The sequence below is a fragment of the Aeromonas sp. Y318-1 genome (assembly GCF_027706125.1).
Taxonomy (GTDB): domain Bacteria; phylum Pseudomonadota; class Gammaproteobacteria; order Enterobacterales; family Aeromonadaceae; genus Aeromonas; species Aeromonas hydrophila.
This window is the reverse complement of the sequence record NZ_JAPDCM010000006.1, coordinates 114,107-301,388: the sequence shown is the minus strand read 5'-3', so window position 1 is coordinate 301,388 and position 187,282 is coordinate 114,107. Positions and strand designations below refer to the sequence as shown.

Genomic DNA, 187,282 nt, shown 5'->3' with positions numbered 1-187,282 from the left:
CTCATGATGAACCCTGTTCCATGGCTCCAGATGACAAACATGATCTCATATCAGGGACTTGTTCGCACCTTCCCTAGCCAAGCCTGGTGAGGATATTCTGGGTACCTTGTATGTGACTGTGTCAGAGTCGGCTAATCAGGCGCCGACGATTAGCAACGGCAAATACAATTACAGCGCGCCAGCTAACACCAATCCCGCGATTGTGACCTTCCAAGGTGTGACGCTGGATTTGGCTAATCTTAAAAACTTGGCGATTGCTGACCCTGAAGGGAAAGGATGGCAGCTTATCGAGGTGCAGAGTTACTCGGCTTCTGTTGTGTCAGCGGCGCCCAATGATGTGACCAACAAGAAGTTCACGTTCCAGGCTGGCACCGTAGGCGAACACATCGTGAGTTATATTGTGGGTGACCACGAGGGTGGTTATCGGATGGGGCTGATGAGTGTCACGGTTGGCGCCAAGGAGCAGGCAAAGACTTGGGGTGACATTGACCTCGTCGCATCCAGTCTGCGAGTATACGGGCCACCACTATACAGCGAGCTCAAAGGCTCGGTAGGCGCGCAGCTCGGCGCATTTGTGGAGCCGGTATGGGATACCACTGGTACTGGCAATACCGGTAATACCCTTGGGGCAGCCGGTAATTTGGCAGCCACTGCATATTGCAGCGGCAAGCGCCTGCCAAAACTGGCTGATTTGGAGGCACTGCGCAATGATGCAGGGGTTGCAGCTGAGCGAGCAAAATATCCCCAGAGTCGTCCTTATCTGATATCGGATACGGCGGGTACGGCCTTTCAGACCTATAACCTGAGCACCGGCGCTACCGCTGCCTACACGCCAGGCGTGACACTTAATCCGTATGTTATCTGTGTCAGTGACCACGGTTTGAGCTATGTAGCGACGCCCAACACCCCCTTTACTGGCATGACCAACACAGTGGTATCGGATGGTTCGTGGTACCCGGTGGGAACGGTCACTTCTGGTGGCGGTACCACGTCAGCGAGCCCAACGTTGTTTGGCACGCCAACCAACGCAGGCACAGGCTCCTTGGGAGCACCGAATTTTAGATTGAACCCTGGTAGTTGTACTGGCGATACCTGCGTATTGGAAGCTAACGGTGCAGCTAACGAGTACGGTAGCGCAACGGCGCAAATTGCCAATGGGGTGATAACGGCGAAGACACTGACGGTGCCTGTCACATTTTTGCAGAATGCCAAAGTCACGGCAGCAAGCGTGACGACTGACAATGCTAATGCCGATAATAGTGATAGTAATGTGATTACATTGATGTTGAAGGACTACGCTGGAAATGATGTGCCAGTTGGCACGCAAATTAAACTCAATTACACCTATCTGACGAGTCCCATTTTTCCCATACCAAGTGCCACTTTGCCGCCAGTAATTACTCCCGAGCCTGGGACATCAGTCACTGTGAGCACCAGCGGGATGGTTGCAATAAATATAAAGTATAGCTTACCAGGTACAGTGACCTTGGTTAATCCGGCAGTGGTGAGTGGATTATCAACGACCTCAACGACCTCAACGACCTCAACAAGCGTGACATTTAAAACACCTTACATAGTAGATTCGAGTTCTCCAAGTGTACTATTAAAGACTTGGTCGGAAGCGATGACATACTGCCAAAATTTGGTGCCTTCGGCTCGTCTGCCAAGTGACCTAGAATTACAGCAGATATTTCTTGATTCAACTTCTGCTACGAAAATTGGTCAGGTTAATTATGACATGTGTTCTCATCATGGCTGGCCACTTAGTGGCAACCATTGTAATGGATCAAGTAATTTTTACTGGACTCAGACTAGCTACAGTGTTGGTACCCATGCTGTTGTCATCATGTCTTCAGGTGAAGTTAATATGGCCGGCTTCTCCGACACCAGTAAAGCTCTAGTTTCGTGTGTTAACTAACCACCATTTATGGTCTACTAAATCCGGACTTTTGGTTAGGCAGAATTTCGACTGCTGCTGGCGGTATCTCATCATGGTGTTGTTGTGGATGCCGCCAGTTCTTGTAATCCAGATATCCCGCTTCGCTTTTCGTAAGCTCATGTTGCCCGGTGTTGGTAGCCATGTTAGATATCCTGAGGGCTCATGCAACATCAGTTATAGGCCGCCTGCGCTTGGATATTTGTTTTACAGCTGCTATTTTGAATTTTTTCTTGATAACGCTGACGAGTTATAACGCTTTCAATAATTGCCTCATTTTAAGGTTGTAAGATATTTAGGGCGTCATAGTGATTTGCTGGGATATAATTTTCTAATTAATACTGGAGCTACATGTCTATCATAGCTAGTCCGATTTTGCCGCGTTACTTGCAAGTGGCGCACTGGTTGTATGAACAGCAGCGAGCGGTTAGTGCACGTGAGGCTGCAGATGTATTTAGCGTTTCATCTTGGTCCATAGAGCGTGATTTTGCCAAGATCCGAGCCCTATCTGGCATCGTGTTATTTGATGAACTACGAGTACCAAGTCAAGGTGGGCTGCAATATCAGTTGCGAGTCCTGCGTCTCTTTCCTTACTGGCTTGACGAGTACCAGCAAGCTCATCTGCAATTCACCAGTTCTAGGGACGTCAACACTTCTCTCACATGGCGAGACTTACTCTGTTGTCCTTGGCATCAATTGGTTGAACGATATCAACGACATATTGACGGTTGATATAGATTGGTCCCTTAAAGATCCAAAAATGAACTTAAGCTATGCTACAACGAGAGGATAGTCGACGTGTTAATAGGCACCGAGTGTCGTCGGCACCGTATTCCAAAAGAAAAGTCACCATTGTGCAGCAGACTTTTGAGTCCGAGATGACAGTCTGTCATGTTGTTCGCTTGCTCGATGTCAACGCCAACCAACATTTTAAATGGCACAAAGAATTCCTGGAATGGTCTCTCACTGATGCTGAGGATGTTTTCCTGCTTAGCTGCCATCAAGCTGATCCGAGGATTCGGGTAGAAGACCACGCATAATGAAATCCTCAAAGGCGCTATGGAGTATGGTCGAGCAAAGAATGAATTTGGTTTGGCCCTTGCTGTCGGCGGACGATGTGATTGTCGTCTAATAATCTGTTGAGATGGTTAAGGCTACTGGATATTACGTCAGACTAGATGAGTGTGACGTAATATGGTGAGACTATGAGTGGCTATCGAGGCTTCGCTACCAGATTGTCTCAGATGCTAGCTAGTAAAATATAGTGGTTTTATGGTGGAAGGACGCAAGGGTAAACGAAATAAAAAATACCACGGGGCATCGTGATTTTTGCAAGGTGCATAACTAGCACTCGTAAGAGTATTCCAATATTAGCTGATTGCGCTAAGTAGGGGCGTTTATCACATTACCACATAATGGAGTTAAAGAATACGAGATTATATTTATATCGCTTTAAGAGTGACTATAGGCATAGTCATTTAGAGAGTAACGCCACTAAGCTTTTTAAATCATAAATCAAACAGAGTTTGCTACTAATAAAAATGGTTTTTTAAATTTAATAAAATGTTAATATAAATAATTATGCATTTTTAAATATATATATTTGCTTTAGGTCAAAGTCTGTTTTTTTTGATTGAAAAAAACAGGCTTCCCCTCACAAATGTAGATGTTTTTATATTTTGTTAATTGACTGAGTACATCGATGTAGTTAAGTTTTTATATGCATGCAAACACAGCTCAATCATAAGTTCATAACGGGGGTTTTATGAAGTTAAATATTTTTTCTGTTGTTTTACTGGTAAGTTCATCTTTAGCGCACGCTGAGGCTAACACCACTATTAATGGTTTGGACTTTGGGCCTCTCTCACAGTTGGTTGGAACGTGGAAAAGTGTTGAAAGTGGTGGTGTTGACGTCGCACCAGGGAAAGAAGGAAGCTCTGCAGGAAAGGGCAATCCTGCTGTCGAACCATTTTATGAAACTATTACTTTTGAGCCTGCAGCTGATGCACAAAATGCAAGTGATCAATATTTGGTTGCTATGTATTACAAGCAGGAGGTATTCAGAAAGCGTGACAATGGAAAGTTCCATGATCAGCGTGGTTATCTGATATATGATAAGAAAAATGAGATGATTTATAATGCATATTGCATCCCTCGAGCTGTGTGTGTCGTGACGGAAGGAAAGGCTGGCAAAAAAATTGACTTTAAAACAGGCAAGCGTGGTATTGCGGAAAGTAGTTACATGACAAAAAATGATTCGACAACTGACTTTGTAATGTCGCTGGATTTTACTGAGGAAAATACGCTTAAATATAGCCAGACAACAAATTTACAAGTGTATGGGAAACCCTTCGCACATAGTGATAGTGGTTCTTTAAAAAAAATTAAATAAAATAACAAAAATAGCAACCAAGGCTATGGTAGCCTTGGTTGCTATTTAATGGTATATTTAAATTTTATTATTATTCAATTTTAAGTTTCTGATGGGATGGTTGACAGTTAATATGTTTGCATACCAAAGGGTGAGAACGACATCCATCTGATTATTATGCTTTATAGCTTTTTCCATTTCGCAATAGCGTATTATTTCTGACCATAAGTCATCTGGATTAATTGGCGTTGATATGTCTTTTTGGGATAGGATACTTAGGGCTATCGTAACATACTTTCTTGTTTTTTTTGCGGAATTATAAGCTATAGGCATGACACAACTTACGACGCCCATGCTACAAAGTGTCAGGAAAGTAACCTTTGGGTTATTTTTAAATTTTTTTACTGTCAAATCTGATCCAAACGCTTCGGATATCGCAGTGTCCCATGCGGTTATATGGTCACAGTTATTTTTAGCCATTAGGTATACCGCTCTGAGGGCTACACCACCATATTTTCCATAGATTATCATAAAACCTCCATTTTCTTTTATAATAACTTTTATGAATGATATTGTAATGGCTGGATTATCGATTGTTGTTATCGAAGTCCTCAATTCATGAATTTATTTATTTATTTATTTATTTGACGGGTGGGGTTTTTGAGAGAATGAATACTATATCAATGGAAGGTGATGTCCCTGAGCGATTGAGAGGGTATGATGGAGGTTGTTGAGATTTATCACTTAATAACATCCATCATTGTTCACGGTCCTGCGCTCCCTAAAAAAATGCCCTAAAGAAAGTTACTTCCGAAAAGGTTGTGCTGGATGGTGTCACGCTTATCTGTGAAATAGATGAGTCAATGTCGCTAACAACAATAGTCGATATTGGTTGTGGTATATTTTTGAGACTAACGACTGTCTGCGGTTCATGCTGCGATGAAATATACCGTAAATTGTGCTAAGTCTGTTTCCCCTTTTTTGCTTGGTTTTACCACTAGTGATGATTTGGGATGCTATGCCAGATATATACCGAGCAGGATAAATCTGACTGGGAAATCTCAACACATGCATTGCATGCAACAACCTAGCACTCAAAATACGTTAGTAAAACCATCTCTCTGTTGAGCTCAACGAGAAAAATATCGGCGTTTTTATCGAAAAGAACCACTTCTACTGATTGAAGGCACTGCCTCATTTTTGCGCTTATGTTCAAGATTCTGTTTTGGGCAGTGGTAACTATCTATGAACACCGTAGCGCTGCAATATATTAAAAGTGATAGAACCGTGAAACAGATTATTTTTATTGTGGTGTTTTTTTGTAACTTGTTGAAAAATATTGATATTTATAATACATCAATGATTTACTGTCGTATCAAGAATGGATGTTGAAACTCATGCACAATGTGACTCGAAAATTTTTCATTAGCAATGATGAGCGAGTTAATTATTGTGATAAGAATAAAAAGACATTTTTTTTCCATAATTTCAATTTTCATTGTTTTGATTCAAAGGATTATTCATCGGAATAGTGATGATATATACTCTTTGGAGTTGTCAATGAGTGATCTTATATTGGTGCGTGATGGACTCAGGCAGATAGATAAAGGAGTAAGAGTGGTTTGTGATTGTTGTGGGAAATCTTCAATGGCTCAAAATACCTCATTGCATACACGAGACAGAATATGCCAACAGATAGATGATTGTCTTATTCGGTTAAAATTAACAAGAAATAATCTTGATAAAGATAAATATATTGCATTGCGTACAATCAAGAGGATTGACTGTGAACTTAATAAATATGATATATAAATACTCTTGTTTATGCAGTGCTAGTTATCACTGAGCATTTACAGGATATTAAGCGTGAGTCCCTTTAAAATGCTAGGGCTTCCTTTCAAGGTTTATCTTAATCGCTTCACCGAGTTGAATCATACAATATCGTTCGCCCTTTGATACGTAAGTGTTTAGCCAGTAGAGGGGAAGCCATGAGTAAGATGGCAGACTGGGTCTGCCCGTTTGGCTGTAGGTCAATTAATTTAGGAAAGCTGCCTATTAGCTTGCAACTTTAGCTCGTAATGGATCAAAAAGCTATATAAGCTCAGTCCTTTGGAATTACTTATTTTCTTGCGAGTTATAATACCGAACATACTGGACCATGCCTCTTTCCTTCGGTAGTTATAGTATTTTTGAAAACAGCTACTTAGACGATAGAAGAGACTGTGACTATTGCGAGCACTTTGTCTTTTCTATCATAGTTAAAATGGCTTTGGATTAATTTAATATATTGTTCCTGATTAGTGCTTTCAACTATCACACCATTTTCAATTATTTTAAGTCGAATTGCTGATGTCTTTCCAAATGAAGTTAAGGTGTAGGTCACGGAGGTATTGATGGAGTTAATATTAAATGTCGGTGAAGCATTAGATGATATAGACTGCGTTGTTTCAGTTATGACCATAGGAGGGGTTAGCGGAACCTTGCCTGACCAAGAGAAAACGCCAGCCATATCTTTTGAACTAACATGAAAAGGCAGTGCTATTAAGATAGCAAGTGATAGTGTCTGTAGTTTTTTCTTATGCATCATTCACTCCTTTGATTTTTATTGGTTCAAGCGAAGGGCTGTTAGTAACCGTAGCTTATAAAATAAAAATAATAAAGTGATGTTTTCGTTGGGCTTGATTGGGGGTCGTTTGGGGTGCATTGGGAAGGGGTAAGTAAATGCGACATTGTTTCCTAAATCCGCTATCAGGCAGTCACCTCCTTGAGTTGGGTGCCAATTGAGCTTCTCGGCTTTAGCAGGCAGGGCGAGGTCGGTCAGTTTGTCCATGGCATTTCTCGGAGGGGTTAGATCTCCTTTGCCAAAATGTGCGTAAGTGCGGTGGAAAGCGACTATTCAAACCAGCAAAGAAAAGTATGAATCGCTGTTTGACAAGGTCAGATAAATCATCGAGGGCAACGCGAGTGTCACACTAGCAGTGTTGATACACTGACTGAGCCCGATCATTCCTGGATGGGCTTCGTATCATCGCCACGTCTTGGCAAAAGCGATCTTCTCGATGATTGACTCGCATATTTGGCTCAGACTCTGGAAGCTTGCGTGCCTTAGGCACCCTGCGAAGTGAGCCTAGTGGATTAAAGCACGTTACTTCCTGAGCGATGGATATCGCTCTTGGGACTTTGCTACGAGGGGGGGGGGAGAATTGCATCCGTGGTGTTCAGCTCTTCCTATCTGCGACGGTCATGTTCCAGCGCCATATCAAGAACCGGGGATTGGCTATTACATTTGATCCGGCTTGGAACATCTACTTTACTCGCCGTCGAACCACGAAACGTTCCGTCAAGCTGCCCGGTGCCTTCAATAGCGCTGACGTAATGGCTTGAGCTTGATGCTGAGGGGGCGGCGTCGCAGTAATGCGTCGCTGCTACCCTACCAATTACATAGCTTGGATCAACATGGGCAAGACAGCCCCTAAGCGACAGTTGAAGCGGGATTTGATGCTCTCACTCTTTTGTAGTTTTTCTCCTAACCATGGCATGGAGACATGTGACAGTGCCTATTACAGGGCCAATAAACAGCAAAGGCTGGGGCATTCTGTCAAGTTGATGCTACCGCAGTTCGTTAAGCCCTATATGAAGACCAATAAGAACGATGCTGCTGATGCCGAAGCTATTTGTAAAGTGGTGACTCGGCCCACCATGCGATCCGCGCCGATAAAGAGCTGCGAACAGTTGGCCATCCTAGTCTTGTATCGCGCCCAACAAGGCTTCATCAAGGCCAGGACCGCTCAAGCCAACCAGAGCCGGGGACAGTTGGCGAACGGTTAAGGCATCCCCCATATTGGCAAGCATGTACCCGAATTGCGGGGGGATTGTGGAAAAGGCTTGCCAGGAACGTTTCGCCATTTGTTAATGCGACTCCATGAGTGCTGCAAGGTGTTCGACAAGCAGTCTATGAATCGGAGGGGGCGAGCGTTCGCTGGCATAAGGACAGTGCAGCCAGCAAAAATTCCTCCACTGGCGTTGTATGCGTATTCCGGCGAAGTTGAACAGCCATTTCCTGGAGCCAGTGAGCGAATACCATCAGGAATAGATGGCTACAGCCCCGATAGAAATCCAAATCAAGTGTTGCAATCTCCACCTGACTCACTTCTATGGATTGAGGTCTTGAAAAAAAGAGACGATTGAGGCTATTTTTATTAATCAAGGTTGGAAGATTTAAAAACTCAGTACGTCTTTTTGTGACTCAGGTCACGTTTCTTTGAATATAAAAATACTGTTGAAAATATACTCTGCACAGTAAATCAACTATTGATGTTCGAATTAATTGCATTGAATATAAAAATCAATGTGTTAGCGCCTTAATTATTTTACTATTTCATTATTTTCGTTTTTTATTAATCTTTATTTATAACCCCAAAACCTGAGCTGGACCTTAATATAGCGCCATCGGTTCACCGCCCATTGTTACACCTCGGGTAGTTGCACTGATAAACATCCTGTAAGTGGCATGTTTTGATTATCACATTTTTTGCCATTTGCGTGTAATAGCTGGCGCTAAAAGCCCAGATTTCATTTTGGAGTATTTATGAAAAAAGCAATGATTGCTGTCGCCCTGCTGGGCACCATGGGGTTGGTTGGTACTGCGTCCGCGATTGATGCATCCCAGACTTTCACATGGTCTGGCACTGTGCCTGCTGCCCCGACCTCAAATGGTTGGGTTATTGCCCAGCCTACTGGTGCTGCCATTACTAATGGTATTTTGACCTTTACCACTGACGCTGCAGGTAAAGGCGTCCTGACCGGCTCTACCGAATTGCGTTTCAATGTGTTTGAAGAGTTGGTAGCAACTCCGGGCGCCCCTGATACCGGTAAGCCGGCTACAGCATACGACTACAAGCTGATTAGCCTGGCGGTCAACAGTGCAGGTCTGGCGGCGGAGCAGGATGCCAATGGTTACTTCGCCATTCAGTCCTCCAATAACGGTATTACTGAGCCGATGGTCAAAAATACTGTCTCTGCCACCAATGCCACTCAAGTGACTGGTGAAACCATTCTTTCTGTCATCAAAGGTGCTGGGGTTTCTAATCAGCCAAGCGCGGGTGACTCCGTTGACGTGCAGGCTTCTATTGTAGTTGAAAACGCAGCGTAATATTGCTGTGGGGAGGCTGCCATGGGTGGCCTCCCCTTTTTGTTTTCTATTCAGGTTTGCATTGATGTGCTGAGTATGACTCGAGCGAGGTCTCTATGCGTGGAGTTGTTTTAATTGGCGCGCTGTTTTTGTTGTGTACAAATGCGGTGGCCGTACCGCAAGAAAGAATATTGGATGTCTCGGTTAATATCGTGGCAAACCAGGCGTCAGCCCAGCTAGAAATTATTTCCCCTCGTACTGATTTTTTAGTGGTTTATGTATCTTCGCTGCGCACATTTCAGCCTCTGGATATCCCGTTTACCGTATCCACGGTGGATGGTGACCCTCACAATTACGACCTGACGCTGGCCCAGTTGAGTGGGCAATGCGCACTATCAGGTGGGGTAGTCACTCCATTAACACCGTCGGCTCGTCTTGATGGGCAACCGTTTAGTGCCCTTTCTCCTGGTAGCGGCAGCGCGGCCCCAGAGCAGGCGCATGTACTGACACTGACGTTTCCCAATATCTCTCAGGCTGCAGCGTCCCAAGCATGTGACGGGGTCGTCGCAGTGGTCGCGGCGGTGACTCTCTAATGGTGGTGGTATGAAAATAAGTCGCGTGTGCTTGGCGTTATGGACGCTTTGTGGTGTAGCGGTGGCATCGGACTATCCGGTTGAGTTTACCGATTTTTTTACACCTAAAAAGGCCTCGGTACTGGTCTCTTTGGCTGGGGATACTGTCGGACAGCGCGTTGCGGCAGAGGTGAGTTACGAGTCGTTTCGCTTGGTTGCTGGGGAGGCGCAAAATGAACACGCCTTGCGCCGCTATTTAGGTGATAACCAGTTAACGACCCGTGCTATCGATACCATTATCAGTGCGCTATCCGACGGTATTCCGGCAGACCCTGGTTGCAAGGTGGCGCTGGATGTCTGCAAGCCTATCGTGACGGCAGAGCAGGTCAGTTATGTATTTGATGTCGACCACGGCAACCTGACCATTTATGTCGGGTCGCAGTTATTGGTAAGGTCGGTCGGTGAGGTGCAATACCATTCGGCTGCACGTGCCAGCAATGCGTTGGTCAATCAGGCGCGTTTGTATAGCTATGCCGATGATGTGGGGGCGAGCGGCTTCAATGCAGCCAACTTGACCACCTTGGGGTTGCCTTATGGTTTTTTGCAGTTCAACACCCAGTACCAGAATACGGATAACCAGTTGGATGTGTATCGGGGGGTGTATGACCTGGAAGTACAGGGCATACGCGCCGTGGTGGGGTACGCTGAGCGTGACCGTGTGCAGTTTAACTCCACGGATTTTCTCAATGATGATGCCGATTACACGGCGTTTTCAGCGCAAGTGGGCACCAGCCGAAATTTGATTAAGGGGGGCGCAGCGGCTATCCAATCGGTAGACTTTTTTGCGCCTCAATCGGGGCAGTTGGAGGTCTATCAAGGGGACAGGCTGCTCTTGTCTCAGGTGGTATCCCAGGGGCGCCAGTCCATCCCTTACAGCGACCTGCCGAGCGGGGCATACGATATCAAGCTGGTGCTCAAGGCGGCGGGCTCGGTGGTGATTGAAGAGCAGCGCCAAATTGTGAATACGCAGCTGTTTAGTTTACCGGTGGGCGCATGGGATGGCGTTGTGACGGCTGGTCGGCTTGAGGATATTCCGACTCAAGATGCGTTGAGCTGGCTCTATGCACCGGAGCGGATGTCGACCGATTTTGCTCAGGCGCGGACCTCGTGGCGGGTCACGGATGGTGTGTTGTTTGCGGGGGCGCTGACCGCTAACCAGGACGACTGGTATGCCCAGCTTGGCACCAGTGTCATGTGGAGTGACTGGTTGCGTGGTACCTATCAGGTTGGGCAATTTAGCAGTGATGATATCTACCAGGCGGGCACGCTGAGTGTTGGCTCTCTCTTTTTGTCAGCCAGGCGTCTGGATAGCGATGCCAGCAATCGCTGGTACCGGCTCTCTTCTGCGCTCTATGGCGAGCGGTCATTTTTCAACTACAGCGCGACGTATTCGGCGCAAGTGGGCAATGGCAGCGGCTATGTGACGTATGCCCGCTACGAAAGTGAAGACCCATACACCCAAACCGAACTGCAGCTGAGCAAAGGAGACAACATATCCGCAGGCTGGATGGTGCCATTGTTGGGTGGGTCGCTTGGCCTTAATGCCACGTATAACCAGTCCGGTAGTAGTGACAACCTCAGTGCGGGTGTTTATTGGTCTTATGCCCTGGGTGACAAATGGTCATCTCAGTTGTCGCTCATGTCTGACAAATCGGGTCTATCGCGAGTGCAAACTGGCGTGACCCGCACAATGCAGCAGGGGCGCTGGTCGGGCGCCGCGACGGCGACCGCCGCGTGGGCGCGAGACCAGCAGGAGCGGGGTGAGGGGGCGTTCTCGGCGATGGCCAATGGCTCGGGAGACTGGTTCACTGCCAGCACCTATGGCTACGCCAGCAGTGCGGGCCAACAGATGGTGTCCGGCACCCTGACGGGGTCTCAATTTGTGTCTGCGGATGGCGCGGGCATGAGTGGCGAGCAGAGTCCGTCCTTTATTCATGTTGTCCCGGACATTCAATTGGCGCCTGGCGAAGATGAGATATCGCTGGGTGATATCCACTACAACGTTCGTCGCGGCCAGCGTGTCACCTATCAGGGTAACTTGGGGCAGAGTAATGCGGTGATTTCCCTGGCACCTTACACCGACACCGAATTTGCGATGGACGCAGAAGCGCGCAGCATCGATATCGAACAGCCAACACGCCGCGAGTTTGTTTATCCCGGCACGGTTTACACCATCGACACCCGTATTACCCCACTGGTGAGTCAGTTGTTTGTGCTCAGTGATATTCAGGGGCGTCCGGTCACTCAGGCGCGCTGCGTGGGTGACGCGTGTCAGAGTGTTGAGCGCCTGTCCGATGACGGCGTGTTTCGTGTCAATTACCGCCGGGGCGGTGACATGAAGCTGATGTCGATGAACCGTGTTTGCATCAATAGCCCAGAGTTGATGCGGGGGGAGGTGGTGCACACCTATTGCTTGCCTGGTCTTGATGAAAATGAGGGCCGCATTGCACTGTCTCGCAAAGGGGTGGTGAGTGAAGGTGAGTTTTTATATTTGGGTAAATATGCCGTCAGCCAAGATGCGCAGGATGTATTGACGAAATTAAAATCTGCTGGGCTTGCCACTCATTCGGTGGAATTAGGTAACCAGCTTTATATCTACGTGAAGTACAGCAAACAATATACGGTTGCGCAGCGCACCCTGCTGGAGGGGATGGATGCCTATATTGTGCTTAACGAAGCTGATATCAATAAACTGTTTTCTGCGAGGTGATGTATGAAAAAAGAGATGAATGGATGGCAATGGCCACTGCTGGCTGCCATGTTGGTGGCCTCGCAAGCAAAGGCAATCGGGATAAGCTCGATGTTGGAATATACCGATGAGCGTGGGCAGGCTACATTTACGGTCAGTAATGGGGAGCCCTATCGCGTATATATCAACACAGCGATATCTGAGCTGACGGTGGTAAAGGGCGAACTTAAAAAAATGCCCTACACCCGTGACAATATTGACCAGTGGGCGCTGGATGTGCGCCCGGCCAGAACGATTCTAGAGCCCGGATTTAAAAAAGGTATCGCGGTGCAATACCAACCCAAGGGTATGATGCGCAGTGACCGAGACCGGGTATTTCAATTGTCGTTCGTGCCGACCCCCTATTTTGCTGAAGGGGAAGAGAAGCAGCAGGTGAAGATTGCCTTTGGTTTTGCGCCGCTGTTAATTGTCCCCGCCAAAGAGACACAGCCGCTGGCTTATGACCTCCGCTATCAGGGTGATAGCGTGGTGGTGACCAATAAGGGCGATGGCTTTTTCTCATTGTCGCTGGACGGGTGCGCCAATGGTACGCCGGAGAAAGCACGTCAAGAGTGCTCAACCAGTGCCACGGTGTTGGCGGGACGCACCCTCTCAATCAAGTTGCCCAAGACGATGACAAAGGTTGCCACATTGCAAGCCAAATTGTTCTCTTATGGCAATAAATTCAAAGCCGAAACGACGCTGACCAAGCGCTCGTGAGGGGGTGGTATGAATAAAATTCGGGTCTGGCCTCAGTGGTTAGGATGGCAGAGTATCTTGCTGCTCATCCTGCTGCTATTAGGCTCGCGTGCAAATGCAATGACAGTTCAAGCGGAGATTAAAGGTGGGCAATTTCGCTGGGTGTCTGCGCAGTCTTCGTTTGGTGGCGGGGTGGCACCAAGCATTTGGGAAACGCCAACCGGATTGGTGCCAGCGGATCTTTTTATTCCGGGTGCGAGTGTGCTTGCATCGATGAGTATGAATGCTGTCGGGCCGTCAGGAAGCAGCGTGCCACTGACGTTGTCATTGATCGGCATGGAATATAATGCGCCAGAGTCATTAACGCACCGGGGCGATGATGGGGGGGGTAGTGCTGCCACATCTTTCTCTGCGGGCCTTATTCAAGTTTCCGGGATCGGGATTGGGGGTGAGCAGGTGCAGTTATCAAAAGAGGTCTCTCCTTTTACCCATGCTCGCCCGATATTTTCGCTGGGTGATGGTACTGCCATCATGCAGGCCTTTGAAAATGCCCATGCAACGCCTGGGACCTATTTAACGCAAGTGTCCATTCCTGTTGTGTATGACTACATACGGCAAGGTGTGCGCATTAGGCATAATTGGTCATTGCCGCTGTCTATCCAAATTGAGTATTCCCCTGCCGTATTGACGGATATCACGGTTACCAGTCCCACATTGGGGGTGATGACGCCGCGTTATACCACTCGGGGTGGGGTGAAAAGCGTGCAGGGTGAGGCGGTATTTAATGGAACCGCCACAGGAGTATTTACCAATGGCCTGCGGATGAAGTTGAAGGTGGGGGATACTTACCGGATGAAGGAGGTTGCCCCAGACCCGGCTGACCCAATGCCAAGGCTTATTCCTTACTCGGTCAACTGCACCGGATGCGACACCCCTGAGTTGGTGGTCAATGGTGTTTCCGCCGCGGGCATGACCACGACCGGGGTCAGTATCGCAGGCCGCAACGTCAACATCATTACGTTTTCAATTAACGTCAGCTTTGCAGATGTCGCGCTAAGTGATTTGCGCACAGGGAGTTATCGCGACCAATTCTCGCTGCTGTTTGAACCGGATGTATAAGCGCATCAGGCTCATTTTTATATTTTCTGGAGTAGTCAGATGAAATTCATGACAAGACATACACATCCCTATCAGGCGAGATGGGACGTGAAGGCCAAGAGGGCTGGGGCGCTACTGTTAGCCTTGGGGCTAGCCGGTTGTGGCGGTGGTGATGAGGGTGGAAATGGGAGTGGTGGCGATAATTCACCACTGCCGCCTAGCCCGGCCACGCAAGTGCAGGTGGTGGATGGCTTTACTGTGGCGAAACCTAATGAGCGAACCCAACTCGACTTGTCTGCTTTTGTACGCGGTCGTGGTGCCACACTGACCAGCTTGACCAGTGAGCAGCCGGAGTGTGGTGCAGGCAATGTCAGTGGATTGATGGCGGAAGTGGATATCAGTGATACCACACTATGTCAGTATCGCTTCAGTGCGCGCAGTGGCAGCTCTGAGGGTGTGGCGACCTTAAGCGTGCTGTCGACTCTGGCGGCTACCCCAGTGCTGGAACCGTTATCGGTTGCAATGACGGTATCAGAGGCGCCGAAGGCATTTAATGTGGTGAGTATGTATGGCACAAACTTGCCTTCTGGGTATGCCCTTAAGGCCGGTTCGGTGGTTGTTCAGGGCGGGACAGCTCAGGGAACGACCACTGACAGTGGCAATATCATTACCTATACCCCGCCCGTGACCCCGGATTGGAACCGTATTCAGTTTACTCTGACAGACCCAGCCAAGCCTGGTGAGGATATTCTGGGTACCTTGTATGTGACTGTGTCGGAGTCGGCTAATCAGGCGCCGACGATTAGCAACGGCAAATACAATTACAGCGCGCCAGCTAACACCAATCCCGCGATTGTGACCTTCCAAGGTGTGACGCTGGATTTGGCTAATCTTAAAAACTTGGCGATTGCTGACCCTGAAGGGAAAGGATGGCAGCTTATCGAGGTGCAGAGTTACTCGGCTTCTGTTGTGTCAGCGGCGCCCAATGATGTGACCAACAAGAAGTTCACGTTCCAGGCTGGCACCGTAGGCGAACACATCGTGAGTTATATTGTGGGTGACCACGAGGGTGGTTATCGGATGGGGCTGATGAGTGTCACGGTTGGCGCCAAGGAGCAGGCAAAGACTTGGGGTGACATTGACCTCGTCGCATCCAGTCTGCGAGTATACGGGCCACCACTATACAGCGAGCTCAAAGGCTCGGTAGGCGCGCAGCTCGGCGCATTTGTGGAGCCGGTATGGGATACCACTGGTACTGGCAATACCGGTAATACCCTTGGGGCAGCCGGTAATTTGGCAGCCACTGCATATTGCAGCGGCAAGCGCCTGCCAAAACTGGCTGATTTGGAGGCACTGCGCAATGATGCAGGGGTTGCAGCTGAGCGAGCAAAATATCCCCAGAGTCGTCCTTATCTGATATCGGATACGGCGGGTACGGCCTTTCAGACCTATAACCTGAGCACCGGCGCTACCGCTGCCTACACGCCAGGCGTGACACTTAATCCGTATGTTATCTGTGTCAGTGACCACGGTTTGAGCTATGTAGCGACGCCCAACACCCCCTTTACTGGCATGACCAACACAGTGGTATCGGATGGTTCGTGGTACCCGGTGGGAACGGTCACTTCTGGTGGCGGTACCACGTCAGCGAGCCCAACGTTGTTTGGCACGCCAACCAACGCAGGCACAGGCTCCTTGGGAGCACCGAATTTTAGATTGAACCCTGGTAGTTGTACTGGCGATACCTGCGTATTGGAAGCTAACGGTGCAGCTAACGAGTACGGCAGCGCAACGGCGCAAATTGCCAATGGGGTGTTTACTGGCAAGACCCTGACTGTACCGGTCACTTTCTTGCAAAATGCCAAAGTCACGGCAGCAAGCGTCACCACGAATAACCAGAAGGCAAATGGAACAGACGCCAACGTAGTGACGCTGACGCTCAAAGACAATGCTGGCAATCTTGTGCCGAATGGCACGCCTGTGAAGCTTAACTACAGTACGAGCACCAGTCCGCCCTTCACCCCCACCATCACACCAGCGAGCGGGTTAACGGTTAATGTGAATGCTAGCGGCCAGGTGGCACTTAATATTAAGTCCAACTCGGTCGGTTCAGTGACGGTGAACAACCCGTCTGTGGCGGGTGGACTGCCGCTGGCAAGTACTTCCACTACAACGACATTTGTGACACCCAATACAGCTCCAGTCGCCTCGAGTCTCACATGGGTTACTCCTATTACAGCCTCTGTGGACGAGCCGTTTATCTTAAAATGGACTTACTCCGATGCCGAAAGTGATGCTCAATCAGGCTCGACGGTAGAGTGGTTCCGCAATGGAGTGTCACTTGGTGCACCCACCGCAACACTCACTGCTAACAAGTTTGTTTATTATCCAGCTTCTGGGTTAGCGGGGGCGACACTAACGGCCAAAATCACCCCTAAGGCCAGCACGGGTACAGCAACTGGTACCACAGTAACATCACCCGCTATTACTGTTGCCGCCAAGGGGTCACTTACAGGTTTTGTAAGCAGTACTGCATCAACCACCGTGATGAACTGGGAGACAGCCGACAACTATTGCAAAAGTCTAAATGTCAATGGCTACACAGGATATCGGTTACCTACTCCTACGGAGTTGCAGCAGGTGTTTACACAAGTAACTGGGGTCAGCAGCGGTACATATTCGATGGATCTGTGCAATATTGCACGATGGCCGTTGAATTCCGCTTGTGGTACTACTTCGGGGGTTGAGGCTCACTGGTCGAACACAATTAACGGAATAAGTGCAACATATATTAGAACAACAAACGGAACCTCGTCGACCTACGATCACTCGGTAGCTTTATTCTCTGTATGCACTCGATGATTGTTGTTTAGCTGCTAGAAAATGATATTAGCCTTGGTTCATATCTTGGGTGGGTACTAGGCAAGACCTATACACTACTGCCCACCAGAATTACCTGTTGGAGTACCCTCTGTCACACGGGTAGCCTGTATGAATGAAGGCTACTCGTGTCAGTTCGTAAAACCGACAGGCCTCATCTTTGTAGTCGGGCTGGACTTATGACTCATTGGTGTCCTTGGTTTTTAATCATGACCCAACCCTGTAACCTCTCTGAGCTAAGTAAGCGTTCGGCCCAGCAGTTGTGAAAGGCCAAAATTGGTAGCAATGTCTCCAAGTCAAAAATAAGAGACCTGAGCCATGAACAAAAAACACAGACGATGATGTTTCGGTAACAGCAGCATGCCACATGGAAAGAAAGTTGGCTTAGCCAGAGTGACTTTTTGCAAGTCGCACTGTTTCTCCCTCAATACTTTTTGCTACTGGCGTTGTAAGGCCCTCAAGGTTGAACACACCATGAGCACCACAAGCTCACAGCGGTATCCACTGCGGGTTAAAGATCAATATCGCTCTCTGTATCGGGGAGCGATGTTTAACTTCGTTTCTGGAGTGACAGTTATGAGCGCAAACCAGCACGAGCAGGGTATTGCTCATTAATATTTTAAAAGGGGCAATCCTTTTTTCCTAACAATGTCGTTGTATTTCGACATAAAACTGCAACCCGAATAAATTTTTAGTTTTGGATGCTGGGTGTTTCCCGTGCGGGATGAAATTGCCCCAGTCTTATAGGCCGAATTTATTCTATAAATACCATCTTTATTATCTTCAAAATTACCCAGAAAAAGTTATTTCGAGGCCTGATTAGTGTCTTGAAATTGCTGCACATGAAATTCCAATTCGTTGAAAACAATCTAATGGAGTTTGGTTTTGTCTGCGTTGTTTGTATAAAGGCCACATTCCATTCTCACAATTTGGATGAGTTACTGTGGCTGACATTAGGTGTTTACTTGCGCCACCTTTATGCCAAGTAGAAGAAAATGTATTACTTTTAACGCTAAAAATTCTTTTTAAATATTACTATTCAATCGAGGTATATTCTTTAATGTATTGGAACAGCTAATAGCTGTTTAATGTAAATATCGAGACTGGGGGGGCAACCTCTCGCTCTGTGTCAGGAACTCAACTACTCATCAGATGTCGGTTTCTTTGGCAAGAACCCCAATGATTGGCATCTAATCAGCAAATCATGACTATACTGTTCGCCATCGTCTGGTTTGATGACCATCAATTATTGTCGAGTGTGCGAATGGATGTCCAATGGGTCTGCGATATCCACCAAGTAATAGTCACATTCATTTATCTGGAACACAACTCAAGATGACTGAACATGATGTGCTAATACGCACTTCGTAAGCCCATGTAGGGTCGTCTTCTGATGTTAATTAGTCCACTTAAACCTTGATGTTGAATCTTCTCTTTTGAACCTGTGATAAAAGTCTGAATTTTGGCTTAACATGTTGTTTTTAAAAGTAAAAATATTTTACGAATTTATTATTTTACTATCACAACATTAATGAAAAAAAATAAGATTATAGATGTGAATGTAGTCGTCCTAAAATCTTTGGAGTTATTGTATGTATACAAAAATGGTAAATAAAAATAAGTCTGTATTAATAGACCTACAGACCGGTATAGTTGAGTATAAAATTTCCAGTGGAAATACAATGCAATCACGTCTTGGTAAAAAAGACCGTGATGTGCTTATTTATTTGATCAACAATGTAGACAGATTGGTTTCCAAGGATGAGATATTAGAGAGTGTCTGGTCAAATCGAATTGTGTGTGATAACACGGTTTCCGTATCCCTTTCTAATATAAGAAAATTTCTAAAGAAAGCAGATGAAGATTGTTCATGCCTTACCAATATATCAGGAGCTGGATATATTTTTAGCCCTAGCAAATCTGGATTTAAATTAGAAAGGAAGGTTGATGATTTAGTCGTGTAGACCATAAAGCTGCAGAGATTTAATTTTAATGGAGGTTTTATGAGCACCGATGATGAAAGTTTCAATGAATTTGATGATATTGAGTGGTGGAATGTCTATACAAAGCTTTATGTGCAAGATATTTACTGTCATGACCCTATGAAGCGTATGGCAAGTATGTATTTTAGGCCACAGTTTATTGATGCTGCAAGGTTCTATAAATCATGTAGTGATAGTCTTTTAGAGTCTATTACTTATCTTCAGTTATCTCTACTTGATGATTGCTGTCGTGCTTATCATCATACAGGCAGACGTCCAAGCCAGCTTTTTTATAAGATTGAGCAACGAGTTATTCCTGGTGTTACTAGAGGTGTATTAGATGCAATGAGGGTGCTAAAGGAGCATAGAATTGATCTAGTAGTCGATATCAATGTCCCTTCGTTTGAGATGTTAAGCAGCCTTCATCAAAGAGCACTGTATGAAATTGTTGATAATGGTTACAGTATTTGCATTGGCGGATATGACTGGAGGAATAATTCACCACAGCATATTCACATTATGAGTGAGCTTTTGAGTTTTATTAGAGTTGGGCCTCCGCCATCAAATTTGGCCGAAGTTAATCACTTCATAGATACGTGTTTTTATATTAAAGAACGGTTGGGGTCTAATATTATTATTGATCGGATACAAAGTAAAACGGATCTTGATTTTGCATGTAGGACTCCATATTTCGCTTTAATGGGTGATTATATTTCCCCCCCTTGTTTGGCAAAGGGGTTAGATAATGTGTTTAGCAAGGTGTGCTATGATAAAGGCAAATAAAATAGTGATATTAATAGCGCTTTGTTCATTGGCATTGTGCAACGTAATATATCAAAATATATTCCATATACTCTCTAACGATGGTCACCATCATTCAGAGTATAGTATTATTTGGGCTCCTAATGCCTATATGGTTTTTTTTCTTTGGGCATTTTATTTTTATGTGCCAAAAATTATTTCACTTTTTGCATTATTCATGACTGTTATTGGCTTTAATTTAGTTTATTTTAGTAGTCAGAATTATCCCATTGGCATGGGAACATACTTTTTTTCGCTACTCATGTATGCTGTAAATAATTTTATTTTCATTGTTGGTTTTTTCTTTTTAATCAAGTTGTGGAGTAAGAAGTTTGCGGTTAAAAAATATAATGAAGTAGTCTCATATATATTAATTCATATTGGTGGTGCGGCGTGTACACTGGTTGCAAGCTTTTCAGTTATCATCTTCCCTAATTCATCAGGCGAATTAATTTATCAGTTTTTTGCTGCTAACATGATGGCATTTACTTTCTTTACATCTTATTTGTTTTTAACAGATAAATTCCTTCCAGACAATATAAACATTAAAATGATGAATTTTAGTTTACTTGTCTCGTTATCATCATGTGTTTTTTTTGTAGTAAATGTTTTTTTTCATGATTTATCAAAGGAGACGTTTGCACTAATACTAATGGCATCTTTCATCTGTCTTTTTATTAAAAGCCATACATATGTTAAAATATTAATAGTATCTTTTGTTTCTGCTCTTTTCGCTGCGGTCAATGTGGCATTGGATCTTTCTTTCTATGATTTCATTCTTTTTTATGGGATATGTATTAGTACAAGCATTATTCTTATTATGCGACGTAAAGAGATAGATTTTTTAGATACACTTCAGAAATCTGTTAATGAATTGGAGAAAAGCAGATTGATTGACCCATTAACTGGTATTCTTAATCGTGAGGGATTTCTTAGGCACCTGAAAAAATTTACGGATGATAGGATAGCTTTTTTAGTTGCATATGCCGATCTTGATAAATTTAAAGAAATTAATGATATGATGGGACACAGTTGTGGTGATCTTGTACTGCAGATTGTGGCAACAAGAATAAAGTCCGTATTAGGCGAAGACTCTCATGTTGCTAGACTTGGTGGTGATGAGTTCGCTTTTATTGTTTTAGGTGAAAAAAATAGTACTTTAAATGTATGTCAGTCTATCCTTGATAAGGTAAAAAGACCTATGATGATTGGTGGTGCAGAGTTTTCAATTGGTGCATCAATCGGAGTATGTTTTTCTTCAGCTCAAGAGACAAAGATTGATGCCTTATTAGATAAGGCAGATATAGCAATGTTTGTTGCAAAGCGTTCACATGCTCGAACTCCTGTTTGTTTTGAGCACCACATGGACCATCGAAAGAGTCCTGAAATATTAAATATGCAACGGGCATTTAATATAACTCAAATAATCAATGATTGTTACGCTGTATATCAACCCATTCACAGCGTTAAAGATAATAGTATATTTTCTTTCGAAGCTCTACTTCGGCATCCAACTTTGAGCACGGTTGATATAATTAATTGGGCAGAAGAGTATGGATATATGAATGAGCTTTTTGAAATGATGGTTATAAAGGCGGTCAAAATAATATCTGAAACAGGATGTCCTGTTACAGTTAATTTATCTCCTTCGCAACTGATATTTAATGGAGAAATGATAGAGAATTTCCTCTGTAATATAATTATTGAGTACAAAGTACCTAAGTTTCACTTAAATATAGAAATTACAGAGTCGATACCAATCTTGGATCAAGATTTATTTTTGGCTATCATCATTAGGATTAAGGCTCTAGGGATCAAGGTATATCTAGATGATTTTGGAACTGGATATGCGTTTTTTTCAACGTTAAGTATAGGTGCTTTTGATGCAATTAAAATTGATAGAAATTTAGTAAATAAAGTCAACACGGTTCAATCTGTGCAGCGGCTTATATCATCAATAATCAGCTATGCATCAACGTCCAATATGTATGTTGTGGCGGAAGGGGTTGAATCAGAAATTGAGTTAGATATTTTAAAAGGTATCGGTGTTTCTTATGTGCAAGGATATATATTCTCAAAGCCACTAAATGAAAATACCGTTGCAGATTATATCAAGCAAAAAAAGTGGTCTCAATTTCCATTAGCTAATGATAAGAGATAGGTGAAAATTGTACTTTAATTAAAGTAAGGCGCCGATTAAAATCGGTGTCTTACTAAAATTAAGCATTTTTTCACCAAAACGCTAATTTACCTGATATGTTAGTTATATATATTTGATAAGATGGATTACCAACCAATACTAAGTCATTTTCCTTTGTATGTATTAGTTTAGCTGACCAAATGGTTGCATCACTAAATCTAAGGTTTAGCCCATGATTAAAATCATATATTGGTTTTTCCAGTTCTAGTGAGTGAGTGACAAAAAAAATGATGCTACTATCTTTCTTTGCTAAAAAGCCTTTGAAGACCTTCTTTTCACCATTTATTTTATTCCACGCTATTGATTCAACAATTCCCATTTTACATGAGGTTAAGTATACAACATTGTCATTTACTGTTTCAGACTTATAGTTACAACCAAGGCCATTAATAAATGGGAGTAGCGCGTAAAAACTTAATGTGATTACGCTAATTATTTTTGTATATTTTAAAATCATGTGAGTTTGTCTCATATCCATATAAGAATTCGCCTTCTTTATCAGATATAATGTGTTGGAGTTTTTTTAAATCTCTGTCATTTAAATAAAATATGCCACATGCGTTAGCTATTGGTGAAACTTTGTAACAATATAAATCTTCTGTATGGATATAAATTGATAATGAAAGAAATATAATTATAACGTAATAGCTAAAGATGATAGCTTTCCTCATACTAAAAAGAAAATGGTACCTCTTGAACATGGCTGGTGCTGATTGTCTAGAAATATTATTGCTATTAAGAGTTAAAGCTGATTCTTCTATATCTAGAGGGTTATTTATTCTATTGTTTACATCGTTTGTTTTTTCATTCTCAGTGACTTCACTTGTGCTGATATCGTTAATGTCATTGCGATTTATAATGCTATCATCAATTATTGTAAATCTATTGGCATCACCATGTAATATGTATCCTTTTCTATGAACTGTTTCAATGTTAAAGTCTGTGCCAGATAGTGCTTTTCTAATATTTTTTATTGCTACGGACAGTGAGTTTGGTGAGACAAATCTATCTGGCCATCCAGATGTAAGTAATTCTTCTTTACTAGCAAAGTTACTTATTTTTTTCAGTAATAGAAAAAATACGAGGCTTTCGCTTTTGCTGAGCCTTGCGATTTTCTTTGAATGCCACTCAACACAGCCAGAAATCTTATTGAATTTGAGCATGCTTACCTACGTTGTATCGCTCTGTATATTATTAATATTGCTCATTTAATAGTCTTTTACAATTCAAGGAATCTCAACGTAATGAAATTTTTAGTTGCTGAAGAGTGAAGTTTAGTGGGTTGTCTCAATTGATTCCCTTTTCGGTGGTGTTCTCTTCCGGTGAACCCTAGGACTGCTGAGTCTACCGCGAAACAGCTACTCATAAGCCAGGATCTGATGCTGATTATCCAAGAACAGCATGGCCAATACTTCGTGCTCCCTGCTCTGCAATAGGGTTTACAGCGCCTGTGGCTTGTCGGTGATAGCAGTGCCTTTGGCCAGTTTCTGACGGGCAATCTGGTTGGCGATCTCCTTGGCGATCAGTTTGTGATGCAGCATGATGGTGCTACATACACTATCGCCCCACCGCGTTGGGCGCGGCAGGGTAGGCGAGGTTGTGGGTTAATGGCTGCTAAATGGGGTATGACAGCAGGGTTGGCTGGCGGTGCTCAGACTGCCAGTGTGTGCGTGGTGTAGTCGTGCAGTGGAATGTGGTAACTGGTCGCTAGCAGGGTTCCTAGCTGGGTTAGCCAGCGGTGATCCGGGTGGTCGCACAGCCATTGCGCCAGTGCATTGCCCTGTTCGTTTTCATAGCGCAGATAGAGGGCATAACCGTCCACCGGCTGGCCTCGGTCATGCACTGCTTCAATCTGGCCATTGTGCTCAAGGTAAGCCTCCAGCTCGATGTCGAGCACGGCGTTAATCATCTTCGGTCTCCTGGTCGGGGATGGGGTCACTCTCCACGGCATAGCCGCGATGGATGCAGATGCGCTGCAGGTCGGTCAAAAAGCTTGCCAGTACGCTAGGCTGCTCGGTGAGCGGCACCGGCCCTGCTTGGCAATGCCAGAAGCAATTGCGCTTGGGGTCGATGCAGATCTCATCTCTCGGCTGATTCATGTTGTGCCAGTCCTCGGCATTGGTGAGGGAGAGCAGTTGCCACTGCGGCCCGGACCAACGGACTTGCAGGGTGACGGTACGAGCTTGTTGGCTACCAGGTGTCAGGTGCAGCAGCCAGCGCTGACCACTGCGGGTGGGGGTTATCTTGGCGTTGGCGGCAACTTGTCCCAGCCACTGACGGGAGTAGTGGGAGAGCGCTAATTCATGGGGCATCGTGTCCTCCTAATCTCCTGCGACCGTGACGCTGAAGCATTCCAACCGGCAGTAGGCAATGAAGTTGCTTTGCCAGATATCGAACAACTCCCGCGCTTCGGCCAGTCGCAACGGTCCCCAGTCCAACATGGTGTGTTCCCCATCGAGGAAGTTGAAATCGAGCTCTTTGCAGAGCTCGGCATCCTGCCCCAGCCCTTGATAACTGAAGTCGGTGACGTAATCGAATAGCCAGCCATCGAGTCCACGGATCAGTCGGATCTCGACCGGGTGCACGCCGCCTTGCTCGGAGCTATAGACGGGGTTGCGAAAGTTGAAGGTTAGTTGGGTTAAGCGTTCAAGATTGAGCTCGTTTTTGGCGATTTCTTGGTTGAGCAGAGCCAGCAACGCGTGGGCAACAGGCAGGGCAAAGCCGTCCCGGAAAAAGGGAATGGTCATGGTGTTTCCTCATTGAGTTTAAGCAGGAGCGGCCTCCTGCTTTTTGCTTTGAAGTGATCGGTCAGTCGTTTAACCAATCCCACAGTTTGCTGACGCCATAGGCTGCGATGGCGCCTACGGCAAGTGGAGCTAACAGCGGGGCTGAAGCAATCCCGGTAACCGACACCACGGTGGCGGCGGCGCCGGTACTGCTAGCGGTTGTGGCCAGCGTGCTGGCAGCAAGTCCTGCAGTTGCACTAGTAGCCGCCTTGCCCAGCGTATGGCGAGCCATTTCGGCAGCCACGACGGTTGCAACTGCGGTCTGCAGTAACTTGGGGGCACGTGCAAGCCCTTCGATGCACCAGGTGACAAATTGCTCGCTATTGGCAAAGGGCTGGCCTTGTGCACCTTCGCTGAGCCGTGCGTAGGCCCGTGTCAGGGTCTCCTCTCGACTGAACAGACGTTGGGCATGGGGCTTGACCTCAATGACGCTATGTTGGCTGAATTCAGCCAGGGAGGTCAGCGCCAATTGACCCGAAGGTTCGCCAGCAGGGGTTGGTAGGCAGTGAATAACCTGATCATGGCCAACAAAGATGCCGTGATGGTCTCCTTCAGGCTGTGGTGCAACCAGGTGATCGCCAATAATGAAATGTCGTGTCATGGGGTGATGATCCTATTAAGGGGTTGGAAATGAAAAAGGGCGTCACCGTGATGGTGACGCCCTTTGGCTTTGTTTTTCTGAGCGGGCTACTTGTCGCTCACGGTGATCTTCAATGGTTGATGAAACTCGGGAGTGAAGGTGGATACCGGTAGCCGAGTGACTTGGTTGTGAGCGAGCACCTCTGTTGCCTGAATAATGGCGATGGACTTGGCCTGCTCTACCTGTCCGCAGTCGACCTCCGTAAATCCACCGCCATAGCGTGTGGCTGAGCTCCCGCCGAAGGGTTCCACTTCCAGCGTTGATTCGGCCAGGGCCTTGCCCTTCTTGTCATTAAACTGCAGCGAGATGTACAAGTGACCAAACTCACCGGCACCGCCGCTATCTAAGGAGAAGTGGTATGCACAGACGCCTTGGTTGGCGTATACGGTGTCGGTGTGCTGGATAGCGAGATAACGCTGATCTTCTGCATGGCTGGCATTTGCCCACAGCAATCCACAAGTTATCAGGGCAGCTATCGAGCATTTAGTTCTAACGATGTTCATGGTTCAGCCGTTGTAATAGTCGCAAGTGGAGTTCAACTTCATGGGTTTCGCTGTCCATATGGCTTCTTGGCCAGGCTTGCCGTAGACGTTGTAGACGCTCAGGGTTGATGCGGAAAGAATGGCGTTAACGAGTTGGGCCCACTCTGTTTGGTTTCTGACTGTCCCAGAGAGGCGTTTACCATCGAGTTCGATTTCATCAACGGTCGCTGAGGCGTTATAAGCTCTGGTATATCGGAGGTTGGAGTGCAGGTGACTCCACCCCGGCATTTGATAGGCGCATTTGATCTCCAGCACATACCGGGAATAGTCCTTGCCTTGAGTCAATATGTAGCGAAGGCCATATTTATCTTCTTGTACAATCCACTGTGCCGGAGGGCCTTTCGGCGTGTCCAGTTTTCGGGGTTTTTGGGCATTCTCTTCCGCCTTGCTCCAGGATGCCCCCTTACCCGCTTTGCGTATTTCTCCCCACATCCAGGCATCTAGCGGATAGCGCTTGATGAGTCGGTCACCGACCATGATATCGACGTTGTTCAGCCGATTGTAGGTATTGACCTCGATACTGGCGGAGGAGCTGCAGGTGCCGGTATCGAGCTTTTTAAAGCTGCGGCTAGAGTGTTCGGCAACCAGCAGGTCGCCGATGGCACAGTCCGTTTGGGAGCGGTTGTTCACGAGGGCAAGGTAGTGGCTGTTTTTGTAGATCAGCTCACAGGTACGTTTGTTATTGCACGCTTGAGCCAAGGTGGTGCCATTACTGTCTTGATAGGACCAGATATCATTGGTGTCGCTGGCCATGGCGCTCGGTGTGGCGAGTGCCAGGCTGAGCAATGGAACGAGCTGTTTCATGAGAACTCCTATTGGTAGTAAATCGTTGAAAAGGGAGTAGCCCTTACAGGTCTGGTAGGCAAAAAACGCCCAATAACAACCTATTAGGTTGATGTTCACCTTTTGAGGTTCTTCATGTCAACAGGTCTACCCACAACCATAAGGGTTGATTGGAGGACTTATGACAGATATCAACTTTGAGCAGTTAGCCAAGAACGTGGGTAAGGCTATTGGGCGTCAGCGTAACCAGGCAGGTTTTACCCAAGAGCAGGTGGCTGAATACCTCAATATCGGGATGGAGGCGATCTCGCGGATGGAGCGGGGGATAGTGGTGCCGACCGTGGTGCGGCTGGCGGAGCTCGCTCAACTGTTTGGTTGTGAGCTGGCGGACTTTCTGCGCGAGACCAGTAACCGCCCGACCGAGCAGGGCATTGTGCTGAGCCAGCAACTGGCTCGGCTCGATGATGCTGACCGAGCTCTGTTGTTGGAAACGGTAGAACGGTTGGTGGAGCGGTTGGCGCGTCCCCGCTGAACATCCACCATTCACTGGGGAGGGGATGGGTTCTCTTTCCCCAATTTGTTGGTGAGTGGACCCCTTCTTGGTTGTGGTTTCTGTGGCGTTCTGGTTGCTTGGCTTTGTGGTGGGTTAAGCGAGGCAGTCGCCACTGACCCTGTGTTTCCATTCGCCGTCTCGTCGCTGTTGGCTTCGGGATAAAACTCCTCCAACAGCATCGGCACCTCTTCATCGATATCCTCAAACTGGCCGTTACGCAGCAACTCGCGAGCAGCCTGCTCCATCTGCTCGATGGCCAAGCCTGCTTCTTGGTCACGCTGGGCGGCCTCTTGTGCCAGCCTGACTGCCTCAGTCAGGTTGGTCTCTTCCCGCAAGGTCAAATCCACGTAGTAGACCGGTGTGCGGTAGGACTGTGTAGTGCTCTTGGCTCGTAGCCGCAAGATGAGCGGCAAATAGCGGGTATGGCCGCCGCTCACAGCCTCCAGGTACTTGAGCCGTGCCGCCAGGGTGCGTACCGAGTTGTAGCCGGTGGTGCGGAAGATAAAGCTGCCCAGCTCATCCCCTTGCCCCTCCACAAACAGGTTCAGTCGCCCGTACAGCTTGCAACCCTGTTGGCCTGCAAAGGCGCAGCGCTCTGGCCCAGAGCAGCTGACCTCCTCCATGCCTTGTGCCCCCATTCGTCTAGCCACCTCCCCATTACCGACACAGAGCGGCCTGCCGGTTTGCCGGTCAAACGCGCTGTATTCCGCTCGCAGATTCAAGTCGCTATCGTTGAATAGCACTCGCACCGGAATGGCGCGGATCTTGGTCTGCTCCTGCCCTTGACCACTTTTTTGCGATGAATAGTGTTGATGCAGGGGATGGAGCAACCATCCCCCCCTTTGTTGTACCTGGGTGGTGAGAGTGAAGCTGTCGTCCTTTTCCGGCACCCACTTATCCTGTTTTTGCACCAGCTTGCCGATGCAGATCCGCCCGATCACGGGCGGGGTAATCGCCAGTCCTTTGATCATGGTGTTTGCCTCAAGGGTTGAATGGTGAAACGGCGCACGCCGGGCACCGGTTTGACGTAACGGGTAAGCAGGTCGGGATGATCCTGACCGAGCTTCTCCAGATCCGGTGCCAGCCGGTCTTTGCTGCGCTTCCAGGTGATCTTGCCGTCGGCAAACAACCCGGCAGTGGCTTCGCCCAAAGTGGCTTGCAGCCGCTGCTTGAGTTGCGACTCCTGCAACTCGACCGCTTCTTTCTGCTGACGCAATTGCAGCAGCTCGCCAAACAGCTGGTTGAACTCGGGGGAATCGGAGAGATCCACCGTCTGGCCATCGTCACGCGGAAACAGCCAGCTCAGGGCATTGGCGGCATCACCGGAGCCGTCAGGCTCGGGCTGCTGGTCTTGTTGCACCATCTGCCAGAACTGCGCTTCCCGCTCGGTGAGATCCTGGATCTTCTCTTGGTCACGCTCGATGCGGTAAATCCGAAAGTCTTGGCCGCCGATCAGCACTGCCACTTCGGCCCAGGCATGGCCGGTGACAGCTAGCTGATGGAGTACCTGACACTGGTAGGCCACCGGCACCCCTACCTCCCACTGGGGGGCGCTGTGATAGCTGGCGGTCTTGATCTCCAAAATGCCCGGCCCATCGGGATGGCCGACCACCTCCCTGTCGAGGTTGGCGAGCATGAAGGGTTGCTCGGGGTGTTGCAGCACCGCATTGACCCGGCGCACCTTATAGCCGGTGCGTTTGGCATAGACCTGCGCCAAGACTGGTTCCAGCTCAATGCCCCACAGCACCGCTTCCTTTTTGGAGATATCCTCTGGCTCCTTGCGACCGGTCTTCTCCAGCCACAGGCTGAGCGGACATTTGTAGGGGGATAGTCCCACTGCCACGGCGGCATCGGAGGAGCCAATGCCGAGCTTGCGGATAGCGAGCCATTGCTCGCGGGTTAACTGGGTTGTGGAGGCCAGCCGCAGGGCTTGGCCGTATTTGGCTTTTGCTTTCATGACGATTCCTTGTTGACGGCATAAATGGCTACGCCCGGATTGGCTTGCGCCAGTCCGGGTGAGGTCGTTATGCGGTTTAGATAGGGAAGAGGAATTACTGCAGCAGGGTAAGAGCTTGGCTCAAGGCTTGGGATTTGAGTTGGGCGCCCTGACCAAACCAGGCGGAATCGAGCCGGTGATCCTGGCTGCGAGCGCGGCGGTGATGGTCCACATATTCCGTTACCGCATTGACCAATCCCCAGGCAGTATTGCGGGAGCTGGCAAGCTCTGAGCCCATACCAGCGCCCTGATAGAGCTCATGCAGCCGTTGTACCGGTCGTGTGAGGATGATGTTCTCCTCATCCATCGGTTGCGCCAACAGGTCGCTGAAAAAGCGCAGCGCCTCTTCGGGGGCCACGGACCGTTGTGCCAGCGCCTTGGTCTGGACTTTGAACTCATCCCAATTGGAGAGCCCCAGCCCAAGCGACTCTTTGACGGCTGCCGCGTCGAACTGAGTGGAGTGGGGTACCTTGATGGCGCCGGTAGCGCCACGTAGTGCCATCTGCAGGGTGTTGTTGCAGACCACCCGCAGAGACGTAAATTGCGCCGTAGTGCAGAGCGTGCCGTCACAGCTGGTCGCCAGCAGCAGATAAGACTTCACCAAATCACTGCCTTTGAGTTTTAGATCCTGACCTGTTTTAGCCAGAGCCCACAGCTTGCGGCCGCCTTTAAGCGAGCCAGCAGTCTCCAGCTCAAAGCCACCGGCTTCCACCAGGTCTTGGTAGAAATGCAGCACCTCGTGAGGCTGTACCACGTTGTAGCGGCTTGAGACCACCGATAGGGGGGCAAGGGTATCGGAGCGATAAAGTACCTTGCTGTCGCTGTAGGGGCGGATATGCAGTGCATCAGAGGCGACGTTAAACATCACGTCGCTCTGCTCGATGGTCCAATCCATCCTGGCTGCCTGCAGCCAGATATCGAGAGATTGTTGCGGGGGCAAGACATTGCCAAGGCCATGCCAAGGGGTTTGGCCAGTGTAGGCCATGGTGTCGATCAGGTGAGCCATGGGAGATCTCCAATGAAAAAGGGACTGCACAGAGCAGTCCCTTGGGTAGGTTCATGGAGATAACATATATCTGTAAATTATTGTAATGATAATCATTTGGTATCTAAGGGCGCGTGAATAAGCACCTCTTATCGGTCACTTTTAGTGAGATAATGAACTTCGTTGGAGGGGTACGGAGAGGGGTACGGGGCCAAAAACGACTAAGGGGTTAGCATCATGAAGATGCTAACCCCTTGTTTTATATGGTGCTCCCGACTGGAGTCGAACCAGTGGCCTGTCCCTTAGGAGGGGACCGCTCTATCCTACTGAGCTACGGGAGCATTGTGGCGGGCATTATACAAGAAGCCGCTCCCTTTTAAACCCTTGATTCTTATTCCAATACTGCCAGATCCCCGATCTGGATGTTAAACGGTGAATATTTGTTCTGGCTGCTGATGATGGCGCCATCCTCGAACACCTGCACCACTTCGAACAGGCCGTCGGCGGGGTTGCGCATCATGCGCGACTTGCCGTAGGGGTCGATGAAATCGGCATCGTGCTGGATGCGGAACTGATCCCCGAGCCGGACGCCGTTGCGGCGGCCCAGATTGATGTGGGGGCCGCGCTCGTTCTGGCCGACCACCCGGGCGGTGACCGGGGCGCAGCTGAGCTGTGCCACCAGATCCTGCACCGCTTCCTGCAACTGGTAGTTGACCTCCTGGCCGTAGCTCGACTGCCAGAACTGGCCGCTGCTGCTGCCCACCTGATCCCGCTTGGCGAAGGTCCAGTTGGCCCGACCCTGGTACTCCTTGCGGCCGAGCAGGCTGCCGTTGATGCCGTCGAACAGATAGAGCTGCATGCGAAAGTTGCGGATGGGGTCTTCATACCAGCTGGTCAGCTGGTTGCCCTGCGGCTCGAGGGAGAGATCGTCGATGCTGCCGAGCACCAGATACTGGCTGTCGGTGCGCAGGCTGAGCGCCTTGATTTCCTCGAGGGCGCTGCGATCCCCCTGTTGCAGGTGGAGCGGGTCGATGCGCAGGTTCTCGTCCAGCCACTGGCGCACGGCCACCCCTTGTGGCGCATTGGCCAGGGCCTCGAACATGCGGCGTGACAGGTTGGCGGGCATGTCGTCGAGGGCGCCGTAGCTCGCCTGCTCGGGGTAGCGCAGCCGCAGCCGCACCAGCGTCAAATCCTTGGCGTAGTGCTGGGTCTGGCAGATCTGGCGTTCGGCCTGGATGTCGGCCTGTACCGTTATATACATGCGGCCGTTGCGCACCTCTTCTCGCTTGAGTCGATACTGGCGAATGTCACCGCCGGAACGGATCTGGATCTGCTCGGAGCGCAGGCTGCCGTTTTCCAGGCGCTGGATGCTGGAGACGGCGGCGCCGCTGGCCAGCAGAGCCTGTCGCAGGGCATCGCGGGTCGCCTGCTCACGGGCGTAGACCTCGTCTCCGCCCAGGATGGCGGCACTGCCCTGCGCCTCGATGATCTCGGCCCGGGCCGACAGACTGGCCAGTAGCAGGGTTAACAGCAGCGGTAATTTCATGACAAGCACCTTGAATATGCGGGTCGGCGCGATTCACCCCTGTCGAAGCGAGGTCGCCGGCCGATACAGATCACAGAACCGTGCCGGTTGCACAGCACTCGCGAATATTTAGCAAGATCCATGCCTCATTCCCGGCTCAAGCTTTGGCCGGTCGAACCGATAACAAATCAGGTGCAGATACAGGAAAGGTATCCATGAACAAACTCATCACGGCGTTGGCGCTCGCCCTGGCATTGGCCGGCTGCGGCTCCGACCCCATCAACCGGGAGCAGGGTGATCCTCGTCAGGCGGCGCAGGGGATGGAACTCAACTGGTTGGTGGCGCGCATGACAGATCAGCTGATGGAGCGCAAGTCGCTCTCCACCCTGACCGAACCCATCGCGGTCTCCTCTTTCGTCGATCTCGATACCCTGCAGGACACCAACTGGATGGGGCAGCAGATCGAGGAGAGCTTTATTTACGAGCTGAACCGGCGCGGGGAAGTGGTGGTGGATTTCAAGCTGACCGGCAGCATCAAGGTCACCCCGCAGGGGGACTTCGTGATGAGCCGCAACTATCGGGACCTCTCCCCCCGGTTGCCCATCTCCCGCATCCTGACCGGTACCTTCAGCCGCAACAAGCAGGGGATCCTGGTCAATGCCCGCATCATCGACCTGCGTACCAAGATGGTGGAGACCACGGCCCAGAGCCTGATCCCGCAAAAATACCTGTTCGGTGCCAACAATTCGTTTGGCCGGGCCTCGATCAACCGCGGTTACCTGATGCGTGACAGCCAGGCGCGTCCCGGCGGCCATCTGGTCAATCTGACGCCCTGACAAGGAGTAGATGCAATGAAAATCCTGTTCGGATGCCTGCTGGCCCTGTTGCTGACGGCGTGCAGCGGCGGCAATCGGGTGGTCAACTATGGCGGCGGCAACAACAAGCCGGATGACTTCCCGGTGCTCAAGGCGGTCGGCTACGCGGTGATCGACATCCAGCCCGGTCCGTCCCAGTCCGAGAAGATGCTGCAGGCCATCCGCGCCTCCAAGATGGATGCCTATCGGGAGCTGGCGGAACAGCTCAACGGCCAGCAGGTGCGCGGCCAGAGCAGCTACAAGGACTTGACCCAGACCTCCAACTCGCTGGACGTGTCGGTGGCCGGCATGGTGCGCGGCGCCAGGGTGGTGGCCTCCTATCCCCGCGGCAACACCTATGCCACCGAGATGGAGCTCGATACCCGCGCCCTCTACAACATCAACCAGTTGATGGCGGGCCAGTTCTGACGGCATATCTCAGGCGAATGGACGACAAAAAGGCGACCCCGGAGGGTCGCCTTTTTCATTGGTGGTGTCGGCCGCCCAGCCTGGCTGATTGCAGCGTTGGCTAGTTGCCCAGCAGCACCGGCGGTACGGCGGTCGGTTTGACGTCTTCGCTCGGGTAGCAACCCAGCACCTTGATGTAGCGGGTGATCTTGGTCAGCTCCATCAGCGCGGCCTGCATGGCCGGGGTCTGCAGGTTGGCGGAGACATCCAGGTAGAACATCTCCTCCCACGGGTTGCCCTGCACCGGACGGGACTCGAGCTTGGTCATGTTGATCTCGTTGCTGCGCAGCACCAGCAGTGCCTCCACCAGGGAGCCCGGTTTCTGGGAGGTGGACATGATGAGGGTGGTCTTGGCCGGGATCTGCGGTGCCACGTCGATGGGCTTGCGCGCCACCACGATGAAGCGGCTGTAGTTCTCCTTCTGGTTGGCCAGCTGCTCGGCCAGCACATCCAGCCCGTACAGCTCGCCGCCAGCCGCGCTGCCGATGGCCGCCGCCTCCGGGCTCGCCAGCTCTTTGACCTTCATCATGGCGCTGGAGGAGGAGTCGCAGATCTCGTGGCGCGCCCCTTCCAGCTTGCTGAGGTAATGGGAGCACTGCTGGAATACCTGCGGGTGGGCATAGAAGGTCTTGATGCGGCCCAGCTCGGTCGGCACGGCGGTGAGGATGCAGTGCTCGATGGGGTAGGTCAGCTCACCGACGATGGAGAGGCTGGTGTGCTGCATCACGTCGTACACCTCGTTGATGGAGCCCGAGCTGGTGTTCTCGATGGGCAGCACGCCGAAGGCGGCACGGCCCGATTCCACCGCATCCAACACCTCGCGGAAATTCTGGCAGTTCACCTCGATCACCTGATCCTTGTAGCGGGCCAGGTACTTGCGGGCGGCGAGGCTCGAATAAGAGCCGCGCGGTCCCAGGTAGGCGACGCTGGTCATCGGCTCCTGCTGCTCAGGGTTGAGCAGGCTCTGCAGATAGGCCTGCTGGGAGAGCACGGAATCTTCGATGATGGTGTGGTAGATGCGGGTGATGTACTGGGCGTCCAGCCCCAGCACACGCCCTTTCTGGATCAGGGCGACCAGCAGATCCTGCTCGCGCTGGGGATCGCGGATCGGGCGCGGGTTGGCCTGCTTGGCGCGGGCGACCTCGATGCTGAGGGTCTTGCGTTTGGCCAGCAGGGCGAGCAGCTCCTGATCCAACTGGGTGATGTCTTGTCTGATCTCGTCGAGCGTTGCCATGATGGTTCCCTATCCAAGTAATCGATTGTGGTGGCTGCAAAAAAAAACCTCCGCTAGGGGAGGCTCGATTCGTCTTTGCTTTCTGTTTACGCGAGTGCTTCACGTGACGACGGGCCTTCCCTCATGAGGGCCGGATAAACGAGAAAGCAAAAAAGAATGGTGCGTGCATGAGTGTGTCCTTGAGGTAACGCCATAACCATTAAGGGATTTGACCGTGCGATGCAAGTAAAACTTGCCCGGGGGAGGCGAACGGGGCAGGGTAGGGGCGTGAGCCTGCGGGGGAAAAACCGGGTAAAACGGACCCGTTTGCTGTCGTAATGATGCAGATAGCTGGAGGTGAAGATGGCGATTATTTTCGATCTGGGACGGGTGGTGGTGAGCTGGGATCCGGTCGGTATCGTGCGCTCGGTGCGCGGGGCGCAGGGAGCGGAGCAGCTGGCGGAGCGGCTGTTCAACCACCCGGACTGGCTGGAGGTGGACCGCGGTACCCTGTCACTGCACACCATGGCCCGCCAGGCCGAGCATCGCACCGGGCTGAGTGCCGCCGAAAACCTAGCGATTTTGCAGGCGGTGCCCGCCTCGCTGGTGCCGGATCCCGCTATGCTGAGCCTGATAGAGAGCCTGCATGGGGCGGGTCATACCCTCTACGCACTCTCCAACATGGGGCATGCCAGCATCGACTGGCTGGAGCAGCATCAGCCCTTCTGGCGTTTCTTCAGTGGCAAGGTGGTGTCGGCAAGGGTACGGATGATGAAGCCGGAGCCAGATATCTATCGCTATCTGCTGGTGTCGTTCGACTTGCAGGCCGAGCAGTGCCTGTTCATCGATGACAGCCCGGCCAACGTGGCTGCCGCACAGGCATTGGGGATCGGCGGCCTGGTGTTTACCGATGCATACAGTTGTCGCCAGCAACTGGTGGCGCAGGGTTACCTGCCCGTCTGAATGGCAGGATGTAGAGGGAGAGGGTATGGAGCATGGCCGGTTTCGCAATTGGCTCAGTCACTATCCGGACGCGGGGCTGCTGATCGCCTGTCTGGATGGCAGCGGGTATCAGCTCTGCGTCGAGGCCGACGGCGAGATGCAGTGTCTCACCGACAGCGGAGGGGGCCGGCTGACCTTTGCCTCCCTTGAGCAGGCCGAGGGATTTCTGCGCATGCATCAGGTTCATCAGGCGAAACTTCGGATTTATGATGCTCAGCTGGATGAAAATGAAACTAATTGGCATGAAATTATCATTAAATTCTGATTTATCCCTGCCCTTTAAGGGTTTATTCAGGATTGTTGCAGCACAATGGCGCCCAATTCATCATCCGGTGCCGTCGTTATGGATGCCAATATCGTTGTGCTGAATCGGGGATACGATCAGACCTTTCAGACCAGGGAACAGTCACTTATCGAGACCCTGGCTGGTTACGGCGAACTGGCGGTCTCCTTCTCCGGTCGACTGGAATCCTGCTACAGCATGGATCTGTGCCGCGCCAGCGGTATCCGGATCCGGGCCATCACCCTGGACAGCCCGACCCGCAGCCGCAAGGAGGTGGCGCGCGCCAAGCGCTACTGCCAGCGTTACGGCATCGAACAGCGGGTCATCAAAACCGATGAGATGATCTTCTGCGATCACCTGCGCCACCTCAACGAGGTGATCGACCCGGTGCGCTACATCTGCCACCTCACCGCGCTGGAAACCGACTGGAGTCACCTGCCCATGCTGCTGCCGGCGCCGGTGGAGGAGCTGCAGGAGTACCTGCGTCGTTTCGGCAGCCTGCCGACCAATACCCTCTGGCTGTTCGCCAAGCAGGGCATGACCCACAGGGACTTTCGCTACGGCTTCAACAAGCGCCAGCTTGGGCGCTGGGGCAAGAGTGCCCACGGCTGCCTGAGCTACCGTTTCTCCGACCCCGAGCTGGTGGAGCGCCGTCATCTGCGGATGGTGGACATGGCAGAGCAGATGCTGGCCGACATGGGGCTGGAGGAGGCTCAGGTGTTTTTTCATACCCTGGCCGATCGGGCCACCACCCTGGCCCGGGTGCGGGTGCCGGCCCGGCTGCGGGCCCAGGCCTTCGATCTGCAGCCGGATATCCTCACCGCCCTCAAGAGCACGGCCTTCGATCTGGTGACGCTGGACATGGCGGCGGAAGAGGAGCGGCAGGAGCTGGTGGTCTAGGCAACCGAGGGCAGGAACGTGAGAGCGGTCATAGGCAAGCCGGGACGGACTCTTTATACTGACGCCCTTTTCCATCGACGCCGAGTCATCACCCTATGAAACCCTTGTCCCGTCTGCTGGTTGCCCTCTGCCTCTCGCCCCTGCTGGTGCAGGCCGCTCCGCTCACCCAGGTGACCCTGCCTGATGGCCGCCAGGTACAGCTCAACGATGACTTCACCTGGGAGTACCTGCTGCTCAAACCTGCCGCCGACGGCAGTGCGGTGCAGGGCACGGTGGCCGTGCCGGTGCTGACCGAGCAGGCGATGAGCAACCCCGAGCTGCTGGCTCAGGCCGTCAAGGACGGGATCGGCGTCAAGCTGGCCAAGGTGGAGGGCTCGGATCCTCTGCAACTGCAATTCATGGTGAGCAACACTGGCACCCGCAACGTGGTGCGGGTGCGTGGCAGCGTCACCCTGTTCAGCGAGCAGGGGGCCCAGCTGGTCAAGCAGGAGGCCCGCTTCTGGGTCGGCGAGAACCGCCTGCCGGAGTCCTATCTGCGCAAGGGACAGCAGCGCCCCTCCATGGTGCTGGAGGTGCCGCGCCCGGCCGGCCTCACCGGCAAGCCCCTGGTGCGGGTCGAGATTGAGGAAGTGGAGTTCCGCTGATCCCTCATGCAACAGGCTCCTTCGTGGAGCCTGTCTTGATTGTTAACCCGGTAACCACCTGCAACAGTTGCTTACATCTGACATGATTTGGCAACAGCTTGCCGCTCGGCATTTCTCCCCGCCCTCTGCACAATGACCCCATTCCAGCTAGGTCCCAACTAGCTCAACCTGTGGAGTCATCAAAATGAAAAAAGTTGCACTTTCAGTTCTGGTTCTGGCCGGTTTCGCTTCAACTTCCGCTCTGGCTGAGGATGCCTTCAGCTACGCCAAAGGTGGCCTGACCTGGGCGCACACCAAGTCCGATTACATCGGCGGCAAGGATAGCAACAACCGCGACTTCGGCGGTCTGAACCTGGACCTCTCCAAGAGCTTCGGTTCCAACTTCTACGGTCGTCTGGGCAGCGAGTACACCTCCCGCAACGATGGCAACGACAGCATGGGCATCTCCAGCCTGGGTCTGGGTGTCTACACCCCGCTCAGCACAGGTCTGAACCTGTATGGAGAAGCGGGCCTGATGGGTTACACCATGGAACGTGAGCTCAAGTCCAGCGCCAAGAATAATGGCTGGGATGAGATCACCCGCAAGAGCAGCGGCAGCATGTACGGTGAGGCCGGCCTGCGCTACGACATCGGCGCGGTCGAGCTCTCCACCGGCTACCGCTACGCCAACATGACCGACGACATGCACGATTTCAAAGTGGGCGCCGCCTACAAGGTGAGCCAGAACCTGGCCCTCACCGCCGACTACACCTACCGCAAGTGGGACCTGCAACAGGGCTCCATCACCAGCCTGGGTGTGAAGTACAGCTTCTAATCATCCTTCCTGTAGTGTCTTCATTTTTACCCATGACTTCGGTCATGGGTTTTTTCATTTCCGGTTGATCCACCCTTCCCCCATGCGCCGTATCAGTCCGCAATAGTTATACAACTTCCATTTTTTTGTATAACTGCTATAACTGATTCGGACTTATACAAGGAGTGATGATATGTACAAGATCAAGGTTGGTATCAGCGCCTGCCTGCTGGGGCAGGAGGTACGGTTCGACGGGGGCCACAAGCGCTCCAGCTTCTGCGAACGGGATCTTGGTGCCCACTTTGACTATCACCCCGTCTGTCCCGAGATGGCCATTGGCCTGGGGGCGCCCCGCGCCGCCATCCGGCTGGTGAAGCGCCACGGCGAGATCCGCGCCGAGGCGAGCAACGGCAGCTTCGATGCCACCGACCAGCTCATCGCCTTCAGCGAGCAGAAGGCGCGCCAGCTCGACTTCATCTCCGGCTACATCCTCTGCGCCAAATCCCCTAGCTGCGGCATGGAGCGGGTGCGGATCTACGGCGCCAACAACGAGGGGAGTGCCAAGGAGGGGGTCGGCCTGTTTGCCAAGGCGTTGATGGAGGCCAATCCCCTGCTGCCGGTCGAAGAGGATGGCCGCCTGTGCGATCCCATCCTGCGGGAAAACTTCGTGCTGCGGGTCTTTGCCTACCACGACTGGCAGCAGCTCTGTGCACGCGGTATCACCGCCTCTGCGCTGATCCGCTTCCACTCCCGCTACAAGTATCTGGTGCTCTCTCACGCCACCACCCACTATCGGGCGCTCGGCAAGCTGCTCGGCAACCTGGCCAAGGCCGACCTGCAGCAGGTGGCCGACAGCTACATCAAGGGGTTGATGGCGGCGCTGACCCTGCGGGCCAACCGGCGCAGCCACACCAATGTGCTGATGCACCTGCAGGGCTACTTCAAGCGGGTGCTGACCCCGGCCCAGAAGCAGGAACTGTGCGACACCATCGACAAATACCGTACCGGCGTCTTTCCGCTGCTGGTGCCGCTCACCCTGATCCGCCATTACCTGCGCGAATACCCCAACCCCTATCTCGCCGAGCAGGTGTACCTCAATCCCCATCCCGACACGCTGAAACTGCGCTACGGGCTCTGAATACTCTGTGCAGGCCCCGGCGGATGGCCGGGGCCTCTCCCTCAACCTTTGCTGGATGCCGTTATGTCTGATTTACCGCACGCCGCTTCTCCTTCGCCGGAGGAGGGGATCTACCCCATTCGCGAGGTCTCCCGCCTCACTGGCGTCAACGCCGTGACCCTGCGCGCCTGGCAGCGCCGTTACGGGCTGGTGCAGCCGGCCCGCACCGAGAAGGGCCACCGCCTCTACAGCGAGCAGGACATTCGCCAGATTGGCGAGATCCTGAGCTGGCTGGAGCGGGGAGTGAGCATCGGGCAGGTGAAGGGGCTCCTGAGCGAACCCCAGGCCCAGCCGGTGAGCGATCACTGGCAGCAGACCCTGGAGCAGTTCAGTCAGGCGCTGCTCGCTTTCAACCAGCGCAAGGCGGAGGCCGAGCTGAACGACTTGCTGGCGAGCTACCCGTTCGAGCTGGTGCGCAGCCGGGTGCTGCAGCCGCTGGTGGAACGGTTGCTCGGGCTGTGGCGCGAGCGGCCCGATGGCGAGCTGCTGCAACAGGTGTGGCTGGGCTGGCTGCATACCCGCTTTGCCCGCCATCTCATCGAGCAGGAGAAGGGGGTACCGGTCACCTTGGCGAGCTGGGGACAAGTCGGCCCGCTCGATCTGGTCTGGGCCGCCTACGAGCTGATCGGTCAGGGCCATGAGGTGCAGCTGCTGGGGGCGGTGGAGCCCCGCTATGCCAGCCTGCTGGAGGGGCGTGCCGTCACCCCCTGGCTGGTGCTGCTGGGGGCCGGGCTTGGCAAGCAGGAGCTGGCTGCCGGCTGGCCCGCCGGTACCCGCTTCTTTGGTGAGCTGGGGCGCCTCTACGATGGCGAGTGGCTGCAAGCCCACGGCTGGCAAGCGAGCCTTGCCGAGGCGATGGCGGGCACGCCTGCGGCGGGTGGTGCCGGCGGACGCGGGAGGAAAAAATCATGAATCTGGTCTGGTTTCGCAATGATCTGCGCCTGGCCGACAACCCGGCGCTGCGGCATGCCTGCGCCGGTGATGAACCGGTGGCCGCGCTCTTTATCCTCTCCCCCACCCAGTGGCAGCAGCATAAACTGGCCCCCGTCCGTCAGCGCTTTGTGCTAGCCCAGGTTGAAGTGCTGGGCCGCGAGCTGGCGGCGCTCGGCATCCCGCTCCATCTGTTGCGAGTGGAGACTTTTGCCGAGGTGCCGGCGGCGCTGGCAGATCTTTGTCGCGAGCTGGGCGTAACCCAGCTCTACGCCAATCAGGCCATCGAGATCGATGAGCTGCGTCGGGATCAGGCCGTCAGCGCCGCGCTGGCGGAACAGGCGGTGGGTTGCCACTGGCTCAACGGCTGCTGCGTGCTACCGCCTGGGCGGGTGCTGACTGGCTCTGGCGAGATGTTCAAGGTTTTCACTCCCTTCAGCCGCGCCTGGCTCAAGGCCCTCGACGAGGATGGTTTCGTCATTCATCGCGCGCCCACTGCTCATGGTGAGCCGCTGCCGTGGCAGCCGCTGACGGAGCGGGACTTCGTTGATGCCGCCCTTGGCGAACTGACGGCAGACCCCCGCTGGCCGGTGGGGGAGGCCGAGGCCAGGCGCCGTCTGAATGATTTTCTGGAGCAGGCGGTGCTCGACTATGGCGAGACCCGCGATTTCCCTGCCATCGCGGGTACCTCCGTGCTCTCCCCCTATCTGGCGGCCGGCATCATCAGCCCGCGCCAGTGCGTGGCGGCGCTCCAGCAGCGGCTCGGCTACCGGCCACAGTCGAAGGCTCAACCCGGCTTTGTCTGGCTCAATGAGCTCATCTGGCGTGAGTTCTATCGCCACCTGCTGGTGCTGATCCCGACCCTCTCCATGAATCGGCCCTTCAAACAGGAGACGGCGGCCCTGCCGTGGAGCTGGGATCCGGATGCCTTCGCCGCTTGGTGCGAGGGACGCACCGGCTACCCCATCGTCGATGCGGCGATGCGCTGCCTCAACGCCACCGGCTGGATGCACAACCGGCTGCGGATGATAGTGGCGAGCTTTCTCACCAAGGATCTGCACATCCACTGGCGGCTCGGGGAGGATTACTTCATGAGCCGACTGATCGACGGCGATCTGGCGGCCAACAACGGCGGCTGGCAGTGGGCGGCGGGGACCGGCGCCGATGCGGCGCCCTATTTCCGGGTGTTCAACCCCACCACTCAGGGGCAACGGTTTGATCCGCAAGGGGAGTTCATTCGTACCTGGGTCTCTGAGCTGGCTGATCTGCCTGCCGCCTATCTGCACCAGCCCCACGACTGGTTGCGGCTCAAGGGGCGGCACGATTATCCGGCTCCCATGGTGGACCACGCCGTTGCCCGGGTGAGAGCTATCGAGATGTTTCGCGCCCTGGAGAAATAGCATGGATGAGTCGCTGGCCCGCTTTGTGGCCCTCTATCAGCAGCTAAGCAGAGACGAGCTGTACCGTTTGCCCGAGGTCTACGCAAACGAGGTGGTCTTTACCGATCCTGCTCACCGCATCGAGGGGCTGGCGGCGCTCACCGACTATTTTGCCGTCCTCTATCAGCGCCTGGCCTACTGCCGTTTCGTCATCACCAGCCAGCTGCTGCAGGGGCGTCAGGCCTGGCTTGGCTGGACCATGACCTTCTCTCATCCAAGGCTGCGTGGTGGTGCGCCGGTGACGGTGGAGGGGGCCACCCGCCTCGAGTTCGACGCGGCGGGCAAGGTGTGCCTGCATCGCGACTACTTCGATCTGGGCGCCATGCTCTACGAGCAGTTGCCGCTGATAGGCCCCCTGGTGCGCACCATCAAGGGGAGGCTGGGCGCATGAGCGGCGGCCGGGTGCTGATTACCGGTGCCACCTCCGGCATCGGCTTTCAGCTGGCGCTCGATTATCGGCGCGCTGGCTGGCAGGTGTGGGGTTGTGGTCGCGATGGCGAGCAGCTGCTGGCACTGGGGCGCCACGGCATCACGCCGCTGCAATTTGACGGGCGCGATGCCAGCGCCGTGAGCGAGGCGGCCGCCAGCTTGCCGCGGGTCGATCTGGTGATCCTCAATGCCGGCAACTGCGAGTATATGGATGTCACCGAGGGGTTTGACGGCGCCCTATTTGCTAGGGTCATCGAGACCAACCTCATCGCCACCGGTCATGCCCTGGCCGCCTTTTTGCCGCTGCTCGGGGCGGGCGGACGCCTTGCCATCGTCAGCTCGTCGGTGAGCTGGTTGCCGCTGCCCAGGGCCGAAGCCTATGGCGCCTCCAAGGCGGCCCTCGATTATCTGGCGGATACCCTGCGCCTCGATTTGGCCGGCAAAGGGATCGGCGTGACCCTGATCCGGCCCGGCTTTGTCCAGACCCCGCTCACCGCCAAAAATGATTTTCCCATGCCCTGTCTGGTGACGGTGGAAGAGGCCTCCCGCGCCATCATGGCGGGGCTCATTGCCGGTCGTCACCAGATCCACTTTCCCCGCCGTTTCATCTGGCTGCTGCGCCTGCTTGGTGCGCTGCCGGTGGGGCTCTGGCTGCGTCTTGGCCGCACACTCGTTTCGAAAGGACGCCCTTCATGAAGAAAAGGATCGCCATCGTCGGCTCCGGTATTTCAGGTCTGACCGCCGGTTTTCTGCTCCACAAGCTGCACGACATCACCCTGTTCGAGGCGGCGCCGACCCTGGGCGGCCACACCGCCACCGTCGACGTCCACCAGGCGGGGCGCAGCTATGCCATCGACACCGGCTTCATCGTCTTCAACGACCGCACCTACCCCAACTTCCTGAGGCTGCTGGAACGGATCGGGGTGGCGCGGCAGCCGGCCGAGATGAGCTTCTCGGTGAAAAGCCCGCAGGGGCTGGAGTACAACGGCCACAACCTGGATACCCTGTTTGCCCAGCGCAGCAACCTGCTGAGTCCCCGTTTCTACGGCTTCGTCGCCGAGATCCTGCGCTTCAACCGGGAGGCGCGGGCCTGGCTGGCGGATGGGCAGCATCAGGCAGAGGGCCCCGAGCTGACCCTGGGGGATTTTCTGCAGGTGGGGGAGTTTAGCGACTACTTTGCCCGCCACTACATCTTGCCGATGGGGGCCGCCATCTGGTCGTCAACGCTGGCCGATATGCGCGCCTTTCCGCTGGGCTTCTTCCTGCGCTTTTTTGCCAACCACGGCCTGCTCGAGGTGGCCAACCGGCCCCAGTGGTATGTGATCCCTGGCGGCTCACGGGAATATATCGGGCCGCTGACGGCCGGCTGGCAGGCTCACATTCGTCTGGCCTGCCCGGTGCAGGGGATCCGGCGCCAGGCGGGCGGGGTACTGATCCAGAGCAGCTACGGCGAGGAGCGGTTTGACGAGGTGATCCTCTCCTGTCACAGCGATCAGGCGCTGGCATTGCTGGCGGATCCGGGCGAGCGGGAGCAGGCCATTCTCGGCGCCATGCCCTATCAGGCCAACAACGTCTGGTTGCACACCGATGTGCGCTGCCTGCCGGTGCGCCGCAAGGCGTGGGCGAGCTGGAACTATCAGCTGGGCGAGGATGACGGGGCGCGGCCGCTGGTGAGCTACAACATGAACATACTGCAGGGGGTTAGCTCGCCGCAGCCCTTCTGCGTCAGCCTCAATCCCCTGGGCAAAGTAGACGAGAGCAAGGTGCTGCGCCGCTTCGTCTATCACCATCCGGTGTTCAATCAGGCCTCTATCGCCGCCCAGCAGCGGCGCGCCGAGATCTGCGGCCAGCAGCACACCCACTTCTGCGGCGCCTACTGGTACAACGGTTTTCATGAAGACGGGGTGCGCAGCGCCCTGGACGTGGCCAGACGGTTCGGGGCCGAGCTATGAAAGGTGCAGTCCTAGTAGGGCAAGAGGCGAGTGCCGAGGCCATGACCGGTACCCTCAGCGCCATCTGGCAGGGGTCGGTGCGCCACCGCCGCTTTGCACCGCGCGCCCACGCTTTCTCCTACAACCTCTTCATGCTTGGGCTGGATCTCGACGAGTTGGCCACGCTCGAGAAGGGGGGCTGGTTCGGGGTGGAGCGGGCAGGGCTGCTCTCGTTTCGTCGCGACGACTACCTGCGTGGCAGCGAGGGGCCGCTCAAGCAGGCGGTGTGGCAGAAGGTGAGTGAACTGGGTGGCGATGCCGAGCCCGAGGGGCGGGTGCTGCTGCTCGGCAACGTGCGCTGTCTGGGGTTCTATTTCAGCCCGGTCAACTTCTACTTCTGCTACCGGCAGGGCGAGGCGCGCTATCTGCTGGCGGAGGTGTCGAACACCCCCTGGAACGAGCGTCACTACTACCTGCTGGATCTTGCGGCGCTGGCCCCCCACGACAAGGATTTTCACGTCTCTCCTTTCATGGGGCTGGCGATGCGCTACCACTGGCGCATTCGTCCGCCCGCGCAGGAGACACTGATCCACATCGAGAGTCATCCCGTATCCGGGGAGGCCAAGCTGTTTGACGCCACCCTGGCGCTGCGCCGGGCGCCGCTGTCGCGCAAGGGGCTGGTGGCACTGCTGGCCCGCTGGCCCTGGATGACCATGAAGGTGCTGCTCGGGATCTACTGGCAGGCCCTGCGTCTTTTTATCAAACGAACACCCATTTTTAGCCATCCGGAGAGCCGCTAATGGAACTTGTGCAATCAACCCTCTCTGCCTCTTTCATCGACAAGGGGGCCAGGCAACTGCTGCTCAATCTGCTGGGGCGCCTCGAACACGGCCAGTTGCTGCTGCGGGATGGCGCTGAGCGTCACAGCTTTGGCGTGGCGGGCACCGACCTGCACGCCGAGCTGGTGGTGCAGGATCCGGCCTTCTATCGCCGCCTGCTGCTGGGGGGCAGCATTGCCGCCGGGGAAACCTGGGTGGAGGGGCTCTGGACCAGCCCGGATCCGGTGGCGCTGGTGCGCTTGCTGGCCCGCAATCTGGCGCTGCTCGACAGTCTGGAGCGGCGCCTCGGCTGGCTCAGCTTCCCGTTCAACAAGGTGCGCCACTGGCTTAACCGCAATACCCTGACCGGTTCGCGCTCCAACATCGCCGCCCACTACGATCTCGGCAACACCCTCTATCAGGGTTTTCTCGACAGCCATATGCAGTACTCGAGCGCCATCTATCCGAGCGCCGAGGCCAGCCTGGAAGAGGGGCAGCAGGCCAAGCTGCGTACCATCTGCGAGCGGCTGGCGCTGAAACCGGACGATCATCTGCTGGAGATAGGCACAGGCTGGGGTGGCCTCGCCGTCTATGCGGCCCGTCACTACGGCTGCCGGGTGACCACTACCACCATCTCCCGGGCCCAGCACGATTACGCCAAGGAATGGATTGCGCGGGAGGGGCTGGGGGATCGCATCACCTTGCTGCTGGAGGACTACCGCAAGCTGGAGGGCACTTACGACAAGCTGGTCTCCATCGAGATGATCGAAGCGGTGGGTCACGCCTTCCTGCCCGATTATTTCCGCCAGTTGTCGCGGCTGCTCAAGCCTGGTGGCCGCCTGCTCATTCAGGCCATTACCATCGCCGATCAGCGCCATGCCCAGTATCTGCGCGGGGTGGATTTCATCCAGCGCTACATCTTCCCCGGTGGCTGCTTGCCGAGCGTCTCCCAGATGGCGGGGCTGCTGGCGCGCGAGACCGACATGCAGCTGGTGCGGCTGCACGATCACGGCCACCACTACGCCCGCACGCTGGCTGATTGGTGCAAGCGCTTCCTGGCGCTGGCGCCCGAGCTGCCAGCCCTCGGCTACAGCCAGGATTTCATTCGGTTATGGCACTTCTACTTCGCCTACTGTGAAGGGGGGTTCTGGGAGCGCACCATCAGCCTGGTGCAGCTGGAAGCGGCCAAACCGGGCCCACTCGGCTGGAGTGGGGATCTGCCCGTCGGCGGGCACTGATCATGTGGCAGTGGGCCCATCTGCTGGGGCTTAACCTCTACTGGTTGCTGGCGGTGAAGTGGCAGCAGCCGGGCCCGCTGCTGGCACTGCTGCTGATTCATTTTCTCTGCTCCCCCCGCCGCTGGCACGACTGGCGGCTCATCCCGGTCGCTCTTGCCGGCAGCCTGCTTGATGCCTTGCTCTGGCAACTCGGGCTGTTTTATTTCAACACCGGTTTTCCGCTCTGGCTGGTGCTGCTCTGGTGCGGTTTTGCCCTGACCCTTTCCCACGGTCTGCGCTGGCTGCGGCCCTTGCCGCGCTGGCAGCAGGGGCTGTTCGGCATGGTTGGGGGGACCTCCTCCTATGTGGCGGGAGCCGCCATGGGGGCAGTACACTTACCTTGGGGCATCGGGATCAGTGCGGCACTGCTGGCGGTGATCTGGATGTGGTGGTTACCCGTACTCCTGTGGGTAACGGTCAAGCTGGAGGGTGAAGTGAGATGAACACCTTTTCGACCGACACCTTGTTGTTTTCCAAATGGACCAAAGAGAGCCGGCACGAGCTGACCGAGCGTTTCTATCTGGTGGTGGCCTGTCAGCGCGACGCGCAGGGGCAGCTGCAGCAGGTGGTGATGCAGGACATCAACACGCTGCTGGAACAGGAGATGGACTGGCATGAACTCGAAGATCCCGCCCATTGGCACATGGGGTGGAGTTAGCCTGCTGCTGGCAGGCTTGAGCCTACCACTGACCCCTTTCGCCCAGACTGGGCAAGCTCTGGTTACTCCCTGGCAGCAGTTGCAACCGGTCGGGCGCGGCGAGATGAGCTGGCTCTGGTTCAAGCTCTATGACGCCACCCTCTACAGCGAGAACGGCCGCTATCGGCCGGGTCACTATCCTCAGGCTCTCAGCCTCACCTACGCCAGAGCCATCGAACGGGACGATCTGTTGAGTGCCACCGCCGCCGAGTGGCAGCGACTGGGGCTGGGCAGCGAGCAGCAGCGCCAGGGCTGGCTTGGCCAGCTCGCCGCGCTCTGGCCCGATGTCCAGGCGGGTGACCGGCTTACCTTCTATGTCGACAGGGGTGGCACGGGCCATTTCTGGTGGCGGGACAAGCCGCTCGGCACCCTCGCCGATCAGCAATTTTCGGCGGCCTTTCTTGCCATCTGGCTGGCACAAGGGAGCCGCGATCCAGCGCTTACCCGCCGTCTGCGGGGAGAGCGCTGATGCAAAAGGGATTCATGAAATACATCCACGCCTGGCGCTACCTGCTGTTGTTGCCACTGTTGCTGCTGGCTGGTTGCGGCAGCAGTCTGGAGGATTATCGTGGTCAGGGCCCTGAGTGGGATCTCGCTCGCTTCTTCAATGGCAAGCTGACGGCGCACGGTCTGGTGACCGATCGCAGCGGTGAGGTGACCAGCCGTTTTCGGGTGGAGATGCGCGGGCACTGGCAGGGTGACAAAGGGGAGCTGTTCGAGCAGTTATATTTTGACGATGGGCGCCAGCAGACCCGCACCTGGTTTTTGAGCAAGGGGGCTAATGGTCACTGGCGCGGCACGGCGGCTGACGTGGTGGGGGAGGCGGTAGGCAAGACGGCAGGCTTTGCCCTCAACTGGCGCTATCAGCTCGATCTGGCGCTGCCTGACGGCAGCGTGGTGCGGGTGAGTTTCGATGACTGGATGTATCTGCTGGATGAAAATCGCCTGCTCAACCGGGCTGCCATCAGCAAGTTCGGCATCCAGCTGGGGGAGGTGCTTCTCTACATCGAGCGGCAGCCTGAATGAGCCGCCTCGCACGGCCGACAGCAGGGATGATAGCCGCACTCTATCAATCAGTTAGATCTTAACTATTACCTTTTGAGTCTGATGAGTTCTAAGATGACCAAGTCGTCAAATCTGGAGGTGAAACATGAAGAGTCCGATTGGTCTTGATACCGTTCAATCACAAGCGCTGGCCGCCGAGCTGAACAAGTTGCTGGCCAGCTACCAGATCCTTTACATGAACGTTCGCGGCTTCCACTGGAACATCCGCGGCAACCAGTTTTTCGAGCTGCACCTGAAGTTCGAAGAGATTTACAACGACCTGCTGCTGAAGGTCGATGCGCTGGCAGAGCGCATTCTGACGCTGGATGGCGTGCCGCTGCACAGCTTCAGCGACTACCTGAAAGTTTCCGCCATTCCCGAGCAGAAGGGGCTGCACGACGGTCGTGCCTGCGTCGAATCCCTGCTGGAGAGTTTCCGCGAACTGCTGGTGGCCCAGCGCCGCATCCTGGGGCAGGCCGCCGATGCCGGTGATGAAGGGACTGCGTCCATTCTCTCCGACTATGTGCAGCAGCAGGAGAAACTGGTCTGGATGCTGCGAGCTTATTTAGCCTGATAGCCAATCATGCCGGACGCTGCGAAGTATGCCGGCTTGATGAAGTGAAGGGCTGGATCTGCCAGACCAGACGCCAGTCCAACCCGTTCCATTATCGTGTTCTGTTGCAAACCTGAGTTGTCTCTCCTTTTATCCACCCGCTTGCCGCCCTGTTTGGGCGGCTTTTTTGTTTTTGATCTGCATCAATGAAAATTGAATTGGCAAATTGAATGCCTATTAAGTTTTGAGCCGTAGGAATAGAATCGCCACAAAACAAACAACTGAAATGTCCAATTAGGAGAGGCATGATGTTTTGTGTGCAATGTGAACAGACAATTCGTACCCCGGCAGGCAACGGCTGCGCCTATGCACAAGGTATGTGCGGCAAGACGGCTGAAACTTCTGATCTGCAGGATGTGCTGATCTATACCCTGCAGGGGCTCAGCGCCTGGGCGCTGGCCGCCCGCGAGCACGGCATCGTCGACAGCGAGATCGACGCCTTCGTGCCCAAGGCCTTCTTCGCCACCCTCACCAACGTCAACTTCGACTCCGCCCGCATCGTGGCCTATGTCAACCAGGCGCTGAGCTATCGTCAGCAACTGGCTGCCAAGCTGGCTCCGCTGGCGGTGCAGGCCGATCCACTGCCCGCTGCCGCCCGTTTCGAGCCGGGGGCCGATCTGCTGGCCCAGCTTGCCCAGGCGCCGCAGACCGCGGTCAACCGCGGCAAGAACGAGGTCAACGAAGACATCATGGGGCTGCGCCTGCTCTGCCTCTACGGCCTCAAGGGCGCCGCCGCCTACATGGAGCACGCCCGGGTGCTGGATCAGCAGGATGCCGGGGTCGCCGCCGAATTCCATCGCATCATGAGCTGGCTCGGCACGGATCCGAGCGATCTGGATCCGCTGTTCAAGTGCGCCATGGACATTGGCCTGCTCAACTTCAAGATCATGGAGATGCTGGATCTCGGTGAAACTACCGCCTTCGGCCATCCGGAGCCGACCCAGGTTCGCGTCACTCCGGTTCCGGGCAAGTGCATTCTGGTCTCCGGTCACGACATGGTGGATCTCAAGCTCATCCTGGAGCAGACCAAGGGCACCGGCATCAACGTCTACACCCATGGCGAGATGCTGCCGGCGCTGGCCTACCCCTTCTTCAAGCAGTACCCGCACCTGGTGGGCAACTATGGCTCCGCCTGGCAGAACCAGCAGAAGGAGTTTGCCAACTTCCCGGGCGCCGTGGTGATGACTTCCAACTGCATCATCGACCCGAACGTGGGCAACTACTCGGATCGCATCTTCACCCGCTCCATCGTCGGCTGGCCGGGTGTGACCCACCTGGAAGGGGAAGATTTCTCCGCCGTGATCGCCAAGGCGCAAGCGCTGGAAGGCTTCAAGCACGTTGAGCTGGAACACTTCATCACCATCGGCTTTGCCCGCAACGCCCTGATGCAGGCCGCCCCGGCGGTGATCGACAAGGTCAAGGCCGGCGAAATCAGCCACTTCTTCTTGGTCGGTGGTTGTGACGGTGACCGTGCCGAGCGCGCCTACTACACCGAGTTTGCCAAGGCGATCCCGCAGGACAGCCTGCTGCTGACCCTGGGTTGCGGCAAGTACAAGTTCAACAAGCTCGACTTCGGCGACATCGGCGGTATTCCCCGTCTGCTGGACGTGGGTCAGTGCAACGATGCCTACTCCGCCATCCAGCTGGCGCTGGCGCTCTCCGAGGCGTTCGAGTGCGGCGTCAACGATCTGCCGCTGACCCTGGTGCTCTCCTGGTTCGAGCAGAAGGCCATCGTGATCCTGCTCACCCTGCTGGCGCTGGGCGTGAAAGACATCCGTACCGGCCCGACCGCCCCGGCCTTCCTCACCCCGGCTCTGCTCAAGGTACTGGAAGAGCAATTTGGCCTGAAAGGAACCACCACGGCCGAAGCCGATCTCGCCGAGATCCTGGCGGCCTGAGCGGCGCCACATCCGCCTTACACGCTCAGCATGTTGTAAGCCTTTGGCGAGCCTGATGGCTCGCCTTTTTTAACGACACCTGTCCAACATTTCTCAACAAGAGGAGCCTTGCGATGACCTCCACCTCTCTCACCCTCAGGTGCATCGGCCGCCGGGCGGATACCCACGATGTAGCGAGCTGGCAGTTCGTGCCGCAGACGGGCAGCCTGCCTGCCGTGCTGGCGGGCCAGTGCGTGACGCTGCACACCGAGATTGACGGCCAGCCCCACTGCCGTGCCTATACCCTCTCTTCCAGCCCGCAGGATGGCTGCTGGCAGGTCACCATCAAGGATGTCGGACTGGTCTCCCACCATCTGCACCAGACCCTGCAAGTGGGGGACGAGATCCGGGTGGATGGCCCCTTCGGCGACTTCAACCTGACTGCCTTGCCCTGCGAGCGGCCGCTGCTCTTGAGTGCCGGCTCCGGCATCACCCCCATGTGGGCCATGCTGCGCGACGAGCTGGCCAAACGGCCGGATGCCGACATTCGCTTCATTCACAGCGCCCGCTCGCCGGAGGATGTGATCTTCGCAGACGACCTGGCTGCGCTGGCTGCTGCTCATTCCGGCGTGCGCCACGCGTTAGTGCTGGAGCAAGTAGGGGAAGAGGCACCGACGGCTTATCCCTGGGTTGGCCGGCTCACGCCGGACATGCTGAAGGAATTGGCGCCAGACCTACTCGCACGCCACGTCTATCTGTGCGGGCCTGCCCCTTACATGACCGCAGTCTGCACCATGCTGGCGGAGCTGGGACTGCCGGCAGCGCAGTTGCACCAGGAGTCATTCGGCCTGCCTGCTGCTACATCGAGTGCGGCGCCAGTTGCGGCCGGCAGCGACCACTTCTGGCTGACCCTCAAAAAGAGCGGCAAGAAGGTGAAGATCCTGCCGGGTCAGACCCTGCTGGCGGCGCTGGAGGGGGCGGGGGAGACCATGATGGCAGCCTGCCGCGCCGGGGTGTGCGGGGCCTGTCGCTGTACCACGGAAGGTGAGATTGAGCGCCAGAGCGTGATGACCCTGAGCGCACAGGATCTCGATAGCGGGGTGGCACTGGCTTGTTCCTGCACCGCCAACGGGGATGTCAGCGTCGACTATTGAGGGGGCCATGAGCATCCCGCTCTTTTCGCAGCGGGGCCGGGCGGGTAGACTCAGCTTCAGTTTCAGTCGAACGCGGGATAAATAATGACAATTCTGGTCACAGGGGGCGCCGGCTATATCGGCTCCCACACCCTGGTTGAACTCTTGAACATCGGGCAGCAGGTCGTGGTGCTGGACAACCTCTCCAACTCCTCCCCCGAATCGCTCAAACGGGTCGAGCGGATCACCGGCAAGCCGGTCATCTTCGTCGAAGGGGATGTGCTGGACCGGGTCTGCCTGCAACAGCTGTTTGCTGCCCATCAGATCGAGTCGGTGATCCATTTCGCCGGGCTCAAGGCCGTCGGCGAGTCGAGCCAGATCCCGCTCACCTACTACCAGAACAACATCACCGGCACTCTGGTGCTGTGCGAAGAGATGGCCAACGCTGGCGTGTTCCGGCTGGTCTTCAGCTCCTCGGCCACCGTTTACGGCGATCCGGCCTCGGTACCGCTGCGGGAAGATTTTCCCACCAGCGCCACCAACCCTTATGGCCGTTCCAAGCTGATGGTCGAAGAGATCCTGCGCGATCTCGCCAAATCCGATCCCCGCTGGGCCATCGTGCTGTTGCGCTACTTCAACCCGGTCGGTGCCCACGAGAGCGGCCTCATCGGGGAAGATCCCAACGGCATTCCCAACAACCTGCTGCCCTATATCAGTCAGGTCGGTGTGGGCAAGCTCAAGGAGCTGGGGGTGTTTGGCAACGACTACCCGACGCCGGACGGTACCGGGGTTCGCGATTACATCCATGTGGTGGATCTCGCCATCGGTCACCTCAAAGCGCTGGCACGCATCGCGTCGGATACCGGGGTCTTTACCTACAACCTGGGCACCGGTCAGGGTTACTCGGTGCTGGAGATGATCAAGGCATTTGAAGCGGCCAGCGGTCGCACCATCCCCTATCAGATCAAGCCCCGTCGCCCCGGCGACATCGCCGAGTGCTGGGCCGAGCCGCACAAGGCCCGTGCCGAGCTGGGCTGGCAGGCCGAGCGCGGTCTGGAGCGGATGATGGTGGATACCTGGCGCTGGCAAAGCCAGAACCCGAACGGTTATGGCCCTGCTGCGAAGCCGTGATCAAATGTCATGCGCTGCTCGGGAGCCTCATTTATTCATATAAACTCGGGTCCCTGCGCAGCTCTTCGCCTTGCTGACCGCTTCTCGCGGCGGCCCATCAGGCGTGATGGTTTGCAGCTTGAATAGCAAAACGCCCCGGCATGCCGGGGCGTTTTTTATGTGCCGGAGCGGGATTACTGAATGCTCTTGCCGGCGCGCACATCCTTGATGAAGCCTTTCAAGCTGGCCAGATCACGGGGGGCGCCGCGCAGGATCTGATCGCCGATGATGAAGGCCGGTGTGCCTGAGATACTCATGGCTTCGGCCAGCGCCCGGTTGGTGCCGAGATTCTGATCGATGCCGCCATCCTTGATCTTGGCTTCAACCTTGCTCCAGTTGACGCCGGCTGCTTCCGCCAGCTGCTTCACCTGTGCCTCGTCGGCCAGCGGGCCCTGATGGGCGTACAGCTTCTCGTGGAAGGCCTGGTACTTGTCGGGCTGACCCAGCTGTACCGCCAGGGCGGCGCGGGCGGCGAAGTAGGAGGTTTCGCTCAGGATCGGGAACTGCTTGTAGATGTAGCGAATGTCCTTGTCCTCTGCCAGCAGCTGCTTGATCAGCGGGTGAGCGCGTTTGCAGTAGCCGCAGTTGTAGTCGAAGAATTCGACCACGGTCAGGCTGCCCTTGGGATTGCCGCTCTCCGGATCCTGGTTGCTATAGAGCTGCTTGGCGTGTGCCTTGATCAAGGTCTTGTCGTTGGCAGCTTGCTGGCTTTCCTGCTTGGCGCGCAGGGCGTTGGACATCTCGACCAGGATTTCCGGGTTCTTGACCAGATAGTCGCGCACTATCTGTTCCACGTCGCTCTTGGTCAGTTCGCTCGCCTGAACCGGCGCCGCAAGCAGGGTGGCACCCGTCAGGGCGCAAAGCAGGGCATGTTTGATTTTCATAAGTCCATCTTGCTGGGGATTTCGTGATGCTGACTATAGTGGGTGAGTCTGTTTTCAAGTCAAGTTATCTGGTTGAAAAAGCGCTGGTTATGCTCAAATTGGCGGCTTTGTGCGTCATTTAGCCCAATAAATCGGCAAACGAGCGGCGAGGGGATTTACAAGGGCGATCGCCATGGGTAATATTCGCCGCACTGTCGCGGAGGGGTGGCAGAGCGGCTGAATGCACCGGTCTTGAAAACCGGCGATGGGCGACCATCCGTGGGTTCAAATCCCACCTCCTCCGCCATTTATTAAGCCAAAAAGGCCATCCGAAAGGGTGGCCTTTTTGCTATTCAAACGCTCGCGTTCATTCTGACTGTGGTCGGGCAAGCCATCTTTATCCACGTATATTCCGACGCTTGGCTAAGGCTTGCTGTTTTCCCGCCAGTTTTGCTCAGTGTTCATTGTCAGACCATCACCGGACAACCAAGTGTATTGATCATCTCCTTCGGCCCTGATCTTCGCGCAGGTCGGTGGCTATCTCGTCTCGCTGGCTCATCAGCAACAACTTGGGCACCTTCTGTTGCGTGATGCAGAAAGGAGCTGAGGGTTGTTGACCACCGGTGAGGGGAAGAGCCATGGCAAATGTTGCAATGCTTAGCATCCGTAGGGGTCACGACTGGTCGCTGGCGGAACGCCTGAGGTTTTCTGTAGCATTTCATTACAAAAATTACGATTCGATAGCATAAAGTGTGGGAGAGTTCTGATTTTCCTATGTGCCTGAGTGTGCCATCTGTTGACGCTTGTTAACATTCAGCATGTTTCCATGTTTGGCTAGCCTACCTTGTGCACAATCCTCATACCCCAGAGATGAATACCCTGCACGCGCTGGACCTCATCGCCCAGTTCGAGACGGCCGCTGATGATCGCACCATAGTGACCCTGCTGCGCGAGCTGAGCGGCCGCATGGGATTCGACTATTTTCGCCTGGCCTTGATCTTTCCCAGTACCATCCAGCGTCCGGATGTCATTATTTTCAACGGCTGTCCGCAGGCCTGGGTGGATACCTATACCAGCAGCGGCTTCTTTGCCATCGATCCCATCGTCAAGTGTGCCATGACCAAGAGCACGCCCATTCTGTGGGCCGATGTGGTGAACGATGAGGCGCGTTGTGATGAGCAGGGCCGGGAGATGATGCAACTGGCCAACGAGTACGGCATTTGCGACGGCATCACCCTGCCCTGGCACGGTGCCAACGGTCATGTCGGCCTGCTCTCTTTTATCACCAGTACGCCTCGTACCCAACAGCAATGGCTCTCTGCAGTGCCCTTTATCAGCTGGCTCTCCATGCATATTTTCGAGGCGGTGGCCCGGGTCTGTCTGGCGGGTCTGTCACCGCACGATGCGCTGAGTTTGCGGGAGCTGGAGGTGTGTCGCTGGGCGGCGGAGGGCAAGCAGGTGAGCGATATTGCCCAGATCCTGGGGATCACTCCCCGTACCGTGACGTTTCATCTGAACAATGTGGTCAGCAAGCTGGGGGCCAGCAGCAAGAGCCAGGCCATTTCATGGGCATTGAAGCAGGGGATGGTCAGGTTGAATGTGGAGATGGCGTTGGTTGCCAATGTGGATGAAAAGCAGTGATTATGTTTGTTTCAAGCAATTTGTTGCGTAAGTGGCAAAATGTTCCACTGCGAGTGCAAGAACTAATGGTGCAATAGTCTGCTGGTTGCAACTTTTTGCGCCATGTATCCGGCAGGGCGGCTTGTCTGTTTATTAAGTCTTTGAAAAATAACTATAAAAAAGAGTGGCATGGTCGCTGCTAACTGGTTCGGTCGAGTGTCATTACCGTTCAACCAATCAGGAGCATACCCATGCCAACTCCATGTTATATCAGCATCGAAGGTAAAACCCAGGGCAATATCACCGCAGGTGCCTTCACTTCCGATTCCGTCGGCAATATTTTCGTGCAGGGCCACGAAGACGAGATGCTGGTGCAAGAGTTCCAGCACGTCGTGACCGTGCCGACTGACCCGCAATCCGGTCAGCCTGCTGGTCAACGTGTCCACAAGCCGTTCAAGTTCACTGTTGCGCTGAACAAAGCTGTGCCGCTGATGTACAACTCCCTGGCCTCCGGCGAAATGCTGCCGAAAGTGACCCTGAAGTGGTACCGCACCTCCGTAGAGGGCAAGCAGGAACACTTCTTCTCTACCGTGCTGACCGATGCCACCATCGTCGATATCGACTGCCAGATGCCCCACTGCCAGGATCCGGCGAAGTCTGACTTCACCCAACTGATCCAGGTCTCTCTGGCCTATCGCAAGATCAACTGGGAGCACACCGTTGCCGGTACTTCCGGTGCAGATGACTGGCGCGCGCCGATCGAGGCCTAACGCTCGATCTCTTATTGCCGTTATTCCTTGTAGTGCACCCCATGGCCTGACGATGGCAGTGTCAGCCGTCGTCAGGCCCGTGCAAGCTTTCTCCGACCTGTTCAGCTGGATGAGGTCGGAGCTTTTGTGTTTTGCCATATGGCTGCGAGGCGACCTTATGGCAAAGCACAACAGAGGCCAGTCGTCATGTGTTCCACCATTGCATCGTCCGGTGACGTGCTCATCGATCACGATGGGCTTTTCCCATCTCCCGTGATTTCAGTCAGTTCTGAGCGTTCTCTCGGTGGCAAATGGGTGTCCCGGCAGGACGAGCCGCTGGCCCCTCATGACAAACCCAACAATCCACCCCATCCGCGCAGCATCTCGGGCGGCGTGGGCTCTGTGCTGGTGAACGGCAAACCCATCGCCGTGACCGGTACCGCCGTCGGCTGCGGCGGCGTGGTGATTGGCTCAGGCAGCGGACAGGCAGGTTAAGGAGCGCTTCATGGCAGACAGCACAGGATTACAATTTACCGTCAAGGTAGGGGCCCTGCCCGAGAGCACCTTCGTGGTGGCCGAGTTTGCACTGGAGGAAGGGCTAAACCGGCCGTTCAACCTGCGCCTGGAGTTGGCGAGTGCCCAGCCCGACCTCGACTTTGGCACCGTGCTGGACCAGCCGTGCGAGCTCTTGGTGTGGTACAACGGCGAGCTGCAGCGCCGGGTGTGCGGGGTGGTGAGTGACTTTGCCCAAGGCGACAGCGGCTTTCGCCGCACCCGCTATCAGCTCATGGTACAGCCGGCCCTGTGGCGGCTGTCACTTCGCCAGAATTCCCGCATCTTCCAGGCACAAAAGCCCGATGAAATCCTCAGTATCCTGTTGCAAGAGCACGGCATCACCGACTACGCCTTCGCCCTGAAAAACGAGCACGCCAAGCGGGAATACTGCGTTCAGTACCGGGAAACCGACCTCGACTTCGTGAACCGGCTCGCCGCCGAAGAGGGGATGTTCTATTTCCACGAGTTTGAAGCGGGCAAACACCGCATCGTGTTTGCCGACGATGCGGCAGCATTGACTCAAGGCCCCGAGCTCTTCTTCAACCTCGGCAACCGCTCGCTCGAGCAAGGCCCCTATGTCCGCCAGTTCCACTATCGGGAGGCGGTGCGCCCGTCGGATGTGGAGCTCAAGGACTACAGCTTCAAGACTCCAGCTTATGGCCTCTCCCACAAAAAGCAGGGTGCAGAGCTCGAACACCAGCGCGACACCTACCAGCATTTTGACTACCCGGGCCGCTACAAGCAGGATCCGAGCGGCAAGGCGTTTACCCAGCACCGGCTGGATGCCCTGCGCAACGATGCGTTGACGGGCCAGGCTAAGTCCAACTGCGCGGCCTTGCTGCCAGGGCAAAGCTTCTCGCTGACCGAACATCCCAACGGCAGCCTCAACACAGACTGGCAAATCGTGCGCATTCTACACACCGGCTTGCAGCCACAGGCGCTGGAAGAGGAGAGCGGCAGCGGCCCCACCGTCTACCACAACGAATTCGGGGTGGTGAAAGCGAGCACCACCTGGCGGGCACGCATCGGCAGCCCGGAGGCTCCTCACAAGCCGATGGTGGATGGCCCGCAAATCGCCATGGTGGTGGGTCCGGAAGGGGAGGCGATTTACTGCGACGAGCATGGCCGGGTGAAGCTGCAGTTCCCGTGGGATAGATATGGCAGCTCCAACGACCAGAGCTCTTGCTGGGTGCGAGTCTCGCAAGGTTGGGCCGGTGGTCAGTACGGCATGATGGCCATCCCGCGCATCGGCCACGAGGTCATCGTGAGCTTTCTGGAAGGGGACCCAGACCAACCCATCGTCACCGGTCGCACCTACCACGCCACCAACCGGCCTCCTTATGAGCTACCTGCCAACAAGACCCGCACCGTGCTGCGCACCGAAACCCACCAGGGGGAGGGCTTCAACGAGCTGCGCTTTGAAGACCAGGCGGGGCAGGAAGAGATTTACATCCACGGTCAGAAAGACCTGAACGTGCTTATCGAAAATGATGCCGCCTGGCATATCAAGCACGACCAGCACACCGATATCGACTTTGATCGGGTGACCCGCATCAAGGCCAACGACCATCTGACGGTGGAGGGTGAGAAGCGCGACCAGATAAAAGCCGACTACTCACTGACGGTGGATGCCAGCCTGCACCAGAAGCTGGGGCAGTCCCTGTTGGTGGAGGCGGCCAGTGAAGTACACCACAAGGCGGGCATGAAGATCATGATGGAGGCCGGTGCTGAGCTGACCCTCAAGGTGGGCGGCAGCTTTGTGAAGCTGGATGCCGGCGGCGTTACCCTCAGTGGCGGCTCCATCAAGATGAACTCCGGCGGCAGCCCGGGTTCTGGCTCTGGTTGGGGTGGTAAGGCCCCCATCCAGCCAGGCAATGTCGAGGTGCCAACACCACCAGCAACATTGCCAGCCCCGGCCATTCACAAGAGCATGGAGTCCATGGCACCGCTGGCCAAGCCTTGTCCAGCAGCTCCACCACCTGTACCACCTCCGCCTGCCGGGGGCCCACCAGCTCCACCGCCCGCCCCCCCCCAGCTTGCCGGAGGCCCAATGATGCCACCGCCGCCGCCACCTGTTGCGGCCACAGGGGAAGGCAAAAATCCGGCAAAGAAGTGGGCGACGGTAGAGATATCCAAAGCGAATGAAGCACTCAGATACTATTCGGCGCAAGGGTACACATTGCTCAATAACTATTTGCGTGATCGCCCCTACAAGCAGCAAGAGGCCATCGATACCCTGCTTAGTCGCAGCTATTTGAATGATGAGCCGACATCCGCGAGTGAGTTTGACCTGGCAATGAAGGCCTATGTTGCCGATGTGGAGGCTGGTCTGGCGAAATTGCCGGCTTCACCCGATTTGTCTTTCGTCTACCGGGGACTGGCGCTGGACAAGCCGGAGCTTGCAGCCCTCAAAGATCAGTTCACAGGGGTGGGCAATATCGTTGTTGAGTCAGGATTCATGAGTACCTCACCGGACAAGGCCTGGGTCAACGATACCTTGTTGAAGATCCGCCTGCCTGCCGGTCATGGTGGTCGCCTGCTGGGAGATGCAGCGCACTTCAAGGGGGAAGCAGAAATGTTGTTTCCGACCCAGACCAGACTCAGGGTCGATCGAGTGGTTTCTTCCATGAGCGGAGATTTTGACTCCTTGCTCAATACGATTCCAACCTCTGACAATGCATCGGATAACCGCAGCAGGATCAAGCGACTGATTGAGGTTTCCGTATTATGACGTTATCTGATTGGCTCGCTGGTGAGCAAGCGGGTGAAATATATGCCGTTATCGATGGAGCCCAGGCAGAGTCAGCCGTGGCGGATTTCTATACCTATGATGGAGAGAATGCCAATCCACTTTTTGCCGGTACCGCTTTCGATGAGCACTCTGCGTTGGGGCCTTGGTTGCTGCCTGCCCCTTCCAATGAGTTCATGATGGCCAACCCCGCCCTGAGCGGCTTCTATCTGATCAGCGACCAATCAGTGGAGCTGATCCGCCGCCATTGGCAGAGCCTGATAGAAGCGATACGCGAGGGAGAAGCAGTCTGGTTTCGTTTCTCTGACCCACGCATTTTCCTGCCTATGCTCAGCGCCATGACTCCTGATGAACGCGATAGTGTGCTGGGGCCCTGCTCCGGGCTCTGGATCCATGGCAAGGCCTTCTCTCGTACGCCTCATGCCCGGTTCCAACCTGCATTGCAAACTCCCTGGTTTCATATCCGGTCTCATCATCTGGTTGGACTCTACGACGAGAACCGTCATGCCTACATCTTGCGGCGGCGGTTATGGCAGACCATGACGGCTATGATGGAGCGCCATCCTGACCCGGCCGGGGCCATTTTACCCACACTCAAACAGGCCAATCAGGATGGGCTGCAAGAGGATGTGCGCGATGGTGTGGTGGCTGGTGCCTTGGCCTTGCAGGCCAATCTGGCTCTTGAAGAAATACGGGGGCCATTGATGCTGACCGACGATGAGCTGGTTCAGGTAGCCAACTGGCTGAACAAACATCACGAATTGACAGGAGTATCCTGATGGCGGCAGATCCCCACTGTATCCCTTGCGAACGTTATGATAACTGGGTAGAGGTAGACATTCGCGATGAGCACAACCGTTCGTTCAAGGGGCTCAAGGCCACTTTGACTGACGAAACCGGCAAGTCAGAGACAGTCACCCTGAAGGATGGACCCACCCTGGTGCGAGGGTTTGCAGTTGGTCCGGTGACAGTAAAAATCGAGACGCCAGCCTGGCTCAAGGCGGCGCAGTCCCGTGAGGTCCTCAAGGAGGGTGAGACCACACAGGTACCCGCCTATACAGACAAGTTATTCGGGCACTGCGACGTCAAACGAGAGCATATCAAGGTGACCACTGGCGACCTCTGCCTCACTGAGCCAGAGCAGCCACTGCCGAAAGGGCATCAGTCAGGACAAGCCCAGCCTCCCCGTTTTTTCACCAAACACTCCTATGTGATTGAGGTGAAGGGGTATTGGCTGAATATCCTGCGTATCGGGGTGTTCTTTGATGGTACCGGCAACAACACCCACAACGCCCAGGCGGGGTTGCAAAAAGTAGAGCAGTGGCTTCTGGAAACCTGCTCAGATCCGGCGCAGCGGGAGAAAGAGCTACAGGGTTGCCAGATGGGGCAAAGCCCGGTTGAAGGTAGCTCCGCCAATGATGTGACCAATGTGGGCAAGTTGTTTGAGCAATATGACATCGCAGCAGGCCCGTTGGTGGCTCACTGCTATATCAGTGGTATTGGGACTCGCGACCCAATCGCAGGAGAAAATGGCCCTGAATATCGTTCGGATGACACCCTGACCCAGGGATTTGATCTCGATTTTGGTGGGGAGAACACATCTATTATCGGAAAGGTAGAAGTAGCATGTCAGCAGAGCATAGTTCGCTCTATCAATCGGGATTTGGGCGAGATTTTAGTTGATGTGGATTGTATCCATCGTATCGAGTTTGATGTGTTTGGGTTTAGCAGAGGGGCTGCTGCTGCCCGCCACTTTGTAAATGTGATAGACCAAAAAGCTGATCATCTCTTGGTACAAGCTATGGCGAATAGCCCGAATATTCCCCTAAAGGCAGGTTTTGATTGGGCTAGCCGCGACGATGTGCGCTTTATCTTTGTGGGGCTGTTCGATACCGTTGTTTCCTCTTACAACCGCAGTGTCAATATTCAACTCAAAGCGGATTGTGCAGAGCGGGTGGTACATCTCACCGCGTTGGATGAAGTTCGCAAATACTTCCCGTTATCACGCATTACAGAAGATGCTGCAGGCACGAGTACTCCTGCTCACTTTACTGAGCTGGCGCTACCGGGGGCTCACTCTGATATAGGTGGCGGTTACTATAGCCGCTGGAGCTTGAGTAATCCCAACAGCGATCCAGCCCTGATCGAGTGCATTGAGTTGGAGCGTTTTATGAGTGTGGAAACTGTTACAACACCAGATGCCGAGAGCAGTGCCTATCAAAAAGCCAAGGCATATGCCGAGGAGAAACGAACGTTGGGCTGGGTCACACGTATCAACCTCAACCTGCCTCGTGGCGCTGTGCCGCCGCTAGGGGCGATCAGCCTAAAGCCTTACTCCTTCCGGCGTCCCGAGGGGAGAAATGGCACAGGCCCCGGCAAAAAATCGGTCTATGTGGAGGTGCTGATGAGCAGGGTAGTTGAGGGGGAATACTCCCGCATTCCGCTGCATATGATGGTTGAGGCGGGCCGTGCCGTGGGGGTACCGTTTAAAGCGTGGATGCCAGATGATAGATCATTGCAGCTTGAACCACTCTCTATTAAACGGCCAGAGGCTGACTTGAAGGCATTGGATAAACTTTGGGCGCTATCCGCTATCGAACAGAAGGTTGCCAAGAACTTGACCCATCAATTATCGCCCGACATTTATCGTGCCTTGCGTTGTGACTATCTGCACCACAGTGCCAGTAATCAGGGCATCGCCAATCCGGCCAATACTAATAAATATGAGTCCAGCATCAGCAAGGAGAGACGTAAGCTGATAGGGAACAAGGAAGCACAAAGATGAAATATATTGTCGTATTGTTGGGGTTTTGCCTGTCATTAGTGGCCTGTGCGGCACCCCAATCTCTGCCTAAATTTGCTTGGGATTATGGTACAGGCAGCAATATAGATCTTACTAAGAACACCAAGACAGAGTTCTATCTTGGAGGGAAGCAAGTTTATGCCGACCGTTTGGCTGGTGGCGGAGCTGGAGGTCTACTTGCCGATCGAATCAAGGCGCAACGTTACTATTGGGTGGGCGGTAGTGGTCTGCCTACCGATGGTGTTCCCATCCCCGATAAAGCGGTGATTGAGATGGTTTCCTTCCATGATCGCAAGCGCTACCGCATAAAGGTGGACTTACCTGCCAATCTGGAGCAGCAGATGCGTCAAGTCTACTCTGTTGAGGGTCGTTATGACCGCCGTAGCTGGCTCTATTTTGGCCTAGCGCCAGGCGGCTATTTTGAGGTGTTACTTAAGGGAGATAGGCTAAATGTTAAGCCAGATATTCTGCTTGCTCGTGGTATTGCCGAAGTTGTGATCGATGATTGGTATGACCAGAGAGTACCGATAGCGCGCCAATATGGTATGGATGATTTCGACAAGAAATATGGTGAGCTATTCAAGCAATACCCAGTTCCTAATGGGATGGATTGGGCTCCCATCATGGATGCCTATCGTGCTGCCCAGCCCGTCACCGATGTGGATCCTGTGGCTGAATAACGATTCTGTTTCATCTAAACCGGCGATAAAGGTGAGTTGAATTACTCAGCAGGCCAATATTTTTACGCAGTGCAATACAGCCCTAATGCCCCCATCAGCTTATGCCGATGGGGGTTTTTGTTTGTCTTTCAATGATGGCCGGGGATCAGCCCAATCAGATGCTGCAGGCTTTTCTGACGGGGATGGCGGCGGGTGGCGAGGCTGATGCGGGTGGTGAGCGGCTCGGTGGTGATGGGGTGATAGCTGACGCCGTGGGGGTGCAGCTCGCTCACAGATCGTGGGATGATGGCGACCCCGAAGCCGGCCTGCACCATTCCGACGGTGGAGATCACCTGCGGGCTCTGGCTGCCGAGGCGCGGGCTGAAGCCGGCCCGCTGGCAGCGTTGGGTGATGGCGTCGTGCAGCCCAGGCCCGAGCTCGCGGGGGAACAGGATGAAGGGATCCTGCGCCAGCGCCTCGATGGGGATGGCACCACTGCCGGCCAGCGGATGGTGCGGGGGCAGGGCAATCAACATCTCCTCCTCATCGATCAGGTGGTGGGCCAGCGCCGAACTGCTGCTGCAGGGCAGGCGCAGAATGGCGGCATCCAGCTCCTCGCTCACCAGATCGCGCACCAGGTTGGGCATGCTGTTCTCGATGGGGTGCAGGCTGACCTCCGGCCAGGCCTGGCGAAAGTCGTGGATGAGTTGCAGCACGCTCGGGTGCAGCACGGTGGAGCCGGCAAAGCCGAGGCGCAGAGAACCCAGCTGGCCACGAGCGATGCGCCTGGCCTTCTGCATGGCCTGCTCGGTCTGCGCCAGTATCCCCTTGGCATCCTGATAGAGGCTCAGCCCCGCCTCGGTCAGCTCCACACTGCGGGTCAGCCGGTGAAACAGCGGCGTGCCCACCTCCTGTTCGAATTTGCGGATCTGCTGGCTGAGCGGCGGCTGGGCCATGCCCAGCGCCTCGGCTGCGCGGGTAAAGCTCTGTTTGTCTGCCACGGCCACCAGGTAGCGCAGGTAACGGAATTCCATATCTGGTACGTCTCGAAGCTGATGGGTTTGGATATTGGTATCAAACTGTGATCTTGGTCACTATTGAATCCTAATTTGCCAACCTAACAGGATTGGAGGTGAAATCCAAATGGAAACCAATTCGTCATGTGACTGCGCCATCGAGATAAGCCAGCAGTTTGCCCGCTGGCAGGCTCGCCAGGGGGGCGGCGAGGTCTACCAGAGCTCCCTGATGAGTGCCCTGCTGGCGGGGGTTTACGAGGGGGAGACCACCATGGCCGACCTGTTGCGCCACGGTGACTTCGGCCTCGGGACCTTCAACCGGCTCGACGGCGAGCTGATTGCCTTCGAGCGCCAGATCCACCAGCTCAAGGCTGACGGCTCGGCCCGTCCGGCCCGCGCCGAGCAGAAGACCCCGTTTGCGGTGATGACCCACTTTCGCCCCTGCCTGCAGCGCCGCTTCGATCACCCCCTGAGCCGCGAGGAGATCCACCAGTGGGTGGATCGATTGGTGGGCACCGACAACGTCTTCGTCGCCTTTCGGCTCGACGGCCTGTTCGAACAGGCGCAGGTGCGCACCGTCCCCTGTCAGAGTCCCCCCTACAAGCCCATGCTGGAGGCCATCGAGGCTCAGCCGCTGTTCTCGTTCAGCCAGCGGCGCGGCACCCTGGTGGGCTTTCGTTGCCCGCCTTTCGTGCAGGGGATCAACGTGGCCGGCTATCACGAGCACTTCATCACCGAGGATCGCCGGGGGGGCGGCCACATCCTCGACTACGCCATGGGCCACGGCCAGCTGCAGCTGTCGGTGGTGCAACATCTCAATATCGAGCTGCCTCGCAATCCTGCCTTTCAACAGGCCGACCTCAATCCCGCCGATCTGGACCGCGCCATCCGCGCCGCCGAAGGCTGAGCCCTTCGCTTAACAAGGAGTGACATCATGGAAAATCAACACTGGGCCTGTGGGGCCGAACTGGTGGTGCGCCATCTGGAGGCGCAAGGGGTCAAGCAGGTATTCGGCATTCCCGGGGCCAAGATCGACAGGGTATTCGATGCGCTGGAGGACTCCCCCATCGAGACCATAGTGGTGCGTCACGAGGCGAATGCCGCCTTCATGGCCGCCGCGGTCGGCCGGCTCACCGGCAAGGCCGGGGTAGCGCTGGTGACCTCGGGGCCGGGCTGCGCCAACCTCATCACCGGCCTTGCCACCGCCACCTCGGAAGGGGATGCCATGGTGGCGCTAGGCGGTGCCGTGCGGCGAGCCGACGGTCTCAAGCTGACCCACCAGAGCCTGGATACCGTCAGCCTGTGCCGGCCGGTCACCAAGTTCAGCGCCCAGGTGGGTACCGGCTCCGCCCTCTCCGAGGTGATGGCCAACGCCTTTCGCAGCGCGGAGCTGGGGCGGCCCGGGGCGGCCTTCGTCAGCCTGCCGATGGACATCATCAACGAGCCGGCCGATGGCGCCATCCTGGTGCCGAGCGCCATTCCCGAGCCGGGGGCGGCCGACGAGCGCGGCATCGATCGGGCGCTGAGCCTGCTGGCGCAGGCCCGCAAGCCGGTGGTGCTGCTCGGTCTGCTGGCCAGCCGGCCGGAGAACTCCCTGGCGGTGCGCGCCTTCCTCGACAAGAGCCGATTGCCGGTGACGGGCACCTATCAGGCGGCCGGGGTGGTGGATACCCACCATTTCGACGACTTTGCCGGGCGGGTGGGGTTGTTCAACAACCAGCCGGGGGACAAGCTGTTGCAGGATGCGGATCTGGTGGTCTGCATCGGCTACAGCCCCATCGAATACGACCCCGTGCTGTGGAACGGTACCGGTGAGCGCCAGCTGCTGCACATCGATGCGCTGCCGGCGGAGATCGACAGCAGCTACTGCCCGGCGGTGGAGCTGGTGGGCTCCATCAGCGCCAACCTGGCACGGCTGACCCGGATGCTGCACCAGCCGCTGGCGCGGGATCCGGCCATTACCGCGCTGCTCGGCGAGATCCGTGCCCAGCGCCATCAGCTCGCCGAACATGCCGGCCGGCTGGGGGGCACCCCCATCCATCCGCTGCGCATCGTCAAGGAGCTGCAGGACATCATCGGGCAGGACATGACCCTGTGCGTGGACATGGGCAGCTTCCACATCTGGATTGCCCGTTACCTCTACAGCTTCCGGGCCCGCCAGGTGCTCATCTCCAACGGCCAGCAGACCATGGGGGTGGCGCTACCCTGGGCCATCGGGGCCGCCATGGTGCGCCCGGGGGAGAAGATCATCTCGGTGTCCGGTGACGGCAGCTTCATGCAGTCGAGCATGGAGCTGGAGACCGCGGTGCGGCTCAAGTCCAACATAGTGCACATCATCTGGGTCGATAACGGCTACAACATGGTGGCGATGCAGGAGGAGAAAAAGTACTGCCGCAGCTCCGGGGTGAGTTTCGGCCCCATCAACTTCAAGGCCTATGCCGAGTCGTTTGGGGCAGCCGGGTTTGCCGTTACCTGTGCCGAGGATCTGCGACCCACCCTGCGCGCCGCCATGGCGGTGAGCGGGCCGGCGGTGGTGGCCATCCCGGTGGATTACAGCGACAACCACCTGCTGATGGAGCAGCTCAGACCGGAAATGCTCAGTTGAGCCGGATCTGAGGGAGGCTGCGAAGCGGCCCGCCCAACGCAGAGTGCCCCTTGCCAATCGGCAAGGGGCACTCTGTCATTGCGAAAGGAAGAGTCACTCAGGGCATGAGCGAGGGGGGCAACACCATGGGGTCGGCCACCGCACGAGCAGCATCGTCACCGCGCAGCACCCGCACCAGCTCGAGGGCGAACTCGATGGCGGTGCCCGGTCCCTGGCTGGTGATCAGGCGATGGGCCTGATCGGTTACCACCCGCGCGGTACTGAGCTGCGCCGTGGGCAGGGTAGCCTGAAAACCGGGATGGCAGGTGGCGCTGGCATCCCCCAGCAGATCGTGGTGCTGCAGCACCACGGCGGGGGCGGCGCAGATGGCTGCCCGCCAGCGCTGCGCTGCCGCCTGCTGCTTGAGCAGGGCGATGGCGCGCGGCGTATCGCGGATAACCTCGCTGCCGGGCAGGCCGCCCGGCACGACGATGGCTTCGAACACCTGGTCAGCCAGCTCGTCGAGGTGGCAATCCGCCACCAGCTGCACCCCGCGGGAGGCGCGGATCTGGCGCTGCCCGGCGGGGCAACAGGAGGCGAGCACCACCTCGATGGCCCCGCGCACCAGGGTATCGACGATGGCGACCGTCTCGATCTCTTCCGAACCGGGGGCCACCAGTACCAGTACGCTCATCCTTTGCTCCTTGCGTTGGCGAGCCCGCCGGGCTCACTGCTTCTCTTTGATGGCCTGATAGAGACCCTGATTGACCGGCACCGCGATGCCGTGGCAGGCAGCCCGGGCCAGCAGGAAGCCGGTGATGGCCTCGATCTCGGTCTCGCGCCCCTGCTCCATGTCCTGATACATGGAAGAGTAATTGTCGGCGGTGAGCTCCACCACCGTCATGACCCGGCGCAGCAGTTCTTCGCTGCCGGTGGGCTGGCCTTCGGCCTGCATCACGTCCGCCACTTCCACGCAGATTTGCTGCAGGGCATCGGCAAAGCGCGGACCGGCCAGCTCGCCATTCTTGAGCTTGTAGAGCGCGGTGAGCGGGTTGATGGCGCAGTTGACTGCCAGCTTCTGCCACTGGCGCGCCTGGATCTGTTCATCCCAGCCGGCCTGGCCGAGGGCGGCCGCCAGATCGTCAGCCAGGGCGGCGTGGGCTCTGGCCGCCTCATTGACCGGGCCGAGCCAGGTTTCGCCCTTGCCGGTGTGGCGGAACACGAAGTGGCCGCTCTGCATGGCGCCATGGCTGGTGACGCCGGCGATGATCGGATTGTGCGGGAACAGGGTGACTACCTGCTCGGCGATCCCCATACCGTTATGCAGCAGCACGATGGGCACATTGGTCGCCAGCTGGCCCACCAGCGGTGTCAGCGCCTCGATGACCTGGCCGGCCTTGGTCATCACCAGCAGCCGTTTGACTTGGCCGGGCTGGCTGATGAAACCGCGCTCGATGTTGATGAGCTGGGTGTGGCCCTCCAGCGAGGTGAAGTCGATGCCGGGGTGCAGGGTGGAGCGGTGGCGCTCGCGCAGCAAGACGCGAGTGGCCTGGCCGCTTTGAGTCAACAGGGAGGCGAAGACGCCGCCCAGGGCGCCGCAGCCCAGCAGTGTCCATTGGGGGGAGGAGGTGTGTCGACTTTGTGTCAGGTTGTAATCGCGTGATCCGCTTGGCATGGAGAGACTCAATCAAGGTAGGGGCTGCATTCCAGTCAACCGCCTGCCGGGGATAAGTGAAGATGTCGCCTGGCGGACACCAGAAACGAGTTCATGATCTTGCTGCGAGGTCGTGATCAAGGCTTGTATGAGACTTGCTTATAGGGAACCGGTAGCTCACATATTCATATAGATGCCGGCTCCTGCGCAGCGTCTTACCTTGCGGGTGACCTCTCGCGGCAGATCCTGAACAGGTTCTAACGGGTCTCGCCATTCCTGTGCGCAGGGGATTCTAGCAGAGCAGCCCCATCGAAATCAGCAAATTTGCCGTAATTCTGGTAGATTTGCCCCCTTATAGCGCAACATGAGGAGCCCACTATGCCGTCATTCGATATTGTCTCTGAAGTCAAAATGAACGAGGTGTTGAACGCCGTCGACAACGCCAATCGTGAACTGGCGACCCGTTTCGATTTTCGTGGTGTCGAAGCCAGCTTCGAATTGAACAAGGAAGAGGTCAAGCTGGAGGCCGATGCCGATTTCCAGCTCAAGCAGATGGTCGAGATCCTGCGCGCTGCCCTGCTCAAGCGCAACATCGAGAACAGCTCCATGGACGTGGGTGACAGCGTTCACTCCGGCAAGCGCTTCCACCTGACTGTGAAGTTCAAGCAGGGGATCGACAAAGAGATTGCCAAGAAGCTGGTGAAGCTGATCAAAGATTCCAAGATCAAGGTACAGGCCGCCATTCAGGGTGACGAAGTGCGCGTCACCGGCAAGAAGCGTGACGACCTGCAGGAGACCATGGCCCTGGTGCGCGGCGCCGAGCTGGGTCAGCCGATGCAGTTCCAGAATTTCCGCGACTGATGATGGCCAGGGGAGGGCGCGACTCTCCCCTGTTGCCGGCAGCAAGCCATAAAAAAACCGGAGCAGCTGCTCCGGTTTTTTGTATCCCTGATACCCGTTCGATTAGAACTTGTAGGTAACGGAGAAGTAGTGGCTGAAGCCAGAGCTCTTCCACGGGGTACCGTCGTAGGCAGTGGAGCCATCTTTGGTGCCGTAGGCATCCATGAAGTACTTCAGGCCGTAACCGACGGCGTAGCGATCTGAGTGCCAGTAGATACCGTGGAAGGTAGCCAGGTTGTCGCTGGTACGGTCAGCACGGTTGTGGGTGTCCAGATCGAAGGCGTAATCCAGGTAGCCCTGGTAGGAGACGAAGCTGCCGTTGCTGAAGGTGTAGAAAGGCTTGAACCAGTTCATGGCGAACCAGTAACCGTTCCACTCACCCTCTTCTTCGGTGAAGAACTGGTTTTCGGTAGCGTGACGAGCATACAGGTTCATGCCCACTTTGCCGAACCAAGGCACTTGTACATCAGCACCCAGACCGATCATGTTCTCCATCTGGTTGTCGCCGATGTTGTTCAGGGAGGCGATGTAGACCTCTTGCACCGGACCAAAGGAGAGATCTTTACCAGTCAGCGCATCCAGAGACATACGCGGCGCAAACTTCATGAACAGGTTCTGACCCTTGTGCTTGTCGCTGTGACGGGAGTCGAAGATATCGAAGACGTCGACGTAACCGTACAGGTCAAACAGGCCGGAGCGACCGCCGAATTCCATTTCGAAGTAGGTGTCGTTGTAATCTTCAGCACCGGTGGTGAAAGGACGTTGGTCGATGGTGTGCATGACGTTGAACTGCATCCACTTGTAGTCATTCTTGTGGATGTCACCGCTGTAGTCAGCAGCGAAGGCCGGGGTAGCGGCGGCAGCCAGCAGACCGGCAGCGATCAGAGTCTTGGTAAATTTGGCCATTTTATTGGTCTCTTGTGCGTTAGTTGAGGTTTTCCGTAGCCTGCCCACAAGGAGCGGAAGGGATTCTAGCCAAATAAATTCATCGGAGAAACCAGCACTGGGGAACTTTATTCGGAAGTGTGAATCTAATCACCCCCAATTTTACGCAAACGCTTGCTATTTATCCGATTGCGATAGCAAGTGTCTTCCTCGTTTGGCAACCAGCACGATCAGGAGCAGCACCGGAATACCGAGCAGGCTGGTGCTGATGAAGAAGCTGCTGTAGCCGAACTGTTCGACGAAACGGCCGGAAAAACCCGCCAGCAGCTTGGGCAGCAGCAGCATGACCGAGCTGAACAGGGCGTACTGGGTGGCGGAGAAGGCCACGTTGGTCAGGCTCGACAGATAGGTCACGAAGGCGGCCGTGGCAATGCCGGCACTGAGGTTGTCCAGCGAGATGATCAGGGTCAGCAGCTCCAGGTTGTGGCCCACCTCGTTGAGCAGGGCGAACAGCAGATTGGTGCTGGCGGTGAGCAGGGCGCCGAGGAACAGAATGCGCAAGGTGCCAAAGCGCATCACCAGCACACCGCCCAATGCGGCCCCCACCAGGGTCATGATGACCCCGTACACCTTGGTGATGGTGGCCACCTCGGTCTTGCTGAACTGCATGTCCACGTAGAAGCTGTTGGACATCACCCCCATCACCACGTCCGAAATGCGATAACAGGCGATGAGCCCGAGGATCAGCAGGGCCGAGCCGCCGTAACGGCGGAAGAAGTCGGCAAACGGACACCAGATGGCTTCGTGGCTCCAGGCGCCGAGCCCGGCCAGCGAAGCGGGCCAGCCACGGGCAAGCAACAAGGCCTTATGGGCCGCCTGCTGCTCATTCTGGCTGGCAAGGTCGATCACCGGTTCATGACAACAGAGGGTGGTGATGACGCCGAGGGACATCAATCCTGCCATCAGCAGATAGGTGAGTCGCCAGCCGTTGTAGTCATAACCGCTGTTGCTGCCGAGCCAGGCCGCCAGCGCCAGTGCGCCGGCGCCGGCCATGATCATCGCCAGCCGGTAACCGGTCATGTAGGAAGCCGCCATGGCCGCCTGCAGCCGCTCGGGGGCCGACTCGATGCGGTAGGCGTCGATGACGATGTCCTGGGTGGCGGAGGCAAACGCCACCAGCAGGGCGAACAGGGCCAGCTGGGCGAGCTGGGTCTTGGGATCGCAGAAGGCCATGCCCACCAGCGAGGCGGCGATCAGCAGCTGGGAGAACAGCATCCAGCTGCGGCGCCGGCCCAGCCAGCGAGAGAGCAGCGGGAGCGGCAGCCGATCCACCAGCGGTGACCACAGCCACTTGAAGCCGTAGGCCAGCGCCACCCAGCTCATGTAGCCGATGTCGGTCAGGCTGACATCCGCTTCGCGCAGCCAGAACGACAGGGTGCCGAACACCAGCAGCAGTGGCAGGCCGGAAGAGAATCCCATGGCAAACAGGATGAGAACCCGAGTCTCAAGGTAGACGGCGAGCGAGTCTCGCCAGCTCGGTGTACGGACAGTGTTCAAATACCTGACTCCTCTGGGAAAATTGCGCCATTTTGTCAGGTTCGAGAGGGATAGCCAAGGCAAGCCGGGGGGGGCGTTGTGCAATTCAGGGGCGCAGACCGATGCAGTGGCGCGGCAGCGGCCCGTCCGTGGTCAGGTAATTGGCGCACTCCATCAGCTGCAGGCGCAGCCAGACGTCGGCGATGATCTGCTGTTCATCCCATTGATGCAGGCTGTGCAGCAGGTGCCAGAATACGCCCTCCTGCTCGGAGGCCGGGGTCTTGTCGGCGGGAACCTGGGGCAGATCCTGCCAGTGGGACAACAGCTGCCAGCTCAGGTCTTCCAGCTGTTGATAGGGGATCTCTCGTGCCAGAAAGTGACGAACCGTCTGGGCCAGCGGGATGGCGTGCTGGGCGATGTAATCATTGCAGGTCACCGGAACCTCCTTCTCCTGTATGTGGGCCTAGTCCCGAACAGCGGGGCAAGGCCAGAGTATAGAAAGGGGCGCCGGCGACCCAGCGCGCGGGGTAGCGGAATGTGATCCGCTCCGCGTTATTTGTCTGCCAGCAGCACCACTTTCTTCAGGATGATGGGGCTGGTGGGAACGTCGTTGGCACGCAGGATCGGGCTGTAACCGGTCTGCACCTGGGCCAGCTTGTCCAGCACCTCCATGCCCTGCACCACCTGGCCAAACACGGTATAACCGGCGCCGGCATTGGCGTTGAGGTTGTTGTTGTCGACCAAGTTGAAGTAGAACTGGCGAGTGGCACTGTCGACCGCCTGGGTGCGGGCCATGGCGATGCTGCCGCGCTTGTTGGGCAGGCCGCCCTTGGACTCGTTGACCACGGGATCGAAGGTCGGCAGTTGCTGGAACTGCTGGTTGTAGCCGCCCCCCTGCACCACGAAGTCCTGGATCACCCGGTGGAAGATGCTGCCGTCATAGCTGCCATCCGCCACGTAGCGCAGGAAGTTCTTCACCGTCTGCGGCGCCTGTTTGGACGCCAGCTCCACCACGATATTGCCGTGGTTGGTCTCCATCCTGACCTTGGGGCCGGCGAATGCCAGCGGGGGGATCAGCATGGCCAGTAACCAGAGTTTTTTCATCTATCCGCTCCTCGCTCAGCTCGGCTGACCCTTAAGATACCCGCGCAGGGCGTTGTCCGCCATGATCTGCTGCAGCAGGCTGCCCAGCTGCTGGTTCAGGATGGACTCCAGCTCGGCCATGCTCGGCTCACCCGGGCCTTCCTTGCTGGAGGACATGTTGAACTGCTTGGTCAGCTTGCTGCCCTGGAAATCGGCGATCACCTGCAGGCTGACGCGGGACTTGGTGACATAGGTGAAGGTCTTCTCTTCCACCGTGACTGCGGCACTGGAGATGGCCAGGGTCAGGTTGGTGGTACCGCTGTTGCCCACTTCCAGCCCCTGGCTGCGCAGCCCTTCCGCCAGCTTTTCGGCCAGCAGGTTGTTGAGCGGCTGTTCGCTGTTGACCAGCACGGCAGCCTTCTCTTTCTTCTTGATGGAGAAGACGTAGGCGGCTTCACGCTTGTCCACCCCTTCCAGGGTGATGCGGTTGCCGGAGTAGTACTGCTGATTGGAGGGGATCACCTGCGGGTTGAGCAGGGCGGTCTCCGGCCAGTGAGTCGCACAACCACCCAGCATCAGGGCGGCCAGCAGCAAGAGTGACTTTTTCATCATGGGTTTCCTTTAGCTTTCTGTTTAGCGTTTGATGGCTTTCAAAATAACGAATTTGCTGTTCGACGCAACGACTTGTGCGTTGGCAAACAGGCGCTTGAGCTTGTTGTGATAATCCAGGTGACGGTTGCCTACTATCCAGAGTTCACCGCCCTTGGGCAACACCCGATGGGCATCGCTGAACATCTGCCAGGCGATATGGTCGGTGATCGCCTGCAACTGGTGGAACGGCGGGTTGCAGAGGATCCGGTCCACCGAGCCGACCGCCACGCCGTCGAGACAGTTGTTGACCAGGAAGTGGGCGCGGGGCAGGGCAGCCGGCAGATTGTGTTCGACGTTGAGCCGGGCCGAGGCGACCGCCATGTGGGACTCGTCGATGAAGGTCACCTCCACCTCGGTGTCCCGTGCCAGCAGGGAGAGCCCCAGCACGCCGTTGCCGCAACCCAGATCGATCACCTTGCGGGCGCTGTGGATCGGCAGGTTGTCCAGCATGAAGCGGGCGCCGATATCCAGGCTGGTGCGTGAAAACACGTTGGCGTGGTTGTGGATGAGCATGTCGGTGCCCTCCAGCGGCCAGACCGTGGGAAAGGGATTGGCCAGCGCGGGCCGTTCGGCGGGCGTAGCGGCCGGGGTGCAGTGAATGAGGCGGGCCTTCTTCCAGGCCAGCGAAGTGCGGGTCGGCCCCAGGTATTTTTCAAACAGAGCCAGAGTGGAGCTGTGGATGTCTTTGGCCTTGCCGGCAGCGATGACGCGGGTGGCGGGGGTGGCCACCTGGCGCAGGGCCAGCAGTTGTTGCTCCAGCAGCGCCTGATATTTGGAGACCTTGATCACCACCAGCGCGGGGGCATCGGGCAGGGAGGCCAGTGCATCCTGCAGGCGGATGGCGTGGGGATCCAGGCCGTTCTCCGCGAGGTTGGCCAGGGTGGCCTGCTCGCTGATATGGGAGTCGGTCACGCTGACGGGAGCATGGCCGTGCAGATAGGCGGCCAGGGCGCCGAAGCCGTCGTTCATGATGATGACCGGGCCGTCGCGCTCGAGGGGCTCCTCGGCCAGGGTGTTGATCAGATACTCGTCTGCGGCGTCCCAGGCCTGCAACGGATCCTGGTGCTGGCGTGGATAGCGATACAGGGTCAGGCGACAATGGGCCGTGTCGAGAAGGGTTTGCATAGGCGAAGTGTCCAGCTGATTCATGTAACGGGCGCCGACGGGGCGCAAAGTGGCGCTATTCTAGCGGGGGCGGAGAATTTCACCAGTCCCGGCCGCCACGGCAGCGGGGGAAAAACGTGTCATTTTCCCGTTCTGGACGATTTCGTCATCCGGCCAACCCTGGCTACAATGGCCGGACATCCACTTTGGGAGTTTTGCTCGTGACCATGCAACAACAGATCGAGGCCAAGCTGGCCGCCGCCTTGTCCCCCAGCCATCTGGAAGTGATCAACGAAAGCTACATGCACCGGGTGGCACCGGGCTCCGAGAGCCACTTCAAGGTGGTGGTGGTGAGCCAGGCGTTCGAGGGGCAGCGGCTGCTGGGGCGTCATCGTCAGGTCAACGGAGTGCTGGCCGAAGAGTTGGCGGGAGCCATTCATGCATTGGCGCTGCATACCTATACCGAGCAGGAGTGGCAACAGCGGGAGCAGGCACCGACCACCCCCAGCTGCGTCAGCAAAAACGGCCTCTCCTAAGGCTATTGACGAATTGATTACTCAATCTGCGACTAGTTAACAATTCATAAACGTTTTCCGGTGGCGTTCCGGGCTGTGGAACGGGACGCCAACCTCCCGCCCTGACATCAAGATTTCTAATCCTTTTTTGAACATAAAAACCATTACCTATTTTTGGGTAATAATGGCTAACTCGAAGCCGCGCCTGAGGTTTCGTGAAAAAAAGCTGCGTGATTAAATTTCGATGATTTTGTGATAGAGCGGGGATTTTCCCGATTTTGCATGGCAGGCAACTCGCCATAAGTGGTAAACTCAGGCGCTTTTGAATGACCCTGTATGTTGCTGATTTGTTTATTTCTTCGACATCATCCCGCAACATCAACGGGCTCATTCAACAACTCGTCGTGATGTATTTCTCGGCGCTAACCAACCTGTCTTCCCTTAACGGTAGTGCAAGTGAGTATGATTACAATTAAAAGAGGACTGGACATCCCCGTGCTGGGTGCTCCGGAGCAAGTAATCTACGATGGCCCGGCCATCACCCGTGTTGCTACACTCGGCGAAGAGTTCGTGGGGATGCGTCCTACTATGTTTGTCAAAGTAGGTGATCGCGTCATTAAAGGTCAGGAGCTCTTCGAAGATAAGAAGAATCCCGGCGTTAAATTCACGGCCCCCGCCACCGGTGTGGTTTCAGAGATCAACCGGGGTGCCAAGCGCATTCTGCAATCCGTTGTCATCGATATCGATGGGTCCGACGAGCAGGTGACCTTCGAGCACTTTGCGTCTGCCGAGCTGGCCAAGCTCGAGCGCAGCAAGGTGCAGGAGATCCTGGTCGCGTCCGGCCAATGGACCGCGTTGCGTACCCGCCCGTTCAGCAAGGTGCCGGCCGTGGGTTCCACCCCTCGCGCCATCTTCGTCACCGCCATGGACACCAACCCGCTGGCTGCCAGTGCGGAGCTGATCATCAAGGAACAGGCCCAGGCTTTCCTCGACGGTCTGGCCGTGCTGACTCGTCTGACCGATGGCACCGTCTACGTCTGCAAGGGCGAGGCGAGCCTGCCACACGCTTCCCTGGCGCAAGTCAAGGAAGAGGTGTTCGTCGGCCCGCACCCTGCCGGTCTGCCCGGTACCCACATCCACTTCCTGGACCCGGTCGGTGCCAAGAAGGTGCAGTGGCACATCAACTATCAGGATGTGATCGCCTACGGCAAGCTGTTCACCACCGGTCAGATCTTTACCGACAAGGTGATCGCGCTGGCCGGCCCGAACGTGGTCAAACCGCGTCTGCTGCGCACCCGCATGGGCGCCTGCATCAGCCAGCTGACCAACAACGAGCTGCGTGCGGACGAGAATCGCATCATCTCCGGTTCCCTGCTGAGCGGTGCCAAGGCCGAAGGGGTACATGACTACCTGGGTCGCTACCACAATCAGGTCAGCGTACTGGGTGAAGGTCGCGAGAAAGAGTTCCTGGGTTGGGTCAATCCCAGCGCCAGCAAGTTCTCCATCACCCGTACCACCCTCTCTCACCTGATGAAGGGCAAACTCATCAACTTCACTACCACCACCAACGGTAGTGATCGCTCCATGGTGCCTATCGGCAACTATGAGCGCGTGATGCCGCTCGACATCCTGCCGACCCTGCTGCTGCGGGATCTGGTCTCCGGCGACACCGACAATGCGCAAGCACTCGGCTGTCTGGAACTGGATGAGGAAGATCTGGCGCTCTGTACCTTCGTCTGCCCCGGCAAGACCGAGTACGGCCCAGTCTTGCGTGAGTGCCTGACCAAGATCGAACTGGAAGGTTAAGCGATGAGTTTCAAGCAACTTCTTGAAAATATGGAACATCACTTCGAGCCGGGTGGCAAGTACGCCAAGTACTATGCCCTGTTCGAAGCGGCGTACACCCTGTTTTATACCCCGGGTTCCGTGACCCGCAATGCCGCCCACGTCCGTGATGCGATCGATCTGAAGCGCATGATGATCATGGTGTGGCTGGCCGTGTTCCCGGCCATGTTCTGGGGCATGTACAACGTCGGCAACCAATCCATCGCCGCCATCGCCCATCTGGGCACGGCTGCCGGTGCCGACACCTGGCAATACACCATCGCCACCCTGCTGGGTGCTTCGCTGGATCCGGCCGTCGCCGGCATCGGCAGCAAGATGCTGATCGGCGCTGCCCATTTCCTGCCCATCTACCTGACCGTGTTCCTGGTCGGTGGTTTCTGGGAAGTGCTGTTCGCCATGGTGCGCAAGCACGAGATCAACGAAGGCTTCTTCGTGACCTCCATCCTGTTCGCGCTGATCGTGCCGCCCGAGCTGCCCCTGTGGCAAGCTGCCCTGGGTATCACCTTCGGTGTGGTGCTGGCCAAGGAAGTGTTCGGTGGTACCGGCAAGAACTTCCTGAACCCGGCGCTGGCGGGTCGTGCCTTCCTGTTCTTCGCCTATCCGGGCCAGATCTCCGGTGATGCAGTCTGGGTTGCCGTCGACGGCTACTCGGGTGCCACCGCGCTGAGCCAGTGGGCTCAGGGCGGCCAGATGGCGCTGATCAACGGTGCCACCGGCCAGACCATCAGCTGGATGGACGCCTTCCTTGGCAACCTGCCCGGTTCCATCGGTGAAGTCTCCACCCTGATGATCCTCATCGGTGCGGCCATGATCGTCTACATGCGGATCGCCTCCTGGCGCATCATCGCCGGTGTGATGATCGGCATGGTAGCGACCTCCCTGCTGTTCAACGTCATCGGTTCCGATACCAACCCCATGTTCAACATGCCGTGGCACTGGCATCTGGTGCTGGGCGGCTTCGCCTTTGGTATGGCCTTCATGGCGACCGATCCGGTCTCCGCTGCCTTCACCAACAAGGGCAAGTGGTGGTATGGCGCCCTGATCGGGGTGATGGTGGTGCTGATCCGGGTGGTGAACCCCGCCTTCCCGGAAGGCATGATGCTGGCCATTCTGTTTGCCAACCTGTTTGCCCCCTTGTTTGACCATTTCGTGGCGCAGGCGAACATCAAGCGGAGGATCGCTCGTGGCGTTTAATAAAGACTCTACTGTCGGCACCCTCACCATAGTGACCGGTCTGTGCCTGGTCTGCTCCATCGTGGTCTCCGTGGCCGCCGTGGGACTGCGTCCGGCCCAGCTGGAAAACCGGGCGCTGGACAAGCAAAGCAACATTCTGTCCGTCGCCGGTGTCGACATCAGCAGCGTGGCCAAGCGCGATCTGGCCCAGCTGTACGGTGACAAGATTGAAGCGCGTCTGGTTGACTTGACGACCGGTGAGTTCGTTGACGGTGATGCCGACAACTTCGATACCAAGCTGGCGGCAAAAGACCCGGCCAAGAGCATTCGTCTGGCCCCGGCCGACGACAAGGCCGGCCTGCGTCAAATCTCCAAACTGATCCCGGTGTTCTTCGCGAAAGATGCCGAGGGCAAGGTCGACAACATCATCCTGCCGATCTACGGCCAGGGTCTGTGGTCCACCATGTACGCCTTCGTGGCGGTCGCGGCCGATGGCCAGACCATCAAGGGCATCACCTACTATGACCACGGTGAAACCCCGGGTCTGGGCGGCGAGATCGAAAACCCGGCCTGGCGCGAACTGTTCGTCGGCAAGAAGCTGTTCGATCAGGATGGCATGCCGGCACTGCGGGTGATCAAGGGTCATGCTCCGGCTGGTTCCGAGCATGAGATCGACGGCCTGTCCGGCGCGACCCTGACCGGTAACGGCGTACAGCATACCTTCGACTTCTGGATGGGTCCCAAGGGCTTCGGTCCTTTCCTGGCCAAGGTTCGTGCAGGAGAAATCAACAATGGCTGACAAGAGCGAAATGAAAAAGTTGCTGTTGACGCCTGTGCTCGGCAACAACCCCATTGCACTGCAGGTGCTGGGGGTCTGTTCCGCGCTGGCCGTTACCAGCCAGATGAAGACGGCGTTCGTGATGACGCTGGCCGTTACCGCGGTCACCGCCTTCTCCAACCTGTTCATCTCCCTGATCCGCAACCAGATCCCGAACAGCGTGCGGATCATCGCCCAGATGGCGGTGATTGCCTCGCTGGTTATCGTGGTTGACCAGGTGCTCAAGGCGTATGCCTACGACATCTCCAAGCAGCTGTCGGTGTTCGTCGGCCTCATCATCACCAACTGTATCGTGATGGGTCGTGCCGAAGCCTATGCCATGAAGAGTGCTCCGCTGCCCTCCTTCCTGGACGGTATCGGCAACGGCCTGGGTTATGGCGCCGTGCTGCTGACCGTGGCCACCGTGCGTGAAATCCTGGGCTCCGGTACCTGGTTTGGCATCGAACTGCTGCCGCTGGTGAACAATGGTGGCTGGTATGTGCCCAACGGCCTGCTGCTGCTGCCGCCGAGTGCGTTCTTCATCATTGGTCTGATCATCTGGGGCGTGCGCACCAAGGATCCCAAGCAGGTGGAGGCGAAGGATTAAGGTATGGAACACTATATCAGTCTGTTGATTCGCTCGATCTTCATCGAGAACCTGGCGCTCTCCTTCTTCCTGGGGATGTGTACCTTCCTGGCGGTGTCCAAGAAGGTCAAGACCGCCATGGGCCTGGGGATCGCCGTTATCGTGGTTCAGACCGTGGCCGTCCCGGCCAACAACCTGATCTACAACTACGTCCTCAAGGACGGTGCCCTGGTTTCCGGCCTGGATCTGAGCTTCCTGAGCTTCATCACCTTCATCGGGGTGATCGCGGCACTGGTGCAGATCCTGGAGATGGCGCTGGACAAGTATTTCCCGGCTCTCTACAACGCGCTCGGTATCTTCCTGCCGCTCATCACCGTGAACTGCGCCATCTTCGGTGGCGTCTCCTTCATGGTGCAGCGTGACTACAACTTCGTTGAGTCCGTGGTCTATGGCGTGGGTTCGGGTGCCGGCTGGATGCTTGCCATCGTCGCGATGGCGGGGATCCGCGAGAAGATGAAGTATTCCGATGTTCCGGAAGGCCTGCGTGGCCTCGGCATCACCTTCATCACCGCGGGTCTGATGGCGCTGGGCTTCATGTCCTTCTCTGGTATTTCCCTGTAATCGGAAAGGAAATATAGATGGAAATTATTCTGGGTGTGGTCATGTTCACCGTGATCCTGCTGGCCTTGGTGGCAGTCATTCTGTTCGCCAAGTCCAAGCTGGTGACCGCCGGTGACGTGACAATCAGCATCAACGGCGACCCGGCCAAGGCTGTGACCAGCCCGGCGGGTGGCAAGCTGCTCGGCGTGCTGGCCGGCAGCGGTATCTTCGTCTCCTCCGCCTGCGGCGGCGGCGGCTCCTGTGGTCAGTGCAAGGTACGGGTGAAATCCGGCGGCGGTGATATCCTGCCGACCGAGCTGGATCACATCAGCAAGGGCGAAGCCCGTCACGGCGAGCGTCTGGCCTGTCAGGTCACCGTTCGTTCCGACATGGACATCGAACTGCCGGAAGAGATCTTCGGGGTGAAGAAGTGGGACTGTACAGTCATCTCCAATGACAACAAGGCCACCTTCATCAAGGAGCTCAAGCTGCAGATTCCGGATGGCGAGAGCGTGCCGTTCCGCGCCGGTGGTTATATCCAGATCGAAGCGCCGGCTCACCACGTGCAGTACAAGAACTTCGATATTCCCGAGGAGTATCGTGGTGACTGGGATCGCTTCAAGATCTTCGAGCTGGAGTCCAAGGTCAACGAGCCGATCATCCGTGCCTACTCCATGGCCAACTATCCGGAAGAGTTCGGCATCATCATGCTGAACGTGCGGATCGCGACCCCGCCGCCGAGCAACTGGACTGCCCCTCCCGGCCAGATGTCCTCCTACATCTTCAGCCTGAAGGCTGGCGACAAGGTGACCATCTCAGGTCCGTTCGGCGAGTTCTTCGCTAAGGACACCGATGCCGAGATGGTGTTCATCGGTGGTGGTGCCGGTATGGCGCCGATGCGTTCTCACATCTTCGATCAGCTGCGCCGTCTGAAGACCAAGCGCAAGATGAGCTTCTGGTACGGTGCCCGTTCCAAGCGCGAGATGTTCTATGTCGAAGACTTCGACATGCTGCAGGCCGAGAACGACAACTTCCAGTGGCACGTCGCCCTGTCCGATCCGCAACCGGAAGACAACTGGGACGGCTACACCGGCTTCATCCACAACGTGCTGTTCGAGAACTATCTCAAGAACCACGAGGCGCCGGAAGATTGCGAGTTCTACATGTGCGGGCCTCCCGTGATGAACGCTGCCGTCATCAACATGCTGAAAAACCTCGGTGTTGAAGACGAAAACATCCTGCTGGATGACTTTGGTGGTTAATCAATGCACAGTGTTGTAAAGACCTGGCTAGCCTTCGGGCTAGCCTTTTTCTTGACTGGGTGCGGTCAGGAACAAACGGTCCAATCGAAGCCGGAGATCCACATCACCGGCAGCACCATGGGTACCTATTACTCCATCAAGGTGGCGGACAGCGTCATCACGGATCCGGCCAAGTTCCAGGCCGAAGTCGATGTGCTGCTGGAGCGGGTCAACGATCAGATGTCGACCTACCGCCCGGATTCCGAGCTGTCGCGCTTCAACCAGCATCGCGGCTCGACGCCGGTGGTGGTCTCCCGAGATACCGCGCGGGTGGTGACCGAGGCCATTCACATTGGCCGTGAGAGCCGTGGGGCGCTGGACGTCACCGTCGGCCCCTTGGTCAATCTGTGGGGCTTCGGGCCCGATGCCAGGCCGACCAAGATGCCTTCTGACGAGCTGATCACCCAGACCCGCCAGAAGACCGGGCTCGGCAATCTGCACGTGATCACCTCGGCCGATGCCGATACCCTGCAAAAGGACATCCCGGATCTCTACGTGGATCTCTCCGCTATCGCCAAGGGCTTTGGGGTCGACAAGGTGGCCGAGTATCTGGAGTCCATGGGCTCGCGCAACTATCTGGTGGAGATCGGTGGCGAGCTGCGGATCAACGGTGTCAACGGCAAGGGGCACCCCTGGCGCGTCGCCATCGAGAAGCCGACCGCCAACGCCGGTTCGGTGCAGGAAGTGATCGTGGCCGGTGACAACGGGGTGGCTACTTCGGGCGAGTACCGCAACTATTACGAGCTGGACGGCAAGCGCTTCTCCCACACCATCGATCCTATGACCGGCAAGCCGATCCAGCATCGGATGGTGTCGGTGACCGTCATTCACCCCTCCTGCATGACCGCAGACGGGCTGGCGACCGTGTTCATGGTGCTCGGGCCCGAGAAGAGCCTGGCCTATGCCAAGGAGCGGGGTTTGGCTATCTTCGTGATCACCAAGACGGATGATGGCTTCGAGGAGTCCTACTCCGATGCCTTCAAACAGTATCTGGTTAGAAAATAAGGGGCGGTAACATGCAGATTTTTTTGATCACCTTCGGGGTATTTCTGGCGGTAGTGGTGGCCATGGCCATCGGTTACATCTTCCAGAAGAAGACCATCTCCGGCTCCTGCGGCGGACTCGGCAGCATAGGTATCGAAAAAGAGTGTGATTGCCCGGAACCCTGTGACAACCGCAAGAAGAAGATGGCCAAGGAAGAGGCCCGTCGCAAGATGCTGGCGGAGAACCGGATCATCTGAGCGGACAGGGCGCCGAGTCATACTCGACCCCTTGCCGGATAACCGACGGGCTGACCTGATGGTCAGCCCGTTATTTTTTGCAAAAGACTCAGTAGTCGTATTGCTGGCAGGCTTTCTTCTTGAACTCGGCCCGCCAGCGTGCCAGCTCCTCCCGGGTGCCCAGCTCGTCGCCCTGTTTGATGGCCTGCTCCAGCGCCGCGATGCGGTCATACAGCCAGCTGCATTCGGCGGTCGGGTTGTCCTTGCTGCTGCCCGGCTGTGCCAGCAGGCAGAGCCCCAATCCCAGCCAACCTATCTTCATCTCACCCTCCTTGCGTGATGCGCTAACCAATGGTGCCTTAAGAGTCTATATCCGACCCTCATTTCATGCCGATGGCAGAATTGGCAGCACTGGGTTAGCATAGGCAGGTTACCTGTTTATTCGTACAGTGGTATGCGCAAGATCATTCACATCGACATGGACTGCTTCTATGCCGCGGTAGAGATGCGGGACAACCCGGCCCTGCGCGAGGTGCCGCTGGCCATCGGCGGCTCGGCGGACAGGCGCGGCGTCATCTCGACCTGCAACTATGTGGCGCGCCGCTTCGGGGTGCGCTCCGCCATGCCGAGCGCCCTGGCACGCAAGCTCTGCCCGCCGCTGGTGCTCATCCCCGGCCGGATGGCGGTCTACAAGGAGGTTTCCCGCCAGTTGCGGGCCATCTTTCTGCGCTACACCGAGCAGGTGGAGCCGCTCTCCCTCGATGAGGCCTATCTCGACGTGACGATGAGCCCCTGCTGTGGTGGCAGTGCCACCCTGATGGCCCGCGAGATCCGCGCCGCGATCAAGGCCGAGCTGGGGTTGACCGCCTCGGCCGGGGTGGCGCCGAACAAGTTTCTGGCCAAGCTCGCCTCCGAGCAGCGCAAGCCGGACGGCCTGTTCGTGATCCGCCCGCAGGAGGTGGATGAGTTCGTGCGCCAGCTGCCGCTTGGCAAGTTGCCTGGCATCGGCCGCAAGACCGCTGATCGGCTGGAGTCGCTCGGCCTTTACTCCTGCGAAGATGCCCGCCAGCTCGGCAACGAGGAGCTGATCGCCCGTTTCGGCAAGCTCGGGGAGATGCTGGCCGGGCGGATCTGGGGCCACGATGAGCAGCCGGTGCAGGCCCAGCGGGTGCGCAAGACCATCGGGGTGGAAACGACGCTCGCCAGCGACGTGCTGGATGAGGCCGCCTGCTGGCAGGTGCTCCGCCAGCTTATCCCCGAGCTGGAGCAGCGCTTCTCGGTCAGCCACGGCAAGGAGCAGCTGATGGGGCAGGGGATCAAGCTCAAGTTCGCCGATTTTCAGCAGACCACTGTCTACCGGCGCGGCGGTTACCAGCCGGAGCGGTTTCACGATCTGCTGCACGAAGGCTTGCTGCGGGCGCAGGGCAAACCCATTCGGCTACTGGGATTGGTGGTCGGCCTGCCCGCGGCCGGCGAAGTGAACCAACTTGCCCTGGATTTAGCGTGATAAGGTTAAGTTTTTGTTTCTAAAACCGATACACTGATCACATCTGTAAAAAGCTAGGAAATGGTGGCATGAGTTCTCTTTCTGTTCAGGGGCGGATCACCCTGATCGCCGGTTGTTGTTTGTTGGCCAGTGCCGGAGCCTTGGTGGCCTCTTCTCTCTTCAGTGCTGCCAACATGCAGGATCAGGTGCTGACTTCCACCACGGCGGAAGCCCAGAGTGCGGCCGAAAACTGGATGAAGGCGATGGGCTCCGAGCAGGCGGCCAAGGTGACCAGCTATCTGGACGAGGCCTACTTCCGGGCCACTCTGCTGGGGCAGGGGATCCTGTTCCAGCGCAAGAATGCGGCCGACAACTTCGGCTCCTCCGAAACGCTGCGTACCGCCGTCAATCAGCAGTTGCACGACGCGGCCGCCTCCTCTGACAACCTGCTCGGCGTCTATGCGGTGTTCGAGCCGGATCAGCTCGACGGTGAAGACAGCAATTATCACGGTTCCAGCGCACTGGGCTCCAACGATCAGGGCCGCTTCTCCACCTACTGGGCGCGGGTCGACGGCAAGATCGAACCCGAGGTGCAAAACGAATCCGTGCTGGCGGACGAGAGCCCGACGGCGGCCGGCGGGGTGGAGAACGAGTGGTATCGCTGCAGCATCCGCAGCAAGGCGCTCTGCCTGCTGGAACCCTACCTTGATGATGTGGGCTCGCAGAAGGTGCTGATGACCTCGGTCACCGTGCCCCTGCTGGAGCAAGAGAAGCTGCTCGGCATGGTCGGCGTCGATATCTCGCTGACCGCGCTGCAAAGCCTGGTCAAGGAGATGGATCAGGAGCTCTACGAGGGACAGGGCAAGGTGCTGCTGGTCAGCAGCCAGGGCCGTGTCGCCGGCGTGGACGGCTTTGATGTCACTCTGGGCAGCCCGCTCGGCCAGCAATACCAAGCGCTGGCCGGCGAGCTGCAGGGCTGGCTGGGTCAGGGACAGGTCAGCAGCCGCTGGAGTCCCGATGGCTCCCTGTTGCAGACCTTCGTGCCAGTCAAGATGCGGGGCACCGAGCAGAAATGGGGCATCTACATCGAACTGCCGCGCAGCGTGGTGCTGGCGTCGGCCCTTCAGTTGCAGGACGATCTCTCCGGTCAGGCCAGCCGCAGCGTGATGACCCAGCTGCTCATCGGCGGCCTCATCTCGGCGGTCGCCCTGATCTGCATCTGGCTGATGGCCCACCAGATAGTGGCCCCCATCCGCGCCGTGGTCGCCCGCCTCAAGGACATCGCTAGCGGCGAGGGGGATCTCACCCAGCGCATCGAGCTGCGCCGTGACGACGAGATTGGTGAGCTGGCCAAGTGGTTCAACAGCTTCCTCAACAAACTGCAGAGCACCATCAGCCAGGTCATCGATACCGTGGCTGGCACCCGCGCCAGCGCCGAACAGGCCGCCAGCGTTGCCGAGCGTACCAGTGCCGGCATGCAGGCCCAGTATCAGGAGGTGGATCTGGTGGCGACCGCGTTCGAGGAGCTGAGCGCCACCGCTCTGCAGGTAGCGGGCAATGCCAATTCGGCGGTGGCCGCGGCCAATCAGGCGGATACGGCGGCGCAGGAGGGCAAGTACGTGGTGGCCGATACCCAGGAGGCGATGCGCAAGCTGATGGCGGTGATCAGCGACGCCAAGCCGGTGGTGGAGCACCTGTCGGCCAACAGCGAGAACATCAACGACATCCTGGTGGTGATCCAGGGGATTGCCGAGCAGACCAACCTGCTGGCGCTCAACGCCGCCATCGAGGCGGCGCGGGCCGGTGAGCAGGGTCGTGGCTTTGCGGTGGTGGCGGACGAAGTGCGCAATCTGGCGGGCCGCACCCAGAACGCCATCGTCGAGATCCAGACCCTCATCGGCCAGCTGCAGTCCGGCACCGAGGCCGTGGTGAAGGCGATCATGACCGGCCACAGCCAGGCGGATCTGACGCTCACCAAGGTGGATCTCTCGGTCAGCGTGCTGGAGCAGATCATCCACGCGGTGGCGACCATCCATCAGATGAACGAGCAGATTGCCAGGGCGGCGCAGGAGCAGAGCGGGGTGGCGGACGAGATCAATCGCAACGTCAGCAACATTCGCGACGTGAGCCATACCATCCGCGCCGAGGCGGCCAGCTCCGCCGAAAACGGTCGCGAGTTGTCGGCGCTGGCCGACAAGCAGCAGCAACTGGTGGGGCAGTTCAAGGTATAGGGATAAGAAAAAAGGCGCCGTCCAACCGGAGGCGCCAAACACATTCAGATGACAGACTGGGTTAAATCGGTCCGATTTAAACCCCTCTTCCCGCAGAGGAAGAAACACAACACCACAATCGCAGTCCAGTGACTCACAAAAATCACATGTAAACCAACATGGAAGAGAAAAAGTGAGCCATATGACAACGGATTGCGAAGCGAATTATGTTTATTCACTGGTCGACCCGCAACCGACAAATTATAATGCGGCCCATTAGAAAAACTCATCGTCGGCTGGTCTCATGTCTCGTCGTTTACCCCCGCTCAATGCACTGAAAGCATTCGAAGCCGCGGCTCGTCATTTAAGCTTCACCCGGGCTGCGGAAGAGCTTTTCGTGACCCAGGCTGCCATCAGTCACCAGATCAAGGCGCTGGAAGAGTACCTCGGCATCAAGCTGTTTCGCCGCAAGAACCGCTCCCTGCTGTTGACCGAGGAGGGGCAGGGCTACTTCCTCGACATCAAGGACATCTTCACCTCCATCTCGGAGGCGACTGACAAGCTGCTGGCGCGCAGCGCCAAGGGGGCGCTCACCGTCTCTTTGCAGCCGAGTTTCGCCATCCAGTGGCTGGTGCCGCGGCTGGTGAAGTTCAGCGAGCGCCACCCCGACATCGATGTGCGGATCAAGGCGGTGGACATGGACGAGGGCTCGCTCACCGACGATGTGGACGTGGCCATCTATTACGGCCGTGGCAACTGGCCTGGGCTGCGTGCCGACAAGCTGCACACCGAGTATCTGATCCCGGTCTGTTCGCCGCTGCTGCTGACCGGCCCCAAGCCGCTGCGCACCCCGGACGATCTGACCCGCCACACCCTGCTGCACGATACCTCGCGCCGCGACTGGAAGGCCTGGTTTCGCCAGCTCGACATCGATGCGCCCAACGTCAATCAGGGACCCATCTTCAGCCACTCCACCATGGTGATCCAGGCGGCCATTCACGGCCAGGGGGTGGCCCTTGGCCACAGCGTGCTGGCCCAGCCCGAAATAGAGGCCGGCCGCCTCATCTGCCCGTTCGAGCAGGTGCTGGTGAGCAAGAACGCCTTCTATCTGGTGTGCCAGGAGCAGCAGTCCGATCAGGGCAAGATAGTGGCCTTCCGCGACTGGATGCTGGAGCTGGTGGAGCAGGAGGAGGCCCGTCGCCGGGCACGGCTGGCCGATGCCTGAGGTGATCCGGGAGGGGGCTGTCGATGCACCCGTCCGAATTCTGCTGGCCCATGGCGCCGGCGCGGGCATGGAGCACGCCTTTCTGGCCGAGCTGTCACGCCTGCTGGCCGGGCCGGACATCGAGGTGGTGCGCTTCAACTTCCCCTACATGAGCAAGCGCGCGCTGGATGGCAAACGCAGACCACCGGACAGGCAACCCGTGCTGCTGGCACACTGGCGCCAGATGGCGAAGGAGTTTGCTCATCCCCGGCTGTTTCTGGCCGGCAAGTCGATGGGCGGGCGGATGGCGGCCGAACTCTATCAGGATAGCGAGGATGAGATGAATGCTGCAGGATTGCTCATTCTCGGGTATCCTTTCCACCCCCCGGCCAACCCCGACCGCTGGCGGGGTGACGTGCTCAAGCAGATCAAGACGCCGACCCTGCTGTTGCAGGGGGAGCGCGATACTTTCGGCACCCGTGCCGAACTGGCTGATTTTCCCTTCTCACCCTCCGTATCGGTCCATTGGCTGACCGATGGTGATCATGGCTTCAAACCGCGCAAGAGCAGCGGGGTGAGCGAGGAGGATAACCTGCGGCAGGCGGCCGGGCAGATCAAGAACTTCATTGCGACCATCCCGACGTGAACGTGAGGATGGGAAGCGAAACGACGAGGAGGCAAGGGATGCAATTCCATCGACATTGGCTGGTGCTGGCGGGTGTGTTCGGCCTGACGGCAACCCTGCTGGGGGCCTACGGTGCCCATGGTCTGGCGGCCAGCGGGATCGAGCCTTCGCTTCTGGCGGCGTTCAATACCGCCGTGCAGTATCAGTTTTTCCACGCCCTGGCCCTGCTGGTGCTGGGGTGGTGCGGTGTGCGCAGCAAGGTCATCACCTTTGCCGGCACCGCCTTCGTGCTGGGGATCCTGGGATTCTCCGGCAGTATTTATGCCATGGTGCTGCTCGGCAGCAAGGGGCTGGGGCTGATTACCCCGGCCGGTGGCCTCTGTTTTATGTTCGGATGGGCGGCTCTGATATGGGCTGGCTGTCGTCTTGGAGGAAAAAATGAATAATCTGCTGCTTTATTGCCGCCCCGGTTTTGAGAAAGAGGCGGCGGCAGAGATCACCGAGCGTGCCAGTAACATGCAGTGCTACGGTTTCGCCCGGGTCAAGGACGACAGCGGTTACGTGATATTCGAGCTGTATGACGAGGAGCAGGCCGATCTGCTGGCGCGCAAGCTGCCGTTCAGAGAGCTTATTTTCATTCGCCAGATGCTGGTGGTGACCCATGAGCTGAAGGATCTGGATCTGTCGGATCGCATCACCCCCATCCTGGAGGCGACCCAGGGTTACGCCATCTGCGGCGATCTGCGGGTGGAAACCGCCGATACCAACGAGGCAAAAGAGCTGTCGGCCTTCTGCCGCAAGTTCACCGTGCCGCTGCGCCAGGCGCTGCGTGGCAACGAGCTGCTGACCAAGAAGGAGACCCCGCACCGGCCGGTGTTCCACGCCTTCTTCCTGGCCAATGATCACGTGTTGCTGGGTTACTCCTACTCCTTCAACAACTCCGAATTCCACATGGGTATCCCGCGTCTGCGCTGCCCGGCCGATGCTCCGAGCCGCTCCAGCCTCAAGCTGGAAGAGGCCTTCTACGTGTTCGTGCCGCGGGAAGAGTGGGACCTGCGCCTCACCTCCGGCATGAAGGCCGTCGATCTGGGCGCCTGCCCGGGTGGCTGGACCTATCAGCTGGTACGTCGCGGCATGATGGTGACGGCGGTGGACAACGGCATGATGGCCCAGTCCCTGATGGATACCGGTCAGGTCAAGCACATTCGCGACGATGGTTTCGTGTGGCGGCCGAGCAAGAAGAACACCTACTGGCTGGTGTGCGACATGGTGGACAAGCCGGCGCGGGTCACCCACATGATCGCCGACTGGTTCCGGGAGAGCGATTGCCAGGAGGCGATGTTCAACCTCAAGCTGCCGATGAAGAAGCGCTACGCCGAGGCGGTGCACAACATCGAGGTGCTGCGCGAGCTGCTCAAGGAGATCGACAACGCTTTCGTGATCCAGGCCAAGCAGCTCTATCACGATCGCGAAGAGATCACGGTGCACGTCTACAACAAGTACTGGGTTTCCAAGCTCTCCGCCAAGGAGTAATTGCTGGCGGTGAGCCACTGACCACAAGGCCGACAACCCACGGGTTGTCGGCCTTGTGATTTCAGCGCCATCAGAAACGGTAATCGAAGCGCAGCGAGGATTCGCCGTCGGTGAGCTTGAGCTCGATGTCGAGCGGTATGGTGCGATCGGTCGGGCTGAACTCCAGCTTCACCCCGTTGCCGCGCAGCTTGATGGAGGTATTCATGCCGGCGGTCTTGAACTTGATCCTGGGTTTGTGCTGCTCGAAGGAGAGGCTCACGCTCTTCTCGGCGGTCAGGTTCAGTTTCTGGTAGGGAGTGACCTGACTGTTGCCATCGCTGTCGGTCACGACATCCATCCCGAAGGAGAGCGGTTTGGGTGCCTTGAGCAGGTCGTTGGTATCCACGTTGGAGCGCCAGACCTGGCTTGCCTGCTGGGAAGAGGGGGGCAATTGCGGCCAGGCATTCTCGACCGGTCTGTCTACTGCCATGGCGTTGCTGCTGATGAGCAGCAGGGTAACGATAGCGCGCATAATGGATCTCCTTATCCCTTATCTATTGAACATAGTAGCCAATCGACAAAGGGGGGAGAGCACCGCGAGATAAAACAAAGGGAGCCTAAGCTCCCTTTAAAAATCAATATCTTGGGTGTTATTACAAACGGTCGATGATGGATTGGGTGAACTCGCTGGTGGAGGCGGAGCCCCCCAGATCCCGGGTCACCCGGTCGCCGGATTCGATGGTGGCGCGTACCGCCTCACGGATCCGTTCGGCCTTGTCCTGCATGCCCAGATACTCCAGCATCTGGATGGAGGCGAGGATCACCGAAGTGGGGTTGGCGATGTTCTTGCCGGCGATATCCGGTGCCGAGCCGTGCACCGCTTCGAAGATGGCGGCGCCATCGCCGATGTTGGCACCCGGTGCCATCCCTAAGCCCCCCACCAGACCGGCGCACAGATCCGACAGGATGTCGCCGAACAGGTTGGTGGTGACCATGACGTCGAAGCGCTCCGGGTACATCACCAGGTTCATGCAGGCGGCATCAACGATCATCTCTTCGCTCTGGATGTCCGGGTAGCGGCTGGCCACTTCACGAGCCACTTCCAGGAACAGGCCGGAGGTGGACTTGAGGATGTTGGCCTTGTGGATGATGGTGACTTTCTTGCGCCCTTCCTGGCGAGCCAGCTCGAAGGCGAACTTGACGATGCGTTCCGCCCCTTCGCGGGTGATGATGCTCATCGCCTCGGCGCTCTTGTTGTCGTCGCTGCGCTTCTGACCGGCCCCCGAATACATGCCTTCGGTGTTCTCGCGCACCGTGATGATGTCGATGTTGTCATAACGGCTGCGGGTCCCCTTGAAGGAGAGCACCGGGCGGACGTTGGCGTAGAGGTTGAATTTCTTGCGCAGGGAGACGTTGATGGAGGTGAAGCCACCGCCGACCGGGGTGGTGAGCGGGCCCTTCAGGCTGACCTTGTTCTTCTCGATGAGATCCAGCGTTGCCTGGGGCAGCAGCTCGCCGTGCTTCTCCAGCGCCACCAGGCCGGCGTCCGCGTATTCGTATTCGAAGTCACAACCGGCGTGGGTCAGGATCTGGATGGCGGATTCGATGATGCTGGGGCCGATGCCGTCGCCCGGGATGACGGTAATTTTTCTTTTTGACATGAGACGTATCCACTTCTAGGGAACAGAGGGGGAGGATTCGGCGGTTTTATACCATTTCTACACCTAACCCTCCATGTTTCTTTACATTCTATCTGTTTTTGTCAACAGCGAGAGTGAGTCCGGTCATGCTTGGCGGTTTCGCTTTATCAGGCTTCGGGAGCCGGTGGGTAGCGGATCTCCCGCAGATTGAAGCCGAGTGGAATGTCCCGCTGCAGCCGCACCAGCCGTTGGGCCAGCAGGGCCTCATCCTGGTGCTGGCGCAGCTTGAGCAGCGCCTTGGCGGCATCTTCCTGCTGGCAGGCCGCCAGCAGGCTGGCCAGATCGCCGTATTGCTGCAGCAGCTGGGTGGCGGTCTTGGGGCCGATGCCGGGCACCCCCTTGATGTTGGAGCCGCCGATGCCGGTGAGGGCCCAGAAATCTACCAGTTGCGTCGGAGCAACCCCGTACTGCTGCTCGACGAAGGCGGTGTCCAGCCAGCGCTTGTTGAAGTAGTCGCGGATCTGGATCTGCGGGCAGATGAGCTGGCAGAACCCCTTGTCGGTGGAGATGATGGTGGCTCTGGCACCGTGCTGGGCAATGCCGGTGGCCAGGGTGGCGATGAGATCATCCGCCTCGTCGGTCTGGGAGAGCAGGGCGTCCACGCCGCACTCCCAGAAGGCATCCTGCAGCTCGTTCAAGCCCTCACGCAGCTCGGTCGGCATGGGAGTTCGCCCCTCCTTGTAGGCCGGGTAGACCTCCTTGCGCCAGCTGTGTACCTCGCCGTCGAACACCGCGATGACGTGGGTCGGCTCGCTGGCGGCCAGCAGCTTGCGGCAGGTGTTGATGAGGTTGGCACGGGTGGCGATCAACGCCTGGGCCGGGGTCAGCGCCTGCTGGGCCTGAACCGCGTGCAGCCGGCGAATGAGATTGAGGGCATCGATGATGAGCAGGTGTGGCCTTGGGTTTGACATAGGGCACTCTTGGCAGTCGGGACGCCCCATTGTAACAAACCAGCGGGCTCGATGGGGGATTGATGGCCGCGGGCATTCCCTGCGACAAAAAAGGGGCGCCATGCGCCCCTCGTTTCAGCTGTGCTGCCCGTCAGCGCACGATTTCGTAGCAGGGCACATACTGGCTGCCCGGCAGCTTCATGCGCTGCTGCTTGACGAAGCTCTCCAGCAGCTTGTCCATCAGGTGCATCAGCTCCTTGTCGCCGTGCAGCTTGAAGGGGCCCTTCTTCTCGATGGCGCGGATGCCCCCTTCCTTGACGTTGCCGGCGACGATGCCGGAGAAGGCTCGGCGCAGGTTGGCCGCCAGCAGCTGGGGCGGCTGGTTGCGGTGCAGGTCGAGGCTGGCCATGTTGGCGTGATCCGGCTCGAACGGCAGCTGGAACTCCGGCTCGATCTTGAGCGACCAGTTGAAGGAGTAGGCATCGCCGACCGATTTGCGGTATTCGCGGATCTTCGGCATCGCCTCTTTCATGACCCGGGCCACTTCCGGGGCATCGCCGACGATGATCCGGTAGAGGCTGGTGGCCGGCTCACCCAGGGTCGCCTTGACGAAGTCGTCGATGGCGCGGAAGTAGTCGGCGCTCTCCTTGGGGCCGGTCAGGATGATCGGCATGGGCTGCCGTTCGTTGGCCGGGTGCATCATGATGCCGAGCAGGTAGAGCAGCTCTTCGGCGGTACCGACCCCGCCCGGGAAGATGATGATGCCGTGGCCAAGGCGCACGAAGGCCTCCAGCCGCTTCTCGATGTCCGGCAGGATCACCAGCTCGTTGACGATGGGGTTGGGCGGCTCGGCGGCGATGATGGAAGGCTCGGTGAGGCCGATGTAGCGGCCGTTGCGCACCCGCTGCTTGGCGTGGCCGACGGCGGCGCCCTTCATCGGGCCCTCCATGGCACCCGGGCCACAGCCGGTGCAGATGTTGAGCTCACGCAGGCCCAGCTCGCTGCCCACCGCGCGGGTGTACTGGTACTCGATCTCGTTGATGGAGTGACCGCCCCAGCAGACCACCAGATTGGGGTCGGCGCCAGGCAGGATCGCCTTGGCGTTGCGCAGGATGGCGAACACCACGTTGGAGATGTGGGTGGAGCTGGTCAGGTTGACCAGCCGGTTCGACTCCAGCTGGGTCGACACATAGAGGATGTCGCGCAGGACGGAGAACAGGTGCTCCTGAATGCCGCGGATGATCTCGCCATCGACGAAGGCGTGCTCGGGGGCGTTGAACAGCTCGAGCTTGACCCCGCGCTCGCGCCGGATCACATGAATATCGAAGGATTTGAAGCGCTCCAGTATCTCTTTGGAGCTGTCGGTATGGCTGCCGGAGTTGAGTACCGCCAGCGAGCAGTTGCGAAACAGTTGATAGATATCGCTGGAGGCGGTTTGCTTGAGGCGGTCCACCTCGAGCTGGGACAGCAAGTCCATGCTGCCGACTGGATTGATGTGCGTAATCATAGGTTCCCCTTTCACTCGCTTGTTATCGTTGTGCTTTTCCCTGGGGAGAAAACGGGATGCCCTGTGGCATCCCTTGAATTTGATAGTAGATGTAAGCGGTGGGGCAGGGGAATAGGGGAAAAGTGCGTTTGCTGCTTTTTTAGTCGCCGATCAGGCCAGATTGACCTGATCCCGACCCGAGTTCTTGGAGCTGTAGAGTGCCTTGTCGGCCCGCTCGAACGCATCCGTGGTGTGATCCCCTTCCCTAAACAGGGTGGCACCGATGGAGATGGTGATCTCGACCCTGGCATCGCGAAAACGAAACGGAATGCTCTTGATGGTCTGGCGCAAAGTCTCCAGCGGCTTCTGGAACTTGTCCGGATTGATGTTCGGCAGCAGCACCACGAACTCCTCGCCGCCGAAGCGGGCGATGAAGTCGGTGTCGCGCAGGGCCCCCTGCAGCGCCTTGGCCACCACCTTCAACGCCTTGTCGCCGGCCATATGGCCGTAGTTGTCGTTGATGTGCTTGAAGTGGTCGATGTCGATGATGGCCAGGCACAGCGGCGTGTTGTAGCGCAGCCAGCGCTTGTATTCGAGCTCGAGCCGCTCGTCGAGGGCTGCCCGGTTGTGCACCTGGGTCAGGCTGTCGAGGAACAGCTTGTGTTTCTGGATGGTGAGTCGCTTCTTGTATTCGGCGGTCTCCTCCTTCATCAGCCGCAGCTTGGCCTCCATGGTGGAGAGGCGGGTCAGCAGATGGCGCTCGCGGGCGGCCATGGCCTCCCTGTCCTGCAGCAGCAGGTTGATGGCCCCCATGTGACCGGAGATGGCCCCCTTGAGGTCATCAATGGTGTCATGGCTGGCCAGGGTATGGTCAATGGCCTTCAGCTCCCTGTCGATGGCCTTGCGGGTATCCAGAGTGGCGCTTTGCAGGGCGCGCCCCTCGTCGAGGGATTCGGTGAAGCTGAAGTGGACCGCCGAGAGGCTCTCGTTGAGGGTGCTGAGAAACGCCTGGGAGGCTTTGCGCTCCTCGCGGGTGCCCTCGATGATGAGCTCGATCACCTGCAGGCAGATCTCCGCCAGCAGGGGAGGGGTGATGCCATTGAGCAGTTGGCGGCGAATGTCCGCCAGACTCTCGCCGACGGCGCCGGCAAAGTCGAGCTCGGTGATGAGCCGCTGCAGCTCGTCGGCGATGTGGGCATGTACCTTGACGTCAAAGGGGGCGCCCGGCTCCGGCGCGGCTAGGTCGGTGACCGTTTCTGCCTGGTTGCCGGCGGGCGTGCTCTGGGCCAGCAGGGGTTGGGTGGGCAGCAGCTGGATCTTGATGGCCTGCTGGTAGAACTCCAGCAGCCGGATCACCTTCTTCTGGTGATCGCCGATGCCATAGCCATCCGGGCTTGCCAGAAACTCCTTGAGGGATTTGCGGGTCTCCTCCGGGAAGCCCTTGAGAGCCTTGAGTTGCTTGCTGCCGAGCTCGATGGCGGACTTGGTCAGGGAGATGGACTCTTCCAGCGCGTTGCCGTGCTGCTGCAGCAGCTTCTCGATGACGGCGAGGTCGGCATCGAGGGAGGAGAGCGGCGGGTTGCCATCGAGTTTCTGCTTGAGCTTGGCGAGCTTGTTGTCCAGCTCGCGATCGTGGCCGCGACAGGCCTGCATCAGCTTGGCGATGAACTGGATGCTGCGGGCCCGTTCGGTGTCGGAGAAAGAGACGACGCCGTCCAGCTCCAGCTGCTTTTGCTGAAGGGATTCCCTGAGTCTGGCCAATTGTCCGGCTACGGCAGCGATATCATTCATTATTCAGGTCGCCCTGTTGTCATTATCGTTGTTGTGTTGGATAGCAACAGCGGTCGAACCCAGTTCCAGACCCAGTTGATTATCTATGTGTCATTGATCAACCGGCGCTTTCGTCCGTGAAAGTCGAAGCCAATTAACCCATTGCTTTTCATGAGAAGAATTTACTTTTACCAGTCCCTTGTCAATTGCCATCAAGCAGCATTGCCACACATCCCCATTAAAAAATGCGGCCTGCTGGCAATCGATGGCGGCCAGCTCCAGCCAGACGCTTTGCTGGTGTTTTTCGCTGAGCTGAATGGCTCCTGCCAGGGCCAGATAACAGAGGTCGAACAGGCCGTGATGATCGAGGGCGGTGGCCGCCTTGGGCAGGAAGGGGTGGCTGACGATGCCGAGGCTGATGTGGCGATCGAGCGGGTGCTGGCAGGGGAACTCGGCCAGTGCCGCAAGCAGTTCGCGGGCAAGTCGGTGCAGGTCTTCCACATGGCGTTGGGGCACCACATAGAGCAGGTGGCCTTCGCGCAGGTCATAGATGCGGCCATCCTGCGGGGTGAGGCCGTTGACGTAGGCGCCGAAGGCCTGCTCTATCTCGCGGCTCACCTGATAACCGTGCTGTTCCAGGCTGTTGACCAGGAAGGGCACCCGAAACAGCAGGTAGTGCAGCTTGTCGTCGAACTCGCTGGTGGGCAGTTCGCTTAAATACCAGCGCTCGGATTTTTGCTGGCGCTTGGCCATCTCCCGCGGCCAGCGGCTCATCAGTCGCTGCCAGTTGGCCAGCCCGGTGCGTGGCTCGAGCAGCAGCGCCTCGCCCAGCTGTTTGCCCTGCAGACGGGCGACCCGCAGCTTGAGCCAGAGGGTGAAGAACAGATAGATGAACAGGGTCAGCAACAGACCGGTCACCACGCTCGACCAGAGGTAGCGATCCTGCTGATGCTTGCTGGTGCTCAGCTGCTGCTGCAGCTCCTTGATCTGCTGCTCCCGCTCCACCTGGGCGTAGTTGTCGCGGATCGCCTCCTGCTCCAGATCGACCTGCTGCTGACGGACCTGCTCGCTGCGCTGGTGGAAATTCTTGTAGCTGTCCAGCGCCTGCTGCAGATAGCCCTTCTGCTCGTAGGCCGCCGAGAGCAGGCGGAAGATCTCGAACTGGCGCTGGGCGTCGCCGATCTGGTTGGCCAGTGCCAGCGCGTTTTCCAGCTGCAGGATGGCGATGCCCGCCTCCTTCTGCTTGAGGTGCAGCTCACCCAGCAGCAGCAGGGTGTCGATCAGCGGCTCCTTGTCGTCCCCCAGCTCGTGGGACTGGCGGGCCGCGGTGAGGTAGTTGCGGGCCAGGGTCAGGTTGCCGGTTTCCAGATAGGTTTTGCCTATCTCGTACTTGAGGTGGGCGATGCGGGTGCGGTTGTTGCCCTCGTCCAGCAGATCAAGGGCATTGAAGAAGTAGACCAGCGCCATGTTCATCTCGCCCTGCTCCCGGTTGAGGCGGGCCAGCACGATGAGGGCGTCGCTCAGCAGGGAAGGATTGCCGAGGGCATGGAAGTAGTTGGCCGCCTCGTTGGCGTATTGCAGCGCCTTCTGCGGCTCCTGCTCCTCCTGATAGAGGTTCACTATCTGGTTCGACAGCAGGCCGAGGAACAGCGGATCCTGCAACCCTCTGGCCTGCTGCTGGGCATCGATGTAGTCACCCAGCGAGAGTTGGGGCTGCTTGAGGGCGTGGTAGAGGTCGCCGCTCACCGCGCTGACCCAGGCGCTGGCCAGCGGATTCTTGGTCTGATCCGCCCAGCGGCGGGCTTCGGCCAGCTGGCGCTTGGCCTCGTCGAACTGGTGCGCTTCTATGCTGGCGTTGGTGCGCAGCAGCCGGCTGTACACCTGCAACTGGCTCTCTTTCAGGCTGGGGGTGCTGAGCAGGGTCTCCAGCTGGCCGAGCAGGCCGCCGCTGGCGCCGTGGGAGCGCTCCTGCAGATTCTGGCTGCGGATCTTCAGATAGAGGCCGTGGGCCTGCAGCTCCAGTTGCTGCTCCTTGGCCGCCATGGCGATGCCCTGATCGAGGGATTTCTGGGCCGCCTGGAACTGGCCAAGCTGCAGCAGGCACTCCCCCTTGAGCAGGTGGGCACCGGTGGCCTGGGCGGCGGTGCCATAGCTCAACAGCGGCTCGCGGTAACCGTACTCCTGGCGATTGCTGATGATTTGCTTGGGATTATTGGCCGTGCGGGTGAGGAAGGCGGAGGTGATCTGCACGCATCTGGCGGGATCGGTCAGCACCAGGGTCTGGGCCTGTTGCAGATCGATGGACAACTGCTCCTTGGCCAGATCCAGATCAGGAGCCGACAGGGAGGACATCATCATTGCCAGAAAAAACAGTTGATTCATTGGATTAAGGGCAGCACGGGAGTGAGGGCATGTTATCCAAGCCCGCCCCCGTGCGTCCAGAGTTTACTGACAGATTGCGCGCCGGCTCCGCGATCCGGGCCGTGGCAGTGCTGCAGGCCCGGTGGGGTGACGGGTTATTGCCGGATCAGGCGCAGGTTGGCCGGCACCACTTCCCAGTCGCTGCGAAACGGGTTGATGTCCAGGCCGCCGCGGCGGGTGTAGCGGGCGTAGACGGTCAGTTGGCTCGGGCGGCAGAAGTGCTTGAGATCGGTGAAGATCCGCTCGATGCACTGCTCGTGGAACTCGTTGTGCTGGCGAAACGAGATGAGGTAGCGCAGCAGTTTTTCCCGGTCCAGCTGCGGGCCGCGATAGTGGATCACCACGGATCCCCAGTCCGGCTGGCTGGTCACCAGGCAGTTGGACTTGAGCAGGTGGCTGTGCAGGGTCTCCTCCACCTCCTGGCTGCCGGCCGCGCCTTGCAGCAGGTCGGCATCGAACTCGTAACAGTCCACTGCGATGTCCTGTTCGTCGATGCACTCGCCCGGCAGGGCGGCAATGTGGTGCGGAGCCTGGGCCAGCGGGAACAGGGTGACGCTCACGTCGCTACCGGCACAGGCGCTCAAGTCCTTGACCAGCATGGCCTGCACCGCTTCCAGCGAGTCGCAGCGGGTCTGGTTGAAGGAGTTGAGGTAGAGCTTGAACGACTTGGATTCGATGAGGTTCGCGCTGGTGGCGGGTACCGAGACCTCGCCGACGGCGACCATGGGCTTGCCCCTGGCATTGAGCCAGGAGAGCTCGTACAGGGTCCAGACGTCGCAACCCTGGAACGGCAGCTCGCCGCCAAGGCCGAGGTCGTCGCGGTTCAGGCTGCGGGGCACCGGCTGCAGCAGGGCCGGGGTGTACTGGCTGATGTAGGCCGACTGTTGACCCAGGCTCAGCCCCTGCAGGGCGCTGGCTCCGGCGTATCTCTCTTGTTTGCTCATGTGTGCTGACTCGAACGTTGAATGGGCGATGGCAGAGCATGCGCCCGATGGGGGCGGCAAGGCGGGGAGCGCCGGCTGGCGATCCGCGCTGCACCTTGTCTGCTCATGGCTTTGATGGTGCAATAGCGAACTTTGGCAGCAATTGTGGGGAATTTCGATGTCGGATCAAGTCTTGTCTGCCCTGGAATACTTTTTTTTGCGCTGGCAGCGCGACGGCGAGGCGAGGCGAGGGCTGCCCCTGTGCGAGTGGGAGGCAGACTGGCGCTCCCCCTGCGAGCTGGATGACCCCAAGGAGGGTCGGGTGGCCTGGCGCCCGCATCGGCGCGCCGAACCCGCCGATTTCACGGCGATGAACGAGGCGCTCGAGCTGACCCTGCATCCGGCCGCCCAGGCCCTGTTTGGTGGCTGGTTCAGCCGCCCTGTGCCCTGCCTCTACAAGGGGTTGCGGCTCGAGTTTGTGCTGCCCTGGAACGAGGCGGATCTCGACTTGCTCAAGGAGAACCTCATCGGCCACCTGCTGATGCTGCGCAAGTTGAAGCGCTCACCCTCTTTGTTCATCGCCACCACCCGCAACGAGATGACACTGGTGTCGCTCGACAACGAGAGCGGGCTGGTGTGGCTGGAGTGGCTCGACTCGGGTCGCCGGTTGGTGCTGGCGCCCTCATTGCCGGCGTTCCTCGAGCGGCTTGAGACGTTGCCGCAATAAACAGCGTCAGTTGCAATGAAAAACGCCTTGCCGACCGGCAAGGCGTTTTTGTTTGGTTCACCGCCGGGCTCAGTCCTTGAAATCCCAGGAGAGGTTGGCGACCAGCCGGCAGGGATCGCACTTGAAGTCGAAGATCTCGTGCAAGGGCTCGGCCAGTGCCCACTCGCCGCCGCAGCTCGGACAGGGGCGGGCTTTCTCCTCGGCCGCACTCCGGCCGCCCACCCGGTAGAGGTAGTAGTAGGTGGGGATACCGGTGAGGGCTTCCAGCCGCTTGCCAAGATCGCTGCCACGGCGCTGGAGCCGGCTGCCCACCTCACCGATTTCGTGCAGCGCCGCATGTTCGGCGATGGAGCCGTTCATCTGCAGCTGATCGCACGCCTCCCAATCCTCCTGCCACTTGATGATCTGCTTGTGGTCGCCGTTGGCGACGGCCGGCAGCCGATAGAGCGGGATGGGGGCGAAGTGGTCACCGCAGCGCAGCGGCGAGCAGGTGTGCAGGAAGCTGGTGTAGAGCAGCATCCAGCTGGGGCGCTCGCCATCATGGCCGCAAGGGTCGGTGCTGTCGGAGAGCAGATCCGCCCCCTGCAACTGGAGTTTGGGGGCGAGCAGGCCGGCCTGATTGAGCTGCTGCTCCGCCAGCTTGACCTGCTCGCTCTGGTTGTCCGGATGCAGGCTGTCCTGCTCCGGGCAGACCACCCGGCTGACGAAATAGCCCTCGTGCATGCTGGTGGGGAACTCCCGGCCGAGGATCTGGCCCTGATAGCGCAGCATGTCGAGGTAGTTGACGATGGCCCGCTCGGCCTCGCCCAGCGAGGTGTCGCGGTAGCACTCAAAGCAGAGTTCGAGGATATACATGGCTTACTGCTTCCCCTGCTGGAGCAGCAGCTCGGTCAGTCGATCCACCTTCTGTTCGAGCCGCTCGAGCCGTTCGGCAAGCTGCTGCAGGGTGGGCTCGGCGGCGGGTGCGGGGACCATCTGCGCTGTGCTTCCGGCTTCCGGGGCGCTGGCGGGTTGCAGCTTCCACTGGCTCAGCACTTTGAGCAGCTCGGCCATGGGGACGGGCTGGCTGAGGCGGGCCTTGACCATAGCGGTGGAGGGGGTGATCCCCTTGGCGGCCAGTTCGTTGGCGATGCGGATGATCTCTTGGGCTGACATGGGACTCCTGCGCAGGATGAAAAGTGGTTCGGGCTGGACGGGCAGAGAGCTTAACCAAAGCGCGGTGCGCTGAACAGCGGGGCAAAGGTCAGTCGGGCCGGCGCAGCAGCACGTCCAGTTCGTCGATGGCTTCCGACCAGTCCGCATCGTTCCACAGGGCATCGCGCAGAAAGTCGGCCTGGGCGCGGTTCCAGAAGGGGGCTTCCGGCAGCAGGGTCTGGTTGTCCAAACGGTGCTCGTGAATGAAGCGGTGCAGGCTCAGCTCGTCGTTGGCCAGCCCCAGCTGGGCAAACAGGGCGGCCAGATCGTGGGTCAGGAATTCCATCTCATCTCTCCCAAGAGGCATTCCTGAACATTATAGGCCGCCCCGTGGCGGCAGATTTACAGGGTGGGCACCCGGTGGGGTGGCAGCTCGACGCCGACCACCTGCAGCCCCTGCATGCGCAGTTGCCCCAGATAGTGGCTCTCGCCATCGCTGGAGAATTCAAACTCGTAATAGGTGAGCAGCCGCAGCGGCTGGTGGGCCAGCGCACGGTGGCTGCGTGCCAGCGACAGCAGTTGCAGGTCGTGATGCTGGCAGTAGCGGCGCATGTATTGCCAGGCGAGCTCGGCCTGACGCCGCTGGTGCCAGAAGGCACCGGCACCGAGGATAAGCAGCAAGATTGCGAACATTTCACCCATCGCGGGCTCCTTCCGGGGTGTGATCCGTGTCGACAGGCGACCCGCCATGGTGGCGGGTCGCCGACATCATCAGGCCGAGGCGAACAGGCGACCGATGGCCTGGCCCAGGGCGTCGCTGCGCTCGGGGTCGCGCAGCCTGGCCAGCATATCATTGCGCAGGGCCGGCAGGGTCACCAGCTCGGCAAATACCTGATTGAAGAACTGGGTCGGCTGCAGGGCCAGCTGTTCCAGGAACAGGCTGAGCAGGTCGGCATCCTTCAGATCGGGCCAGAGCCGGCCGGCGATGGCCAGCAGCAGGGCCGGGCTTGGCTGGGTTTGCAGCAGGGTCAGCAGCTTGTTGGTGCGCATGCTGCTGCCGTTGCAGGAGGCCAGTGCCCGGCACAGGTAGGCCAGAGTCTCGGCATTGGGTTCGGCACACTCCTGCTCCTTGCCGATGCGCTCGAACAGGGCGCCCTGCACGGCCGGCGGCAACGGGGCGTTTTCCAGGCTCTGACAAAGGGCGTAGAGCGGCTCTTGCGGCAGTTTTGGCAGCGCCTTGCACACCAGCGCCAGGTTGCGTTCATCCTGCAGCCGCTCCGCCAGATCGGCAAAACCCTGTACGCCGAGGGTCTGCCATCCCTCTGGCGTCGGGGCCGCCAGATAGTGGCAGAGCCCCTCGAAGTAGGTCGAGGGGGCCTGCTCCAGCTGGCGGGCCAGTTTGGCGTGCAGGCTGGCCATCTTGGCCTCGGCCGGGCGGAAGGTGTAGGGATTCTCCGCCAGACGCTGGGCCTTCTCTTCATCGAGTTCGCCGGTCAGTTTGTAGCCCAGGGTTTCCACCACCTGATCCATGAAGTGTTTGGGGCCGCTGGCGATGAGCAGACCGCGCTCGTCGAGGGCAAACTTGAGAAACCACAGGTAGTGACGGGATTCGGCCGGCTGGAAGAAGTGGACGCCGAGCCAGGCGTGCTGCTGCAGGGGCCAGGGGTAGGGCTCCTGCTGCTGTTCGATGCGCTCGAAGGTGTCGCTCGCCAGTGGTCGCACCTGGCGGCCCATGTCGAACAGTTGAAACTGGGTGTCGGCCTGGGTCAAGAATTCGGTCAGTGTATTGATGGTGGACATGGGGTGATCCGGCTAAGGGTGATGCGGGCCGATTATAAGGAGGTTGCACAAGATAGCCAGTGGGGGCGCGCCTCCCGGCATCCGGCCCGGTACGCCTAGAGCGGGAGCCGCCATGGTTCTTCGCCCGTGTTGTCGGCCGCAAGGGGCATGGCAGAGGATAGGGGGGAGGGTGTATAGTAACGCCCTTTTTTGCAAAGTTCGGCCTGCCGCCAGCGACACAGGATTGGCGGCGGACGGTGTGTGGTGATGAGGAAGAGAACGCAATGAATCAATATCTGCTGGTAGCCGGCCTGTTGGGTGAACTGACCGCCGAGCTGCAACGTCTGGAACGCTGGCAAGCAGCCCATCCGGGTGAAGAGGCCCTGGCCAGCGAGCTGCCATTTTGCGTCGATACCCTGAGCTTCGATCAGTGGCTGCAGTTCGTGCTGATCCCGCGCATGGAACAGCTGGTGCTGCTGCAGGCGCCGCTGCCCAGCAGCGTCTCCCTCTATCCCATGGCCAGCGAAGTCTACAAGGAAGAACTGGCGGAGGTCGAAGCCCTGCTGCACCTGATCGCCCGCTTCGATCTGCTGCTCTCCGGCAAAGTGGTTGAGCAATGATGCGTGAGCAGGCACAAGAAGAGAATGCCTTGCAGCTGACCCTGCTTTATCAGGATGACTGGCTGGTAGCGGTCAACAAGCCCTCCGGCCTGCTGGTGCACCGCAGCTGGCTCGACAAGGCCGAGACCCGTTTCGCCATGCAGATGACCCGGGATCTCATTGGCGGTCGCCACGTCTACCCGGTACACCGGCTCGACCGGCCCACCTCGGGGGTGCTGCTGTTTGCCCTCGATCCCGCCGTGGCCCGCACCCTGACCGAAGCCTTTGCCGCCCGTCAGGTGCACAAGGAGTATCTGGCGCTGGTGCGCGGCTGGGCCCCCGAGCAGGGGCTCATCGACTATCCGCTCAAAGAGCAATTGGACAAGATCGCCGATGCCATGAGCGACCCGGATCGTCCGGCCCAGGAGGCGGTGACCGCGTTTCGTCGTCTGCATCAGGTCGAGCTGCCCCATGCGGTCTCCAAGAAACACCCCACCAGCCGCTACAGCCTGGTTCGGCTGTTCCCCAAGACCGGTCGCAAGCATCAGCTGCGCCGCCATATGGATCATTTGTTTCACCCCATCGTCGGTGACACCACCCACGGCGATGGCCGCCACAACCGCTTCTTTCGCGAGCATTATGGTTGCGATCGCCTGCTGCTGGTGGCTCGCACCCTCAGCTTTGAGCACCCGGTGTTGAAGGTGCCGATGCGGATCCAGGCGCCGCTGGGACAGGAAGTGCTGCAGCTGTTTGCCGAGCTGGGCTGGCCTGCCAGCGAGAGCGACTACTGAGCCTGACGATCGCGGGGTGTTGCCCAAGCTGTTGCTGTGGCATGCTGGGCATCAATGTTGGTCAAGGGGGTCCGTGATGGCGCAGATAGACATAGTGGTGGGAACCGTATACGGCGCGGCCATGCTGGTGGCCGAGACGCTTGCTGCACAGCTGGAGCAGGCGGGGCACGGCTGCCAGGTGTTCGAAGACGCCGAGCTGGCAGATCTGGATGCGAGTCGATTCTTGCTGGTCATCACGGCTACCACGGGGCAGGGTGATATTCCGCCCAATCTGCAGCCACTGGCCACCGCTCTGGCTGACCGGGCCCCCTACATGAAAGGGTGGCGTTATGCGCTGGTCGCCATGGGGGACAGCAGCTACGAGCACTTTTGCGGTGCCGGTCGTCACCTCGATGCGCTGTTGCAGGAGCTCGGTGCCAGTCCTCTGCTGCCCCGGTTGGAGATAGATGCCACCGTCGACGATGAGCCGGAAAAGGTGGCGCTGGCCTGGCTCAATGGCTGGCTAAATAAACTGTAGCGATCGTCCGTTTTTATCCTTTATTCATCCCCGCTCAGCCCGTCTGGCGGGGATGTTTATTTTACGGTAATCAGCAGTCTCAACTGACCATATTTGCCCGATATTTATCCGGTTATTTTCCACGTCATCCCCACTTTGCTCAGCGATTTATTTCGGGGGCAGCCGACATGCCTCAAATTTAAAAGTTCCCGATTGAAAGCGATTTCAGTCATGTTTTTGTCATCAATTTGAATATTTATAACTTATTCATCGAAGAGAATTAATGGTTGGTAGCGGTTTCATGATGGATCTTTTCGCTTTTACTCCCGTTTAGATGGTGAGTTATTGCATGGTTCGGTTGATTATCATCGTACAAAACCCTCCGCGACCAATGCTGGGCGATTTGTCGCCATTTTGTGAATCAGCTCATGTTTGTCCCGAAATTGGCTACCTATAATCGGCCTCGGTTATCACCTAAACGTTTTTATGGTGATAAGAACTTGGATATTCAGGATCACACTCCTCTCAGCGGGAATAAGGAAAATGAAAATGAAAGCAAAGTGGCTCCCGATCGCTGCAGCAGTAACCGCAGCCCTGGCTTCCCAAGCCGCCTTCGCCGTTGATTTCCACGGCTACTTCCGTTCAGGTGTCGGCGTTTCCGGTGACGGCGACATGGTGAAATACAACGTGAACAAGGTTGGTCGTCTGGGTAACGAAAATGATACCTACGGCGAAGTTCAGCTGGGTCAGGAAGTATTCAACAAGGATGGCAAGACTTTCTACGTTGACTCCATGTTTGCCATGACTTCCAACGGTTCCAACGACTGGGAAGGTACCGGTACCGTTTGTAACTTCGATGCCAAGCAGTGCAACGGCGACTCCGATTTCGCCCTGCGCCAGTTCAACGTGCAAGCCAAGGGTCTGCTGGGCTTCGCGCCGGAAGCCACTCTGTGGGCTGGTAAGCGTTACTACCAACGTCACGACATCCACATCTCTGACTTCTACTACTGGAACATCTCCGGTGCCGGTGCCGGTATCGAAGGCATCCAGGCCGGTCCTGGCAAGCTTTCCTTTGCTTGGGTTCGCAACGACCGCAGCGCGGCCGATGTGTTCGGCCAATACACTAAGACTGGTGTAAACAAGAAACCTGTCTTGGATGCAAACGGTAACCCGACTGGTAACTATGTAGAAGATCCTACTTACACCAAGAACGAAGATCTGAACGTCAACACGCTGGATCTGCGTTATGCCGGTATCCCGCTGTGGAGCGAGGCCTCTCTGGAAGTCGGCGCCATGTATGCTCTGGTCAATGAGACCGAAGCGCAGAAACCGCTGAAAAACAACAACATGAAGAACGGCGTCATGCTGACTGCCGAACTGACCCAAGGCATCCTGGGTGGCTTCAACAAGACCGTGCTGCAGTACGGTACTGAAGGTTATTCCAAGACCATGGCCTTCTACGGTGACGGTTCCTGGTACGGTGCCGAAGCCAAAGACGGTGCTGACGGTTTCCGTATCATCAACTGGGGTGTTGTCCCGATGGGCAACAACTTCGAGATGGGTCACCAGCTGGTCTACGGTGTAGGCAACGAGATGTGGGATGGCAACGACAAGTGGGAAACCATGTCTGCCGTTGTTCGCCCGATGTACAAGTGGGATGACTTCAACAAGACCATCTTCGAAGGCGGTTACTTCAAGGACAAGAACAAGTCCACCAACGGTACTACCGAAGATGATTCCGGTTACAAGCTGACCCTGGCTCAAGCCTGGTCTGCCGGCTCCAGCTTCTGGGCCCGTCCTGAAATCCGTGTGTTCGCCTCCTACCTGGCCAACGACGAAGACAAGAAAGTCTTCGAAAGCGGTACCTCCAAAGACACCTACCAAGTTGGTGTTCAAGCGGAAGCTTGGTGGTAAGCAGCTGTTTAAGTTAAGTTAGTCACTGCCCCCGTATGGGGGCAGTTTTGTTTCGCCGGGTAACGGCAACCGGGTTATGGAGATAAGAAGAATGAAACTGGTAAAGATGTCTATCGCAGCCGTGGTTACTGCGCTGTTGGCCGGTTGTTCCGGTAGCATGTTGGTCCCCGTGCAGGATCATGCATCCATCCTGAGTAATGCCGATCAGGCCAAGCAGGCGCTCTCGCAGGCGACCAGCTGCTGCGCCGCTTTCAGTGATTTCAATTATGTGGCGTTGCCGGAGGGCGACACTCTGCTGGCCCTCGACAGCAAGCAACCCAGTTTTCAGTTTGACGAGGGGATGAGCTATTTCGCCGCTTATCGCCTGCCGGCCAATACCGGCAATCTGGCCATCAGCATCGCATCCCAGGTGAGCAAGACGGTGCTGATCCCGCAGGTCATCATGCTGGATGCCCAGTTCAAGGTGACGCGCGTGCTGGGTGAATCGGTATTCAGCTATCAGCCGGCCCATCTGCTCGATAACGACAGGATTGAGGGCAAGTTGTTCGTCGATCGCAGCATGCCGGGCAATCCGGCGGCCGAGACCTATATGATTGTCTATGCTCCTGCCGACAAGCTGGCAGGCAGCACCACCATACTGCACCCCTCCAAGGCGTTTGCCAGAGCCAACGGGACGGTTGAACCGGATATCAAGGACCCCGTGATCCCGCATTCCCCATGGGGTCTGGTACAGATCAAGGTTGCCGACATGGCAAAAGGGCAGGGACTGGAAGCGGTCTTCAAGCCTGAATATGCCGACAAGGTGGCAATGAGCAAGGCTGCACCGGCGGCGACGGCCGTTGCGGCAGGCACTGTGGCGACCGCTGTGGTAGCCGCGCCTGCCAAGCCTGCGCCCGCCATGCTGAGCGAAACCGAGGCCTTCTATCAATCCCAGATCGAAAAAGCGGTGAAAGCCGGTGACATCGACAAGGCGATGCAACTGGTCAGCGAGGCGGAGCGGGCCGGTTCGACCAAGGCGAAATCGATCTTTATTGATGCGGTCAAGCGCTCCCAAAAGGGCTGAATATTGCCCGGTCTTTAAAAGATAATATTTATTTGAGGCCTCCCTTGTTGGAGGCCTTTTTAATCGGTAGACTAAAATAGAAAAAACAGCAAATGGTTACATTAAGTTACAATGCGTTTCGTTGGGTATTAATTTGATTGGCTAAAATACAATACGAAACAGCACTTTTCATATTTATGGCTTAGCATGAAGATGCCGAAATATATCTGTAATTAGCTGAGAATTCCCGCCAAAATTATCTTGTGATCTCCCCTCCAAATTCTTTATTCGCTTACCCCTGATGGAAGATATTTGCGATCTGCTGGGTTATATTCAGCTGGTCAAAATAAACAAACCCGCGTCGAATTCATGCCGATGAGAGATGATGTTGATGATCGTCTATAAATTGGACTGAAGCGTCTACGGTAAGACATTCCATTCAGGAGCGCACACATGTTAAAAAATGCTTTCTCTAATCTGCAAAAGGTCGGTAAGGCGCTGATGCTGCCAGTATCGGTCTTGCCCGTTGCAGGTATTCTGCTGGGGGTGGGGGCTGCCCACTTCAGCTGGTTGCCGGAAATTGTCTCCCAATTGATGGAGCAGGCCGGTGGTTCCGTATTTGGTCAGATGGCCCTGCTGTTCGCAGTGGGTGTGGCCCTCGGCTTTACCAATAACGACGGTGTATCCGGTCTGTCAGCCATCGTTGGCTACGGCATCATGGTTGCTACCCTGAAGGTCATGGCGCCCGTGATGGGCGTTGAGACCATCGAAACCGGCGTCCTGGGCGGTATCCTCGCCGGTGGCGTGGCCGCATGGGCGTTCAACCGCTTCTACAAGATCCAGTTGCCCGAGTATCTGGGCTTCTTCGCCGGCAAACGCGCCGTGCCCATCATCACCGGCTTCGTCTCCATCGGCCTGGGCGTGATCCTGTCCGTCATTTGGCCGCCGGTGGGCGCTGCCATCGGTGCCTTCTCCGACTGGGCTGCCAACCAGAACCCGGTACTGGCCTTCGGTATCTACGGCGTGGTTGAGCGCTCCCTGATCCCGTTCGGTCTGCACCACATCTGGAACGTACCTTTCTTCTATCAGGCTGGTACCTGTGTCAACGCTGCCGGTGAAACCGTACACGGCATCATGACCTGCTTCCTGACTGCTGACGACGCTTCCCGCGCTGCCGGCAACGGCTTCGGTCAGCTGGCCGGTGGCTACCTGTTCAAGATGTTCGGTCTGCCTGCCGCCGCGTTTGCCATCGCGCACTCTGCTAAGCCGGAAAACCGCGCCAAGATCGTAGGTATCATGGCCTCTGCCGCCCTGACCTCTTTCCTGACCGGTATCACCGAGCCGATCGAATTCTCCTTCCTGTTCATCGCCCCGGTACTGTACGCCATCCACGCCGTGCTGGCTGGTCTGGCCTACGTGCTGACCAACTCCCTGGGCGTGGTACACGGTCACACCTTCTCCAACGGCTTCATCGACTTCGTGGTGCAATCCCCGCGTGCCGATCACATGCTGCTGCTGGTGGGTCTGGGTCTGGTCTATGCCGTCATCTACTACGTGGTCTTCACCGTGGTCATCCGTGCCATGAACCTGAAGACCCCGGGTCGTGAAGACGAAGCGGCCGAAGAGAGCGTTGGTCAGAGCAAGGACGAGATGTCTGCCGCACTGGTCTCTGCCTTCGGTGGCAAAGAGAACATCGCGTCGCTGGACGCCTGCATCACCCGTCTGCGGGTCGGTGTGAAAGACGTGGCCAAGGTTGACCAGGCTGGTCTGAAGAAACTGGGCGCTGCCGGTGTGGTAGTGGCAGGTTCCGGCGTACAAGCCATCTTCGGTACCAAGTCCGACAACCTGAAAACCGACATGGACATCTGGATGAAGAGCAACTAATCCTGTTGCCTGAATACCAGAGTTGTTGAAAAGGGAGGCGCAAGCCTCCCTTTTTGCTGGGCGTCATAGGGCAGCCAGATGCCATGGTGCATGTTTCGACCGGCGCGGTATCGGTGTTGCCATCGCTTTTGAGCTCAAAGAAAAAGGCGCCCATGGGCGCCTTTGCTGCATCAGACCGGTTTAGAGCTTTTCCAGATCCCGCTCGATTTCACTGATCTTGTTCTGCACCACTTTTTCCAGGTGGCGCAGGTCGCGCAAGATCTTCTGCTTGATGTCCGGGTCGGCCTGCACGTGCACGCCCTGGGTCAGGTTGTCGAGCTCATCCACCACGTACTTGAGATTGGCGTTGATCTCGGTGACATCCTTGTACTCGTGGGTGCCCGAATCGACCAGCATGGTCTTGCGCTGGCGCGGATATTTGAACTTGACGCTCTTGGCGAAGAACTCGCCCTTCTGTTTCTTGAAGTAGATCTTGAGGATGTCGTGATTGGCTTCCTGGCGCAGGGTATAGCTGTCCACTGAGGTGGGTTCCTGGATCCCCAGGCTCTTCAGATTCTCGTACATCGGGCTTCCTCGGTTTGAAACGATCCTGACCAATCTATCTTAACCGAGTCGGTGTGGCTTGCCTGTGACAGGGGCGCCAAAATCAAAAGGGCGCCATCAGGCGCCCTTTTAAATCACCGTAAACCGCTTACTCGTCGATGGAGCGCAGCAGGGCGTTGATGCCGACCTTGGCACGGGTCTTGGCATCCACCTTCTTGACGATGACGGCGGCGTACAGGCTGTACTTGCCGCACTTGGAGGGCAGGGAGCCGGAAACGACCACCGAGCCGGCCGGGACGCGGCCGTAGTGGATCTCGCCGGTTTCACGGTCATAGATGCGGGTTGACTGGCCGATGAAGACGCCCATGGAGATGACGGAGCCCTCTTCCACGATCACCCCTTCCACCACTTCGGAACGGGCACCGATGAAGCAGTTGTCTTCGATGATGGTCGGGTTGGCCTGCAGCGGCTCCAGTACGCCGCCGATGCCGACGCCACCGGAGAGGTGCACGTTCTTGCCGATCTGGGCGCAGGAGCCCACGGTGGCCCAGGTGTCGACCATGGTGCCTTCATCGACGAAGGCGCCGATGTTGACGTAGGAGGGCATCAGCACGGTATTGGGCGCGATGAAGGAGCCTTTGCGGGCGGTGGCCGGCGGTACCACGCGCACACCGGCAGCCTTGAACTGCTCGGCGCTGTAGTCGGAGAACTTGAGGGGAACCTTGTCGTAGTACTGGGCGTCGTCACCCTTGATGATGCCGTTGTCATTGATGCGGAAGTAGAGCAGTACTGCCTTCTTCAACCACTGGTGTACCACCCACTCGCCGGCAATCTTCTCGGCGACGCGAGCCTTGCCGGAGTCCAGCAGGTCGATGGCTTGCAGGATGGCGGCCTTGGTGGCGGCATCGACGGAGCCGGGAGTGATGGAATCACGGCGCTCGAAGGCCGCTTCGATGATCTGTTGCAACTCGGTCATGACAGGTTTCCTTTAAAAAATTCCGTTTGTTGTATCACACTTTTCCAATTGTTTTTAAGGGCTCGGGCCGATTTCTTCACGGGAACGCCGATTTATTGTGCTGGCGTGGTCCAACCTTTTGTTCTGCTTGATAAATCAGGGGCAAGACTCGGCGTCTTGTGAAGCCTTCACAGGCCCGGCCTGCCCTCATCATCGGCCGACTCTTGCGGGTTGAGCTGGTTAACCAGCCGCTCCTCCAGCGCCTGCTGCTCGGCCTGGGTCAACGGTTCGCCGGCCAGGGTGGTGAGGCTGAAAAAGTCCTCCACCCGCTCGCCGATGGTGGTGATCTTGGCGGCATGGAGCGACAGGCCGCACTGCTGGAACACGGCGCCGATGCGGGCCAGCAGCCCCGGGGTATCGAGCGCGGTCAGCTCCAGCAGGGTGTGGCGGGTCTCCCCTTTGTGGGGCAGAAAGACCACCCGGGTCGGCACGCTGAACTGGCGGTGGCGCCGTGACAGGGGCTTGCTGCGCAGCACCAGCTTGCCCGGCTCCTGCAACGCCTTCTCCAGCGCCTTCTTGATGGTGGCGGTGCGGTTGGGGCTGATGGGCTCGCCGTTGGGCTCGAGCACCACGAAGGTATCGAGCACGTAGTCGCTGCGCGAATTCATGATCTGGGCATCGTGGATGTTGAGGTTCTTCTGATCCAGCGCCGAGGCCACGGTGGCGAACAGATTCGGGGTGTCGCGACAATAGATGAACACCTCGCTGCCGCCGCGGGTCGGGTGCTTGCCGATGATCACCAGCGGCGCCGGGTTGTCGCCGTGTTCGATGATCTTGCGGCAGTGCCAGGCGATCTGCTCCGGCGTGTGGCGCAGGAAGTAGTCGGCCTTGAAGTCGCTCCAGAGCTGGTTGATGGCCTCCTCCGACACGTCGCGCTGGGCCAGGATCTGCTTGGCCTGGCGCTGATTCTCGCGGATCTTGAGGCGCATGTCGGGCGGGTTTTCCAGCCCCTGGCGCAACGCCTTCTGGGTGGCGAAGTAGAGCTCGCGCAGCAGGGTGCCCTTCCAATCGTTCCAGAGGGTGTCGTTGGTGGCGCAGATATCGGCCACGGTCAGGCAGTAGAGCAGGTCGAGGTGCTGCTCGTCGCGCACCTTCTGGGCAAAGTCGGTGACCACCTCGGGGTCATAGATGTCGCGGCGCTGGGCGGTGACCGACATCAGCAGATGGTGGCGCACCAGCCAGGCGACCTGCCGGCTCTCGTAGCGATCCAGGCCGTGCAGCTGGCAGAACTCCAGCGCATCGACGGCGCCGAGCTCTGAGTGATCGCCACGTCGCCCCTTGGCGATGTCGTGGAACAGGGCGGCGATGCTGAGCAGCTCGGGCTTGCGCAGCCGGGTGAACACCTCGTGGCAGAGCGGGTGGGTCTGACGGCTGGCCGGGTTGGGAAACTGATGGATGTTCTTGAGCAGCCGGTGGGTGTGTTCATCCACCGTGTAGGCATGGAACATGTCGAACTGCATCTGGCCGACGATGAGGTTCCACTGCGGCAGGTAGGCCGCCAGGATGCCGTACTTGTGCATCAGGGTGAGCGGCTGGCCGATGCCGTTGGGGTGGCGCAGCAGCGCCATGAACAGGCGGCGGCATTCCGGCAAGTCCTGCAGCCAGCAGTTGAGCTTGCGGCGCGCCTCGCGCAGCTGGCGCAGGGTGGCGGAGTGGATGCCGGCAATCTCCGGGTGCTGGGCTATCTGGTAGAAGAGGCGCAGGATGGCGGCGGGCTCGCGGCCGAACAGCTCGGAATCCACCGCATCGATGAGGCGCCCGCGCAGCTGGAACTCGTCGGAGAGGCGGCGCACGTCCATGGCGGTGTTGCCGAGGATCGCCTCGTCAAACAGCTGCAGCAGCATCTCGTTGAGCTCGGAGACCCGCCGCACCGTCTGGTAGAAGCGCTTCATCATCTGCTCGACCGGGGTATTGCCTTCTCCCTCGAAGCCCAGCATCTGGGCCACGGTACGCTGGCGATCGAACAGCAGCCGGTTGTCGCCCTTGTTGATGGCCATGTGCAGGGCGAAGCGCACCTTCCACAGAAAGTTCTGGCAATCGAGCAGCTCGCGATACTCGGCCCGGTTGAGAAAGCCGTGGCTGGTCATCTCGAACAGGGTGGTGGCGCCGAAGTGGCGGCGAGCCACCCAGGCCAGGGTCTGGATGTCGCGCAGGCCACCGGGATTGCTCTTGAGGTCCGGCTCCAGCTTGTAGGCGGTGCCGAGAAACTGCTGGTGGCGCTGGGCTTGCTCTTCGCGTTTGGCCTTGAAGAACTGCTCGCTTGGCCAGAAGAGCTGGGGGCCGGTGGCCTCCTTGAGCTGCTGGAAGCCCGCCTCGCGGCCGGTGATGTAGCGCGCCTCGATGAGGTTGGTGGCGACCGTGATGTCGCCGCGTCCCTGCTCGAGGCACTCGGCCACGTTGCGCACCGCCTGGCCCACCTCCAGCTTGAGATCCCACAGCAGGGTAATGAATTCGCCGATGCGCAGCCCCAGCACCTCGTCCAGCTCGTCCCCTTCATAGAGGATCAGCAGGTCGATGTCGGAGTGGGGGTGCAGTTCACCGCGGCCATAGCCGCCCACCGCGATCAGGGTGAGCTCCGTCTTGTCGAAGCCGAACTTTTGCCACAACCGGGTCAGCAGCTCGTCCATGTATTCGGAGCGGGTAGCCACCAGTTCGATGATGTTGTCACCGGCATCGAAACGGGCGTGCAGCCAGCCGAGAAAACGGCTCAGGTACTCCTTGCAGTTCTCGCGGGTGAGCTGAGCGTCGGGTAACAGGTGGGGGGAAAGCAGGCTGGCATCCATGGCGTCTCACACTCTACTGTCGCACGCATGTGCGCTGTTTTCGCACGGGTTCGCGGCTGATAAAAACAAAACCCCGGCGGGAGGCCGGGGTTTGATGTTAACCGTGTTTGATGAGACGGTCGATAGTGTCATCCGGGCGCAGGGTCAGCACCTCGCAGCCATCTTCGGTCACCAGCAGGGTGTGTTCCCACTGGGCGGAGTCGCCGCCGTCCTTGGTGGTCACGGTCCAGCCATCCTTCGGATTGACCTTGCAGTGGTATTTCTTGCTGTTGACCATGGGCTCGATGGTGAAGCACATGCCCGGCTTGAGCTCCTGCTTGCCGCCGTTGCGATAGTGCAGGATCTGCGGCTCCTCGTGGAACTCGGCCCCGATGCCGTGGCCACAGTAGTCGCGCACCACGGAGAAACCGGCCTTCTCGACGATGGGCTGGATCACGGCGCCGATCTCGGTGATGCACATGCCCGGACGCACCTGCTTGATGGCGGCGTAGAGGCTCTCCTGGGCGACCTTGCACAGCTGACGGCGCAGCGGGGTGGTCTCACCCACGATGAACATGGCCGAGGTATCGCCGTGGTAGCCATCCTTGATGACGGTGATGTCCAGGTTGATGATGTCCCCTTCCCGCAATTTCTTGTGGTTTGGGATGCCGTGACAGATCACATCGTTCACCGAGGTGCAGATGGATTTGGGGAAGCCGTGGTAGTTGAGCGGCGCAGGGATGGCCTGCTGCACGTCGACGATGTAGTCGTGGCAGAGGGTGTTCAGTTCGTCGGTAGTGACGCCCGCCTTGACGTGGGGGGCGATCATGACCAGCACATCGGCGGCCAGTTGGCCGGCAACGCGCATCTTTTCAATCTCTTCCGGTGTCTTGATTTTAATGGACATGGGATCTCTCTTGGGACCTGATCGCGCATCTATCGATGTCCGGCAATCAGGTAATGAAAAATAGATGCGTTTGCAATCAGGCCAAAATTTTATCCCCAACCCCTGTTTACTTCCAGTGTGATTGTCATCACAGCGTCAAATCGGCGCTTCAGCATGCTGCTCAGGGATCCATTTTTAGCGGTTCGGCTGGTGGTGTCCTGACCAAAGTTATGGTATAAAGCGCGCCGGAATGGGGAACTTGTGTCCTCATGCCATCACCCTTACTTAAACAACACACACACATCGACACATATGCCGGGGTGCCTTAACGGGTCGGTTATATGGGATGTGTGGAGGCCTAACCCCAATAGAGGTATAAAATGGCTAAAGTTTCTATGCGCGACATGCTGCAAGCCGGCGTTCACTTCGGTCACCAGACTCGTTACTGGAACCCGAAAATGAAATCCTACATCTTCGGTGCCCGCAGCAAGGTTCACATCATCAACCTGGAAAAAACCGTTCCGATGTTTGACGATGCCATGAACTTCATCAGCTCCGTAGCTGCCAAGAAGGGCAAGGTACTGTTCGTAGGTACCAAGCGTGCCGCGTCTGAAGCCGTAAAAGAAGCCGCTGAGCGTTGCGACCAGTTCTATGTTAACCACCGCTGGCTGGGCGGCATGCTGACCAACTGGAAAACCGTTCGTCAGTCCATCAAGCGCCTGAAAGATCTGGAAACCCAGAGCCAAGACGGTACCTTCGACAAGCTGACCAAGAAAGAGGCGCTGATGCGTACTCGCGAAATGGAAAAGCTGGAGAAGAGCCTGGGTGGTATCAAGAACATGGGCGGCCTGCCTGACGTTCTGTTCGTTGTCGATGCCGACCACGAGCACATCGCTATCAAAGAAGCCAACAACCTGGGTATCCCGGTAGTTTCCATCGTTGATACCAACTCCAACCCGGACGGCGTTGACTATGTCATCCCGGGTAACGACGACGCTATCCGTGCCGTTCAGCTGTACCTGAATGCTGCTGCTGACACCGTACTGGAAGCTCGCGCTCAGGACATCGTTGTTCAAGCCGAACAAGATGGCTTCGTTGAAGCTGAGTAATTGATAAGGACTGCAAAGCCCTTATTAACCAAGCTGATGTAATTGGTTAGCAGGGGCCCTTGTGGCCCCTGTTTCTTGTCAATTCAAGACCGAGGATACTGGACATGGCAAACATTTCTGCCGCCCTGGTAAAAGAACTGCGCGAGCGCACCGCCGCTGGCATGATGGATTGCAAAAAAGCACTGGAAGAAGCCAACGGTGATATCGAACTGGCTATCGAAAACATGCGCAAATCCGGTCAGGCCAAAGCCGCCAAGAAAGCTGGCCGTATCGCCGCTGAAGGTGTGATCTTCGCCCGTACCGAAGGCAACGTTGCCGTCATGATCGAGCTGAACTGCGAGACTGACTTCGTTTCCAAGGATGCCGGCTTCCTGGCCATGGGTCAGAAAATCGTTGAAATCGCCGCTACCCAGAAGATCGCTGACGTTGACGCGCTGAAAGCCGCCGACTTCGGCAACGGCGAGTCCGTTGAGCTGACCATCACCAACCTGATCGCCAAGATCGGTGAGAACATGAACCTGCGTCGCGTGATGCTGGTTGAAGGTGACAACCTGGGCACCTACGTTCACGGCTCCCGCATCGGTGTTATCACCAAGCTGGCCGGTGGTTCCGACGAGCTGGCCAAAGATCTGGCCATGCACGTTGCTGCCAACAGCCCGCAATTCGTCAAGCCGGAAGATGTATCTGCCGAAGTCGTTGCCAAAGAGCGCGAAATCCAGATCGACATCGCCATCAACTCTGGCAAGCCGAAAGAGATCGCCGAGAAAATGGTTGAAGGTCGCATGAAGAAGTTCACCGGTGAGGTTTCCCTGACTGGTCAACCGTTCGTGAAAGATCCTTCCATGACCGTTGCCGAGCTGCTGAAGAAAGAAGGCGCTGACGTTGTTTCCTTCACCCGTTTCGAAGTGGGCGAAGGCATCGAGAAGCAAGAGACCGATTTCGCTGCGGAAGTTGCAGCCCAAATCGCGGCCGCTCAAAAGGCCTAATCGAACCGGTTTTTCCGTTTCCCCAGACCGCGACTTATGTCGCGGTCTTTATATGACCAGGAATCAGTGACATGAGTACCAATCCCAAGCCTGCATACAGACGTGTTCTTCTGAAGTTGAGTGGTGAAGCCCTGCAAGGATCCGAGGGTTTTGGCATTGATCCGGCGGTGCTGGATCGGATGGCCCAAGAGATCAAAGAACTGGTTGAGCTGGGTGTTCAGGTCGGTCTGGTCATCGGTGGCGGCAACCTGTTCCGTGGTGCCGGTCTTGCCAAGGCGGGCATGAACCGCGTGGTGGGCGACCACATGGGTATGCTGGCTACCGTGATGAACGGTCTGGCCATGCGTGATGCCCTGCATCGTGCTTATGTGAATGCCCGTCTGATGTCTGCCATCTCCCTGCAAGGCATCTGTGACTCCTATGTCTGGGCCGAAGCCATCAGCCAGCTGCGCGCCGGCAAGGTGGTGATCTTCTCCGCCGGTACCGGCAACCCCTTCTTCACTACCGATTCTGCGGCCTGTCTGCGCGGGATCGAGATCGAAGCTGACGTCGTGCTCAAGGCCACCAAGGTCGATGGCGTGTTCACCGACGATCCGGTCAAGAACCCGGATGCCGTGCTGTGCCATGAACTGAGTTATGATGAAGTTCTTGAAAAAGAACTCAAAGTAATGGATCTTGCTGCTTTTACTCTGGCCCGCGACCACGATCTGCCGATCCGGGTGTTCAACATGAACAAGCCGGGTGCGCTGCGTCGGGTGATCATGGGCGAGCCGGAAGGTACCCTGATCCATCACGTCAGCAAGTGAGACAAGCGTGAGCTTCGGCTCGTTTGTCCATGACGCCAGCCAATAAGATAGATACGGGCCGGTTGACGGCTCGTTCGCCAAAAGGAAAACCACTGTGATCAACGAGATTAAAAACGACGCCAAGGACCGCATGGCCAAGAGCGTAGAGTCGCTCAAGACCCAGATGTCCAAGATCCGTACCGGCCGTGCTCACCCGAGCCTGCTCGACGGTATCCAGGTGGAGTATTACGGTGCGGCCACTCCTCTGAAACAGTTGGCCAACGTGGTGGCTGAAGATGCCCGCACCCTCTCCATCTCCATCTTTGACCGCTCCATGATCCAGGCGGTGGAAAAGGCCATCCTGACCTCCGATCTGGGCCTCAACCCGTCCAGCAACGGCCAGACCCTGCGCGTGCCGCTGCCGCCGCTGACCGAAGAGCGTCGCCGCGACCTGACCAAGATCGTGCGTGCCGAAGCGGAAGGTGCCCGGGTTGCCGTGCGCAACATCCGTCGCGATGCCAACGCCGACCTGAAAGCGCTGCTCAAAGACAAAGAGATCTCCGAAGACGACGACCGTCGTGCTCAGGAAGAGATCCAGAAGCTGACCGATTCCTTCATCAAGCTGGTAGACGAAGCACTGGCCCTGAAGGAAAAGGAGCTAATGGAAATCTAAGCCTCTGACAGGTATATTACGAGCGCCGTGTAGTGCCCCTGCACGGCGCTTTTGTCTTTGTGGGAGAAATGAATGTCGCTTTTGGCAGCCGTAGGTGATTGCGCCAATTCGTCCTTGCCTCGTCACGTCGCCATCATCATGGACGGCAACGGACGCTGGGCCCAGAACCGTGGCAAGATGCGGGTCTATGGCCACAAGGCAGGTGTGAAGTCTGTTCGTGAAGCAGTAACCTTTGCTGCGCGAGCCAAAATAGAAGCGCTGACCCTGTTTGCGTTTTCCAGCGAGAACTGGCGTCGCCCGGAAGGGGAGGTCAGTGCCCTGATGGAGCTGTTCATGACGGTGCTGGGTCGTGAGGTCAAGAAACTGCACAGCAACGGTATCCGGCTCAAGGTGATCGGCGATACCGCCCGTTTCAGCGAGCGTCTGCAGGCCAAGATTGCCAAGGCAGAGGCGCTGACCGCCAACAATCAGGGGCTGACCCTCAATATCGCCGCCAATTATGGTGGCCAGTGGGACATCGCCCAGGCGGCCCGCAAGCTGGCCCGTGCCGTGGCGAGCGGGGAACTGGCTGCCGACCAGATAGATGAAGCTATGCTTGGCCGCGAGGTATGCATGGCCGATCTGCCGCCGGTGGATCTGCTGATCCGTACCGGGGGCGATCATCGCATCAGCAATTTTGTGTTATGGCAGCTCGCCTATGCCGAGCTCTATTTTACCCCGGTGCTGTGGCCTGATTTCAACGAGGCCGAGTTCAGCGAGGCCGTTGCCTCCTTCGTGGCCCGTGAGCGTCGTTTCGGCTGCACGGGTGAACAGATCCGGGAATTGATCGCCGAGCAACAGACCGGCTAACCCCCCTCCCAAGAGAGAGGCTTCTTTTGCTAAAACAACGAATTATTACCGCATTGCTACTGGTTCCCCTGGTGTTGGGGGCGCTGTTTTTTCTGCCGTTGAAATTCTTTGCCCTGTTGGCATCCCTGGTATTTCTGTTGGCCAGCCGCGAGTGGAGCGGCTTCGTCTCTGCCAAGCCACAGCAGTGGCTGCCGCTGGTGTACTGCCTGCTGCTCGGGGCCAGCCTGTTCTGGCTGCCGGTGGAGCAGCTGTGGACTCCTCATCTGCATCCGCTGGTGATGGGCGTGCTCTGGACCGCCGTCAGCTGGTGGCTGCTGGGGCTGCTGCTGGTGTTGCGCTACCCCCAGAGCGCCAAGCTGTGGAAGGAGTCCATCTGGCTCAAGTCCCTGTTCGGCCTGGTGACCCTGGTCCCCTTCTTCTGGTCCCTGGTGGCCATCCGTGGTTACAACTTCTATCACGACCCCATGATGGGGGCCTGGATCCTGCTGTTCGTGATGGGACTGGTCTGGGCGGCAGATTCTGGCGCGTATTTTTTCGGCAAGGCGTTCGGCAAACACAAGCTGGCGCCGGCCGTGAGCCCCGGCAAAACCATCGAAGGCATGTGTGGCGGCCTGTTTACCGCCAGCCTGCTGGCGGTCGGGGTGACCTGGTTCATGGGCTTCGTGCCCGCCAAGATGGCCATCGTGCTGTTCTGCTCCTTGCTGGCGGTGCTGGCCTCGGTGCTCGGCGATCTCACCGAGAGCATGTTCAAGCGCGAAGCCGGCATCAAGGATTCAGGCACCCTGCTGCCTGGCCACGGTGGCATCCTCGATCGGATCGACAGCCTGACCGCCGCGCTGCCGGTGTTCCTGCTCAGCTATCTGCTGCTCAGCCAGGAGTTTTGATGCTCAGCCTGATGCGTTTGCCTGCGGCGGGCGCCATCCATTCGTCATACAGCGGGAGTTTTGATGCATAACCTGGTGATTCTGGGAGCCTCCGGCTCCATTGGTCAGAGTACGCTCAAGGTACTGCGGCACAATCCGGGGCGCTGGCAGGTGCTGGCGCTGACGGCAGCCCGCAGCGTGGAGGCCATGCTGCGCGACTGCCTCGAATTCTCTCCCCGCTTCGCCGTCATGGTGGACGAGGCCGCCGCCAGCGAGCTGGCCGCTCAACTGAAGACCCACGGCAGCGCGACTCGCGTCATGGCTGGCCCGGCCGCTCTGTGCGAAGTGGCCGCTCACCCCGATGCCCACAGCGTGATGGCCGCCATCGTCGGCGCCGCCGGGCTTGCGCCCACCATGGCTGCCGTGCGTGCCGGCAAGCGCATCCTGCTGGCCAACAAGGAGGCCCTGGTGATGTCCGGCGCCTTCTTCATGGAGGCGGTGCGCGAGCACGGGGCCGAGCTGCTGCCCATCGACAGCGAACACAACGCCATTTTCCAGTGCCTGCCCGAGGCCATCCAGCGCCAGCCGGGCTTTTGTGACCTGGCGGGAGCGGGGATCAGCAAGATCCTGCTGACCGGCTCCGGCGGCCCGTTCCGTTATACCGACATCGCTGAGCTGGCCCGCGTCACCCCGGCTCAGGCCATCGCCCATCCCAACTGGTCCATGGGGGCCAAGATCTCGGTCGACTCCGCCACTATGATCAACAAGGGGCTGGAGTATATCGAGGCACGCTGGCTGTTCAACGCGGCGCCCGAGCAGATCCAGGTGGTGATCCATCCCCAGTCGGTGATTCACTCCATGGTGCAGTACAAGGATGGCTCCGTGCTGGCCCAGCTCGGCAATCCGGACATGTGCACCCCCATCGCCCACGCGCTGGCCTATCCGGCTCGAGTCGAGTCCGGTGTGGAACCTTTGGATTTCTTCAGTGTCGGAGAGTTCAGCTTTATCCGTCCCGACTATGAGCGCTATCCCTGCCTGCAGCTTGCCATGCATGCCTGTCAGCAGGGGCAGGCCGCAACCACGGCCCTCAATGCCGCCAACGAGGAGGCCGTGGCAGCTTTCCTTGCAGAGCGGATCGGTTTTATGGATATTGCCAGAGTCAATGAGGCCACCATGCTCGCCCTGGGCGGCACGGCGGCCGGTTCGCTGGACGATTTGATTGCGCTGGATGGGGCGGCCCGTGCCCGTGCTCACAATTTGATTGAGGAGCTTAGCTGATGAGAGCTGTTTCGTGGCATTGTGCTGCCTTCACCCTGATTGTCGGAGACAGGACCATGCATGAAAGCGAGGTGATGGACTGATGGGCGGTGTGTTGTGGAACATCGGTGCCTTTATCGTCGCCCTCGGGCTGCTGGTTGCGGTACATGAATTCGGCCACTTCTGGGTGGCCCGTCGCTGCGGTGTCAAGGTGGAACGTTTCTCCATCGGTTTCGGCAAGGCCATCTGGCGTCGGCTCGGCAAGGATGGCACCGAGTACGTGCTGGCCCTGATCCCCCTCGGCGGTTACGTCAAGATGCTGGACGGCCGGGTGGACGAGCTCAAGCCCGGTGACGAGCAATACGCCTTCAATCACAAGAGCGTCTGGGCGCGGATGGCCATCGTCGCTGCCGGCCCCATGGCCAACTTCGTGTTTGCCCTGTTCGCCCTCTGGCTGATGTTCATGATCGGCGTGCCCGCCGTCAAACCCGTGGTGGGCGAGGTGCGTCCCGCCTCCATCGTGGCGGCGGCCGGGGTGGAGCCCGGCATGGAGATCGTCGGCGTCGGCGGCGAGGAGACCGGTGACTGGGAGAGCGTGACCTATGCCCTCATCAGCCACCTTGGCGATGACTCGGTCCAGCTCAAGCTCAAGGCGGCCAACACCAGCTATGCGGTGGACAAGACCCTGCAGCTGGCCGGCTGGAAGTTTGACCCCGACAAGGAGTCTCCCATCGGCAGCCTGGGCATAGTGCCGCTCGGTGGCAAGGTGCTGCCGGTGGTCGATGCGGTGGTGGCCGCGAGCGCCAGCGAGAAGGCCGGCGTTCAGGCGGGCGATCGCATCAAGCGGGTAGGGGAGCAGGAGATCACCGAGTGGGCCCAGTTTGTCCACCAGGTGCAGCAGTCGCCCCAGCAGCCGCTTGAGGTGACCGTCGAGCGGGCGGGCAGCGAGCTGACCCTGACCCTGACGCCGGATGCCAAGAAGGTGCGGGGCCAGCTGGTCGGTTTCGTCGGCCTGTCGCCGCAACTGGTTCCATTACCGGATGAGTATCGGATTCTGTTACAGTATGGGCCTTTGCAAGCCCTGTGGCAGGGCGCCCAGAAGACCTGGAGCCTGACCACCCTGACCTTCGACATGATCGGCAAGCTGATCGGTGGCATCGTCTCGCTGGACAATTTGAGCGGCCCCATCTCCATTGCCAAGGGCGCGGGCAGCAGTGCCGACTACGGTCTGGTCTACTTTCTCGGCTTTCTGGCGCTGATCAGCGTCAACCTGGGGATCATCAACCTGTTCCCCCTGCCGGTGCTGGACGGTGGCCATCTGGTCTACTTCCTCATCGAGGCGGTCACCGGCAAGCCGGTATCAGAAAAAATTCAGGAAGTGGGTTTCCGGATTGGCGCCGCCATTCTGATGTTACTGATGGGTATTGCGCTGTTTAATGATTTCGCTCGCCTCTGAGGCCAGAGCATCAACAAGGACACATAAGAACAAAATGGCTGTTAAAAAAGCATTGGTGTTGAGTTGCCTGCTGGGTGCCAGTTTCCTGGCCCAGGCGGCCCCTGCCTCTTTTGTGGTGCAAGATATTCAGGTTGAAGGTCTGCAGCGGGTGACCCTGGGTGCCGCCCTGCTGAACCTGCCGATCCGGGTGGGCGATTCCGTCGATTCCGTGACGCTGGCCAACGCCATCAAGAAGCTCTATGCCTCCGGCAACTTCGAGGACGTCAAGGTCTACCGCGACGGCCAGGTGCTGCAAGTGGCGGTCAAAGAGCGGCCGACCATCTCCAGCATCGAGTTCTCCGGCAACAAGGATATCAAGGAAGAGCAGCTGACCCAGAGCCTGGAGTCCTCCGGCATCCGGGTGGGTGATCCGCTGGATCGCACCGTGCTGAGCTCCCTCGAGAAGGGGCTGGAAGATTTCTACTACGGCGTGGGCAAATACTCCGCCAAGGTCAAGGCCATCGTCACCCCGCTGCCGCGCAACCGGGTCGACCTCAAGTTCACCTTCGTGGAAGGGGAGGCGGCCAAGATCCAGCAGATCAACATCGTCGGCAACAACGTGTTCCCGGAAGAGAAGCTGCTGGCTCAGCTTTCCCTCAAGGACGACGTGCCCTGGTGGAACTTCACCGGTGACCAGCGTTACCAGAAGCAGAAGCTGGCCGGCGACATCGAAACCCTGCGCTCCTACTACATGGACCGCGGCTACATCCGCTTTACCCAGGAGTCGACCCAGGTCTCCATGACCCCGGACAAGAAGGGGGTCTACGTCACCCTCAACGTCAAGGAAGGGGATCAATACAAGGTGTCCGGCATCCAGCTCAAGGGCGATCTGATCGATCGCGGCGGCGAGATGAAGGGGCTCATTCCCATCGAGACCGGCAGCATCTACTCTGCCAGCCAGGTGACCCACACCGAAGAGGTGCTCTCCAAGTTCCTCGGTCGCTACGGCTACGCCTACCCGAAAGTGGTCACCTTCCCGCAGGTCAATGATAAGACCAAGGAAGTGGAGCTCATCGTCAACATCGAGCCGGGCCCCCGCGTCTATGTGCGCAACATCAACTTCAGCGGCAACGTCACCACCAAGGACGAAGTGCTGCGCCGCGAGATGCGTCAGATGGAGGGCACCTGGCTCTCTTCCGACAGCGTCGAGCAGTCCAAGACCCGTCTTAACCGCCTCGGCTTCTTCGAAACCGCCGAAGTGGATACCAAGCGGGTGCCGGGCAGCGATGACCAGGTCGATCTGGACTTCAAGGTCAAGGAGCAGCCGGCTGGTTCCATCAACGCCGGCGTGGGCTACGGTACCGAATCTGGCCTGAGTCTGCAGGCGGGCCTGCAGCAGGACAACTTCATGGGGACCGGCAAGAAGATCGGCATCTCCGCCAGTACCAACAAGTACTCCAAGAGCGTCGACCTCAGCTACAACGATCCCTACTTCACCGTGGACGGGGTCAGCCTGGGCGGTCGTCTCTACTACAACCAGTTCAGTGCGGCCGACGCCAACATCGTGGACTACGAGAACACCACCATCGGCTTCCGCCTCTCCAGTGGTTTCCCGGTCAACGAGAACAACCGTCTCGACTTCAGCCTCGGGGTCGAAAACAACAAACTGTCCCAGCCCAACCCCTATCTGCAGGTGGATGAGTTCTGGAAGGTGTACAGCGAGAACAAGGATGGCGACAACCGCATGGTGTTCAACACCGTCGACGTCACCGCCGGCTGGACCCGTTCCACCCTCAACAAGGGCCAGTTCCCGACCGCCGGTGACCGTCAGCGGGTCAACGCCAAGGTGACCGTGCCGGGCATGGATCTGCAGTACTTCAAGCTCAACGCCGAAGACGCGCACTACTTCCCGTTCGATGCGGATCACAAGTGGGTGCTGATGGCCAAGGCGCGTGCCTCCTACGGCAACGGCTACGGCAGCAACGGCAGCTATGACCACGTATTGCCGTTCTTCGAGAACTACTTCGCCGGTGGTTTCGATACCCTGCGCGGCTTCAAGAGCAATACCGTGGGTCCGAAGGCGCTCTACTACTACAACCTGAGCGGCAACGACGTCATCCAGGGTACCGACAGCTCGGTGGGCGGCAACGCCCTGGCGGTCGCCTCCCTCGAGATGATAGTGCCGACACCGTTTGCGTCCGAGACTTATCAGCCGCAACTGCGGACCAGCTTCTTCATCGATGCCGGTTCCGTGTGGGATACCACCTTCGACTATGACCAGTACCGCAACCGTTGCTTCAGCGGCTGCAACTATCTGAGCGATTATTCGGATCCGACCAACTACCGCGCCTCGGCCGGTCTGTCGCTGCAGTGGCTCTCCCCGATGGGCCCGCTGGTGTTCGCGATTGCCCGTCCGCTCAAGCAGTACGAGGGCGACCGGACCGAGTTCTTCTCATTCAACATCGGCCGTACCTTCTAAGGACGGACTCTGCCCCCACCCAGCGGTGGGGGTATTCAATGATGGGACGCGCAGCTTGCGTGCCTCACCAGGTAACAAGTCGGTCCGGGTACCACTTGCATAATCAGGTAAATCAGGTAGCCCTCACATGAGGGAACAAGGAGTAAGTGTGAATAAAGCGTTGAAAGTAGCTGGTTTGAGTTTTGCACTGATGGCTGCCGGCATGGGCTCCGCCTTGGCCGAGACCAAGATCGCCGTGGTCGACATGGGCGAAGTATTCCAAAAGCTGCCCCAGCGTGAAGCAGTCTCCAAGAAGCTGAAAGGCGAATTCGAGCCGCGTATGCGTGAGCTGCAGAAGCTGGAATCCGACGGTCAGAAACTGGTCGAGAAGTTCAAGAAGGACGAAGCCTTCATGAGCGCCGAGCAGAAGAAGCAGAACCAGGAGAAGCTGGCCAAGCTGCAGATGGAGTTCAACCAGAAGCGTCAGGCGTTTGAACAGGACAACGGTCGCCGTCAGTCCGAAGAGCGCAACAAGATCCTGACCAAGGTACAGGCTGCCATCGATTCCATCGCCAAGAGCAATGGTTACGATCTGGTGCTGGAGCGCAACGCCGCCCCGTATGCCGCCAGCAAGCTGGACATCTCTGCCCAGGTTATTTCTCAGGTAAGCAAGAGCAACTAATTGATGGCATTCACTCTCGCACAGCTGGCCCAGCAACTGGGGGCCCAGGTCCATGGCGACGGAACCCTGGAAATCCGCAAGGTAGCGACACTGGAAAAGGCCGGGGAGGGGGATATCACCTTCCTGTCCAATAAAAAGTACCGGCATTATCTGGAGCAGAGCAAGGCGACCGCCGTGCTCATCACAGAAGCGGATCTGCCATTTTGTCCCACCAATGCCCTGGTGCTCAAAGACCCCTATGTGGGCTTTGCCCGGGTTGCCCAACTGCTGGACACCACCCCGCAGCCGGCCACGGATATCCATCCGAGCGCCGTCATCGCGGCGGACGTGCAACTGGGCGAGAGAGTGGCCATCGGGGCCAATGCGGTGATCGAATCCGGCGTGGTGCTGGGGGATGATGTGCGCATCGGTCCGGGCTGTTTCGTTGGCAAGAATACCCGACTGGGAGCTCGCTCCCGGTTGTGGGCCAACGTCACCCTGTATCACAACATCACCATGGGCACCGACTGTCTGGTTCAATCCGGCACAGTGATCGGGGCCGATGGGTTTGGTTATGCCAACGAGCGTGGCGAGTGGATCAAGATCCCCCAGCTCGGCGGCGTGACCATCGGCAACCGGGTCGAGATCGGTGCCTGCACCACCATCGACCGCGGCGCGCTGGAAGATACCCGCATCGCTGACAACGTCATCATCGACAACCAGTGCCAGATCGCCCACAACGTCGAGATCGGCTACGGCACCGCCGTGGCGGGCTCCACCGTGATGGCAGGTAGTCTCAAGGTCGGCAAATACTGTATCATTGGCGGCGCCTCCGTCTTTAACGGGCACATGGAGATCTGCGACCAGGCCACCGTTACCGGCATGGCCATGGTGATGCGACCCATTACCGAGCCCGGTGTCTACTCTTCCGGCATCCCCCTGCAAACCAATAAAGAGTGGCGCAAGACCGCCGCCCGGGTGATGCGTATCGAAGAGATGCACAAGCGGTTGAGCAAGCTTGAGAAGAAGCTGGACCAAGAATAATCACGATTGGTATAGGGTACTGTTTTGACTACTGAAAAGAAGAGCCTGGGTATCCAGGAAATAATGGATCTGCTGCCCCACCGTTATCCGTTCCTGATGGTGGACAAGGTGGAAAACTACGAGATCAGCGATGAGCGCAAGACCTTGCGTGCCATCAAGAACGTCTCGTTCAACGAGCCGATCTTTCAGGGCCACTTCCCGGCCAAGCCGGTGTTCCCCGGCGTGCTGATCCTGGAAGCCATGGCACAGGCCACCGGTATCCTGGCGTTTACCATGGTGGGCAAGCCGTCTCCCAACGAACTCTATTACTTTGCCTCAATCGACAACGCTCGTTTCAAGCGCCCGGTGGGCCCCGGCGATCAGCTGGTGCTCGACGTGGAATTCCTGAAAGAGCGTCGCGGTATCGCCAAGTTCACCGGTGTGGCCACGGTCAACGGTGAAGTGGTCTGTACCGCCGAGCTGATGTGCGCCAAACGCGAGGTTTAACACACGTGATCGACCAGACTGCCATCATTCACGATACTGCCGTCGTCCATGAGTCTGCCGTCATCGGTAAAGGGGTTGAAATCGGCCCCTTTTCTGTCATCGGTGCCGAGGTGGAAATCGGCGACAACACCTGGGTCAGTTCCCATGTGGTGATCAAGGGCCCGACCAAGATTGGTCGCGGCAACAAGATCTTCCAGCACACCTCCATCGGTGAGGATTGCCAGGACAAGAAGTACGCCGGTGAGCGCACCTTCCTCGAGATCGGCGACAACAACGTCTTTCGCGAGAACTGCACCGTGCACCGCGGTACCATCCAGGATCAGTCCCTGACCAGGATCGGCAGCGGCAACCTGTTCATGGTCAACGTCCATGTTGCCCACGACTGCATCATCGGTGACAACTGCATCTTCGCCAACAACGCGACCCTGGCGGGCCACGTAGTGATCGGCGATTTCGTGATCTTCGGCGGTCTCTCCGCGATCCACCAGTTCGGCCGCGTCGGCTCCCACGCCTTCGTCGGTGGCTGCGCCGCCCTGAACAAGGATGTGCCGCCCTACGTGATGGCCGCCGGCAACTACGCCAAACCGTTCGGGGTCAACTCCGAGGGGCTGCGTCGCCGCGGTTTCAGTGCTGAGGCCATCTCCGCCGTCAAGCGCGCCTACAAGGAGATCTTCCGCTCCGGCAAGACCATCGAAGAGGTGCTGCCGGTGCTGACTGAGATGGCGGCCAGCGAGCCGGCCATCCAGCTCTACGTGGATTTCCTCAAAGACAACGAGCGCGGGATCATCCGTGCCTGATCCCGTTCGCATCGGTATCGTCGCCGGAGAGGTTTCCGGCGACATTCTGGCTGCCGGCCTGGTGCGCGAGCTGCAGGCCCGCTACCCGGACGCGCAGTTCGAAGGGATCGCCGGGCCGCGCATGCAGGCCCTCGGTGTGAAGGCGCTGTTCGAGATGGAAGAACTTTCCGTCATGGGGATCACCGAGGTGCTGGGCCGTCTGCCGCGCATTCTCAAGGTCCGCCGCGAACTGCTGCGCCACTTTATCGCCAATCCGCCCGACATCTTCATCGGGGTGGATGCACCGGATTTCAATATCGGGGTGGAGCTCAAACTGCGCCGCGCCGGTATCAAGACGGTTCACTACGTCAGCCCCTCGGTGTGGGCCTGGCGCCAGAACCGCATTCACAAGATCAAGGCCGCCACCGACATGGTGCTCGCCTTCCTGCCGTTCGAGAAAGCCTTCTACGACCGCTTCGATGCCCCTTGCCGTTTCGTCGGCCACACCATGGCGGACGACATTCCGCTGGTGCCGGATCAGGCCGCGGTACGCAGAACCCTCGGTATCGACGCCAACCGGCGCTGGCTGGCGGTGCTGCCGGGCAGTCGCAGTGCCGAGGTGGGCTTTATGTCGCCCCTGTTTCTCGAGGCCTGCAAGCACCTGACGGTGCGCTATCCGGATCTCGGTTTCATCGTGCCGCTGGTCAACCAGAAGCGGCGCGAGCAGTTCCTGGCCATCAAGGCCGAGCTGGCACCGGATCTCGACATGGTGCTGCTGGAAGGGCAGGGCCGCGAGGCGATGATCGCCGCCGACGTGGTGATGCTGGCCTCCGGCACCGCGGCGCTTGAAGCCATGCTGGTGAAAAAGCCGATGGTGGTGGGCTACAAGCTCAAGCCGTTCAGCTACTGGCTGGCCCAGCGGCTGGTGAAGACCGAATTCGTCTCCCTGCCCAACCTGCTGGCCGGTCGCATGCTGGTGCCCGAGCTCATCCAGTACGAATGCACCCCGGAGAATCTGGTGGTCGAGGTGAGCAAGTTCTTCGAGCACGACAACAGCGCGCTGGTGAATACCTTCACCGAGCTCCATCAGCTCATCCGCTGCAACGCGGATCAGCAGGCGGCCGAAGCGGTGGCCGAGCTGCTCGGCAGATAACTTCCGGGCGGCCGCAGGGGCTGCGCCAACGTGACGCCAGGCCCTGCGGGGCCTGTTTTGATTCAAGGCTACAAGATGATGATCGATATTCCTGACGACAGGCTGGTTGCCGGTGTGGACGAGGTGGGCCGTGGCCCGCTGGTGGGTGACGTGGTCACCGCCGCGGTGATTCTTGACCCGGCCAATCCCATCATCGGGCTGAACGACTCCAAGAAGCTCTCCGAGAAGAAGCGCCTCGCCCTGTTTGACGAGATCAAAGAGAAGGCGCTGGCCTGGTCCGTCGGCCGTGCCAGCCCGGCGGAGATCGACGAGCTCAACATCCTGCACGCCACCATGCTGGCGATGCAACGCGCCGTGGCGGGGCTCTCCATCGCGCCCGAGCTGGTCTTTATCGATGGCAATCGCTGTCCGGCATTGCCAATGGAAGCGCGCGCCGTGGTCAAGGGCGACAGCCTGGTGGCTGCCATCAGCGCCGCCTCCATCCTGGCCAAGGTGACTCGCGATGCGGAGATGACCGAACTGGACAGCCGTCATCCCGAGTACGGTTTTGCCCGTCACAAGGGCTATCCGACTGCGGAGCACCTCGCCATCCTGGCCGAGCGCGGCCCGCTGCCCGAATATCGCAAAAGTTTCAAACCGGTGCGTCGCGCACTGGGGATCGAATAGACCATGCAATTTAGTCCGAGCAACGAGAGGGGATGACGATGGCTGAACCCCGTTTTATCCACCTGCGGGTCCACTCCGACTTCTCCATGGTCGACGGCCTGCAGAAGATCAATCCCATCGTCGGCGCGGCGGCGGCCAACAACATGCCGGCGCTGGCGCTGACCGACCAGATGAACATGTGCGGCCTGGTGCGCTTCTACGGCGCCGCCCACGGCAAGGGCGTCAAGCCCATCGTCGGGGCAGACTTCTGGGTGCAGAGTGACGAGCTTGGCGACGAGCAGTTCCGCCTCACCCTGCTCGCCATGGACAACGATGGCTACCAGAACATCACCTTGCTCATCTCCCGCGGCTATCAGCGTGGTCACGTGCAGGGGCGCCCGGTCATCGACAAGGCCTGGCTGGCCGAGCATGCCAAGGGGGTGATCGTGCTCTCCGGCGGGCGCGAGGGGGACGTGGGCAAGTTCCTGCTCAAGGGCAACCGGCAGATGACCGAGCAGTGTCTCGCCTTCTATCAGACCCACTTCCCCGACGCCTATTACCTGGAGCTGCTGCGTACCGGCCGCCCCGATGAAGAGGTCTACCTGCACATGGCGGTGGCGATTGCCACCGAGTTTGCGCTGCCGGTGGTGGCCACCAACGAGGTGGTGTTCCTCACCGCCGATGACTTCGATGCCCACGAGATCCGGGTCGCCATCCACGACGGCTACACCCTGATGGACAAGCGCCGGCCGCGCCGCTACAGCCCGCAGCAGTATCTGCGCAGCCAGGAGGAGATGGCGGAGCTGTTTGCCGACATCCCCGAGGCGCTGGAGAACACGGTGGAGATCGCCAAGCGCTGCAACGTGACGGTGCGCCTCGGCGAATACTTCCTGCCCAACTTCCCGACCGGTGACATGACCACCGAAGACTTCCTGGTCATGAAGTCGAAAGAGGGGTTGGAGGAGCGGCTCGAATTCCTGTTCCCGGAGCCGGCGGTGCGGGCCGAGCGTCGTCCCGAGTATGACGAGCGGCTCGACATCGAGCTCAAAGTGATCAACCAGATGGGCTTCCCGGGTTACTTCCTCATCGTGATGGAGTTTATCCAGTGGTCCAAGGACAACGGCATCCCCGTTGGCCCGGGCCGGGGCTCGGGGGCGGGTTCCCTGGTGGCCTACGCCCTCAAGATCACCGATCTGGATCCGCTGGAGTTTGACCTGCTGTTCGAACGTTTCCTGAACCCCGAGCGGGTCTCCATGCCCGACTTCGATGTCGACTTCTGTATGGATCGGCGCGATGAGGTGATCGACCACGTCTCCGAGATGTACGGCCGGGAAGCGGTATCGCAGATCATCACCTTCGGCAGCATGGCGGCCAAGGCGGTGGTGCGGGACGTGGGCCGGGTGCTGGGCCACGCCTACGGTTTTGTGGATCGCATCTCCAAGCTCATTCCGCCGGATCCGGGCATGACGCTCGCCAAGGCGTTCGAGGCCGAACCCAAGCTGCCCGAACTCTACGAGCAGGACGAGGAGGTCAAGGACCTCATCGACATGGCGCGCCGCCTTGAAGGGGTGGTGCGCAACGCCGGCAAGCACGCCGGTGGCGTGGTGATCGCGCCCACCAAGATCACCGACTTCGCGCCGCTCTACTGTGATGACGAAGGCCATCACCCGGTCACCCAGTTCGACAAGAACGACGTGGAGTACGCCGGGCTGGTGAAGTTCGACTTCCTCGGCCTGCGCACGCTCACCATCATCGACTGGGCGCTCGGCATGATAAACCCGCGCCTTGCCAAAGAGGGCAAGCCGCCGGTCGACATCGCCGCCATCCCCATTGACGACAAGCGCTCGTTCGACCTGCTGCAGCGCTACGAGACCACTGCGGTATTCCAGCTGGAATCCCGCGGCATGAAGGATCTCATCAAGCGGCTGCAGCCTGACTGCTTCGAAGACATGATCGCTTTGGTGGCGCTGTTTCGCCCGGGCCCGCTGCAGTCGGGCATGGTGGACAACTTCATCGAGCGCAAGCACGGCAAGGAGGCCATCTCCTATCCGGACGAGAAGTGGCAGCACGAGAGTCTGCAGCCGATCCTGGAACCCACCTACGGCATCATCCTCTACCAGGAGCAGGTGATGCAGATTGCCCAGACCCTGGCGGGTTATACGCTGGGTGGCGCGGACATGCTGCGCCGGGCGATGGGCAAGAAAAAACCCGAAGAGATGGCCAAGCAGCGGGCCGGCTTCGAGGAGGGCGCGGTCAAGAACGGCGTCGACGGCGAGCTGGCGATGAAGATCTTCGATCTGGTGGAAAAGTTTGCAGGCTACGGCTTCAACAAATCCCACTCCGCCGCCTATGCGCTGGTCTCCTACCAGACCCTCTGGCTCAAGACCCACTTCCCGGCGGAGTTCATGGCGGCGGTGATGACCGCCGACATGGACAACACCGACAAGATAGTGACCCTGGTGGACGAGTGCCAGCGGATGGGGTTGACCGTGATCCCGCCGGACGTCAACACCGGTCGCTACCGCTTCAGCGTCAACGAAGACGGTCATATCGTCTACGGCATCGGCGCGGTGAAGGGGGTGGGGGAAGGCCCCATCGATGCGATCCTGGAAGCGCGGGATCGGGACGGCCCGTTCCGCGATCTGTTCGACTTCTGCAACCGGGTCGACATCAAGAAGCTCAACAAGCGGGTGATGGAGAAGCTGATCCTCTCCGGCGCCATGGACCGGCTCGGCCCCCACCGCGCCGCCCTGATGGCGACCCTGGAGGAGGCGATGCGCGCCGCCGAGCAGCATGCCAAGGCGCAGGCGGTGGGTCAGGTCGACATGTTCGGCGTGCTCACCGAAGAGATAGACGACGTCAAGAAGGCGTTCGCCAACGTGCCGCACTGGCCTGACAAGGTGTGGCTGGAAGGGGAGCGCGAGACCCTCGGGCTCTACCTCACCGGTCACCCCATCAACCAGTACAGCGGCGAGCTGCGTCGTTATACCTCGGGCCGGCTGTGCGATCTGCACCCTACCTCCCGCGATACCGTGACCACGGCCGCCGGCTTGGTGATTGCGGCGCGCAGCATGGTGACCAAGCGTGGCAACAAGATGGGGATCTTCACCCTGGACGACCGTTCCGGTCGCCTCGATGTGACCCTGTTCAGTGAAGCGCTGGAAAAGTATGAAGAATTGATGCAAAAAGACCGTATTTTGGTGGTTTCTGGACAGGTCAGCTTTGATGACTTCTCCGGTGGCCTTAAAATGTCGGCCCGTGAATTACTGGATATCAACGATGCGAGAGAGCGTTTTGCCAGGGCGATCCGCATCTCTCTCGATGAACAGCAGATTGATGATCGTTTTTTCCCGCGTTTGTGCGAGATTTTGGAACCCGCCCGTGCCGGAGTTTGTCCGGTTCAGGTAAACTATCGTCGCCCCGGCTCCCGGGTGCGATTGACGCTCGGTACCGAGTGGCGGGTGACGCCCACCGATCAACTGATAGATGACTTGCGCGTCCTGCTTGGACGAGAGCGGGTTGAATTGGTTTTTGATTAGAGGATCTATAGTCCCTATGAGTCTTTTTCTGGATTTTGAACAGCCGATCGCCGAGTTGCAGGCGCAGATTGACGAACTCCGTCATGTGAGTGAAGGCAATCACGCCGTGGATCTTAAAGAAGAGATCCGTCGGCTGGAGAAGAAAAACGAAGAGCTGACCAAGAAGATCTTCGGCGATCTGGGGGCCTGGCAGGTATCCCAGATGGCGCGTCATCCCCAGCGCCCCTATACCCTCGACTACATCGAGCACATCTTCACCGACTTCGACGAGCTGGCCGGCGATCGCGCCTATGCCGATGACAAGGCCATCGTCGGCGGCATCGCCCGTCTCGACGGCGAGCCGGTGATGGTCATCGGTCACCAGAAGGGGCGCGAGACCAAGGAGAAGATCAAGCGCAACTTCGGCATGCCGCGCCCGGAAGGGTATCGCAAGGCCCTGCGCCTGATGGAGATGGCCGAGCGCTTCAAGATGCCGATCATCACCTTCATCGACACCCCGGGTGCTTACCCTGGCGTGGGTGCCGAAGAGCGCGGCCAGTCCGAGGCGATTGCCCGCAACCTGAAAGTGATGGCCGGTCTGACCGTGCCGGTAGTCTGCACCGTGATTGGTGAAGGCGGCTCCGGCGGCGCCCTGGCCATCGGTGTCGGCGATCGCGTCAACATGCTGCAGTACTCCACCTACTCGGTCATCTCGCCGGAAGGGTGCGCCTCCATCCTGTGGAAGAGCGCCGACAAGGCGCCGGTCGCGGCCGATGCCATGGGCATCACCGCCCAGCGTCTGAAAGAGCTGAAACTCATCGACAACATCGTCGAGGAGCCGCTCGGTGGCGCCCACCGCAATGTGGAAAAGATGGCCAAGCGCCTGAAAGACCGCATTCAGCAGGATCTGAACGCCCTGCGCCCGCTCGAGACCGAGCAGCTGCTGGAGCAGCGTTACCAGCGCCTGCTGGGCTACGGCTACTGCTAAGCCCGCTTCGGTGTCGCACCATGCAGGAAGGCCCCCGCTTTGCGGGGGCCTTCTTTTTTGGGCGAGAGTTTGGGCGAGAGCGGGGCAGTGAAAAATCCTGTTCATATGGATACCTGTTGGCACGATGTTTGCCAAAACCACCCTGTTGGATCAATTCAACAGCGATTTGTGGCCAAAAAAAGTGGGATCCCGCTCCCGTTTTGCTTAAAGTGATTGTTTCCGATCGACCCGATCGGCATGCCCGCAAGGACGCTCTGCGGACGTAAACAGGCCAGCCCGGCCTGACTCACAGGAATGTTCACCTTCCCGGCGGCCCAGTCTTGTGCAGCACCCTGCTGCGTCCAGCCGCCCCGGTGTTACGTCACTCTCATCGTGCATCGTCTCCATCTGCAGCGAGTGAATCATGAGCGAATCGGTTTTTGAGATCCATGACTGGACCCTGAGCGTCGACGACAACATGCTGTGTCGTCCCGACCGCGAGGTCTACCTCGAGCCCCGGCTGGTCAATCTGTTGCGCTTCCTGGCCAGCAACGCCGGTACGGTATTTGGGCGCGACTGCCTGATCAACGAGGTGTGGGATGGCGCCGAGGTGACCGATCAGGTGGTGACCCAGTCCATCTTCGAGCTGCGCAAGATCCTCAAAGACGGTCGCAACGATGCCGCCGACTACATAGTCACCGTGCCCAAGCGCGGCTACAAGCTGGTGGCGCCGGTGCGGCCACTGCAAGTGGTGTCGGTGGTGATGGCGCCAGCCGGTGACGAGATCCGCAGCGATCTGAGCCCGCCGCTGGCGGAGGAGGACGCGGAGGCCGTGGTCACCGCGGCCCCCTTCCCGGCCGGCCCGTTGACCCGGGCCATTTCGAGCCACGCCCAGGATGGCCGCAGCCGCTGGAAGATGATCGGCTTCGATGTCTTCGTGGCGGTGATCCTGGTCTCCATCGTCAGCCTGCTCAGCTATCAGCACGCCAGCCCCCAGGTGCATTCCATGCTGGATCCCGACCTGCTGGTATTTCGCTTTCACTCCGGCATGGATGGCAGCAACGAGAATGTGCGCCTGGCCGACGGTATCACCCGCGCCCTGATGGGGGAGGTGGCCGCTGCCACACCGCTGCGGGTGCAGTATGGTGCCAACACCCTGATGGGGGGCATCCTGCCCGGCAAGGAGCTGAGCGTGCGGGTCTCCCGCCAGCCGGGGGGCACCTATCTCGATCTGGAGTACCGCAACATCAACACCAACCGGGTGCTGTTCAGCCACCAGTACCAGCTCAGCCGTCACAACGTGCACGGGGTGTTGCAGGCGAGCAGTCAGGATCTGCTGCGCGCCCTCGATCAGCCGGACGTGCTGCCCGGCATGGGCTGGCCGACGGATGACGGGGCGCTGATGGCCATGATGGAGGCGCACTACTACATCAACAGCCAGGATCCGGTGGCCCTCAGGCGCGGCGTCGAGCTGCTCGACAAGTCGCTGGCCAGTCAGCCGGATCAGCCGCTGCTGCTGGCGGAGCGCTATCTGGCCGGGGAGGCGCTGGCGACCCTGACGGGGACGCCCCAGAGCGAGCGCCTGCAGGGCATCGGTGCCCATCTGGCCAGCGTGGTACGGGATCAGGCCGCCCTGCCGGCCCGGGTCTGGGAGGCCCTCACCTTGCAGGCGATCCTGAACGGGCAGCAGCAGGAGGCTACCCGCCTGCTGGCCGAGGCCGCCAGCCGGGGCCGCTCCGTGCTCTATCACATTCTGTGCGGCAAGCTGGCCGAGCTGGATGGCCGCCCCGAGGCGGCGGGGGATGCCTACAGCCAGGCCTTCCTGATGGAGGCGACCGAGCAGACCTATCTGCTCTGCCAGCAGCTCGGTTTTTACAGCAACATGGAAACCCTCACCCCGGCCCTGTTCAATGCCCTTGGCCAGAGCAAGGTGAAGCTGTTCTGATTCCCGCCGGGGCCATCCCGGCCCTGTCGTCAAGGCGGCGCTCCCCGCCGGTTGCCTGAGGGGCGCCGGCGGGTGCACCGCCTGACATCATCTCTCAGCCCTCCCCATCCCAGGTCTGCCCCGTGCAGGCATAAGCCATGGTTGCCGCCATCCTTGGCGTCAGCATCGGACCGCTGAACCTCCGAACCGCCGAACCTCTGAACCTCTGAACCTCTGAACCAGCCGAGTTGGTGCCGGTGTTTACCGTGCTGTGTGCACTCAAGGTGCTCGATCTCAGTCTTGATATTGTCTTGAGCCTGGAGCGCGGCACGGTTGTGGTCGCCAGCCGGTGCCTGTTGCGGCGACCCAGCACTACCGGCCGAAGGCGAGAGCGTGCCCACGGCCGAGGGAAGAGCAAAAACATCCAGCAAAGGGGGCTGTGCGAACCCGTCTGTCGGGCATGGCCAGACTCGGTGGGTCATGAATGACGCGCTTTCTGCCGCTGCGCCCCTCAGAAAAATATCAAGGCGTGTCGACTGGCGCTCATCGGCCGCATCAAGGGGGGCGGCGGATATCAAGGTTTTATCAAGGTGCCTGATGGTGCATTGGCCAGTCATTTGTTTTTAAAGTGTTTTTCTCTGTTTCGACCGCCAGATCGAAAAAGTTCACTCATGTTTTTATCCCTTAGCTGGTCTTTATGTTTTCCGGGGCCGAGGAGCCTAGTCTGTGGCCATTGGTTGGCGGGAGGCTCCGCCAAGCGTGTGTTTGATGCCTTAATATCGACCCGGAGATTTTATGTCCCTAGATACGAGCAAGAAGATCGGCCTTGTCGCCTGTACAGGTGTGGTGGCCGGCAACATGATGGGGAGCGGTATTGCACTGCTGCCCTCGGCCCTGGCCACCATAGGTTCCATCTCTGTGTTCAGCTGGGCCATCTGCCTGGTCGGCGCCATGGGGTTGGCCTTCGTGTTTGCCCGCCTCGCCACCAAGAACCCGCAAGAAGGCGGCCCCATCGCCTACGCCGGCGAGATCTCTCCGGTGTTCGGTTTCCAGACCGGTGTGCTCTACTACCACGCCAACTGGATCGGCAACCTGGCCATCGCCATTACCGGCGTCTCCTACCTCTCCGTCTTCTTCCCCATTCTCAACAGCCCGATCCCGGCCGCCGCGGCCACCATCGCCGCCGTCTGGATCTTCACCTTCGTCAACCTGCTTGGCGGCAGCTGGGTGAGCCGGCTCTGTACCCTGGGGCTGGTGCTGATCCTGTTGCCGGTAGTGGGTACTGCCGTGATGGGCTGGGGTCATTTTGATGCCACCGTCTACAGCCAGAACTGGAACACCACCAGCGGCAGCGACCTGCATGCGGTCATCAGCGCCGTGCTGATCTGCCTGTGGTCCTTCGTGGGTGTCGAGTCCGCCGCCGTCTCTTCCGGCATGGTGAAGAACCCCAAGCGCACAGTACCGCTCGCCACCATGCTGGGTACCGGTATCGCTGGCGTGATCTACATCCTCTCCACCCAGGTGATCAGCGGCATGTTCCCGGCCGGTGAAGTGGCTGCCTCCGGCGCTCCGTTTGCCATGGCCTCTTCCGCCATCTTCGGCAGCTGGTCCGCGCCGTTCGTCTCCGCCTTCACCGCGCTGGCCTGTTTCACCTCGCTGGGTTCCTGGATGATGCTGGTGGGCGAGGCGGGCAAGCGTGCCGCCCACGACGGCAACTTCCCGAAAATCTACGGCGAAGTGGACAAGAACGGCGTCGCCAAGAAGGGTCTGATCCTGGGTTCCCTCAAGATGACTGCGCTGATGGTTGGCCTGACCGCTTTTACCTCCCAGTCCGCCCACGCCGCCGATCTCTTCAACGTGCTGACCACAGATGCGGTGCTGCTGACCATGCTGCCCTACTTCTACTCCAGCATTAACCTGATCCGTTTTGAAGGCATGACCTCCCGCAGCATCGGCGCCATGATCTTCTCCGGTGTGGCCTGCGTCTTCTGCCTGGTGGCCCTGATGGGTGCCAAGGGTTCCAACCTCACCGCTACCTTCGTGGTGTCGCTCATCATCCTGATGTTCTACGCCAAGAAACAGGGTCTGCGTCAGCACGACGCCCTGCTCAAAGAGCAGACCAGCCACTAATTCCGTTTTCCTTTTCCGAGCGCTCTTCACTCACCATCCCTGATGGAGAGCGCCCCATCACGTGTGGAGCATTAAGATGAACATCATTGCCATCCTCAACCACCTGGGCGTTTTCTTCAAAGAAGAACCCATTCGCCAGCTGCAAGCCTCCCTCGAGCGCAAGGGTTTCGAGGTCGTCTATCCGGTCGACGTGGCCGATCTGCTGAAGCTGATTGAGAAGAACCCCCGCGTTTGCGGCGCCATCTTCGACTGGGACAAATATTCCCTGGGCCTGTGCAAGGAGATCCACGATCGCAACGAGAAGCTGCCGATCTTCGCCTTCGCCAACGACCAGTCCACCCTGGACATTCACCTGACCGATCTGCGTCTGAACGTGCACTTCTTCGAGTACCGTCTCGGCATGGCCGACGACATCGCCCTCAAGATGGGTCAGGCCACCCAGGAGTACCAGGACGCCATCCTGCCGCCCTTCACCAAGGCGCTGTTCAAGTACGTGGAAGAGGGCAAGTACACCTTCTGTACTCCGGGTCACATGGGCGGTACCGCCTTCCAGATGAGCCCCGCCGGCAGCATCTTCTATGACTTCTATGGCCCGAACGCGTTCAAGGCCGATGTCTCCATCTCCATGCCGGAGCTGGGCTCCCTGCTGGATCACTCAGGCCCGCACAAGGAAGCCGAGGAGTACATCGCCCGTACCTTCAACGCCGATCGCTCCTACATCGTCACCAACGGCACCTCCACTGCCAACAAGATCGTCGGCATGTACTCGGCGCCGGCCGGCAGCACTGTGCTGGTGGATCGCAACTGCCACAAGTCGCTCACTCACCTGATGATGATGAACGACGTGACCCCGCTCTACTTCCGTCCGACCCGCAACGCCTATGGCATCCTGGGCGGCATCCCGCAGAGCGAATTCAGCCGCGAGACGATCAAAGCCAAGGTTGCCGCGACTCCGGGTGCCCAGGCGCCGCGCTACGCCGTGATCACCAACTCCACCTATGACGGCCTGCTCTACAACACCGGCTTCATCAAGGCGGCGCTGGACACCCCTTACATCCACTTCGACAGTGCCTGGGTGCCCTACACCAACTTCAGCCCGATCTACGAAGGCAAGTGCGGCATGAGCGGCGAAGCCATGCCGGGCAAGGTGTTCTATGAAACCCAGTCCACCCACAAGCTGCTGGCGGCCTTCTCCCAGGCCTCGATGATCCACATCAAGGGCGACGTGGAGGAAGAGACCTTCAACGAAGCCTTCATGATGCACACCTCCACCTCGCCGCAGTACGGCATCGTGGCCTCCACCGAGATCTCCGCCGCCATGATGCGTGGCAACACCGGCAAGCGGCTGATCAAGGACTCCATCGATCGCGCCATCTCCTTCCGCAAGGAGATCAAGCGTCTGCGCGAGCAGAGCGAAGGCTGGTTCTTCGATGTATGGCAGCCGGACAACATCGACACCGTCGAGTGCTGGAAGCTGGATCCGAAGGATGACTGGCACGGCTTCAAGGACATCGACGACAACCACATGTACCTGGATCCCATCAAGGTCACCCTGCTGACCCCGGGCATGGGCCGCAATGGTCAGCTGCTGGAGAACGGCATCCCGGCCTCCTTGGTCTCCAAGTTCCTGGACGAGCGCGGCATCGTGGTGGAGAAGACCGGCCCTTACAACCTGCTGTTCCTGTTCTCCATCGGTATCGATCAGTCCAAGGCAATGCAGCTGCTGCGTGCCCTGACCGAGTTCAAGCGGGGCTATGACCTGAACCTGACCATCAAGAGCATACTGCCGAGCCTCTATCGTGAAGACCCGAGCTTCTACGAAGGGATGCGCATCCAGGAGCTGGCCCAGCGCATTCACGAGCTGACCAGCAAGTACCGCCTGCCGGAGCTGATGTTCAAGGCGTTCGACGTGCTGCCGGAGATGAAGATGACCCCGCACGCCGCCTGGCAGCAAGAGCTGGCCGGCAACGTGGTGGAAGTGCCGCTGCGCGACATGGTGGACCGCATCAGCGCCAACATGATCCTGCCGTACCCGCCGGGAGTACCGCTGGTGCTGCCGGGCGAGATGGTGACCCAGGATTCTCTGCCGGTGCTCGAGTTCCTCGAGATGCTGTGCGAGATCGGGGCCCACTACCCGGGCTTCGAGACCGACATCCACGGCCTCTATCGTCAGGCCGATGGCAGCTACACCGTCAAGGTGCTGCGTTAAGCGAGAGTGACAACAACGGGCCGCAAGGCCCGTTTTTCCCATCTGGGTTCATCCATTTTTTTGCGAGTCAGCATGAAGCGAGTTCTCTCCATCCAGTCCCACGTGGTGTTCGGCTGCGCCGGCAACAGCGCCGCCGTGTTTCCCATGCGCCGCATGGGGCTGGAGGTGTGGCCCGTCAACACGGTGCAATTTTCCAACCATACCCAGTACTGTGCAGGCTGGCAGGGGATGGTGATGCCAAACGGCCATATCCGCCAGCTGATGGCGGGGCTGGCCGACATCGGCGTACTGGGGCAGTGCGATGCGATCCTGAGCGGTTATCTCGGCTCGGCCGAGCAGGGGGAGGAGATCCTGGCGGCGGTGGCCCACCTCAAGGCGCTCAATCCAAACGCCCGCTATTTTTGCGACCCCGTGATGGGGCATCCCGACAAGGGGTGCATAGTCGCGCCCGGCGTCGCCGATTTTCTGAAAAACCGGGCGCTGGCCTGTGCCGACCTGCTGGCCCCCAATCTGCTGGAGCTGGAGCAGCTGACCGGCCGCGAGATCTGCAATCTGAGCGAGGCGCTGGCGGCTTGTCAGCAACTGCGTGAAGGGGGAGTGGATCTGGTGATGGTCAAGCATCTGGGCCGCGCCGGCTTGAGCCTGGACCGGTTCGAGATGCTGCTGGTGTGCGAAGAGGGGGCGTTTCATATCTCGCGCCCCCTCTATGAGTTTCAGCGTCAGCCCATCGGGGTGGGGGATCTGCTGAGCGCCACCATGCTGGCCAACCTGCTGGCGGGCTTTACGCCGGTGGCGGCGTTCGAGCGCACCAACGCCAGCGTGGATGCGGTGCTGGCCCAGACCTGGCTGGCGGGCGCCTACGAGCTGCAGCTGGTGGCCGCCCAGCAGGCGATGGTCGAGCCCGAGATCCGCACCTGTGCCCGCCGGCTGCCGGCCTGATGGCGGCGTTTAGCCGGCGCGCCTGGCCAGTTGCACTTGTTGGCGCGTACCAAGCGGCTTGCGACCGGGCCGGCTCAGCGGGGCACAGGCCAGCTTGAGGCGGCGCCACTCGCGCCACAGCAACCAGCACAGCGGCAGGGTCAGCAACACCACGGTAGTGGGCTGGGCCAGCAGCACGCCGTCCCGGCCCCACCAGAGCGGCAGCATGAAGATCAGCGGCAGCAGCAGCAGGGTCTTGGCGGCCGAGATGAGCAGTGCCTGGCGGGTACGGGCCATGGACTGCAGCAGCACGATGCCGAACATGATGATCCCCTCCAGCGGAATGGCGCCCAGGTTGAGGGTCAGGCTGCTGATGGCGGCCGCGAGCAGCTCGCCATCCTGATCGCCGGTGTAGAGCATGGCCACCTGACGCGGCAGCAGCTGGATCAGCAGCCAGACCGCCAGACCATAGATGAGCGTGATCTTGAGCCCCATCTCCATCAAAAACTTGAGGTCACGATGGCGTTTGGCGCCGGCCGCCTGGCTGACCAGCGGCTGGATGCCGAAGGCCAGCCCCTGCAGGATGACGATGAACACCGCCTCGGTGTAACCGGCCACAGTGAAGCCCGCCAGATCCTTGACCGAACCGTGCACCATCAGCTGGCTGTTGTGCAGCAGCAGCAGCAGGCCGAGGTTGAACTGGGCGATCAGGCTCGGCAGGCCGGTGAACAGCAGGTTCGGCATGGCCGGGAAGTCGGGCACCAGGTGGCGCCACTCTATGCGCAGCTTGGCATGGCGGGTAAAGAAATAACCGAGCCCGAGCAGGCTGACGACCCCTTCTGAGATGAGGGTGGCCTGCGCCGTGCCGATCAGTCCCAGCCCCAGCCGGCCCACCATGATGTAGTTGAGGATGATGTTGAGGATGGCGCCGCTGCTGACCAGCAGCATGGCGAGACGGGGGCGGCCGTCGTTGCGCAGCAGATAGGGCACTGCCAGGTTGCAGGCCAGCAGCAGGGTGCCGCCGCCAATCCAGTAGAGGTAGTCGCTGGCCTGTTGCCAGGTGTCGGTACCCTGTTCAATGCCCAGTGCCAGCAGGATGTCGACGTGCCAGTAGTGCAGCAGCAGCGGCGCCACGGCGCCCAGCAGCCCCAGCAGCCAGAGCGCATTGACCAGCGCCTGGCGGGCCAGGCCGAAATTTCTGGCACCTTGCTGGAAGGAGATGGCGGTGGCCGCCCCCATGCTGATCATGGCGGCGAGACCGATCAGTACCATGATGACCGGGTAGACCAGGTTGATGCCGGCGAGGCCGGCGGCCCCCACGTAGTGACCGACGAAGATGCCATCGACCAGGTAGTAGGCGCCGGATACCAGCATGGCCATGATGGAGGGGAGGGCATAGCCCCAGAAACGGCGGGTCATCGCCCGCTGGCGCAGAGTGAAGTAGGCAGACATATCTGTTCTCTTGGGGAGTTCGATTATCGAGCAGATAGTCTAGATTAATATTTTTTTATAGATAATCCGGTTTCTACTTGATGAATTGATGAGCCATATTCATCAATCAGCGTGGCTGGTAGTGTCCCTTGAGCATGTCGATAAGGGCGCGCAGCCCGTTGCCCAGCTGATGGCGACTGGGATAGAAGAGCGAGAAACCGACGAAGGTGGGGCACCAGGGCTCCAGCACGCTTACCAGGGTGCCCTCGGCCAGCTGCCTGCTCACCTCCTCTTCCAGACAGTAGGCCAGCCCCAGCCCCGCCTCGGCCGCTCCCAGGTAGAGAGCCGGCGTGCTGGTGGTGAGCGGTCCGGTCACTTCGATCTCCAGCATGGAGCCCTCCTCGCCGGCAAAGGCCCAGCGATAGTGATGGGAGGGGGTGAGCCGATAGCCGATGCAGGCGTGCCGGGTCAATTCGCGCGGGTGCTGCGGGGTGCCGTGCTCGGCTAGATAGGCGGGGGAGGCCACCACCAGATAGCGCTGGGGCGGGCCGAGCGGTACCCCGATCATCTCCTTGGGCAGCAGATCCCCATAAAAGAGGGCGGCGTCATAACCATCTTCGATGAGGCGCGGCATCAGCTCCTGCTCCACTACCTCCACCTGCATGCGCGGGTAACGCACCATGTAATCGATCAGCACCGGGGCCAGCAATTCATCGATGGCGCCGCGTGGCGCGCTGATCTTCAGCCTTCCTACCGGTTCGTCGCTGTGACGGGCCAGTTCACCCAGCGCGCTCTCCAGATGGCTCAAAGTCGGCAGCAACTGGGTCAGCAGGCGCTGACCGGCATCTGTGGGCACTACGGCGCGGGTACTGCGATTGAGCAGCCGTACCCCCAAACGGGTCTCCAGCCCTTTCAGGCTGTGGCTCAGGGCGGAGGCAGACACGCCGAGCTCGAGGGCGGCCTTGCTGAAACTCTGGTGGCGGGCGACGGCGGCAAACACCGCCAGTTCGGCGAGATCGGTACGGGTGATGGCCATATTAATTCAGCGAAAAAATGTTGAGCAACAGGGTACGTCAGCGGACGGCGAGGCACAACATGAGCAACAAATGAGCGAATGTAAGCAAATTGTTTTACCCACAAGGATATAGATACGGGTGAAACCACCTCTATTTGTTAACGGCTGTTCACAAAATTGGGCTCGTAACGTGATCTCTGACGCCAGAAAGGCGATTCCAGTCAAACTTTGGTTGATTAATTCAAAAAAACACTGTGATCGCTAAGGGGATTTAATTAGAGTCAGCGCATCGGAACAAAAGCGTGTTAGCGAGTTGTAAAGTCTGACGCGTTTGTGGCCCTCGGGCCTATGACCCGCCGGCTTGTTTGTTGCAATTTGGTTGTTACATGGAGTGATGACCAGCTTGCCGGGCCGACGGGATGAGAATAACAGGGATGGACTGCAGGAGTTCCAGGGAGATGGAACAGGGCATTGCGCCCGGTTGACTAGAAATTTTCTATTTTCCTTGATGACAGGAACACCCCTATGTCTGACATGAACATTGCAGTAGAAGGCAGTTTAGCCAGTAATGCATCTTCCCGTGGCATCAACAAGGCCGATGTGGTCTGGATGCTGGGTCTGTACGGTACCGCCATCGGTGCCGGTGTACTCTTCCTGCCGATCAACGCCGGTGTAGGTGGTCTGTGGCCGCTGGTTGCCATGCTGGTCCTGGCCCTGCCGCTGACCTTCTTCGCACACCGTGGCCTGACCCGCTTCGTGCTGTCCGGTTCCACCCGTGATGGCGACATCACCGAGGTAGTGGAAGAGCACTTCGGCAAGACCGCAGGCAAGTTCATCACCCTGCTCTACTTCTTTGCCATCTACCCGATCGTACTGATGTACTCGGTAGCCATCACCAACACCGTCGAGAGCCTGATTGTTCACCAGCTGGGCATGACTGCGCCTCCCCGTGCCATCCTGTCACTGGCGCTGATCCTGGGTCTGATGGCGGTTGTTCGTCTGGGCGGCCAGGTTATCGTCAAAGCGATGAGCGTGCTGGTATTCCCGTTCGTGATCACCCTGATGGGTCTGGCGTTCTACCTGATCCCGCACTGGAACGGTGCCATCATCACCGAAGCTCCGGCCCTGTCCGACGCCTTCAACGGTGACTTCATCAAGACCCTGTGGCTGGCTATTCCGGTCATGGTGTTCTCCTTCAACCACTCCCCGATCATCTCCTCCTTCGCGGTGGACAACAAGGGTCGTTACGGTGAAGGTGCCGAGAAGAAGTGCAGCAACATCCTGCTGGGCGCCCACGTCATGATGGTAATGACCGTTATGTTCTTCGTATTCAGCTGCGTACTGAGCCTCTCCCCGGCTGACCTGGCTGCTGCCAAGGAACAGAACATCTCCATCCTGTCCTACTTGGCCAACCACTTCGATAACCCGGTTATCGCCACCGTGGCTCCGCTGATCGCCATGGTCGCCATCAGCAAGTCCTTCCTGGGTCACTACCTGGGTGCACAAGAGGGCATGAACGGTCTGATGGCCAAGGCGCTGCGTGAGAAAGGCAAGAACGTTGACGTCAAACAGCTGAACAAAGTGACCGCAGTGTTCATGATCCTGACCACCTGGGCCATCGCCACCATCAACCCGAGCATCCTCGGCATGATTGAAGACCTGGGCGGCCCCATCATCGCGATGCTGCTGTTCCTGATGCCGATGTACGCCATCACCAAGGTGCCGGCCATGCGCAAATACGCTGGCAACATCAGCAACGTGTTCGTGACCATCATCGGCCTGATCGCCATGTCCGGTATCATCTACAAGCTGATTGCCTGATAACACGGGTTACCCGCTTGAATGAAGAAGCCGCCTCGCAAGAGGCGGCTTTTTTTATGGCCGGGATTCAGGGCTGGGCGTTGTCGATGTTCTCCGCCTGCCAGAGGGCGTAGCCCTTGCCGGCGGCGGTGGTGGGCAGGTTAATCTGCATCAGGTCATTGCCGATGACGAAGGGCCCTGTGTAGCGGGCGCGCAGATCCTGCGCCAGATCCTTCACCCCGAGCTGGCCATTGAGGCCGATGTGGCTGAACACGGTCAAAACCGGTTTGGCTTCGTTCATTACCCGGGCTGCCTGCTCGGGGGAGGCGAGGTGGCCGGCGATGGCCCGGTAGCCCGGGTTGGCCTTCATGCGGGCGGCGGAGGTCATGGAGACGCAGTGCACCAGCAGATCGGCCCCCTTGGCCTCTTTTACCACCTGCGGGCTGTAGCGGGTATCGCCGGAGAGCACCACGCTGTGGCCGTGGTAGTCGATGCGATAGCCAAACGATGGCTTGATGTTGACCCCGTGGTCGTTGTCAAAGGCGGTCACCTTGACCCCGTCCTGGTCGTAGACCACCCCAGCGGTCACCTCGTGGCTGTTGATCTTCACCCCGTCCAGCGGCGTCCCCTCATCCTTGACCCGGGTAGCGATATCGGTGGCGTAGGCCTGCTGCAGGCCGTGAGCTAGGGCATCGGTGCCCTTGGGCCCGTAAAGCTCCATCGGCGCGTGGCGCTGGCCATAGGCCGGTTGCAGCCAGCCGGTCAGCCAGAGATCCGCCAGCCCGTTGGTGTGATCCGAGTGGAAGTGGGTGAGGAAGAAGGCGTTGACCCGGCCGATGGGGATATGCAGCTGCCACAACCGGGTGGCGGAGTTGCGGCCAAAGTCGAACACCAGCTTCTGGTTGCCCGCCTCGACCAGGGTGCTGTAACCGCCGCGGCTGATCTGGGGCACCGGGGTGCCGGTGCCAAGCAGGCTGACCCGGAAGATATCGGGCTGGGCTTGAGTCTCGGTCAGGGTGGCGCTGACAGGGGCGTTCTGCTGCGGGTTGATAAAGCTGCTCTCGGCAGCCTGGCTGACACCGATGGTCAGCAGACCAACCAGCAGGGCGGCCAGATAGGTACTTTTCATGGATGTATGTCCTGATGGGTGAGGTTGCTGATCACTATATTGGTAACCAAAAGTGCGATAAATTGGCTAAAAACCATTTATTACTAAACTTTTGGTTGTGAATGTGGGCCGCTTGCAGCGGGCCAAATGGCCTCGAAACGGGGGCAAAGGAGGGGTTGTGGACCGATTGACCAGCATGCGTATCTTCACCCGGGTGGTGGATCTCGGCTCCTACAGCGCGGTGGCGAACGAACAGGGGATCAGCGCCCAGATGGTGGGCAAACACGTGCAGGGGCTGGAGCAGTGGCTGGGGGGCAAGCTGTTTCACAAGACCACCCGCCAGCAGACCCTGACCGAGCTGGGCCAGCTCTTTCTGGCCCGCTGCCAGCGAGTGCTGGAGGAGCTGGCGCTGACCGAGTCGCTGACCCAGCACCTGCTGGCCGAGCCGGCTGGACGGCTGCGCATCGCCGCTCCCCTCAGCTTTGGCCACCATCGGCTGGTGCCGCTGCTGCCCGCCTTTCTCGACCGTTACCCCAAGCTGGAGGTGGATCTGCAGCTCACCCCGCGCTGGGTCGATCTGGTGGAGGAGGGGTTCGACGCCGCCATCCGCACCCTGCGCCCGCAGGATGAAGCGCTGGTCGCCCGCCCGCTGCTGGCCCAGCACTACCGCCTCTGCGCCGCCCCCGCCTACCTCGCTCGCCACGGTGTGCCCCGTCAGCCGGCCGATCTCGCCCACCACCAGTGTCTGCACGGCAACTGGGGCGAGCACGAGCGCTGGCAGTTTGTCGGGGGCGATGGCCAGAGCGAGGAGGTGCGGGTCGCCTCGCGCCTTCGCATCAACCACTGGCCAGCGCTGCTGACGGCAGCACTGGCAGGGGCGGGCATCACCTTGCAGCCAGCCGATCAGGTGCAAGGCCATATCGCCGCGGGGCGGCTGCTGCCCCTGCTCGATACCTACCGCATTCCGGACAAGGCCCTCCATTTCATCTACCCGGCGGCGCGCCGGCAGGTGCTCAAGATCACCCTGCTGGGGGACTTTCTGGCGGAGGCGCTGCAGCCGGACTCCGTACCTGAATAAAGCACTGCATATTCTTGCCATCCTGCTTAACCATCGTGCTTAACAAAGGAGCGAGGGAGGCCTAACATGGCGGGATGTTTTTCTAGTCGGGACAAAAGGATATGTCTGGGTTGAAAAAGGATCTCGGGCTCTGGCAGGGGATGGGGCTGCTCGCTACCTCGCTGCTGGGCACCGGGATCTTCGTGGTACCGGCGACCGCCGCCTCGCTGGCGGGTGGGGCCTCGCTCTGGGCCTGGCTGCTGCTGATTGCGCTGGTACTGCCGATTGCCTTTACCTTCGCTCGCCTCGGCCGCCGCTACCCCCACGCCGGCGGCGCGCCGCACCTTATAGGCCTTGCCTTTGGCAACGGTGCCGAGCGCTTCTCCGCCTTCCTGTTTCTGGCAGTGCTGCCGGTGGGCCTGCCTGCCGCCCTGATGATTGCCGCCGGTTTCTGGCACGCCCTGTTCGATCTGGGGGAGTGGACCTTGTGGGGCATCCAGCTGCTCACCCTGCTCGGGGTATTTTTGCTGGGGCTGCGCGGGGCGCGCTCCTCCGGCAACCTGCAGTTGCTGATCGCGCTCGCCATTTTGGGGCTCACCCTGCTCATCTGGTTCAAGGGGGATATCAGCTGGCGCGACGCCGCCCGGCCGTTGCCGATGACGGACGAGTGGCCCGCCATGGCCACCGCGCTGGCGGTGATGTTCTGGTGTTTCGTCGGACTCGAGGCCTTCGCCCACATGGGGGAGGAGTTCAAGCTACCGGAACGGGATTACCCTATCGCCCTGCTTGGCGGGGTGCTGCTGGCGGGGCTCATCTACTGGGTACACTCGCTGGTGGTGCTCAAATACGGCCTCTACGGCGATGAGGCGACCAACGCCACCGCCATTCCGGCCCTGCTCTCGCTGCTGTTCGGCCCCACCGCCAAGTGGCTGGTGGCGGTGCTCGGCTATCTCTCCTGCTTTGCCAGCATCAACATCTACCTGCAGGGGTTTGCCCGGCTGATCTGGAGCATGGCGCGCGAAGGCAAGCTGCCGGTCTCGCTGGCCCGCCTCACCGCCCGCGGCGCGCCGCTGCGGGCATTGAGTCTGGTGCTTGCCATCTGTCTGGTCTGCATCACCCTGATCATCTGGTTGCGACTGCCCCTCGACGAGCTGATCCGCTACGCCAACGGCAACTTCGTGCTGGTCTACCTGCTCTGCATGGCAGCGGGTTGGCGCCTGCTCGGCGGGGTGGGCAAGGGGCTGGCAGGGGTGAGCGTGCTGCTCTGTGCCCTGGTGCTGGTGGCGCTCGCCTCCCAAGTGCTCTATGCCGTGGTGCTCAGTCTGGGGTATGGCTGCTTCTCCCTGTGGCGGCGCAGACACCGCCGCTCGGCATCCGATGAACGTGTCTGCGCCATCAAGTAACCCGAAAAAAAGCCCCGCAGTGCGGGGCTTTTTGTTGCAGGTCACAGGTTGGCGGGCAGGTCACTGCGCAAGATGGCGTAGTGGCGCAGGGAGATGAAGCCATTTCCCTTGCGTTCGCACTCCCGCGCGATGCCCTCGTAGTGAAAGCCCGCCCGCTCGAGCAGGCGGGCGGAGGGGAGGTTGGGCTCCTCCACCACCGCCAGTAGCCGGTGCAGCTCGCTGGTGCGATAAGTGAGCGGCAGCCACAGCCGCAGCGCCGCGCTCATCACCCCCTTGCCCCAGTGTTCGGGATAGAGCCAGTAGCCCAGCTCGGCCCGCCGGTGAGTCGGGTCGGCATCATTGTAACCGATGGCGCCGAGCGGTTCGCCCGTGTGCCGGTCGCGAATGAGGTGCCAGGCGCCGCGGCCGGTGCGGGTCAGCTCGGCATACCAGGCCATCTGGGCCTGGCACGCTGTCAGGCTGTCGTAGCTGATGCCGTAATAGGCGACGACCCGCGGATCGGACAAGCCGCGATAGATGTGGAGCAGATCGGCGTCGCTGACCGGATCCAGCCTGATGTGGGGTTGTTGCGTTGCTGTCATGGTGGCTCCTTGCGGCCAACCGGAGTTGGCCGCGAGTGGTGAGTCAAACAGGGATGGCTGGCAAAGCCGGTTCATGGTTCTGCTCATGATCCGACCAGCCCGAGCTGGTCGGTGAGCCTGGCCAGCTCGTCACGCCACTGCTGCTGCAGGCGCGGGGTCTGGTGCCTGGGCTTGCGGGCCAGATCGGCGACGAGCAGGGCATCGAGTTCATACCAGCGTGCCAGCAGCGCCTCTTCGTCATCCGCCGGGCCGGCCGGGGCCTGCCCCATGGCGGGGGCGGCCAGGCTTGCCTCGTCTGCTGCCGGCGAGGGCGCATCGCCGAGCAGCTCGGCATAGGCCCGCTCGGCGCTGTGAGCCTCCCGGATGCGGCCGTCTCTGATCAACCAGAAGCGGTTGCAACTGCGCTCGATCAGCTCCCGGTCGTGGGAGACCAGCAGTACACCCCCCGGGAAGGCGGCAATGGCGTCGGCCAGCTGCTCCTTGCCCGCCAGATCCAGGTGGTTGGTGGGCTCGTCGAGCCAGAGCATGTGGTGGCTGCCGAGCGACAGGGCGAGAAACAGCAGCCGTGCCCGCTCGCCCCCGCTCAAGCTGTGCACCTGCTGGCCGTGGCGGGCATAGGGGAAGCCCGCCCGGATCAGCGCCTGACGCCGCGTGGTCTCCGGCAGAGGGGCCAGCGGATAGAGAGCGTCGCTCAGGGTGGCGTCGTCAGCCAGCTGCAGCAGCGACTGATCGTAATAGGCGATGCTGGCGCCGGGGTGGCAGTACCAGCCTGCCTGCGGGCTCTGCGCGGCCAGTTCGCGCCAGCACTGGCGCAGCAGGGAGGACTTGCCGGTGCCGTTGGCACCGAGCAGGGCGACCCTGTCACCCGCCCGCAGCCAGAGCCCTTCGGCCCGCAGCAGCGGCGGCAATGCTGGCGCCGGCGCCACGTCGAGGGCCTCCAGCCGCAGCAGGGTGTCGGCTGGCAGGCTCAGTCCGCGCAGTTCGAGCCGCCAGGGGGCCAGCGCCGCCACCTGGCTCTGCTCCTCCTGCAGGCGGGCGATGCGTTTTTCCATGGATTTGGCCTGGCGCACCAGCTTCTCGTTGTCATGCTCCCGCCCCCAGATGGCGAGGCGTTTGCTGCTGGCGCTCAGGCGGTCTATCTCCTTTTGCTCGTCGGCCCGGCGCAGACGGGCCTGCTCGTCCTCGGCGGCCAGCGCCGCCCGCGCCTGGCTGCAGGGCAGGGTGAAGCGGTGCAGCTGACCATCGCGCAGGATCAGGGTCTGCTCGGTGACCCGGTCCAGCAGGCGACTGTCGTGGGAGACCAGCACGAAGGCGCCGCGCCAGCCCAGCAGAAACTGCTCGAGCCAGAGCAGGGCGGGTAGATCCAGGTGGTTGCTGGGCTCATCGAGCAGCAGCAGGTTGGGTTGGCGCAGCAGGGTACGGCCTATCTGCAGCCGGCTGTGCTGGCCGCCGCTCAGTGCACTGACCGGCAGCGCGGCCTGGGCCTCCAGCTGCAGTTCGGCCAGCAGCTTGTCCACCTGCCATTCGGCGCTCGGGTCGTTGCCCAGCGCATCCAGCAGCACGGCGCGGGTGCTGAGGGTTGAAAGCCTGGCTGGCAGTTGTTGGGCCACGAACTCGCAGCGGCAGGCGGCCGCCTGCACGACCCGGCCGGCCTGGGGCGTGCGCTCGCCCGCCAGCAGTGCCAGCAGGGTGCTCTTGCCGCAGCCGTTGGCACCGACAAGGCCGAGCCGGTCGCCTGCGCGGATGCCGAGTTCGAGGTGGTCAAATAACGGAAGGTGCCCCGCACTCATCTGCAGGGAATGGGTACTCATCAGGGTTGTCATGCTCTTGCTCTCTTAAATCGCGGGATCAGAAATCCCTGTCATCAGGAGCGCTGGCGACAACGGCAGAGTCGAGAAAGGTCTCGGTATGGAAGGGAGTCGGCTTTGCTCGAACCCGCTATCGCAGCGCGATGGTATGCAGGCAAGAGCACGCGAATGTGCCGAACAGGCGAGCCGAGAACATCGGACACGCTTGGATAACCATTTTTTACCTCCTTGTGTTTCGTTATGGCACGGTGCGGCGATTATAAGCGCAGAAAAAATAACCGTCTATCTATGGCGGTGCCCTGCGGGTGAGGCGGGAAGGCGCTTTGTCAGCGGCGGGACAAAAAAACGCCCCGCTGGGCGGGGCGTGGTGATGGGGATGTCAGTCGCGCGGGGTCTTAAGTGCCTGGATCACATCTTCATTGGGGGCCAGCCCCTCCACGTGGTTGAAGCTGTCCAGCCCCTCCTGCGGGTTGATGGTGAAGGCGTCGGCACTCAGGTAGCTGCCGCTGCCGGCACTCTCGACCACGACGATGAGCTCGGGCTGCTTGTCGCCGTTGAGATCCAGCAGCTTGAGCTCCTTGATGCTGCCATCGCGCGGCAGCACCTTGCCGTCGATGAACTGATCCAGCGGGAACTGGGGGTTGGCGCCGGAGTAGAGGCGCACGTCGTAGCTGCCGGTGGAGGCCGGTTCGCCGCGCCCTTCGCTGACGGTCACTACCTGGCCTGAGGGGAGCGTCAGCTGTTTGAAGAACCCGTCCGCCGCCTGGCTGGCGAGGGGCAGGGTGAGCAGGCCGAGTGTCATGAGCAAGGCTTTCATCGGTTTGACCCTTGTTACTGCGGCGGCGGTTGCCCGCCACCAGTGTCACTGTGCGAACCGGGCGGGCAATCCCCGCTGGTTTGCGTCATCCGCCCCTCATCGGGGCGGTCATTACCAGATCTTGACCCGTTTGGCCGGGTCCAGATAGAGCTTGTCACCCGGCTGGATCTTGAACGCCTCGTAGAAGGCGGGGATGTTCGGTACCACGCCGTTGACCCGGTATTCCGGCGGTGAGTGGGGATCCGAGGCGAGCAGCATCTGCATCAGCTCGGGGCGATACATGCCTTTCCATACCTGGGCCCAGCCGAGGAAGAAGCGCTGCTCGCCGGTGAAGCCGTCCAGCACCGGGGCCTCCTTGCCATCCAGCGACAGCAGGTAGGCCTTGTGGGCGATGGTAAGGCCGCCCAGATCACCGATGTTCTCCCCCAGGGTGAACTGGCCGTTGACGAACTGCCCCTTGATGGGCTCGAAGCGGTTGTACTGGGCCACCAGCCGGCTGGTGCGGAAGCGAAACTCCTTGAGATCCTGGGGCGTCCACCAGTCGCGCATCACGCCGTCACCGTCGGATTTGGCGCCCTGATCATCAAAACCGTGACCCATCTCGTGACCGATCACCCCGCCGATGGCGCCGTAGTTGACCGCATCATCCGCCGTCATGTCGAAGAAGGGGGGCTGCAGGATGGCGGCCGGGAAGACGATCTCGTTGTTGCTCGGGTTGTAGTAGGCGTTCACCGTCTGCGGCGACATGTGCCACTCGTCTCTGTCTACCGGCTTGCCGAGGCGCGCCAGGTTGTCGGCGTATTCGAAGGCGCGGGCCCGCTGCAGGTTGCCCACCAGATCGTCGGCACGGATCGCGATGGCGCTGTAGTCCTTCCACTTGTCCGGGTAGCCGATCTTGGGGCGGAACTTGGCGAGCTTGGCCTGGGCCTGGGCCTTGGTGGCCGGCGACATCCAGTCCAGCTCCTCGATGCTCTGGCCGTAGGCGGTGCGCAGGTTCTCCACCAGCTGCTCCATGCGGGCCTTGGCCTGTGGCGGGAAGTAGCGCTCCACGTAGAGCTTGCCTACCGCCTCGCCCAGGTGATCGTCCAGTACGCCGAGGGCCCGCTCCCAGGGGGCGCGCTGTTTGGGCGTGCCGCTCAGGGTGGTGCCGAAGAAGGCGAAGTTCTGGGCATCGGTCTGGCTGTCGAGGTAGGGGGCGTAATCGGTGATGAGATGCCACTTGAGATAGGCCTGCCAGTCGCCGACCGGGGTCTGCTGCATCACCTCGTTGAGGGCCGCGAGATAGGTGGGCTGGCCGATGATGAGGCTGCTCTGGCCGGCGAGGCCGGCCTGGGTCAGGTAGGCATTCCAGTCGATGGCGGGGGCGAGGCGTTTGAGCTCGCTCTGGGGCCCCTTGTTGTAGTTCTTCTCCCGATCCCGCAGGGTGACGTTGTCCCACTGGATCCGGGCGAGTTTGCTCTCGAGGGCCAGGATGCGTTTGGCCTTGGCCCCCGCATCCGCCTCGCCGAAGCGGCCCAGCATAGTGGCGATGTGCTGCTCGTATTTCTGGCGCAGCGCCTGGCTGGCGGCATCCGTCTTGAGGTAGTAGTCCCGATCCGGCAGACCGAGCCCGGCCTGGTAGAGGTAGACCGCATAGCTGTCCGGCGCCTTGGCGTCGGCATCGACCCAGAAACCGAACGGGGCACCGCCGCCGTTGCGACCGCTCTGGGCGAAGGCCCGGGCCAGATCCTGCGGCGTGCGGATCTGCTCGATCTCGCTCAGCATCGGCATCAGCGGCGCCGTGCCCTTGGCGTTGCGGGTCGTCTGATCCAGGTAGCTCTGGTAAAGATCGTGGATCTGCTGGGCCGGTGTGCCGGCGGCGGCCTTGCCGTCCAGCCCTTCTACCAGCACCCGCACGTCCGCCAGGGATTTGTCGCGCAGCATGTAGAAGGCGCCGTCGGCGGGCCTGTCGTCCGGGATCTTGGCGGTGGCGAGCCAGTGGCCGTTCACGTAGCGGAAGAAGTCGTCACCGGGTTTGACGCTGGTGTCCATGTTGGCCAGCGCGAGGCCGGAGTGTTTGTCTGCGCCGTCCGGAGCCTGACTGCAGCCGGCCAGCAGGGCCAGCCCGACGAGGGCGGCCAGTATGCTTTTTTTGTTGTTCATTATGTTGGATTCCAATTCGGGTTATGCGGCTTCCTTGCCCACGCAGGGAGCGTCTCACTCTAGCAGTCGGGTTAGCGCTTGATAAGCCCGAGTCTGCTAAGATCGGCCTGGTCGTATTGGGGAAGCCTATGATTTCTCGTATTTATTCTCGTTTTTGTCAGACTCTGCCCGCGCCGGAAGGTTCCCGTGGTCTGCTGGTGGCCTTCAGCGGCGGGCTCGACTCCACCGTGCTGCTGGTGCTGGCGGCCCGCTTTGCCCGCGCCCACGGCCTTGCCCTGTGCGCCCTGCACGTCCATCACGGCCTGAGCCCAAATGCCGACGAGTGGGTGGCCCACTGCGAAAAGGTGTGTCAGCAACTGGCGGTGCCGCTGCTGGTCGAGCGGGTGCAACTGCAGCGGGAGAGTGGTGACAGCCTGGAGGCGCAGGCGCGGGAGGCCCGCTATCTGCGCCTCGCCGCTCAGCTGGGGGAGGGGGAGTGGCTGCTCACCGCGCACCATCAGGACGATCAGCTGGAGACCCTGCTGCTGGCGCTCAAGCGCGGCGCCGGCCTGCGCGGGCTGGCGGGCATGGTGCCGAGCCAGCCCTTTGCCGCTGGTCTGTTGCTGCGTCCCTTGCTCGAGGTGAGTCGGGCCGAGCTGGCCGAGGCGGCGGCCAGCCTCCCCTATGGCTGGGTGGAGGATGAGAGCAACCAGGATGAGAGTTATGACCGCAACTTCCTGCGCCAACGGCTCATTCCCCAGCTCAAGGCCCGCTGGCCCGCCATGGCCCAGACCGCGGCGCGCAGCATGGCGCTGTGCGCCGAGCAGGAGGCGTTGCTGGAGGAGCTGGCAGAGGCCGACTGGCGGCTGGCGGCGGCAGGAGAGGCGCTGCAGATCGCGCCGCTGCTGGCCCTGTCAGGCACCCGGCGCAACAACCTGCTGCGTTACTGGATCCGCCGCCAGGGGGGCGAGATGCCCTCCCGCGAGCAGCTAGGTCTGCTCTGGCAGGAGGTAGCGCTGGCGCGTGAAGACGCCAATCCCCAGCTCAACTGGGGCGGGCAGAGCTGCCGCCGCTTTCAGGGCCGGCTCCATCTGGTGCGACCCGGGCTGCAGCCTCGCCACGAACAGCTGACATTGGCCGTGGGGGAGACACTGATCCTGCCGGACGGGCTGGGGGAGGTGCGCTTGCTACCGCGAGTGGAAGGGGAGGGGCTGCGACAGCCAAGGGCGGACGAGCCGCTGTCGGTGCGCTTCGGGGTGGCCGCCGGCAGCATGCTCAAGCCGGTGGGGCGCGGCGGCAGCCGGCGTCTCAAGAAGCTGCTGCAGGAGTACGGGGTTCCCTCCTGGCAGCGCGGCCGCATTCCCATCCTCTATTACGGCGAGCAGGTGGCGGCGGTGGGCGAGCTGTTTCTCTGTGACGGATTCATGACGCAGGGCGCCGGTCTGGCCTGGCACTGGCTGCCGGCGGCGGCCTGTCAGCCTCCCGCCTGATCCTATCCGTTGCAAATGACAAGGCCGGCATATGCCGGCCTTGTCATATTCAGCGGCTGGTTGGTTCAGTCCAGCAGGCCGGCCTTGCCCGCTTTCTTGCGAGCATAGAGGTGGGCATCGGCGGCCTCGTACAGGCTGTGCACGTCCACCCCGGACTGCCAGCTGGCGGCTCCCAGGCTGCAGCCGACCGAGAAGGTACTGAGCTCCTTGTGGATCATCAGCATGTGCTGCAGGCGCAGCCAGACCGGGCGCCAGGCCTCGGGTTCGGCGGGTTGCAGCAGCAGGGCGAACTCGTCGCCGCCGAGGCGAAACGCCTGATCCGTGCTGCGGATGCAGTGAGTCAGCAGCTGGGCGAAGCGGCTCAGCACCAGATCGCCGACCGGGTGGCCCCAGGTGTCGTTGATCTGCTTGAAGTTGTCGAGATCCAGCAACACCAGTACCAGGCCGTGGGATTCCCGGCTGTGCTGCTCCACCGCCCGGCCGATGGCTTCGTCGAAGTAGGAGCGGTTGCCGAGCCCGGTCAGGTGATCGAGCCTGACCTGCAGCTCCAGCTGTGACAGGCGCAGATAGAGAGGCAGGGGCAGGCAGAGCAGCTGGTGATACTGCTGCAGGATCCGCTGCTGGCTGCCGCTCAGGGCATGTTCCAGGGTGTAGTGCAACTGGCCGATCAGCTGGCCATGCTGGCCGCGCAGCTCGAACGGGTAGCTGTGCAGGGTCAGGCTGGCCTGGGGCGGATGCTGGATCAGGGTATGCGGCTGGCCGCAGTCGAAGTGCAGGCTGTGGATCCGGACAATTCTTGCCGCACGATCGGCAAAGGTTGCCAGCAGGCTGCCTAGGTCCATCTGCACCAACAACAACTCGAGCAACTGGTTGCGATCCTGACTGGCTAGCGGCGTGAGCCGCTCCATCTGGCGAACCCACTGCTCGATGCCATGTCCCAGACCATTCAATGATGATGTGTTTTCCACGGTACAGCCCTCAAACAACCTACTTCCTGACACTTACCTGCAATCCTTGTGCCCAAAATATGTTCGATGCGAACAAGAGTGGCTGGCTAGGCTTAAGTAGATAAAAAGGGAGGAAATATTGTACGCAGATGTGTTGATCCTGCTGCTTGCCGCCGTGCTGTTGGTGGCGATTTTCCGGCGCCTCGGCCAGCCGGTGATCCTCGCTTACCTGCTTGCCGGGGTACTGCTCGGCCCCTATGGCGTCGCCGTGATCACCGGCCAGGCGATCATGCAGACCATCGCCGAGCTCGGCATCGTCTTTCTGATGTTCTCGCTTGGGCTCGAATTCTCGCTGCCCCGCCTCATCGCCATGCGTCGGCTGGTGATCGGGGTGGGCGGCCTGCAGGTGTTGCTCACCTCCCTGCTGTTTTTCGCCATCGCCTGGTGGTGGGGCTTGAGCCTGCCCCAGGCGCTGGTGGTATCTGGCACTCTGGCGCTCTCGTCCACCGCCGTGGTGATCAAGCAGCTGGGGGAGCAGAAGCAGCTGCACACCCGCCGCGCCCAGCTCGGGGTAAGCGTGCTGCTGTTTCAGGATCTGGCGGTGGTGCCGCTGTTGGTGATGATCCCCATCCTGGCCAGGCCCGAGATCCAGGGCAGCGCCCTGCTGGCGGAGATCGCCTGGGCCACCCTCAAGGGGCTGTTTGCCCTGCTGAGCCTGCTGGCGGTGGGCAAATGGCTGTTGCCGCTGCTATTTCACGAGGTGGCGCGGGCCCGCTCCGACGAGCTGTTCGTGCTGAGCGCCCTGCTGGTGGCGCTGCTGGCGGCCTCGCTGACCCAGTGGATGGGGCTCTCCATGGCGCTGGGGGCCTTTCTGGCGGGCATGATGCTGGGGGAGTCCCACTATCGCCATCAACTGGAAGTGGACATCCGGCCGTTTCGGGACGTGCTGATGGGGCTCTTCTTCATCACCATCGGCATGACCATGGACTGGCAGCGGGTGGCGCAGGACTGGTGGCTGGTGGCCACCAGCGTGCTCTGCCTGATCCTGTTCAAGTCCCTGCTGGTGCTGCTGGCCGGCCGGCTGATGGGGGAGCGCAAGCGCGATGCCATGGCGGCGGGGATCATGCTGAGCCAGGTGGGGGAGTTCGGTTTCGTGCTGCTGGCGCTGGCCAACCACCACGGTCTGCTCGACCATCGGCTGGTCTCCCTGCTCATCGGCATCGGCGTCACCTCCATCGCCATGACGCCCTGGCTGGTGTTGCAGGCCCATCATCTGGCCCGCTCCCTCACCGATCCGGCCCTGCTTACCCGCTCCGAGGTGGCCCAGTCGGGACTTAGCAAGAGCCAGCACGTGATCATCGCGGGCTTTGGTCGGGCCGGTCAGACCTGCGCCCGTTTTCTCAAGCAGGAGGAGATCCCCTTCCTGGCGCTGGATCTCGACCCGGAGCGGGTGAGCGAGGCCAAGTCGGCGGGAGAGCAGGTGGCGTTTGGCGATGCCAGCCGCCGCGACATCCTGCTGGCCGCCGGCCTGCTGCGGGCCCGGCTGGTGATCATCACCTTTGACGATCACAAGCGGGTGGAGGCCATGCTGGCGCTGATCAGGGAGCTGGCGGGGGAGGTGAAGGTGCTGGTGCGCACTCGGGATGACAGTTTTCTGGAGGCGTTCAAGCGGGCGGGCGCCTTTGCGGTGATCCCCGAATCCCAGGAGGGGGCCCTGATGCTGGTCTCCCACCTGCTGCTCAACTGCGACATTCCCATCGGCCGGGTGATCCGGCGCATGGAGCACGAGCGCAGCAGCCAGTACCGCTTTCTGCACGGTTTCTACTGGGGGGATCAAAGCGCCGGCAATCTGGAGACGGACCAGCTGCTCGAGCGGCTGCACCCCGTACTGCTGCACGAGCAGGCTTGGGCGGTGGGGCGCAGCGTGCAGGCCCTGGCGCTGGAGACGGTGCGGATCAAGGAGGTACAGCGCGGCGAGCTTAGGCTGGAGCCCAAGCCTGATCTGGTGCTGGCGGCAGGGGATCGGCTGGTGCTGTTCGGCAATGGGGTGGCGGTGGAGCAAGCGGAGCAGCGCCTGCTGGAGGGGCGTTAGCCCTCCCTCAAGGTGTGTTCATCCTTGCCGAAGGCGAGTGAGCCGCTTGCTGGTGGGCGTGCCGGCCCACCCTCAAGGGCCCATTTCAGGCTTCGACCGGTACCATCTCCTCTATCCCCAGAAACGCTTCGACCCGCCGGCGCTCGTTCAGGGTATCCAGGTAGCCCAGCTTGATCAGCTGCTGGCAGTAGCCGGGATAGAACATCAGGAAACTGGCCAGGCTGCTGGTCTCGTCCCCCGTCACCCCCAGTACTCGCAGCAGGCGGCGCAAGTGCACCGGCAGCTTGCGCAGATAGGCCAGCGCCAGCAGGTCGAGATCCTGGCTTGGCTTGAGCACGCAGGTCTCCACCCGTTTGAGTTTCAACCGGTTGCGCTCCCGCTCCGGGATGAGATCTAGGGTCTGGTTGATGCGCCACAACCGCTCCAGATCCGAGTTGAGGGTGTCGGTGAAGACGGTGTCCAGCAGGTGGCTGGCGATGTTGGAGCTGGTCAGGTGGCCATGGTGGAAGGTGGGCGCCGTGTGCGCCGGCGGATCCAGGGTGATCAGCAGGATCCGCTCCGCCCCCAGGTGGATGGCGGGGCTGAGCGGGCTCAACTGATGGATGGAGCCGTCGCCGTAGAACTTGTCGCCGATGTGGGTGGCCGGGAAGACGAACGGCAGCGCCGAGGAGGCGAGCAGGTGATCCGAGGTGAGCAGGGTGCGCAGCCCGCGCCGTCTGGCCCGTTCCCACGGCAGGTGCTCGGCCCGCCCCTGAAAGAAGGTAGTGGAGAGGCCGTCGTCGTAGTCGGAGGCGGTGATGGCCAGCGCCTCCAGGCTGCCGTAGAGGATGTTGTCATCGATGCGGTGATAGTCGATGAGCTGATCCAGCAGGCGGCGCAGTGGCGCGTTGTCGAACAGGTGAAAGGCGTGGTTGGTGTGGGGGTTGATGAGCCCCGCCGAGCCCTCATACATCAGCCGCCACAACAGGCGCCCCGGGTGAAAGTCGAAGATGTGGTGGGTCTCGAAGCGGCGCCAGACCCACTCCAGCTTGCGCACTCCCAGATGAAAGCAGGAGGCGTAGCAGGCCAGCGCGGTGACATTGATGGCGCCGGCCGAAGTGCCGCACAGGATGGGAAACGGAATGCCGAGATTGCGGGGATAGAACTCGGCGATCGCCTTGAGGGCGCCGACCTGATAGGCGGCGCGGGCACCACCACCGGTCAACAGAAGAGCTGTGTTGGGTTTGGCCATGATACTGCGCCTTATGCATGCCACTGGGGGTGTTGCCACCGAGCAATTTAACTATAAGACGCTGTATCAAATATAAAAACAGGCCTGCCAACCATTTTTTGCAGGCCCTTTTTGAGGCTGTTCAGTTGGCGCGGCGGGCGGCGCTCAGCTGATCGAACGCGGCGAATGCGGGGGCACTGGCGAGGATGCGGCCGTGGCCGAGGCCGCGGGTGCTCACCAGCCGGGTGCGGCCATCCTGGGTGGCGCGCAGGGAATCACCGTGCGGGGCGAAGCGGTCCTCCTCATCGTGCACTATGATGGCGGGCCCGCTGCGGCCGGCGAGCCGCCCCAGCGGGTCGACCGTGCTCAGGGGGTGCTGGTACTCCTGCTCAATCTCCTTGACCACCGCATCGAACAGCCGGATGGAGTAGCCGGATCGCGCCACCATACCGTAGAGCTGGGGCACGTAGTCGAGCACCGGCGAGATGAGCAACAGCGGCAGGGCATCCAGCTCGCGTCGGCGGCTGGAGAGGGTGACGGCGCCCCCCATGCTGTGGGCGATGACGCCCTGCAGCGGGCCGCACTCGGCCGTCATCTTCTCCACCAGTTCGTCGAAGGCACGCACGAAGCGGGGCAGGTGGCCGGTATGGCCGGCGCTGTGGCCGTGCGCCGGGTGATCGTAGGCAATGGCCGTGAAGCCCTGGGCCGCGATGTGGCTCATCAGTGGGTAGAACTGGCCGGCGCTGCCTGACCAGCCGTGCATCAGCAGCCAGACCGGTCCCTGGCCGAGCCGGTAGCTCATCAGGGTGCCTTCGCTGGTGTGCACGGCCTGTTTGACCAGTCCGGCCGGCGCCGTGTCATCCCGCTGGTTGCGCTGGGGGGTGAGCAGCAGCTTGCTGGCGGTGCGCTTGGCATGAGCGGGGGCCAGGGTGTGATGCAAGCGGGTGCCAAGGCCAAGCAGCCATTTGCTCGGGCTGAAGCGGCGGGTGTTGAAGTAGATCTTGCTGCTCATGGTCATCCTGTGGTTTTTATGTGCGAACGGTCGTGCTTTTTTGTCGGTTTTAAAAAAGAGAGGTCAATCCATCAGCGCCAGCCATCCAGCAGCGTCTCCACTTCGGGCCAGAAGTGGCGGGCCGGATCCTGACACAGATCGAGGGCATTGAACACCTGATCCGCCAGATAGAGACCATAGAGGCGATAGACGGCGCGCCAGGGATCCATGTCGCTGCGCCACTCGCCCTCGCTCTGTCCCTGCACCACCTGGCGGGCCAGGTAGTCGAGCCAGAAGCGCACCAGCTGGCGGGCAGCCTGCTGCACCTCACCTTCCTGGGCCGAGGTCCAGGCGTCGAGGAACATGCAGCGGCCGGCGAAGCACTGGTTCCAGGCCAGCCAGGCCTGCAGCAGGGCCGTCAGCTTCGCTCGCTGGCTGCCGTGTTGCTGCTGGCGTACCGGCTGGATCACCCGCTCCCGGAACACCTCGGCGGCGTACTCCAGCACGGCGATCTGCAGGTTGTCGCGGGACTGGAAGTGGGCGAACAGGCCGCTTTTCGACATCTCACAGGCGCTGGCAAGGGAGCCGATGGTGAGGCTCTCCAGCCCCTGCTGGCTCGCCTGCTCGAACGCAGTCTGCAAAATGCTGTCGCGGGTCAGCCGGCCCTTGCTCATCGCACTCTCCTTCATTGACCGGGGCAGCATAAAGTACGACCGTGCTATTTGTCGAGCGACAGATGATGTGCAGGCCTGCTGGGAAGGTTCAGCTCTCCTTGATATCCATCTGCTGCAGGGCGATGACCGCCTGGGTGCGGTTCTTGACACCGAGTTTTCTGAAGATGGCGGTGATGTGTGCCTTGATGGTGGCCTCGGAGACGTTGAGCTCCCAGGCGATCTGCTTGTTGAGGCTGCCGTCGCGCAGCATCACTAGCACCTTGTACTGCTGGGGTGTGAGGCTGGCGAGCTTGCTGGCAAAATCGGCGCCCTCACTGGGCTCGGGATGGAGCGAGATGCCGGCCGGCACCCAGTTGTCACCCTCGATCACCGTATTGAGGGCGTTGACCAGCTCCTTCATCGGTGCCGATTTGGGGATGAAGCCGAGCGCGCCGAGCCGCAGCACCTGCTGGATGATGGCAGGCTCTTCCGAAGCCGACACCACCACGATGGGCAGGTCGGGATACTGGCCGCGCAGGTGGGCGAGGCCGGAGAAGCCGTTGGCCCCCGGCATCTTGAGATCGAGCAGCAGCAGGTCGACTTCCGGGTGCTCACCCAACAGGTGGGCCAGGCTGTCGATGGAGTCCGCTTCCAGCAGCTGGGCATCGTCGATGGCCATGTGCACCGCTTGATAGAGGGCGCCCCGAAACAGGGGGTGGTCATCTGCGATGACGATGGTAAATTGGCTGTCCATTGCTCACATTGTTGCTAACTGATTGTTTTGGAAAATCAAACTAGCACCGCTCCCGGAGAGGGTCAAACCTGCCGGCGTGCAAATGTGAAGCGACCGTCGGATGTCGTGCCATTGGGGCAGATGGGATGGTCATGAACAACCCATGCAGGAGGCAATAGATGGGATCTCTGGTATTGACGGTGGGCACGGGCTCCACCTGGGCGATGCGGGCGGCGCTGGTGCTGGCCATGAGCGGGCTGGAGTGGCAGGAGCAGGTGTTCGACCTGGAGGATGCCAAGGAGCTGCAGCGGCTCAAGCGGCTGGCCCCCGCCGGCCTGGTGCCCTGGCTCGATCACGACGGCGTGCGGATACACGACTCGCTGGCCATCGCCGAGTACCTGCACGAGCTCTGCCCCGCACGCCAGCTCTATCCCGAGGCGCGAGCCGAGCGGGCGTTGGCCCGCAGTCTCTGCGCCGAGCTGCACGCCGGTTTTCGCCAGATCCGCACCCTGCTGCCCTTCTTCCTCGGCGCCCCGACCCGCAGCGAACCGCCGGTGGAGGCCATCGGCGAGCTGGCCCGGCTGCAGACCATCTGGTCCCAGGCACGGGGCCCCTTCTATTTTGGCGAGGCGGGGATCCTCGATGCTTTCTATGCGGTGATGGCCTACCGGCTGGCGAGCTACGGCATCCAGCTGCCGGGGCAGGCGGGCGCCTATCAGCAAGTGCTGCTGGCCTGGCCGCTGTGGCAGCAGACCCTGGTCAAGGCGCGTTTGCAGTGGCCGGCGGCCGCTCATCAGCCGCAGTGAACCTGCGGGCGAAACAGCCTGTCTGAACGGCTGGTGTAAACAGAGAGGGGAGCCACTGGCTCCCCTCTCTGTTTGGGGTTGATTCCTTAAGCTGGATTATGGCTGGCGGCCGGCGAACACCACCACCACCTTGTCATCCCCCTTCTCCCGCACGAAGGCATAGGGGCTGTCGGCCAGTTTCTTGTGGCTGCCCGCCGCCACCGCCGGGTGGGCGGCGCGGAACTGGCCGAGCCGCTGCCAGTGCTTGACCAGCTCGGCCTTCTCGCCGCTGGCCAGCTCCTGCCAGTTCATGTCGGAGCGCAGTGCCTGATCGAACACGCCGCCATCCTTGGCGAGCCCGCGGCCGGACTCATCGCCGTAGTAGATCTGGATGCCGCCCGGCAGCAGCATGAAGCTGCTGGCAACCCGGCGCTGCAGCGGCACGTCCTGATAGTCGCCGAAGAACAGCTTGGTGTCGTGGGAGCTGATGTAGCTCAGCACGTTGAACTCGGGATCCTGATTGATGCGGCTGGCGTAGCCGGCATAGGTGGGCTCGGCGCTGGCCAGGCACTGGGCCTGGGGCAGGGCGAACTCGCGCTGATAGTCGAAGTTGATCAGCGAATCGAAGCCGTGTCGGTACCAGAAATCCTTGGCCACCCCGTGATCCCACACCTCGCCCACCATGTAGAAGGGCAGATCGTCGAGCTTCTTGGTCGGATTGGCGGCTTTCCACTCCTTGAGGGCGGTGGTGCCGGCCTGCTTGAGGCGGGCCCATACCTCGGGCTCCAGGTGTTTGACCGTGTCGGCTCTGAAGCCGTCGATGCCGAAGCGGCGCACCCAGTCGGTGTGCCAGGCAATGAGATAGTCGCTCACTGTGGCGTTGGGCAGCGCCTTGGCCCTGGTGTCTTTTTTCTCCGCCAGCAGCGGCGGCAGCCCCACCGGCTTGGTGGATTCGGTGAGGAAGTCCGGCAGTCCCGCCACCGAGCCGGTGACGTCGTCGGTGCCGGGTTGCGGGTAGCCGGGCAGGCCGGCCCGCACCCAGTCACCGCTCCACCACTGGTCCCACTTCGGCGACTGGTAATCGATGAACTGGTTGTAGCCATGCCAGTTGAGGCCGCCACTCGGGCGCCACTGATTCCAGCGGGCCGGCAGTTTGCCGGTGTTCTGGGTGAGGTCGGTGAGCCCCAGATCTTGCAGATCGGCGAGGGTGGCGTAGCCGGCGTGGTTCATCACCACGTCGAGGATGATGCGCATGCCGCGCTTGTGGGCCTCGTCCACCAGGGTTTTCAGGCTCTCCTCGTCGCCGTAGTTGGGATCTATCTTGGTGAAGTCGAGCGCCCAGTAGCCGTGATAGGCGTAGAAGGGGAAGTTGCCCTGCTCGCCGCCGCCGATGAAACCGTGCACCTGCTCCACCATGGGGGTGATCCAGATGGCGTTGATGCCGAGCTGCTTGATGTAATCGAGCTTGGCAGTCAGCCCCTTGAAGTCGCCGCCGTGCCAGGTGGCCACTTCATCCTGACCGTCCTGTTGGCGCCCGAAGCTGTGATCGTTGGCGGGATCGCCGTTGTTGAAGCGGTCGGTCAGCAGGAAATAGACGCTCGCCTGATCCCAGCTGAAGGGGGCCGCTGTGGCCGCCTTGACCGGCTCGAGCAGCAGCAGGCCGCCGCTCTCTTTGCTCGGCGTCAGGGTCAGCTTGCCACCCTTGACCACCCCTTGCTGGCCGGAGTAGGCGTCCCGCAGCTGGGTGCCGTCGGGCCAGACTCCTTTCAGGGATACGGTAACCGGGCCGCCATCCCAGCTGATGCAGGGTTCTGCTGGCGGCTGGCGTTTGAACTCGCTCTTCTTGGTGGCTCGCAGCACTTTGAGGCTGGGAGTATCCGGGTTGAAGGTGAACTGATAATCCCCCGCCAGCATCACCCGCAGGTTGAAGTGCTGCCCCTTGCTGCACTTGTCCATGGGCTGGGCGGTGCCGAAGGGGAGCGGTTTGGCCTCGCTCGGGCCGAAGCTGGTGCCGCAGCTGTTGCCCGCGTCGCTGATGCGGATCTGGTGGCTCCCCTTGGTGAGCGGATGGGTCATCTGCACCGCTCCCTTGTCCAGTGCCAGCGGCGCGCCGACTGGTTGGTCATCCACGTAGAGGCGCACCTCGGCGGCCATGGCCTGATGGAGGAAGAGGGGACTGGCCAGCAGGGCGAGCCAGAGGGAAGAAACCGAGGGAGTGCGACGCATAAGCCATTCCTTGCTGGGGTTAAGCGGACCAGATTGCCGTCAATGGGGCTCATTCTAGGAGGCATGAGGGCGGGCTTGGACAGGCAAACCGTCGATTTGTGACATCAGTTCAAATGGTTACGTTTTCAAGAATGGAAAAGTGTGAGCGGGGTGTCGCGCCCATAAAAAAGCCGGTCGATAGACCGGCTTGTTGCATTGCCACCTTCGTCACACGGTGAAGAACTTGAAGTTGACGAAGGCCACCGCGATGAAGGAGGCCACCATGCCGCTGATGCAGAGCACGGCCGGGCGAATGGCCGGCCAGCGATGGGTCAGCAGGATGATGGCCAGCATGGTCGGATAGAGGCCGAACATGTAGCGCGGCATGGCGTTGAGCCCCGTCATCAGCGGAATGGTGCAGCAGATGAACATCAGGGTCGCCTCGGCCCAGCGCTTCTGGCTGAACAGATAGAGGTTCAGAGCCCAGCCGAACATCACCATGATGGAGAGGTAGGATTTGCGTCCGCCCAGCTCGAAGCCGCTCAGCCACCAGTCCAGCGGGCTGTCCATGTAACGGCCCCAGGCCACCTGGATGTGCTTGAACGCCAGCGCGTCACCGGTGAGGTGATAGAGGTAGAACATGTAGGCGAACAGGCCGAGCGGGATCATCCAGAGGGTGAACACCACCTTGAAGGCGCGCTCGGTGAAGCGGAAGAACTCGCGCCAGCCGTAGGCCTGCAGCGCCAGGATCAGCACCGGGAACACCATCATCACCCCCAGGTTGCGGGTGGCGGAGATGAACACGCCGAGCAGTGCCACCATCAGCCACTGCTGGCGATAGGCGAACAGGAACATCCCCAGCATCAGCGCCATGAACATCGACTCGGTATAGCCGGAGACGAAGTAGGCGGAGAAGGGGGAGAAGGCGAGCAGCCAGACACCGAAGCGGGCGGTGTCGTCACCCAGCTTGAGCTGGCGCAGCACCAGCAGCATCAGCGGCAGGCTGATGAAGAACGCCAGGTTGGCCACCAGCATCAGGCCGATCAGACTCTCGACGTTGAGCAGGTTGGAGATGGTGCCGGAGATCATCGGGTAGAGCGGCATGAAGGCCCAGTTGGCCGCATTACCCTTGCTCAGCCAGCGCGGGTAGAGATCGTAGCCGTTCTCGATGATGCGCTGGAACCAGACGCAGTCGAACTGGCAATAGGCCTGCAGCGGGCCTATGTCGGGGGAGCCGTAGAGCTGCACGCCGAAATAGCCCATGCCGTAGAGGGCGGCCCGGCTCAGCACGAAGGCGGCAATGATCATCAGCCAGTCACGGCTGCTGATGGCCAGTGACGGGCGATAGGGGCCCGCATTGTCAGGGGTGATGGAGGTAGTCATGTCATTCATCAGGCAAATACCCAGATCCTGGAGAGGAGGTAGGTGAGCACGGTGACCGTCAGGGTGGCGATCACCACCGGCAACAGACCGGAAAGACCCGCAAACAGCAGACCGCTCAATATCAGGTTACGCACCGCCAGCGAGAAGAGGGCGACCAGCAAGAACTTGCTGGCGGCACCCTGTTTCTGGAAGGTGATGTAACGGTGACCGAAGAAGGAGAACCAGAAGGCGATGGCAAAGGCCAGCGTCGTCACCAGGTGCTCCGAGATAGTGGGCCAGGTGTGAAACAGGGCGATGGAGGTGCCCAGATCGACGAGGGTGGCCCCCCCGCCGACAAACCCGAAACGTACCAGCCGCCAGAATTCCTCGCGGGAGATCATTGAGAAGCCTGCTCCTGCTGGTCATCAGCGGCTTTCGCAGCAGCAGCCTTCTTGCCGGCGCTCTTCTTGCTGCCGGTGGCGGCATCCTGCTTCGGATCTTCATCCTGCTTCGGATCTTCATCCTGCTTGGCATACTGGCCGTATACCCCTTCGATGAGGTAGACGGGGCGCTGCTTCACTTCCACGAACATGCGGCCGATATACTCGCCGATGATGCCGAGCGACAGCAGCTGGATGCCACCGAGGAACAGCACCACCGACATCAGGGAGGCGTAACCCGGCACGTCGATGCCGAAGAAGACCACCTGAGTGACGATCTTGAGGATATAGAGGAAGGCAACGAAGGAGACGCCGACGCCGACGTAGCTCCATACCCGCAGCGGCCAGCTGGAGAAGCTCATCAGGCCGTCGAGGGCGAAGTTCCACAGCTTCCAGTAGTTGAACTTGGTCTCGCCGGCGTGGCGGGCGGGGCGCTCGTAGGGGACACCGACGGCGCGGAAACCGGCCCAGGCGAACAGCCCCTTCATGAAGCGGTTGCGCTCCGGCAGTTGCTTGATCGCCTCGACCACCTTGCGGTCGATCAGGCGGAAGTCACCGGCGTTCTCCGGCAGCTTGGTGCTGGTGGAGAGGGCGTTGAAGAAGCGGTAGAAGCCGCCGGCGGTGAGGCGCTTCATCGGGGTGTCGGCGCTGCGGTCCACCCGGATGCCGTAGACGGTGTCGTAGTCACCGGTCTGCCACAGCTTGACGAATTCGAGAATGAGTGCGGGCGGATCCTGCAGATCCACGTCCATCGGCACCACGGCATCACCCTTGGCGTGATGCAGGCCGGCGGTCATGGCTGCTTCCTTGCCGAAGTTGCGGGCCAGGTTGACCAGGGTGACGCGCGGGTCGCGGGTGATGGCCTGCTCGACCACCTCACGGGTGCGGTCGCGGCTGCCGTCGTTGACGAATACAATTTCCAGCTGATCCTTGAGCGGCGCCAGTTCGTTATCTATCGCGTTGATGAAGGCATCTATGCTCTCTTCCTCGTTGTAAACGGGAACGATCAGAGAGAGTCGAAAATCGGCATGCGACATGAAAACTTCCTTATTTGGAAAATTATTTTATAAAACAGCGTATTGGAGAATACGTCTTATTGGGCGACGGTCAAGCGCACCGACTGGACATTGAGCGGCGTCGGGGCGGAGAGCGCCAGAAAGTTGGGACGTTTGGGGTCCGAGGTCAGCGACTCGCCCGGCAGGCTGAGACGGATCTCGTTGATGCCGGCCTTGGCCAGCTTGACAGTGGTGGTGAAATCGTGACCCAGTGCCACCTTGAGCAGAGCACCGGCCTGCGGGCTGTTGACCCGGGCCTGGATGGTCAGCTGTTCCGGCTGCGCCTGCTGCTTGGGCAGCACGAAGTAGAGGCCGCCCTGGCCGCTCAGTTCGGTGCCGTCCGCACTCGGTTTCTTGGCCCAGCCTTCGCTGGAGAGGAAACGGCTCGGCTTGGTCAGATTGAGCTCGTTGCCAGGCTGGTAGGTCATACTGGAGTTGTGCTCCCAGAAGCGGGTCTTGCCTTCCAGGTAATAGAGCTTGTAGGCCAGGCTCACGTTGGGGTGGGCGGCCAGGTAGAGGGTATAAAGGTAGAAACCACTCAGCGCCATGATGGCGGTCAGAAAACCAAACTTTTTGTACGTCATATCACTCTCTGCGCCTCACGGTTTGTAGGCTGATTTCGCGCATATGCTAATCCAATTGCAAAAAAAGCATAGTGGATCACAAAAATATATTTGGTCACATATTAACCCCTTTCCGGCCGGTGTTCCAAATGTTGCTGTTCCCGTATTTTACCTGCCCTGGCGAGCCGGAGATCCGGCGCAGGCCGGGGGCATTTCAGGCCCGGCTCCGACAAGCATAAACGAGGGCGCCGCTCACTCGGTCGGGAGCCTGCATCGCTGTGGCAGGATCTGTCGCCATTTTGCCTAGGCCGATTTATGATGGCGTATCACGCAGTCAAGGATGACCCATGAAGCTGAAACTCTGCTGCTGGATGCTCTGCTTGCTGGCGCCGCTGGCCTCGGCAAACAGTCTGTGTCCCTCGCCCTTGCGGGTCGGTTTTGACAACTGGCCGCCTTATCACTATTACGACGGCACGGCGGCCGGGCAGAAGGAGCTGCGTGGCTTTGCCGTCGAGGCGCTCACCGCCATGCTCAAGCGGCTCGACTGCAAGGCCAGCTATGTGGAGATGCCCTGGAAGCGGGTGCTGCATGGTCTGTCGCTGGGCTCGGTCGACATCGCCATGGAGGCCTATTTCAACGAGGATCGCGCCCGCTATGCCTGGTTCTCTGATGCCTACAATCCGGGCCGCAGTGCGCTCTGGATTCGCAAGTCATCCTCCTACCCTGAAACCGATCTGGCCAGCTGGCTGGCCAGCGGCCATACCCTGGGCATTACCAAGGACTACTACTATGGGGCCGAGATCAGCGAGTTGTTGCGCCGTTATGCCGCTCAGGTGAGCGTGGTCAATGACGAGCAAAACTATGGCAAGCTGGTACTGGGGCGCATCGACGGCTTTCTCGGTGATGTGCTGGCCACCCCCTGGGGCCTGAAGGAGGAGGGGCTGGGCGATCTGATCGTCCCCCACACCATGGCCGTATATGAAGCGCCGACCTTCTTCATGTTCAGCAAGAAGCGGCTGTCACCCGAATTTGTCAGTGCGTTCAATCGCGAGCTGGCTGAATTTAAAGCAACAAATGAGTATGACATTATCTGGCGGCGCTACGCGCCCGCCAGCTAGTAAAGTCGCGGGCATTCACGCATCATGAGCGCCTTGACCGCCGGGTCTGACAGGCTGAAGTGAACCGATCTTGAGGTAAGCATGGGGAAGAAGTATTGGCTGGCATTGGCAAACCTGATCTGGCTGGGCTGCTGGCCGGCGGCCATGGTACAGGCCAGCGAGGGCCAGGTGGTGGTAAGCAATGCTGCGATGCAGCACGACTGGTATCAGAACAGCACGGCGGAGCAAGCCAGGCGTGAGCTGGAGCTGCAGCTGCAGGAAGCCGTGCTGGCCCAGTTGCACCCGGATTTTTACACGCTCTGGAAGAAGCTGCAGGCCAAGCCGGCGGATCAGCGTGGTGCCCTCTATGACGAGGCGTTCGGCAAACTGGCCCGGTTCCAGCAGGCGTGGCGTGCCATGGATCTGGTCTCCCGTGAGCAGATGCAGACCCTCAAACTCAACCTCAGCAAGCCGCTGGCCCACGAGCCGGCCGGCGACAACCTGCTGGAGCAGGTCAGGCAGCTCAGACCCCAGGTCGCGGAATATGACGCGGTGCGCGAAGAAGTGCGCAAGCTGCTGGCGCTGCCCATGGCCAAGAAGTGGCCGACCCTGACCATGCCGACCCTGCGGGCCGGTGAAGTCTCCCCGGAGCTGGGCCAGATCCGCTCCATCCTCAACGAGCTGGGCGACACGGCCCCGCGCCATGACGATGCCACCTACGACGCCGAGACCCTGCAGGCCGTCAAGCAGTTCCAGCGCCGCCACGGCCTGACTGCCGACGGCATCATAGGCCGGCAGACCCGCAGCTGGCTCAATACCGGCCCCGAGGTGCGCGCCAGCCTGCTGCTGCGCAACCTGTGGCGACGTGACCTGGTGGATCAGCTCTCCGGCGCCCGCTACGTGCTGGTCAACATCCCCGACTATCGGCTGAGCGTGGTGGAGTCTGGCAACGAGGTATTCACCAGCCGGGTGATCGTGGGCAAGGAGCAGCGGGCGACCCCGATCCTCGCCAGCGAGATCCGCTCCATCGTGCTGAACCCGGCCTGGCACGTGCCGCGCTCCATCCTGAGCAAGGACATTCTGCCCAAGCTGGGACGGGATCCCGCCTACCTCAATCGCGAGCAGTTCGAGGTGATCGACGGCGAGGGTAATCCGGTGCAGTTTACCGAAGAGGGTTGGCAGCAGGCGCTGGCGTCCGGCTTCCCCTACCGGCTGCGGCAAAAGCCGGGTGATCACAACGCGCTGGGTCGCTACAAGTTCTATCTGCCCAACAATGAGGCCATCTACCTCCACTCCACCCCGCGCAAGGCGCTGTTCGAGCAGGGCGCGCGCGCCTTCAGCTCAGGCTGCATCCGGGTGGAGCATGCCGACGATCTGGCCGAGCTGCTGCTGGCGGACTCCCGCTATCAGCCGGACAAGGTGGCCAGCATCCTGAAAGAGACCCAGACCAAGTGGCTGCCGCTGACCACCCCGATCCCGGTGTTCACCGTCTACTGGAGCAGCTGGATCGACGAGGATGGACGTCAGCAACTGCGCAACGACATCTATGGATTTGATCGAGTCAGCTACCAGAGTCGCTTGCTGTGATCCTCGCCACAGAGTGAAAAGCCCGGCCTGCGCCGGGCTTTTTCATGGCCCCTTGCGGTTTGACAGCGGCCGGCTCGGCGGGTAGTTTCAAGCGCCTGTATCAAATTCATTCAACGGTTTCACCTCAACATAGCGATGGACGGACAAGGGATGCTTGATCAAGAGATAAGCCGACGTCGCCTGCTGCTGGGTGCCGGTTGCCTGCTGGGGGGCTCGCTGCTGTCCTTCCCCGCCATGGCGAGCCGCAGTACGGCAGGACGTGAACTCAGTTTCTTCAATCTCAATACCGGCGAGCGGGTGCGCGCCAGCTATTGGGAAGACGGCCGCTACCTGAAAGACGGGCTGGCCGAGCTCAACCACATCTTTCGCGACTACCGTCGCAACGAAGTGTTCAACATCGACCGCAAGCTGTTCGACCAGCTCTACCTGCTGCAGCACAAGCTGGGTCGCCACGGTGAAATCCAGCTCATCTCGGGCTATCGCTCGCCCGTGACCAATCGCCAGAAACGCAGCCGCAGCCGCGCCGTGGCCAAGCACAGTTACCATACCCTGGGACAGGCGGTGGACGTGCGCATTCCCGGAGTACAGCTGGCGCATCTGCGCAAGGCGGCGCTCCATCTCAAGGTGGGTGGCGTCGGTTACTACCCGAGCGACAACTTCGTGCACCTCGACACCGGGCCCGTGCGCAGCTGGTAACGGCCGGCTGCTGGCCACAGCTGCCCGGCGGGTGACTGGTCAGCGGGGTGGCCGAGCTGGTAGGCTCTGGACACCATGCAGAGGAGAACCAGATGAAACATATTTTGCTTGGCGGGCTGATTGCCCTGCTGCTGACCGGTTGTGGCAAGCTCAACCGTGAAAACTACGACAAGCTCAAGATGGGGATCAGCTACGCCGAGGCGAGCAGCATCCTCGGCAAGGCCGAGCGTTGTGACGATGCGCTGGGGACCACCAGCTGCATCTGGGGCGACGAGGGCAAGAACATCAAGATCCGTTTCATCGCCGACAAGGCGACCTTCTTCAGCTCGGAAGGGATCAACTGAGGCAGCCATAGCCCGGTTGCCATACAAAAAAGCGCCTGACCGGCGCTTTTTTGTTGGCTGCAATCCGTACCGGCTTGCCAGAAGCTGGCGCGCTCAGTGCGTGGCGTACTGGTAGTGGAAGGTTGGCAGCCCCCACTTGAAGCGCACCGCCAGGAGCCGCAGCACGAAACCGATGCCGATGGCACCGAAGGCGGCCCAGTCGTTGGGCAGGCCCTGATCCAGTGCAAGGCAGTAGATGGCGGCCGTCACCAGCGAGATGGCGGCATAGAGCTCGCGGCGAAACACCAGCGGAATGCGCTGGCAGAGCAGGTCTCTGAGCACGCCGCCGAAGGCCCCCGTCACCACCGCCATGATGCAGGCGATCCCGGCGCCGTGGCCCATCTCCAGCGCCCTTGCCGCGCCGAAGATGGAGAAGACCACCAGCCCCAGGGCATCGAGCGCCATGAACAGCTTGCCGAGGTAGCGCATCAGCGGCGCCGAGATGACGCCGGCCATGGCCGCGCCGGCGACCAGCAGCACATACTCCGGGTGTTCGACCCAGAGCAGGGGGTAATGGCCCAGCAGCACGTCGCGAATGGTGCCGCCCCCGATGGCGGTCGCCGATGCGATGATCACCACGCCAAACAGATCCATCCGTCGCCGGCCCGCGGCCAGCGCGCCTGTCATCCCTTCGGCCACCAGGCCCAGCAAGAAGAGTGCATGTAACATGAGATATCCCAGGGTGCGAGAAAGCCCCGCATCCTATCAACTCGCGCTATAGGGGACAAGCAATGAAGGCTATGCATTATTTTTTATAATGCAAAAATGAAGCGGGGCTCCCAAGGGAGCCCCGCTGTCACCACCAACCGGCTCAGCGTCTGAGCTGTTCGGCGCGGTAGTGATCGACCCACATGGCGGTGGCGCCGCAGATGGCCACAGGCATCACGAACAGGTTCACCACCGGGATGGCGGAGAAGAGGGTGACCAGGGCGCCGAAGCTCAGGCACTTGCCGCGCCGCTGCTTGAGGGCATCGCGCATGGTGATGAAGTCGATCTTGTGGTTGTCGAACGGATAGTCGACGTACTGGATCGCCATCATCCAGGCGCTGAACAGGAACCAGAGCACCGGTGCCAGGGTCTGGCCCACCACCGGAATGAGGAACAGGATCAGGCAGCCGATGGCCTTGGGCAGGTAGTATTTGAGCTTGGTCCACTCGCGGCCGAAGGTGCGCGGTACATCTTTGACGATGTCCAGCATGCCGGTATCGCTGACGGTCTCGCCGGTGAGGGCCTGTTCCACTTTCTCCGCCAGCAGGCCGTTGAAGGGGGCTGCTATCCAGTTGGCCACCGAGCTGAACAGGAAGGAGAAGACCACCAGGATGGTGATGAGAGCGATGGGCCAGAGCAGATAGTCAAGCCAGTCGAGCCAGCTTGGGATCTGCTGGTGCAGCCAGCCGAACAGGCCATCCAGCTGCAGCAGCAGGGCGTAGAAGGCGCCGGCAAACAGCACGAAGTTGACCAGCAGGGGGATCAGCACGAAGGTGCGGATGCCGGGCTGGCGAATGAGCGAGAAGCCGCGCAGGAAGTAGTCTGCGCCGCTGATCGAGTCTTTTACCATACGGGGTGAGTGGCTCATCTGAGCTCCATCTGTTCATGGGAAACTGCCTGCATATTACAAACAAGCTTTTGATTTGGTAAAGTCGCCTGCCCGCCTCCTCTTTATTTCGTTACCCACATAGGCCGCCATGCGTCTGAAATTGATCAAACTCGCCGGTTTCAAGTCGTTTGTCGAGCCGACCCGCATCGAGCTCAACGCCGACATGACCGCCGTGGTGGGCCCCAACGGCTGCGGCAAATCCAACGTCATCGACGCCGTGCGCTGGGTGCTGGGGGAGAGCTCCGCCCGCCATCTGCGCGGCGAAAACATGACCGACGTCATCTTCAACGGCTCCGTCAACCGCAGTGCCCACGGCCGTGCCTCGGTCGAGCTGGTGTTTGACAATCCCCACAACCGGGTGCCCGGCGAGTTTGGCCGCTTTACCGAGATCTCGGTGCGCCGCGAAGTGCTGCGCGATGGCTCCAACCACTACCAGATCAACGGCCAGAAGTGCCGCCGCAAGGACGTGACCGACCTCTTCCTCGGCACCGGCCTCGGCCCGCGCAGCTACGCCATCATCGAACAGGGCACCGTCAGCCGGCTGGTGGAGTCCCGCCCCGCCGATCTCAAGCTGTTCATGGAAGAAGCTGCCGGGGTCTCCCGCTACAAGGAGCGGCGCCGCGAGACCGAGCAGCGTATCCGTCATACCCAGGAGAACCTGGAGCGCCTCGGTGACATCCGCGGCGAACTGGGCTCGCGCCTCGAGCATCTCAAGGCCCAGGCCGAGACCGCCGAGCGCTACAAGCAGCTCAAGAGCCGTTCGCGCGCCGCCCGCGCCGAACTGATCGGCTCGGAACTGTGGGCGCTGGAGACGCGCCTCGGCGAGGCCAAGACCGAACTGGCCCAGGCCGAACAGGCACTGGCGGCACTCGATGCCAAGCGCACCGCTGACGAGGGGCGTCACGTCACTCTGTCGGTGGCCCGCCAGGAGGCGCAGGCCGAGCAGGCCAGCCGCCAGCAACAGATTTTTCTCGGCGGGCAGGCCATCGCCCGTCTCGAGCAGCAGCAACTGCACCAGAGCGAGCTGGGCCGCGACTGGCAGGCAAGGCGGCAAGCCCTGGGCGAGCGCATCGAGGGGCTCAAGGCCCAGCTGGCCAGCCAGCTGGAACAGCTGAGCGAAAGCACGTTGCAGGGCGAGGTCGCATCGGCGCGCCTCGAGCAGTGTGAGCAGTTGCTTACCGACCAGCAGAGCGTGCGGGCGGCAGCGACCGAGCGGCTCGAGCAGGCGCGCCAGCACCAGCAGCAGTGGCAGCAGCAGCTGGGGCTGTTACAGGGGCGGCTCAACCAGACCCGCGCCGAGGTGAACGGTCTGCAGGAGCTGCAGGCCAAGACCCGGCTGGCCCGTCTCAAGCTGGAAGATGAACAGGCCGGGCCCCTCGGCGGGGAAGGGGAGAACCTGCAACCGGCGCTCGATGCGCTGGCGGTGGAGCTCGCGCTCTCCCGCGCCTGCCATGAGGAGTCCGAAGCGGCGTGGCAGGCCGCCGTGGCTCGCCACGAAGCACTCAAGGCAGAGCAGGGTCACCAGCAGGGCTTGCTGCGCGAGCTGGAGGCTCGCCTCGCTACCCTGGATCAGATCCTGGGGGAGCAGATGGCGGGCGCCACCCTGGCGGATCGGCTGCAGGTGCCCCCCGAGTGGGCCCGGGGGCTGGACAAGGTGCTTGGCCGCTGGCTCACCGCCACCCCGGCGGATGAGTGCAATCTGACGCAATCCGGGCTCTGGATCGGCCCGGCCCAGCCGGCGGTTGCCGGTACCCTGGCGGCGCAGCTGGGCGGCGAGCACATCCCTTCCTTCCTCAATACCATCTGGCTGGTGGAGAGCCGGGAGGCGGCATTGGCCCGCCAGCCGAGCCTGGCGCCCGGTGAGTCGCTGCTCACTCCTGCTGGCGACTGGTTTGGTCCCAACTGGGCGGATCTGGGGGAGGGCATGGCCCTCGGTACCCTGGCGCTGCTCGGCGAACGTGAGCGGTTGCACACCGAGCAGAGCGCAGGTCGGCAGGCGCTGCACCGGCGCGATGAGCAGCTTGCCGCCGCTGACGCGACGCGGGCCCAGTTGCACGGCGCCCATGAGCTGGCTCAGCGTACCCTGCGCGAGCAGGAGCAGCAGTGGCAGCAACTGCGCGAAGCCTGGAGCCTGCGCGAGGGGCAGCGGCAGGAGCGGTTGCAGCGCCTCGGTCAGCTGGGGGAAGAGCTAGCTCGACTGGCACAAGAACAGGCCGAGGAGGCCGAGCGGCTGGCGTCGGCCGGGGAGCGGCTTGAGCAGGGCGAGGCGGCCCTTGGCGAGCTGCAGGAGCAGGGCGAGGCGCTTGCCGAGGCGCTGCTGCTCGCCCAGGAGCAGGTGAGCGGGGCGGAGCGGGCACTGGAGGAGGCGCGCCTGCGCCGGGAGCAGCAGCAGGCAGCCTGCCAGAGGCTGCAACTGGAGCAGCAGAACCTGCGCCAGCTCATCGCCCTGCGCGAACAGGAGCTGGCCCGCCTCGGGCTGGAGCTGGCCGAGCTCAAGGAGCCGGGCGCTGCGCCGGGTCAGGATCTGTCGCCCCTGCTGGCCGAGCAGCGCAATCTTGAGGCGCAGCAGCTCGCCTGTCATCAGCGGCTTGCAGAACTGGAGCGTCAGCTGACCGAGCTGGAGCAGGCCAGAAGCGCCGATCACAAGCAGCTGGTGCAAATTCAGGAGAAACTGGCGACCCTGCGCCTTGAGCGTGAACGCAACCTGACGCGCCGGCAGGGGCTGCACGAGCAGTTCGAAGAGCTGGGCGTGCGGCTGGTGGATCTCGATCAGGCAGTGCTGATTGCCGCTGACCGCGGCAAGCTGCGCCAGGAGATCCAGACCCTGGAGGCACAGGTGGAGGCACTTGGCGCCATCAACCTGGCGGCCCTCGAGGAGTATGAAGAGGCGAAAACCCGCTCAAGCTACCTGGAAAACCAGTGCCAGGATCTGGAGCAGGCGCTGGAAACCTTGAGCCAAGCCATTAAAAGAATTGATAAAGAGACACAAATACGGTTCCGGGATACTTTCGATAAGGTCAATGAAGATTTAAAATCCCTCTTTCCGAAAGTGTTCGGGGGGGGCTGTGCCTGGCTTGAGCTCACCTCCGATGATCTTTTGGAGGCCGGAGTGAGCATCATGGCGAGACCTCCGGGTAAGAAGAATGCTACCATTGCCCTGCTTTCCGGGGGGGAGAAGGCGTTAACCGCACTTGCGCTGGTTTTTGCCATCTTCAGACTCAACCCAGCACCATTTTGTCTGCTGGATGAGGTGGATGCACCGCTCGATGAAGTGAACGTCGGTCGCTTCTGTTCTCTTGTCAAAGAGATGTCGAGCACAGTACAGTTCGTTTACATCAGTCATAATAAGGTCTCCATGGAGATGGCTGAGCAGCTGGTTGGCGTCACGATGCAAGAGCCCGGGGTTTCGCGCATAGTGTCGGTCGATATCGGTGAAGCCGTCGCTTTGGCTGAGCAAAACTAGAAAGAGAAGCAGCTAATGCAGGAATTGCGTTACATCTTGGTTGCCCTGGGCGGTATTGCCATCGCGGCATTGCTCATTCACGGGTTGTGGAGCAACAGAAAGAATCGTCAGGCACCGATCAAAGAGAAACCTCTGGGCCGGATGGAATCCAAATCACGGGATCGTGACAACGACGCCTTCGACAGCGATGGCATCGGTCAGGTGCGAGTGGTCAGCGGTGGCCGTCGTGCCGAGCCCAAACTCCACCATGATGAGCCACGCCAGCCGGAAGTCAGCCGTCGTGCGCCTGCGCCCGCCTTCGATGATGAAGATGACGACGCCGATCTGCCGCCGCCCGTGGTACGCAAGCCTGCCGCCCGCCCCGTGCCGCCGCCCCCCGTCTATGAAGAAGACGAGGAGGAGTTCGAGGCGCCGGTCGCCGCAGCCGTCGAGGAAGTGCCTGCCGCGCCGGTGCGCAAGCCCGCCCAGGTCATTCGCCGTACCCCGGTCCACCGTTCCCGTCCCCAGCGCGAGCCGCTGCTGCAACCGCTGGACGAAGAGCCGCTGGTCGAGCCCGCCTACGCGACCGCACCCACTTTCGGTGCCCGCGAGCCGGCGCCGGTCGCCGCTCCCGAATACCAGGCGCAGCCCCGTCATGCAGTCCCCGAGCCTGCCTACGAGGAGCCCGTCTATGAAGAGCCGGTGCGTGCCGCGCCGGTCGAGAAGATCTGGCAGGATGTCTATGTCATCAACTTGATGGGCCGTCCGGGTCATGATCTGCAAGGGGCTACCCTGCTCTCTTCCCTGCTGGCGCTGGGCTTCAAGTTTGGCGAGATGGATATTTTCCACCGTCACGAAGATCCGAACGGCAAGGGAGAAGTGCTCTTCTCCATGATCAACATGGTCAAGCCGGGCACCTTCAACCCGTACCGGATGGAGCAGTTCGCCACCCCGGGCGTGTCGCTCTTCATGCAGCTGCCGCTGCGCAGCAATGCTGCGTTTGCCTTCGAGGACATGCTGCAGGCCGCCGATCAGCTGGCCAGCGATCTCGATGCCATGCTGACGGATATGGATCGCAGCCCGCTGAGCGACGAGACCATCGCCCGTTACCGGCATGAGCTGGCCGCCTACGAGGCCAGTCGCGACTAATACGCCATGCGGGTCGAATGAATAAAAAGTGCGGTACCCAGGTGCCGCATTTTTATTGGTCCGCTGGCCGGTTTTTCCATCACACTTCGAGACTTTTTCATGAGCGATATCCTCTCCCGCCACCGTCAACTGTGTGAGCTGCTGATCGAGTACGGTCATCAGTACTATGTGCTGGACAACCCCACGGTGCCGGACGCCGAATACGATCGGCTGATGCGCGAGCTGATCGCGCTGGAAGCCGAGCACCCCGAGCTGAAGACGCCGGCCTCGCCGAGCGTGCGGGTGGGCGGCCAGCCGCTGACCGCCTTCAAGCAGGTGCGCCACGAGATCCCCATGCTGAGTCTGGACAACGTGTTCAGCGGCGAGGAGCTGCAGGCCTTCGAGCAGCGCATGCGCGATCGCCTCAAACGGGAGGTGAGCTTTACCTTCTGCTGCGAGCCCAAGCTGGACGGTCTGGCGGTGAGCCTGCTCTATGTGGATGGCCAGCTGGTGCAGGCCGCCACCCGGGGCGATGGCACCACGGGCGAGGAGATCACCGAGAACGTGCGCACCATCAATGCCATTCCCTTGTCCCTGCGCGGCGAGGGCTGGCCGGCCCGGCTGGAGGTGCGTGGCGAGGTGTTCATGCCCAAGGCGGGGTTCGAGGCGATGAACGCCAAGGCGCTGGCCGCCGGCGAGAAGGTGTTCGTCAACCCGCGCAATGCCGCCGCCGGCAGCTTGCGCCAGCTCGACTCGCGTATCACCGCCAGCCGCCCGCTGGCCTTCTACGCCTATGGCGTGGGGGTGGGCGGCGAGCAGCTCGGTGGCTCTCACTTTGGTCGCCTCAATCAGCTCAAAGTGTGGGGGCTGCCGCTCAGCCCTGAAGTGAAGCTCAAGGAGGGGGTTGCCGGTTGCCAGGCGTTCCACGACGACATCCTGGCGCGCCGTAGCGAGCTCCCCTACGAGATTGACGGCGTGGTCTACAAGGTGGATGCCATCCCTCTGCAGGAGGAGCTCGGCTTTGTGGCCCGCGCCCCGCGCTGGGCCACCGCCCACAAGTTCCCGGCCCAGGAGGAGATGACGGAGCTTGAGAACGTCGAGTTCCAGGTCGGCCGCACCGGCGCCGTGACCCCGGTGGCCAAGCTCAAACCGGTGTTTGTCGGCGGCGTCACCGTCTCCAACGCCACCCTGCACAATGCCGACGAGATTGAGCGCCTTGGCGTGATGATCGGCGACACCGTGATCGTGCGCCGGGCCGGGGACGTGATCCCGCAGATCGTTGCGGTGGTCGAGGCGCAGCGCCCGGCGGATGCCCGCGCGATCCTGTTTCCGACCGAGTGCCCGGTGTGTGGCTCGGCGGTGGAGCGGCTGGAGGGAGAGGCGGTGACCCGCTGCTCCGGCGGCCTGTTCTGCGAGGCGCAGCGCAAGGAGGCGATCAAGCACTTCGCCGCCCGCCGTGCCATGGACGTGGATGGCCTCGGCGACAAGATAGTGGAACAGCTGGTGGACAAGGGGCTGGTGAAAACCCCGGCGGACTTGTTCAGCCTCAACGCCATTCAGCTGGCCGGGCTCGAACGGATGGGGCAAAAGTCGGCCCTCAATCTGGTGGCCGCCATCGATGCGGCCCGCAGCACCACCCTGCCCCGCTTCCTGTTTGCGCTGGGGATCCGCGAAGTGGGGGAGGCGACCGCCTTGAACCTCGCCAACCACTTCCTCACCCTGGACGCCCTGCGCGCCGCCTCGGTGGAGCAGTTGCTGGAAGTGGCCGACGTGGGGGACATAGTGGCCAAGCATGTCTACTACTTCCTGCGCCAGCCTCACAACATTGAGGTGCTGGAGGCCCTGCTGGCCGCCGGCATCCACTGGCCGGCCATCGAGAAGAAGGAGGCAAGCGAGCAGCCTTTTGCCGGCAAGACCTTCGTGCTGACCGGCACCCTCACCACCCTGTCGCGCAACGACGCCAAGGCGGCGCTGCAGGCGCTGGGGGCCAAGGTGGCGGGCTCGGTGTCGGCCAAGACCGATGTGCTGGTAGCGGGGGAGGCGGCAGGCTCCAAGCTGGTCAAGGCCCAGGAGCTCGGCATCACGGTCTGGAGTGAAGAGGAGCTGCAACAGGCGTTGCAGGGCTGAGTCGCTCACGCAGAAAGAGAAACAAAGAACCCGGCATGGCCGGGTTCTTTGTTATGGGGGCACTGATCAGCGCTCAATCGCGCCAGAGGATCTTGTAGCGCCACTTGTCGGGCAGGGTGAGCTGCCAGCGGGCCAGCTCGCTCTTGCTGAACACATACTCGCCACGCAGGGCGGCGCGCGGTGCCAGGGTTTTGGGCTGGGCACCCGCCAGGATGGCGTTGACCAGCTCGGCCGCCTTGGCCCCCTGATCGCGGCCATCCAGCACCAGGCCACCGATGGCCTTGCCCTTGCCCACCGAAAACTCCCAGAAACAGAACAGCGGCACCGGGCTGTGGGCGCTGGTCCACTCCAGCAACTTGTTCTCATCCACATGACGGCCCTGTTCATCGCTGAGGGTGTGGTAGAGGCCGATGAAGATGGCTTCATAACCACTCTGCTTGGCATTGAGCACGGCCTCCTGCCACAGGCTGTAGTCGCCGATGAGCTGGCTGTTGACCCGGGTCTGGCCGACCCGCAGCTCGGTCTGGGTCTTGAATTCATCCTCGATGGCGGTGAGCGCCACGTTGCTCGAGTCAAACAGCACCAGTGCCTTCTTGATCCCCCCCATCAGCTGGCTCATCTCGCTGATGTTGCGTTTGAGCAGGGGGCGCTCCAGCACGCCGGTGATCTTGGGGTGGCCGACCAGCCCCTTGTGGCGCGGGTTCTCGTTCATGCCGAGAAACACCACAGGGGTGCCGAGGGAAGCGATGTCGCTGGCCAGGTAGTTGATGGCGTTGTCATCGCCGAGCACCACCAGATCCGGTTTCACCTGGCGATAGTAGGCGAGCGCCTGCTCGGCTATCTGATCAAACTCCTCGGCGGGGCGGCGTTTGGTATCCATGTAGAAGTGGCTGATGTGGTGGTCTCCCTTGAGGTTGGCGGCCAGGCTGGCGTTGTAGCTCTGATCCCACAGGTATTCGGGATGGTAGCTGCTGATCACCAGAATCTCGGCTGCCCACAACCGCAACGGGAGGGCACACAGCAGCAGTAGCAGCAATAGCGGGTTGGTCATGTCGCTTCCCATCGAACAAGAGGAGTTGTCATTCATTATGTCCATCTTGGTGCAAACCTGTCCCGGTCAATTACTGTCGGAAGGGAAATCTTTTTCCCTCTGGCCGGTATCGGGCGCCAGCCCGCATCAGGCTTGAATTGGGTCTTGTATGGGGCCGTTTGTGACTGGTCGGGAACTGCGCCACTCGCCTCAAAACCTGTTCTGGATCAAGAAATACGGTCACGCTTTGGTGCCTAATAGACACCACATATAGGGCCGCATTCGTTTTTAATCCCTATATGTTGTGTTGTTAAGCTGTGTACAAGCTGTTCCCTTCTCATCGTCAGCCCTGGCTTGTCAAGCCTCGGCTGAATTTATTTGCGCCGAGGACGAGGTGTGGAGGAGGGGGCCAAACAAGGGTAAGCCGAGGGCGAGAGCCTGGCGTTTTTAACGGGGAAAATCCATGAAACCGGTTGTGATCAAACGTGATGGATGTCGCGCACCATTCAATGCCCAGCTGATTGCCGAGGCGGTGGGCCGAGCGGCAGAAGCGGTCAATCAGGCCAGTCCGGCGCTGGCCGAGCGCATTGCCGCCGCCGTCACCCAGGAGCTGGAAGGACGAGGGGAAGTGGACATCCACGAGATCCAGAACCGGGTCGAGAACCACCTGATGGCTTCCGACGACAAGGCCATCGCCCGTGCCTACATCGAATACCGTCACGATCGGGATCAGGCTCGCGAGGCCCGCGGCCGGCTGGCCCAGGAGATCCGCGGCCTGGTGGAGCAGACCAACGCGGCCCTGCTCAACGAGAACGCCAACAAGGATTCCAAGGTGATCCCGACCCAGCGTGACCTGCTGGCGGGCATCGTTGCCAAGCACTACGCCACCAGCCACATGCTGCCCCGCGATGTGGTGCAGGCCCACGAGAGCGGCGATCTGCACTTCCATGATCTCGACTACTCCCCCTTCTTCCCCATGTTCAACTGCATGTTGATCGACCTGAAGGGGATGCTGACCCACGGCTTCAAGATGGGCAACGCGGAGATCGACACTCCCAAGTCCATCAGCACCGCCACCGCGGTCACGGCCCAGATCATCGCCCAGGTGGCGAGCCACATCTATGGCGGCACCACCATCAACCGCATCGACGAAGTGCTGGCCCCCTATGTGACCATCAGCTGGGAGAAACACCGGGAAGTGGCGCTGGAGTGGGGCATCAGTGATGTGGACGCCTACGCCATGGCCCGTACCGAGAAGGAGTGTTATGACGCCTTCCAGTCGCTGGAGTACGAGGTCAACACCCTGCACACCGCCAACGGTCAGACCCCGTTCGTCACCTTCGGCTTTGGCCTCGGCGACAGCTGGCAGTCACGCCTGATCCAGCGCGCGATCTTGAGCAACCGCATCGCCGGCCTTGGCAAGAACAAGAAGACCGCCGTGTTCCCGAAACTGGTGTTCGCCATCAAGGATGGCCTCAACCACAAGCAGGGCGATCCCAACTACGACATCAAGCAGCTGGCGCTGGAGTGTGCCTCCAAGCGGATGTACCCGGACATCCTCAACTACGACCAGGTGGTCAAGGTGACGGGCTCCTTCAAGACTCCCATGGGTTGCCGCTCCTTCCTCGGTGCCTACGAGGAGCACGGCGAGCTGATCCACGAAGGGCGCAACAACTTAGGCGTGGTCAGCCTCAACCTGCCGCGCATCGCCCTGAAATCCCGCGATGAAGCGGACTTCTGGGACAAGCTGGACGCCGCCTTGCGGGTAGCCAAGACAGCACTGATGTACCGCATCAAGCGCCTCGACGGGGTCAAGGCCCGGGTCGCGCCCATCCTCTACATGGAAGGGGCCTGCGGGGTGCGTCTGAAGGCGGACGACAATGTCAGCGAGATCTTCAAGCACGGTCGCGCCTCCATCTCCCTTGGCTACATCGGGGTACACGAGACCATCAATGCCCTGTTTGGCGATCAGGTGCACCTGTTTGACAGTGCCGAGCTGCAGCAGAAGGCCATCGCCATCATTGCGCGGCTCAAGGCGGCCACCGACGAGTGGAAGGAGGAGACCGGCTACGGCTTCAGCCTCTACTCCACCCCGAGCGAGAACCTCTGCTCGCGCTTCTGCCGCATCGACGCCAAGGAGTTTGGCGTGGTGGCGGGGGTGACCGACAAGGGCTACTACACCAACAGCTTCCACCTCGACGTGGAGAAGCAGGTCAATCCGTACGACAAGCTGGACTTCGAGGCGCCCTATCCGCCCATCGCCAGCGGCGGCTTCATCTGCTACGGCGAGTACCCCAACATCCAGCACAACCTGGAAGCGCTGGAGAACGTCTGGGACTACAGCTATGACAAGGTGCCCTACTACGGTACCAACACCCCCATCGACGAGTGCTACGACTGCGGCTTCGCCGGCGAGTTTGAGTGCACCTCCAAGGGCTTTACCTGCCCGCGCTGCGGCAACCACGACCCGGCCAAGGTGTCGGTGACCCGCCGTGTCTGCGGCTACCTCGGCAGCCCGGATGCGCGCCCCTTCAATGCGGGCAAGCAGGAAGAGGTGAAGCGTCGCGTCAAACATATGTAAGTGCGGTAACGATGAAACGCTGGCCCCTGTTGCAAGGGGCCATTTTCATGGGGTGGCGACCGTTTGCACACCCATGAAGGAGGCAGGAAACAAGCGATGCACTACCACCAATACTACCCGGTCGATGTGATCAACGGCCCCGGCACCCGCGCCACCCTGTTCGTCTCGGGCTGCGAACATCAGTGCCCAGGCTGCTACAACCAGAGCACCTGGCGGCTCGATGGCGGCAAGCCATTCGATGAGGCGATGAGCGATCGCGTCATCGCGGATCTCAACGACACGCGTATCAAGCGGCGCGGACTGTCGCTCTCCGGCGGCGATCCGCTCCACCCCGCCAACGTGCCCCACGTGCTGGCGCTGGTGAAACGGGTACGCGCCGAGTGCCCCGGCAAGGATATCTGGTGCTGGACCGGCTATCTGCTTGGCGAGCTCAGCCCGGCCCAGCGCGAGCTGGTGGCCTTGCTGGACGTGCTGGTGGATGGCAAGTTCGAGAAGGCCCTGGCGGATCCCGGCCTGCTCTGGCGCGGCAGCAGCAATCAGGTCATCCACGACCTCAACGCCTGGCGGGAAGGGGGTGAGCGCATTCCCTGTCTGGTTTGCAGTTGAAGCCAGGGATGTTTATGGTTAGCCCATTGCTATCCCTGTGACATCGTTGACGAGGAAATCCGAGATGAACAATCTGCTCAAGATCCTGCTGGCCATCTTTCTGCCCCCGGTCTGTGCCTTTCTTCAGGTGGGCTTCAGCCTGCATTTTCTGATCAATATAGTGCTGACCCTGCTCGGCGGCCTGCCCGGCATGGTGCATGCGCTCTGGCTGGTGGTCAGCGACAAGCGCGGCTGACGCTGAGCCGCTTTGCCAAAAGCCAACCCGATGGGGCTGGCTTTTTTTATGCTGCTCAAACGGGTTCCGATTGTTACAGTAATGGGCCGGTAACCCTGCCGGAGAGGGGTGACCCCTCTGATCTGACTCAACAAGGAGTGTTGAATGGGTTTGAAGGTCTTGCTGCTGGGCACCGTGCTCGGCCTGCTGGGGGGCTGTGCCAGCCCCAGTCCCACCGTGAAACTGAACCAGCCGCCGCTGGAGGTAACCATGGCGGAGCTTGGCAAATATTGGGTGCAGGATGGCGAGGTGCCCCCGTTTGAACCGGTGGGCGGCGCGCCAGCCAAGCGACCCGTCAAGGGCTATGTGGAGATCCGTTATCTCATCGACTCCAACGGCAATCTGTTCAGCCCAGAGATTGTGGCCTCGGAGCCGCCCGGGGTGCTGGACCTGATCGCCCTGTCGGGGCTGGCCAAGACCCGCTATCGCGTGTCGGAGCAGAACCCGCAGGCCATTCCGGTGCGAGTGGTGGGTCGCTACGAGATTGAAGTGGAGTAATGAGCAACCCCGGTCTGGCCGGGGTTGTTGTTTACTGCTGCTTGCAGTCGTTGTAGACGCTCTGCCACTCGCCATCCTTGTCGCGCATCTCGACAAAGCCTTCATCTCCCTTGTTCCACCAGACGGCCTCATGGTCGTCGGTGTAGCGGGCGCCGGAGGCGGAAACGCTCTGCGGCAGGGTGTAGTCCTTGCCATCTGGCAGCGCCAGCTTGACGAAGTTGAGGCTCTGATCGGAGAGGGCGAAGTAGCGTACCTGCACCCGTTGGCCCTGTTCACACAGATAGGTGACGGGGTCGCCACCGGTCACGCTCAGGGTGCCGGCACCGCGTTCGCAGCCGCTCAGCAGGGTCAGGCTCGTGATGCCCAGCAGCAGAAGGTTGGCGTGCTTCATGTTGATTCTCCATCGGTGTCATCCGGGCGTGATCCTAACAGCTTGCCAAAGGGGCGCAATGCACCTCGACCCGGCTTGCGTCGATATGCGTCCATGGGCGTCAAAAGAAGCGCTAATGAGCTGCGGCTCAATGCAGGCCGAGTCTGGCCTCGAAGGCGCGTACCAGCGCCTCGTAAGTGCCGTTGTTGCGGATCTTCTGCAGCCCCTCCTCGAAGCGCTTTGCCATCGCCTCGCCCTGGGGATGGGCGCGAGAGAAGGCGAGCCAGAAACCGTCGGTGGAGATCTTGCCCACCTTGACCACCTTCCCGCTCAGCTGTTTTTGCTGGATCTTGAGGTAGCCCGGCATCTCGTTCATCAGGATGTAGTCGACCCGGCCGCGCACCAGCATCTCGATGATCTGGGCGTCGGACTTGGCCTGGAAGCGGGTGATCCTGGGGTTTTCCATGAAATCGGTGGGGTAGGTGTAGCCAAGGGTGATGCCCACCGTCTTCTGTTCCAGCGAGGTGAGCTTGAGATCCCGGCGCGGTTCGCGGGCCAGAGCGAAGATGGCGAGATCCTCCTCGAACATGGGGGTCTCGTGCCAGAAGTACTGGTAGCGGTTCTCCTCGGTGATGGTGGCATCGAAGCAGCCGAGCACCTTGTCGCTGCGTGCCTCGTACATGCAGCGGGCGAAGGGGATGGTGCGAAACTCGACGTCGACCCTCTCGGCGGCAAAGGCCGCCTTCACCAGCTCTGGGGCCAGCCCCTGCGGCTGACCGCTCTGCTTGTCGAGGGCGCAGTAGGGGGCCCAGTCATCCTCGGCGGCAATGAGCACCTGCTCTGCCTGGGCACAGGTCATCCCCAGCAGCAGAGTGATTGCCAACCAGTGGATGTATGCTGCTCGTGCCATGGCCTCTCTCCTGTTGCCGACTGCCCTAGCAAGCATAGTTGCTGGGGCTGGCCGCAGGTGCCGCCAAACGGGAGACAAAAAAACGCCCCGGTAGGCATAGCGGGGCGAAAGGCAGCACATCCTTGAGCTAACAACAGGGGGTCAATAACCGAACCGAGTGGCCTCGAAGCGGTTAAGCAGTCGGTGGATGAGGTAACAGGCCAGCAGGGTGGCGAC

General features: G+C 59.3%; 173 protein-coding genes, 2 tRNA genes, 3 pseudogenes and 1 other annotated feature (1 of these 179 only partly in view). Of the genes and pseudogenes, 110 read left to right on the top strand and 68 right to left on the bottom strand.

All coding sequences use genetic code 11. The annotated features are described in order from the left end of the window. Positions 1–106 precede the first annotated feature (106 nt). Positions 107–1,918 carry a hypothetical protein gene (locus OKB87_RS11655; RefSeq protein ID WP_270827516.1) on the top strand — a complete coding sequence of 604 codons (1,812 nt, stop codon included), beginning with the start codon at positions 107–109 and terminating at the stop codon, positions 1,916–1,918. 7 nt (positions 1,919–1,925) lie between these two features. Here OKB87_RS11655 and OKB87_RS11650 read toward each other — a convergent pair whose 3' ends face one another. Then, positions 1,926–2,081, bottom strand: a complete 156-nt coding sequence (locus OKB87_RS11650) for a hypothetical protein (protein WP_429076822.1) — start codon at positions 2,079–2,081, stop codon at positions 1,926–1,928. Positions 2,082–2,725: 644 nt separating this feature from the next. On the opposite strand from OKB87_RS11650, the pseudogene OKB87_RS11645 reads away from it, so the two are divergent. Continuing rightward, positions 2,726–3,052: pseudogene (locus OKB87_RS11645) on the top strand (IS3 family transposase); the annotation flags it as partial. A gap of 649 nt (positions 3,053–3,701) precedes the next feature. Continuing rightward, positions 3,702–4,328, top strand: a complete 627-nt coding sequence (locus OKB87_RS11640; protein ID WP_270827514.1) for a heme-binding beta-barrel domain-containing protein — start codon at positions 3,702–3,704, stop codon at positions 4,326–4,328. Positions 4,329–4,385: 57 nt separating this feature from the next. Here OKB87_RS11640 and OKB87_RS11635 read toward each other — a convergent pair whose 3' ends face one another. From OKB87_RS11635 to OKB87_RS11625, 3 genes are all read right to left on the bottom strand, one after another. After that, positions 4,386–4,838, bottom strand: a complete 453-nt coding sequence (locus OKB87_RS11635; RefSeq protein ID WP_270827513.1) for a DUF6979 family protein — start codon at positions 4,836–4,838, stop codon at positions 4,386–4,388. 1,672 nt (positions 4,839–6,510) lie between these two features. Further along, positions 6,511–6,894: a hypothetical protein gene (locus OKB87_RS11630; RefSeq protein WP_270827512.1), complete on the bottom strand. Its 384-nt coding sequence runs from the start codon at positions 6,892–6,894 to the stop codon at positions 6,511–6,513. Positions 6,895–6,909: 15 nt separating this feature from the next. Beyond that, the gene (locus OKB87_RS11625) at positions 6,910–7,137 is read right to left on the bottom strand and encodes a hypothetical protein (protein WP_270827511.1); all 228 of its coding nucleotides are present in this window, start codon (positions 7,135–7,137) and stop codon (positions 6,910–6,912) included. Between the two features lie 163 nt (positions 7,138–7,300). On the opposite strand from OKB87_RS11625, the gene OKB87_RS23670 reads away from it, so the two are divergent. The 11 genes and pseudogenes from OKB87_RS23670 to OKB87_RS11575 all read left to right on the top strand — a co-directional run bounded on the left by OKB87_RS23670 (position 7,301) and on the right by OKB87_RS11575 (position 22,419). Then, positions 7,301–7,432 (top strand): group II intron maturase-specific domain-containing protein, encoded by a 132-nt coding sequence (locus OKB87_RS23670; protein WP_429076825.1) that lies wholly within the window; start codon positions 7,301–7,303, stop codon positions 7,430–7,432. Between the two features lie 334 nt (positions 7,433–7,766). Next, positions 7,767–8,314 (top strand): annotated as a pseudogene (locus tag OKB87_RS11620) (IS110 family transposase); the annotation flags it as partial. A gap of 581 nt (positions 8,315–8,895) precedes the next feature. Further along, positions 8,896–9,459: a hypothetical protein gene (locus OKB87_RS11615; protein ID WP_270827510.1), complete on the top strand. Its 564-nt coding sequence runs from the start codon at positions 8,896–8,898 to the stop codon at positions 9,457–9,459. A 95-nt stretch (positions 9,460–9,554) separates the two neighbouring features. Continuing rightward, positions 9,555–10,031, top strand: coding sequence for a hypothetical protein (locus OKB87_RS11610; protein WP_270827509.1), 477 nt, complete (start codon positions 9,555–9,557; stop codon positions 10,029–10,031). A gap of 10 nt (positions 10,032–10,041) precedes the next feature. Continuing rightward, complete coding sequence (locus tag OKB87_RS11605; RefSeq protein ID WP_270827507.1) at positions 10,042–12,780, top strand: TcfC E-set like domain-containing protein; 2,739 nt, start codon at positions 10,042–10,044, stop codon at positions 12,778–12,780. 3 nt (positions 12,781–12,783) lie between these two features. Continuing rightward, the gene (locus tag OKB87_RS11600) at positions 12,784–13,518 is read left to right on the top strand and encodes a hypothetical protein (RefSeq protein WP_270827506.1); all 735 of its coding nucleotides are present in this window, start codon (positions 12,784–12,786) and stop codon (positions 13,516–13,518) included. Between the two features lie 9 nt (positions 13,519–13,527). After that, a complete protein-coding gene (locus OKB87_RS11595) occupies positions 13,528–14,616 on the top strand; it encodes a hypothetical protein (RefSeq protein WP_270827505.1) in 1,089 nt (362 codons plus the stop codon). Positions 14,617–14,655: 39 nt separating this feature from the next. Then, positions 14,656–17,457 (top strand): Ig-like domain-containing protein, encoded by a 2,802-nt coding sequence (locus tag OKB87_RS11590; RefSeq protein WP_270827504.1) that lies wholly within the window; start codon positions 14,656–14,658, stop codon positions 17,455–17,457. 1,610 nt (positions 17,458–19,067) lie between these two features. Further along, entirely contained in the window at positions 19,068–19,439 is a 372-nt protein-coding gene (locus OKB87_RS11585; protein WP_270827503.1) for a winged helix-turn-helix domain-containing protein, read from the top strand. 39 nt (positions 19,440–19,478) lie between these two features. Further along, entirely contained in the window at positions 19,479–20,240 is a 762-nt protein-coding gene (locus tag OKB87_RS11580) for a hypothetical protein (RefSeq protein ID WP_270827502.1), read from the top strand. Further along, positions 20,224–22,419 carry a putative bifunctional diguanylate cyclase/phosphodiesterase gene (locus OKB87_RS11575; RefSeq protein WP_270827501.1) on the top strand — a complete coding sequence of 732 codons (2,196 nt, stop codon included), beginning with the start codon at positions 20,224–20,226 and terminating at the stop codon, positions 22,417–22,419. Before OKB87_RS11580 ends, OKB87_RS11575 begins: the two co-directional genes overlap by 17 nt. A 70-nt stretch (positions 22,420–22,489) precedes the next feature. On the opposite strand, the gene OKB87_RS11570 is transcribed toward OKB87_RS11575, so the two are convergent. The 8 genes from OKB87_RS11570 to OKB87_RS11535 form a co-directional block, all read right to left on the bottom strand. Then, the gene (locus OKB87_RS11570) at positions 22,490–22,936 is read right to left on the bottom strand and encodes a hypothetical protein (RefSeq protein WP_270827500.1); all 447 of its coding nucleotides are present in this window, start codon (positions 22,934–22,936) and stop codon (positions 22,490–22,492) included. Continuing rightward, a complete protein-coding gene (locus OKB87_RS11565; protein ID WP_270827499.1) occupies positions 22,887–23,621 on the bottom strand; it encodes a winged helix-turn-helix domain-containing protein in 735 nt (244 codons plus the stop codon). The genes OKB87_RS11570 and OKB87_RS11565 overlap by 50 nt, the downstream gene beginning before the upstream one ends. 488 nt (positions 23,622–24,109) lie before the next feature. Next, complete coding sequence (locus OKB87_RS11560; RefSeq protein ID WP_270827498.1) at positions 24,110–24,367, bottom strand: hypothetical protein; 258 nt, start codon at positions 24,365–24,367, stop codon at positions 24,110–24,112. Next, positions 24,360–24,770 carry a hypothetical protein gene (locus OKB87_RS11555; RefSeq protein ID WP_270827496.1) on the bottom strand — a complete coding sequence of 137 codons (411 nt, stop codon included), beginning with the start codon at positions 24,768–24,770 and terminating at the stop codon, positions 24,360–24,362. The genes OKB87_RS11560 and OKB87_RS11555 overlap by 8 nt, the downstream gene beginning before the upstream one ends. Before the next feature lie 9 nt (positions 24,771–24,779). Then, positions 24,780–25,205, bottom strand: a complete 426-nt coding sequence (locus OKB87_RS11550) for a DUF2787 domain-containing protein (RefSeq protein WP_270827495.1) — start codon at positions 25,203–25,205, stop codon at positions 24,780–24,782. 61 nt (positions 25,206–25,266) lie between these two features. After that, positions 25,267–25,845 carry a lecithin retinol acyltransferase family protein gene (locus tag OKB87_RS11545; protein WP_270827494.1) on the bottom strand — a complete coding sequence of 193 codons (579 nt, stop codon included), beginning with the start codon at positions 25,843–25,845 and terminating at the stop codon, positions 25,267–25,269. Between the two features lie 86 nt (positions 25,846–25,931). Beyond that, positions 25,932–26,387 carry an IrmA family protein gene (locus tag OKB87_RS11540; protein ID WP_270827493.1) on the bottom strand — a complete coding sequence of 152 codons (456 nt, stop codon included), beginning with the start codon at positions 26,385–26,387 and terminating at the stop codon, positions 25,932–25,934. A 3-nt stretch (positions 26,388–26,390) separates the two neighbouring features. After that, a complete protein-coding gene (locus OKB87_RS11535) occupies positions 26,391–27,230 on the bottom strand; it encodes a hypothetical protein (protein WP_270827492.1) in 840 nt (279 codons plus the stop codon). A 160-nt stretch (positions 27,231–27,390) separates the two neighbouring features. Here OKB87_RS11535 and OKB87_RS11530 point away from each other — a divergent pair, with 160 nt between their 5' ends. Then, on the top strand, positions 27,391–27,741 hold the full coding sequence (locus tag OKB87_RS11530) for a helix-turn-helix domain-containing protein (RefSeq protein WP_270827491.1): 351 nt from the start codon (positions 27,391–27,393) through the stop codon (positions 27,739–27,741). Positions 27,742–27,752: 11 nt separating this feature from the next. Here the strand turns inward: OKB87_RS11530 and OKB87_RS11525 are convergent, their stop codons facing one another. The 5 genes from OKB87_RS11525 to OKB87_RS11505 all read right to left on the bottom strand — a co-directional run bounded on the left by OKB87_RS11525 (position 27,753) and on the right by OKB87_RS11505 (position 32,289). Then, entirely contained in the window at positions 27,753–28,733 is a 981-nt protein-coding gene (locus tag OKB87_RS11525) for a recombination directionality factor (protein WP_270827490.1), read from the bottom strand. Next, the gene (locus OKB87_RS11520; RefSeq protein WP_270827489.1) at positions 28,730–29,719 is read right to left on the bottom strand and encodes a YqaJ viral recombinase family nuclease; all 990 of its coding nucleotides are present in this window, start codon (positions 29,717–29,719) and stop codon (positions 28,730–28,732) included. Before OKB87_RS11520 ends, OKB87_RS11525 begins: the two co-directional genes overlap by 4 nt. A 94-nt stretch (positions 29,720–29,813) precedes the next feature. Next, a complete protein-coding gene (locus OKB87_RS11515; RefSeq protein ID WP_270827488.1) occupies positions 29,814–30,764 on the bottom strand; it encodes a DUF932 domain-containing protein in 951 nt (316 codons plus the stop codon). Positions 30,765–31,007: 243 nt separating this feature from the next. Further along, positions 31,008–31,084 (bottom strand) — tRNA-Arg (locus tag OKB87_RS11510). Positions 31,085–31,134: 50 nt separating this feature from the next. Continuing rightward, positions 31,135–32,289, bottom strand: coding sequence for a flagellar assembly protein FlgT (locus OKB87_RS11505; protein WP_016349806.1), 1,155 nt, complete (start codon positions 32,287–32,289; stop codon positions 31,135–31,137). 194 nt (positions 32,290–32,483) lie between these two features. On the opposite strand from OKB87_RS11505, the gene OKB87_RS11500 reads away from it, so the two are divergent. After that, positions 32,484–33,104, top strand: a complete 621-nt coding sequence (locus tag OKB87_RS11500) for a FlgO family outer membrane protein (protein ID WP_016349807.1) — start codon at positions 32,484–32,486, stop codon at positions 33,102–33,104. Between the two features lie 15 nt (positions 33,105–33,119). Next, positions 33,120–33,551, top strand: coding sequence for an LPP20 family lipoprotein (locus OKB87_RS11495; protein WP_011705018.1), 432 nt, complete (start codon positions 33,120–33,122; stop codon positions 33,549–33,551). 100 nt (positions 33,552–33,651) lie between these two features. On the opposite strand, the gene pheA is transcribed toward OKB87_RS11495, so the two are convergent. After that, entirely contained in the window at positions 33,652–34,824 is a 1,173-nt protein-coding gene (gene pheA, locus OKB87_RS11490; protein WP_011705019.1) for a prephenate dehydratase, read from the bottom strand. Between the two features lie 38 nt (positions 34,825–34,862). Next, positions 34,863–34,997, bottom strand: a sequence feature (Phe leader region). 169 nt (positions 34,998–35,166) lie between these two features. Between pheA and OKB87_RS11485 the strand changes: the two genes are divergently transcribed. From OKB87_RS11485 to galE, 21 genes are all read left to right on the top strand, one after another. Further along, positions 35,167–35,766, top strand: coding sequence for an HAD family hydrolase (locus OKB87_RS11485; RefSeq protein ID WP_270827487.1), 600 nt, complete (start codon positions 35,167–35,169; stop codon positions 35,764–35,766). A gap of 25 nt (positions 35,767–35,791) precedes the next feature. Further along, positions 35,792–36,070, top strand: a complete 279-nt coding sequence (locus OKB87_RS11480) for a DUF6482 family protein (protein WP_011705022.1) — start codon at positions 35,792–35,794, stop codon at positions 36,068–36,070. 45 nt (positions 36,071–36,115) lie between these two features. Then, a complete protein-coding gene (locus OKB87_RS11475; protein WP_011705023.1) occupies positions 36,116–36,988 on the top strand; it encodes a hypothetical protein in 873 nt (290 codons plus the stop codon). A gap of 95 nt (positions 36,989–37,083) precedes the next feature. Further along, positions 37,084–37,632 (top strand): DUF3157 family protein, encoded by a 549-nt coding sequence (locus OKB87_RS11470; RefSeq protein ID WP_016349812.1) that lies wholly within the window; start codon positions 37,084–37,086, stop codon positions 37,630–37,632. 184 nt (positions 37,633–37,816) lie between these two features. Then, complete coding sequence (locus tag OKB87_RS11465) at positions 37,817–38,446, top strand: outer membrane beta-barrel protein (RefSeq protein WP_102989232.1); 630 nt, start codon at positions 37,817–37,819, stop codon at positions 38,444–38,446. A 172-nt stretch (positions 38,447–38,618) separates the two neighbouring features. Beyond that, entirely contained in the window at positions 38,619–39,563 is a 945-nt protein-coding gene (locus tag OKB87_RS11460) for a YbgA family protein (RefSeq protein WP_270827486.1), read from the top strand. A gap of 63 nt (positions 39,564–39,626) precedes the next feature. Further along, entirely contained in the window at positions 39,627–40,514 is an 888-nt protein-coding gene (locus OKB87_RS11455; protein ID WP_270827485.1) for a MerR family transcriptional regulator, read from the top strand. Next, positions 40,511–41,932, top strand: a complete 1,422-nt coding sequence (gene phrB / locus OKB87_RS11450; protein ID WP_270827484.1) for a deoxyribodipyrimidine photo-lyase — start codon at positions 40,511–40,513, stop codon at positions 41,930–41,932. Before OKB87_RS11455 ends, phrB begins: the two co-directional genes overlap by 4 nt. A gap of 1 nt (position 41,933) precedes the next feature. Beyond that, a complete protein-coding gene (locus OKB87_RS11445) occupies positions 41,934–42,362 on the top strand; it encodes a nuclear transport factor 2 family protein (RefSeq protein WP_270827483.1) in 429 nt (142 codons plus the stop codon). Continuing rightward, positions 42,359–43,096: an SDR family NAD(P)-dependent oxidoreductase gene (locus tag OKB87_RS11440; protein ID WP_270827482.1), complete on the top strand. Its 738-nt coding sequence runs from the start codon at positions 42,359–42,361 to the stop codon at positions 43,094–43,096. The genes OKB87_RS11445 and OKB87_RS11440 overlap by 4 nt, the downstream gene beginning before the upstream one ends. Further along, on the top strand, positions 43,093–44,352 hold the full coding sequence (locus tag OKB87_RS11435; protein ID WP_270827481.1) for an NAD(P)/FAD-dependent oxidoreductase: 1,260 nt from the start codon (positions 43,093–43,095) through the stop codon (positions 44,350–44,352). Before OKB87_RS11440 ends, OKB87_RS11435 begins: the two co-directional genes overlap by 4 nt. Next, on the top strand, positions 44,349–45,131 hold the full coding sequence (locus OKB87_RS11430) for a DUF1365 domain-containing protein (RefSeq protein WP_270827480.1): 783 nt from the start codon (positions 44,349–44,351) through the stop codon (positions 45,129–45,131). Before OKB87_RS11435 ends, OKB87_RS11430 begins: the two co-directional genes overlap by 4 nt. Beyond that, positions 45,131–46,387 (top strand): SAM-dependent methyltransferase, encoded by a 1,257-nt coding sequence (locus tag OKB87_RS11425; protein ID WP_270827479.1) that lies wholly within the window; start codon positions 45,131–45,133, stop codon positions 46,385–46,387. The genes OKB87_RS11430 and OKB87_RS11425 overlap by 1 nt, the downstream gene beginning before the upstream one ends. Positions 46,388–46,389: 2 nt before the next feature. Continuing rightward, a complete protein-coding gene (locus tag OKB87_RS11420) occupies positions 46,390–46,869 on the top strand; it encodes a DUF2878 domain-containing protein (protein WP_270827477.1) in 480 nt (159 codons plus the stop codon). Then, positions 46,866–47,084 carry a TIGR02450 family Trp-rich protein gene (locus OKB87_RS11415; protein ID WP_270827476.1) on the top strand — a complete coding sequence of 73 codons (219 nt, stop codon included), beginning with the start codon at positions 46,866–46,868 and terminating at the stop codon, positions 47,082–47,084. The genes OKB87_RS11420 and OKB87_RS11415 overlap by 4 nt, the downstream gene beginning before the upstream one ends. Then, positions 47,041–47,592, top strand: a complete 552-nt coding sequence (locus OKB87_RS11410; protein ID WP_270827475.1) for a chalcone isomerase family protein — start codon at positions 47,041–47,043, stop codon at positions 47,590–47,592. Before OKB87_RS11415 ends, OKB87_RS11410 begins: the two co-directional genes overlap by 44 nt. Further along, on the top strand, positions 47,592–48,149 hold the full coding sequence (locus OKB87_RS11405) for a DUF3833 domain-containing protein (protein WP_270827473.1): 558 nt from the start codon (positions 47,592–47,594) through the stop codon (positions 48,147–48,149). The genes OKB87_RS11410 and OKB87_RS11405 overlap by 1 nt, the downstream gene beginning before the upstream one ends. A gap of 124 nt (positions 48,150–48,273) precedes the next feature. After that, positions 48,274–48,741, top strand: coding sequence for a Dps family protein (locus OKB87_RS11400; RefSeq protein WP_011705037.1), 468 nt, complete (start codon positions 48,274–48,276; stop codon positions 48,739–48,741). A 287-nt stretch (positions 48,742–49,028) separates the two neighbouring features. Further along, positions 49,029–50,678, top strand: coding sequence for a hydroxylamine reductase (gene hcp / locus OKB87_RS11395; protein ID WP_270827520.1), 1,650 nt, complete (start codon positions 49,029–49,031; stop codon positions 50,676–50,678). Positions 50,679–50,791: 113 nt separating this feature from the next. Further along, positions 50,792–51,811 carry a hybrid-cluster NAD(P)-dependent oxidoreductase gene (locus tag OKB87_RS11390; RefSeq protein ID WP_270827471.1) on the top strand — a complete coding sequence of 340 codons (1,020 nt, stop codon included), beginning with the start codon at positions 50,792–50,794 and terminating at the stop codon, positions 51,809–51,811. 84 nt (positions 51,812–51,895) lie between these two features. Continuing rightward, positions 51,896–52,921 carry a UDP-glucose 4-epimerase GalE gene (gene galE, locus OKB87_RS11385; protein ID WP_270827470.1) on the top strand — a complete coding sequence of 342 codons (1,026 nt, stop codon included), beginning with the start codon at positions 51,896–51,898 and terminating at the stop codon, positions 52,919–52,921. Between the two features lie 173 nt (positions 52,922–53,094). On the opposite strand, the gene OKB87_RS11380 is transcribed toward galE, so the two are convergent. Then, complete coding sequence (locus OKB87_RS11380) at positions 53,095–53,844, bottom strand: DsbA family protein (RefSeq protein WP_270827469.1); 750 nt, start codon at positions 53,842–53,844, stop codon at positions 53,095–53,097. A 198-nt stretch (positions 53,845–54,042) separates the two neighbouring features. Between OKB87_RS11380 and OKB87_RS11375 the strand changes: the two genes are divergently transcribed. The 9 genes and pseudogenes from OKB87_RS11375 to OKB87_RS11335 all read left to right on the top strand — a co-directional run bounded on the left by OKB87_RS11375 (position 54,043) and on the right by OKB87_RS11335 (position 62,979). Next, a tRNA-Ser gene (locus OKB87_RS11375) sits at positions 54,043–54,130 on the top strand. Positions 54,131–54,693: 563 nt separating this feature from the next. Continuing rightward, positions 54,694–55,464, top strand: a complete 771-nt coding sequence (locus OKB87_RS11370; protein ID WP_270827468.1) for a LuxR family transcriptional regulator — start codon at positions 54,694–54,696, stop codon at positions 55,462–55,464. A gap of 230 nt (positions 55,465–55,694) precedes the next feature. Beyond that, a complete protein-coding gene (gene hcp1 / locus OKB87_RS11365; RefSeq protein WP_011705044.1) occupies positions 55,695–56,213 on the top strand; it encodes a type VI secretion system effector Hcp1 in 519 nt (172 codons plus the stop codon). Between the two features lie 186 nt (positions 56,214–56,399). Then, the gene (locus tag OKB87_RS11360; RefSeq protein WP_270827467.1) at positions 56,400–56,687 is read left to right on the top strand and encodes a PAAR domain-containing protein; all 288 of its coding nucleotides are present in this window, start codon (positions 56,400–56,402) and stop codon (positions 56,685–56,687) included. Between the two features lie 10 nt (positions 56,688–56,697). Then, a pseudogene (locus tag OKB87_RS11355) lies at positions 56,698–58,608 on the top strand (type VI secretion system Vgr family protein); the annotation flags it as partial. A 69-nt stretch (positions 58,609–58,677) separates the two neighbouring features. Further along, positions 58,678–59,478, top strand: coding sequence for an ADP-ribosyltransferase (locus OKB87_RS11350; RefSeq protein WP_333563325.1), 801 nt, complete (start codon positions 58,678–58,680; stop codon positions 59,476–59,478). Continuing rightward, positions 59,475–60,275 carry a DUF4123 domain-containing protein gene (locus OKB87_RS11345; RefSeq protein ID WP_270827465.1) on the top strand — a complete coding sequence of 267 codons (801 nt, stop codon included), beginning with the start codon at positions 59,475–59,477 and terminating at the stop codon, positions 60,273–60,275. Before OKB87_RS11350 ends, OKB87_RS11345 begins: the two co-directional genes overlap by 4 nt. Further along, positions 60,275–62,281: a T6SS phospholipase effector Tle1-like catalytic domain-containing protein gene (locus OKB87_RS11340; protein WP_270827464.1), complete on the top strand. Its 2,007-nt coding sequence runs from the start codon at positions 60,275–60,277 to the stop codon at positions 62,279–62,281. The genes OKB87_RS11345 and OKB87_RS11340 overlap by 1 nt, the downstream gene beginning before the upstream one ends. Further along, the gene (locus OKB87_RS11335) at positions 62,278–62,979 is read left to right on the top strand and encodes a DUF2931 family protein (RefSeq protein ID WP_270827463.1); all 702 of its coding nucleotides are present in this window, start codon (positions 62,278–62,280) and stop codon (positions 62,977–62,979) included. Before OKB87_RS11340 ends, OKB87_RS11335 begins: the two co-directional genes overlap by 4 nt. Positions 62,980–63,107: 128 nt before the next feature. Here the strand turns inward: OKB87_RS11335 and OKB87_RS11330 are convergent, their stop codons facing one another. After that, positions 63,108–63,992: a LysR family transcriptional regulator gene (locus OKB87_RS11330; protein ID WP_270827462.1), complete on the bottom strand. Its 885-nt coding sequence runs from the start codon at positions 63,990–63,992 to the stop codon at positions 63,108–63,110. Between the two features lie 109 nt (positions 63,993–64,101). Between OKB87_RS11330 and budA the strand changes: the two genes are divergently transcribed. Together budA and alsS are read left to right on the top strand one after the other, a co-directional pair. Then, the gene (budA, locus tag OKB87_RS11325; protein ID WP_017787776.1) at positions 64,102–64,881 is read left to right on the top strand and encodes an acetolactate decarboxylase; all 780 of its coding nucleotides are present in this window, start codon (positions 64,102–64,104) and stop codon (positions 64,879–64,881) included. Positions 64,882–64,908: 27 nt separating this feature from the next. Further along, positions 64,909–66,579: an acetolactate synthase AlsS gene (alsS, locus tag OKB87_RS11320; RefSeq protein ID WP_073349178.1), complete on the top strand. Its 1,671-nt coding sequence runs from the start codon at positions 64,909–64,911 to the stop codon at positions 66,577–66,579. A 97-nt stretch (positions 66,580–66,676) separates the two neighbouring features. Here alsS and OKB87_RS11315 read toward each other — a convergent pair whose 3' ends face one another. Together OKB87_RS11315 and OKB87_RS11310 are read right to left on the bottom strand one after the other, a co-directional pair. Further along, positions 66,677–67,252 (bottom strand): DJ-1 family glyoxalase III, encoded by a 576-nt coding sequence (locus OKB87_RS11315; protein ID WP_270827461.1) that lies wholly within the window; start codon positions 67,250–67,252, stop codon positions 66,677–66,679. Positions 67,253–67,285: 33 nt separating this feature from the next. Then, positions 67,286–68,233 carry a ketopantoate reductase family protein gene (locus OKB87_RS11310; protein ID WP_270827460.1) on the bottom strand — a complete coding sequence of 316 codons (948 nt, stop codon included), beginning with the start codon at positions 68,231–68,233 and terminating at the stop codon, positions 67,286–67,288. A gap of 357 nt (positions 68,234–68,590) precedes the next feature. Between OKB87_RS11310 and OKB87_RS11305 the strand changes: the two genes are divergently transcribed. Then, positions 68,591–69,073 carry a YajQ family cyclic di-GMP-binding protein gene (locus OKB87_RS11305; RefSeq protein WP_016349839.1) on the top strand — a complete coding sequence of 161 codons (483 nt, stop codon included), beginning with the start codon at positions 68,591–68,593 and terminating at the stop codon, positions 69,071–69,073. Positions 69,074–69,175: 102 nt separating this feature from the next. On the opposite strand, the gene OKB87_RS11300 is transcribed toward OKB87_RS11305, so the two are convergent. The 6 genes from OKB87_RS11300 to OKB87_RS11275 form a co-directional block, all read right to left on the bottom strand. Continuing rightward, positions 69,176–70,018, bottom strand: a complete 843-nt coding sequence (locus OKB87_RS11300; RefSeq protein WP_011705056.1) for a nucleoside-specific channel-forming Tsx family protein — start codon at positions 70,016–70,018, stop codon at positions 69,176–69,178. A 156-nt stretch (positions 70,019–70,174) separates the two neighbouring features. Continuing rightward, positions 70,175–71,554 carry an AmpG family muropeptide MFS transporter gene (locus OKB87_RS11295; protein WP_270827459.1) on the bottom strand — a complete coding sequence of 460 codons (1,380 nt, stop codon included), beginning with the start codon at positions 71,552–71,554 and terminating at the stop codon, positions 70,175–70,177. Between the two features lie 85 nt (positions 71,555–71,639). After that, a complete protein-coding gene (locus OKB87_RS11290) occupies positions 71,640–71,969 on the bottom strand; it encodes a hypothetical protein (RefSeq protein WP_017408628.1) in 330 nt (109 codons plus the stop codon). A gap of 116 nt (positions 71,970–72,085) precedes the next feature. After that, positions 72,086–72,637: a peptidylprolyl isomerase gene (locus OKB87_RS11285; RefSeq protein ID WP_270827457.1), complete on the bottom strand. Its 552-nt coding sequence runs from the start codon at positions 72,635–72,637 to the stop codon at positions 72,086–72,088. 15 nt (positions 72,638–72,652) lie between these two features. Further along, positions 72,653–73,225: a YajG family lipoprotein gene (locus OKB87_RS11280; RefSeq protein WP_011705058.1), complete on the bottom strand. Its 573-nt coding sequence runs from the start codon at positions 73,223–73,225 to the stop codon at positions 72,653–72,655. A 24-nt stretch (positions 73,226–73,249) separates the two neighbouring features. Further along, positions 73,250–74,392 carry a methyltransferase gene (locus OKB87_RS11275; RefSeq protein WP_270827455.1) on the bottom strand — a complete coding sequence of 381 codons (1,143 nt, stop codon included), beginning with the start codon at positions 74,390–74,392 and terminating at the stop codon, positions 73,250–73,252. Between the two features lie 206 nt (positions 74,393–74,598). On the opposite strand from OKB87_RS11275, the gene OKB87_RS11270 reads away from it, so the two are divergent. The 9 genes from OKB87_RS11270 to nqrM all read left to right on the top strand — a co-directional run bounded on the left by OKB87_RS11270 (position 74,599) and on the right by nqrM (position 82,449). After that, entirely contained in the window at positions 74,599–74,907 is a 309-nt protein-coding gene (locus OKB87_RS11270) for a BolA family protein (protein WP_011705060.1), read from the top strand. 441 nt (positions 74,908–75,348) lie between these two features. After that, a complete protein-coding gene (locus OKB87_RS11265; RefSeq protein WP_011705061.1) occupies positions 75,349–76,692 on the top strand; it encodes a Na(+)-translocating NADH-quinone reductase subunit A in 1,344 nt (447 codons plus the stop codon). Positions 76,693–76,695: 3 nt separating this feature from the next. Further along, positions 76,696–77,925, top strand: a complete 1,230-nt coding sequence (locus OKB87_RS11260) for an NADH:ubiquinone reductase (Na(+)-transporting) subunit B (RefSeq protein WP_011705062.1) — start codon at positions 76,696–76,698, stop codon at positions 77,923–77,925. Further along, positions 77,915–78,703 (top strand): Na(+)-translocating NADH-quinone reductase subunit C, encoded by a 789-nt coding sequence (locus tag OKB87_RS11255; RefSeq protein ID WP_011705063.1) that lies wholly within the window; start codon positions 77,915–77,917, stop codon positions 78,701–78,703. Before OKB87_RS11260 ends, OKB87_RS11255 begins: the two co-directional genes overlap by 11 nt. Next, positions 78,696–79,328, top strand: a complete 633-nt coding sequence (locus tag OKB87_RS11250) for an NADH:ubiquinone reductase (Na(+)-transporting) subunit D (protein ID WP_005303545.1) — start codon at positions 78,696–78,698, stop codon at positions 79,326–79,328. The genes OKB87_RS11255 and OKB87_RS11250 overlap by 8 nt, the downstream gene beginning before the upstream one ends. Before the next feature lie 3 nt (positions 79,329–79,331). Then, positions 79,332–79,928, top strand: coding sequence for an NADH:ubiquinone reductase (Na(+)-transporting) subunit E (nqrE, locus tag OKB87_RS11245; RefSeq protein ID WP_005303538.1), 597 nt, complete (start codon positions 79,332–79,334; stop codon positions 79,926–79,928). Between the two features lie 17 nt (positions 79,929–79,945). After that, entirely contained in the window at positions 79,946–81,169 is a 1,224-nt protein-coding gene (gene nqrF, locus OKB87_RS11240) for an NADH:ubiquinone reductase (Na(+)-transporting) subunit F (protein ID WP_011705064.1), read from the top strand. A gap of 3 nt (positions 81,170–81,172) precedes the next feature. After that, on the top strand, positions 81,173–82,213 hold the full coding sequence (locus OKB87_RS11235; RefSeq protein ID WP_011705065.1) for an FAD:protein FMN transferase ApbE: 1,041 nt from the start codon (positions 81,173–81,175) through the stop codon (positions 82,211–82,213). Positions 82,214–82,224: 11 nt separating this feature from the next. Next, positions 82,225–82,449, top strand: coding sequence for a (Na+)-NQR maturation NqrM (gene nqrM / locus OKB87_RS11230; protein WP_011705066.1), 225 nt, complete (start codon positions 82,225–82,227; stop codon positions 82,447–82,449). A gap of 88 nt (positions 82,450–82,537) precedes the next feature. Here nqrM and OKB87_RS11225 read toward each other — a convergent pair whose 3' ends face one another. Continuing rightward, positions 82,538–82,750: a hypothetical protein gene (locus tag OKB87_RS11225; protein WP_029301604.1), complete on the bottom strand. Its 213-nt coding sequence runs from the start codon at positions 82,748–82,750 to the stop codon at positions 82,538–82,540. A gap of 132 nt (positions 82,751–82,882) precedes the next feature. Here OKB87_RS11225 and dinB point away from each other — a divergent pair, with 132 nt between their 5' ends. From dinB to rlmM, 6 genes are all read left to right on the top strand, one after another. Then, positions 82,883–83,935, top strand: a complete 1,053-nt coding sequence (gene dinB / locus OKB87_RS11220; protein WP_139392338.1) for a DNA polymerase IV — start codon at positions 82,883–82,885, stop codon at positions 83,933–83,935. 68 nt (positions 83,936–84,003) lie between these two features. Continuing rightward, the gene (locus OKB87_RS11215; RefSeq protein ID WP_270827453.1) at positions 84,004–86,145 is read left to right on the top strand and encodes a methyl-accepting chemotaxis protein; all 2,142 of its coding nucleotides are present in this window, start codon (positions 84,004–84,006) and stop codon (positions 86,143–86,145) included. 283 nt (positions 86,146–86,428) lie between these two features. Further along, on the top strand, positions 86,429–87,349 hold the full coding sequence (locus OKB87_RS11210) for a transcriptional regulator GcvA (RefSeq protein ID WP_005303519.1): 921 nt from the start codon (positions 86,429–86,431) through the stop codon (positions 87,347–87,349). Continuing rightward, on the top strand, positions 87,342–87,974 hold the full coding sequence (locus tag OKB87_RS11205) for an alpha/beta fold hydrolase (protein WP_270827452.1): 633 nt from the start codon (positions 87,342–87,344) through the stop codon (positions 87,972–87,974). The genes OKB87_RS11210 and OKB87_RS11205 overlap by 8 nt, the downstream gene beginning before the upstream one ends. 38 nt (positions 87,975–88,012) lie before the next feature. Next, positions 88,013–88,399 (top strand): DUF423 domain-containing protein, encoded by a 387-nt coding sequence (locus OKB87_RS11200; RefSeq protein WP_270827451.1) that lies wholly within the window; start codon positions 88,013–88,015, stop codon positions 88,397–88,399. After that, on the top strand, positions 88,392–89,486 hold the full coding sequence (gene rlmM / locus OKB87_RS11195) for a 23S rRNA (cytidine(2498)-2'-O)-methyltransferase RlmM (protein ID WP_016349849.1): 1,095 nt from the start codon (positions 88,392–88,394) through the stop codon (positions 89,484–89,486). The genes OKB87_RS11200 and rlmM overlap by 8 nt, the downstream gene beginning before the upstream one ends. A gap of 70 nt (positions 89,487–89,556) precedes the next feature. On the opposite strand, the gene OKB87_RS11190 is transcribed toward rlmM, so the two are convergent. The 7 genes from OKB87_RS11190 to queF form a co-directional block, all read right to left on the bottom strand. Continuing rightward, positions 89,557–89,997, bottom strand: a complete 441-nt coding sequence (locus OKB87_RS11190; protein WP_011705073.1) for a hypothetical protein — start codon at positions 89,995–89,997, stop codon at positions 89,557–89,559. 121 nt (positions 89,998–90,118) lie between these two features. Then, positions 90,119–91,126 carry an isocitrate dehydrogenase gene (locus tag OKB87_RS11185; protein WP_029301600.1) on the bottom strand — a complete coding sequence of 336 codons (1,008 nt, stop codon included), beginning with the start codon at positions 91,124–91,126 and terminating at the stop codon, positions 90,119–90,121. A 146-nt stretch (positions 91,127–91,272) separates the two neighbouring features. After that, positions 91,273–92,076: a flap endonuclease Xni gene (gene xni, locus OKB87_RS11180; RefSeq protein ID WP_270827450.1), complete on the bottom strand. Its 804-nt coding sequence runs from the start codon at positions 92,074–92,076 to the stop codon at positions 91,273–91,275. 130 nt (positions 92,077–92,206) lie between these two features. After that, positions 92,207–93,562, bottom strand: a complete 1,356-nt coding sequence (gene ppnN / locus OKB87_RS11175; RefSeq protein WP_011705076.1) for a nucleotide 5'-monophosphate nucleosidase PpnN — start codon at positions 93,560–93,562, stop codon at positions 92,207–92,209. Between the two features lie 150 nt (positions 93,563–93,712). Continuing rightward, entirely contained in the window at positions 93,713–95,332 is a 1,620-nt protein-coding gene (locus OKB87_RS11170; RefSeq protein WP_045790443.1) for a GGDEF domain-containing protein, read from the bottom strand. A gap of 90 nt (positions 95,333–95,422) precedes the next feature. Next, entirely contained in the window at positions 95,423–97,693 is a 2,271-nt protein-coding gene (locus OKB87_RS11165) for a hypothetical protein (protein WP_017408616.1), read from the bottom strand. 134 nt (positions 97,694–97,827) lie between these two features. Continuing rightward, positions 97,828–98,676: an NADPH-dependent 7-cyano-7-deazaguanine reductase QueF gene (gene queF, locus OKB87_RS11160; protein WP_164927568.1), complete on the bottom strand. Its 849-nt coding sequence runs from the start codon at positions 98,674–98,676 to the stop codon at positions 97,828–97,830. A 157-nt stretch (positions 98,677–98,833) separates the two neighbouring features. On the opposite strand from queF, the gene OKB87_RS11155 reads away from it, so the two are divergent. Beyond that, positions 98,834–99,382 (top strand): SecY-interacting protein Syd, encoded by a 549-nt coding sequence (locus tag OKB87_RS11155; protein WP_106551975.1) that lies wholly within the window; start codon positions 98,834–98,836, stop codon positions 99,380–99,382. A gap of 69 nt (positions 99,383–99,451) precedes the next feature. Here the strand turns inward: OKB87_RS11155 and OKB87_RS11150 are convergent, their stop codons facing one another. The 5 genes from OKB87_RS11150 to OKB87_RS11130 form a co-directional block, all read right to left on the bottom strand. After that, on the bottom strand, positions 99,452–100,237 hold the full coding sequence (locus OKB87_RS11150) for a Zn-ribbon-containing protein (RefSeq protein WP_041217208.1): 786 nt from the start codon (positions 100,235–100,237) through the stop codon (positions 99,452–99,454). Positions 100,238–100,240: 3 nt separating this feature from the next. Beyond that, positions 100,241–100,537 (bottom strand): hypothetical protein, encoded by a 297-nt coding sequence (locus OKB87_RS11145; protein WP_270827448.1) that lies wholly within the window; start codon positions 100,535–100,537, stop codon positions 100,241–100,243. A gap of 88 nt (positions 100,538–100,625) precedes the next feature. Continuing rightward, positions 100,626–100,862, bottom strand: coding sequence for a DUF2789 domain-containing protein (locus OKB87_RS11140; protein WP_011705082.1), 237 nt, complete (start codon positions 100,860–100,862; stop codon positions 100,626–100,628). A 56-nt stretch (positions 100,863–100,918) separates the two neighbouring features. Beyond that, positions 100,919–101,218 carry a DUF3301 domain-containing protein gene (locus OKB87_RS11135; protein ID WP_011705083.1) on the bottom strand — a complete coding sequence of 100 codons (300 nt, stop codon included), beginning with the start codon at positions 101,216–101,218 and terminating at the stop codon, positions 100,919–100,921. 69 nt (positions 101,219–101,287) lie between these two features. Then, a complete protein-coding gene (locus OKB87_RS11130) occupies positions 101,288–102,316 on the bottom strand; it encodes a DUF3549 family protein (RefSeq protein ID WP_270827446.1) in 1,029 nt (342 codons plus the stop codon). 263 nt (positions 102,317–102,579) lie between these two features. Here OKB87_RS11130 and OKB87_RS11125 point away from each other — a divergent pair, with 263 nt between their 5' ends. The 6 genes from OKB87_RS11125 to ptsG all read left to right on the top strand — a co-directional run bounded on the left by OKB87_RS11125 (position 102,580) and on the right by ptsG (position 109,021). After that, on the top strand, positions 102,580–102,915 hold the full coding sequence (locus OKB87_RS11125; RefSeq protein ID WP_257684678.1) for a YqcC family protein: 336 nt from the start codon (positions 102,580–102,582) through the stop codon (positions 102,913–102,915). Continuing rightward, the gene (gene truC, locus OKB87_RS11120) at positions 102,912–103,685 is read left to right on the top strand and encodes a tRNA pseudouridine(65) synthase TruC (RefSeq protein WP_029303719.1); all 774 of its coding nucleotides are present in this window, start codon (positions 102,912–102,914) and stop codon (positions 103,683–103,685) included. Before OKB87_RS11125 ends, truC begins: the two co-directional genes overlap by 4 nt. 76 nt (positions 103,686–103,761) lie before the next feature. Beyond that, a complete protein-coding gene (locus OKB87_RS11115; protein WP_085734646.1) occupies positions 103,762–104,202 on the top strand; it encodes a flavodoxin in 441 nt (146 codons plus the stop codon). A 528-nt stretch (positions 104,203–104,730) separates the two neighbouring features. Continuing rightward, on the top strand, positions 104,731–106,095 hold the full coding sequence (locus OKB87_RS11110; protein ID WP_024946047.1) for a maltoporin: 1,365 nt from the start codon (positions 104,731–104,733) through the stop codon (positions 106,093–106,095). A 91-nt stretch (positions 106,096–106,186) separates the two neighbouring features. Next, positions 106,187–107,158, top strand: a complete 972-nt coding sequence (locus tag OKB87_RS11105) for a MalM family protein (RefSeq protein ID WP_270827444.1) — start codon at positions 106,187–106,189, stop codon at positions 107,156–107,158. Positions 107,159–107,590: 432 nt separating this feature from the next. Further along, entirely contained in the window at positions 107,591–109,021 is a 1,431-nt protein-coding gene (gene ptsG / locus OKB87_RS11100) for a PTS glucose transporter subunit IIBC (RefSeq protein ID WP_016349865.1), read from the top strand. A gap of 180 nt (positions 109,022–109,201) precedes the next feature. Here ptsG and OKB87_RS11095 read toward each other — a convergent pair whose 3' ends face one another. From OKB87_RS11095 to map, 4 genes are all read right to left on the bottom strand, one after another. After that, positions 109,202–109,585, bottom strand: coding sequence for a DUF3461 family protein (locus tag OKB87_RS11095; RefSeq protein ID WP_011705091.1), 384 nt, complete (start codon positions 109,583–109,585; stop codon positions 109,202–109,204). A gap of 127 nt (positions 109,586–109,712) precedes the next feature. After that, positions 109,713–110,540, bottom strand: coding sequence for a 2,3,4,5-tetrahydropyridine-2,6-dicarboxylate N-succinyltransferase (gene dapD, locus OKB87_RS11090; protein WP_005303473.1), 828 nt, complete (start codon positions 110,538–110,540; stop codon positions 109,713–109,715). A gap of 167 nt (positions 110,541–110,707) precedes the next feature. Beyond that, positions 110,708–113,362 (bottom strand): bifunctional uridylyltransferase/uridylyl-removing protein GlnD, encoded by a 2,655-nt coding sequence (gene glnD, locus OKB87_RS11085; protein WP_270827443.1) that lies wholly within the window; start codon positions 113,360–113,362, stop codon positions 110,708–110,710. A gap of 97 nt (positions 113,363–113,459) precedes the next feature. Next, positions 113,460–114,248: a type I methionyl aminopeptidase gene (gene map, locus OKB87_RS11080; RefSeq protein ID WP_011705093.1), complete on the bottom strand. Its 789-nt coding sequence runs from the start codon at positions 114,246–114,248 to the stop codon at positions 113,460–113,462. A gap of 359 nt (positions 114,249–114,607) precedes the next feature. On the opposite strand from map, the gene rpsB reads away from it, so the two are divergent. From rpsB to pdxY, 21 genes are all read left to right on the top strand, one after another. Beyond that, on the top strand, positions 114,608–115,336 hold the full coding sequence (gene rpsB, locus OKB87_RS11075; RefSeq protein WP_005303470.1) for a 30S ribosomal protein S2: 729 nt from the start codon (positions 114,608–114,610) through the stop codon (positions 115,334–115,336). A gap of 104 nt (positions 115,337–115,440) precedes the next feature. Beyond that, positions 115,441–116,322, top strand: a complete 882-nt coding sequence (gene tsf, locus OKB87_RS11070; RefSeq protein ID WP_016349867.1) for a translation elongation factor Ts — start codon at positions 115,441–115,443, stop codon at positions 116,320–116,322. A 71-nt stretch (positions 116,323–116,393) separates the two neighbouring features. After that, a complete protein-coding gene (gene pyrH / locus OKB87_RS11065; RefSeq protein WP_011705095.1) occupies positions 116,394–117,128 on the top strand; it encodes a UMP kinase in 735 nt (244 codons plus the stop codon). Between the two features lie 94 nt (positions 117,129–117,222). Further along, a complete protein-coding gene (frr, locus tag OKB87_RS11060) occupies positions 117,223–117,780 on the top strand; it encodes a ribosome recycling factor (RefSeq protein ID WP_011705096.1) in 558 nt (185 codons plus the stop codon). A 72-nt stretch (positions 117,781–117,852) separates the two neighbouring features. Further along, a complete protein-coding gene (uppS, locus tag OKB87_RS11055) occupies positions 117,853–118,629 on the top strand; it encodes a polyprenyl diphosphate synthase (RefSeq protein ID WP_011705097.1) in 777 nt (258 codons plus the stop codon). A 26-nt stretch (positions 118,630–118,655) separates the two neighbouring features. After that, complete coding sequence (locus tag OKB87_RS11050) at positions 118,656–119,513, top strand: phosphatidate cytidylyltransferase (protein WP_005303453.1); 858 nt, start codon at positions 118,656–118,658, stop codon at positions 119,511–119,513. A 63-nt stretch (positions 119,514–119,576) separates the two neighbouring features. Then, positions 119,577–120,770: a 1-deoxy-D-xylulose-5-phosphate reductoisomerase gene (gene ispC, locus OKB87_RS11045; protein WP_060388760.1), complete on the top strand. Its 1,194-nt coding sequence runs from the start codon at positions 119,577–119,579 to the stop codon at positions 120,768–120,770. Positions 120,771–120,852: 82 nt separating this feature from the next. After that, a complete protein-coding gene (gene rseP / locus OKB87_RS11040) occupies positions 120,853–122,205 on the top strand; it encodes a sigma E protease regulator RseP (protein ID WP_016349871.1) in 1,353 nt (450 codons plus the stop codon). A 34-nt stretch (positions 122,206–122,239) separates the two neighbouring features. Then, on the top strand, positions 122,240–124,663 hold the full coding sequence (bamA, locus tag OKB87_RS11035; protein WP_270827442.1) for an outer membrane protein assembly factor BamA: 2,424 nt from the start codon (positions 122,240–122,242) through the stop codon (positions 124,661–124,663). A 148-nt stretch (positions 124,664–124,811) separates the two neighbouring features. Then, entirely contained in the window at positions 124,812–125,324 is a 513-nt protein-coding gene (locus OKB87_RS11030; RefSeq protein WP_011705101.1) for an OmpH family outer membrane protein, read from the top strand. Positions 125,325–125,327: 3 nt separating this feature from the next. After that, positions 125,328–126,347 carry a UDP-3-O-(3-hydroxymyristoyl)glucosamine N-acyltransferase gene (gene lpxD / locus OKB87_RS11025; protein WP_011705102.1) on the top strand — a complete coding sequence of 340 codons (1,020 nt, stop codon included), beginning with the start codon at positions 125,328–125,330 and terminating at the stop codon, positions 126,345–126,347. A gap of 24 nt (positions 126,348–126,371) precedes the next feature. Then, the gene (gene fabZ / locus OKB87_RS11020) at positions 126,372–126,833 is read left to right on the top strand and encodes a 3-hydroxyacyl-ACP dehydratase FabZ (protein ID WP_010634777.1); all 462 of its coding nucleotides are present in this window, start codon (positions 126,372–126,374) and stop codon (positions 126,831–126,833) included. A 5-nt stretch (positions 126,834–126,838) separates the two neighbouring features. Next, positions 126,839–127,630: an acyl-ACP--UDP-N-acetylglucosamine O-acyltransferase gene (gene lpxA, locus OKB87_RS11015; protein WP_080756291.1), complete on the top strand. Its 792-nt coding sequence runs from the start codon at positions 126,839–126,841 to the stop codon at positions 127,628–127,630. Next, positions 127,623–128,762, top strand: a complete 1,140-nt coding sequence (gene lpxB, locus OKB87_RS11010) for a lipid-A-disaccharide synthase (protein WP_270827441.1) — start codon at positions 127,623–127,625, stop codon at positions 128,760–128,762. The genes lpxA and lpxB overlap by 8 nt, the downstream gene beginning before the upstream one ends. A gap of 75 nt (positions 128,763–128,837) precedes the next feature. Beyond that, entirely contained in the window at positions 128,838–129,428 is a 591-nt protein-coding gene (gene rnhB, locus OKB87_RS11005; RefSeq protein WP_161799362.1) for a ribonuclease HII, read from the top strand. A 38-nt stretch (positions 129,429–129,466) separates the two neighbouring features. Then, positions 129,467–132,946, top strand: coding sequence for a DNA polymerase III subunit alpha (dnaE, locus tag OKB87_RS11000; protein ID WP_045791069.1), 3,480 nt, complete (start codon positions 129,467–129,469; stop codon positions 132,944–132,946). A gap of 16 nt (positions 132,947–132,962) precedes the next feature. Further along, positions 132,963–133,913: an acetyl-CoA carboxylase carboxyl transferase subunit alpha gene (gene accA, locus OKB87_RS10995; protein WP_016349878.1), complete on the top strand. Its 951-nt coding sequence runs from the start codon at positions 132,963–132,965 to the stop codon at positions 133,911–133,913. Between the two features lie 403 nt (positions 133,914–134,316). Then, positions 134,317–135,837 (top strand): lysine decarboxylation/transport transcriptional activator CadC, encoded by a 1,521-nt coding sequence (cadC, locus tag OKB87_RS10990; RefSeq protein WP_270827439.1) that lies wholly within the window; start codon positions 134,317–134,319, stop codon positions 135,835–135,837. A gap of 774 nt (positions 135,838–136,611) precedes the next feature. Then, positions 136,612–137,946 carry a cadaverine/lysine antiporter gene (gene cadB, locus OKB87_RS10985; RefSeq protein WP_024946039.1) on the top strand — a complete coding sequence of 445 codons (1,335 nt, stop codon included), beginning with the start codon at positions 136,612–136,614 and terminating at the stop codon, positions 137,944–137,946. Positions 137,947–138,022: 76 nt separating this feature from the next. Continuing rightward, complete coding sequence (locus OKB87_RS10980; protein WP_270827436.1) at positions 138,023–140,155, top strand: lysine decarboxylase CadA; 2,133 nt, start codon at positions 138,023–138,025, stop codon at positions 140,153–140,155. Between the two features lie 72 nt (positions 140,156–140,227). Continuing rightward, entirely contained in the window at positions 140,228–141,094 is an 867-nt protein-coding gene (pdxY, locus tag OKB87_RS10975; RefSeq protein WP_270827434.1) for a pyridoxal kinase PdxY, read from the top strand. Between the two features lie 9 nt (positions 141,095–141,103). Here the strand turns inward: pdxY and OKB87_RS10970 are convergent, their stop codons facing one another. Beyond that, positions 141,104–142,525, bottom strand: coding sequence for an MATE family efflux transporter (locus OKB87_RS10970; protein WP_270827432.1), 1,422 nt, complete (start codon positions 142,523–142,525; stop codon positions 141,104–141,106). A 106-nt stretch (positions 142,526–142,631) separates the two neighbouring features. Further along, a complete protein-coding gene (locus tag OKB87_RS10965) occupies positions 142,632–143,540 on the bottom strand; it encodes a LysR substrate-binding domain-containing protein (RefSeq protein WP_194759540.1) in 909 nt (302 codons plus the stop codon). Positions 143,541–144,044: 504 nt separating this feature from the next. Here OKB87_RS10965 and OKB87_RS10960 point away from each other — a divergent pair. Then, entirely contained in the window at positions 144,045–145,340 is a 1,296-nt protein-coding gene (locus OKB87_RS10960; RefSeq protein WP_270827431.1) for an HAAAP family serine/threonine permease, read from the top strand. A gap of 67 nt (positions 145,341–145,407) precedes the next feature. Here OKB87_RS10960 and OKB87_RS10955 read toward each other — a convergent pair whose 3' ends face one another. Beyond that, the gene (locus tag OKB87_RS10955) at positions 145,408–146,448 is read right to left on the bottom strand and encodes an MBL fold metallo-hydrolase (RefSeq protein WP_270827429.1); all 1,041 of its coding nucleotides are present in this window, start codon (positions 146,446–146,448) and stop codon (positions 145,408–145,410) included. Between the two features lie 157 nt (positions 146,449–146,605). Between OKB87_RS10955 and OKB87_RS10950 the strand changes: the two genes are divergently transcribed. Next, positions 146,606–147,505 (top strand): LysR family transcriptional regulator, encoded by a 900-nt coding sequence (locus OKB87_RS10950; RefSeq protein WP_270827428.1) that lies wholly within the window; start codon positions 146,606–146,608, stop codon positions 147,503–147,505. A gap of 101 nt (positions 147,506–147,606) precedes the next feature. Next, positions 147,607–148,887, top strand: a complete 1,281-nt coding sequence (gene yjeH / locus OKB87_RS10945; protein ID WP_270827427.1) for an L-methionine/branched-chain amino acid transporter — start codon at positions 147,607–147,609, stop codon at positions 148,885–148,887. Between the two features lie 41 nt (positions 148,888–148,928). On the opposite strand, the gene OKB87_RS10940 is transcribed toward yjeH, so the two are convergent. The 4 genes from OKB87_RS10940 to OKB87_RS10925 form a co-directional block, all read right to left on the bottom strand. After that, entirely contained in the window at positions 148,929–149,468 is a 540-nt protein-coding gene (locus OKB87_RS10940) for a GNAT family N-acetyltransferase (protein WP_270827426.1), read from the bottom strand. Between the two features lie 83 nt (positions 149,469–149,551). Beyond that, positions 149,552–151,291, bottom strand: coding sequence for an ABC-F family ATP-binding cassette domain-containing protein (locus OKB87_RS10935; RefSeq protein WP_270827424.1), 1,740 nt, complete (start codon positions 151,289–151,291; stop codon positions 149,552–149,554). A gap of 364 nt (positions 151,292–151,655) precedes the next feature. Next, positions 151,656–152,093, bottom strand: coding sequence for a PliI family lysozyme inhibitor of I-type lysozyme (locus OKB87_RS10930; protein WP_016349890.1), 438 nt, complete (start codon positions 152,091–152,093; stop codon positions 151,656–151,658). Positions 152,094–152,204: 111 nt separating this feature from the next. Beyond that, positions 152,205–154,235 carry a M13 family metallopeptidase gene (locus OKB87_RS10925; protein WP_270827423.1) on the bottom strand — a complete coding sequence of 677 codons (2,031 nt, stop codon included), beginning with the start codon at positions 154,233–154,235 and terminating at the stop codon, positions 152,205–152,207. A gap of 128 nt (positions 154,236–154,363) precedes the next feature. Between OKB87_RS10925 and tilS the strand changes: the two genes are divergently transcribed. Next, positions 154,364–155,704, top strand: a complete 1,341-nt coding sequence (tilS, locus tag OKB87_RS10920; protein WP_270827422.1) for a tRNA lysidine(34) synthetase TilS — start codon at positions 154,364–154,366, stop codon at positions 155,702–155,704. Between the two features lie 65 nt (positions 155,705–155,769). Here the strand turns inward: tilS and OKB87_RS10915 are convergent, their stop codons facing one another. Beyond that, positions 155,770–156,690: a GGDEF domain-containing protein gene (locus tag OKB87_RS10915; RefSeq protein ID WP_029301567.1), complete on the bottom strand. Its 921-nt coding sequence runs from the start codon at positions 156,688–156,690 to the stop codon at positions 155,770–155,772. Positions 156,691–156,790: 100 nt separating this feature from the next. On the opposite strand from OKB87_RS10915, the gene OKB87_RS10910 reads away from it, so the two are divergent. After that, positions 156,791–158,743, top strand: coding sequence for a monovalent cation:proton antiporter family protein (locus OKB87_RS10910; RefSeq protein WP_167297570.1), 1,953 nt, complete (start codon positions 156,791–156,793; stop codon positions 158,741–158,743). An 85-nt stretch (positions 158,744–158,828) separates the two neighbouring features. On the opposite strand, the gene OKB87_RS10905 is transcribed toward OKB87_RS10910, so the two are convergent. From OKB87_RS10905 to OKB87_RS10890, 4 genes are all read right to left on the bottom strand, one after another. Further along, positions 158,829–159,974: a patatin-like phospholipase family protein gene (locus OKB87_RS10905; protein ID WP_024946021.1), complete on the bottom strand. Its 1,146-nt coding sequence runs from the start codon at positions 159,972–159,974 to the stop codon at positions 158,829–158,831. Between the two features lie 121 nt (positions 159,975–160,095). Next, positions 160,096–160,965 (bottom strand): alpha/beta hydrolase, encoded by an 870-nt coding sequence (locus tag OKB87_RS10900; protein WP_024946020.1) that lies wholly within the window; start codon positions 160,963–160,965, stop codon positions 160,096–160,098. Positions 160,966–161,036: 71 nt separating this feature from the next. Continuing rightward, positions 161,037–161,618, bottom strand: coding sequence for a TetR/AcrR family transcriptional regulator (locus OKB87_RS10895; RefSeq protein ID WP_270827419.1), 582 nt, complete (start codon positions 161,616–161,618; stop codon positions 161,037–161,039). An 88-nt stretch (positions 161,619–161,706) separates the two neighbouring features. After that, positions 161,707–162,351, bottom strand: a complete 645-nt coding sequence (locus tag OKB87_RS10890) for a response regulator transcription factor (protein WP_244089647.1) — start codon at positions 162,349–162,351, stop codon at positions 161,707–161,709. Positions 162,352–162,509: 158 nt separating this feature from the next. On the opposite strand from OKB87_RS10890, the gene OKB87_RS10885 reads away from it, so the two are divergent. Then, complete coding sequence (locus tag OKB87_RS10885) at positions 162,510–163,136, top strand: glutathione S-transferase (RefSeq protein ID WP_270827418.1); 627 nt, start codon at positions 162,510–162,512, stop codon at positions 163,134–163,136. A 96-nt stretch (positions 163,137–163,232) separates the two neighbouring features. On the opposite strand, the gene OKB87_RS10880 is transcribed toward OKB87_RS10885, so the two are convergent. From OKB87_RS10880 to OKB87_RS10860, 5 genes are all read right to left on the bottom strand, one after another. Beyond that, positions 163,233–165,341 carry an alpha-amylase gene (locus OKB87_RS10880; protein ID WP_270827417.1) on the bottom strand — a complete coding sequence of 703 codons (2,109 nt, stop codon included), beginning with the start codon at positions 165,339–165,341 and terminating at the stop codon, positions 163,233–163,235. A 207-nt stretch (positions 165,342–165,548) separates the two neighbouring features. Beyond that, a complete protein-coding gene (locus tag OKB87_RS10875; RefSeq protein ID WP_024946015.1) occupies positions 165,549–166,712 on the bottom strand; it encodes a membrane protein in 1,164 nt (387 codons plus the stop codon). Next, positions 166,712–167,083: a GtrA family protein gene (locus OKB87_RS10870; protein ID WP_005303379.1), complete on the bottom strand. Its 372-nt coding sequence runs from the start codon at positions 167,081–167,083 to the stop codon at positions 166,712–166,714. The genes OKB87_RS10875 and OKB87_RS10870 overlap by 1 nt, the downstream gene beginning before the upstream one ends. After that, positions 167,080–168,159: a glycosyltransferase family 2 protein gene (locus OKB87_RS10865; RefSeq protein WP_270827416.1), complete on the bottom strand. Its 1,080-nt coding sequence runs from the start codon at positions 168,157–168,159 to the stop codon at positions 167,080–167,082. Before OKB87_RS10865 ends, OKB87_RS10870 begins: the two co-directional genes overlap by 4 nt. Positions 168,160–168,215: 56 nt before the next feature. Continuing rightward, positions 168,216–168,761: a hypothetical protein gene (locus OKB87_RS10860; RefSeq protein ID WP_016349902.1), complete on the bottom strand. Its 546-nt coding sequence runs from the start codon at positions 168,759–168,761 to the stop codon at positions 168,216–168,218. Between the two features lie 326 nt (positions 168,762–169,087). On the opposite strand from OKB87_RS10860, the gene OKB87_RS10855 reads away from it, so the two are divergent. The 4 genes from OKB87_RS10855 to OKB87_RS10840 all read left to right on the top strand — a co-directional run bounded on the left by OKB87_RS10855 (position 169,088) and on the right by OKB87_RS10840 (position 172,464). Then, positions 169,088–169,858: a substrate-binding periplasmic protein gene (locus tag OKB87_RS10855; protein WP_270827415.1), complete on the top strand. Its 771-nt coding sequence runs from the start codon at positions 169,088–169,090 to the stop codon at positions 169,856–169,858. 81 nt (positions 169,859–169,939) lie between these two features. Then, a complete protein-coding gene (locus OKB87_RS10850) occupies positions 169,940–171,424 on the top strand; it encodes a L,D-transpeptidase family protein (RefSeq protein WP_017408576.1) in 1,485 nt (494 codons plus the stop codon). A 150-nt stretch (positions 171,425–171,574) separates the two neighbouring features. Next, a complete protein-coding gene (locus tag OKB87_RS10845; RefSeq protein WP_011705140.1) occupies positions 171,575–172,120 on the top strand; it encodes a DUF882 domain-containing protein in 546 nt (181 codons plus the stop codon). A gap of 92 nt (positions 172,121–172,212) precedes the next feature. Then, complete coding sequence (locus OKB87_RS10840; protein ID WP_005303367.1) at positions 172,213–172,464, top strand: hypothetical protein; 252 nt, start codon at positions 172,213–172,215, stop codon at positions 172,462–172,464. A 93-nt stretch (positions 172,465–172,557) separates the two neighbouring features. Here the strand turns inward: OKB87_RS10840 and OKB87_RS10835 are convergent, their stop codons facing one another. Together OKB87_RS10835 and cysZ are read right to left on the bottom strand one after the other, a co-directional pair. Then, entirely contained in the window at positions 172,558–173,172 is a 615-nt protein-coding gene (locus OKB87_RS10835; RefSeq protein WP_011705141.1) for a trimeric intracellular cation channel family protein, read from the bottom strand. Between the two features lie 142 nt (positions 173,173–173,314). Continuing rightward, on the bottom strand, positions 173,315–174,079 hold the full coding sequence (gene cysZ, locus OKB87_RS10830; RefSeq protein ID WP_011705142.1) for a sulfate transporter CysZ: 765 nt from the start codon (positions 174,077–174,079) through the stop codon (positions 173,315–173,317). A gap of 109 nt (positions 174,080–174,188) precedes the next feature. Between cysZ and OKB87_RS10825 the strand changes: the two genes are divergently transcribed. The 3 genes from OKB87_RS10825 to ligA all read left to right on the top strand — a co-directional run bounded on the left by OKB87_RS10825 (position 174,189) and on the right by ligA (position 180,797). Further along, positions 174,189–177,563, top strand: coding sequence for an AAA family ATPase (locus tag OKB87_RS10825; RefSeq protein WP_270827414.1), 3,375 nt, complete (start codon positions 174,189–174,191; stop codon positions 177,561–177,563). 15 nt (positions 177,564–177,578) lie between these two features. Further along, positions 177,579–178,691: a cell division protein ZipA gene (gene zipA / locus OKB87_RS10820; protein ID WP_270827412.1), complete on the top strand. Its 1,113-nt coding sequence runs from the start codon at positions 177,579–177,581 to the stop codon at positions 178,689–178,691. A 99-nt stretch (positions 178,692–178,790) separates the two neighbouring features. Further along, on the top strand, positions 178,791–180,797 hold the full coding sequence (ligA, locus tag OKB87_RS10815) for an NAD-dependent DNA ligase LigA (RefSeq protein WP_270827409.1): 2,007 nt from the start codon (positions 178,791–178,793) through the stop codon (positions 180,795–180,797). A 73-nt stretch (positions 180,798–180,870) separates the two neighbouring features. Here the strand turns inward: ligA and OKB87_RS10810 are convergent, their stop codons facing one another. Continuing rightward, a complete protein-coding gene (locus OKB87_RS10810) occupies positions 180,871–181,848 on the bottom strand; it encodes an ABC transporter substrate-binding protein (protein WP_080708527.1) in 978 nt (325 codons plus the stop codon). Positions 181,849–182,290: 442 nt separating this feature from the next. Here OKB87_RS10810 and nrdD point away from each other — a divergent pair, with 442 nt between their 5' ends. The 4 genes from nrdD to OKB87_RS10790 all read left to right on the top strand — a co-directional run bounded on the left by nrdD (position 182,291) and on the right by OKB87_RS10790 (position 185,786). Continuing rightward, positions 182,291–184,408 (top strand): anaerobic ribonucleoside-triphosphate reductase, encoded by a 2,118-nt coding sequence (gene nrdD, locus OKB87_RS10805; protein ID WP_270827408.1) that lies wholly within the window; start codon positions 182,291–182,293, stop codon positions 184,406–184,408. A gap of 96 nt (positions 184,409–184,504) precedes the next feature. Continuing rightward, positions 184,505–185,014 carry an anaerobic ribonucleoside-triphosphate reductase-activating protein gene (nrdG, locus tag OKB87_RS10800; protein WP_270827407.1) on the top strand — a complete coding sequence of 170 codons (510 nt, stop codon included), beginning with the start codon at positions 184,505–184,507 and terminating at the stop codon, positions 185,012–185,014. A 64-nt stretch (positions 185,015–185,078) separates the two neighbouring features. Next, positions 185,079–185,249, top strand: a complete 171-nt coding sequence (locus OKB87_RS10795) for a YqaE/Pmp3 family membrane protein (RefSeq protein ID WP_005303354.1) — start codon at positions 185,079–185,081, stop codon at positions 185,247–185,249. A gap of 144 nt (positions 185,250–185,393) precedes the next feature. Further along, on the top strand, positions 185,394–185,786 hold the full coding sequence (locus tag OKB87_RS10790; RefSeq protein WP_041217846.1) for an energy transducer TonB: 393 nt from the start codon (positions 185,394–185,396) through the stop codon (positions 185,784–185,786). A gap of 31 nt (positions 185,787–185,817) precedes the next feature. Here the strand turns inward: OKB87_RS10790 and OKB87_RS10785 are convergent, their stop codons facing one another. From OKB87_RS10785 to OKB87_RS10775, 3 genes are all read right to left on the bottom strand, one after another. Continuing rightward, the gene (locus OKB87_RS10785; RefSeq protein ID WP_029303683.1) at positions 185,818–186,177 is read right to left on the bottom strand and encodes an MliC family protein; all 360 of its coding nucleotides are present in this window, start codon (positions 186,175–186,177) and stop codon (positions 185,818–185,820) included. A gap of 127 nt (positions 186,178–186,304) precedes the next feature. Further along, positions 186,305–187,066, bottom strand: a complete 762-nt coding sequence (locus OKB87_RS10780) for a substrate-binding periplasmic protein (RefSeq protein WP_270827404.1) — start codon at positions 187,064–187,066, stop codon at positions 186,305–186,307. A 141-nt stretch (positions 187,067–187,207) separates the two neighbouring features. Beyond that, positions 187,208–187,282, bottom strand: the 3' end of a protein-coding gene (locus OKB87_RS10775) for a DUF2955 domain-containing protein (protein ID WP_011705154.1). The gene runs 954 nt beyond the window's last position; 75 of the gene's 1,029 nt are visible here — the last part of the coding sequence; its start codon lies off the right edge, out of view; its stop codon occupies positions 187,208–187,210.

What these genes read in the sequence shown, in the direction of transcription:
- OKB87_RS11505 (WP_016349806.1), bottom strand. Translation starts at nt 32,289, where the DNA reads ATGAAATTACCGCTGCTGTTAACCCTGCTACTGGCCAGTCTGTCGGCC.
- ppnN (WP_011705076.1), bottom strand. Translation starts at nt 93,562, where the DNA reads ATGATTACGCACATCAATCCAGTCGGCAGCATGGACTTGCTGTCCCAG.
- OKB87_RS10955 (WP_270827429.1), bottom strand. Translation starts at nt 146,448, where the DNA reads ATGAAAAGTACCTATCTGGCCGCCCTGCTGGTTGGTCTGCTGACCATC.
- OKB87_RS11300 (WP_011705056.1), bottom strand. Translation starts at nt 70,018, where the DNA reads ATGGCCAAATTTACCAAGACTCTGATCGCTGCCGGTCTGCTGGCTGCC.
- OKB87_RS11305 (WP_016349839.1), top strand. Translation starts at nt 68,591, where the DNA reads ATGCCGTCATTCGATATTGTCTCTGAAGTCAAAATGAACGAGGTGTTG.
- OKB87_RS11410 (WP_270827475.1), top strand. Translation starts at nt 47,041, where the DNA reads ATGAACTCGAAGATCCCGCCCATTGGCACATGGGGTGGAGTTAGCCTG.
- OKB87_RS10890 (WP_244089647.1), bottom strand. Translation starts at nt 162,351, where the DNA reads ATGGACAGCCAATTTACCATCGTCATCGCAGATGACCACCCCCTGTTT.
- OKB87_RS11580 (WP_270827502.1), top strand. Translation starts at nt 19,479, where the DNA reads ATGAGCACCGATGATGAAAGTTTCAATGAATTTGATGATATTGAGTGG.
- OKB87_RS11400 (WP_011705037.1), top strand. Translation starts at nt 48,274, where the DNA reads ATGAAGAGTCCGATTGGTCTTGATACCGTTCAATCACAAGCGCTGGCC.
- OKB87_RS11485 (WP_270827487.1), top strand. Translation starts at nt 35,167, where the DNA reads ATGGCGATTATTTTCGATCTGGGACGGGTGGTGGTGAGCTGGGATCCG.
- OKB87_RS11105 (WP_270827444.1), top strand. Translation starts at nt 106,187, where the DNA reads ATGAAACTGGTAAAGATGTCTATCGCAGCCGTGGTTACTGCGCTGTTG.
- OKB87_RS10865 (WP_270827416.1), bottom strand. Translation starts at nt 168,159, where the DNA reads ATGTCGCATGCCGATTTTCGACTCTCTCTGATCGTTCCCGTTTACAAC.
- OKB87_RS11480 (WP_011705022.1), top strand. Translation starts at nt 35,792, where the DNA reads ATGGAGCATGGCCGGTTTCGCAATTGGCTCAGTCACTATCCGGACGCG.
- OKB87_RS11625 (WP_270827511.1), bottom strand. Translation starts at nt 7,137, where the DNA reads ATGGACAAACTGACCGACCTCGCCCTGCCTGCTAAAGCCGAGAAGCTC.
- OKB87_RS11445 (WP_270827483.1), top strand. Translation starts at nt 41,934, where the DNA reads ATGGATGAGTCGCTGGCCCGCTTTGTGGCCCTCTATCAGCAGCTAAGC.
- OKB87_RS11605 (WP_270827507.1), top strand. Translation starts at nt 10,042, where the DNA reads ATGAAAATAAGTCGCGTGTGCTTGGCGTTATGGACGCTTTGTGGTGTA.
- OKB87_RS11170 (WP_045790443.1), bottom strand. Translation starts at nt 95,332, where the DNA reads ATGAATGATATCGCTGCCGTAGCCGGACAATTGGCCAGACTCAGGGAA.
- OKB87_RS11200 (WP_270827451.1), top strand. Translation starts at nt 88,013, where the DNA reads ATGCAATTCCATCGACATTGGCTGGTGCTGGCGGGTGTGTTCGGCCTG.
- OKB87_RS11145 (WP_270827448.1), bottom strand. Translation starts at nt 100,537, where the DNA reads ATGTCAGCCCAAGAGATCATCCGCATCGCCAACGAACTGGCCGCCAAG.
- xni (WP_270827450.1), bottom strand. Translation starts at nt 92,076, where the DNA reads ATGTCAAACCCAAGGCCACACCTGCTCATCATCGATGCCCTCAATCTC.
- pyrH (WP_011705095.1), top strand. Translation starts at nt 116,394, where the DNA reads ATGAGTACCAATCCCAAGCCTGCATACAGACGTGTTCTTCTGAAGTTG.
- OKB87_RS11155 (WP_106551975.1), top strand. Translation starts at nt 98,834, where the DNA reads ATGTCGGATCAAGTCTTGTCTGCCCTGGAATACTTTTTTTTGCGCTGG.
- OKB87_RS11545 (WP_270827494.1), bottom strand. Translation starts at nt 25,845, where the DNA reads ATGACACGACATTTCATTATTGGCGATCACCTGGTTGCACCACAGCCT.
- OKB87_RS10880 (WP_270827417.1), bottom strand. Translation starts at nt 165,341, where the DNA reads ATGCGTCGCACTCCCTCGGTTTCTTCCCTCTGGCTCGCCCTGCTGGCC.
- alsS (WP_073349178.1), top strand. Translation starts at nt 64,909, where the DNA reads ATGGAAAATCAACACTGGGCCTGTGGGGCCGAACTGGTGGTGCGCCAT.
- OKB87_RS10930 (WP_016349890.1), bottom strand. Translation starts at nt 152,093, where the DNA reads ATGAAAGCCTTGCTCATGACACTCGGCCTGCTCACCCTGCCCCTCGCC.
- OKB87_RS11215 (WP_270827453.1), top strand. Translation starts at nt 84,004, where the DNA reads ATGAGTTCTCTTTCTGTTCAGGGGCGGATCACCCTGATCGCCGGTTGT.
- OKB87_RS11640 (WP_270827514.1), top strand. Translation starts at nt 3,702, where the DNA reads ATGAAGTTAAATATTTTTTCTGTTGTTTTACTGGTAAGTTCATCTTTA.
- hcp (WP_270827520.1), top strand. Translation starts at nt 49,029, where the DNA reads ATGTTTTGTGTGCAATGTGAACAGACAATTCGTACCCCGGCAGGCAAC.
- OKB87_RS11560 (WP_270827498.1), bottom strand. Translation starts at nt 24,367, where the DNA reads ATGATTAACGCCGTGCTCGACATCGAGCTGGAGGCTTACCTTGAGCAC.
- OKB87_RS10895 (WP_270827419.1), bottom strand. Translation starts at nt 161,618, where the DNA reads ATGAGCAAGGGCCGGCTGACCCGCGACAGCATTTTGCAGACTGCGTTC.
- pdxY (WP_270827434.1), top strand. Translation starts at nt 140,228, where the DNA reads ATGAAGCGAGTTCTCTCCATCCAGTCCCACGTGGTGTTCGGCTGCGCC.
- OKB87_RS11495 (WP_011705018.1), top strand. Translation starts at nt 33,120, where the DNA reads ATGAAAATCCTGTTCGGATGCCTGCTGGCCCTGTTGCTGACGGCGTGC.
- OKB87_RS11465 (WP_102989232.1), top strand. Translation starts at nt 37,817, where the DNA reads ATGAAAAAAGTTGCACTTTCAGTTCTGGTTCTGGCCGGTTTCGCTTCA.
- OKB87_RS11095 (WP_011705091.1), bottom strand. Translation starts at nt 109,585, where the DNA reads ATGTACGAGAATCTGAAGAGCCTGGGGATCCAGGAACCCACCTCAGTG.
- OKB87_RS11235 (WP_011705065.1), top strand. Translation starts at nt 81,173, where the DNA reads ATGCACAGTGTTGTAAAGACCTGGCTAGCCTTCGGGCTAGCCTTTTTC.
- queF (WP_164927568.1), bottom strand. Translation starts at nt 98,676, where the DNA reads ATGAGCAAACAAGAGAGATACGCCGGAGCCAGCGCCCTGCAGGGGCTG.
- OKB87_RS10970 (WP_270827432.1), bottom strand. Translation starts at nt 142,525, where the DNA reads ATGTCTGCCTACTTCACTCTGCGCCAGCGGGCGATGACCCGCCGTTTC.
- OKB87_RS11225 (WP_029301604.1), bottom strand. Translation starts at nt 82,750, where the DNA reads ATGAAGATAGGTTGGCTGGGATTGGGGCTCTGCCTGCTGGCACAGCCG.
- OKB87_RS11315 (WP_270827461.1), bottom strand. Translation starts at nt 67,252, where the DNA reads ATGAGCGTACTGGTACTGGTGGCCCCCGGTTCGGAAGAGATCGAGACG.
- rpsB (WP_005303470.1), top strand. Translation starts at nt 114,608, where the DNA reads ATGGCTAAAGTTTCTATGCGCGACATGCTGCAAGCCGGCGTTCACTTC.
- OKB87_RS10875 (WP_024946015.1), bottom strand. Translation starts at nt 166,712, where the DNA reads ATGAATGACATGACTACCTCCATCACCCCTGACAATGCGGGCCCCTAT.
- ptsG (WP_016349865.1), top strand. Translation starts at nt 107,591, where the DNA reads ATGTTAAAAAATGCTTTCTCTAATCTGCAAAAGGTCGGTAAGGCGCTG.
- OKB87_RS11390 (WP_270827471.1), top strand. Translation starts at nt 50,792, where the DNA reads ATGACCTCCACCTCTCTCACCCTCAGGTGCATCGGCCGCCGGGCGGAT.
- OKB87_RS11455 (WP_270827485.1), top strand. Translation starts at nt 39,627, where the DNA reads ATGTCTGATTTACCGCACGCCGCTTCTCCTTCGCCGGAGGAGGGGATC.
- OKB87_RS11150 (WP_041217208.1), bottom strand. Translation starts at nt 100,237, where the DNA reads ATGTATATCCTCGAACTCTGCTTTGAGTGCTACCGCGACACCTCGCTG.
- bamA (WP_270827442.1), top strand. Translation starts at nt 122,240, where the DNA reads ATGGCTGTTAAAAAAGCATTGGTGTTGAGTTGCCTGCTGGGTGCCAGT.
- OKB87_RS11260 (WP_011705062.1), top strand. Translation starts at nt 76,696, where the DNA reads ATGAGTTTCAAGCAACTTCTTGAAAATATGGAACATCACTTCGAGCCG.
- OKB87_RS10845 (WP_011705140.1), top strand. Translation starts at nt 171,575, where the DNA reads ATGCTTGATCAAGAGATAAGCCGACGTCGCCTGCTGCTGGGTGCCGGT.
- dnaE (WP_045791069.1), top strand. Translation starts at nt 129,467, where the DNA reads ATGGCTGAACCCCGTTTTATCCACCTGCGGGTCCACTCCGACTTCTCC.
- OKB87_RS10795 (WP_005303354.1), top strand. Translation starts at nt 185,079, where the DNA reads ATGAACAATCTGCTCAAGATCCTGCTGGCCATCTTTCTGCCCCCGGTC.
- OKB87_RS10980 (WP_270827436.1), top strand. Translation starts at nt 138,023, where the DNA reads ATGAACATCATTGCCATCCTCAACCACCTGGGCGTTTTCTTCAAAGAA.
- dinB (WP_139392338.1), top strand. Translation starts at nt 82,883, where the DNA reads ATGCGCAAGATCATTCACATCGACATGGACTGCTTCTATGCCGCGGTA.
- lpxD (WP_011705102.1), top strand. Translation starts at nt 125,328, where the DNA reads ATGGCATTCACTCTCGCACAGCTGGCCCAGCAACTGGGGGCCCAGGTC.
- yjeH (WP_270827427.1), top strand. Translation starts at nt 147,607, where the DNA reads ATGTCTGGGTTGAAAAAGGATCTCGGGCTCTGGCAGGGGATGGGGCTG.
- zipA (WP_270827412.1), top strand. Translation starts at nt 177,579, where the DNA reads ATGCAGGAATTGCGTTACATCTTGGTTGCCCTGGGCGGTATTGCCATC.
- OKB87_RS11535 (WP_270827492.1), bottom strand. Translation starts at nt 27,230, where the DNA reads ATGAAACAGCTCGTTCCATTGCTCAGCCTGGCACTCGCCACACCGAGC.
- OKB87_RS11405 (WP_270827473.1), top strand. Translation starts at nt 47,592, where the DNA reads ATGCAAAAGGGATTCATGAAATACATCCACGCCTGGCGCTACCTGCTG.
- rnhB (WP_161799362.1), top strand. Translation starts at nt 128,838, where the DNA reads ATGATGATCGATATTCCTGACGACAGGCTGGTTGCCGGTGTGGACGAG.
- OKB87_RS11600 (WP_270827506.1), top strand. Translation starts at nt 12,784, where the DNA reads ATGAAAAAAGAGATGAATGGATGGCAATGGCCACTGCTGGCTGCCATG.
- OKB87_RS11470 (WP_016349812.1), top strand. Translation starts at nt 37,084, where the DNA reads ATGAAACCCTTGTCCCGTCTGCTGGTTGCCCTCTGCCTCTCGCCCCTG.
- OKB87_RS11460 (WP_270827486.1), top strand. Translation starts at nt 38,619, where the DNA reads ATGTACAAGATCAAGGTTGGTATCAGCGCCTGCCTGCTGGGGCAGGAG.
- phrB (WP_270827484.1), top strand. Translation starts at nt 40,511, where the DNA reads ATGAATCTGGTCTGGTTTCGCAATGATCTGCGCCTGGCCGACAACCCG.
- accA (WP_016349878.1), top strand. Translation starts at nt 132,963, where the DNA reads ATGAGTCTTTTTCTGGATTTTGAACAGCCGATCGCCGAGTTGCAGGCG.
- cysZ (WP_011705142.1), bottom strand. Translation starts at nt 174,079, where the DNA reads ATGAGCCACTCACCCCGTATGGTAAAAGACTCGATCAGCGGCGCAGAC.
- OKB87_RS11250 (WP_005303545.1), top strand. Translation starts at nt 78,696, where the DNA reads ATGGCTGACAAGAGCGAAATGAAAAAGTTGCTGTTGACGCCTGTGCTC.
- OKB87_RS11530 (WP_270827491.1), top strand. Translation starts at nt 27,391, where the DNA reads ATGACAGATATCAACTTTGAGCAGTTAGCCAAGAACGTGGGTAAGGCT.
- OKB87_RS11420 (WP_270827477.1), top strand. Translation starts at nt 46,390, where the DNA reads ATGTGGCAGTGGGCCCATCTGCTGGGGCTTAACCTCTACTGGTTGCTG.
- ispC (WP_060388760.1), top strand. Translation starts at nt 119,577, where the DNA reads ATGCATAACCTGGTGATTCTGGGAGCCTCCGGCTCCATTGGTCAGAGT.
- OKB87_RS11210 (WP_005303519.1), top strand. Translation starts at nt 86,429, where the DNA reads ATGTCTCGTCGTTTACCCCCGCTCAATGCACTGAAAGCATTCGAAGCC.
- OKB87_RS11125 (WP_257684678.1), top strand. Translation starts at nt 102,580, where the DNA reads ATGAATCAATATCTGCTGGTAGCCGGCCTGTTGGGTGAACTGACCGCC.
- OKB87_RS11540 (WP_270827493.1), bottom strand. Translation starts at nt 26,387, where the DNA reads ATGAACATCGTTAGAACTAAATGCTCGATAGCTGCCCTGATAACTTGT.
- OKB87_RS11565 (WP_270827499.1), bottom strand. Translation starts at nt 23,621, where the DNA reads ATGCTCAAATTCAATAAGATTTCTGGCTGTGTTGAGTGGCATTCAAAG.
- OKB87_RS10935 (WP_270827424.1), bottom strand. Translation starts at nt 151,291, where the DNA reads ATGACAACCCTGATGAGTACCCATTCCCTGCAGATGAGTGCGGGGCAC.
- OKB87_RS11330 (WP_270827462.1), bottom strand. Translation starts at nt 63,992, where the DNA reads ATGGAATTCCGTTACCTGCGCTACCTGGTGGCCGTGGCAGACAAACAG.
- OKB87_RS11265 (WP_011705061.1), top strand. Translation starts at nt 75,349, where the DNA reads ATGATTACAATTAAAAGAGGACTGGACATCCCCGTGCTGGGTGCTCCG.
- OKB87_RS11475 (WP_011705023.1), top strand. Translation starts at nt 36,116, where the DNA reads ATGGCGCCCAATTCATCATCCGGTGCCGTCGTTATGGATGCCAATATC.
- OKB87_RS10940 (WP_270827426.1), bottom strand. Translation starts at nt 149,468, where the DNA reads ATGACAGCAACGCAACAACCCCACATCAGGCTGGATCCGGTCAGCGAC.
- OKB87_RS10925 (WP_270827423.1), bottom strand. Translation starts at nt 154,235, where the DNA reads ATGAACAACAAAAAAAGCATACTGGCCGCCCTCGTCGGGCTGGCCCTG.
- OKB87_RS11270 (WP_011705060.1), top strand. Translation starts at nt 74,599, where the DNA reads ATGCAACAACAGATCGAGGCCAAGCTGGCCGCCGCCTTGTCCCCCAGC.
- OKB87_RS10825 (WP_270827414.1), top strand. Translation starts at nt 174,189, where the DNA reads ATGCGTCTGAAATTGATCAAACTCGCCGGTTTCAAGTCGTTTGTCGAG.
- OKB87_RS11550 (WP_270827495.1), bottom strand. Translation starts at nt 25,205, where the DNA reads ATGACCATTCCCTTTTTCCGGGACGGCTTTGCCCTGCCTGTTGCCCAC.
- dapD (WP_005303473.1), bottom strand. Translation starts at nt 110,540, where the DNA reads ATGACCGAGTTGCAACAGATCATCGAAGCGGCCTTCGAGCGCCGTGAT.
- OKB87_RS11115 (WP_085734646.1), top strand. Translation starts at nt 103,762, where the DNA reads ATGGCGCAGATAGACATAGTGGTGGGAACCGTATACGGCGCGGCCATG.
- OKB87_RS11425 (WP_270827479.1), top strand. Translation starts at nt 45,131, where the DNA reads ATGGAACTTGTGCAATCAACCCTCTCTGCCTCTTTCATCGACAAGGGG.
- hcp1 (WP_011705044.1), top strand. Translation starts at nt 55,695, where the DNA reads ATGCCAACTCCATGTTATATCAGCATCGAAGGTAAAACCCAGGGCAAT.
- OKB87_RS10855 (WP_270827415.1), top strand. Translation starts at nt 169,088, where the DNA reads ATGAAGCTGAAACTCTGCTGCTGGATGCTCTGCTTGCTGGCGCCGCTG.
- OKB87_RS11570 (WP_270827500.1), bottom strand. Translation starts at nt 22,936, where the DNA reads ATGGATATGAGACAAACTCACATGATTTTAAAATATACAAAAATAATT.
- OKB87_RS10965 (WP_194759540.1), bottom strand. Translation starts at nt 143,540, where the DNA reads ATGGCCATCACCCGTACCGATCTCGCCGAACTGGCGGTGTTTGCCGCC.
- OKB87_RS11595 (WP_270827505.1), top strand. Translation starts at nt 13,528, where the DNA reads ATGAATAAAATTCGGGTCTGGCCTCAGTGGTTAGGATGGCAGAGTATC.
- OKB87_RS10840 (WP_005303367.1), top strand. Translation starts at nt 172,213, where the DNA reads ATGAAACATATTTTGCTTGGCGGGCTGATTGCCCTGCTGCTGACCGGT.
- OKB87_RS10960 (WP_270827431.1), top strand. Translation starts at nt 144,045, where the DNA reads ATGTCTGACATGAACATTGCAGTAGAAGGCAGTTTAGCCAGTAATGCA.
- OKB87_RS11370 (WP_270827468.1), top strand. Translation starts at nt 54,694, where the DNA reads ATGAATACCCTGCACGCGCTGGACCTCATCGCCCAGTTCGAGACGGCC.
- nqrE (WP_005303538.1), top strand. Translation starts at nt 79,332, where the DNA reads ATGGAACACTATATCAGTCTGTTGATTCGCTCGATCTTCATCGAGAAC.
- nrdG (WP_270827407.1), top strand. Translation starts at nt 184,505, where the DNA reads ATGCACTACCACCAATACTACCCGGTCGATGTGATCAACGGCCCCGGC.
- OKB87_RS11190 (WP_011705073.1), bottom strand. Translation starts at nt 89,997, where the DNA reads ATGCGCGCTATCGTTACCCTGCTGCTCATCAGCAGCAACGCCATGGCA.
- OKB87_RS11340 (WP_270827464.1), top strand. Translation starts at nt 60,275, where the DNA reads ATGGCGGCAGATCCCCACTGTATCCCTTGCGAACGTTATGATAACTGG.
- glnD (WP_270827443.1), bottom strand. Translation starts at nt 113,362, where the DNA reads ATGGATGCCAGCCTGCTTTCCCCCCACCTGTTACCCGACGCTCAGCTC.
- galE (WP_270827470.1), top strand. Translation starts at nt 51,896, where the DNA reads ATGACAATTCTGGTCACAGGGGGCGCCGGCTATATCGGCTCCCACACC.
- OKB87_RS10905 (WP_024946021.1), bottom strand. Translation starts at nt 159,974, where the DNA reads ATGGCCAAACCCAACACAGCTCTTCTGTTGACCGGTGGTGGTGCCCGC.
- cadC (WP_270827439.1), top strand. Translation starts at nt 134,317, where the DNA reads ATGAGCGAATCGGTTTTTGAGATCCATGACTGGACCCTGAGCGTCGAC.
- OKB87_RS11440 (WP_270827482.1), top strand. Translation starts at nt 42,359, where the DNA reads ATGAGCGGCGGCCGGGTGCTGATTACCGGTGCCACCTCCGGCATCGGC.
- OKB87_RS11140 (WP_011705082.1), bottom strand. Translation starts at nt 100,862, where the DNA reads ATGGAATTCCTGACCCACGATCTGGCCGCCCTGTTTGCCCAGCTGGGG.
- tilS (WP_270827422.1), top strand. Translation starts at nt 154,364, where the DNA reads ATGATTTCTCGTATTTATTCTCGTTTTTGTCAGACTCTGCCCGCGCCG.
- OKB87_RS10870 (WP_005303379.1), bottom strand. Translation starts at nt 167,083, where the DNA reads ATGATCTCCCGCGAGGAATTCTGGCGGCTGGTACGTTTCGGGTTTGTC.
- rlmM (WP_016349849.1), top strand. Translation starts at nt 88,392, where the DNA reads ATGAATAATCTGCTGCTTTATTGCCGCCCCGGTTTTGAGAAAGAGGCG.
- OKB87_RS10790 (WP_041217846.1), top strand. Translation starts at nt 185,394, where the DNA reads ATGGGTTTGAAGGTCTTGCTGCTGGGCACCGTGCTCGGCCTGCTGGGG.
- uppS (WP_011705097.1), top strand. Translation starts at nt 117,853, where the DNA reads ATGTCGCTTTTGGCAGCCGTAGGTGATTGCGCCAATTCGTCCTTGCCT.
- OKB87_RS11165 (WP_017408616.1), bottom strand. Translation starts at nt 97,693, where the DNA reads ATGAATCAACTGTTTTTTCTGGCAATGATGATGTCCTCCCTGTCGGCT.
- nrdD (WP_270827408.1), top strand. Translation starts at nt 182,291, where the DNA reads ATGAAACCGGTTGTGATCAAACGTGATGGATGTCGCGCACCATTCAAT.
- OKB87_RS10780 (WP_270827404.1), bottom strand. Translation starts at nt 187,066, where the DNA reads ATGGCACGAGCAGCATACATCCACTGGTTGGCAATCACTCTGCTGCTG.
- OKB87_RS10835 (WP_011705141.1), bottom strand. Translation starts at nt 173,172, where the DNA reads ATGTTACATGCACTCTTCTTGCTGGGCCTGGTGGCCGAAGGGATGACA.
- OKB87_RS11285 (WP_270827457.1), bottom strand. Translation starts at nt 72,637, where the DNA reads ATGAAAAAACTCTGGTTACTGGCCATGCTGATCCCCCCGCTGGCATTC.
- pheA (WP_011705019.1), bottom strand. Translation starts at nt 34,824, where the DNA reads ATGGCAACGCTCGACGAGATCAGACAAGACATCACCCAGTTGGATCAG.
- OKB87_RS11110 (WP_024946047.1), top strand. Translation starts at nt 104,731, where the DNA reads ATGAAAGCAAAGTGGCTCCCGATCGCTGCAGCAGTAACCGCAGCCCTG.
- OKB87_RS11635 (WP_270827513.1), bottom strand. Translation starts at nt 4,838, where the DNA reads ATGATAATCTATGGAAAATATGGTGGTGTAGCCCTCAGAGCGGTATAC.
- OKB87_RS11435 (WP_270827481.1), top strand. Translation starts at nt 43,093, where the DNA reads ATGAAGAAAAGGATCGCCATCGTCGGCTCCGGTATTTCAGGTCTGACC.
- OKB87_RS11590 (WP_270827504.1), top strand. Translation starts at nt 14,656, where the DNA reads ATGAAATTCATGACAAGACATACACATCCCTATCAGGCGAGATGGGAC.
- OKB87_RS11615 (WP_270827510.1), top strand. Translation starts at nt 8,896, where the DNA reads ATGAAAAAAGCAATGATTGCTGTCGCCCTGCTGGGCACCATGGGGTTG.
- truC (WP_029303719.1), top strand. Translation starts at nt 102,912, where the DNA reads ATGATGCGTGAGCAGGCACAAGAAGAGAATGCCTTGCAGCTGACCCTG.
- nqrF (WP_011705064.1), top strand. Translation starts at nt 79,946, where the DNA reads ATGGAAATTATTCTGGGTGTGGTCATGTTCACCGTGATCCTGCTGGCC.
- OKB87_RS11520 (WP_270827489.1), bottom strand. Translation starts at nt 29,719, where the DNA reads ATGAAAGCAAAAGCCAAATACGGCCAAGCCCTGCGGCTGGCCTCCACA.
- OKB87_RS11575 (WP_270827501.1), top strand. Translation starts at nt 20,224, where the DNA reads ATGATAAAGGCAAATAAAATAGTGATATTAATAGCGCTTTGTTCATTG.
- OKB87_RS11555 (WP_270827496.1), bottom strand. Translation starts at nt 24,770, where the DNA reads ATGCCCCATGAATTAGCGCTCTCCCACTACTCCCGTCAGTGGCTGGGA.
- OKB87_RS10885 (WP_270827418.1), top strand. Translation starts at nt 162,510, where the DNA reads ATGGGATCTCTGGTATTGACGGTGGGCACGGGCTCCACCTGGGCGATG.
- OKB87_RS11515 (WP_270827488.1), bottom strand. Translation starts at nt 30,764, where the DNA reads ATGGCTCACCTGATCGACACCATGGCCTACACTGGCCAAACCCCTTGG.
- OKB87_RS11310 (WP_270827460.1), bottom strand. Translation starts at nt 68,233, where the DNA reads ATGCCAAGCGGATCACGCGATTACAACCTGACACAAAGTCGACACACC.
- OKB87_RS10860 (WP_016349902.1), bottom strand. Translation starts at nt 168,761, where the DNA reads ATGACGTACAAAAAGTTTGGTTTTCTGACCGCCATCATGGCGCTGAGT.
- OKB87_RS11360 (WP_270827467.1), top strand. Translation starts at nt 56,400, where the DNA reads ATGTGTTCCACCATTGCATCGTCCGGTGACGTGCTCATCGATCACGAT.
- OKB87_RS11415 (WP_270827476.1), top strand. Translation starts at nt 46,866, where the DNA reads ATGAACACCTTTTCGACCGACACCTTGTTGTTTTCCAAATGGACCAAA.
- ligA (WP_270827409.1), top strand. Translation starts at nt 178,791, where the DNA reads ATGAGCGATATCCTCTCCCGCCACCGTCAACTGTGTGAGCTGCTGATC.
- OKB87_RS11280 (WP_011705058.1), bottom strand. Translation starts at nt 73,225, where the DNA reads ATGAAAAAGTCACTCTTGCTGCTGGCCGCCCTGATGCTGGGTGGTTGT.
- OKB87_RS11205 (WP_270827452.1), top strand. Translation starts at nt 87,342, where the DNA reads ATGCCTGAGGTGATCCGGGAGGGGGCTGTCGATGCACCCGTCCGAATT.
- OKB87_RS11525 (WP_270827490.1), bottom strand. Translation starts at nt 28,733, where the DNA reads ATGATCAAAGGACTGGCGATTACCCCGCCCGTGATCGGGCGGATCTGC.
- OKB87_RS11630 (WP_270827512.1), bottom strand. Translation starts at nt 6,894, where the DNA reads ATGATGCATAAGAAAAAACTACAGACACTATCACTTGCTATCTTAATA.
- budA (WP_017787776.1), top strand. Translation starts at nt 64,102, where the DNA reads ATGGAAACCAATTCGTCATGTGACTGCGCCATCGAGATAAGCCAGCAG.
- rseP (WP_016349871.1), top strand. Translation starts at nt 120,853, where the DNA reads ATGGGCGGTGTGTTGTGGAACATCGGTGCCTTTATCGTCGCCCTCGGG.
- map (WP_011705093.1), bottom strand. Translation starts at nt 114,248, where the DNA reads ATGTCCATTAAAATCAAGACACCGGAAGAGATTGAAAAGATGCGCGTT.
- OKB87_RS11345 (WP_270827465.1), top strand. Translation starts at nt 59,475, where the DNA reads ATGACGTTATCTGATTGGCTCGCTGGTGAGCAAGCGGGTGAAATATAT.
- OKB87_RS11430 (WP_270827480.1), top strand. Translation starts at nt 44,349, where the DNA reads ATGAAAGGTGCAGTCCTAGTAGGGCAAGAGGCGAGTGCCGAGGCCATG.
- OKB87_RS11500 (WP_016349807.1), top strand. Translation starts at nt 32,484, where the DNA reads ATGAACAAACTCATCACGGCGTTGGCGCTCGCCCTGGCATTGGCCGGC.
- OKB87_RS10850 (WP_017408576.1), top strand. Translation starts at nt 169,940, where the DNA reads ATGGGGAAGAAGTATTGGCTGGCATTGGCAAACCTGATCTGGCTGGGC.
- OKB87_RS11335 (WP_270827463.1), top strand. Translation starts at nt 62,278, where the DNA reads ATGAAATATATTGTCGTATTGTTGGGGTTTTGCCTGTCATTAGTGGCC.
- OKB87_RS11650 (WP_429076822.1), bottom strand. Translation starts at nt 2,081, where the DNA reads ATGGCTACCAACACCGGGCAACATGAGCTTACGAAAAGCGAAGCGGGA.
- OKB87_RS11130 (WP_270827446.1), bottom strand. Translation starts at nt 102,316, where the DNA reads ATGTCCACCATCAATACACTGACCGAATTCTTGACCCAGGCCGACACC.
- OKB87_RS11350 (WP_333563325.1), top strand. Translation starts at nt 58,678, where the DNA reads ATGGAGTCCATGGCACCGCTGGCCAAGCCTTGTCCAGCAGCTCCACCA.
- nqrM (WP_011705066.1), top strand. Translation starts at nt 82,225, where the DNA reads ATGCAGATTTTTTTGATCACCTTCGGGGTATTTCTGGCGGTAGTGGTG.
- OKB87_RS11185 (WP_029301600.1), bottom strand. Translation starts at nt 91,126, where the DNA reads ATGTCAAAAAGAAAAATTACCGTCATCCCGGGCGACGGCATCGGCCCC.
- OKB87_RS11585 (WP_270827503.1), top strand. Translation starts at nt 19,068, where the DNA reads ATGTATACAAAAATGGTAAATAAAAATAAGTCTGTATTAATAGACCTA.
- tsf (WP_016349867.1), top strand. Translation starts at nt 115,441, where the DNA reads ATGGCAAACATTTCTGCCGCCCTGGTAAAAGAACTGCGCGAGCGCACC.
- OKB87_RS10810 (WP_080708527.1), bottom strand. Translation starts at nt 181,848, where the DNA reads ATGACCAACCCGCTATTGCTGCTACTGCTGCTGTGTGCCCTCCCGTTG.
- cadB (WP_024946039.1), top strand. Translation starts at nt 136,612, where the DNA reads ATGTCCCTAGATACGAGCAAGAAGATCGGCCTTGTCGCCTGTACAGGT.
- OKB87_RS10900 (WP_024946020.1), bottom strand. Translation starts at nt 160,965, where the DNA reads ATGAGCAGCAAGATCTACTTCAACACCCGCCGCTTCAGCCCGAGCAAA.
- OKB87_RS10785 (WP_029303683.1), bottom strand. Translation starts at nt 186,177, where the DNA reads ATGAAGCACGCCAACCTTCTGCTGCTGGGCATCACGAGCCTGACCCTG.
- OKB87_RS11275 (WP_270827455.1), bottom strand. Translation starts at nt 74,392, where the DNA reads ATGCAAACCCTTCTCGACACGGCCCATTGTCGCCTGACCCTGTATCGC.
- OKB87_RS11380 (WP_270827469.1), bottom strand. Translation starts at nt 53,844, where the DNA reads ATGAAAATCAAACATGCCCTGCTTTGCGCCCTGACGGGTGCCACCCTG.
- OKB87_RS11135 (WP_011705083.1), bottom strand. Translation starts at nt 101,218, where the DNA reads ATGGGTGAAATGTTCGCAATCTTGCTGCTTATCCTCGGTGCCGGTGCC.
- OKB87_RS11610 (WP_270827509.1), top strand. Translation starts at nt 9,555, where the DNA reads ATGCGTGGAGTTGTTTTAATTGGCGCGCTGTTTTTGTTGTGTACAAAT.